A 223,521-nucleotide genomic window follows, 5' to 3' on the forward strand; every position below is an offset into this window, starting at 1 on the left:
CGATGGATGCCCGGCACCCGCCGGTGCGCAGAGCACCGTGGCAGGAGAGTCGAGCATTTTGCTGACGTTATGTCTATCGAATAGATATACAGTTAGTGAACACTGTGTGTGGCTGGAAACGGCCTACAAGGGTTCCCGAATACGCCAGAAAGGGGCCGTGGCTGCTCGTAGCATCGGCCGAAAATCGGTGGAAATACTGATCAGGGCCTGTTTTTCGCGGTCGCACGCGAAGATCGCCGCGTGCGGTGTCGGTGGGCTGTGCCCGGAAGAATCACGTTGGCGAACCACCGGCACAGCAGGTCGTCGTCACCTTCTTCGACGTGGTGGTTGTCGGTCGCGAGGATCCGAACCTGCGCCGACGGCTTGGCACGCACGTCCACAACTGCGTCGCCATCATGGACCAGCCGGTGTGGGTGGCGGCCGATGCCGTCGCAGCGTTCGGCCGCCCACGGTCGGTCAGGAAACCGCTGTGCAGCGGTGAGCATTTCGTTGCATCCGGTGGCGCCGGTTCGGTCCCAAACCCGCCCCGGCGCAGCGCGCACAACAGTGGCTGACAGTAGTCGCCCCTGGCGGCGAGGGTCTTGGGGTGGGTATGGGCCCGGGACGGAGCCGGAGTGCGAGCTGTGTGGGCACGGGGCTCATGCCCGGCGTGGCCCGGCGCCCGTTCCGGTGCGGTCCCCGATCGAAGGGGACCGCACGAGCGGTTCACAGGGAGCGGGCTACGAGATCCTTCATTACCTCGTTGGCTCCGGCCAGGATTCGCAGCACCCGGGCATCGGTGTCGATCTGTGAGATCGGGTATTCGGTCATGTACTCGTGGCCGCCGAACAGCTGCAGGCAACGATCGGCGACGATGCCGAGCTGGTCGGTGAGCCGATGTTTGGTCATGGCGGCGGTGGGGATATCCAGTTCGCCGCGCAGCTGCTCGGTGATGCAGTCGTCGAGGAACATCCGCGAAACCTTTGCGATCGTTGCGCATTCGGCCAGTTCGAATTTCGTGTTCTGCATGGCGAGTAGTGGTCTGCCGAATGCCTCGCGGCCTTGGTGTAGCCGACGGTGAGCCGCACGGCGCGTTCCATCATGGTCACGGCGATGGTCGCGGTGACCAGCTGTTCCTGGGCGGGCGTACTGCACTGCTTCGGCGGTGTCCAACTCGCCCACCGTCTGCCGTGCGATCTGCGGGCGTACGCCGCGCTGATCGGGCAGGTGGCCGCGTCCGGTCGGCTGAATGATGATCGGCGCGCGGGTACCCTCGCCGGGGCTGGTCAGCGCGAGGGCATCGTGCGCGTGAGCGTCTCGGTGCGCCAGTAGTCGCCCATGGCGGCGAAGGTCTCGGGGCTGGGCGTGGGTTCGGCTCGGAGCTGGAAGACCACGCCCGACACGTCAACTTCCATGGTGTAGCCGCCGGGGCCCGGGCGGACGCCGCGGACATCGCCGGGACGCAGCGCCAGGCTGAGTGTGTCGTCGGCGGCGGCCTGGGCCAGATAGTCGGCGACTTCCTCTTCGGTGGGTGTGATGCCGTGCCATGCCAGCACATACCCGTTGCTCAGCGGGTCCGGCCACGTCCGGAACCCGAGGCATCTGCTCAGCGGGCCTGGGGTGCTGAACAGTACTTCGAGGACCCGCCCCAGAATCTTCTCGGAATAGGCGGCTGGGCGCTGCTGGTTGTCGGCAGTGGTCATGGCATGCGATCTTCCTCGCCTCCCGGCCATCGCCGTGAAGCCACGCCGTCGGCTACCAGCGATAATGCGCGAAGCGTATCGCGGTCCAGTTCTTCCGGGTCCCCGCCGCCGAGTTCGGAGTCCGTGAGCGTGCCGGCGTGCCACAGTGCGGCGAAGCCGTGAACCAGCGACCAGGCGGCGAGCTGCGCTGCATTCAGGTCGGCCACGGGGGTGTCCAGTTCGGCTACGCCGGTGCGCAATTCGCGGCCCGAACCCTCGTTGGCGGCGATCAGGCGTTCGTCATCCACATCGAGCAGGTCGCGACGGAACACGACATCGGAATGGCCGGGGTGGCTGTGCTCGAAATCGCTGGTGTTACAGGTCTTTTGATTCCGTTCTTCGCGCCGGTGAGCGCGATCTGTCCGGCGGTGCTGCTGGTTGTGATGTTCCCCGCCGATGCTCGTGCCGCGCGGACCGGTGAGGGGATTCATATGATGCCGTTGCTGGTGCGTGCATGGGTACAGGCCGTATTCATCGGTGCTTGCGTACTCGCGGTCTTCTGACTATGGAGTGGCGTCGGATCGCGGCTCGATTGGCCGCAGCCGCTGTGACCGCTTGGGACTCACTGCCCAGGCGCTTGGGGCACCGGTGCGCTCACACTCAACTTCTTCAGCGTCAGCGGCCCCTCGCGACCGAGTTCATCGAAGGGGGGTGCTGTCTCCGAGGACCGACTGACTCGACTATCACCTCCGCGAAGCGGTCGTCAGCGGGGAAGTCCGGTTCTTCAGCTGGTGCCGGAACGACCCGCTTCGATCGTCTTGGGCTGCTGGCCCATGCCGCTGATCTCGATTCGCCGCGGCTTGGCCTTCTCCGCGATCGGCAGGGTCACCGACAGCACGCCGTCGTTGTAGGTGGCGTGGATGTTCTCGGTGTCGACGCCTTCCCCCAGGGACAGCTGGCGCATGTAGGTCCCCGCGAAACGCTCGGATGCGATCCATTGCACATGCTCGTCGCTGGGCAGGCTGCGTTGCGCCTTCAGGGTCAGCGTGCCGTTGTCGACACTGACGTCGACCGACCCCGGATCTACGCCGGGCAGGTCAGCGTTGAGGACGTAGTGATCGCCGGCTTTGAACAGGTCCATCGGCATGAAACGTGGTGCGCGTGCAGTACCCATGGTCTCCCCGAGGAGCTGGCGGGCTACGGCATCGATGTCGTGGAACGGATCGAACCTCAGCACAGGAATCACCTCCATATCGAAGTGGCGACGCCCGCCTCGGCGACGAGCGCCGTGAGCTGTTCGACTCCTAAATTCAGTCTCAGCCCCAGATAATCAACCGATTTTCGGGCCGTCCTATTCCCGCAGCAGCTGTCGTCGCCGCTGGAATGGCCAGTGCGGCAGTGGTTTCGCACTGCTCAACCCGGCACCGGTCACAACGAGGTGTCGTACTGGCAGTCAGAATGTTGTTGCGATAGCACCGAGCCGTAGGGGTGAACAGGCCAGTGAACCGGGTGCCGCTGATCGTGACGCTGTTGCCGCCCGTGGTGGAACCGGAGGTCGGGCAGACCGGGATGATGCTGGATAAGAGCCTGTTCGACAACTGCTCACCTATGGCGAGCGGGCTTGCCCCATCGGGTTCAACCGCGTCCGGGAATTCTCGGACAGCGACGCAATTCGAGGTAGGCCCCATCCGTTTCCCGCCTATCGGGAGACGCTTGTTCGAAAACTCGCATGAGCAGCGTCGGACAGCTGCTCAGAACCGGAACCGCACGATGCGGGTGGACCGTTTCATGCCCGGCAGCAGGTTCAACAGGTGGAACATGCGGCGTATGTTCGCGGGTGCCTTGACCATCAGGACCGGTGAGTCGTTCATCGGCGCCTCGTCGACGAATTCGAGCCGCGGGTGCCAATCGGCCAGCGTGGCCGGATCGTTGAAGCCGCAGTGGAACTGGGTGCCGTATTTGCGCAGCGTGGGGAGCCATTTCGAGGCGCGCCACGCCCAGACCGCCACCGTGTCGAACTGGATCTGGCCTGTGGGGAAGGCGTCGACGACGCTGGTCAGCACCCGCCCGACGTCGGTCTCGGTCAGGTAGGGCACCAGTCCCTCGGCGACCATCAACACCGGCCGGCCGCGGGGGATACGGTCCAGCCAGGTCGTGTCGGTGACGTTCGAGCCGATCAGGGTGTAGCGCTCGCGCGGCGGCAGGAGTTGTTGCCGCAGTTCGATGATGGCGGGGTAGTCCAGGTCGTACCAGTCGACGGTAGGGGGCGGGTCGATCCGGTACACCCGGGCGTCGAGGCCGCAGCCCAGGTGCAGTACTACCGCGTCGGGGTGATCGGCGAGGAAGCTTCGAGCCCAGTCGTCGTGGGCCTTGGCGCGCACCACCGCGGCGAGGCCCATCTGGCTGGTTCCGAACCTGCGGTTGTCGTAGTCGGGGTCGAGGCGGCGCATCGTCTGCTCGGCGTATCGGTCGCCGAGGATCGGGTCCGGCAGCCGGTTGTCCAGCGCTTTGGCCCTGAGAACGGGGCTGAGGGTCTTCTGCACTCCGACGAGTTCGGCACCTTGCATACCGGCGACGCTACTCACATTTCACGATTGGACCCGTGAGGCAAGCCCCTTGGCGTAGGTGGGCACGGCACCACGATCCGGTTGTCGGGCCCGGCGGGGAGAGGACTGCCGGGCCAGGTGAGGGTCCTCGGGTCCGACTGCGGCACAGGTCAACCGATGTGATGTGAGGGGTCACCATGGAGCAGCAACCGACGATCGCGGCCGCGCTGCGGTGCTGTCGGTTCTACCGGCAGGCGTGCGGGCTGCCCGCAGTTGTGCATCCGGAGGTCGGGCGAATTGTCGTTCGGGCCGGGCTCGTGTGGGCAACGACGATGTCCGCCGCACTGGGCCAGTTTCGTCAAGACCGACATGTAGCGCAGGAATCAGGGCGCTCGGGCCGATCATCTCCCATCCTCGGTCGAAGCGATGGATGTTTCTGATCCGGCCGGATTTGCCCGGTGACGTGACGTGCGGTTGTTCGCGGAATTGTTTCGCTGCAACGTGTCGGTCGTGCGGGGTGGTCCTGGAATCCATCCGGACGGGAATTCGGCAACGGTTCGGCGCGTCCGATTCCGAATCTGTTGTGCCGCACAGTTATCGGCAATTATCCGGTGTAACGGCCCTGGGGAGGTGACGTGGTTGGAAATTATGCGTGCTGATGCCGAGTCGCTGGGCGATCTGCTGATGGTCGAGGTTGATTCCCGTGCGCCCCTGCCGGATTGGCATGATTCGTTCGCGGCCTTGTGCGGGCCTATCGGTGACAGTCCGGATGCGCATCCGGACGGACGTGGGTGACCGCGTGGAGTCCAGAGCAGATCGCCGACCGGCCGGGGTCGGGTAGATCGGCCGTATTCGATCGGTCGTCGCGACACCGGCTCGTTGCAGCGATCTCCACGATCCAGTTGTCGCCTGCCATCGAGAACCATGCGGTTCCGTTGGCGTCCACGCACGGTGTCGGATCGATGAAGTCCGCGTAGGCCAAACCGGAAGCGTTGCCGAGGAAGACCCGGCCGCCACCGCGCCGGTAACCACTGCTCACCAAGCCTCCATGCGCATCTGCTGATGTTCAGCCGATCATGTCGTTCGCCTGTCAAGGCTGGCTGGACATCCTGCTACGCACGAAAAGGGGGAGTCCGGGCACCATGCCCGGACTCCCCGCACTTGACGCGATCCGTCAGGCCAGGTCGAACTTTCCGGCCTTGACGGCTGCGTTGAAGACGTCCCAGGTTTCCGGCGCGAAGGCCAGAACCGGGCTCGCTTCTCCCAACTTCGAATCCCTGACTGCAACCCTGCCCCCGCTCAGGTGCGCCGCTTCCACACAGTCCTTGCCCGACGAACTACGGCTGGACTTGAACCATTTGGCCCCAGACAGGTCGATGGTCACTCGTCGAACTCCTTTGCTACTGCCAGGATCCTCTGCCTGGACTGAACTTCGTCCAACGCTACATCCCGAATCTCACGTAATGCATCCCGATAACGCTGCACTTCGGTGTCTCGTTCGAGGTAGAGATCACCCGCGTACTCTTCGACGTACACAATCGGTGGTTCCCACAGCTTCGACTGTGGCAGCACCGGGAACTCCAGCAGGCTGAACGAGCCCACGAGGACGCCCAGTTTCCGCCGCGCACTGAACGGGACCATCGACACTGAAACATTGGGCAGCTCAGACATTTTCGCCAGATACTTCAGCTGATCGCCCATGACGGCCGGTCCGCCGACCTGCTCTCGCAGTACCGCTTCGGACAGCAGCACATTCATGGTGAAGTCGGGATCTTCCAATCGCGCCTGCCTACGGGTGGCCAGTTCGATCCGGCTCTCGATCGCTTCCGGGGAGAGCTGGGGGATTTCCGACCAGGCCAGCGCGCGCCGGTAGTCCGCTGTCTGAAGGAGACCCGGCAGCACGGCTGTCTTCCACGCTGTGAGCTGATGTGCCGATTCCTCCAGGGAGAGATAGTGATCGAACCCGCTCGGAATCTGGGCATCTGCGTACGCGCGCCACCAGCCGCCGCCCTTCTCCCGGGACGCCCGGACTTCCGCCAGAAGCGACAGCAGCATTTTCCGCTCTTCGTCGCTCGCTTCGTACGCATCGCATAGTGCGTTGATCTGAAACGACGTAAGCCGGGTGGTCACACCTTCTTCCGTTCGGCTGATGGACTGCGGGGAAGTCTCTGCTGCCCTTGCTGCTTCGGCCTGCTGCATCCCCTTTGCTGTACGCAGCCGTCGCAGTTCACGCCCCAATGCTCGGCGGGCAAGGGTGCTACCGGTGGCGCTCATATCGTTAGCCTCGCTGTCGAATGACCCGGTTTCTGGAAGCCGCCAACTGGTATCGCTCAACTGAAGGCGACCGTACTGAAAGTCTGGCATCAATCGAGCGGAATCGTCCATCTGGCATCGCCAGTTTCGCACGTTTGAAGGTTTACTCGTTGCACCCCCGGTGGGCGAGAAGGTCGAACGCCTTTCTGCATGACCGATCATGCATGAAGTTGTGTCTCCCCTTCGCAAGTCCGGCCGGTACCGCTCATCGGGGGTACCAAACATCAACGCCGACAACGGGAGTCACCATGTTCGGCATTTCGATTTACCGCCACGAAGCCATCTCGTACATGTCACTCGGCTACGCGGTCGAAGTGGTGGAGCGCGCACACGCCAATTGCTTCACCACGACGTGCCCCAAGCGACGACAGGCCATGTCCCTCATCAACGAGGCGGCACGGAAGGCACGGGCGGCAACCTTATGACTGCCATCTCGCACGACCCGCCGGACTACCCGGTGATGAATTTCCAAGCAGCACAACACGGTCTGGCGCAACACCGGAACTGTGATTACAGCTGCGAAGCTCGGCGCCACTACGAGAACCTGGTGCCGAGGCCGGCGACTATCGTCCCTGGATGGCAGAGAGACAACCCCAAGCCCCGAGCGAGAACCTCCCGAGGCTTCGGTCGCGAGTTCCGCATATAGAAACTCCCCGCCCCGGCGTCCGTCCACTGAGCAGCCCGTGCGGGGGAAGAGAGGACCATCGAATCAGTGTGCGGCGCAATGGAGTCGGTGGGTGTTCGCCTGAATGGCTCGATCGGCCGTCAGCTCTTCTTCAGCTCCTCGGCGAACATCACGATGATGTCGCTGGGACCGCGGACGTAGGTGAGCTTGTAGATGTCCTCATAGGTCGCCACGCCACGAAGCGGACGGCAGCCGTGCTTCGCGGCTATCTCGAGGGCTTTGTCGATGTCATCGACCGAGAACGCGACGCGGTGCATGCCAATCTCGTTGGGACGAGTGGGCTTCGACTCGATCGCTTCGGGATGGATGTACTCGAAGAGCTCGAGGCGACCATGACCGTCCGGCGTCTGGAGCATCGCAATGTTTGCGTGGTTGCCATCGAGGCCGACGGCGGTGTCGGTCCACTCGCCGCTGACCGTGTCACGGCCGAGGACCGTGAGACCGAGGTCGGTGAAAAACGCGATCGCTGCTTCGAGGTCGCGAACGGCGATGCCGACGTTCTCGAGTTTGATGGCCATGCGTTGCATGCTACCGAGCCGGGCCGATCAGGTCCGGTGGCGAGCCGGGACTCGCACCACCGGCCATCTTCGGCGCGGCGAACGACAGGCAGACCTTCGACCAGCGAAATCGAGATGGGCAGTTCGTGCTGGACGACCCGATCGACCGAGCCGTGCCGCAACGTCACCTTGTTCACCTTGCCGACCGCGGTCAGCGGTATCGAGTCGACGATGTGGAGGTACTTCGGGGCGGCAGGGGGCTCGGGGGCATGCTGGATCGCCCACTGGCGGAGCTCGGCGATGTCCGGATTTGCTCCGGGCCGCAGGACCGGGTAGGCGGCCGGTACGTCGCCGGAATGCGAGTCCGGCCGCGAAACCACCTCTGCTGCAGCCACATCCGGGTGCGCGAGCAGGGCGTCTTCGACCTGGTGGGGCCCGATATTGTGGCCATCACGGATCTTCTCCCCGAATTCCGTCGAAACGGGGGACGCTACTTCAACACCGACGAACGCGACTTCGTCGCCGTCTACAACCGTTGGCCCTGCACGAATTCGTAGGTGTAGAACACCAGGCCGTCGCCCATCCTTCGCGTGTTGACCAGGTGCAGCGGTTTCTTGTCGCTGGTCCGGTCGAAGATACGCAGGCCGGTTCCCAGCACGACCGGGAAAACTACCAGCCGCAGTTCATCGGCCAGGTTCTGTTCTATCAGTGCGCGGACGAGCTGATAGCTGCCGTAGGCCAGGATTTCGCCGTCCACTTTCCGCTTCAGCTCCGAAACCTCCTTAACCGCATCGCCGCGCAGGACGGTGACGTTGCTCCACCGAGGGTCTTCGAGAGTCGACGACACGACGTACTTGGGCATGCTTCTCACCCTGTTCGCCCACTCGGGGCTCACGCGGCCCTCCGCCAGATTGCGCTCTGTCATCCGGTCCGCGAACCATTCATTGGTCCGCCCGCCCAGCAGCAGCACCTCGGCATCGAGGGCTTCCTGCGTCTCGCGGGCGACCCAGTCTTCGAGGTCCTTGCCCCCCACGAACTGGTGGAACCAGCCGCCCAGCTCGAAGCCCTCCGCGCCATCCGGGTCCTGGACCACTCCATCGAGTGTGACATTCGAGGTGAGGACGATCTTTCCCATTTCCGTGCTCCTTTGACAATGTGGTCGGCTATCACTGGTATGGACGCCGCGGCATCGGAAAAGGAGGCGTTCCGCGACCGCCCCGTTCGCGCCTTGGCCAGCGTCCATACGGGATGGAACTGCACACAACGAATGAGGTGGCGGGAGTGGAGTTGGCGGGAACGGACCTGATGTCGAGGGCGCAGGCCGGCGACGGCGAAGCATTCCGGGCGCTGACCGAGCCACACCGTCGCGAGCTACAGGTGCACTGCTACCGGATGCTCGGATCGTTTCAGGATGCCGAGGACGCTCTCCAGGACACGATGCTCGCCGCGTGGCGAGGTCTCGAACGATTCGACGGGCGTGCCTCGCTTCGCACCTGGCTCTACCGCATCGCCACCAACCGGTGCCTCGACGCGCTGCGCTCTGCTCGCCGACGTCCCGCAAAGGCGTGGGACATCCCGGGAATCGAACTACCGGAACCCACTGGGCTCGGCGAAATCCATTGGCTCGAGCCCTATCCCGACGCCCTCTTGGACGGAGCGATCAGTGTGCCGCTCGGTCCGGAGGCGCGCTACGAGCAAACCGAATCCATTTCCCTGGCCTTTGTGACCGCCCTGCAGATCTTGCCGCCTCGCCAGCTCGCCGTCCTCATCCTGCGCGACGTCCTCGGATTCCACGCGAACGAAGTAGCCGACATGCTGGACACGACCGTCGAATCGGTCAAAAGCGCCCTCAAACGCGCGCGTGCAGGAATGCAGCGCCGGCTGCCGGTGACTACTGCCCGAGAGCAGCCGCCTGCCGGCGACTCACCTGCCGAGGACGCGATCGTGGCGAAGTTCGTCAGCGCCTACGAATCTGCCGACATCGACGCGTTGGTGGCTCTGTTGACCGACGACGTCTTCATGTCGATGCCACCGATGCCGCTGGAATACCAGGGCCGAGACATCGTGGCCCGCTTCTTCGCACTCATTTTCGGCTCGGCACAGAGATTCGAACTGGTGCCGACGCGAGCCAATGGTCAGCCGGCATTCGGGGTCTACCGACACCCCTCCATCGGCATCCATGGATCCGGCCTCTTCGTCCTCACACTCGCCGGCGACCGAATCGGCGCCATGACCCGCTTCGAAAGCACTGTCCTGCCCATATTCGGCCTGCCGCAATCCCTCCCGAGTGCACAGTAGATCGCCTTCGAATCCATGGTGGACTCGAAGGCGATCTATCCGCGCTGATACTGCAACAGCACCTGGATGAGTAGGTGCTGGTAGCTCTGGTGTGTGGTGGTGGATCGTGTTGTGGGCGAGCTGGATTCGTTGACGGAGCGGCGGCCGATCGGGATGCCGACGGCGTGCGCGGACTATGTGGTCGAACACCTCGGCGACCGTGACGCGGTGCTGGCCGCTGACCAGACCGGGTTCCTGAAGAAGGGAACGAAATCGGCTGGGGTGCAACGCACTGGCTGTTGGCGCGCCGCTCGATCACAGACCTCGGCGAGCTCGCCTACTACGTCTGCTACGGGCCGAAGAACTCCCGCCGGGTCGCGTTGGCATGTCGCGGAGGCGTTTCAACGAGCAAAGGCGAAACCGGACTCGACCCCTACCAGAGGGAGAACCTACCTGGCCTGGTACGCGCACATCACCCTGTGCGCAGCAGTGCGAGCCGGCGGGACTGGGCGATGGGCCGGCTCGCGCCGGCAACGAAAACGGCCGCCGGAGGCACCTGGAAGACCTGCGCCTGTCAAATACGCCGCGCTGATTGACCAACCGCGGTCTGACAGCGGCCTCAATGCCGGTGCGGGTACGGATGCTGAGGGGGTGAGTGAATCTCGAGCTATCGCCGAGGAGCGCTTCGAGTCGGCTCGGCGGCATGTGATGATGGCGCGGTTGTCTCCGGCTGGAGGCGCGCTGTTCGCGTTGACGAAGATCCGGCAGTCGTTATTCGGTGAGTCGCAACCGACCGCTGCATATCGAGCTCGCCGACCCCGCCCTGGGCATGGAGCTGGTTACAAGGCCGACACCGTCAACGGTCCGGATCGACAACCGGACAAAGCAATGCGGGCCTGACGGCGAGTACTACCGATAGTTCAACCGGGCCTGGGTCCCGGCGTTCTTCGAGGAGTGGGACGGCCGCTGCAAGCACCTGTCGGCACCGCTACTCGGCAAGGACGATCCGCAGGATGTCAGGATCGGCTACTTCGGCTACTCCGATGCGACATCATCCACCACAAAGCCCAGGTCAGCGTCGCCCGCCGCGAAAAGTGCGTCGTCCTGAAATGGTTCGACAAGGGTGAGGAAATCGTCCTCGGCCACACCCACTGTCCGGGCCTGTTCATCGAGTTTGCGTGGGTCGAGTTCGGTGCGGTGGTGCCCGGACCCGCTACCGCCGACGCCCGGACACACGGCCGGCGTCGACGACGGCCGACGCCCTTATGCAGCTGCGGGGCAATCCCCGCAGCTACTTCCTACTTCTTCTGAGCGGGTACCCTCGACGGGAAGGACGGTCGCGACAAGTGGCAGCGACCGCTGCTCTCAGCGGTTTTCGCGCTCACCCAGCAGGCGAATTCAGACCACTTGGATACGAGCCCTTACCAGTCTCGCACCCCGGATCAGGAGGCGGGCTTGGGATTGCTCAGGTTGTTGACGCCGGTGATCAGATCGAGGATGTTGACCATGGCGTGGGTGCCGCCGTCGAGCGCGGAGCTGCCGGAGTCGAGCATGGCGGAACCCGAGGACGAGCCGGCCGAACCCGAGGACGAGCCGGCCGAACCCGAGGACGAGCCAGCCGAACCCGAGGACGCGCCAGCCGAACCAGCGCCCAGGCCGGTGGCGGGGGAGCCAGCAGCGGGGGAGCCGGCGGCGGAGGCCGCCGCGACCGGGCCGAGGAACAGAGCGGCGGCAGAGAGGGTGGCGGCGGCAACGATCTTACGGGAGAGCATGTATGGAGTCTTCCTTTCACAGACAGATAACGACGCCATCACGGCGCACATCACAATGTTATGAAGAAGAAATCTGCAAATCCACCCCTGTGATTGTGCGAATAATCACCGTTAACAATGAGCAAACAGCATATTTTGCCGAGATGACGCTATTTGATCTTCATTCGGCCGGTGAATTCGATGATCATATTCGATTGCTTTTTCCGCGGTGCCGCGTATCGGCCTGTGGCGGAGGAGATCTCGTAGCGGACCTCCGATCCCGGCACGGCGCGACCTCGAGCTGAACGGCACGCTCGGGCACCCGCCGGCATGACGGCGATCCGGCGTTCCCGAGCGAGGTGTCGCGCCAACGCGAGCGCGCGACATACTCAGAACGCGAAGCCGTCCTGGACGTCTCTCCCGTGCTGTGCTATGGGGCCCGGCGGCTCGGTGTGACTCCACTGCAGCGCGTACATCGCGCCGCCGCACTCCTGGATGGTCGCGTCGGTGCCCGTTGACACGGCGTCTGGCCGCAACGGTAGGGAGGAAATCGTCGCTCAGACCCACTGTGCGGACCTGTTCATCGAGTTTCCGTGGGCCGAGCTCGGTGCGGTGGTGGCGGGCCCTCCGACCAGCTGCTCGCCGCCGCCCGCCAGGACCTCGACACCCGCAGCCGGCCGGTACCGGGTCGTCACCAGTGAACGCGAACGGACAGCCGCACCGGCCGATCCGGTGACCCGAGAAACCGAGGGCCTCCACCATGCGGATCGCAGGCACGGACTCCGGTTCATGACAGCGCGTGTGGCCGCAGCAAAGGTCTTGCGCCACAAAGTCACTCGGTGAGTGCCCTGGGGCTCACGGGGCCACACTCAACGTGCCGACCAGGATCATTGCTGCGCCGGCGAACCTTCCAGAGCAGGGCTGCCGTTCCTGGTCTTCAGCTCGGTCGGCGGCGCTGGGCGAAATACCGGCGTCCCGCACTTCGAGAGCAAGGGACCCATCGAGGAATTCCTGATCGGCTCGGTTCCCGTGAACATCATCCGGCCGACATTCTTCATGGAGAAACCTGGCGGGGACGATCGCCCGCGAAGGCGCCGAGCTGATCGTCCGGCTGCCGATGCCGGGAGATGGTCCGCTGCAGATGATTTCGGTGCGGGATATCGGCAAGGCGGCCGCGGCCCTACTCGCGCGACGGGAGCCGGGTACGGCGCCGGTCGAGATCGCCGGAGACGAGGTGACGGGCGAGCGAATCGCCCAACTGGTCGCGCAGCGTTTCGGCGTGACCACCCCACCCGCACATCGCGGCATACCGACAACGTCGATCGTCCACCGGCAACGCATTCAGCCGGCGTCGGGAAGTGCGGTCGATGAGATCGGGCCGGTCATCAGCTGCTGGTGGAACTGCCCGAGGTGATCGATCGCGGCGCGGGCATCCGAGAGCAGGTCCGCGCCGAGGTGGTGGACGTGGGAGGCGCGGTCCCAGATCTGCAGCAGTGTCGGTACCCGGGCTTCGGCGCAGCGGCGGGCCAGCATCTGCGAGTCGGGTAGCAGGCATTCGGTGGAGCCGACCTGGATCAGGACCGGTGGCAGGCCGGTGAAATCACTGTTGACCGGTGACCAGGCAGGGTCGAGTTCTCCGTCGGCGGCAAAGCCGCGGCGTGCGATGAGCTCCAGAGCCCGGGCCGGGATATAGGAATCGAGATGCCGATTCGGGTGGGCCTCGCGCACGGTCGAGTCCAGATCGGCCCACGGTGCGATCGCGGAGATGCCGCCGGGCATCGGCAGCCCGCGCTCACGCGTGGCCAGCGCGAGCCGGAAAGCGAGCCCGCCGCCGGCCGAGTCACCGCAGACGATGATGCGCTCGGCCGCGAAGCCCTGCTCGAGCAGATACCGATACGAGTCGACCGCGTCGTCGAGCGTTTCGCTCAGATGCGCCTTGGGCAACTGCCGATAATCGACACTGAACGCGGGCATCGCGCTGGCCTGCGCGATCTTGGCGACCATACGCCGGTGAGTGTTCAACCCGCCGCAGATGAACCCGCCGCCGTGGAAATACAGCAACGCCGAGTCCTGCCGTTGCCGCGGATCACGATCGTCGTGCCACAACCATTCCGCCCGGAACTTCTCGAACCGCACCGTGCGCCGCTGGGTGCCCTTGGGAGCAGCCAGCGCCGCGGCCGGAAGATCGAGCAAGCCGCCCAGCCCCAACAGGTGCCCGAATCGAGGGTGGTCGGCAACACGGGTCAACGTCGCCAACCCGAGCCCGACCGTGCCACGCAGCAGCGGATCGGCAATCCTGGTGCCCAGACTGGCCCGGTACGAGCGCCGGATCGTCAGCGTCGACGCTGCTACCTGCAGGTCCGGCTCGACCGAAGACGACTCGCATCCGGCCCCGACACCAACGCCAACCGAGCGCTGGGCACACCTCGAACAGCACTGGACGGGTCCACGACCCCGGTTTCCTGCATGGCGCAACATCGATCCTTCAGCAGCACGGCCTCCAACTGACACCGGGCAATCCTCAACGAGCAGACGTCGGCGCACACCGGCAGAAATACCCGCAGGCATACCCATATCGGCCGTCACGGTACGGATCGGTGGCGTGGAGGTTGCGCAGGGTGCCGCCACCGGCTTCGTGCTGGGATGTGGTCCGCGGCCACTGCCCGACGATCACGGGGAGACAGTGACAGATGTCCGGTCGAGCTGAGGCATCCGCCTCCTGACCTGTCGATCGTGCTCGTCCTGCGGCGATCTGGTTGTGGACCTCTTCGAGCCGGCACAGCGGCCCCGGCACAGCGAACTCGGTGACCGAGGGCTGGATCGGTTCACCGTGTATCCGGCCCGGTTCACGGCGGTGCGCTTCGGTGATCTGCCGCCACGACGTCGCGTCGCGTGTGCATTTTCATCTCCTTGTGTGTTTGCACAAGACAGGTTCGCCGGTTTGTTGCGGATCGATGCTGGCGGGCGAGATGTGACCCACGCATCATTGCTCGTGACTCCCCGATCCAGGGAAGGACCCATGGGTGCGACCGGCTTCGGCTGGGGCTGAGCCGACCAGGAGCACAGCCGATGAACACACAGCACATCGACTACGACACCGCCGAAGGAGTCGACGTCCTCATCGTGGGCGCCGGAGCGTCCGGCGGGGTGGCAGCACTCGAGTTGGCCGGCAGAGGCCTCGAGGTCGTGTGTCTGGAGCAGGGAGACTGGAACCTGCCCGACGATTTCACCGGCGACAAACCGTCGTGGGAACTCACCCGTCTGAAGCAGTGGAACTCCAGCCCGAATGTGCGGCAGAACCCGGCCGACTATCCGGTCGATGCGACCGAGAGCCCGGTCGAACCGTTGATGTTCAACGGCGTAGGCGGCAGCACGATCATGTTCTCCGGGCACTGGGTTCGCGCGATGCCGTCGGACTTCCGGGTGAGGACACTCGACGGCGTGGCCGAGGACTGGCCGTTCGGCTATGAGGATCTGCGACCGTTCTACGACGAGGTCACCGACCATATCGGCGCGTCTGGGCTGGAAGGCGACCCTGCCTATCCGGATCGGCACACCTTTCCGCTGCCGCCGCTGCCGATCGGTAGATACGGCGTGGTCGCGGCCAAAGGGATGGACAAGCTGGGCTGGCACTGGTGGCCGGCGCCGAATGCCATCGCGTCGCGCAACTTCAAGAACCGCCCGGCCTGTCTGCGCTACGGCGCGTGTGAATCCGGATGCCCGACCGGAGCCAAGGCCAGCACCGACCTCACACACTGGCGTGACGCGATCACACTGGGTGCGGTACTGATCACCGGTGCCCGGGTCAGCCGGCTCACCGTGAACGACCGCGGCCTTGTCACCGGCGCCGAGTACATCGACCGCGACGGGAACCTGCACCACCAGGCGGCCCGGGTGACCGTGATGGCCGCGAACGGTGTAGGAACACCGCGCCTGCTGCTGAACTCGACCTCGTCGCTTTTCCCCGACGGCCTCGCCAACTCTTCCGGGCTGGTGGGCAAGCGTCTGATGACGCACCCGTACGCCTCGGTATTCGGCGTCTACGACGAAGAGCTCGAATCGTGGCTCGGCCCGGCAGGACAGGCGCTGCAGTCGATGCAGTTCTACGAGACCGACACCGACCGCGGTTTCGTGCGGGGAGCGAAGTGGAACCTGATGCCGACCGGTGGCCCGCTCGCCCACACCCTGTGGGAGCGGGGCCAGGACTGGCGTGGGGTTTTCGGACCCGCTTTCCACCGCCGCCTCGACCGCACGTTCGGGCGCGACACCGAATGGGGGATCACCACCGAAGACCTGCCCGACGAGCGCAACGCGGTGGTGCTCGACCCGGACGTCACCGACTCCGACGGGATCCCGGCCGCGAAAATCCGCTACACGATCGGTGAGAACTGTGAGCGGATGCTCGAATTCAACGTGGAGCGGGCGATCGAGGCGCATCAGGCCGCAGGGGCTGTCGAAGTCCACCCGATCCCGGTGGTACGCCACAGTGCCTGGCATCTGCTCGGCACGGCCACCATGGGCACCGACCCCGCCACGTCCGTTGTCGATCAGTGGGGTCGGGCACACGACGTACCCAACTTGTTCATCATCGACGGCAGTGTCTTCGTCACCTCCACGGGCGTGAACCCGACCGCGACCATCATGGCGATCGCCCTGCGCTCGATGCGGCATCTTGCCGAAACCCGCCACAGCATCCAGACCGCGTTCTAAGGACAGCATGATGCTCGATTTCGACCAGCGCCGCACCTTCGCGCTTCTCGCCGACACACTGATTCCCGCGTCGGGCTCCATGCCCTCGGCGAGCGTCGCCGGAGTACCCGACGCGTTGCTCGACCAGGTTCTCGGCTACCGGCCCGATATCGCAGAGGCATTCGCCGCCGCCGTTGCCTCGTGCACGGGCAAGGACCCCGAAGCCGCTCTCGATGAGCTCGCCGCGGACAGGCCCGACCAGTTCGAGGCGCTGACGGTGCTGACGGCAGGCGCGTACTTCCTCAGTCCCGCCGTGAAGGCCGCCATGCCCTATGACGCGGCCCCGCGTCCGGCCCGCGATGACATGGATTCCTACGTCGATCTTCTCGCCGACGTTGTCGAGCGCGGCTTCGTCATCCGCTGATCGAGCCCGTCGCGGCCGAAACCACATTCGCCACACCGCCCCGAGGTCCTGCGAAAGGCAACACCAGTGAGTGAAAATCACGGCGGGCGTGAAGAATCCGTCTCCACCATCGAATCGGCCACTATCCAACCGATCCCCGCCGACCGGCGCCACGGGCGCAACCGGGACATGTTCACGATCTGGTTCGGAACCAACATCATGATCCTGGCGGTCGTCACCGGAGCGTTGTCGACGACCCGCTTCGGGCAGCCCGCCTGGTCGGCCGCGCTGGCGATCATCGCAGGAAACCTCTTCGGTGCGATCTTCATGGCGTTGCACTCTGCTCAGGGGCCGCGGCTGGGTGTTCCGCAGATGGTGCAGACCAAGGGCCAATTCGGTTCGCTGGGATCGATTCTCATCGTCGGAGTCGTCGTCTGCATGTACCTCGGGTTCTTCATCTCGATTCTTGTCTTCGGCGGGGAGTCCCTCGCGTCGGCCATACCCTTCCTCAGCGGTAGGGCCGGCATCGTGGTGCTCGCGGCGATCAGCGTCTGCGCGGCCATCTGGGGTTACACCCTGATCCACGCCTACGCGCGCATCATGACGTGGGCGTCGGGGCTGGTTCTGCTGATGGCGTTCGTCTGGGCGTTCGTTGTCCACTCGGTGCCCGCTCACTTCTTCAGCACGGGCACCACGACGTCGGCCGGCTTCATGAGCACCTTCGGGGCGTGTGCGGTGTGGCAGATCGCCTATGCCCCATACGTTTCCGACTATTCGCGCTATATGCCGGCAAAGACGGGTCCGAGGCCGGCATTCTGGATGAGCTACTGGGGCACCAGCATCGGCTCGATCCTGCCGATGTTCCTCGGCGCAGGCGTCGGATTGCTGCTCCCACACACCGACCCGGTTGTCGGCCTGACCCGGGCCACCGCGGGGATCAGCATCGTGGTGGTTGTGGTCTTCAGCATCGGAGTCGCCGCTACGAATGCGATGAACCTGTACTGCGGCACGCTGTGCACGATCACGATTGCGCAGACGATCTTTCCGCGCTTCAATCCACGCGGCCGCGAACGTGCTCTGATCGCCACCGGACTGTGCGCGCTGGCCTCGAGTGTCGCGCTCACCGGTGGCAGCGACTTCGTCGCCACCTACAAGAACTTCCTGGTTCTGCTGCTGGCTTCGCTGGTCCCGTGGACCGCCGTGAATCTGGTGGACTACTACCTGGTCCGGCACGGGGACTACGTCGTCGAGGATTTCTACAAGCGCGACGGCGGTCGCTACGGCCGGGTCAACTGGCCTGCGGTCAGCTGCTACCTCATCGGTGTCGCGGTACAACTGCCGTTCATGGTCATCGGAACCGCCTTCATCGGACCGATCGCCAAAATGCTTGGCAACACAGATATCTCGCTCATCGTCGGATTGGCTGTCGTTTCACCGCTCTACTACTTCACAGCCACAGCTTTTGCCCGTCGCAGGAATCGTTCGGCCGCACTCGATGCCTCGGCGGTGCAGCAGACCGAAACGAAGAACCTGTCTACGGGCGCCGGACCGCGCGCAGAAAGCACAGGTGAATGATCATGGCATCAACTGAAATTGGGCGATTCGCCGTTCGGCGTCCCCCTCCGATGCGTCGCCGGCCGACGGGACGCAGCGCCCGAACATGGATCGTGTGAACTCAGGGTGATCCCGCACCTGCTCCAACCCACCTCGCGATCTGGGCCCGCGAGGTGAAACCCAGCTTCGTCAGGATGTGCTCGACGTGCCCCTCCGCAGTGCGCCGCGAGATCATCAATCGACCAGCGATTGCGCTGTTGGTGAGGCCTTCGGCTACCAGATCGGCGATCTGCTGCTCACGTTTGGTGAGGGTCGACGCCGCCCGGTCGGCGAGCGATGGGGCGTCTTCTCCCAGGCCGAAAGCAGCGGCCGTGGCGAAACTCATCGCACCGCCCTTCTTCCGGGCTTTTTCGAATTCTCGTGTGCCGAGAGTCTCCTGTGCGCGGCGCTCGCATTCTTCGTGATGGGTGGCCAGGTTGGGGAACAGGATGGAGGAACTCCCTGCGGCCCGGCCCAGCGCTTCGGCAGCACCCATCAACACAGAGGCGCGGCGGACGTCGTCGCGATCGGAAGCGATCCATGCGAGAGCTTCCAAACTGGTCGCAGCGATGAGTGGATCATCCACCGAGCGAGCATGACGAAGGCTCTCCTTCAACAGGTCCGTGGCTCGGTCGAGCGCACCCTGCCTCCAGACGGCCGTACCCATTGCCCACAACAGCCAGGAGCGGAAGGACGTCTCTCCTCCGCGAGAGTCCGCGAATGCCAGCGCCTGCTCGTGACAGGCGACCGCGCGCTGGAGATCCCCACCGAGTAGGTATGCCCACCCCAGCAACAGGGAAGAGTCCATGCGCAATACGGGATCACTACAGCCTTCGACCAGTTCTCGGGCCTCCTCCAGGCGGGCGACTGCATGGCCGAGATCGTCGCTGACAAGCGCGGTGTAACCGTCCGCAACTGCCACCCAGGTGGCGATCTCCGGGCCGGCCATCTGCCTGGCCAGCCCTCTGAGTTCTGCCACCCGCGCTGTCGCCGCGGCCAGGTCCGCCTGAGCCGCGGCAAGCATCCCGGCCGAGTAGATCGCCTTGGCGCGATCTCGACCTTCTCCAACGACGGAGCGGGCCAGAGTTCGGTCGAGCCAACTGCGGCCCTCGGTGATTCGGCCACCCATGTACCAGAACGAAAACAGAGCTGCTGCGATCCTCATGCCGCCGGCACCGGCCTCGTCGAACTCCATTGCCTTGCGCAGATTCGGCAGTTCCTGCTTCAGGCGAGAATCCCACTCGAGTTGGCGAGGACTGATCCACTCGGCCTCCGAGTCGAACGCCAACCGCTCGTACCAATCCTGATGCCGGCGACCGATCTCCCGGTCCTCGCCTGCCTCCTCGAGCTTTCTCCTGCCGTAGTTCTGCACTGTATCGAGCATCCGAAACCTGACCGCGCCACCGGATTCCTCCCGGATCAGGATCGACTTCTCCACCAACGCGAACAATGCGTCGAGCAGGTCGGGGTCGGGTGTGGCGGTGCCGCACACCTCTTCGGCTGCGTCGAGTTCGAAGCCGTGAGCGAAGATCGACAGTCGCGACCACAGCTGCTGTTCGCATGGTGTGCACAGGTCGTAACTCCAGCCGATGCACCACCACAGAGTCTGCTGGCGAGTCGGGACATCCCGACTTCCCGCTGTGAGCAGGGTGTACCGGTCGTCGAGCCGTTCGAGGATCTGATCAACGGACAGTACGCGCAGCCGGGCCGTGGCCAGCTCGATCGCCAACGGCAACCCGTCCAGCCGGGCACAGATCCGGGCTACGGCAAGCCGGTTGTCCCGAGTCAGCTCGAACCCGGGTACCGCCGCCGCCGCTCGTTCGACGAACAATTTCACCGCATCGTATTGGGACGTTTCTGCCAGCGTGGGCACGCTGGACGGATCCGGAAAACCCAGTGGCGTCACCGGCAACACGGATTCGCCGCCGATGCCGAGGACCTCGCGGCTGGTGGCCAGGATCGACAGATCCACGCATGCACGCAGTAGCGACTCCGCGAGGACCGCGACCGCCTCCACCAGGTGCTCGCAGTTGTCGAGCACCAGCAAAAGCTTGCGTGTCGACAGAAACTCGACCAGTACCTCCCTCGTCGGTCTGCCGGCCGGGTTCCGCACGCCCACGGAAGTAGCCACGATGTCGTCCACCAACTCTGGGTCGTCGATGTCGCCGAACAGGACCAGACGCACCCCGTCTGCGTAACTGCGGCCCAACTTGCTCGCCGCCCGCGCCGCGAGCCGCGTCTTGCCGACCCCACCGATGCCCGTCAGGGTAACCAGGCGCGATTCCGACAGCGCCTTCTTCACCTCGGACAGTTGTGCCCTGCGACCGACGAAGCTTGTCAGTTCCAACGGAAGGACACCCGTATCCCGCCTGCGACGACGCCGTCCCGGTGTCGGTACGTGCTCTTCCTGCACGTTGTCGGATTCACCGCGGATGGTCATCTCATCGACGGGGTAGCCATGGTCGTGCTGGATCCGTCGCAGCTGCTTACCGAGGGCGATGGCGGAGGGGCGCTGCGACGGATCGCGGTCCATCGCGGTCTCGATTGCCGCGCACACGTCGTCGGGGATCCCGCCCGTGCGCAGATCCGGCACCGATTCGGTGGTGATCCGGAGAAACTGCGAAACGACCTGTTCCCCACTCCGGCGTTCGAAGGCGGCATGTCCGGTGAGCGCGCAGAACAACGTGGCGCCCAGTCCGTACACGTCCGACGCCACACTGGGCGGATGGCCCTCGAGGACCTCGGGAGCAGCAAAAGCCGGCGACGCCGTGACCGTTCCAGCCTTGGTCTCGAATCCGCCGGCGATATGGGCGACGCCGAAATCGCACAACGCCGGCTCCCCGTATTCGGTGAACAGGACATTGGCCGGTTTGATGTCGCGATGCACGATACCGAGCCGGTGCGCCGTCTCGAGCGCCCCGGCCAACTTGATCCCCAGCCGCAGCACCTCGGGCACAGCAAGAGGACCGTCCCTGCGGATCCGGTCCTCGAGGGATCCGCGCTCGTGGCACTGCATCACCAAATACGGTCTCCCAGGCGAGATCTCGCCGATCTGCAGGACCCCGACGATGTTCGGGTGGCCGGTCAGTCGCCCCATCGCGCGTTGCTCCCGCAGAAATCGCGCTCTGCTTTCCTCGTCCGGTTCAGCAGTGGTGAGCACCTTCACCGCGACGACGCGATCCAGGTCGCGCTGGATGCAGCGGCAGACCACGCCGAACCCGCCCCGCCCGATCTCCTCGGCATCCTCGAACCCCACGGAACTCAGCTCCGCGACCGGTGGCGCCGCCACATCCCGCTGGGTTCTGAGGAGATCATGCTCGACCATGTGGGTCACCTGCGATTCACACCCCCCCGGGAACACCCAATAATAGTCCGCTGTGCTGGGGAGAGGACCCGATCAGGCGCTGGCATCCATGGAACACGCGGAACGCGCTGAACCCTGGCCAGGCCCATGTTCACCGAATCGGAACGCTCCGCCCTCAACTGTGTGCTGGTTGGTTCTGCTGGGCCACCCATCCGGCGATCTGGGCGCGCGAAGTGAATCCGAGTTTGGTCAGGATGTGTTCGACGTGTCCGCCGGCGGTCCGCGGGGAAATGCTCAGCCGGGCAGCAATGGCCCTGTTGGTCAGGCCGTCTGCGACGAGGTCGGCCACTTCCCGCTCCCGACTGGTCAAGTTCGACCGACCAGCAGCAGCGGCCTTCGATTGCCCTTCCAGTGCATAGTCGATCGCGGCGTCGAGATCCAGTGCGGCGCCTGTGCGGTAGGCGGTGTCGAAGGATGGCTGGCCCAGGGTGTGGCGAGCGGCTTGTTTGCAGGCCTCGTGCTGGATCAGAAAGTCCGGATACAGCACAGCGGAACCGCCAACCGTGCGAGACAGGCCTCGCGCGGCACCCAGCAACACGGCTGCGCGCCGCGCGCTGCCCTGCGCTCCGACAACCCAGGCCAGTGTTTCCAGGGCTATCGCGGCCATGAACGGGTCTTTCAGCTGCCCGATCAGCCGCAGTCCCGCCCGCAGAAGCCGCAGAGCCCTGTCGCGATCACCCTGGCGCCACACGGCAACCGCGGTGTCGCACAAGGCATAGGACCGATATACAGCGTCGCCGTGGAACTCGGTGATCGCGAGGGTCTGCTCGTGGTACGAGAGGGCTGCAGCGCTGTCCTCCCGGAATTCGTGCACCCAGCCGAGTCCGAGCAGGGCCCAGATCTGGCCGTAGACGTCGCCCTGCGCAGTGAATGACGCGAGGGCGGTCTCCAAGGGGGCGCGTGCTCGCGACGGATCGTCGCCGCTGCGGACCGCGTGCAGACCCTTGGCGAGATCGGTGAACGCGTGCACGATCGGATGCCCGGTCCGTTCCGCGAGGGCCCGCGCCTGCACGACCAGTGCGGCCGCCGCCGCCAGATCGTTCTGGGAGATGGTCACGATGGTGGCGCGCCACAGTGCCTTGGCGCGTAGCGCCGTCGCGGTAGTGGGTCCGCCGGCGAGTGCGCGGTCGAGCCAGTGCCGTGCCTCGGCGAGCTGACCGCGGGAGAACCAGAACAGTTGCAGGGCTGCCGAAAGCGACAGTGCGGCATCGGATTCCGCCTCGGTGCCGGTCAGGCAGAAGTCCAGTGCCTCGCGCAGGTTCGGTTGTTCGCAGTCGAGACGCGAGATCCAGTCGAGCTGGCGCGGACTGATCCAGTCGGCCTCGGCGCGCTCGGCGAGCTGTCGATACCAATCCAGGTGTCGGTGTCGCGACTCCGTGTACCGGCGGGCCTCTGCGAGCTTCTCGCGGCCGTATTCGAGGACCGTCTCGAGCAACCGGAATCGCACCAGCGAACCCAGCTCCTCCCGGATCAGAATGGACTTGTCGACCAGGGTGGTGAGTACGTCCACGATGTTTACCGCCCCGAGGTCGTCTCGGCACACATATTCGACGGCGTCGAGTTCGAAGCTGCCGGCGAACACCGACATTCGTGCCCAGAGCATTTGCTCGGCCGGGGTGCACAGCGAATAACTCCAGTCGATGCACCATCTGAGGGTCTGCTGGCGGCCGGGGGAGCTGCGGGCGCCGCGGGTGAGGAACGCATACCGATCGGTGAGCCGCTGCAGGATCTGCTGAGGAGACAGCGTCCGCAATCGAGCCGCCGCCAACTCGATCGCCAACGGCAGCCCGTCGAGCTGACGACAGATCTCGGTGACGGTGGCGACGTTGTCTTCTGTGAGCGCAAATCCGGGGACGACGGCAGCGGCCCGCTCAACGAACAGCGTGACGGCGTCGGCGTCGTAGCGGTCCACGCCCCGCAGTGACAGTTCCCGATCCGGGGCGGGAACCGTCAGTGGCTGCACCCGCAGCACCGCTTCCCCGCCTATGTTCAGGGGCTCGCGGCTGGTGGCGAGAATCCGTAGTTGGGGGCACGCCATGAGCAATGTCTCAGCAATCGTTGCTGCCGCGTCGACGATGTGCTCGCAGTTGTCGAGTACCAGCAGCAAATGCTTCGGCGCCAGGTATCGAATCAGCGCATCGAGTACCGGCTGCGCTTGTGGCCGCAACCCGACAGCGGCGGCGATCACCCCGGGCATCAGCACATCGTCTTGCAGCTCCGCGAGCTGGACCAGCGACACTGCGTGTGGAGCGTTGCGTTGCGCATCTGCCATGACCCGCAACGCCAGTCGCGTCTTGCCCACCCCGCCGATCCCGGTCAATGTCACCAGCCGCGAGCTCGTCAATAGACTCTTGGCATCGATCAGTTCGGCGCGCCGGCCGACAAAACTCGTCAGCTCCAGCGGACGAGAAACATTCGCGTCGACCAGCGAACCGGACGACGCGGGTGACACTCGCGAGCGGCCGATGTCCAGTGCAATCGACGGACCCGGGGTGCTTTCCTGGCTCTCGGCACCCGGTGCGGCCCGCACTGCCATCCCCTCGACCGGCCACCCGCGTCCGGCCTGCAGTTGTTGCAGCCGCTCGCCCAATGCTGCCGCGGAAGGCCGCTGCTCAAGATCGCGGGCCATGGCACATTCGATGGCGGTCGAGATGTCCTCATCGATGCCATACTCACGCAGGATCGGCGTCGGTTGCCCGATGATTCGCCGGAATTGGGCCACCACCTGCTCGCCGCTGCGCCGCTCGAACGCCGCATGCCCGGTCAGCGCGGCGAAGCAGGTCGCGCCGAGGCTGTAGACGTCCGCCGCCGCAGTCGGCTCGTCACCCGCCAGCACCTCAGGCGCGGTGAAGGCCGGTGAACCCGTTACCGTCCCAGCGGTGGTGCGAAATCCGCCGGCAATGCGCGCGATCCCGAAATCGGTCAGTGCCGACTCGCCGTAATCGCCGATCAGGATGTTGCCGGGTTTTATGTCCCGGTGGAGGATGCCGAGCCGGTGTGCGGTCTCCAACGCCCCGGCAATCTGTACGCCCACGCGCGATGTCTCCTCCACCGACAACGGACCATGACGAACGACTCTGGCGTCGAGGGAACCCAGAGGGTAGTAGGGCATCACCCAATACGGCAGACCCGACGCGGTGATGCCCGCCTGCAAAACCCCGACGATGTTTTGATGCCCGGTCAGCCGGTCCATCGCCCGCTGCTCCCGGACGAACCGCTTCTGGTTCTCTTCCTCGAGGTGTGCGGTCAGAACCTTTACCGCCACAATCCGATCCAACGCGGTCTGGGTGCAGCGATACACGATGCCGAGGCCGCCGCTCCCGACCTCCTGGGCATTCGCGAATCCGGAAGCTGCCAGTTGCACCGTGATCTCTCGGCCCACGGCGCGCTGAGTTTCCGGAGGGTCGGTTTGGCCCATACGCTGGTCCCGCTTCGTGACGTAGGCCAGAGTATCGCGCTGCCCGGTATGTTGGGCGTTCGGGGATGGCGGGCACGGCACGCACTCATCCGGCGCGGAACCCCTTATGAAGTTGCTCGGTGGATGGACAGCTTCATGACACGCGGTTCCGCGTTTCTCATTGGACCGCAACATATCCCGACCATCAGTACACGGGCGGCGAGCCTCGATCGAGGCCCGCTGTTCGGAAATGCCCAGGAGAGGTGGCCCTATCGGAGTCGGCTCTCGGTCGGCCGCCGAGGGGCGAGCCCGGAATCCCATCGCTCGGGGCTATGGGGCAGAGGCCCGGAACCAACAGATTCCGGGCCTTTTTGTGCGGGTGAGGTTCTCGTACGCAAAGGCGGTGCCGAGTCCTGTCGAATGACTCGGCACCGCCGTGCCTTCATGTGTTTCGGAATTAGCTCGCGCTCGCACCGGAAAACGTTATGACACAAACGGAAAGGAACTGAATTCAGTTGTGAAGGATGATCGACGAGGAGAAATTGCTGATCGTAGGCGCGATACTGCTCAGCCGGATACGTGAGCCTCGAAGGGACGGTCAAGCGGATATCGCGGCGGACGCGGGGCGTGTTGCTGGGCGCGGCGGCGGGGTGACTCGAGCCGGGCGAGCAGGCCGGGATTCGCTTCGCGGACATGGCGTGCGACGTCGACGAAGGAGCGCACCAGGGCGTTCTCGTTCCCGGCGCGCCAGCTCACGGCGACCTCGTTCGGGACCGCGTCGGTCACCGGGACCAGCCGGACGCCGGGAAATTTGATCCAGGCGGCGCACGGCACGGTCATCGCGATGGCGGCTCCGGTGGCCACCTGCTGCAATTCCTCCAGTAGCGTCTTCGTGCGGCAAGCCACCGGTGCCGGGCGGCCGCCACGATGGGAGTCCAACTGCCAGAAGGCATTCCAGATCGGGTCGGTCGCCGCCGAGGAGAGGATCGGTTCATCCAGCAGCTCCTCCACCGCGACCTCATCGCGGTCCGCCAGGCGGTGGCTCGTGGGCAGCATCACCATCAGCGGCTGCCGGAACAGATGCTGGAACCGCAGCCCGGTGTCCCTGAACGGCCGGCGCACGATGGCGACATCCACCTGTCCGCTCGCCAGGCCCGCCGACGGGGTCTCGTAGGTGAAGTGACTCAACTCGAGGCTGACCTCGGGATGGCGCTCCCGGAATGCGGCCAGAATCGGCTCGGTCAAGGTCAGGGCCGCCCCCTCGAGACAGCCCAGCACCAGTCGGTCGTGCTCACCGCGATGGATCGCCCGAGCCTCGTCGAGCCCGGAGTTCAAGCTGGTCAATGCGTCCCGGACATGTCGCAGAAATGCCGTCCCGGCCGCCGTGAGCTCGACCTGCCGGGTTGTCCGCGAGAACAGCGTGACATCCATTTCGCGCTCGAGCTGTTTGATCTGTGTGCTGAGGCCCTGCTGCGACAGGTGCAGCCGCTTGGCGGCCCGGGTGAAACTCAATTCCTCCGCGACCGCGATGAAGTACTGCAACTGTCGACAGCGAACTTCGGTGCGGGGCATTCTCTGCTGGTCAGACGTCCGGAATGGGTTGTTTCGGCGGCTATCCAGTGAATGGTCGGCAATTTCGCAGCGGTCCGGGTCAGCGCTGTCGTCGCTGACACCCTCTGTGTGCCGGGCATTCGGCGTGGACATGAAACCTCCGTGGGACAGTGCCGATGGATTTCGGTTCAGCATTGCCTGTCCGGAGTACTGCCGCGATGGGCGAATGACCTGGGCGCATACCTATTTTGCTCGGGCGCGGCTTTGTTGGCACACACGTCACACCAGGTCGTTCCACCGATCGCGTACGGAGATATTGCGGATCCTGAGCTGACTGGTCGCTGCAGGCCGGTCCGGTTTCGGTCCCGGTGACCACTTTCTCGGCGTCTGTTGGCACTGCGGAGGTGTCATGTGCGTCGTGATCGAATCGGCGGTCGCGATCGTGTTGCGTATCAACGACTGCGCTGTGCGAGTGACAGTTTTCAGCTGGCGGCGCTGCTCATCGAGCAGACCCGTGTGTTGCTCGATATTCCGGCGGGCGACGACACCGCGCTGACCGCCCTGGCCCTGTTGATCACCAGCGGTGCGGCGGAGCTGATTGTGGTGTGGCTCGACGGCGGGCTGCCGGTGGAGCGACCGGTACTGATCAGGATCGTCGCGGATCATGTTGTGGAGATGGTCGGTCGGCTGCCCGGAATGACCAGCAGCTGAACTGAGCGCCGGTCCGCCGCGTGCGGGGTTCAGTACCGCGTGATCCGTGGAACGACCAGCTGTTACGTGTGCGCCGACGAACCTCCGCTCGAGCAAGATAGGTATGCCCCCAGGTCATTCGACCGTCGTGGAAGTACTCCGGAAAGACGATGCTGAACCGAAATCGACCGGCACCGTCCCACGGAGGTTTCATGTTTCCACCGAATGCCCGGCAGGCAGAGCACGTGAGCGACGACAGCGCCCGTTGTGTCGAGGAAACGTTGACGATCCGGCGTTGCGCGGCCTGCGATAAGCTCTTCGCGCCGCTGACCGCCGCATGTTCCGCCTGCGCGTCCGACGATCTCGAGTGGGTGCCCTCGTCGGGCGCTGGTTCGATCGTGTCCTGGCGGGTGATGTATCGCGCGAGTGATCCGCACGGCGAGTCGACGCCGTTGACTATTGCCATAGTCGAACTCGACGAGGGTCCATGGGTCTACACCTCCATCGAAGGTGAAGTCCCGCTGATCTACACCGGGTCGGTGCGTGTGCACTTCCAGCCGAGCCCCCGCCACGACGGGTTTCCGGTCTTCAAAGTCGACGCCGATCCGCGGCAGCCGGCGTTCTGGCGTGTGTCGCGCGCCCCGATTGCGACTGATCGCGCGATCGTGCGATCACACGATCAACGCGATGCCGGCGACGCATCCACGATGGCCGAGCCGGCCACACACCTTTCCGGCTGCCGGAGGTAAACCTCTCGTGGCCCGCCGACCGGGAATCCGGATGCTTCGATGACTGCGATGCTTCGATGACTGCTTTATTGCCGCTTGCCTACGGATACGTGCGCGACGATCTGCTGGGTAACCGCGACCCGAATTCCAGCGACAAAATACTGCGAGCCGCCGCCAGATCACTCGGATATGCGCTGGGTACCGTATTCCACGAGCCGGCACCACAGAACGCGATACTGCCCCCGGCGTTCGTCGATCTCGTTCAGGAATGCCGACGGGCCAGGGCCCACACCGTGCTCACGCTCCCCGGACACCTGTCGGGCATGTCAGTGTGCCGCATGGTCCTCCTCGCGATCCTCGAGGTTCGTGCCGAAGCCGCAGTGCAGGAGGTCCGCCCGTGGCCGCACTGTCGGTGATTTGCTCGGCGGCCCGTCCGACCGGGTACGCCACCACGGAGGCTGCCGAACAATGAGCACCATTTCTGCGTTGCCGGCCGATTCGTCGATTCATGCTGCGCCGCAACTTGAAGCACATCGCCCGGACTCCGGTCGCGATATTCGACGCGGCGCTGATGCCGGCGGTGATGATGTTGATTTTCGTCTACCGGATCCTTCAGGTCACCGAGGCGACCTACTACCGGTGGCGCAACCGGGTCGGCGGCCTGAAAGCCGACAACGCGAAGAAGCTCGAAAGCCTCGAGCGGGAGAGCACCACCCGGAAACGGCTGCCGGCCGAAGTGGAGCTGGAGAAGGCGGTGTCGAAGGAGATCGCGACTGGAAACACCTAGACCCGGAACGTCAACGGGCGGCCGCGGCCTCACCTGTTGTTCGTGGCGATGGTATTCGCGGCGAAGTCCGACCGACGGTGGGTCGACACCGCTGGTGGTTCCCGGCGACTCGAATCGGTGGCCAGCGATCCCGACACTGCCCCAGCTGCGGTGGGGAGGGTGCGAGCCGGAAAGGATTGGCTCGAGACAGTGGCGCAGACCGCGCCAGAACCGCCCTCGAATCGTTCGGGGTGTAGGGAATCGGCTCGAACGTAGCCTGTCGGTGACCTTGATTGCCTACTATGGCGCACGTCGGCCCCTTCTGCGGTGGCGCAGACCCCTCGACATTGCTGTCCCTGGGCCTTCGTGGCTTTCCTCGCGCGCGGTCGACCTCGGCGTACACCGCCGCCGCGAGTTGAGAATTCCAGCCCGCCCGGTGAGACCGGGCGCCGGGCAGGGATTCGGAGGTGCGCCATGACAGCAACCCCACGCGAACCACGCGGCGGCAGGCTCGCTCGCCGGACGGGCAAGCGGCATCCGACGCCACCCACCATCACCAGCGATTCCGATGACGACGTGCCGGTGGTGCGCTGGCCGGAACCGAGTCGGCTCGAATCGTGGTGGCACGCGGTCATGCACCCCGCCGGTGAACCACCCGCACCCACATGACCAGAACTGGCTCGATCGGCACACATCGGTAGTTCTCGCCCCAGTGGACCTGACAATCGCCGGGTGCGCCGGGACCGGACAGGGATTCGGCCGCGGCGATCGGGACGTTGATGAGGTCAGGGGTTCGAGTCTGTTTCGAGCATCCTGGCTGCGCCATAGGCCTAACCGGGTGGCTTCTGCTCGGACGATCTTGCGTTCTCCGTCGTGCTCTTGGGCGATGGCTGCGGCCGATCAGGTTCTGCGCGAGATGACCATGATGTATTCGCAGGGAGCGTTCGTTCGGTTGGCGAAGCCGTGGTCCGCGTCGGCCTGGAAGAACAGGGAGTCGCCTGGGTTCAGCGTCTCGTTGATCCCGCCGATCGCGACGGTGAGGGTGCCTTCGAGCACCACGAGTTGTTTCTCGGTACCCGGCGGATACGCGGGCAGCAGCCCGGTAGAGACCTGTGCGGGGAGGTAGTGGACGACCATCTCGGCTCCTCCCGCGCCCGGGGCCGCTGACACCATGTGCCGCTCGAAGCCGGTTTCCGGGTCACGGAAAACGGGGCGATCGTTCTTGCGCATGACAACGGCCACACCGGACGCGGCACCGGCTGCCCCACCGATCAGGTCCGAGAGCGACGCGTCGAGCGCGTGGGCGATCCTGGACGCGACGCCGATCGTCGGGCTCTTCTCACCGCGTTCGACCTTGGACAGCATCGCCCGGCTGACCGACGACTGTGTGGACAGCTGCTCCAGCGTCAGGCCCGCCTCCTCGCGGCGTCGCCGCACGTTACCGCCGAACGCGCCGGCCAGGTGGTCACCGTGCTGTGGTTCGGTCGCGTTTCCGTCTTGCTCGACCACCGTGCTCCTCGATCGCTGGGTATCTCGCCGCCCACAGTGTATGTTTCTCCTATAGAAGATGAAGTCTTCTATAGGAGACACGCGATATGCGCCAACACGACGGAGGTTCCATGCGTTTGATCTCGAGTGGCCAGCACCATGCCACGTTCGAATTCGGTGATCTGCAGGTGATCTCGTTGCGAGATGGGTACATCGACATGCCGCCGACACGGCTCCGCGACGAGGATGGGCGCACGCTCGATGAGCTGCCGGCCGCCGTGCCGCTGGCCGGCGACAACTTGCGGCTGTCGGTGAACGCCTTCTTCGTCACAGACGGCACGCGGTCGGTTCTCATCGACACCGGCGCGTCCAACGCCTGGCACGACCCCACCATGGGGTTGATCTACGACGCGCTCGACGAAGCGGGAATCGATCGCGCGCATGTCACCGATGTGGCCATCACCCACAAGCACGAAGACCACGTGAGCGGCCTGATCGCACCGGACGGTTCAGAGGCGTTCCCCAAACTCGAGCGCGTGTGGATCGGTGCGGGCGACACCTCGGTGTTCACGGGGCGGCTCGAGCCGATCCGCGACCGGGTCGTACCCGTGTCGGAGAAGGTCGCGATCAACGACTGGACCACTGCGATCCCGACGCCGGGCCACACACCCGGTCACACGGTCTACGACGTCAGGAGCGGCACCGGCCACCTTCTCGTCTGGGGCGACACCGTTCACGTTCCCACGCTCCAATTCGATCAGCCGAACGTGTCCTGGGAGCTCGACGGCGACCAGTCCCAGGCCCGCGCCGCGCGAGCGGCCCTCCTCGAACAACTGGCCCAACCACACCACTTCGTGGCCGGCGCCCACCTCGACTCACCCGGCATCGCCCGCGTAACCCCCTCCGGCAATGGTTATGCGCTGGACTACCTCGCACCACCGATCGGCTGATCGAGCCGGTCGGCTACGGGCCGCGCTCGCGATGGCGGCCAAGGAGGGCAAGCTCGTCCGGAACGTGGTCGAGCCGATCAGGCGCTCACCGGGCGCGTAGAAGTTGATCAAGGTTGGGGTTGGCCGCCCGCCTCTCACTGTGGCGCCGAGTCATTCGTCGGTGGGGGTCGCGATCGTGACGGGTACCGCGCAGGAGGTCAGGCCGACTGCGAACGAGACGGCAGTGGGTTCTTGCGGTGCCTGCTCGCCGGCCGTCACCTCGACGGACAGCTCTGGATTCACCTCGGAGTCGATGGTGACGGTCTCGAAGGACAGGACATCCTCGCGAGAGTCGGCGCCCGCGGGATAGCTGGTCCCGTCGTTGACCGTCAGCTGGCTGTGTGTGAAGGTCAGGCCCGATTCGGGGCTGACACCGACGACGACGCGTACCTGGCCGGCCCCGGCTTTTCCCGTGGGCGTCACGCGTACACCCACGCGTACCGGAGGCCCGCCCGGTGCGATGGTGACCTGTTCTGGGCTGGGGTCGATGGTGAAGGGTTTTCCGATCTCGCCGGTGAGCCCACTCGTGCCCATGCTCTGCTCCTGATCTGCGTCTCTCGGATGCTCGGGAGTTGTCGGTGGGTGTTGCCCGCCCCCGGTGTGCGCGCCAGGAGCGCGCATGTCCGGGCAGGGTGGGCGAGCAACACGCCGTATCGGTGTTCTCGGCTCGGGTCCGCATGAGCACCGACATCGGTCCTCTACCCGCTGGCGGGTCCGCTAATCACCGCCCTTTGGGCGGAATGCGCCGGTCGGGCGGTGGGCGATGTCGTCTACCCCTGCGGCGGATAGTCGGCGCAGCTCATTCGATCAGGGGGCGATCCGATGGGGATGGCGGGCCGTACCGGAGTGGCGGCCGAGTGTGGCGGTTCGTTTGTGGCGGGTCAGCAGGTCCACGACGTCAGCCTGCAGGTGCGCGGTGAGGTCGGCGAAGCCCGGCTCCTCGGTCTGCAGTGTGTTGACCACTTCGCGACACTGATGAGCGCGTGTTCGACGTCCAATCAGTTGTTTTCCACGAGTACTACCGTGACCTCATCCACCACGAACGCGGTCAGGCGAAAAGCGCGGAGAATTCCTCGAGCGTCAGTTTGGCGTCCCTGTCGCTGTCGATGGACTCGATCAGGGCCGACGCATCGGCGGAATCGAACCCGGCGAACACCGCCGCCGCTTCCAATTCGCTGACCGAGATGAAGCCGTCCCCGTCGGAATCGAAGGCGGCGAAGGCATCTTCGACAAGGTCGACGCCCTCGGGCAACACTTCCCGCACTCGCACCGCGTCGAACTCCGACTCCGAGATCAACCCATTCCCGTCGGCGTCTGCGGCGGCCACGAACGCGACCGCATCCTCATCGCTGATCTCCAGCCCCATGCCCCGTACTGCGGTGGTGATATCGGTGGCCGAGATCAGTCCGTCTCCGTCGGTGTCGAACAGCCCGAACGCCGACTCATCGATATCAGTGGCGTCTTCGTTGATGGGCTCCCGTGCGGTCATAGCTGTCATCACCCTTCTGCTCAACTGCATTGGGCCAACAGAATCTCCGGCATGGACCGCCGTAGGCCGAAGCGCGAGGCGATTGCCCGAACCGGTGCTCCGCGATACACGCGATCCGCGAGATCGCGTGATGGACTCGGGTGGGGATCTCATAAATGTTCACGCTGGAACTGGCAGTCTCAGCGTATCGACCACCCGACGTATGCAAGTGGCTTTTGTACGGATTTCGCATCGTGCTCGTGCCGACACCCGCTGCGCACCGGCCGATGTGATGCGCCGGCTCGGATGCCCTGCAGATGCTCGGTCAGGCAAGGACGGGCCCGTTCTGCACCGGACGAGGCTCCGGCCGCCAGCGCCACACCCTGGCCGGTGCTCTTCGCGCAGGAACGGATCGCCGAGGCATCGTCGCGCGTGGTGGCGCCACGGGCGGGCAGGTCTACCGTTGCTCGATATGGCGAGCAGGGACATTGTGGTGACAGTGGGCGAGGATGACTGGCTCGTGTTGAACGATGCTGCCGAGGGCGCCGGGATGAGCATGGAGGCGTACGTCTCATGGGGCGTGCGTGTCCTGGCGTTGCAGGCCCGCTCTGGCGCAGTGGAGCCGGATGGACGCGAAGGTAGCCCTGACATGCCGATAAGCGCATCCGAGACAGCCGAGGACTCGGAGGCGTCCGCATGGGTGGAATCGTTCGCGGAACGCCTCTCACATCGCACCTACTGGTACGACGAGATCTGAGGCCTGGCTGCGCTGCGGGTTGCGCGCCGATGAGGGCGTGCACCCAGTCGCCACCGGGTATCGAGGGACCAGGTGCCGCCGGTGCGCACACACCACGTCGGTATCGAGGTGTTCGACGGCGCGGTCGGTGGCCGTGCGCAATCCAGCGGCGTCCTTATTCAGCAACGCGGTACAACGCGCAAGTCGCGGTTGCGGCGCCGGATTCCGTGCGCCGCATCCGAGATGATCTCGTCTCTCTCGCCGACCTGCGCCCCCGAACGCGCCGTCGTTCAGCGACCGAGCAGCGCGCCGGGCTCTGGGCACCGATCCGGAAGATGTTGCGGGCCTTCGCCGATCCGGGGTCTGAGCGGATCCGTCGCCCGGCACGAGGGTCTGAGCTTTCACGCGGCACACGGCCGTTCGCGAATCCCGCTGCCGCGGTGCGGGAATCACTGCCCCGGCCGGGGCACTTCCCCGCGCCACGCACCGGTCGCGTGCGGCTGGTTTTCGATGAACTCCTTGAACCGCCGCAGGTCGCCCTTGACCCGGTGGTCCAGGAGCCCGGTCTTGTCGGCCATGTTCTCCACGAACCCCTCCGGGTCGATGTCCATTTGGGTGATGACGCGGGTGGTGTTGTCGTCGATGCGGTGGAAAGTCACCACTCCGGCGTGGCAGGGCCCGCTGTCGGAATGCCAGGCGACGCGCTCGTCGGGATGCTGTTCGGTGATGGTCGCGTCGAATTCGCGTTCCACCGGCCCGATCTTGATCTTCCAGTGGGTGTGTGTCGGTCCGAGTTGGTCGATCTTCTGTACTCCGTCCATGAATTGCGGGAAGGACTCGAACTGAGTCCACTGGTCGTAGACGGTGCGCAACGGGGCATTCACGTTGGTGGACGCGGTGACTGTGCTCATTTGGTACCTCCCTCGGTCGTGTGTTTCCACTGGCCGCCTACCCGGCCCGATCGAAGGGAAACCAAGACGCGCCGGCACGGCATTACCCGTGTGATTCGTGTGCTGCCGGTTGTCCTCGGGATCAGGTTGCCGCGCTTGGCATGTCGGGCAAAGGCTCCGCGGGTTCGGAGAGGAACCGGTTTTGGGCGCGCAGCACCATCGACGGTGCGGACATCCTCCGGCGACGGTGCGGGCGGGGGATTCTCCTGCACCAAACATCGTCCAGCCGGTGCGCGACCAGCAGATTCCGGATCGGATCGGATCGCGCGTTGGCGATTCCGCCGGACCGGCGCGTGTCGTGGATCTGCGCCGCTTCGAGTCCTTTTTCCGGGCGACCGATTGTGGCGGGACAACTCGGGTAGGCGAGGGATGTGGGCTGCGAGAGGATCGCCCGCAATATGAAATCCCTGAACTCGAAGGAGGAATCGTGATGCCAGATCCCAACAATCCCGGTCAGTTCGGCAACCGCTCCGATACCGAGCAGCAAGCGAGCAAGGGCGGCAAAGCCAGCAGCGGCAGTTTCGGTGAAGCCAATGCAGCCGACCCCCATGAGGCAGGTCGAAAGGGCGGGCAGGCTCGATCAGCCGCGGAATCGGAGGAGAGAGACACATCGACTGAGCAGGACGATGTCATTGCGCTGCTGCAGCAACAGCACACGCAGATCAAAACCCTGCTGCAGCAGGTCGAAGGGGCCTCAGGAGAGGCCAAGCGGCAGCCTTTCGAGAACCTGGTTCGCTTACTGGCCGTGCACGAGAGCGCTGAGGAACAGGTCGTGCATCCGGCGTCGCGGCGCGCCAAGGTCGCCGGGGAGGTCGTCGACGATCGGCTCCATGAAGAGGAGGAGGCCAAGCATGTGCTGGCCGAACTCTATGAACTCGGTGTCACTGATGACCGGTTCGCGGGCAAGTTCCAGGACTTCGCGGCATCTGTGATCGAACACGCCGAGATGGAGGAGAAGGAGGAATTCGATCAGCTGCGCAGGAGCCTGTCCGGGCAAGACAGCGCTCGTCTGGCCACCGCGGTGCGGGTCGCCGAAGCTGTTGCGCCGACTCGCCCGCATCCGCAGGCAGGGGAATCCGCGACAGCCAATTTGGTGTTCGGGCCGCCACTGGCCTTGTTCGATCGGATTCGTGACGCTGTGCGTGATTGGCGGACCCAATCCGAGGGATGACCGAGATCGGCAGGGAATCACACGCCCAGCAACCTCAGCCGGGAACAAATCGACCGAATGGACATCGGCGTGACTCCCGTCATGTAGCGGGTAGCGAGTGATCACGGTGGCCTCGGGTAATGCGGTCATGTCATGTGTGGGCGGACGAAGTGCCGCATGTGATGTCCACCGCGGCCGGACAGGGCCGCACGGAAGGAGAAAGCCATGAGTACAACGGACAAGACCAAGAACAAGGCTCAGCAACTCAGTGGCAAGGCCAAGGAGAAGGCCGGCCAACTTACAGGAGACCCCCAACGCGAACAGAAGGGCAAGACCGACCAGGTGAAGTCCGACCTGAAGTCCGCAGGAGAGAAGGTCAAGGACGCCTTCAAGCGGTGACCGGGTCGACATCGGCGATCGAGGTGCGGCGAACTCCCATTCGCAGCGCGTTGCTCAGGCACGTCTGGGTGAACCAGATGAGGTTGTGGTCCTTGTCCTGAGTGCCGGTGTATTGGCCGGTCTCTTCTGCTTTCGACATGGGTTGCTCCTGATCGTCGCTGTCCAACGCCTGAATCCGAACGACGGGATCCCGGCCACTGAATCGGCGTCGTCGAGCAGCTGCCCGCAGTGCGGAAGACCGAACGGGCACGATGGACTGCTCTCCCATGGCGCCTGTGCGCTGCCGCTGTGAGCGGCGGGCACAGCAGTAGCGCCGGTCGAATCCGCCATCATCGCGCGCCGGTGTGTACGGGTGGTCAGTGGGTAGCCGATCGGTATCCCACACGGCCGCACGGAAGGACCCGACAGTGACCCGATTCGGATACACCCTCATGACCGAACAGAGTGGACCGCGCGAACTCGTCCGCTACGCGGTCGCCGCCGAACAAGCCGGATTCGACTTCCTGGTCAGCTCCGATCACTACTCGCCCTGGCTCGAGTCCCAGGGCCACGCACCGCACGCCTGGACGATGCTCGGCGCCGTGGCGCAGGCCACCGAGTGCATCCCGCTCATGACCTACGTGTGCTGCCCGACCATGCGCTATCACCCCGCGATCGTCGCGCAACAGGCCGCGACCCTGCAGATCCTCGCCGACGGCCGGTTCACCCTCGGGCTCGGCAGTGGCGAAAGCCTCAACGAGCATGTGATCGGCGCGGGCTGGCCCGGACTCGACGAACGACAGGACCGGCTCCTCGAGGCCATCGCCATCATCCGTGACCTCCTCACCGGCGATACGATCAGCCGCAGCGGACTCTGGTATCGGATCGACGCGGCCAAGATCTGGGATCTGCCCGCGCAACCGGTGCCGATCGCCGTCGCCGTCTCCGGGCTGCGGTCGGTGCGACGCTTCGCCCCGCTGGCCGACGAGATGATCACCACCGATCCGGACGCCGAACTCGTCGACTCCTGGCAGTTCATCCGAACCGACGAGTGCGGTGCGGAACCGTCGCGGGTGACCGGACAGGTCCCGATCAGCTGGGACAGCGACCGCGACAAGGCGATTCAGCGTGCGCACGAACAGTTCCGATGGTCCGCCGGCGGCTGGGACGTCAACGCCAACCTGCCCACCCCGGCGGGATTCGCGGCCGCGACGCAGTTCGTCCGCCCCCGCGACATCGCAGAACAGATCGCCTGCGGCCCCGACCTCGATGCCATCGCCGCGGCGGTGCGCCCCTACCGCGACGCGGGCTTCACCGATATCGCGCTGGTACAGATCGGCGACGAACAACAGGACAGATTCCTGGCCGAAGCCGCCCGGCCACTACTGGACAGGCTCCGCGCTGGCTGAGGTCCTTTCGCCCGCAAATACAGCGACCACCGTTCGAGCCGTAGCGAGATCACCGTGAATCACCCCGCTGCACCGGTACTCGACGCTGTGGCCGATTGTCTACGACTCCGTCGTTACGGATTCGCTAGTCCCAGCTACTTCGCCGCGTCCTGCGGCGGCGCAGCGATCACGGCTTCGCACAACGCTTGTCGCACCGCGAACCAAGGGCAGCATCCCCGACCCCGAGCTGTGGCTGTAGCGGCAGGGCCCTTCCGTCGCGGCGCGGCTGGTGGCCGGTGCACAGTGGCCCATCTACGATGATCGGTGGTCATCCGGCAATGGCCACGGCCATGGTCGGGTACCTGCTGTTGAGATGTGCACACCCCGCCCGGTCCTGTCGTCCGTCCGCAGGCCGGACGGGGCCACGTCGCGCCGGCGCGGCACCGCCGATTCAGGTGAGTTCATGGACCCGACCTGTTGTCCGGTGGTTATCTTTCTCTGATGCGGGCAAAGGTCGCGATTGATGACCCATTCCGGTCGGCAAGGTATGACCGGCCTTACTCTTACCGCAGGTCAGCGAAACAACCACCTCCCGATTCGCTGACCTGCCATGTGTGGCTCCCAATGGCCGCGATCCGCACCATGGTCCAGTGCCGCCAGGACTCTCCGGACGGCACTGTCACGTCAGTACTCCCCAGCCCGGCCGGGGTCTGGCTCGGGCAGCGGGTTCGGCGGATGGATCGGTTATCGTTCGGCCGGTTCGGTGGCAGCAGGAGCGCAGAGGTCGAATTCGCTTGCCAGGCCGGTTGCTTCCAATACCCGTGTGACGCAGTACGACCCGTCGATGCATATCTCGCAGTGGTACTGGTCGGCGAAGTCCCGGGCGGCGAGCAGGGCCTGAATCCCGGCCACACCGAAGAACGTGACCTCTCTCAGATCGACGACCGTCGATTCGCCTATGTCGAGGCTGTCGAACAGCGCCTTCTCGAACGTGGGGGCGGTCAGGACGTCGATCTCGCCGCCGACGCTGCACACGTGGGTGTGGTCGATGGTTGAAGCTTTGATGGTCAGCAGGCCAGGACGAGGGAGGTGATTCATCACCATCACCTGGTTTCAGGGGCGCGAGGGCTGAACGCCTTCCGCGGTGAGCGCCCTGCACCACCGCGAGTGACCAGGCTGTTGTTTGAACCCTGTGAGTAGCGTACCCCTTGTAGACACCGGCGAAGCCGACGATTCGGGCACGCGGCCCGAACCGGCACCGCGCCACCGACCGCGCGGGGCCCTGCTACACGGCAGGAGCCCCTCATCGGGTCTCAGTTCTCCTGAGCCGCAACCGGTTCCGCGACACCTGCCAGGAAGGGGCAGCGGCCCGGGCGGAGCGCACCCCTGAACCGAGACTCCGGGCGGCGTTCATCGGAGACCGTGGACCTCGGGCCAGGCGTGGAGCGGGTCGCGGGGTACCAGTGCCCGTCCCATTCGCGTCCGGAGTCGCAGGCGGCGTAGAAGTCCTCGTCGTCGGGCAGCTCCGGAAAATCCGCGCTCAACACCGGCCGGTCTGCGTGGAAGCGGCGGGCCCGTTCCACACACCGCGCAGCTTGCTCGGCCTGATAGGCCTCCTTCGCCTGGGACATGACACCTATGCTCGCACCGCAATGCAGAGCATCTGCTGACACGCCCGAGCGAGGCACCGGCAACCTCGAACAGTTGCATCGGATGTGGCGAGCACAGCAGGCTTGACCGCAGGCGGAAGAAGCCGCCGAGTACCCGGTGCGACTACAAGGCCCGGCTGGCGTTCGGCGGCTGCAGGGGCGCGGAGTTCGAGCGGACGAACTGCGGGGGCTGGGGCGCCAGGGCCCGGTGTCGGGGGCGGCTCCCACTACCGCCGATCCACACCATGCGACCTGCGGAGGACGGTGGACCCGGTTCTGATGCTGGGAAAGTTCGGTCGTTCGTACCGAATTCCAAGTCGACATCGTCGGGGTCGACGTCGAAGCGGACGCGCAGACCCGCCATCGCGCCGCTGAGACACGTGAGAGTGGACCTGATATCGACCGGCAGGCCGTCCCCTGCGCGCAGCGACTCTTCGTTGGCCATCATTCGGCGAAGAAGTCCGAGGGCAGCGAATGTCGAAGCGAAAAGACGTCTTTCGGCGGAGTTCATGGGGTTCTCCTAGCTTGGACGCACGGTCGATGCGTTTGGACGCACGGTCGATGCGTGCAGACCGTGCTCGTCTCGTTCGAGAGTGAATGTCACCGGCTGATGCTCGGCCAGGGTGCGGTAGCCATGCAGGTCGATGCCGGAGTACTCGACGAATACTCGCCGGGCTGCTCGTCCGGAGCGATGAATCCGAAGCCCTTGGCCGTGTCGAACCACAACACGACCCCACTCATTCGTGGTTCGAGAGTGTCGGTGTATCCGTCGCTGACGGCGAGAGCTGTTGGGGTCCGGCGCATTCGGGCTCCTTTGGTCAGCAGACGTTCCTGACGATGGTGAGCTACCCGAGCGGCCGATCCCGAAACCCGCTGCCGTGCACGGGTTCATGTACAAGCGGTCGGAGCGTTCGTGGGAAACATCGAGCGGGCCGTGTTCAGGTGAGCGAGAAACGCGGAACAAGCCGCCGCGCGGTCTGGAGCCCGCAATACCGCCGATGGATGCACGGTCGCGAGCACCTCGTACTCGCGAACCGAGATGAACCGGCCACGTTGGGTGGTGACGGGAAACGATTGTCCGAGTATCGCTTTGGCGGCGACGCTGCCCAGACACGCGACCAGGCGCGGCCGCACGATATGTATCTCGGCGTCGAGCCACGGTGCGCACGCGACGACAGGCTCTGGGGGTTGTCGCGCCATTCTGGATCGCCACATCGGTGATGGCCTGTGTCACGGCAGCGGCCTGGCAGCCACTCGGCCACGTTGCCTGTCTCCGCCGTGACCGACACTACGGTGATGCCCGCAGCCGATAGGCGACAGTGGTGAAATCGGCGGTGCGGGGACGGAAACCTTCACACAGCGCTTGTCGCCGCGCCGAGCGGCATCCCCCGACACCGAGCTGTGGCCGTAGCGGCGGGGCCCTTCCGTCTCAGCGTGGCAGCGGACCGGTTGGCAGTCGCGCACCTACGATGATCGGCGGTCTTCCAGTCATGGCCACGATCGGGTGCCGGCTGGGAGATACCCCCCGCCCGGTTCTGCCTTCCGCAGGCCGGGCGGGGCCATACCCATGTACGCGGGGTCGGCCCGGGGCGTTCGTGCGAGGTCAGTAGTGTGCGATCGGACGAGGCCGTGACCGACGATTATCGTTTCGGACATCGGCTGCTCGGCGCACTACTCGCAGATGTCGAATCCTGTTGCCAGACCTACCATTTCGAGTACCCGTGTGACGCAGTACGGGCCCTCGATACGCATCGCGCAGTGCCGCTGGTCGGCGAAGTTGCGGGCTGCGATCAGGGCGCGGACGCCGGCCACGCCGAAGAACTCACCGCTGTCATGTCGACGCGCGTCGATTCGCCGATGTCCAGACTGTCGAACAGCGCCTTCTGGAACGCCGGGGCGGTGTTCCGCACTGGAGGTGACCGACGTGAGGCTCGCGCCAGTCGGTCCGGATCGCTGAGACTGCACGGCTTGCCGGACGGCTCACCGCATCCGGGTCGCGCAACGGCCGCGCACGGACCTCGCGGGGCTGGTGCTGGAGGTGATCTCGCGGCCCTTGGTCGATGGTCGGTTCGCGCCGCGCACGTCAGCGACCGGGCGGTCCTGCCCTGGGCCATGTGTATGCACTACCAGTAGTGCCGGCGGCCGAAGACCTCGTCACCGAGAGAGCCGACCAGGATCAAATGGCTCCGATGACGATCAGGACGATCCCGATCGTCCACTGGATGGCGATCTTCGCGACGAATCCGACGATGAGCAGGATGATGCCCAGAATGATCGTGGCGATTCCATCGCTTCAGGTCGTGAGCAGGCGGTTGAAGAACGACCTGTAGCGGCGCAGGGCCATACGCAGATCCTCGGTGTCCGCCTGCTCACCGCGATTCCATTGCCCCTCGAGCTCCTGTTTGTGCTCGGCGAACGTCGTGGCCAGTGTCTGCATGACGTCTGCGACCAGGGTGTCGGCCGCGTGCACAGCGTCACGGGGGTCGTCGACGAACTTGTTCTGGATCTCCTGCCACCGCACGCGGAAGCCTTCCTCGTGCTCGGTCGTGAGGAGCTGCGGGGTTTCCTCCTCGGTCGGCGCGGGTGTCTCTTTTGGCTGGGATTCGGGTTCAGCGGAGCCACTCGTCGGGGTACTCTCGCCCGGGAAGGCGGGGGCCTCGGACTGCGGTTCGGACGCCTCATCTGTCGTCCGGCCGTGGGACTGGGCAATGTCTTCGGTGGATAGACCGTCCTCGGTCGAGTCCGGTCCGTGGTCGCGTTGCATCTTTCCTCCGTCTCTGATCGCTTTGGCATCTCGGGTCGGGATCTGGGCCGCTCAAGCGCGGGCGTGACGGTCTTGACCGCCGTCCGAAAGCAGCTCGTCGAACAGAGCTCGGTAGTGCACCATGGCACCCCGCAGCTGCTCGGTGGTGGCCCTGTGTCCTGTGCTGAGCACCTCGATGTCATGGGCGACCCGGTAGTGCTCGAGCGTACGGCTGTGCTCGACCGAGAGGTCCTCGAGCTGCTGCTCGAAGCCCTCGGTCGGGTAGCCGCATTCGCGCATCAGGGACGTCACCAGGTGGTCCGCGTCATGCACGGCATCCTCGGGCCGGTCCACGAATTCCCCTTGCACGTTCGTCCAGTCCCGGCTGTACCGATCACGGGTGCTGCTCTGCAGGGGCCGGATATCCAGCGAGTCATGGCGTTTCTCGCGGGTCTTGAGTTCGCGCTCGCCGGCCATTCGGCTGTCGGCGTCTTCGACCGTTCGTTCGTACTCCGGGCCGAAGCGTTCACGAAGGTGACGACTGCGGACCAGGAGCGAAACTGCCCCTGCGATCAGGATCGCCGCCACCACGACGGGGATGACGATCGCGAGTATGGTCCCTACTGACATCGTGCCCAACCCCTTCACATTTGCCGGAATCTGCCTATTCCGTCTAGCTTTTGCCCATCCTTTGCCGATGAAACCTCACGATGGTTGATCTTTGCGGAGTAATTGCTATTGACGACAGTCGGTGGCATCGGGCGGGGGCGGGCTCGGCGATCATGCGGGTGCCGTCGACAGGGTGAGCCCTGCCGAATGCCTCCATCGACTCAGGCGGATTGGCGCGGGCGCTGTCCCTCATCCGGGCCGGGACCAGCCCAACACAGCTGCCGAGACCCTGCCGCGTGGTCGGCGTGGCGAATTCGAGGGTGCGCGAGGACACTGAAGGCGTAACGTCGAATTCGTCTCCAGGAGCAATGTGATGGCAGCCGACAGGCCTTTCGGGATCGATCCGGAAGAATTCGAGCGCGCCTTACGGGAGATGGGGATCGAATTCCGCGACCTCCTCGGAAAGGCCGGCGAGTACATCGATCGCGCAAGTGTAAGTACGCTGGGGTCGCTGCTCGGTCAGGTCGTTCAGCCGGAGCGTACGCGACCGCCGAAGGCGGAGGGCGAGACCACCGGCGAGACCGGCAGCGGGGTGTGGGTCATCTACAGCGTCGACGACGCTGGCGAGGCCAGGGTCGAGCAGGTTTTTCCGAGCGAGCTCGAGGCCTTGCGTGCGCACCGCGACAACACCGATGAACGCCGTCGTGTGCGGTTCCTGCCCTACGGCGTCCCCGTAACTGCGCTGGGCACGCCCTGACCCAGGCTGCGGCCGCTCGCCTCTCGAGCTGATCACATCTCGCCGTCGGGTACCGCCGAGTGGAGTGCAGTCTGCTGACAGCGCGCGAGTTCGCAGTCGAGTATTGTTCGCTGTCCTGTCCGAATGCATTGTGACCTCGGATTCGGCCGGGTCTTCACGCCATGAGTTGTTCCATGTCCCGGACGCGGTGATCCACCCGCTCCGATCCGATATCGCTGCCCATCTTTGCCAGGGCGGCAAGGGCGGCGTCGAATTCACCTGTGCGCGCGTACGTCTCGGCCAGCCAGGTTCAAAACGGGGGGGCGATCCGGCGGCGGATCGAGCGCGAGAACGGGCACCGCTAACCACTGCGGATTCCCCTATATTCGCTGCTCGAGTCATATCCACTCGATCAAACATGTGGAGCCCGAGCGGCCAACCTGTTCCCCCGAGCGGTGGCGGCCGCTCGATGCACGGCGGGCAAAGCATGGCCTTGTGTCCGAATCCACAAGGGTGGGAATGGCATTCGGCCATGAGCCTGTGCGGCAAGTTCGCCCGCGAGTACCGCATGTTTGAGGCACTGCAGGACAACAGCACCGAACGGCTCGGGGCAGTGGACGGCAAGAGGTATTTCTGCCCGAAATGCCGGCGAGAGCCAAGCAAAAGCACGTGATTCGTTCATAGGCAACCGTCCCACGCCTCCGGACACGACAAAGCCCCCGATCTCGGCGGCGATCTGCTCGATCGTCACACCGTCGTCGCCGTTGCGGGGGCACGCGCAGGACATCGTCGCGGAACTCACGAGGGGAGGGCTTGGGCACAGCGGCATCCTTTCAGCCCGTCCCGAAGGGCAAGCCAACTCGGCTGTCGCCTATCCCTGCAACAGTCCCGTTCGCGAATCCGCCTCACTCGATGGACCCGTCTACTCGGCCTACGCCGCCTCGACCCCGTCTGTTGCCCTTGCTGCCCGGCTCCTGACGGCTGCCTGTTCCTCCCTTCACTTCACGGTGGCCGAGCTCGATCGAATCCATCGGGATCTTGGCCGATAAGTAGGAAGTTGCTGGGTATACGCGAGGTAAGGCCATTCGCAAACATGGCCTATCCCACTCATCGGGTGTCGACCGACCTGGAGCCGTATCTCGGTGCAGCGGGAGTCGAGCAAGCAAGGAGTAAGCCATGAAAGGTGGCACAAGAATTGCGATAGGGGTGGGAGTCGGTTACTTACTGGGCCGCACACGCAAGATGCGTTTTGCGTTGTCGCTGGCAGGTGCGGCGATGGCGAAGCGGTCTTCGGGATTGCCCGGGGAGCTGCTGGGGCGAGGGACCGAATTGCTCAAATCGTCCCCTGAGCTGGCGGAGCTCACCGACACGGTTCGCGGCGAGTTGGTGGGTGCGGTCCGGTCGGCCGCGGTAACGGCCGCGAGCAACCGTCTCGACGCGCTCAACACGCGGCTACAGCAGGGCTCAACCATCGTCTCGGATACAGAACGAGACCGTTCGCATGAAACGGATTCGGACGAAGACCAGGGCGGCGGCGATACCTCCCGAGAGGCCGGGGAAACGTCTGCGGAGGACGAGGATCTCGGAGACGAACGCGATACCGGAGCAGACCGCGACGAGCACGACGAAGCAGACAGGGGGCGGCCGACTGCTCGAGCGCGGTCAAGCAGCCCGAGAACCACCCGCGCGCGTAAGACCGGCTCCCGAACCCCGGTTCGTAAGTCCGGATCTTCGGATCGCCAGCCTGCCTCGTCCACGCGACGCCGTAGTCGCGCCGATGCCGACGAAGCGCCCGTGCGCCGCACGAGGAGATGAGATCGATGCCGAAGACGTTGCACGACAAGACCGATGGAGTCGGCAAGCTCGCTGCCGACGCCGTCGGCAAAATTGCGGACACCGCGACCCGTGCGGGGGCGACGGCCGGGAAAACCGCTCGATCGTCCACCCCGACGGGGTTGCTGCAACAATCCGTGCAGAACCTTGCCGGGACCCTGGCCGAACGCGCGGTAGCCGGGTTGTCGGACCGGGCATCGCGAACCGCGGACCGGCTCAACGAGTACGCAGACGGTAGCGGAGGCAATCTGCTGGCGGCAGTGACCGGCGTGGAAAAGTTGGCTGGAGGCGCGTCGCCGTTGCGAGCGGCGATGAGCGGAGGCATGAGCAAGCTCGGGCACACGGTCCGGGAAAGTTTCGACACCGTCAAGGAGTCGCTGACCGGCGGCAAGGGCAAGGGCGGCACAACGAAGCTGAAGCTGACCAATATCGTCGAGCATATCGACGTCGGCGTGCCGATCGATTTGGCCTACGACCAGTGGACCCAGTTCGCGGACTTTCCGAAATTCACGAAAAAGCTCGAACAGGTCGAACAGGTCTCCGACGAGAAGCTCAGCTGGACCGGCAAAGTGTTCTGGTCGCGACGAACCTGGGAGTCGACGATCCTCGAGCAGGTGCCGTTCGAGCGGATCGTGTGGCGCTCCAAAGGTACCAAAGGCTACATCGACGGTGCCGTCACATTCCACGAGATCACACCGGACCTCACCCGCATCCTCGTCGTGCTCGCCTACCACCCGAAGGGAGTATTCGAGAAAACCGCCAATCTGTGGCGCGCGGCAGGCCGCCGGTGCCGGCTGGAGCTCAAGCATTTCGAGCGGCATGTCATGACCGAGGCGGTGCTGCACAGTGACGACATCGTGGGCTGGCACGGCGAGATCCACGACAGCGAGGTCGTCGAAGACGACGAAACCGCACGGCGCAAGGAATCCGAAGAAGATCGCGCCGATGAAGAAGATGAAGAAACAGAAGAGGCCGAGGAAGACGAGGCCGACGAGCAGGACGAGGATCAGCGCGCCACGGACGAGGAAGAAGAACCAGAGCCGCCTCGCGATCGTTCGGCCGCCCGCCGCACGAGTACAGCGGCCCGCCGCTCGCGTGAGAAGGAAGGAGCACACAGATGACTATCGAACCCGCAGGAGGCGGTGGAGGAACCAGCACGTTGGCTCGGCCGAATTCATCCAGCCTCGCTGATGTCGTCGACACCATCCTCGACAAAGGCCTTGTCATCGACGCCTTCGCCCGTGTGTCGCTGGTCGGCATCGAACTGGTGACCATCGACGCACGCGTCGTGGTGGCCAGTGTCGACACGTATCTGCGTTTCGCCGAAGCGGTCAACCGGCTCGAGATCTCGAGTAGCGAGCCGAAGGGCCTGACCGACATCGTCGGCGACGTCACCGAAGGCGCCTCGAAACACAAGACGAAAGGCGCGCTCGAGGCGGCCGGTGAGAAGGTGGCGGACTTCCTCGGCGATGTGAACAAGCAGCGTCAGACAGTGCACAGGCCATCCGAACGTGAGGAGGAGTGATGGCTCCCGAATCGACAGCCGTATATGTCTACGGCATCGTGCCCGCCGACGTCGAGGCCGAACCACACGCCACCGGTGTCGGCGATCCGCCCAGTGAAGTGACGGTGGTGCGGCACGGCGCGGTCGCCGCCTTGGTCAGCACGCTCGAGTCCGACCGGCCACTGGGCACCCCCGCAGACCTCACCGCCCACGAGAAACTGCTGGATGGATCGGCCGCGGTCAGTCCGGTATTGCCGCTGCGGTTCGGTGCGGTCATGACCGACACCGAGGCGGTGGAAAGCGAACTGCTCGAGGCGAACGAGGACGAATTCCGCGCCGCCCTGGAGGAACTCGAGGGCCGGGCCCAGTTCGTGATCAGAGGGCGCTACATCGAAGACGTGATCCTGCGGGAACTCCTCGATGACAACGCCGAGGCCGCTCGACTGAAAGACGAGATCGGTGGCAAGCCCGAAGACGCCACCCGCGATGCGCGAATCGCGCTGGGCGAGCTGATCAATCATGCCATCGAGGCCAAGCGAGCCGAGGACACCACAAAGGTGGTTTCCGAACTCGAGAAACTCGAAGCACTGGTCAACCAGCGCGAACCCAGCCATGAAGAGGACGCCGTTCACCTCGCGGTACTGGTCGAGTCGGCCCGGCGAGATGAGCTGGAGGAAATGGTGCGCCGGCTCATCGCGAACTGGGACGGCCGGGTGGAGCTGAACTTGCTCGGACCGATGGCGGCCTACGACTTCGTCGCGAAACGAGCGCCTGAGGACTGAGACATGGGTCTGCTCTCATCGATAGTCTCGCTGCCACTCGCGCCGGTTCGCGGCGTGATATGGGTGGGCGAATTGATCCAGGACCAGGTCGAACGGCAGTTGCACGATCCCGCGGCATTCCGGAGCGAACTCGAGGAGATCGACCGCGCCGCAGCGAGCGGCGACTTGTCCGCAGAAGAGGCCGAGCAAGCGCAGCAAGCGGCCCTGGATCGCATGACCGGTTCCGAGGTAGGTCCCATAGACCGGAAGGAGTGACTCACGTGGCCCGCGACACCACTTCCAACGATTCCGACAACGCTCACTCGGCATCGAATGAACAACCGGCCTTCACCGCGGCGCAAGCCGCCGCGGTGGCCATCGAACGCCTCGCAGAACTGACGTCCAACGACATCCAGGGCATCACCCGCGTGGAACCGATAGAGGATGGTTGGCTCGTGGAGATCGAGGCGCTGGAAGATCGCCGTATCCCCCCCTCGGCGGACATCATGGCACTCTACGAGGTGGAGATCGATTTCGACGAGAATTTGCTGGCCAGCCGCAGAATCAAACGCTATACCCGCGGCAGCACCGACATCGGCGCCAGGAATCAGTGATGACTGTCGTCGGAGGCCATTCATACGCACCCGAGCCCTACGGGGGCGGGCACCAGTCCACCAACCTTGCCGACATCCTGGAGCGAGTCCTCGACAAGGGTCTGGTGATCGCAGGCGATATCCAAGTCAACCTCCTCGACATCGAACTGCTCACCATCAAACTGCGGTTGGTGATCGCATCCCTGGAAACTGCCAGGGCAGTGGGCATCGACTGGTGGGAGACCGACCCCTGGCTCAACAGCAAGGCCCACGCCCTGGAACAGAAGGAACCCGACCTCGAACTCGAGAACCGGGAACTTCGAGACCGGATCGCCGAACTGGAGGCGGCAAATGAACGCCGTCAACCCATCGAACGCGGCCGCGACGGAAAAAAGAACGATCGTGACCGGTGATTTTGCAGTCTGGCTGTACGTGGTGGCATCCCGCCGCGACGGCACGGCAGAACTGAGCACATTGACCGGAGTCGCAGGCGAACCGGTGCGGACGGTGGTCTCCGGCGACCTGACCGCAGTCGTGGGCTCGGTGCCGCTGGACGTTTTCGGGGAGCAACCACTGCGGCGAAACCTCGAGGATCTCGACTGGCTGGAGGCGACAGCGCGGGCCCACGACGCCGTCGTCTCGGCCATGGTGCGCCGAGGTCCGGCCGTCCCGCTCCGGCTGGCCACCGTCTTCCACGACGACAACCGTGTGCGTGAGCTGCTCGATGAGCGGCACGCGGACTTCGACGCCGCCCTGGAATTGGTGAGCGGCCGTACCGAGTGGGGTGTAAGAGCCTATGGCGATCGTGCTGCCCTCACCGCTGCCGTTGCCGAGGCCAGGTCAGCGGAAGAGGTCAGCACAATCAAGCCAGGGACCGCGTATCTGGCCCGGCGACGCGCGCAATTGTCGGCACAGGAGAGCGTGGAAACCGATGCGGCACAGCGCGCCGAACAGATTCACGCGCGTTTGATTCACCACGCTGCGGCGGGACGACGTCAGCCGCTGACCGACCCGGCGGTGAGCGGCCGCCGGGACTGGATGGTGCTCAACGGGACATACCTCGTCGACGACGACCGCACCGACGACTTCACCACGGCCGTCGCGACGCTCGGCGCCGAAATCCCCGGTATCCGGCTCGAACTCACCGGCCCCTGGCCGCCGTACTCTTTCGCCGGCGTGACACGAGGGCCGACATGATTCGGGCCGACCCCACTGTCGACACCGAGCGCCGCGTCGCGCTGGTCGACCTGCTGGATCGGGTGTTGGCTGGTGGCGTGGTGATTTCCGGCGACATCAAACTCGCTATCGCCGACGTCGATCTGGTCCAGATCTCGTTGCGAGCCCTCATCTCCTCCATCAGCACCCTGTATCCGCCGGTCGGTTCCGCATCGCGCGACGTGCTGGAAGGACCGGGCGGCGATGACTGAGTTCGGCGGCATCCCACCGCGTATCGACACCGATCCGGAATCGGTCGAGCGCGGGCTTGTCACCCTGGTCCTGACCTTGGTGGAGCTACTGCGGCAGCTGATGGAGCGGCAAGCGCTACGCCGTGTCGACGCAGGTGACCTCACCGACGCCCAGATCGAACGAATCGGCACCACCCTGATGCTGCTCGAACAACGCATGGACGAACTACGCGATCATTTCGGGCTCACCCCGGAGGATCTCAATATCGACCTCGGCCCCCTCGGCACTCTTCTGCCGCGCGACCTGCCCGATCGCTCTTTCGAGTGACCTCGGTGGGCAACGAGAGATCACGCGAGCCGGCGGGGCAACAGGCCGAGTGCAAGCCGGCCGGCCGTCGATTTCACTGCCTGACAGAGACATTGCCAAAGCTGGGGATATCGGATTCGGTGTGCTGATTGAACTGCCGGCGTGAGGGTATGCGCGTCATGACGGCCGACGCATCACATCGGGTCGAACATCGTGGCTTCGTTCTTCCTGTGGCCGTGGCCGGGTGCGCGCAGTGACGCGTGTCGGGATTGCGCGCATGACCGATATCAGCACCGGAGGGCCGCTCGGGCCCTTCGCGCACAGCAGCGAAACCAGGTGGTGGCCATGATCATTCTCGGAATCATCCTTCTCCTCGTCGGGTTCATATTCGGCATCCCGATCCTGTGGACCATCGGGATCGTGGTGCTCGTCATCGGGCTCGTGTTTCTGCTGTTGGGGTCGATGGGCCGCGCTGTCGGCGGCCGTCGCCATTACTATTGACCCCCAAATCGCGTGTCCCCAACCGACGACCACCTGGCGATCGACTCCTAGCGAATTCTTGTTCTCTGGCGGTGATGCATCGTGAGCATGGATTTCGGGATGTCATGGATGTCGTCGCGGCGGCGGGTGAGGAAAAGGCCGGGAGCGCGGCCGAAAGCGGGGAAGGGGCAGCACATCCTTCCTGTCGTCCCGCAGAACCGAATTCCACTGCGGCGGTTCGGACACTGCCGAAGCAGTCACATGCGTGCGGCCGACGAGCGCACCCGCGCCGAGTGGGATCGGGTGCCCGAAGCAACCCGTCAAATCCGGTGCGGCGCAGATGATCCGGTTGGCCCTTCACACATCGACGTGCTTCCGCCGCAAACGTCGGGTGACACTCCCGCCGGGAACATCGGAGTGATCACGGCAGAGGGGTTTTCTCGCCGTCGCCTCGGGTAGTGCGGTCATGTGTGGGCGGCCGAAGTGCCGCATGTGATGTCAACCGCGGCCGGGAACGGCCGCAGTCGCAAGGAGAAAGTCATGAGTACAACGGACAAGGCCAAGAACAAGGCCCAGCAAATCAGTGGCAAGGCCAAGGAGAAGGCCGGCCAAGCGACAGGAAACCCCCAGCGTGAGCAGAGGGGCAAGACCGACCAGGTGAAGTCCGACCTGAAGACCGCAGGAGAGAAGGTCAAGGACGCCTTCAAGCGGTGACCGGGTCGGCATCGGCGATCGAGATGTCGGCCGTCGAAAACCATCCCAGCCGGAACTGCGATTTGCTCGTGGCAGTCAGCGGCGATGGATGGCAGCAACATTGCACCGGTTTCGGTTCTCACTGCCTGGCCAGTGCTCGACGACGCCGAGCAACTGACCGGCTCGTCATTCGCCCATGGCCCTAGCCAGTTCGGATTTCGTCGTGCTGGAGCGGCCATGGGCGTTGTGCTTCTGGGCCTCGGTCGCTCGGCCTCTTCGTAGAGCCGCTCTCGAGCGGCTCTCAGAGCCCCCGACCGGCTTCGGCATGGCTGAACTGCCGACACCGCAGTCACGAGGTTTGAGGTCCCCGGGTCCGATCGCCATCGATCTGGTCAATCCTCGGGGCTGTTCGATACTGGACGGGGAAATCTGCTGATATGTCCCGCTGAACCACCATCCACTCCGCACGACAGGAACGGCCCAGGAAGGCGGATGAATCCTGACGTCGAATGTTGGTTCCATGTCGTCATGGCGGACGACGTCTGTGTGTGCACCAGCTCGCTAGCCTTGTGACCTCCAGTCGCGCACCGCGTCTCGCACGCGATCGAATACGGCCAGCGGCGGTCCCGCGATCAAGTTGGCCGCAGCGGACGAGCCGGCGTGCGGATGTGGGCGGGTGGGGGCGACCGCTTCGGCGGCGCGTACGGATCCCGCCATGTGTTCGAGCTGGCTCGCCGAATACTGGCGACGCAGCAGGACGAACTCTTCTGCCTCCTCGTGCGCCGCGTGATCGGCGACCGCGTCGGCGAAATCGGCGAGTTTGGGCGCGAAATCCGGATGATCGACGCCCAGGTCATAGAGTTCTGCGAGCGCGCTTTTGGCGTGATTCTCTTCGTCGATGCGAGCGTCGACCATTTCCTCGGCACCGAAGCGGGCGCGCTTCGCGATGGGATGTACCACTTCTTCCTCGGCGCTCTCGTGGACCGCGAGCAGCCGGACCAGTTCTGTGAAAAGTTCCTGCTGGTCCTCCCGCCCGGACTTCAGTTGTTCGAGCAAGGTGGAGATCTGTTCGTGTTGTGCGGTCAGCAGATCGACCACGTCTTGTTCGGCCATTGCGTTGCCTTTCTCTGCGGTGCTGTTCCGGATTTGCCCTGGGCCCTTCCGATGTGTGATGCCGCGATGCGGTCTTTGGGTGGGCAGTACCCCATCAACCGCGAGCTACTACCGCGCCTGCAAATTCATCTGCGGGATGGGCGTCTGTGCCGGTGAGACCCCGACAGACTGCCGATCGATTCGATCTCGATCAGCGGATGCGGCCAGGAATCCCAGTCCGGCGAGCACCAGAGCGATATCAGCACCAGCAGCAATACGGCTCCCATCTACTTCCGGTCGGCCGCATACCCACGCGCACGAATCCCTCACCGGCACAGGCGGATTTCAGGTTCAGGGCATGCGCACACTGGGCTCCGGGGCGATGGAGTCGACGAAATCGGGTAGATCGGGCACTCTCATTCGTGCCGAGCACGAGGCCCTCGAGGCGCGGATGCCGGAGGTGGTGGAAGCGCGGGCGGCGATCGAGCAGGCCAAGGGTGTGCTGATGCGCATGTATCGCATCAGCGACGAGCAGGCGTTCAAGCTGCTGGTGTGGCGCTCCCAGGAAACCAATACCAAGCTCCGCGCCCTGGCCGAGCAGCTGCTGCGGGAGTTGCCCAACGTGCCACCGGTCGAGCCCGGCACGGTCTCGGCGTTCGATCACATCCTGCTGACCCTGCACGAACGCATCCCACGCTGACCAGCTCGGATGGACAAGGATCGCGCCCCAGCGTCCCAGTAGTGCACGTGGAGCGCGACCCTCGTATCGGCCCAGCCGTCGGGGGTCGTCGTGTGCTGCGCCGACATCTAAGCGCACACCAACAGGTCGGCCTTCTCAACTGGTCGGTGCCCGATCGTGGCCGACCGATGATGAGGTCGTTACGACACCTAGGGTCCAGTCGGCTGACACCGTGGCCGGTTGCGCCCAGATGTGCGGTGAGGTCGGTGAGGAAGTCTGGATCATGGGTCCGCGGGACCTTGAGTACTGCCAGGGTGAGCCGACAGCCACGTGTCGGCGCAACCTCGAGGCACCACCTGACCTCAGCGATCACGCGGGTGCTGTGGAGCGGGTGGGGCGGATCGAATGCCCGCTGCCTGCACACCGATGCCCCGAGCGGCCTGAGACCGGAGCCGTCGAGTTCAGTGCTTCGGTTCGTTTCGATTCCACGCCAATCTGGGCGTGTCAGCAAACTTTCCGCGTACGCTTGTGCGCTGGATCGATGACGAACGAAGTCCTTGCTGTTCGGCGGTCACCAACCGGTAAAGGAGACGGGTATGGACCAGCAGCAGTTCATCGCCACCCGGCGGGAGTTCGACGAGATCGATACGGACCACGACGGTTTCATCACCTTCGATGACGCGCTCCAGTGGGGTATGGCCCAGGGCCAGGAAGTGCGGGAGGTCCTTGGGCGCCATATTCAGCAAGACCGTGTCTGGGCGGACGGGCAGGTCTCCTTCGTGGAGTTCCTGCGCTACAAGGAGCTGACCAACCGCTCCTAGCCCGCGTGTGAAAACGTCGGCAGCTGCCCCCGATTCGGCCCGTGAGGGCCCACCGATGAGTAAGACACATGGTCAGCGCGGGCTGGTTGGCGGACCGATCATTCGCACACATGTGGTGCGATGCCTGGCGGGCAAGTCGGGGGCGGGGCAAATAGATCGGCGGCAAGTCCGGCCATCCATTTGAAATCAACTAGCGGGGCAGCATGCGGAGCAGTTCTGGCCAGGCGATACATGCCTTCACCACCACCGGAGCCAGGGCAGTCGCCCGGCGAGGCGCATCCATACCTGCTCGGGTCGAACCAGTCACTACTGGGTAGGACCAGTCCAGGTCGGCAGAGTATCAGGGCCCGACCGCGGTGAACTCTGTCAGCAAGGCACCATCATGCCGGTCCAGCACACTTCCAGATACTGCGCGGTCGCTGCGGCGACGATGGCAGCTCTCACATGTCCAGCGGCGTTATCCCCGCATGGAATTCTGCGGCCATCGCGTCGGCGCAGGTGTTGCACGCCTCGCCCACCACGGATGCGCAAACCGATCTCTACACCGAGATGCAGACGTGATGGGGTCAGCACATGGACGGGACCTGGTCAGTCGTGGTCGCGTTCGCCGACGACCCTGTCGCACTGCCGGTCCTCGGCGCGGGGTTGCTGGGCTCTGCGGTGGATAAATCGTGGATCAGACTGCGCGCGCAGGGCTGGACCGCAAAGAGGAGCCGACGATTCTGCGGGTGCAGACGACGAATGTGCGCGCGGAACCCGAACCCGTTGTCATGATGGGCATATGCGGAGCATCCCGTTCGAAGCCCAGGAGCGTGCCGCACTGTGCGATCTGTTCGACGAGCTCGGAGCTGATGCACCCACGCTGCTCGAGGGCTGGACGACTCGGGACCTCGCGGCTCACCTGGTCCTGCGGGAGCGCGATGTGCTGGCGGGACCATGTCTGGTTCTGCCGGGGCCTTTCGGACGGTTCGCCGAGCGGCGCCGAGCGAATCTGGCGGCGCGCACCGAGTTCGAGTGGCTTGTCGACCGGATTCGCTCGGGCCCGCCTCCTGGTTTCTTCCGCATCCCGTGGGTGCGTTCGTTTCCGAGTCTCAACGAGTTCTTCATTCACCACGAGGATGTGCGCCGCGCCAACGGCCGTGGCCCCAGAACCGAGTTGACGCCCGCTCTGCAGGATGCGTTGTGGCGCAACGTTCGCCGAGGCTGCCGCTACCTGAGCCGACGGCTTCGCGAAATCCAGCTCGACATCGAGCGGGCACACACCGGCGAATGCGTGACGGTTCGACGGGGCGGACCTGCTGTTCGGCTCCGGGGAGCACCTGGTGAACTTCTGTTGTACCTGTTCGGGCGTCAGAGCGCGGCCGAGGTCGACGTGCTCGGAACGGTACAGGCTGTGGCGACAGTCCGGGCTACGCGATTCGGCATGTAGGACGGACAAATCCCACACACGCTCTGGATGTGCCGACGGTCGTCGTGCTCCGCGACGCAACGGCCCCCATTATGCGCGGGCACAGGCCACAGAGAGGCCGCAGGACCCGAACCCTGTGGGGGTTATGTGCCAGATTCCCGCAGGTCGCTCGATAGCCCGCCAGATACTCGAGCCCCACATGCGAGCTGTCGTCGCCACGCGGGATCGCCTGTGGTGTCAGGAGATTCGGTAGCGCTCAGGTTGATTCGTCTACTCGTCGACTGTTGGTCGGCCGAGTCACGGTGTTGCCGCGGATCCCGCTCGAGCGGCTTCGATCTCGTTGATGTTGGCCTCGATCCATTCGCGCAGCGCGGTGATCGGGGTGCGCAGGCTGTGACCCAGTGGGGTGAGGGTGTATTCAACCTTCGGAGGGACGGTGGGATGGACGGTGCGGATGACGAAACCATCGGTCTCCAGTTCGCGCAGGGTCTGGGTCAGCATCTTCTGGGAGATGCCCTCTATGCGGCGCTGCAGATCGGTGTAGCGCATGGTCCCGCCGGCGAGCGCGTCGATGATCAGGACCGTCCATTTGCCGGCGATCCGGTCCAGCACCTGACGAGTGGGGCAGCGAGCGGAGAAGACATCGGCCGGTAGGCCCGAGGATTCGACACGTGTGCGCACCTCGACCATTGTAACGAACCAAAAGGTGCCTTCTTTCGAAAAGTTTGCCACTCTCCGATAGTTAGTTGCATGAAAGCCGATACCTTGTCTGTCCCGGAAGCGATCCACCGGCGCCGCACCGTCCGCCACTACCTCCCCGATCCGATCGACCCAGACGTGCTGACCGAACTGCTGGAGCTCACTGTGCAGGCCCCCAGCGCCTGGAACATGCAGGACCGATCGATCGTGGTGGTGACCAGCGAGGCCGGGCGAGCCCGGCTCTCGGAGGCGGCCTTCGGGCAGCCACAGCCCCAGGAGGCGCCGGTGGCGCTGGTCTTCGTGGCCGACAGTGCCGCGTGGGAGGCGCCGAACACCGACATTGCCGACTCGGCCGGGCGCAGCGGCGCCTGGAACGCTGAGTTCAGAGCCATGTTCGACAGCCGGGCGGAATTCCGCGACCTGCACAACCGCGGACTGTTGCGGGAGAACGCGGTGAAGAACGCCATGATCGCCGCCACCTACGCCATGCTCGCGGCCACGGCGCTGGGGCTGGCGTCGGCTCCGATGAACGGCTGGGATCCCGATCTGGTGAAGAAGGCGATCGGCATCGAGGACCGAGATGATCTGGCCATCGCCGTCATCGTGACAATCGGACACTCCGCCACCATCCCACCGCACCCGGGCCGGCGCCCGCTGGAAAAGGTCGTCTTCGCCGAGCGCTATCTAGCCTCGTCACCGACCAGCGTCGGGCGGACGACGGGGAGCCGGTAACGACTTCGTCATTGGTCGGCCACGATCGGGCACCGACGGGTTAAGCAGGCCGACCTGTTGGTATGTGCTGAGGTGTCGGCGCAGCACGCGACCCCAGTGTCCGAGCCGATACGAGGGTCTCGCCCCACGTGCACTACCGGGTCGCTGGGGCGAGACCCTTGTCCATCCTGATCGCGATGTTGGCTACGGCGGTCGGGTCCCGGAAAGCTTGGGCCGCGCGTCGTTGGTGGTCGCTGTGTGACGGTGTGCGCACCCGCTGGGGCGTTGGATGACAACAGCCGCTGGAATATCGATCGCGCCGGTCGCCCGGTTCCTGACAGACTCGCGCGCCGCAGGACTCGACACCGAGACCGGTGAGGCGTTGGCGGGCCGGAAGCGACCGGTCGGTGGGGAGATGGTGTGGCGGCGGCCGTGTCAGTCGAGGTCTCCAGCGGCGGCGCGTGCAGCGCGGTAGGCCAGCAGGTGGTCCAGGAACGGGTGTGGGTGTAGTCGGCGCAGTGCTGTCAGAGACGGGGTGTCGGTGGTTTGGTCCGGGGTGGTGGCAGGCAGAGCGAGTTCCTCGAACAGGAACTGCTGAAGTTCGCGTTCGGAGTACAGGTCGACTTCGCGGCCGGCGAGCTGCCAGGCTGCCTGCTGATGACGGGCGTCGGTATCGGGCACGGGCACGGGCACGGTGGAGGCTGACCGTGTCGCGCTTTCGGGATCGGTCATGACCGACATCATGGCCATGTCCGGCGCAGGTTCGGGCTTGGACACGCCGCGTCGAAACGTAGCCGTTTTGATCGTCCACCCGCATGGGGCCGGTGGAATCCGATCCGCGGCCCCTTCGTCCCGGCCAGTGGTGTACTCATCGGTGCCCCGCCCCACTGCGAGATGTGTAGCGACAGTGGGCATTCGCACATCTCGGTTCCAGTGTGGTCAGCGTGGGATGCGTTCGTGCAGGGTCAGCAGGATGTGATCGAACGCCGAGACCGTGCCGGGCTCGACCGGTGGCACGTTGGGCAACTCCCGCAGCAGCTGCTCGGCCAGGGCGCGGAGCTTGGTATTGGTTTCCTGGGAGCGCCACACCAGCAGCTTGAACGCCTGCTCGTCGCTGATGCGATACATGCGCATCAGCACACCCTTGGCCTGCTCGATCGCCGCCCGCGCTTCCACCACCTCCGGCATCCGCGCCTCGAGGGCCTCGTGCTCGGCACGAATGAGGGTGCCGGCCAGGTCGATGTAGAAGCCCGCGGTGCCGACCGCGCGGCCCTGGTCGACGATGCGGTCGGCGACCACCATCACCTGATGCTCGACACCATGGGTATCGATGAACCGGTGCCGGCTCGAGAACGGCTCACCCAACTCGACCGAGCGGGTGATCGTCTCGGCGACCTTGTCGCGGTCGTCGGGATGTTTGTGTGCCAGAAGCAGTTCGGTGGTCGGCTCGATCTCGCCGGGGGTGTAGCCGTGCATGCGGTACAGCTCCGGCGACCATTCCCAGCGGCGGGTAGCGAACCAGAACCGGAAACTCCCCGTCCGCGGCCCTGGATACGCCCCCGCGGCCCACACCAACGATTCCGCAGGCAGATCACCAGGAGAACCCATAACCGGATTATCGCGCCGGGATGCCGGGTCGGTACACCCCACCCTGGGAACCCGTCGCCGGAGTTGTTCACCTCCGAGTTGGGCGCGTAGTAGCCCGCGATGGCGGAGATTCCGAGGGCGCGGTCAACCTCATGGGGTGGTGGAGCTTGGCCGCTTCGGCCATCTTGGTGCGGACGCGTCGGATCTCCCGCCGCGGCGGCCTCGGTCGGCCACTGGATCCGGTCCGAGCGACGCGTCAGCCGATTCGGCTCCACCGAACGCCTGGATCCGCAGCGATGTCGGCTTCGGGAGTGCCATGGTGTTCGCCTCCCGCTCGGCTTGTTCAGTCGCGGCCGAGCGCATGTGCGAGCTGAGCCTTGGACATGCCGGAACGGCCCTCGATGTGGCGCTGCTTGGCCTCGTTGTAGAGCTGGTCCCGGGTGGGTGTTGTGGCGATCATGATTCGTCCGGTTCGACGGCGAGGAAGTCCCAGGCCGCCAGCGGGCCGACGACACGCAGGTGCACCCGGTCGGACCACAGTTCGGCCACTTTGTCCACGGTGCGTACCAGCGCCTCCTCCTGGGTGAGGGGCATGAGCACAGCGATGTCGGCCACTTCGTTCTCCTGGGTGGATGGGCGCAGCGACATCTGCCCGGTCAGCGGTGCGAGCGCTCGGATCAGCGTCTCGCTGTCAGCGTGCCGCTTGTCTTCCATTGCGGCATTGACGATCTCGCCGAGGGCGATGCGCGCGTCACCGGTGGCGTCGGGCGGTGTGGTGCGGATGGCGTCGTGCAGCGCGGCGGCCTGCGGGTTCTCGTCGAGGATTTCGCGCAGGACGGTGTCCTCGACATACTGTCCCCGCACGAGATACTCGGCCTGCCCGGACAGTTCGTCGAGGGCGGCCCGGAACCGATGTGCATTGGGTTGCAGCAGGCATGTTTCCACGGCCTCGTCGTCGACGAGTGCGGCACCGAAGCGAACCGGAATGACCGGCATCGCGGCGACCAGGTCGTCCACCAGACTCGAGAAGGCCTGGAGGTCTTCGTCCCGGTCCAATGGCTGCTCGACCGGGACCTCGCTGACCAGCGCGGCGATCGAGCCGTGCCGCACGGGCCGGATCGGGGCCGGATGCCGGCCGATGCCCTGCACCTCCAGGTGGGCGTCCGCGGGGACGACCCCGTAGATCAGGAGTGCCGTATTCGGATCCGATTGCGTCCAGGTGTGTTCCGATGGTGTGTTGTCTGCGGTCATGATCGACTCCTCGCGCCGGTGGTCTGCTCGGGTGGCTTCTTGTCCTGGTCGGCGATGTCGCGCCGGTTGACGGTCTCGGCATCGATCACGAGCCCCGGGTCCAGGCTCGTGTCGTGCGCCGCGGCCGGACTGCCGGCATCGGGCCCGGCCACCCCGCCGCCACGTTGTTGTAGTGCACTGGTCGTGAGAAACAAACTCCTTGTCGTTGTTCGTTTCTCGCCTACCCCGTCTCTCCGGGTCCATGCACTGACCTGCGAGCCGACTCGCGCGCCCACGCGCGCCACAGCGCAGCGCCCGATCGCCTGGGCGATTCGAATGGCGAATGCCGGGTACTGTGACGGCAGGTCTGGACGTCGGACAACGATGCCCGGAGCGCCGTGCCGACATCGTCGTCCGACAGCCACCGTCACGGTCGCGGAACTACTTGCCCGGCACCGGATCTGGCGGAGCGCCCACCCATCCCGTCCCTGCCCGACCAAGGACCGCCACGGTCCGGTATCCCCGATCCCGTGCTGCCCGGGCCGCGGTATCAGGTCGCGCGGTTCGCCACCGCGCGGCCCTTCCTCAGGACTGGGCGTTGAGGTCACCTGGATGCGCTGCCCCGTGAGCCGTGTCCTGGAGGTGTGCATCTGTTGTGGTTTCCCGGGGTGGATCAGCGCGGAAACGCCGAGTCGCCGCGTACGGGGCGGTAGACGGAAAGGCGGCCGGCCGACACCACGCGGATCCGGGTCGCGGTGCCGATCACTTCGCCGTCGGTGGTCAGCGGTTCCCTGGTGGGCAGACGGATGATCAGCTCGCGGGGGCGGCATTCGCCGTACAACCGGGTGTGACCGATGGTGCCGAACAGAACGGCGACCCCGGCCCGAGCGCGAGAACAGGACCGATCGGCTCGGAGCCAACGGATATCGAGCAACCCGGCGTCGAGGCGGTCACGAAAGGCGGGGACGGCACGCCGCGGCCGATAGGGCCCGTTGCCGATGAACACGATCCATACCCGTTGCCTGTCACCGTTCAGATGAATCTCGATGGGGTGTGCCCGGCGCAGCGCGAGCAGGAGTGCGGCGAGAAAGGCGGGCCACCGGCCCCACCGCGATCGCCATCGACGACGGATCCGGACCAGATCGGGGTACGTGCCCAGACCGGCGGTGTTGAGGAGGTGCCTGGTCTTCGGTCCCGTGTCGTCATCGAACTCGATGCGTGCGATGTCCACGCCGACGGTGTCGCCGGTGGTGACGGCCGCAGCCGTCTCGCCCGGATCCTGCACTCCCAGGTCGCGGGCGAAATGGTTGAGAGTGCCGGTGGGGAAGACCGCCAGCGGTAGGCCATGCCGCAGTGCGACGGTGGCCGCCGCGGCGAGGGAGCCGTCGCCGCCCGCGATACCCAGCGCCAGCGGTGGCGGTGTGCAATTGTGGTGCGCTCGCTGGAGGCATTCCGCCGGGTCGCCGCCCGGTTCCGTGTACACGAGCGTGGCCGCGGGCAACAGGGCCGCGATGTCCGCGCCCGGGTCCGCGGCCGGGTCGCCCGCGGTCGGATTGACCAGCACCAGCAGCCCCTTGCCATCGGCGAGCGCCGGCGCACCCGCGATACCCCGCGATTGCGCCGCGGCCGGGATGTGGGCCGGCCACCAATGCCGGGTGGCCAGGGCGATGCCCGAGCCGATGGCCGTGCCGACGAGGACATCACTGCCCCAGTGCACGCCGGTGTGGATCCGCGAATAGGCGACGGTGGCCGCCAGCGGCGCGAGAACCAGTGCGGTGCGGGGACTTTCGAGTGCCACCGCGGTGGCGAATGCGGCCGCGGAGGCGCTGTGCCCGGAGGGGAACGACGACGAGGTGGGCCGGGGGTCCAGCCGCCGGTGCGTGGGTAGGAGTTCGGCGGCCGGTCGGCGGCGCGCGATGACCGGCTTGAGAATGGCGTCCACCAGCAGGGCCGTGCACCCGAGGGACGCGACGCCGCGGACGGCGGCTCGCCGCTGCTCGCCCTTACGAGTGCTGAGCACGCCTGCGATGAGCAACCACAGCGCGCCGAAATCCGCACTGCGAGTGAGCCATAGCAGGGTGGCGTCGAGTGAGGAGATCGGGAGTCGCGCGATCGCGGCGGTGATGGCGCGATCGGTCCGCCCGACCCGGTGGAAGCGTCGCCGAACCCGGTCGCAGGTGTGAGCCTGGCTGCCGATTCCGGTGCTGTCGCGAATAGCCAAGCGCTTCACGGTATTTCGATCCGCTCAGCGGCTAACGCGGGTCCGGCCCTGCGATGGGCGGTGCCAGCGGGGACAGATGGTGGGTGGCGGGTCCCTCGAGTCGGGTGCCGTCGGCGGCGAATCGGGAGCCGTGCAACGGGCAATCCCAGGACTTCTCGGCCGTATTCCAGCGCAGGATGCCGCCCAAGTGCGGGCAGATCGCGGAGACGGTGGTGGTCGTGCCGTCGACGGTGCAGGTGGCGGCCGGGCGCGCGAAGCGGCGCTCGATGTGTCCGGTGCCTTCCGGTGCGCGGACCGGGTCGGTGCCGGTGCGGGCCAGGTGCCACCAGCCCGTGCAGAGTTGCAGTGCGACTCCGGCATTCGTGCGGGCGGCGGCCGGAAGTGATCGCAGTTCGTCGGGCCGCCAGGTGGCGAAGGCGTGTGCCCAGTCCGGTTGTTTGCCGGTGATATGTCCCAGCAGGACCTGGGCTGCGGCGACGGCGTTGGTGAATCCCCATTTCGCGTAGCCTGTGGCGAGCAGGATGCCGTCGTGGCCGGGGAGCAGTGGACCGGCGTAGGGGAGTTCGCCGGTCGGCTGGTAGTCCTGTGCGGACCAACTGGTCAGGGGTGTCGCCGACGGGTACCAGTGTTCGGTCCACTCGAGCAGGTCGGCGATCTGGTCGTCGGTGTGGTCCTCGCGCCCGACCACATGACCGTTGCCTCCGACCAGCAGTACGTCGCCTTCGGGGTCGGGCACGGTGCGGACGGATCTGGTGGGTGCGCCGGCGGTGATGAACATGTCGGAGGACAGTGGCTGTGGCAGTCGGTACGCGGTGAGGTAGGACCGCAATGGCACCAGGCGGGTGAAGAATCCGCCGCGGTCCAGGATCGGGGTCCCGGTGGCGAGGATGACGGTTCCTGCGCGGACCGGGCCGTGCTCGGTCTCGATGAGGTGATCGCCGGTGGCGGCGGTGCTCACCCCGTACACGAGACTGGATTCGTGGATCGGTACTGCGTGTGATTCCACGTCGGCGGCGAGCGCGGCCAGCAACGACATCGGGTTGAGCTGCGCCTGTGCCGCGAGCCGTACGCCGCCCACGATCGGAAACGGCGCGGCGATCCGCTCGGTGAACTCGACCGGCAGCCCCGCCTCCTGCAGGGCGCCGAATTCTCGGCGGGCGAGCGGCAGTTCGCGCTCGGATCGGGCATAGGTGTAGGCGTCGCCGGCCTGGTAGGCGACAGCGTGTCCGCCGCAGTACTCCAGCAGCCACTGCTGCCCCTCGAGATTGGCGTCGAGATAGGTGCGCAGCATGGCCGCACTGTGCCGGTGTCTGATCCGCTGCGCCCGGATTCCCTGCAGCAGACTGACTTTGGCGTTGCTGGCGCCGGTGGTGCCGTCGCCGATGCGCCGTCCTTCCAGGACCGCGACCTCGACGCCGTTCTCGGCCAGCAGCAATGCCGTGACCAGGCCGGTGAGGCCGGCCCCGATGACCACCACGTCGAAACGCACTCCCGGTGTCACTCGCAGACGGGCAGGGGTCGGGTTCTCGATCTTCCAGACTGGTGTCATGGTGTCGCTATAGCCCGCCGGTCGGAGGCGAAACACCAGGGGCGGGGTTTCGATACGTGGCGGGGCGCTTAGCGAGGTGATGCGGTGGTATCCGGCGGGTATGAAGCCGAACACCGGACATGAGCCGAAGGTCGTCGTCGTCACCGGAGCGAGTGCGGGGATCGGACGCGCCGCCGCACGCAGGTTCGGGGCGGAGGGGGCGTCGGTCGCGCTGCTGGCGCGCGGGCGCGCCGGTCTCGAGGCCGCCGCCGCCGATGTGTGCGCCGCGGGCGGGCGGGCACTGGCGATTCCGGTCGACGTGGCCCAGTACACCGCCGTGGATGCCGCCGCGTCCCGGATCGAGGAGGAGCTGGGACCCATTGACGTGTGGGTGAATTCGGCATTCACCTCGGTGTTCGCGCCGTTCGGCGAGATCGATCCGCTGGAGTTCCGGCGGGTCACCGAGGTGACCTATCTCGGGTCGGTACACGGGACGCGGGCGGCGCTGGCGAGGATGCGGCCGCGGGATCGGGGTGCGATCGTGCAGGTCGGGTCGGCGCTGGGGGAGCGGTCGATTCCGCTGCAGTCCGCCTATTGCGGAGCCAAGCACGCGGTGAACGGGTTCGTGGAAGCCGTGCGGGTGGAGTTGCTGCACGACCGCAGCAATGTGCACATCACCATCGTGCAGGCGCCGGCGGTGAACACTCCGCAGTTCTCGTGGGTGCTGTCGCGGCTACCGCGCACACCGCAGCCCGTGCCGCCGATCTATCAGCCCGAGGTGATGGCGCGCGCGATCGCGTTCGCGGCCGGGCATCCGCGGCACAAGCAGTACTGGGTGGGTGCGAGCACCGTCGGCACCGTGCTCGCGCAACGGCTGGCCCCGGCGCTGCTGGACCGGTACCTCGCTCGCACCGGCTTCGACAGCCAGCAGACCGACGCTCCCGCCCCGGGGCGGGCCGACAATCTCTGGACACCGCGGGACGAGGCCGATGGACACGACTACGGTGCGCACGGCGAATTCGACGATCGGGCGCACCCGCGCAGCCCGCAGGCCTGGCTCACCCGGCGGGTGCTGTCACTCGCGGGGTTCGGCAGGGGTTGAAATCCGATACGGCGCAGCGGATTCCGACAGTCGCATACCGTGCCCGTACGGTTCGGTGTCCCGCCCGCGCGGCGCTATCCTGCCCTCCACGACCTGCGGTGCCCCCGTCACCAGCAGCGGTTCCAGGCGTGCGTGATCGGCGAACCACTCGATGTGCCGCAGCCGCGGCACTGCCGCGGCTATGCCCGCGTGCAGGGCCGGAGCGCAGTGCGCCGAGATATCGCGGTGATTGGCCGCGGCCACGGCGGCGCCGCGCAGGAAGCCGGTGTAGCCGCCGCAGCGGGTCACGTCGAGCTGCAGGCAGTCGACGACATCGATCAGGCGTGCGGCGTCGTACTCGCTGTAGATGTATTCCCCCGCCGCGACGTCGCAGCGGACGGCGTCGCGGACGGTGCGCAGCCCGGCGAGGTCGTCGCTGGTGACGGGTTCCTCGAACCAGACGACGCCGAGCCGATCGAGTTCGGCGCCGACCCGGCAGGCCTCGCCTGGTGTGTACGCACCGTTGGCATCGACCATGATGGCAGTCCTGTCGCCGAGGAGCTTGTGTACCAGGGTGATTCGTTCGACATCACGTTCGGCGTCGACCCCGATCTTGATCTTCACGGCGGTGCAGCCCGCGGTTTCCCAGCCGAGGACCTGCTCGGTGAGCTGGTCATCGGTGAGATTGACGAAGCCGCCCGAGCCGTAGACCGCGGTGGCCCTGCGTACGGAGCCGAACAGGGAATCCAGGGGCGCCTGCATCAGGCGGGCCTTGAGATCCCAGAGGGCGATGTCCACGGCACTGAGCGCATGCCCCACGACTCCCTGAGTGCCGAAGTTGCGGCAGGCGCGCCGCAGCCGCAGCCAGGTGTCGGTGACATCGTCGGGCGAGGTCTCGTGCAGCAGCGACGCGAGGTGATCGGCGACGACCGTCGCGGCCGCGGGGGAGCTGTAGGTCCAGCCGAGCCCGCGTTCGTGTCCGGCGTGAATCGACACGACGACAGCGGTGGTCGCGTCCCAGGCCAGCGTCCCGTCTGCTTCGGTCTGCGGAGTGGGGAATCGGTAGCTGTCGACGGTGATGTCGTCGATGAGGGGGGTACTCATGGGGATTCGCCTCGAATCGCGGCAGCGAGCAGCTCGGCCGCATGGTGCGGGCGCGCCTCGGGAAGGAGGTGGCGGATCTGGGTACGGCAGCTGAACCCATCTGCCACGATAGCGGTTTCCGGTGAACATGCCCGCAATGCGGGCAGCAGGGCGTCCTCCGCGCAGGCGACAGAGACCTCGTAGTGTCCCCGCTCGAAGCCGAAATTTCCTGCGAGACCGCAACATCCGGCGTCCAGTACCTCGACGTCGGCACCGGCGGCGGCGAGCAGTTCCCGATCCCGGTCGAAGTGCAGGATGGCGTGCTGATGGCAATGCGGTTGCACGATGGCGGATCCGCCGGCCAGTGGCGGCACCCATTCGGGGGCCCGGTCGGCGAGCAACTCGGCCAGCGTGCGGGTCTGCCCGGCCAGGCGGTGGGCATCCTCGTCGCCGTGGAGTAGTTCGGGGAGGTCCGAACGGAATACCGCGGCGCAGCTCGGCTCCAGCACGACAATGGGAATCCCTTCGCGTAGAACGGGTTCCAGGATGCGCAGGGTGCGGTTCAGTACCCTGCGGGCGGTGGGCAGCTGGCCGGTGGATATCCAGGTCAGCCCGCAGCACACGGTCCGGTCCGGAATCTCGACCTGGAATCCGGCGGCGGTGAGCACGTCGACGGCGGCGTGCGCGATGCCGGGTTCGAAGTTGTTGGTGAACGTATCCGGCCACAGCAGCACTCGACCGTGGCGGGCGGCGGCGAGATCGCGTTCACCGGTGAAGGTTTCGGTGAAGCGGGCACGGGTGAATCCGGGGAACTGACGGCGCGGATCCAGGCCGCCCGCGCGCGCGATCATCCGGTGTAGCCCCGGTGTGCGCGTCACGGCGTTGACGACCGGCGCGGCGGCGGTGGCCAGCCGGGCCCACAGGGGAATCCAGCCCATCGAGTAGTGCGCCATCGGCCGCAGCCGGCGGTGGTAGTGATGGGACAGGAATTCCGCCTTGTAGGTCGCCATGTCGACATCGACCGGGCAGTCGCTGCGGCAGCCCTTGCAGGCCAGGCACAGGTCGAGGGCGTCGCGTACCTCGGTCGAACGCCAGCCGTCGGTGATGACATCGCCCTCGAGCATTTCGAACAACAGCCGGGCACGGCCGCGGGTCGAATGTTCTTCCTCGCGGGTCGCGCGGTAGCTGGGACACATGACGCCGCCGCTCTCGCCCCGGCATTTACCGACGCCGACACAACGGTTGGCGGCATGGCTGAAGCGGAACCCGTCCTCGGGGAAGGCGAAATGCGTCGCGGGTTCCCACGGCCGATAGGCGGCGCCCTGGCGCAGATCGCCATCCAGGGGGCGGGGGTGGACGATCTTGCCCGGATTCATCCGGTTGTGCGGATCGAAGAGGTGTTTCAGCTCTCCGAAGGCGTCGATCATCCGGTCGCCGAACATGATTCGCAACAGTTCGGCGCGCGACTGTCCGTCGCCGTGCTCGCCGGACAGCGACCCGCCGTAGTCGACCACCAGATGCGCACTGTGCGTGACGAATTCGCGGTAGCGGGCGATTCCTTCCGCGGTGCGCAGATCGAAGGGGATGCGGGTGTGCACGCAGCCCTGCCCGAAATGGCCGTAGAGCGAGCTGGATTCGTAGCCGAACCGCTTCAGCAGCCGCTCGAAGTCACGCAGATAGTCGCCGAGCCGGTCGGGCGGCACCGCGGCGTCCTCCCAGCCCTCGTGGGTTTCGCGTCCACCGGGCGGATACGCGGTGGCACCCAGCCCGGCTTCCCGCGCCGACCACAGCTCGGCCTCGCGCTCCGGATCGTCCACCAGCTTGGTGTCGGCGGCGCCGGTGTGGTGCTGGACCGCACGCATCATGTCCCGGGCGGCGGTATCGGCCGCGTCCTGGGTGTCACCATCGAATTGGGCCATCAGCCAGGCATTCCCGTCCGGGAGCTGCTCGATCGCGTGCTCGGCGAGATGCCGGCTGTGTTCGAGCCCGACGAGCCGCCCGTCCAGCCCTTCCAGGGCGGCGGGGTGGTGCCGCACCACCTCGGGCACCGCGTCGGCGGCGGTGAACACATCGGGGAAGCCCAGCACCACCAGCGCCTTCGCGGCGGGAACCGGGACCAGTTCGAGCTCGGCGCGCAACACGGTGACAAGTGTGCTCTCGCTGCCGACCAGCAGTTTCGCCGCGTCGGATCCGTGCGCTGGAAGCAGGGAGTCGAGGTTGTAGCCCGATACCCGGCGGGGGATGTCGGGATAGGACTTGCGGATGTCGTCGGCGTAGCGATCAGCGAGATCGCACAGAGAAGACCGCAGCGGATCGGTGAGGCCCTCGAGGCCGGGACCGACCCACATGCGCGTGCCGTCGTAGGTCAGCACCTCGAGCCTGCGGACCGAATCCACCATCTTCCCGTACGCCTGCGCGGTGGAACCGCACGAGTTGTTGCCGATCATGCCGCCGATGGTGCAGCTGACATGGGTCGACGGTTTGGGCCCGACCATGAGGTCGTAGGGACGGAGTTCGTTGTTGAGCACGTCGAGGGCGATACCCGGCTCGACCACCACGGTCCGCGCCTCCGCATCGAGGTCCACCACTCGGTGGCAGTACTTGGTCCAGTCCAGAACGACCGCGGCATTGCAGCATTGGCCCGCGAGACTGGTGCCTCCGCCCCGGGACAGGACGGGCATATCGTGCTCGCGGCACACCGCTATCGCGGCCTCGGCATCCTGGGGCGTGCGGGGGACCACCACGCCGAGCGGCAGTGCCCGGTAGTTGGAGGCGTCGGTGGAATACGCCGCCCGCGATCCCGGGTCGAAGCGCACCTCCCCGGCGACCGCTCGCGTCAGGTCGCCGGCGACGGCATCCAGGGGAAAGCGGGCGCGTTGCCCCCGTCGTAGCTGGTGATCGGATCCGGCCGTCATCGGCTCGCCTCCACTCCGGTGGTCACATGCGGTCCTCGCTCTTCTGTCGCGCGGATACCCGCTACGCCCGGGTAATCACCTGCCGATTGGGTTGCGGGTGCGGGGGTACTCGGGCGCTGTTCGCAGTGATCCGGCAACAGGGACAGGAGACGTCATGACCTGGCAAGTGAGCGATCATGTCGTGGAGCGGCTGAGGAAATGGGGGGTCGAGCAGGTCTTCGGATATCCCGGCGACGGAATCAACGGGCTCATCGCTGCTTTCGGCCGCGCGGACGGAAAACCCGCCTTCATTCAGGCCCGTCACGAGGAGATGGCGGCCTTCGAGGCGACCGGGTACGCGAAGTTCAGCGGCAATGTGGGGGTGTGCACCGCGACCTCCGGGCCTGGCGCGATCCACCTGTTGAACGGGCTCTACGACGCCAAACTGGACCATGTGCCCGTGGTGGCGATCGTCGGCCAGACCGCGCGCAGCGCCATGGGCGGCAGCTACCAGCAGGAAGTGGATCTGCAGAGCCTGTTCAAGGATGTCGCCTCGGACTATCTGGTCGAGGTCAACGTGTCGAGCCAGCTGCCCAACGCGCTGGACCGCGCCTTCCGCACCGCCGTCACCCGGCGGGCACCGACCACGGTGATCATCCCGTCCGATCTGCAGGAGGAGAAGTACGAGGCGCCCGAGCACGCATTCAAGCAGGTACCTTCCAGCTCGCCCGGCACCATGTCGGCACCGAGGCTGGTCCCGCCCCGCTCCGACATCGAACGTGCGGCCGAAATCCTCAATGCCGGAACAAGAGTCGCGATCCTGGCCGGACAGGGAGCGCGCGGCTGCACTGCGGAACTGACCCGCATCGCGGAGCTGACCGGCGCCGGTGTGGCGAAGGCGCTGTTGGGCAAGGACGTGCTCTCCGACGAGCTGCCCTTCGTGACCGGGGCGATCGGCCTGCTGGGCACCCGCCCCAGCTACGAACTGATGCGCGACTGCGACACCCTGCTCATCGTGGGCTCGAATTTCCCCTACGCACAGTTTCTTCCGGACTTCGGACAGGCCCGCGCCGTTCAGATCGACATCGACGGAACCATGATCGGCATGCGCTATCCGACGGAGGTCAACCTGGTCGGCGATGCCAAGGCCACACTGGCCGAACTGATTCCGATGCTGGCGCCGAACCCTGACCGAGCCTGGACGATCGACATCCAGGAGAGCGTCGCCCGCTGGTGGCAGACGATCGAGCACCAGTCCATGCTCGACGCCGAGCCGGTCAATCCGATGCGGGTGGCCTGGGAGCTGTCGCAGCGGCTGCCCGAGAACGCCATCATCACCGCCGATTCGGGCTCGGCGGCGAACTGGTACGCGCGCTGTCTGCGCTTCAGTGGCCGCATGCGCGGATCACTGTCGGGCACGCTGGCGACCATGGGGCCGGGGGTGCCGTACGCGATCGGCGCCAAATTCGCCTGTCCCGACCGTCCGGTCGTCGCCCTGGTAGGCGACGGGGCGATGCAGATGAACGGCCTCGCCGAACTGCTGACTCTCGAGCGGTATCAGGATCGGTGGGAGGACCCGCGACTGATCGTGTGCGTGTTCCACAACAACGACCTCAACCAGGTCACCTGGGAACTACGCGCCATGGGTGGCGAACCGAAATTCGAAGAGTCGCAGACGCTTCCGGACGTCTCCTATGCCGATGTCGCGCGTTGCATGGGGCTGTCGTCCATCGCGGTCGACAGTCCCGACGCGGTCGGGCCCGCCTGGGAGTCCGCGCTGTCCGCCGATCGGCCGATGCTGCTCGACTTCCGCACCGACCCGGAGGTGCCGCCCATTCCGCCACACGCGACCTGGGAGCAGCTGAAGGACACCGCGGAGGCGATTCTGCGCGGCGATCCTGGAGGCTGGCACCTCATCGTCCAGGGTGCGAAGACCAAGGCCCAGGAGATGCGCCCGGCCCGCCACTGACCGGCCCGCCACCGAGGGAAAACGCTGCCACGCTACTTCTTCGGCACGAGAACACCTTTTCGGTCGGGTTACCCCTGCTCGTCGATTACCCGGCCTCCCGGTCTCGAAACAAGATGGCAGACAGCCTGTTTCGGTCCCGAACCCTCGGGTAGGTCCCGATTGTCCCTGCAATCCGACATACGGAGGTATATCCCATGTCCGAGCACGAGAAGAGCGGAGCCCGGGAAGGCGTCGAAGGCGCGGTCGAGGGCGTCAAGGGCGCGGCCAAGCAGGCTGCGGGCACGGTTTTCGGTAACGAGGGGCTGCGTGAGGAGGGCCGCGCTCAGCAGGACAAGGCTCGAGCCCAGCGCGACGCCGCCAAGCGAGAAGCCCAGGCGGAGAAGGATCGTGCCCGGGCCGAGGCCCATGAAGCGCGTCAGCGGGCGCAGCAGAATCGGTGATCGACCGTGGCCGCCGAGGCCCCTCGCAGACACCCGCCCCCATCCGGGGGGGTGTCTGCCTGGCCGCGAATCTGCTGATCGGCCCGCTCCTGGCGGTGCTCGACCGGATCCGTGACGTCGTCCGCGAACGGCGTCGGCAGAGGAGTACCGCCTGGCGCCGCGTCTCGCGGTACCCATATCGGAATCCCCTGGCCTGCAACGGAAAGGCCAGGGGATTTCGGGTGGTGTGAGTGAATCACCAGTAGTGGGAGCGTCCGCCGATCGGACGGCCGGTCGTACCGAGCGGCGAAGCCGCCGACGGCGACATCACTGAGACCATCGGCGACCTGCCTTCCACCCCGCACGCCAACGGCGGGCTCGGAGGAACGTGACGTCACACCGGATGCTGATTGATACCGGCTGTGTGGGGTACTCGACGGATATCCAGACCAGATGGTCTGGCAGTGCACTATTTCCGGCGGCAGTCGCGGTCCTTACAGGACGCACCGGCAACGGCGGCGGTACCTCAACGGCGAGGTAGGCGAGCGAATCGCGACAGCTGAGGCGGAGAGTCGGCCGCCATCGCTGAGAAAGGGAAGTGTCATCACGTATAGGCACATCGCAGTCACCGATGCCGTTGCACAGCAATCGTTGTCACGGCTCGGGTTCGCCTCGATAGCCTTCGGCCCGCGCGGTGTGTTGTCCGTGCATTCGCGAATTCGCAGTTCGCCGGGCCGATTCTGGCCGAGTTGGCAGGCATCGACGTGATCGACCTGATCGACCGTGCCCGGGACGTCGGCCTCGTGTCGTCGCCTCCGGCGCTGGGCATATGAATGCTCGACAGATTGCACGAGGTGGCAATCGCCCGGCTCGCGAAGGAGTCGGCGAGACGATGAGACGAGAGGAGACCTCCGGTGTCAGCAGAACTTGAAGGCGTCCGCGTCCTGATCATCACCTCCAATTCTGGGGTGGAGCGCGACGAGATAGCGGTGCCCAGGGATCGATTGCGTGCCCGCGGCGCGCACGTGACCCACGCGGCGGTGGAGGAGATCGATGTGCACACCTACCGCCACGACCTCATTCCGTCCGAAACGCTGCGGCCCGACGCCGCCCTCGCCGATGTGGATCCCGGTGCGTTCGACGTATTGGTCATTCCGGGTGGCACCGTCAACGCCGACAAACTCCGAACCGATGTCGGGGCAAGGGAACTGGTCCGATCCGTAGCCGCTGCCGGCCGTCCGATTGCCGCGATATGCCATGGTCCGTGGCTGCTGGTCGAGGCCGCGGTGGTAGCGGACAGGACGCTCACGTCGTATCCGTCGTTGCGCACCGATCTGCTCAACGCCGGAGCGGCCTGGGTCGACGAGCCGGTCGTCCGCAGCGATGGCGACGGCTGGACGCTCATCACCTCGCGCAATCCCGACGATCTACCCGATTTCGTCGATGCCATCGCCGCGGAGTTGAGCGTCCGGACGTCGTGACGCAGCAGTCCACCCGTGCCGGCCAGGAATTCGTGTCTGCGAGCACGCGGACGCCGAACCCTACGGAGCCGGGTTACGGTGCGGGGTAGTTCCCTTCACGCGGACCAGGTGTGCGGTGTTCCGGGTCAGGGTGTGGTTTCGGCGACCGGGTGTTTCGGCGGGTCGAGGTAGCCGGTGCCGCCATGTCCTGATCGTTCGGTACGTGCAGCCCTGGACGGGAATGGTGAAGCCGACGTGGTCGAGCCCTCGAGAGAGGGCGGTGTGGGCCAGCGATTACCCGGGCAATCGCGTGGTAACCGGTGAGCGTGGAGCCGACGCCGATCGAGCAGCCGCATGTGCTGCGGGAGTACGCGTTCGTCGCCGACGGTGAGCGCGGCGCGCTGATCGGTCCGCGCGGTGACATCGCGTGGCTGTGCGCACCCCAATGGGACAGCGCCCCGGTGTTCGACACCTTGATCGGGGGCGCGAGCGTGTACTCGGTGACGCCGGAGGAGCGCTTCGTGTGGGGCGGCTACTACGACTCCGGCAGCCTGATCTGGAATTCGCGCTGGGTGACCGGCTCCACGGTGATCGAGTGCCGCGAGGCGCTCGCCTTTCCCGCGGACGCGCACCGGGTCGTGGTGCTGCGCCGGATTCGTGCACTGCACGGTGAAGCGCGGGTCGTGGTGGAGTTGAACCCGGCCCACGAGTACGGATCGGCACCCCTGCGCGATGTTCGGTGTGCCGCAGGGATCTGGGAGGCGTGGTGCGGTCGGCGGCGACTGCGGTGGAGCGGCGGGGCCGAAGCGGTATTCCATGAGAATTCACGCTGCCCCGGTTGGCGATTGTCGGTGCGAGTGCCGCCCCGCCAACACCACGACCTGGTGCTCGAACTCTCGGACACCGGTTGGACCGGCCCGCCACCGAACCCCGAAACCTGCTGGCAGGCAACAGAGCTCACATGGAAGGTGGAGATTCCGGCATTGCGAGCGAACGCCGCTCCGCGCGACGCCACCCACGCGTATGCCGTGCTGCGTGGAATGACCAGTGCCGGCGCTGGCATGGTCGCCGCGGCCACCACCGGATTGCCCGAGCGGGCGGAGCAGGGAGCCAATTACGACTACCGATACGTCTGGATCCGCGACCAGTGTCTGGCGGGGCAGGCGGCCGCCGCGGCCGGGGCGCTGCCGCTGCTCGACGCGGCTGTCCGGTTCACCGCGGAACGGCTTCTCGCTGACGGGCCGGCCATGATGCCCGCCTACACGTTGCGCGGTGAGGCGGTGCCGCCGGGTCGGGCCGTCGATCTGCCCGGCTATCCAGGTGGTCAGGTGGTGGTCGGCAACCGGGTGCGAGATCAGTTCCAGCTCGACATCTTCGGTGAAGCGCTGCTGGTGTTCGCCGCGGCGGCCCGCCACGACCATCTGCCCGGCGATTACCGTCGGGCGGTGGCTCTGGCGATGGATGCCATTGCCGCGCACAGCGATCGACCCGATGCCGGTATCTGGGAAATCGACGACGAGTGCTGGACCCACTCGCGGCTGATCTGCGCGGCGGGATTGCGTGCGGTGGCCGAGTTTCCCGCTACCGGAGCCGACCCCGCGGCCTGCCTGCACCTGGCAGATGCGCTGGTCTCGCAGGCGGCACGAACCAGCGTGCATCCCACCGGACGCTGGCAACGGTCGCCTCAGCACCCGGAAGTGGATGCCGCGCTGCTGCTGCCGATCATCCGGGGCGCGTTGCCGCGCGGCGATCCACGCGATCGGGCCACGGTGGTCGCGATCGCGCGCGAATTGTCCAGCGACTTCTACGTGTACCGCTATCGCGAAGGACGCAGTCCGCTCGGTAGCAACGAGGGCGCGTTTCTGCTGTGCGGTTTCGCGATGGCGATCGCGACGGCCGACCTCGATCATCCCGTCGTCGCGGCACGCTATTTCGAACGTAACCGTGCCGCATGTGGCACACCGGGCTTGTTCGCCGAGGAATTCGACGTCACCCAGCGCCAGCTGCGCGGCAATCTGCCCCAGGCCTTCGTGCACGGGCTACTGCTCGAGGCAGCCAATCACCCTGCTCTGCAACGGGAATGGGCCGAACTCGAGCGCGGAGGCCACGCACAGGGACAGGATCGACCGTGACCGGCTGACCGACTGCCGGGGGTGGTCGGCTGGGGTGCGTTCCCCGGCGGCACCCGATTGCGGCGGTGTTTTCATCGGGCGTGGTCACCCGTCGACGGCGCGGAGTTCGGTCAGGAGCGGTTGCGCGGCCTCGGCGAGGAACCGATCCTGCTGTTCGTCGCCGACCTGCACGAGAGCGATATCGGTGTTTCCCGCCTGCTGGAAGGGCCGCACCGCATCGAGGACGGCGCCGAGGTCGGGCCCGCACGCGATCGTGTCTGTGATGTCGTGCGGGCGCACGAACTGCGTCGCGGCCGCGAAGCCCGCCGGGGTCGGCAGGCTCGCGTTCACATCCCACCCGCCCGCCGACCACCGGAACTGCACACGGGCGCGCGCAATTGCCTTGTCGCGGTCGACATCCCAGCTGATCGGCAGCTGTCCGGTCACCCGCGAGGTGGCCGGGCCGGAGTCGTCGACGTGCGCGCGATGCCAGGCTTCGACGAGTACGGCCTCGGGGCCGGTGCTGATCCTCTCGTCGGCCAGTGGCGCGAATCGTTGCACCGAGCGGGGGCCCGACACCGCCACCGCGATCGGGATCGGCTGCTGGGGCAGGTCCCAGATCTTGGCGGCGTCGATGCGATACCAGTGGCCGTGCCAGTGTGTATCCGAATCGGGTCACGGTCACTTCCTTGTTGCTCGGCTGGATATCGGGGGGCTACCGCTGATGGGTCGCCTACCCGTGTGGCAACAAGGTCGATCACGGCGGCGGAGGGGACGACGGCGATCGACCATCCACGTCGCGGGTATGGCAGCGACCACCCAGTTCCCCGGCCCGGGCCGGGACTATGGCTAGCCTGTAAACGGGTTGCGGCGCTCGATCAGCCGCTTGTACAGCGTGTGCTGGATCGTTTCGCGGACCTGATCGGTGATCTCGAACATGGTTATCGGGTCGTCGGCGGCTTCCGGCCCGTACGCGCCGGTGGGGATGGGCTCGCCGAACTCGATGTGCCACTTCGACGGCAGCGGGACAGCGCCGAGCACGCCCAGGTGTGGGAACAGTGGCGTCACAGGGAAGTACGGCAGGCCGAGCAGCCGGGCCAGCGGGGTGAGGTCGGCCAGTTTCGGATAGATCTCCTCCGAGCCGACGATCGAGCACGGAATGAGCGGCACACCGGTCTTGACGGCCACCGAGGCGAAGCCGCCGCGCCCGAACCGCTGGAGCTTGTATCGCGCGCTGTAGGGCTTGCCGACGCCCTTGAAGCCCTCGGGGAACACCCCGGCCAGCTCGCCGGTGCGCAGCAGCCGCTCGGCGTCGGTGGGGCACGCGCGCGTGTGCCCGGCCCTGCGGGCCAGCCCGGCCACGATCGGCAGCTCGAAGACGAGATCGGCGGCCAGCAGGCGCAGTGCCCGCTGCCCGGGATGGCGATCGTGCACTGCCACCTGCAACATCAGCCCGTCCAGGGGCAGCACGCCGGCGTGGTTGGCCACGATCAACGCGCCCCCGGCCTCGGGAACATGCTCGATACCGCTGACCTGCACCCGGAACCACAACTGCGACAGCGGCCGCAGCACCGGCAGGATCAGCGACTCCAGCAGGTGCTCGTCGAGACCGAACTCGTCGAGGCGGTAGTCACCGGTGAGGCGGCGACGCGCGAAGTCGACCGTGCCGCGGACGCCCGCAGCGAGATGGCCTGCCACCAGATCACCGAGGGTCACGCGAGGACCGCGGCGACGGCGAGTTTCCCGATACGCATGATGTGAACCACCGTTCGATTCGTTCTTCGCAAACTGCAATCGTGGAATGTGGAGCACAGAAACGGGCCGAGCGGTTCGATACTATCCCCGTCCGGCCGCGCCCACAGGCGCGGGTGAGGGTTTCGACGGTCTCGACCGGTTCGACCCCGGGGTTTCGGCCCACCGATCCTGGGCTAACGGAAAGCATTGCTGTCCAAGGAATTTCGCGGATCATCGGCGGGGGTGGCACGTGTTCGCGGGATCGTCACTGGAGTTCATCCGCCGGCTCGATGCCATGACGAACACGGTGCGGGACGCACGGATCGGTGGGGCAACCGGTCCGCGCCGAACGGAACGGTCAGGTACACGCACGCATGACCCGCCCCCCCGCACACGACTCTGTCGGTGTGGTGGCGGTCGGCGCGGTGCGCGACGCGGGCTCTCACCACTGCTGCCGACGATAGGCCGTCCTCACCTCGACCGTCGGGCGTTCGGCCGAGGAAATGCTTCGCCGATTCGCTACACCACCGCCACCTCGCCCGCCGTCGGCCAAGGGCGGCGCTCAGGGCCGTTGAAGACGCGGTGACCGGCGGCGAAAGAGGCTGTGCGGCATCGCGGAATCCGATATCGCCGCGAACGGGTCGGTCTTGGCGGTGGGTACGTGAGAAATATCCGACCCATGGCCTTCTCCCCAGGTCGGAATGTGATTCGTGTGGGACGCACCGTCAATAGTGACGGCAGCTCGATGATGAGGGCAGTGGACCGGTCGCGAGACGCCCGATGTCGGCACACGGGCTCGATGGAAGGCGTGCTTGTTAGGGATTCACGCAGGTGGGTAAGCCGCATCCAGGAGGTGGATGGATATGGCCGTATTGCTGCTGGTTCTGCTGCTCGCCGTCGTGCTCGCTGGATTGGGGTTCCTGGTGAAAGCCCTGTGGTGGGTCGCCGTCGTCGTGCTGGTGATCTGGATATTCGGATTTGTTTTCCCGACCGCCGATTCCGCGGGTAGCCGTGGGCGTTGGTACCGCTGGTAGCGGCTCACTATCCGTGCGGGCGTTGTGCGACCCAGTTTGCGTCTGGTGAAATGAAATGCCTGGGAAAGCTCCCCGCCCTCGTTCAGAGGAGTTGATCGTGCGGACCGAGGCTGCTGGAAGAAGGGTGCTTCCGCACCCGTGTGGTGAGTTGTCGGCGGGAGTGATCGAGGCGCTCGGAAAGCCTGCCGGCTCAGTGGTTCCGATGTGGTCCGCATCGGCTGATCCTTATGGCCGTGATCTACATTTGGCGCTGCACACGTGTTATGGCCTGCATTACGAGGATTTCGACGGTGTGGACGCGGGCTGGGAATGGGATCCGGGCCTGTTGAGCGTGCGTGCGAAGCTGGAACGCCATTTCCTCGAGGCGCTGCACGCCGATGTCGCCGATGGCGTCGATGTGGAGACCGAACTCGGGGAACTGTTGATTGTTCCCGACGAGGACTCCGGTGTCGCGGCGTTTCTGCGGGACCACGGCAAGCCCTGGCAGGTGCGCGAGTATTTCGTGCACCGATCGATCCTGCACCATCAGGAGGCCGATCCGTACGCGTGGTTGATTCCGCGGTTGCGCGGTCGGGCCAAGGCGGCACTGGTGGCCGTCGAGTTCGACGAATTCGGCGGTGGGCGCGGTGACAGGATTCATCAGCGGCTGTATGCGAATCTGCTGGAGGGGGCGGGTCTGGACCCGTCGTTCCTGTACTACCTGGATGTGGTGCCGGCGCCGATGCTCGCCATCGTGAACATGATGTCGCTGTTCTGTCTGCATCGTGGTCTGCGGGGTGCCGGTGTCGGTCACTTCGCGGCCGTGGAGATTACGTCCTCGCCGGCATCGCGTCGGTTGGTCGAAACATTGGAGAGGCTGCGAGCCGATCCGGCGTGTATCGCGTTCTATCGCGAACATGTCGAGGCGGATGCGGTGCACGAGCAGATCATGCGGCGTGAGGTGATCGGGGACCTGCTGGGACGCGAACCGGACGCACGTGCCTCGATAGTTTTCGGCATCCGCGCCACGAACCTGCTCGAGGACCGTTTCGCCGATCACGTACTGAGCTGTTGGCGTGACGGTCACACGTCCTTGCTCGGCCCGGAAACACCCGGTGCAAGGGATCAGAATTCGATGGCTCGTTTGCGCGTGCCAAACGAATTCGCGGCTGTTCACCTCAGGTCATGTTGATTCGTGCACCAGGTGTGTACAGGCCTCAGGCCGACACACACCTGCTCATCAGCGCGATGTTCGGTGCGGGCATTCCGCCGCACGGTCGTGTGCTGGATGTGGGTACCGGAACCGGGGTGCTGGCGATCGAAGCGGCCCGGATCAAGGCCGCGTCGGTCACTGCCGTGGACATCTCCCGTGCCGCGCTGGCGTCCGCGTGGATGAACAGCCGCCTGCAGGGCCTCGAGGTCGAGTTGATCCACGGCGACTTCGGCGCGGTGTTGCGTGGGCGGCGCTTCGACGTGGTGGTATCCAATCCGCCGTACGTGCCGTGCCTGGACAGCGGGCGTCCGCGGGGCGCGGCGAGATCCTGGGATGCGGGGGCAGACGGCAGGGCGGCGATCGACTCCCTGTGTCGGCTCGCACCCGAATTGCTTTCCGCGACTGGAATATTGCTGATGGTTCATTCGGCGCTGTGCGGCGTCGACAGCACCTTGAACCGTCTGAGGGAGGCCGGGTTGAAGGCCGCGACAGTCGCCAGGGCGAGTGTCCCGTTCGGCCCCGTGCTGCGCCGGCGCGCCGGATGGATGGTCGATCGCGGGATGTTACGACCCGGCCAGAGTCACGAGGAACTGGTGGTGATCCGTGCCGATCGAACCTGAAAATGAGCGACGGACGATTACCTACACCGTCGACGGGCCCATGCTGGTGGAAGGTCCGGTGCGACTGGTGACCGCTGATGGTCGCACGATTGTCTGCGATCGGTGCGTGGTGGCGCTGTGCCTGTGTCGTCGCTCGGCGATCTATCCGTTGTGCGACACCAGCCACCGCAAGCGCCGCCGCTGACCGCGTCACCGTCGACGAGTGGTCATCGCTACCGCATCTGCTGGGGTCTGCGGATGCCGGCGATGCAGGCCCGGCCCGGCGCGAAGCAGGGCGATAGCCGCGAAGCAGGGCGATAGCAAGGTGGGAACGGCCTCAGGTCCCGGCAGCGCCCTGGCGAAGGAGCGCTCTGGGTACGGTGAGGAGATGAGCGAGATCGCTGCGGCTGTGCGGCGACTGTCCGCCGACGCGGTGCAGTCGCAGCGCACGGTGGCGATCGCGGAGTCGTTGACGTGTGGGAAGTTGTCGTCGGCATTGGGTGCCGCACCGGAGTCCGCGCGCTGGTTACGCGGCGCGGTCGTGGCCTATAGCGCCCAGGTCAAGCATCAGGTGCTCGGAGTTCCCCACGTTCCCGTGGTCTCGGAGACCGCCGCACGCGCCATGGCCGCGGGTGTGCGGTCGCTGCTCGCGGCCGACGTCGCGGTGGCGGTGACCGGTGTCGGCGGCCCTGGTGCTCAGGACGGCGAACCGGCAGGGTCGGTATGGCTGGCGATCGATACCGCAGCGGGGCAGTGGGCCCGCCACGAGCAGTTCGACGGCGAGCCCGCCGAGGTGCTGGAGTCGACCATCGAGGTCGCGCTCGCCATGCTGCTCGCCGCGGTGGACAAGACCGCGTTGCCATCCTGATTCGGCCCGCGACCGGGCGGGGATGCGCGGCATTGGAGCGTCGGACGCCCGAACCCTCGGTGCCACCCGGTTTCCTCGGAGGACATTCGCTGAAAGGTCGCGACATGGCGGGGGTCACCGCAAGGCGACGGGGGATGGCGGGCCGATTCCGAGTCACCGGCAAATCTGAACCGGCAAATCTGCGAGTGCCGGGCGGTTCGGTTGAAACCGGACAGGGCGGGTAGGGCGTGAGCAAACCGTTGTGCTCACGGAGGAGGTCAGACAGCATGCCCGATCAGCCCATCACGAGCCCGCTCGACATCGATCGGCAGCGCGCGGCCGGAACCGCGCTGCGCGAAACGGTCGTCGACCTGATCGATCTGTCGTTGATCGCCAAACAGGCGCATTGGAACGTCATCGGCCCGCATTTCCGGTCGCTGCATCTGGCCCTCGACGAAGTAGTCACCGCCGCAAGGCAATTCACCGACGCCGCGGCCGAGCGGGCGACCGCGATCGGGGTCAGCCCCGATGGTCGCGCTGCCACCGTGGCACAGGAATCGGCGGCTGCCGGGATCACCGATTGCTGGCAGAGCGATACCGCCGTCATCGACGCCATGGTCAGCAATCTGTGGACGATCATCATCCGGCTACGCCAACGCATCGAAAGCACCGCTACGGCGGACCCGGTGACCCAGGACCTGCTGATCGATATCGCCGCTCGCCTCGAGCAGCTGCACTGGATGTGGCAGGCCCAGCAGGCACCGGCGGCGAAATAGTCCTGCGTCATGGAGATGCCGCACGCCTGATCCGGCTGCCGAACACCGTCGTTGACGCTCACTGCGAAGCGGATTCGCCCCGACTGGAACCCTTCAGCGGGCAACCACCCGTAGCGTTCGCAGCTCGGGGTCGGCGGGGTCGGGCACGTTCATGCCGGCGGCGAGTCCGGAGCGCAGATAGTCGACGACCGCGATGTCGATGAGCTCCCCGGGCACGATCACGGGGATGCCGGGTGGGTAGGGGGTGACCTGTTCGGCGGCGATACGGCCCGGTGCGTGTTCGATGGGCACGGTGTCGTAGGGGCCGAAGAAGGCGTCTCGCGGCAGCAGTACCGACTCGAGTTGCAGGTCGCGCGGCGAGGGTAGCCGAATATGGTGGGGGGCAGGGTTGTTCACCTGTATCCGCCAGGCTGTGAGCGCGTCCACCAGGGCGTCGACGGTGGTCTGGTCGTCGGCGATGGACAGGGTGGCCATGATGCGGCGGTGGTCGATGTGGCCCAGATCCAGGCGCCGGTTCTCGCGCATCCAGTCCGCGATCTGGTAGCCGGTGGCGCCGGTGTCGGAGATGTCCATCAGCACCTGGAGGCGGTCCAGATCGTGGGAGGCTTCCGCGCCCAGCAGTTCGTCGTGCATGATGGTGATTCCGGGGATCCGGGCCAGGGCCTCGCGCGCCCGATCAGCGGTTTCCAGTGCGGCGCCGAGCAATTCGCGGCCATGTTCGACCATCTGCCGTCGCCAGCCGTCCATCGCTGCGTAGAGCAGCACGTTGGGGCTGGTGGTCATGAGCAGGTCGGCGCACTGGCGCAGATGATCACGGTCGATCAGATCACCCTGGACGTGGAAGATCGACCCTTGTTCGAATCCGGCGCCCATCTTGTGCACACTGACCACACAGATATCGGCCCCGGCGTCCATGGCCCAGGTGGGCAGGCCGGGATGGAACGGCAGATGTGCGCCCCATGCCTCGTCCACGATGAGCGGTTTGCCGTACTCGTGGCAGATCTCGGCGATGGCGGCGATGTCGGCACACGTGCCATAAGGGCTGGGGCTGACGATGAGCACGCCGGCGGCCCGCGGATGGCGCTGCCATGCGTGCCGTACCTGTTCGGGTGAGGGTGGATGCGAAAAGTGCCGTGCCGCATCCCATCTGGGTGCGATCCAATAGGGCCGGACCCCGGAGAACACCAGCCCGGCCACAATGGATTTGTGGCTGTCGCGACCGAGGATGAGCCCGCCGTCGCCACCGGCCACCGCCAGCATGGCGGCCTTGACCGACAGCGAGCTGCCGCAGGTGGAGAAGAACGCGTAATCCGCGCCGACGGCGTCGGCCATCAGCTCCTCCGCCCGCGTCAGCCGATTGCCACGGGAGAGTCGGTCATCCATGCCTGGCGATGCCAGCACATCGACGCGCAGCGCGTCGCCGAGCACCGCGGTCACCCGCGGGTCCGCGCCGCGACCCTGCCGATGTCCGGGCGGGGTGAAGCCATAGCGGCCGAGCCGCCTGTAGTCGGCGAGCGCGTCGAGTACCGGAGCAGTCGAGTGATCCATCACGCCTCCCGAGTGCGGGCAGCCGTCGGCGCTTGGCTGGTTACTGGCCAGGGTAGTTGTGCTCGCTCAGTAGCCGGGCCAAGTGTGCGGTATTGCGGGCGAGGGTCGCGGTGGTTCTGGCGACCGCCTCGGGTTGTTCGTCGAGGTCGAGGTAGTCGGTGCTGCCCATGGCGTGGTCGTTCCAGTAGGTGCAGCCCTGGGCGGGGATGGTGAAACCGATGTCGTCGAGCCCCTGGAACAGATCCGCGACGATCTTGTGCGCGCCGTCTTCGTTTCCCACGACGGCGGCTATGGCGACCTTGCCCGTCATGGCGGGTCGGCCGGAGTCGTCGGTGTGGGAGAGTTCGGCGTCGAGTCGTTCGAGGACACGCTGCGCGATGGAGGACATGTGTCCTACCCAGGTAGGGGTCGCGACCAGCAGGATCTCGGAGGCGAGAATTTCGGCGCGGATGAGTGGCCATTGATCTCCGGTTCCCTCGTCGTCGCTGACGCCGGGGTGGACTTCATGGTCGACCACCCGGATGATCTCGCCGGTGACGTCGTGTGCGGCCAGCTGATCGAGGATCTGCCGGGCGATCAGGTCACTGCTCGACTCGGCCGGTGACTTCTTCAGGGTGCAGACCAGAGCGACGGCATTCAATTCGGTCATCAGAATCCACCACTTTCCGGATGTCGGTCCTTACCCGGGGCTTCGGCCGGTTGCAGCAGCCATTGCTGGATGCGGTTCACTTCCTCGACAGGAAACTTGGTGCCAGTGACGAACCGGTTGGACACGGGCGCGATACCCGGCGCGCGGGGGAGCAAACGCGGTCGGCATGCGGTTCGAGCTGCGGCGATCGCTTACCCGCCCATGGATCGGATTGCCATGGCCTCGGGGCTGTTTTCTCCGTGAACTCGGGGATCGGCCCGGGTGTGTGGGACCGCTGCACAAGGAAGCCGAGGCCGAGCACAGCTGGCGCAGCTTCATGAGACGGGCGTGGACCCCACCGAGTTCGTGAGAGGGGTGCAAATCCGCAGCGCGGCTCTGATTGAGCGACGCGATCCAGGGTAAACGCCCGACATCGGCGATGTTGTGGAGAGGAGAACCGCGATGCCGAAGACGACTGGGTCCGGAGATCCGAAACTATCGGAGTTGCCCAGTTCCATCCGCCGCTCGGAGGGAAGGCGCAACGCACGTTCGCCGAGGCGTTCGACTCGGCGCTCGCACAGTACCGCAGTGCGCACCGTGCGTACCGGGTGGCTTACAGCGCGTCGAAATACAGCGATGAGAAGGTCGGCGACCACTGGGAACCCAAGCAGCGGGGGCCCGTCGGACGAACGTGCCGAGCATGGGCCCGATCCCGTCGGAACGACGGCGGAAGGAGTCGACGCCGACGCGTGCGAACGGCATCCGCTGAAGTGGCTGGGCGACTGGGCATTCGCCGACGGTGGGCGATGACCAAGGCCGAACTCGTCGTGGCCATGGAGAAAAGGAACCGGCAGGAGACCGCCGAGAGCCGGGCCGCCCGAGCGAGATAGTTGTGCGTGTCGATTCGACAGTGGGAGAACATGATGCGCAGCGTGAGCGCCCGGTTCGAGGGCATACGGGGCGCGTGGGCGACACCCGTGGTCGGCCGTCGAACAGAGGAGAATCGAATGGCTGGAGAGTTCGACAGCAAACAGCGCCAATTGGATTCCTATCGGGTCGACCGTGAGCAGGGTCGTCTGACGACGCAACAAGGCGTCCGCGTGGAGAGCACCGATGATTCGCTCTCGGTCGGCGAACGTGGTCCTTCGCTTCTGGCGGATTTTCATGCCAGGGAGAAGATCACTCACTTCGATCACGAACGCATACCCGAGCGCGTCGTACACGCGCGTGGAGCGGGTGCGTATGGCTTCTTCCGGCCTTACCAGAGTTGGCTCTCCGACTACACCACCGCGCGTTTTCTCACCGATCCCTCCGTGGAAACGCCGGTTTTCGTTCGATTTTCGACGGTCGCGGGCTCGCGAGGGTCGGCGGACACGGTGCGCGACGTCCGCGGCTTCGCGACCAAGTTCTACACCGCCGAGGGCAATTACGATCTGGTCGGCAACAATTTTCCGGTCTTCTTCATCCAGGATGGGATCAAGTTCCCCGACTTCGTGCACGCGGTGAAACCGGAGCCGCACAACGAGATTCCGCAGGCCGCGTCCGCGCACGATACGCTCTGGGATTTCGTCGGGCAGCAGCCGGAAACCCTGCATGCGATCCTGTGGTTGATGTCGGACCGCGCGCTGCCGCGCAGCTATCGGATGATGCAGGGGTTCGGTGTGCACACCTTCCGGCTCGTCGATGCCGATGGCCGGGGTACGTTCGTGAAGTTCCATTGGAAGCCCGCGCTCGGTGTGCACTCGCTGCTGTGGGAGGAATCCCAGCAGATCGCCGGCCACGATCCGGATTTCAACCGGCGCGACCTGTGGGACTGCATCGCCGCCGAGCAGTTTCCGGAGTGGGAGCTGGGCGTGCAGTTGATCCCGGAGGATCGGGAGTTCGACTTCGACTTCGATCTGCTCGATGCGACGAAACTTGTTCCGGAGGAACAGGTTCCCGTTCTTGCCGTCGGGACCATGGTCTTGAACCGTAATCCGGACAACTTCTTCGCTGAAACCGAGCAGGTGGCCTTCCACACGGCGAACCTGGTGCCGGGCATCGATTTCACCGACGATCCGCTGCTGCAGATGCGCAACTTCTCCTACCTGGACACGCAGTTGATCCGGCTGGGTGGGCCGAATTTCGCACAGCTGCCGATCAATCGGCCGGTCGCCGAGGTGCGCAATCATCAGCAGGACGGCTACGGGCAGCAGGCCATACCGCGCGGCGAAGCCGCGTACACGGTCAACACGATCGGTGGCGGGTGTCCGGCCGTGGGCGGCGACGGCGCATTCCTGCACTCGCCCGAAGCGCTCTACGGCGCGGCGATTCGGCGGCGCGCCGAGAGTTTCCGCGAGCACTATCAGCAGCCTCGCATGTTCTGGCGCAGCATGTCCGAGCCGGAGGCTGACCACATTGTCGCGGCGTTCGCCTTCGAACTGGGGAAGGTGACGCGACCTGCGATCCGCACCACGGTTCTCGAGCAGTTGCTACAGGTCGACCCCGAACTCGCGATTCGCGTAGCGGACGAGCTCGGGGATACGAGCCTGCCGGCCGAGCCCACCGGTTCCTTGGAAGCAATCGTGTCGCCGTCGTTGTCGCAGCTGGACACAGTGAGCGACACCATCGCCACCCGCAAGATCGCGATCCTGACCGCGGAAGGCGCGGATATCGAGGGCATCCGCCGAGTTCGTGCCTGGCTCTCGGATCGGGGCGCGACCTCCGAAGTCATTGCGCCGCGCGGAGGCCGGGTGAACGCCGGGGACGGTATCGATGCGAATCTGCGTGTGGATCGTGCCCTGGCGACGGTGTCGTCGGTGCTCTATGACGGCGTTCTCGTGGCCGGCGGAACCGAGGCCGTCGACATATTGGCGAGCAGCGGCCAAGCCCTGCACTTCGTCCTGGAAGCCTTCAAACATGCCAAACCGATCGGCGGGTTCGGTGCCGGTGCCACAATGCTCCGCACAGCGGGCATCACAAGGGACGACCCCTCCGGTACCGACTCCGATCGGGCAAACGGGCTGATAGTGACCGCGTCCACCGGCGGTGATATCGGAGAGGACTTTGTCACCGACTTCGCGGAAGCCCTGGCCAGACATCGAATATGGTGGCGGTCCACTGCCGCAGTGCCCGCCTGAAACCCCGAGACGCTACGGCCCGATTCAGAGCGATGTCCCGACCCGGGCCGTAGTTACGGGCCGCGCGGTATTCCCACCGTGTAGAACGCCGCGCGGCCCCCCGAACCTGCCGCGCTCTGCCGTGGTAGCGGCCGTCTGTGATCCGTACGGAGTGTTCGTCAGGTGACGTCGAAGTCGCATGCGGGAACTGCCGGCGTGACAGCACAGAGGCACAGGGCAACCGGATACCGACGCACGATTCCTCAACCGAATCCTGTGTCCCGGTTCGCTCAGCGGGTAAGCCGATGGCATCAGCTATCACTGAGGAGGTGCGGACATGGTGGAGGTACCCGGGGGTGAAGGACCGAACCTGTCCCCGTTGTTCGAATCCACGGGCGTAGCTGGCTCGCAGGTGAACCGGATGCTGCGCGAACAAATCGGGCTCGCGATGCGAGACACCGTCAATGATATGATGCCGCAGCTGCGTGCGCGGGCCAGATTGCACGCGACGGCGGCCGTGCTGGCCCTATACGGCGGGGGTGCCTTGGTCACAACGGTACTGCTGCTGATCACGCTGGTGGCGCCCGCGTGGGTGGCCGCGCTCATCGTAGGGGCGATTCTTCTGATCGCGGCGGCAATCGTCCACGCCCTCGCGAAATCCCGCACCCATCCGGAGTCGAGCCCGGCTCCGGCGAAATTGCCCAGCGACGAACCGCACCAGTCGAAGTAGCGCCGCGTCCCAGCGCGATGGTTCGACTGGTGTCCGCCATCGCCGGATCGTCACCGTCGGTGCAGTAGCCGTCGCCGATGCGTGCGGCCAGCTTGGTCGCGCCCGGGCCGAAGCCGGAAACGTAGATGGGGACCGGCTTTTCGGGCAGGGTGTAGATGCGCGCGTCCTGCACGGTGTGGAACTCGCCCTCATGGTTGACTACGTCGCCGCGATGCAACTGGCGGATGAGAGCGAGGGCTTTCTCCAGCATCCACAGCCGCGCGCCCGTCGCGGGCCTGCACGGCGTGTTCCCGCCCTTGTGCCTCGATCGCCTGCTACCTGGTTCTCGAAACGAATTGGCCGACAGACGGTTTCGGTGCGGTACTCCCGGGTAGGTCCCGGATGTCCCTGCAATCCGATATACGGAGGTTTGTATCGCATGTCCGAGCATGAGAAGAGCGGGGCCCGAGAGGGCGTTGAAGGCGCGGTCGAGGGCATCAAGGGCGCAGCCAAGGAAGCCGCAGGCAAAGTCTTCGGTGACGAGGGGCTGCGTGAGGAGGGCCGCGCTCAGCAGGACAAGGCCCAAGCCCAGCGCGATGCCGCCAAGCGGGAGGCGCAGGCCGAGGCGGACCGGGCCCAGGCTCGAGCCGAGGAAGCGCGTCAACGAGCGCAGCAGAATCGGTGATGGGCATGGCCGAATCGAACGACACTGACGTAATCGACCTGCTGGTAGCCCAGCACGGCCAGATCAAAGCCCTGTTGCAGCAGGTGCATCTGACGGTTGGCCCGGTCCGGGAACAGGCGTTCCACGATCTGGTGCGGCTGCTGGCCGTACACGAGAGCGCCGAGGAGGAGGTCGTCCATCCGGCCTCGCGGCGTCATGCGGTGAGTGGCGAGATCGTCGACGGCCGGCTGCACGAAGAGCAGGAGGCCAAACAGGCCCTGGCCGCGCTCTACAACCTCGGCTTCGGGCATCCGGAATTCGATTCCGAATTCGCTGCTTTCGCCGAGAAGGTGATCGAACACGCGGAGCTCGAGGAGAAGGAGGAGTTCAGCAGGCTGCAATTGCAGGCGTCCCACGATGAGCGCGTCCAGCTCGCGAGCGCGGTTCGCTTCGCCGAGGCTTTCGCACCCACCCGCCCACATCCCGAGGTGGGTGGATCCCTGGCCGCGAATTTGCTGATCGGCCCGCCCCTGGCGGTGTTCGACCGGATCCGTGACGCCATCCGCGAGTGGCGTAAGCAGAGCAGCATCGCGTAGACCTTTGTCGGCCTTTGCCTCTCGCGGTCTCCGCACCGAAACCCCCGGTCTGCAATCGAACAGGCTGGGGGTTCCGGGTAGATGAGGGCGGACCCGCTCGCTCAACTACCGAATTCCATGAGCAGAACGAAGATTCGCCCTGCCAGAACCGAAGAATCCAGGTCAGATCGGAAATCGCCCGGATACCGAGGAGCAGGCCTGTAAAGGTGGTCAGGTCGGCACGGGCAGCTTCGGTTAGTCGACTGCACCCGACCCGCACGAGGCCGGCCGCAAAGGTGCGCAGGCACAATCGACCGAGGCCAAGGCCGAAGTCATGCACCACACTCGTGCTGTCGGATTGGCCCGGGACCGGGCGGGTAATCGCTGGACCACACCGTCCTCGAGAGATCAGAGTTGCCATGGCCGAACGGACAACTGCCGAATCGACGCGAACCGAACTGAACGCTGTCGCGCTGGTATGCACGCTGAAAACTTCTGCGACCCTGGCCGGCAACACCGCGCACCTGGCTTGGCTGCTCGCCGAACAGAACTGTCCCGGACCGCAAGGCGGAGCAGGATGACGAGTGCAGCGGACTTTGTTCCCCCTCGCGCTGGACTCTCCGGACTTCGCAGAGCCGCGCGCGACTGCCATGGCTGCGCTTTGTACCGGTTCGCCTAACAGACCGTTTTCGGTGAGGGACGCGCGGATTCCGAGATCGTGATGGTCGGTGAGCAGCCCGGGGATAGAGAAGACCGCCAAGGGCATCCCTTCGTCGGACCGGCGGGGCGCTTGCTGGATCGCGCACTGGCCGAGGCTGGAATCGGCCGTGATCAGGTGTACCTGACCAACGCGGTCAAGCACTTCAAGTTCACCCAGCGCGGTAAGCGTCGAATACATCAGCAGCCCAATCGAACCGAGGTGGTCGCGTGCGCGCCCTGGTTCGAGGCCGAAGTGGAGGCCATCCGGCCACGCCTGGTGGTGTGCCTGGGTCGGATTGCGGCTCAGTCGATTCTCGGGCCCGACTTCCGGGTCACGGCCGAACGTGGACGATTTATCCCATACGCCGGCTATCTGGTGCTCACCACGGTGCACCCGGCGTCGATCCTGCGCAGCCCGGATCGGGAGCACGCGTACGCGGAGTTCGTCGAAGACCTGAAGCGCATCGCACCGAAACTGGCCGTTACAAATCTGATCGGTACGTAGTGATGCAAACGAGTTCATTTTGATTGTTGCACAGCAGATTTCGAGGATGCCGCTTGTAGGAAGATGCGCCTCGGTTCAGGTAGATGCACGCGAATCTGTACCGTTTCTGCACCCGGCCGATCAAGGACGCATGCCCGCGCAGTGGCGGTTGGTCGTCAACGGGATCGGCTCGCTTGGCCAGGTTGGAGGTCTGGAAGCGCTCCATTGGACCACCAGTCATAGGTGTACTCGGGCGACACCGTGATCACGCCCGCGATACCGACGAGATCGGCGGGAACTTCGCCGTCGAAGTGCTCAGCACGGGCGTGATCACCGCTTCCGCCCGCAAGCGGGTCACGACGGTGCACAGCCGCACGACCGGCCGACCGGCGTACTGGTCGAACGTGACTGTCTTTGCCAAGTCGTAGCCGAGCCGTTTGGCCAGCTCCGGAGTACGTATGCCCCCGGGCTTCGGACGAGCTGGAGTTCCGCCCGGCGCGTCCACGATCCTGTCAGCTGATCGTTTCCGAGGTCCAGTACTCGCGCAGGCTCCGGATCAGCGCGCCATCGAACTCGAGCAGGGCGACCTCACGCATTCGCTTGCGGATACCTCGGACCAGATCATCGAACCGGGCTTCCCACTCGACGATCGCGGTCTCGCCATCGACATACAGGCTCAGCAACTCGCACTCGATGTTCGCTTGCGACTCGACAACTTTCGACTGCCAGTAGTCCCGGATGCCGTCCTGGTTCGCGATCGGCTCCCCGAGCACTCGCTCGTGATAGGTCGCATCCTCGGTGAAGATGGACAGGATCAGGTCCGGGTCTTGCTTGGTCCACGCCCGGATGTAGATATCTACGACGTCGCGGACGTGCTGCTTGGTCAGGGTCATCGTGCCTCCGTGATGTCCTCGAGCGTCATCGGACCGGCCGTGTGGCTGCGATCCTCGAGCAGAGCGTAGATCAATGCCGGTGCTTTCAAGGTGACGGCGGCGAGATCGATTCCGTCCAGCGAGGACGGCTCGATGCGCACCCATTTCCACGGCTCCGCAACAACTTCCATGTCATGAGGGAACCCGGTGTAGGGCCACCGAGCATCATCCCCAGAGAGCGACACGGTCGCCGCAACCTCCCACTAGGAGTGCTGCGACGACCGTTAGAACCCAAGGATCTGGTTGGGGCGGCTTTCGTTTCGGCGCTGTGACCGTTCGTGCCGTGCGCTGGCGTGTCGCGGGGAGGTGAAGTCGAGTCCGGCGTCCCGCACGGTCGGTCAGGTCGATCACGTCGATGTCGGCCAGTGCAGTACCTCGTCGCCCCGCCGATATCAATCGTCATCCGGCGAATCGTCATCCGGTGTGATGTCCGGTTCCTCGGCGGCCAGTCGCCGCGCCAGGCTGTCATCACCGGGCGTGTCGCTCAGTTCCTCATCTGTGGGCTCCCATCGATCGGGAGGATCGGCGGCCTCCTCCATCGGATCGGCATCCAACGTGTCCTCGTCGAGCTGCTCGGCCGTGGATGGTATATCCGGGTCGCTCTGAGACGGATTCATGATCACCCCTTACGAAGATGGGTTGCATGCCGTGAAAACCACGGTCAGCGTCATATCCACTCGCCTACCCGCGCATGATCAGGTTATTCACCGCATGGTTGTGTGATCACGGACAGCCCGGGAAGGCACGAACGGAACGAGATCACAGCGGAGAGGACTCTTGTGCGTGTCGTAGTGGCCTGCAGAATCGGCGGCGATCTGCCTTCAGATTCATCGAGAGGTCACAGGTGTATCTCGCGACAGGTCGGGTACCCAATTTTCACGGTTGAAAGCCAGCAGCCCAGTCTGTGCCTCGCGGTATGGGCGACACGTCGTGCGGCTGCCCATCAGGGCGTCACATGTACTGGACAAGGAACTGATCCTGATGGCGAATTCATTCATCGTTGCTGGTGGATCGGCAATAGCTGAGCGGCGCGGGTCGCGCACGCCGTTGGGCATCGTCCACAGCATGCCGTCGTCGTTCGCGACGGTCCTGACCGCCAACGGCGAGATCGACTACAACACCGTCGGTGCCTTCCGCGAGCATCTCGGCTACGCCATTGCCACCAGCACCCGATTGGTGGTCGTGGACCTCTCACGGCTGACCTTCTTCAGCATCTCGGGACTGCAGGCCATTCTGGACGCCGATGACGACGCCCGTCGACGCCAGCGAGTCCTGCGGGTGGTTACCGGAGCGCGGTGTGTGGACCGGCTGATCGAGCTCTGCGGCCAGGCCACCGATTTGGAAACCGCGAAGACGATCGCCGCCGCCTGCAAACCGATGCCCTGGGCGGTCTGAGACCGCCCCCCGATGCCGCCATGCCGGACGATCCGGCGAGTGACCCGCTCGGGATTCGTTACGACCTGAGATCGTTCGCCCGGATCTCGTGCGAACTCGCCGATTTCGCGGATGCGGTGGTCCCAACCCGGCCGCATCCGCGCGCAGCATCCTCGCCGGCGGCCAACATGATGGCCGGACCACCGCTGGCGGTGTTCGACCGATGCGAGAAGCGGTGCGCGACTGGCGATCACAGAGTTCGTGGCCGCAGAAACCGACCTGGAGCAAAGTACCGTCATTTCCGGGCGGCGCCCAGATTGCTCAGGGTTTCGGCAAGCGTTGACTTCAGCTCGCGCTGCAGGGAATTCGAGACACGGTCGGGCCTGCAGATTGCACGGTCCGTGTGGTGTCAGCGCTCTGTGAAAAGGGGCCACGTCGGGCCGCGGGCCCGGACAGCGTGCGGCCGGTGAGCAGGGCCGCGCAGGTGCCTGTTGCGGCGCAGCCCAGCACGATCGACCACGCTACCGGCCCCAGTGGTGTGCACCCGAAGAACCGGTTCACCCCGGGCACCATGATGATCGTGACGAGGAGTACGGAGCTGCCTGCCACGGTCGTCCAGACCAGGCGGCTGTGCCTGCCGATCACCAGGGTCTGCCCGAGCTGCGTGCCGATCAGGGCGGCCAGTGCCATCGTTTCCGCGCGGCGGCGTCGGCCGGTGACGCGGCCGAGCAGCCAAGCCGCGCCGGCGCCGATGGTGGTGCAGGTGCCGCGCACGGCGACGGCTTGCAGGAAGTCGCTGCCGATACCGGGCGGTGGCCCGAGTGTGTCGGTCGTTTCGGTGGCGTCGGCGGTCCGGGTGTCCGAGAGTGTGAGTGCCATTGCCGGACCGAGGTCGGTGAGCAGGTTCACCACCAGGAATTGCCGGGTGCCGATCGGCGCTCGGCCGGACAGCAGCGTGCCCAGGACGGTGAACGCCACCTCACCAGCGTTGCCGCCGACCAGCACGCCGATCGCGTCGCGTACTCGCTGCCACATGCCGCGGCCCTCGGCCAGCGCCTCCTGCAGCACGGTGAGGTCGAGGACCGAGCCGGTGTCGGTGAGGATCAGGTCCGCGGCCTCGCGTGCGGCGACGGAACCTCGAGCGGCCAGCCCGATACCGACATCGGCGGTGCGGATGGCGGCCGCGTCGTTGCTGCCGTCGCCTGCCATCGCCACCGTGTGCCCGCGGTGTTGGAGCGCGGACACGATACGTACCTTGTGTTCAGGCGATACCCGCGCGAAAACTGTTGCCTGCTCGATGAGTTCGGCTTGGCCGTCCTCGTCGAGCAGGTCCAGGTCGGCGCCGGTGGCTATCGTGTCGGTGGGGATGGCGAGCTGTTCGGCGACCGCGCGTGCGGTGATCGGGTGATCACCGGTGATCATCCGCACGCTGATGTCGTTGCGGGCCAATTCGGCAAGCAGTTCCAGCGCCTGCGGGCGCGGGCTGTCGGCAATGCCGAGGAAGCCGAGAAGGGTGAGTTGCTCGATCTCCTCGGTGAGGTCGAGGGGAGCGAAGGCGAGATCGCGCCGTGCCACCACCAGCACCCGCAGCCCCTGCGCGGCCAGCCGTCGCACCGCCGCCTCGGCATGGGCGCGGCACTCGGGCGTGAACGGCCGAAGCTGCAGTCCTGTGTCCTCGGTGCGCAGGACCTGATCACAATGTGGCAGTAGCACTTCCGGGGCGCCCTTGACGGCGAGCCGGATGTGCTGACCGATGTTGCCCACCGCCGCGGAGTAGCCGCGGAAGCTCTCGAACGGCAATTCCTCGATGGGAGACCAGACATGGGGCTGCCTGGCGTCCAGATGTGCGTGTGCTGCCTCGACCACAGCTCGGTCGGTGGCGTGTACCAGTGGGGCATCGTCAGGGTTGGGGCACGCGTGGGCGGCGGCGCGTAGCAACCCCCGCGACTGTGGCGTGCTCGCGAGATGGTCGCTGTCCCACTTCTGGTCGAGATCGGCAACCGCGACGAGCCGCAATTGGCCCTCGGTGAGAGTGCCGGTCTTGTCGAAGCACATGGTGTCGACGCGGCCGAGTGCCTCGATGGTGCGGCTGGAGCGGACCAGCACGCCGCGTCGGGACAGGCGGCGGGTGGCGGCGAGTTGGGCGACTGTCGCCACGAGCGGCAGTCCTTCGGGAACGGCGGCGACGGCGACGGCCAGCCCGTCGGCGAGGGCCGGGCGCAGCGGCAGGCCACGCAGGAAGCTGGTGACAGTGACGGCGGTTCCGCCGCCGAGAGTGAACGGCAGCACGCGTTCGGTCAAGCTGTGCAGCTGCTCCTGCACGCCGCCGCTGGGGGGCGGCCCGGCGGCGGCGAGGGCTCGACCGGCCTCGGTTGCGGTGCCGACTGCCACCACCACCGCGGTCGCCTCGCCGCTGACCACGACGCTGCCCTCGAACACCATGCCGGTGCGTTCTGCCAGTAGGGCGCCGGGGGTGGCGGGGGTCTGCTTTTCCACGGTCACGGTCTCGCCGGTGAGGCCGGACTCGTCGACTTCCAGCCCATCGGTCTCCAGTAGCCGCGCATCGGCAGGGACTACCTCGCCGGTGGCCAGAGCGATCACATCACCCTCCAGCAGATCGTCTGCGGGAGTTTCGATTTCGCCGTCTTCGGTGAGCCGCCGAGCAGTCAAGCGCTCGCCGAGCAGGAGTTTGTCCAGCGACAGCCGGGCGCGGCGGCGCTGCAGGGCCGACACTGTGGCATTGAGCCCCAGCACGGTGCCGACGAGCACGGCGTCGGTAGGCGAGCCGAGCAGCGCGGACGCGACCGCGCCGACACCCAGCAGTGGAGTCATCGGATCGGCCAGCTCGCGGCGCACATCTGCGACCAGACCGGCGAGACTCGTTGCGGGCGTGGCCAATTGCTGCGCTATCCGGCCGGCGACGGTGGTGACACGCGAGCGAGGAGGCGACGACGACCGGCGCGGGACAGGCAGTCGGGCCAGCACCTCGTCGGGTTCCAGTGCATGCCACGGCATCAGCCGTACGTCGGTCGGCCCGGTCGCCCGTGCGGCCCCGAGCCCGTAGTTGAGGCCCGTTGTCAGCCCCATCACGGTGGCCGCAGTGACCGGGCTGGTGGCCCGCGCCGCCCGGGACCCGGCGGGACCGGACGCGAGCAGCAGACCGCTGAGTGTGGCTGCCGACAGCGTCAGGACCCGGCCGCGCTCACTGACAGTGCGGGCCTGGCCGCTAGCGGCGATGATCTGCCGTGCCGAACTCAGATCCGGGCACACCACATCGGCCTGCCAGGGGATCCGTGCCGGAGCGCCGGGAGTTCGGGAGGCGATACCGATGCCCAGATCGGCGGCACCCAGGGCGCGATGTGCCTCGCAGCTGACCACCGCCACCACGTGGCCCTGCCGCTGCAGTCGCCGTACCAGCCCGGACACCGACCCGCCGGCGAGCACGAATTCATCGGCGCTGCGGCGCAATTCGCCGATGCTCTCGTCACCGATGAGTACCACCCGCAGGCCCGCCTGTCGGGCGGTGGCCAGCAATCCGGCAGCGCCCGGATGTGGCTCGCTCCCGATCAGTACGCGCCCGACCACATGTCCGTGCTCGTACAACAGGTGCCAGTCCGGGCCCTCCGGATCGATTCCTGGGTCGGGAGGATCCGTGTCGATGCCGAGTCGCCGGTCGGCGTCGGCATCGATGGCCAGATGCAGATTCTCACGCTGATGCTCAGCTGGTGGCGGGATGGGCAGTTCCTCACCATTGCACCAGAGCAGCCGCTGCGCGGCGCTCCACACGTGTTCGACCGGCCAGCTGTCGTCGCGGGATTCGGCGTCGAGCACCATAGCCCCTTGACCGCGCACTGCGTCGCGGTCGACGACCACTGCCGAAACCCGGTCCAGGCGGCGCCACATGAACGGATCGAGGGTCAGCACGCCGCGCGCCGCCATGAGGGTCGACAGCGCACCGGCGAAGGTCTCGCGACCGGCCCGCGCCGCCTTCGGCACGCCCGCCGCCACGGCGTCGGCGGCATCGGCGACCGTGCGGCCGCCGGCCAGCGTCGCCGCCGATACCAGTGTCGCGGCGGTGCTGACCTGTTCGGTGCAGCGCTCGATCGGTCCGTACGGCAGCGGTACCGGCCGCGGCTCGGGCGGATCGTATACGTCGACACCCGGCAGGTCCGGGTCGGCGATCAGCTGTTCCCAGCGCCGCCACTGTGCGAAGCGAGAGGCGGCCTCGACCAGCCGCACCGCCCGCTGCATCGCGTCGGCGCACAGGCCGGTGACTTCCGAATCCAGTGCCTGACCCAGGGCATTTCCGATCGTGATCACGGTATCGGTGCGGTGGCGACCGAGCTGGGCTTCCAGTGCGCCGCGCAACCGCGGCTGTCCGTCCACCAGAGCCACCGCCCCCCGGACTACATGGGCCGGCGGCGGTGCCGGAAGCAACCGCCCCGTGACGACCGCACCGATCCCGATCAGATCGCCGGCCAGCTGCAGCGCAGACGCCAATATCGGCTCCCGATCGGAGGGGTGCTCGAGTCGACGGCTCCACGGCTCCGCACTGGTTCCGGCGAGATCTTCGACGCGTTCCAGGATCGCTTCCAGCTGTGCCGGCGACAGGCGTTGCGGGTCCGCGGCCACGACGACCCGCCCGGTGGCGGCATTGACCTGGAACCAGCACACCTCCGGTTCCTGCTCGAGGTGCTTGCGCGCCAACTCGGCTACCCGAGCGCTCTGTGCGGACTGCAAGCCGCGAACCTCGGCGTGAATTCGGTTGGCATGCACCGTGAGTCGCCGCTGCGTACGCATGCGCCGCGGGTCCACCAGCGCGCTCAATTCCCGGCCGATGCCCTCGGTGAATTCGGCGACTGTTCGAGCGGCTGGGTCCGCCAGCCGCGACGCCACGGTGACCGGCCGCTGCAGCAATCCCAGCGTGGCTCCGGCGGCCATGAGGGACAGCCGGACCGGCGCCGTGGCCAGGCCGCGTGGGGACACCACTACTTTGCGGCGGTTCGCGGCCGTCGCGAACCCGCGGCGGACTGCTTCGGCCGAGTACTCCTGCGCTCCCGCGGCTGTTCGGACGTGTCCTGATGCCCGGATTCGGTTCTGGCGCGCCGCAACAGGTACACCGCACCGGCCACGCCGCCCACGGCGGCAGCCACGGGCCACTCGACCAGGCCCGCCAAACCGGCTGCAACGACACCGAGCGCAGTGGCGGCGGGGAGGTTCACCCCCTTGCGAGCGCCGGAGACGGCACCCTCGGCGGTGCCGCGCGCAGCACCGGTCACCGCGCCGACGACGGCTCCACCGGCCGCCTCGGCCGCATGCACGGTCGCCGATGCCGTAGCCTCGAGCGCCCTCACAGTGTCCGATGCAACGCTCATCATCACACCCCAGTCGTCGTAGGTAGCGCGAAGGACTTCCTGCGGAAACTAGTGCGTTGCCAGAATACTCCGCGATTCTCGAATCGGCCCTGGGTAATTGACACGAAAAACGGCTCGTTCAAGCCGCCTGCGAGGCGCGCGGGAGGAAAATGCCAGTTCAGATGGTGTCAATGCTGGTCTGGCTGTTGCGGCGATGAAACCTCCGCTACCCGGGCCATCGAAGTTGCAAAATGGTTGCTACACAAATTGCATCTACGCTTCTTCGAGGGCTTCGCCGATTTGGTGGGCGATGCGATTGTGCTGATCCTGTATCAGCCAGTGACCTGTTGCGAGGACCAGTGCGACAGGCCATTCGATGATCTCCGCCGCGGCCAACGCGCCCAGTGCGCCGTAGTACGCCAACTGCTCGGGACGGGGGATGCGAACCCGACCGATCATCGGCAGATCTACTGCGAAACCCTGCGCGGCCAGCACGCGGTCGACGGTGTTGCGGTGGCCGGTTGATGATTTTTCTGCCATTTGTTGCCTCCCAGTCATAGTGTGTTCGAGTGTTCGACGTCTGGGATCCGCAAGGTGTCGAGTGTGATGAGTTCTGGTGTGGGCGGGTCGGATCCACTGACGGGAGCACTGACGCAGGTCCTCGCCGTGCCGTTGCGTGAGCTGTACGCGGTCCTGCTGCGCCTGGGTGTTATCGAGATCGTCGACTGATCATCCCACTGGCAACCCGGTGTTGAGTGGCCAAGGAACGACGGCGCTCGCGGCAGCGACAGTGGATAGCGTCCGGAACCCCAATGGACGAGCCGACGAGCAAGATCGGGCCGACCACCGGTAGACACCGCGGGAGGCAGGGTGGGTGCCTTTCAGTCGTCGCGAAACTCGTCGGCGCGGTGAGACAGACGCTCGGCGAAGGTCTCCACCCATGCCACCGACTCCGAATTGTCAGCGGTCTGTGCGGCCTTCGGTTCGGCATGCACACCGTGCTGTGAGGTCTCTTCGGACTGGGCCTGCAGTGCCAATAGCCGCAGCCCCCAGGAGGCGTACGCCTCTACGCACATTCCCGCGCAGTCGGCTGCGTGATGAAGGACGCCCCGATCGTTCTCGTCGACGGTCACCACGATCTCCCTGGTCGCCATGCTCGGCAACGGTAGTCCCCATACCCCACACCGGCTTGGACCGACGCTGCGCGAATTGATTCCCCGCGCCTTCCGGTCCGCCGATACTGCTACCCGTGCGGCCGTGCTCGTCGTGCCACGAACGCTTGCGTGAGTTCGGCGGCGACCGCCGCATGGGGTAATCCCGCGACAGCCCGTCCGAATATCGCTTTTCCCTGTTTGACGTGTGGTTTGCGGGGAATATGCCAACGCATGAAGGACGTACTCGAACGTGAGAGCAAATGGGCGGTCGACCGGGACTTCACCCTTCCGAGGCTCGACGACCTTGTCGCGAATAGCCACGTCGAGGAGATACCGGTCGAGCTGACCAGTACCTATTTCGACACCGCCGAGCGAGACCTGCTCGCCCACGACTTGACGTTGCGCCGCCGTGAGGGAGAGGACGAATCCGGCTGGCAGCTGAAGATCCCCCGTTCGACCGGTCGGGTCGAAGTGACCGCCCAACTGTCGGACGAGCTGCCGCACGAACTCGCCGAGGTCGTCAATGGCGCAGCGCTGGGGAGGCCTTTGAACGAGGTCGCCACGATTCATACACTGCGCCGCCGTCACCGCATCCTCGGTTCGGACGGCGAACTGATCGTCGAGATCGATGACGACACTGTGGACTCGACCGTAGCTGACCGGCCTGCCGAACCAGTCTCCTGGCGTGAGATCGAGGTCGAACTCGGCCCTCACACCGACGAGGTCCCGGCAGTTCTGCTGGACCGGCTCGCCGAAGCAGGCGCACGCGAGTCGAGCTATCGCTCCAAGCTGTCTCATGTACTGCCGGGGCGATCCGGACCGGCCGTCACCAATTCCCGGGCGGAACGTGCCATGCGCGAATACATGACCACACAGATCGACTTGATCTTCACCGGTGACGTCGGGCTACGGCGAGGCGAGGAACCAATCCACGACACCCGTGTCGCGACGCGGCGACTGCGCAGCACGCTACGCGTGTTCGGCAAGCTGCTGCACCGCGACGCAGTCGGCGAGATCGACAACGAGCTGAGATGGTATGCAGCTCTGCTCGGTGACATACGCGATTGCCACGTCCAACGCCGACGCCTCGCCGATGAACTCAACGCCCTACCGCCCGAACTCGTCCTGGGTCCCGTCGCTGCGCGGATCGACGCGACGCTGCTGGCTCGGCAGTTGCCGAGCCGCAATGCTCTCGCTGAGGCAATGGACTCGCCCCGCTACCTGCGACTGCTCGCGACCCTGCAGACATGGAAATCACAGCCGCCGTTCGAGCGACGGATCCGGCGGCGCCAACTCGTGAAGCGGGCCCGCCGGGCCGCGGACAAAGCCGACCGCCGGTTGGCGACCGCATTGGACAACCATCGAGACGAATCGCTGCACCGCGCGCGTAAAGCCGCAAAACGCGCACGCTATGCCGCCGAATTGCACAAACCCGTTCGAAAGCCGACGCTGGCAAAGTCGAATATCAAGCACTACAAGAAGATTCAGCGCCTACTCGGCGACTACAACGACAGCGTCGTCTCGACCGAATTCCTGTGGCGAACCGCTACAGCAGCGGGCACGGCAGGTGGCGAGAACGGCTTCACCTACGGCCTGCTCTACGCGAACGAGATGCAAGCGAAAGAGGGCGTACGCCAGAGTGTTGCGGCGGTTGCCGGAGGCGAATAGATACCGTCCCCGGGACAGCGCCGGGCGATGCATACTCTGGTCGCTTATTTTCCCAGCTCGGGGGTAGTCGAGTGGCGTAAGGATTACCGGGGGAGAGTGCGAGGAGTCGAAAGATGAGCACCACCATTGTGATCGTGATCATCGTCGTCGCGGTTGTGGTCATTTTGCTTGTGGCCTGGTTGTTGATGCGCCGACGGCGCGAACACCAGCGGGTCGAAGCCAAGGGCATCCGGGACCGCGCGGCGAAACAGGAACTCGAGGTCGGTCAGCGGGAGGCGCGGGCGGAGGAGATCGCTGCCCGCAGTCGCGCGGCACAGGCCGAGGGTGAGGCCAAGGCGGCACAGGCCGAGCAGCTTGCCCAGCAGGCGGACGTGCATCGCAGCGAGGCAGCGGATTCGCGAACCGAACTGGACAAGGAGTGGGAGCGCGCCAACAAGGTCGATCCGGACTCGAAGTCGGGTGAGGAGCAGCGGAAGGCTGATCCAGAACAGCCGTCGCACAGCCCAGGACATCGATCCTGAGGTTTCTCCGACCTGAATCGAGGCTTCCGCACCGCGATCTCCCGGCGCGCACCGTCGCAGTGGATTCGACCTGCGCGCCGGACTGATCGCAGAACTTCCAAAGCCATTGGGCGGCACGGTGATACCGATGGATCACCGTGCCGACCTCGAAGGCCGCAACACCCGAGTCGACGGTGAGGGAACCGATGCCGTGATCACTCGCGGTGTTCGCGGCGGGAGTGTCACCCGACGTTCGCGGCCGGAGCATCTGCCGATGCGTGACCGGCAAACCGGCCTCGGCATGGCGGCCCGCGCGAGTCGGAAGGTGTCGGAGGTCCCGACGGATTCATATCAAATCGCCACTTCTCGAACGGGAGTCGATGGATTCAGATTCCTCTGCTCGACACGGCACGGAAAGCCCGCGGCCCGACTGCGGGGTTTGTGGCCGCGGCGCGGTGGTCGTCGGTTGGGGACACGCGATTTGGGGGTCAATAGTAATGGCGACGGCCGCCGACAGCACGGCCCATCGACCCCAACAGCAGAAACACGAGCCCGATGACGAGCACCACGATCCCGATGGTCCACAGGATCGGGATGCCGAATATGAACCCGACGAGGAGAAGGATGATTCCGAGAATGATCATGGCCACCACCTGGTTTCGCTGCTGTGCGCGAAGGGCCCGAGCGGCCCTCCGGTGCTGATATCGGTCATGCGCGCAATCCCGACACGCGTCACTGCGCGCACCCGGCCACGGCCACAGGAAGAACGAAGCCACGATGTTCGACCCGATGTGATGCGTCGGCCGTCATGACGCGCATACCCTCACGCCGGCAGTTCAATCAGCACACCGAATCCGATATCCCCAGCTTTGGCAATGTCTCTGTCAGGCAGTGATAATCGACGGCCGAGGGGGCCGAGGTCGATATCGAGATCTTCCGGGAGGAGTCCGAAGTGATCGCGTGGTCCATGCATTGTTCGAGCAGCACCAGGATGGTGCCGACGCGTTCGACCTGGGCGTCCCTCTATGAGATGAGCGACCGTACGTGTAGCGACAGGGCGGCGGCTAGTTCGCCGCGCGGGTAGAGCCCGCGGCTGCTGACCGCATCGAGTGCGAGGCCGTCGACCGTGGCGAGCAGTATCGCGGATCGTGTCGAGGGGTCGGGGATGTTCGCGGCGGCCAGCTGGGTCTCGAGTTCCCGGCGAATCTCGGCCAGTGTGCGGTGTTGGATGTCGGCGAGGGTTTCGTTGGTGGCCGCGCGCGCCGCGAAGGAGACCATCACCCGGGCCTCGTGCTCGCGTTCGTCGTCGAATGGAAGCAGTTGGGACAGTGCCGTGATCAATCGGTCGGTGAGGGGGGCTTGTGGGTCGATGGCGCTCATGCGGGCTCGCACCCGGGCGGTGAGCTGTTCGAAGGCGAAGGCGTAGAGCTCGTCCTTGGTGGTGAAGTGGTGCTGAACGGCGCCGATGGAAACCTCGGCCGCTGCGGCGATCTCACGGATGCTCGCGGCGTCGAGCCCTCTCGACCCCGCGATGGTGAACACTGCGTCGGCGAGCTGCTCCGAGTTGGTCGATCCGTATTTGCGCACATCGACAACCATACACTCGTATGGAACAATGCGAGTGTATGGAAATACGTCGAAAAGCCCGCTCGCGCACCGTGATCACCGGGTCCGCAGCCGTGGCCGCCCTGGTATGGATCACGTGGAAGGTCGACCCCACGGCCTCCTCGTCTCCGCTGGTTCCCTCCGTGGAGTCGGCGCTTGCGCTCGCCAACATTCCGCTCACCATCGCGTGGCCGAGCCGGAAGCGCGCCGTGGTGGCGGCCTTCCAGCGTTATCTGCTCAATCCCGTTGTGCGCCTGTTGTTCCGGATCGGCTTCGTGCCTTTCGGTTATGCGCTCGTGGAGACGGTGGGGCGGCGAACCGGGCGGCGATACCGAACACCGGTGGGCAACGGATCGGCCGGCGACGTCTTCTGGATCATCGCCGAACACGGGTACCGGGCCGGATACGTCCGCAATCTCATGGCCGACCCCACTGTCCGGGTGAAACTCCGGCAGGGCTGGCGCTTCGTCTGGCGCACTGGCCGAGCGACAGTCCTTCCGGACGAAGATCCGCTGGAAAGGCAACGGCGACTGGCTCGTTGGCGACCACTGCGGATTCTCAACGCGATCATGGTCCGTGCGCTGGGCGCCGACCTGCTCGTCATCCGGATCGACTTGGACCAGCCTCCGGGCTCGGCGGCACCGGCCACGGCGGTAGCGCAGTGACGAGTCGAAACGCCTACCGGTTTCGTTGGAGCGAGCCGGGCGGGGCGACGCTCGAATTTTCTCCGGATCAAAAGGAGAGCTGATCTGCTGTGAATTATTTTCGGTATTCGGGGTTTCCCGTGCTGTCACGATCGTCGGTGCGTCGTGCCGGTTGCCGGAGCGAACAATCCCGGTGAATTCTGGAACCTCCTGAAATCGGCGGGAAATTCGGAGTGCTGGTCCGGACCGCTCGGCGGCGGGTGGCGACGTGGCGGGCCTGGTCGGGGCCTCCTCGAGCAGGTCGACGAGTTCGATGCCGCGGTCTTCGGTATCTCGTCGGCCGAGGCGCGGCTGATGGACCCGCAGCAACGCCTGCTGCTCGAATTGGCTTGGGAGGCAGCGGAAGACGCGATCATCCCGATCATCGACCGCCGGATTCCGCGACCGGGTCCGTCGCGGCGGCGATGGCCGCGGATTACGCCGAGCTGGTGCGGGACGGCGGGGAAGCGGCGATCACCAGGCACGCCGTCACCGGCCCGAGTCGCGGTGCGCTCGCCAATCGTCTCTTCCGCACCTTCGGCCTGCGCGGTGCCGCTGCCTGCAGTCTGCGGCTTCGACGGCGGATCTGCCTCGAAGCGCGCGATACAGGGTATCCGCGTGGGTGTCCAGGTTTAGGATCGGTCAGGATGAATAGCCTTGCGGTACGGGTGGTTCGGACGTATCAAGGAGTCCAGGTTCTATCGCGGCGGGTCGCGGTACCACCGTGTTCGAGCCTGGTTTCGGCGAGAGAAGACCTCACGTGGTTGACGGAGTGCTGCTGGATACGAACTTCTTGTCCCTGTGGCACAACGGATCGTGTGAGGCACCCGAACCGGGTGCGTACTACGCGAGCACCACGACCTTGCAGGAGCTCTACAGTATGCAGGCGCCGCAGGGCTGGGGGTATCGATATCTGCTGCCGAGCCTCGCGAGGCACCATCTGTGGGGTCTGCCCGATATCCATCATCTCGTCGAGCTGTACCGGGGTCGAATACTCAAGGGGCAGTCGGGGATGGCTCGCACCGACAAGTTGCTGATCAACTTTCCGGCCAGTCTCGCGGGTCATGGTTTCGCCGCCTACCTGGAGAAGTCGCATCAGGCGGTGGCGAATGTGCAGAATGCGCGGGCGTTCGGACTGATCGAAGGCATGGCCTCGGTCGCGATCGACCGCAACATCGGGCGGATCGTGGGGGTTCGGGCTCGGTTCCTCAGCGACGTCGGGGTGGCGCCACTGCCGTTGACGATGAGTGAGATCACCATTGCGGTCGATCTTCTGCAGGAGGTGCTGCGCGCCAGGATCAACCTCAAGCAGAATCGCCGAAACTCCTTCAACGACTTGCTGATCCTCGCCACGGCGCTGCGATGGGGTCTTCGGCTCAAGACCGACGACAGGCTGCTGCTCGAACTGGCCCTGCGGGCCGGGATGATCCAGACCGACGACGCCAGCGGAGTCGCGAGCCTGATGCCGCCGGCCCCTGCCACCGGTACCCCGGACTCGCACGAGTCGAAGCGCTACATCAATTCTCGATGGCGGGCGCGGCGTCCGGCCGGACCCCCGCGGTCCTGACATGGGCGGTTCGAAGTCCTGGAGGCTCGAGGCACACTCGAGCAATCGTGCATGAATTCTTGCCGATCGGAAGGGGAGGTTCTCCGGCTCGGCGGCTCCAGCCTTCACCGCCATGAGGAATTCGCGACGATCTCCACGATGGTGAGCTGCCGACACTCACGGCCGTCGGCAACAGCGAGGCCCTGTCCGACGCAGGCGAGCTGACGGTGTCCTGATTCGGCGGATTCCTGGCGCGCAGAGAGGGGCGGTCATCGCGCGGCTACTCGAAACTCGAAGGGCGCGGTGCTATCCGCCCGTGTCCCGACGAAAGGAATCGCATGCCCGCCCCGACGGTAATCCTGGTTCACGGCGCTTTCGCCGATGCCGCCAGCTGGTCCCCGGTGACCGAACGGCTGCTCGCCCAGGGCATTCCGGTCCTGGTTCCGCCCGTCTACAATCGCAGCCTGTCCGCGGACGCCGCCTCCATCCGGGCGGTCGCCGAGGCCATCGACGGCCCGGTGCTGCTGGCCGGTCACTCCTATGGCGGCGCGGTCATCACCGTCGCCGGTGTCGCGGACAATGTGGCCGGGCTCGTCTACGTCTCCGGCTACGCACTCGAGGAGGGGGAGAGTCTGGGCCAATTGCAGGGTGGCTTCCCGGATTCCGACCTCGCGGCGAACCTGGTCTACACCCCCTACCCGGTCGAGGGTGGCGAGCCGGGCACCGACGTGTCGGTCGTGATCGAGGCCTTCCCGGCGGTCTTCGCCGCCGGAGTGGATCCGGTGCGCGCCCGGGTCTTCGCGGTCTCACAGCGCCCGCTGTCCGCCTTCGCCTTCACCGAGCCCGCCTCAGCGGCAGCGTGGAAGACCAAGCCCGGCTGGGGCATCGTCTCGGCCGCCGACCACACCATCAACCCCGAGGTCGAGCGCTTCGGCTACCAGCGGGCCGCACTGCGCGAGGTCGTCGAACTGGACGCACCCCACCTGGTCATGCAGACCCACCCCGACGAGGTCACCGCCGTCATCACAGGCGCGCTCGCCGAACTGTCCTGACGTCGGGCCGGAATCCGCACCGGCGGCGCCGACATCGTGGAATCCCGGCCGACGTCGGGCTCTGGTCGTCGACTACCCGTCGCCGCCGACCGCCGACGAGGCAGTGCCAAGCCTCCCGAGGAGTTCTGATGTGACAGCTATCCAGATGACGCAACAGGGCGGGACGGTAGTCGCGGTCGGTGGGGGCGTCGACAACCTTCCGATCGGAACACAGGTGTTCGGCGCCGTCGGAAACGATGCCTCCGGCGGTTTATGCGGAAGTCGCGGTGGCGTGGGCCGGGCGTCTGACCCCGATTCCGGCCGGCCTGTCACCCGACTCGGCCGCGGGCATGGTCGTCTCCGGCCTGGCCGCTGCCATCATGTTGGACGAGGTCGCGACTCGCCGAGATCGAAGGCGCGCCGATCCCATGACATCGCTCAGCGGTCAGCGTGCCGGACCTGACACTCGTTCAGAGCGGGGAGCCGGGCTTTCGGGGTCAGTATGCGGAGTTGACGTTGTCCATGGAGCCGTAGCGGGCGGCGGCGTAGTTGCAGGCGGCGGTGATGTTGGCTACCGGATCCCAGATGTCCCAGGAGGTTCCGGCGACGTGGTAGGCCTGGAAGGTCGGGTCGATGACCTGGAGCAGGCCTTTGGATGGGGTGCCGGCGGCTGCGTTGGAGTCGTAGAGGTTGATCGCGCCGGGGTCTCCGCCGGATTCGCGCATGATGTTGCGGTGGATGGCGTCGTAGCTGCCCGGGATGCCTTGTGCGGCCATGATGTCGAGGGCTTGGCTGATCCAGCCGTCGAGGTCGGAACCGTGCACGCCCGATTCCGCCACAACCTTCGCGCCGGAAAGGCTCATGGCTGCCGGAACAGTCCGTGCCGGCGGTTCCGGGACGAGGGCCGAGGCCTCGGCGGTTGCCGCGATCGACAATGATGCGGCTGCCAGGGCGTAGACGGCGAAGCGAAGGGCGGTCCGGGGACGGCGTCCGGTGGCCATTGGGTTCCTCCTCAGGAATGTCGATGCCGAGCACATGTCGCTCCTTTGCGACCTGCGGGGCGAAAGGAAGCCCTGGCGGCGTTTCCGGGGGAATCGGCCGCGCTCGGCAGTGATGACAGCATTGGTCACGGATGTGTTACGGCACGACGGCCGATCTCCCGCAGACATACCTATTTCTGCTCTTTACTCAATCCGCCCCGTCGCGGGCACCGGCATCGACCCTGGCGAGGCGGCGGGCCGGTTCCGACACGGGGTCGGCCTCCGGCAGCCGCGCCGAGCACCCCTGAAGGACCAGGACAGCCCGGCTGGCCGGGATGGCCTCGAGGCTCGATTTGCGGGAGTCGGTGGACAAGGCCGGGCGCTGCGCGTCCGTGCTCACCTCGATGTTCACGAAAACCGGGGCCGATCCACTCGCCCCTGGCAACATCGCCTCCGAGATCTGCAGCGGGATGGAGGTACCGTTCCTGGCATGAGCAGGACAACCGTGGAGTTGTCCCATCCGATCTCGGACGGCATGCTCACCTACCCGGGATTGACGGGACCGCGGGTCACCACAGATATTTCGCGTCAGCAGTCGGCACTGATCGACATGGCCTATGACATCGCGCGTGTGGATATGGTCGGCAACACCGGGACCTATATCGATGCGCCGTTCCATTTCCATGCCGATGGCGCCGATATCGCCGAGTTGCCGCTGGAGCGGCTGTTCAACGTACCGATCGTGATGATCCGCGCGGCCGGCATTCGCGCGGTGGGACCGGATGTCCTCGGTGACCCGGCACGGCTATGGGGCAAGGCGGTGCTCGTGCACACCGGATGGTCGGCTCGGTGGGGGTCGCCGGCGTACCGGGGCCCCGGGCATCCGTTCCTGATCGGTGAGGTCGCGGAGGCACTGGTCGCTGCGAACGTGGCGGTGGTCGGAATCGACTCGCTCGACATCGACGACATCTCCCTGCCTACGCGTCCGTGTCACCACGCATTGCTCGGGGCGGGAATCCCGATCATCGAGCAGATGACGAACCTGGACGTGGTCCCCGACATCGGTGCCAGGCTGGTCGCATTGCCGGCGCCGGTGCGCGGGATGGGCTCGTTTCCGCTGCGCGCTGTTGCCTGGACCGATCACGGCGGCGCTGGTCGCTGATCACGATTCACTTGGTGTGGGATGCGTTGCAGCACAACGGTTTCGATCAGGTTGTCGAGCCGGGTTGAAAGCGGGTTGCCGGCGATACCCGAGCGGTGACGGAAGTCGTCGGCATGGGTATCTCGCGAAACCGGCCGGCGCGGTCCCGCCGAGCCCACCCGCGCGCGAAGATGTTTCATGCGGGCGCGAGTGGGCCGAGCGGGGCTTTCGGGGGGTCAGTATGCGGAGTTGACGTTGTCCATGGAGCCGTAGCGGGCGGCGGCGTAGTTGCAGGCGGCGGTGATGTTGGCTACCGGATCCCAGATGTCCCAGGAGGTTCCGGCGACGTGGTAGGCCTGGAAGGTCGGGTCGATGACCTGGAGCAGGCCTTTGGATGGGGTGCCGGCGGCTGCGTTGGAGTCGTAGAGGTTGATCGCGCCGGGGTCTCCGCCGGATTCGCGCATGATGTTGCGGTGGATGGCGTCGTAGCTGCCCGGGATGCCTTGTGCGGCCATGATGTCGAGGGCTTGGCTGATCCAGCCGTCGAGGTCGGAACCGTGCACGCCCGATTCCGCCACAACCTTCGCGCCGGAAAGGCTCATGGCTGCCGGAACAGTCCGTGCCGGCGGTTCCGGGACGAGGGCCGAGGCCTCGGCGGTTGCCGCGATCGACAATGATGCGGCTGCCAGGGCGTAGACGGCGAAGCGAAGGGCGGTCCGGGGACGGCGTCCGGTGGCCATTGGGTTCCTCCTCAGGAATGTCGATGCCGAGCACATGTCGCTCCTTTGCGACCTGCGGGGCGAAAGGAAGCCCTGGCGGCGTTTCCGGGGGAATCGGCCGCGCTCGGCAGTGATGACAGCATTGGTCACGGATGTGTTACGGCACGACGGCCGATCTCCCGCAGACATACCTATTTCCGGGACTCACCCTTTTCCGGCGCTTGCCTCGACCCGCCGGGCCGCCGGCACCCGCGCCGGGCACGGCAGATGTTGTCACCCGGGAACCAACAGCATCCGCGGAGCGTGGTCACGGCCGGTCGTGAGCATTTTTTCGTGATGGTCTGACCACTCGCGGTGGGGATATTCTGACTGGTGTCCGCTGCTGGCGATTTACGAGTTACCGATGGCTGAGAGTGTTCCATTCGAAACGCAGCGTGATGCCGGTCCCGACGTCGTCACGGAATTGAGCGCTGCCGGGTTCGACGACGCCCACGAGATCGGGCGAGGCGGTCTCGGGGCCGTCTATCGGTGCACGCAGGTTGCCGCGGACCGCACCGTGGCGGTGAAGGTCCTCACCGGTGAACTGGAGCAGGACCGCGTGCGGTTCTTTCGCGAGCAGCGGGCGATGGGTCGCCTCACCGGGCATCCGAACATCGTCAGCATGCTCGAGGTCGGGCAAACGGGCAGCGGCCGTCCCTATCTGGTCATGCCGTACTTTTCCCGAGGCTCGCTGGGTGACCGTATCCGGGACAAAGGTCCGCTGTCTCTCGCGGACACGCTTCACATCGGGGTGAGGATCGCGGGGGCGCTGGAATCCGCACATCGAGCCGGTGTTCTACACCGCGATATCAGGCCGGCGAACATTCTGCTCACCGACTACGACGAGCCGGCGTTGACCGACTTCGGTCTCGCCCACGTCTCCGGCGAGCTCGAGACGGATGCCGACATCACCACCAGCTCGCCGACCTTCACCGCGCCCGAGGTGCTCGCTGGACAGGCACCCAGCCGTGGCTCGGACGTCTACGGGCTGGGAGCCACGTTGCTCGGTGCTCTCACCGGCCGCGTCGGGTTCGAACGCCGCCGCGGTGAGCAGCCGGCGACCCAGTTCGTGCGGATCACCGCCCCCTCGAATCCCGACCGCTGTGAAATTGGTATCTCCTGGGACGTTCGCGCAGTGATCGAGTCGGCGATGTCTCGCGACCCGCACGATCGACCTACAGCAGCGCTCTTGGGCGAGCAACTGCGCCGAATTCAGCGAGAGCACGGTTTCGCGGTCGACGAGATGGCGGTGCGCGACGAATCGGGCTCCGAATCCGAATCGTTGGTGGGTTCGAAACCATCGGGGCCGCAAGGAGTTCCGCGTATTCGCAGCGACGGATTGCACGAGGGGACGGGAAATCTGCCGCTCGAGCTGACCAGCTTCGTCGATCGGCGGATCCAGTTGTCCGAGGTCGGCAATCTGCTACCAGGGTCACGTCTGGTGACCTTGACCGGGATCGGCGGGGTCGGAAAGTCGAGGCTTGCACTGCGAGTGGCTCACAAGGTTCAGCAGAAGTTCGCGAACGGGGCGTGGCTGGTCGAGTTGGCGGAGCTGCACGATGACGCATTGCTGCCCGATGTGGTGGCCGCTGTCTTCGGTATACGAAGCCAAGGTGTCATATCCGTGCTCGACACGCTGGTGGAGGCGCTGGCACCGTACGAGTTGCTGCTGGTGCTGGACAACTGTGAGCACGTGGTCGACGCGGCCGCGAAGCTGTCGGAGGCGCTGCTGCGGGCGTGTCAGAACGTGCGAATCCTGGCCACGAGTCGGGAGGCGCTGGGGATCGGCGGGGAAACCGTGTATCCGCTGCAGCCGCTCGGGATTCCCGATTCGACCAATGAGCGAGCGCTGGCTCACTCCCACGCAGTGGCCCTGTTCGTCGAACGCGCCGCCGCCGCGGTGCCGGGGTTCGAGATGACCGAAGCGAACCAGCGTGCCATTGCCCAGATCTGTACCAGGCTGGACGGATTGCCGTTGGCGATCGAGCTGGCCGCAGCGCGCCTGCGCACGATGTCGGTCGAGCAGATCCAGACCCGGCTGACAGACCGCTACGCCCTGTTGACCCGGGGTGGCCGGGGAACGCCGAAGCGGCAGCAGACGCTGTGGTACTGCATCAATTGGAGCTATGACCTGTGCACACCCGACGAGAAGCGGCTGTGGGCTTGCTTGTCCGTGTTCACCGGCGGCTTCGAACTCGACGCCGTCGAGCAGGTGTGCGCCGATGACATGACCGAGGCCCAGGTGCTCGATACATTGTCCGCGCTGGTGGACAAGTCGATCCTGGTCCGGCAGGAAGCCGATGGGGCGGTGCGCTTCCGGATGCTCGAGACAGTGCAGGAATTCGGCCGGGAGAAGGCCGAGGAGTCCGGCCGGTATCCGGACCTGCACCGGCGACATCGGGACTGGTGCGAACGACTGGTACGGGAGGCGGACGCCAATTTCATCGGCCCGCATCAACTGGATTGGGTTGCCCGGCTCGAGCGGGAACTGCCGAATCTTCGAGAGGCATTGGAATTCAGCCTGTCCGAGTCCGACGAAGGCGGGCTCGGGATGGTCACGAACCTGTACCTGTTCTGGGGCTCGCGCGGGCGGCTGCATGAGGGCCGTCGCTGGTATGAGCGTGTGCTCGGCCATTCGCTCGACGGCCGGACCACCGATAGAGCCAGGGCGCTGTTCGCCGCCGGCACGATCGCGGGTTTGAACGGCGACCTGCAGACCGCGAACGACCGGTTCACGGAGCTCCGCGTACTCGCCGAGCAGACGGTGGAGCCGCTGGTCGGAGCCTTGGTCAACCACACCGAGGCAAATCAGGCGCTCGCCCGCGGCAACGTCGGTGAGTCCGACGCGGTTGCCCTCCTGACCGATGTGGTCCGCAGTTACGAGGCGTGCGGTGAGCTCGGAATGCAGTTGGACGCTCAAATCTCCCTCGGCTGGGCCTACGCACTGGGGGGTGATGCTTCCCGGGCCGTCGCCTGCCATGAGAAGACGCTCGCCATGACGGCAGCCTGCGGCGAGACGATCTATCGCTCCTGGGCGTTGTTCGCGGCGGGCTTCGCCGTGTGGCGCCGCGGCGACGTCGAACGCGCCAAGCGCCTGTTGGAGGAAGGCGTTCGGCTCTCGGCACTGACGTCCGATCCGCTCGTCGCCGCGTGCTGTCTGGAGACGCTGGCCTGGATCGCAGGCGACCGGAACGAACCTCGCCGCGCGGCGGTCCTGATGGGCGCAGCGGACAAGTTGGGGCGCCTCGCGGGCACCACGACGCTCATTGTCCGTGATCTGCTCGCCTACCGTGCCGAGTGCGTGCGGAGCAGCCGCGGAGCGCTCGGCGTACGAGCCTTCGACCGGGCCCGCCAGGAAGGTGCTGCGATGAGTCTCGACACGGCCGTACGGCTCGCGCTCGACGAACCGGCCCCCGCGCCCGACAGTTCGCCGCAGCAGCTGACGAAACGGGAACGGCAGGTCGCCGACCTGGTCGCGGAAGGCCTGACGAACAGAGCGATCGCGACCCGTCTGGTGATCTCACAACGCACCGCACAGGGGCACGTCGAACACATCCTGGCCAAATTGGGATTCACCTCGCGCGCGCAGATAGCGGCTTGGGCTACAGAGAATTCCAGCGGCAGTTCAGGATGACCGGCCGGCGTATCGCTGTGGTGTCGGTCGCGCCGAGTTGTTCCCCGCGCCGATGCGGCAACGGATAATTCGGCTGTGACCCAAGGCGGCGAGGCCCCTCCGGACAATGCACAGATCCTCGAACGGGTGATGGGCGCGGGTCGGCCACAGAGCTTCGGTAGCTTTCGCTTCTGGTTCGGTGACCAGCGGTGGGAGTGGTCCGATGAGGTGGCGGTGATGCACGGCTACCAGCCGGGCGCGGTGTTGCCGACCACTGATCTGCTGCTCTCACACAAGCATCCCGAGGATCGTGCCCAGGTCGCGAGCATGATCGCGCGTTCGGTGCAGGATGCGCTGCCGTTCTCGAGCCGGCACCGCATCATCGATACCGCGGGGAACGTGCACGACGTGATCGTGGTGGGTGATCAGATGGTCGACGGCCAGGATCGGGTTGTCGGATCGGCCGGCTTCTACATCGACGTGACCGATGCGCTTGCTGAGCACCGTCAGGAGGCTCTCGACGACAGCCTGCCCGAGCTGTACGCCGCGCGTGCGGTGATCGAGCAGGCCAAGGGGGCGATCATGCTGGTCTACGGTGTCAGCGCCGAGGCGGCGTTCCGGGTGCTCGCTTGGCGATCGCAGGAGACCAACACCAAGCTGCGTGCCCTGGCCGCGCAATTGATGGAGGACCTGGACGCTCTGGCGGATGAGGCAAAGCCGATTCGCACCCACTTCGACCATCTGCTGCTGACCGCCCACGAGCGAGTACCCGGGCAATGACCGCCGGCGGTTTTCCAGCCGCACCCCGCGGGCCGCGAACGATCGGTTGCAGCACCGGCGAGCGCGGGTTTACCGTCAGAGGGTTCGGTGTGCGTCGATTGGCAGATCGTGGCATCAACAACGCAGCAGCGCAGACCCTTTCGCTCGTTGACGAAGCGCCTGGCGCTGACCCGGCAGGAATCGTTGCGACTGGTGGCGATGGCCGGGGTGATCGTCGGCCTGCATGTGCTGGGCTGGTTCACGCTGGTCGCGTTCGTCGCCCCGCAGCATCTCAGCGTCGGTGACCGCACCCTCGGTATCGGAGTCGGCCTGACCGCGTACACCCTGGGTATGCGGCATGCGTTCGACGCCGACCACATCGCCGCCATCGACAACACCACCCGCAAGCTCATGCACGACGGGCATCGGCCGCTGTCGGTGGGATTCTTCTTCTCGCTCGGACATTCCACGGTCGTCTTCGTGCTGGCCCTGCTGCTCTCGCTGGGCGTGAAGGTCATCGCCGGGCCGATCGAGAACGACTCCTCGGCCCTGCATCACTACACCGGACTGATCGGCACGACGGTATCCGGGACGTTCCTCTACCTCATCGCGATCCTGAATCTCGTTGTGCTGGTGGGTATTCTGCGGGTCTTCGGGAACATGCGCAGCGGCGGCTACGACGAATCCGAGCTGGAGCAGCAGCTGGCGCAGCGCGGCCTGGTCAATCGGCTACTCGGGCCGGTGACGAGGTCGGTGACCAGGCCCTGGCAGATGTACCCGATCGGGCTGCTGTTCGGTCTCGGCTTCGACACCGCCACCGAGGTCGCGCTGCTGGTATTGGCCGGCACCAGCGCGGCGGTGGGCCTGCCCTGGTACGCGATCCTGTGTCTGCCGATTCTGTTCGCCGCCGGCATGAGCCTGCTGGACACCGTCGACGGCGGCTTCATGAACTTCGCCTACGGGTGGGCCTTCGCCAAACCCGTGCGCAGGGTCTTCTACAACATCACCGTCACGGCGCTGTCCGTCGCGGTCGCCCTGATCATCGGCACCATCGAGCTGCTCGGCCTGCTCGTCGGCCAATTGGGCTGGACCGGCGGCGTCTGGGGCTGGGTCGGCGGACTCGATTTCGACGTGGTCGGGTTCCTCATGGTCGGCCTGTTCGTCCTCACCTGGACCATTGCCCTGCTGACCTGGCACTACGGTGGCCTCGAGGAGAAATGGACCACCGCGCGGCAGCCCGGCGCCGAGGAATGAACCGCAGGGGTGAGGTGGTGTGCGGGCAACGGCTCGGGAGTAGCTTGAGAGGGGTCCTTCTCGGTAGGGGTTCTTCTCGACGAGACGAGTCGTTGTGCACGAGATGGCGATTACCCAGAGTGTCATCGATGCCGTCGGCGAACACGCGGCCGGCCGCACCGTCCATAGTGTGACGCTCGAAGTCGGCGCACTCTGTGCCGTCGTCCCCGATGCCCTGCGCTTCTGCTTCGATCTGGCCGCCGAGGGAACCGTCGCGGCGGGCGCACGTCTGGACATCCATGTCATTCCCGGCATGGCCCGCTGCCGGGCCTGCGGCCGGGACTTCGTCCTGCCCGATCCTGTGCTGCTGTGCCGTTGCGGCAGTGCGGATGTCGAGGTGACCGCCGGGCGGGAGCTGCGAATCCGATCCATGGAGGTGAGCGACCCATGTGTGCTACCTGTGGATGCGGTGGCGAGACGGGCGGACTGATCACCGTCCCCCACCCGCACAGCCCGGGCGAAGACCATGACCATCACGACCACGCCCATCACGACCCCGCCGATCACGACCATGGGCACCCGGGGCACGACCATGCCGGCCACGAACACGGCGGTGACCACGTGCATCTGCCGATCACCGAGACCGTGACGCTGGAACAGCAGGTCCTGGCCAAGAACGACCGGCTGGCACAGGAGAACCGGGCCTGGCTCGCCGAACGCGACATCCTCGCGCTCAATATGACGAGCTCGCCGGGCGCGGGAAAGACCACGCTGCTGGTACGCACCATCGGTGAACTCGGTGCGGGACCGATCGCTGTGATCGAGGGGGATCAGGAGACCCTGCTCGACGCCGAGCGGATCATGGCCACGGGATGCAAGGTGGCACAGATCAATACCGGTGCCGGCTGTCACCTGGACGCGGCCATGACCCGGCGCGCCCTCGACATGCTCGCGCCGGAGTCGGGCAGCCTGCTGTTCATCGAGAACGTCGGAAACCTGGTGTGCCCGGCGCTGTTCGACCTGGGCGAGAGCGGCAAGGTCGTGGTGATCTCGGTGACCGAGGGCACAGACAAGCCGCTGAAGTACCCGCACATGTTCTCGGTGGCGACCCTGGTGCTGATCAACAAGATCGATCTGTTGCCGTACGTGGATTTCGACCCGGACCGTTTCGGTGAGCTCGCGCGATCGGTGAACCCCGGAGTCCGAATCCTGCAGATCTCAGCGTCCACCGGAGCGGGTCTCGCGCAGTGGTACGAGTGGCTGTGCGCGCAGCGCGTGCCTGCTCGGTGAACTCTTGAGGCGGTCTCGGGCCGCGCCTAAACTTACGTGATCAGGCTCACATCCCGGCCGGTCGTTTTCGAGAAAACGGCGACGTCCGACCGCCTGGCATTTCGCTTCGAAGGGTGGCACCTTTCATGCCGACTAAAGAAGCAGTCAATGCAGAGCAGACGCTGATCCACGTTCTCTGGATCAACGCGGGACTCAGTTGTGATGGCGACTCGGTGGCCCTGACTGCCGCCACCCAGCCCAGTGTCGAGGAGATAGCTCTCGGATCCCTGCCTGGCCTGCCCAAGATCGCCGTTCATTGGCCACTCATCGATTACGAATGTGGCCCGACCGGGGGAGCCGATGACTTCCTCGAATGGTTCTTCAAGGCCGATCGTGGCGAGCTCGAGCCCTTCGTCCTGGTCGTCGAGGGGTCGATCCCGAACGAGCGTTTGCACGTCGAGGGCTACTGGTGCGGGTTCGGCAACAATCCCGAGACCGACCAGCCCATGACCACCAGCGAATGGATCGATCGGCTGGCCCCGAAGGCGACCGCGCTGGTCGCGGCCGGCACCTGCGCGACCTACGGCGGCATCCACGCCATGGCCGGCAATCCGACCGGCGCCATGGGCGTCCCCGACTACCTGGGCTGGGAGTGGAAGAGCAAGGCCGGCATACCCATCGTGTGCGTGCCGGGTTGCCCGATCCAGCCCGACAATCTCTCCGAGACCCTGACCTACCTGCTCTACATGGCCACCGGCCAGGCCCCGATGATCCCGCTCGACGAGGCATTGCGCCCCAAATGGCTTTTCGGTGCGACGGTGCACGAGGGGTGCGATCGCGCGGGCTATTACGAAGAAGGCGACTTCGCCACCGAATACGGCTCGCCGAAATGCATCGTGAAATTGGGTTGCTGGGGCCCGGTCGTGAAATGCAATGTGCCCAAACGCGGTTGGATAAACGGCGTCGGCGGCTGCCCGAATGTCGGTGGTATCTGTATCGGTTGCACCATGCCCGGATTCCCGGACAAGTTCATGCCCTTCATGGACCCGCCGCCGGGCGGCAAGTTCTCCTCCACCGCGTCGGGTTTGTACGGCTCGGTGATTCGCAGTCTGCGGCACATCACCGGCCGCACCGTGGACAAGGAGCCGAGCTGGCGGCACAAGGGAGACAAACTGGATTCCGGCGCGGTCCGGACCTGGTAGGGAAGGCAATCCGATGACCGAGATCATTCCCGAGCCCTCGCACCGCACGATCCAACCGGATGCCCTCGTCGAGATGGCATGGGATCCGATCACCCGCATCGTCGGCAGTCTGGGCATCTACACCAAGATCGATTTCGAGAATCGGGAGGTGGTCGAGTGCCACAGCACCTCCTCGATCTTCCGCGGTTACTCGATCTTCATGCGCGGCAAGGATCCTCGTGACGCGCACTTCATCACCAGCCGTATCTGCGGCATCTGCGGCGACAACCACGCCACCTGTTCGTGCTACTGCCAGAACATGGCCTACGGGGTGAAGCCGCCGAATCTGGGCGAGTGGATCGTCAATATGGGCGAGGCCGCCGAATACATGTTCGACCACAACATCTTCCAGGAGAACCTGGTCGGCGTGGACTTCTGCGAGAAGATGGTGTCCGAGACCAACCCGGGCGTGCTGGCGTTGGCCGAGAAGACCGAGGCGCCGCACGCGCAGGCGCACGGCTACCGCACCGTCGCCGACATCATGCGGGCGCTCAACCCCTTCACCGGCGAGTTCTATCGTGAGGCGCTGCAGGTCAGCCGCTACACGCGAGAGATGTTCTGCCTCATGGAGGGCCGGCACGTGCACCCGTCGACGCTGTACCCCGGCGGGGTCGGCACGGTCGCCACCGTCCAGCTGATGACCGACTACATGACGCGGCTCATGCGCTACGTCGAGTTCATGAAGAAGGTCGTCCCCATGCACGACGATCTGTTCGACTTCTTCTACGCGGCGCTGCCCGGATACAACCGGGTCGGCCTGCGGCGCACGCTGCTGGGCTGCTGGGGCTCGTTCCAGAATCCGGAGGTGTGCAACTTCGCCTACAAGGACATGGAGAACTGGGGCAACGCGATGTTCGTGTCCCCCGGCATCGTGGTGGACGGGAAACTGATCACCCACTCACTGCTGGACATCAATCTCGGTCTCCGAATCCTCTTGGGCAGTTCGTATTACGAGGACTGGACCGACCAGGGGATGTTCGTCAAGAACGATCCGCTGGGCAATCCGATAGACCGCCGCCACCCCTGGAATCAGCACACCAACCCCAGCCCGCAGAAGCGCGACCTGGAGGACAAGTACAGCTGGGTGATGTCGCCGCGCTGGTTCGACGGCAAGGATCATCTCGCGCTCGACACCGGCGGCGGACCGCTGGCACGATTGTGGTGCACTGCCCTGGCGGGGCTGGTCGATATCGGCTATGTGAAGTCCACCGGCCACAGCGTGCAGATCAATCTGCCCAAGACGGCGCTCAAGGGTCCGGTCGAATTGGAGTGGACGATACCGGCTTTCGGCAGCAACACCATCGAGCGCAACCGCGCCCGCACCTACTTCCAGGCCTACGCCGCGGCGTGCGCGCTGCACTTCGCGGAGCAGGCGCTCGAGGAGATCCGGGCCGGGCGGACCAAGACCTGGGAGCCGTTCGAGGTGCCGGACGAGAGCATCGGCTGCGGTTTCACCGAGGCCGTGCGCGGTGTGCTGTCGCACCACATGGTGATCCGGGACGGCAAGATCGCCAACTACCATCCGTATCCGCCCACACCCTGGAACGCCAGCCCGCGCGACAGTTTCGGAACCCCGGGACCCTACGAGGACGCGGTGCAGGGACAGCCGATCTTCGAGGAGAACGATCGGGAGCACTTCAAGGGCATCGACATCATGCGCACCGTCCGCAGTTTCGATCCCTGCCTGCCCTGCGGCGTGCACATGTACCTCGGTGGTGGCAAGTCCTTGGACCTGCTCCACTCACCCACCCAGGCGATGACCGCTGAGTAGCGGTCGAGCCGGTACCGAGAGGCGAGCGCGGTGAACGATCGATCCGAAGGCCACCGCGCTCAGACCGCGGACACCGATCGCTGGCGCGAGGCCGGCGAGCGGATCGACACACTGCTGGGTGCCATCTCCGCCGCCGGGCCCGTGGCGCGCGAGCGCGCCGAGGAACTGGTCGGTGAGATCGTCGGTCTGTACGGTGCGGGACTCGAGCGGACCATCCGGCTGCTCGATCCCGAGACCGTCGAAGGGCTGGTGGCCGACGACCTGATCGCCAGCCTGCTGCTGGTGCACGGACTGCACCCGCACGACACCCTCACCCGGGTGCGCGCGGCGCTGGACGGCGTACGTCCGTACCTGGGCTCGCACGGTGGCGATGTGACGGTGGTGGCAGTGGCCGACGGCGTGCTGCGGTTGGCCTTCACCGGCAGCTGCCGCAGTTGCCCATCCTCCGCGGTGACCCTGGAGCTGGCGGTGGAGGACGCGGTGCGTGCCGCCGCGCCGGAGATCGAGACCATCGAAGTGGTTGCGGCCGAATCGGATTCGACTGCGGGCGTGATTCCTGCCGAGTCGCTGATGGCCCGCGTCCACGCCAACGGCGAGCACGGCGGACACTGGATCGGGGCGCCCGAGCTGGCACAGCTCGGCGCGGGTGAGGTGGGTGGTTTCGCGCTGGCCGGCGCGGCCGTCGTGGCCTGCCGCGTCGGCGACGAGCTGTTCGTCTACCGCGATCACTGTCCGTCGTGCGGAAAGTCGATGGCGGGAGCGGCGCTGCATCGCCGGGCCGGGTTCGGGGCCGGCTCGGCCGTGCTGCGCTGCCCGGTCTGCCGGGCCCACTTCGACGTCGTGCACGCCGGCGCGCGCCTGGACGGCGACGGTCATCTGGAACCGCTCCCGGTCCTGATCCGTTCGGGCACACCGCAGGTGGCGGTGCCGGTGGAGGCGGCCGGATGAATCCCGCCTTCGGCGTCCTGCGCAGACTCGCGACGTCCCGGCCCGTCCCGGTGCCGGCGGGGGAACGGTGTGAGATGTGCGGTGAAGCCATCGCCGACACGCACAGTCACGTCGTGAATATCGAGGGCCGACAGCTCATGTGCGTCTGCAGGGCCTGCTATCTGCTGTTCACCGACCGCACCGCGAACCTGCGGTATCGGGCGGTGCCGGATCGCTGCCTCGCGTTCCCCGGGGTCGATATCGGCCCGGGGGAGTGGGATGCCCTCGAGATTCCGGTCGGCCTGGCCTTCTTCTTCCGCAACTCCACGCTCGGTCGCACGGTGGCGTTCTATCCCGGCCCGGCCGGTGCCACCGAATCCGAACTGCCGCTGGACGAATGGAGCGCGATCCTGGATCGGCATCCCGAGCTCGCACAGGCCGACGACGATGTCGAGGCGGTGCTGATCCACCTGCCCGAGCGCGGCGGCGCCTCGACCTGCCTGCTGTTGCCGATCGACGCCTGCTACGAATTCGTCGGGCGCATGCGGTTGCTGTGGCGCGGATTCGACGGCGGGCAGGAAGCCCGCCGCTACATCGAGGAATTCCTCGCCGCCATGACCGCCCGGGCCCGCGTCGTGGGAGGCACGCCGTGAGCCCGGCGTACTCGATCACCTTCGCGGTCCTGGGCATCCGGCCCGAACCGTATGCCGTGACGCCGACCCTGACGGCGCGGATCGGGATCGCCGCGCTGTCCGAGGAGCCCGTGCACGCCATCGCCTTGCGCGCACAGGTGCGTATCGACCCGAACCGGCGCTCCTACACCGACGAGGAGGCTGCGGGCCTGACCGATCTGTTCGGTCCCCGGGAGCGGTGGTCCGAGACCCAACGCTCGTTTCTGTGGATGCATTGCGCGACAATGGTTCCCGGTTTCGCCAGCGGTGGGACAGAGGTGGATCTGCCGATGCTGTGCACCTACGACCTCGAGGTCGCGGGTTCGAAGTACCTGCACGCGCTGCGCGACGGCACGGTACCGCTGTCGTTCCTTTTCAGTGGCACCGTGTTCATCAGGGGCGAAACCGGTTTCGCGGTGCAGCAGGTGCCGTGGGACCGCGACGACCGGTTCAACATGCCGGTGTCGGTGTGGCGGGATCTGATGGCCGCGCACTTCCCGGACACGGGCTGGGTGCGGTTGTCGCGCGAGACACTGGATGCGCTGTCCGCCTTCAAATCCGGTCGCGGCCTGCTCGGATACGACCAGGCGGTGCGCGAGCTGCTCGCTGCGGGGGGTGCGTGATGAGCGCCGATGTCGCCGCCCGGGCGGCAGCGCGCGCGGTGGCCGACGCGGTGCTCTACGAGGGGTATCTGCTGTACCCGTACCGGGCGAGCGCGCGGAAGAACGTGTGCCGCTGGCAGTTCGGTGTGCTCGGACCCGAGCGGGCGGCCGCCGACGGGCTGGGCGAGGATTCCGAGCTCGCGACGCAGTTCCCGGTCACGGCCGGCGAGTCGGCGCGGATCAGCGTCGCGGTGCGATTCCTGCACCGGCAGCGGCGCACCGTCCGGAGCCCGGACGGCACCGCCGTCGCGGAACTCCATGCCGACGGGCGGTCCTGGCTGAGCTGGGACGAGGCCGTCGAACACGAGCACGACATCGGACCGATTCCTCTGGTGCACAGCGTGTTTCCGTTCACCGTCCCCGGCGCCGAGGAGAGTGCGGCGATCAGTGACGACACCGGCGGCGTGGTCGGCACGTTGCTGCGCACCCGGGAACCGCTGCGCGGCGAGCTCGAACTGACGGTGGACGACGTCGGCGGCTACCGCCGAGTGGGTATCGTCCTGCGCAACACCGGCGCGGCCGCCACCGACCCCGATGACGCGCTGGCCCGCTCGCTGCTGGGCGCGCACCTGATCGTCGAGCTCGACGGCGGGAGGTTCCATTCGCTCACCGATCCGCCTACCGACGCCGCGGCGGTTGTCGAAAGCTGTTGCCAGCAACGCTGTTTCCCGGTGCTGGCAGGCCCGCCGGGCCAGCAGGAGCTGCTGCTGGTCTCCCCGATCATCCTCTACGACCATCCCGAGATCGCCCCGCAGAGCCAGGGCCCGCTGTTCGACTCCACCGAGATCGACGAGATCCTGGCGCTGCGCGTGCTGACCATGACCGACGAGGAGAAGCGCGAGGCGCGCGCCACCGACCCGCTCGCCGCCGAGATCATCGATCGCTGCGAGAGGCTCGACGCCGAGCGACTGGGATCCCTGCACGGAGTGTTGCGGCAGGACGAGCCGCCCCCGCGGGTGCTGCCCACGCTGGCCGACGGCGTCGACTGGTGGGATCCGATGGCCGACAGTGCCGTCGCGCCCGACACCGACGCGGTGGCGGTGGCCGGGGTGCTGGTGCGCAAGGGCAGCCGGGTGCGGTTGCATCCCGGGCGCCGCGCCGACGCGCAGGATCTGTTCTATGCAGGCCGCACCGCCAGGGTGGTCACGGTGCACGAGGACGTGGACGGCGGGGTGCACGTCGGCGTGGTCGCCGAGGATGACCCCGCGGCCGAATTGCACGAATGGTACGGGCGCTACCTGTATTTCGCCCCCGATGAGATCGAGCCGCTGGACGGCTCGCCCGAGTGAAAGGAAGGGCCGGAGATGGCAACGGTAGGAGTGGTCGCGATTGTGATCGTCGCCGTGGCCGCGCTGTTCGCGGTCGCTGTGGGCCTTGTGTCCATCCCCGATATCCGCAGGTACTTCCGGATACGGCACATGTGAGCGGGTGATCACACGCAACGGGTACTGGTCGCCGGGATCGGCAATATGTTCCTCGGCGACGACGGGTTCGGATCCGAGGTGGTCCGGCGGCTGCCGCCGGACCACGACCCCGGCGTGCGCGTCACCGACTACGGCATCCGGGGCCTGCACCTGGCCTACGACCTGCTCGACGGATGGGACGCACTGATACTGGTGGACGCGATCCCCGATCGCGGCGAACCGGGACGCGTGGAGGTCTTCCGCGCCGAATCCGGCGGCGGCGCTGCCGGATTGGACGGGCACGCCATGCACCCGGAGGCCGTCTTCGAGACCGTGCGCGCACTCGGCGGCGCGGTACCGCCGACGGTCGTGGTGGGCTGTCAGGTGTGCTCGGTCGACGAGTGTATGGGACTGACCGACGTGGTCGCGGCCGCCGTGCCCGCCGCGGTCGCCGCGGTCGGCGACGTGCTGGCCGAACTACTCGCCCGGCAGGAGGTGTGAGCCGTGTGCCTCGGAATTCCCGGCCTGGTCGTGGAGATTCTCGACGGCTACGACGACCAGATCGCGCTCGTCGAGGTTTCCGGCGAGCGGCGGAAGGTGAATGTCGGTCTGCTGGACCAGGATCCGGTCCGGCCCGGTGACTGGGTGATCATCCACATGGGCCTGGCGGTGGAGAAGACCGACGCGGCCGGCGCGGCCGCGGCCCTGGACGGGCTGCGACTGCTGCGCCAGGGAGACGCGCCATGAGCGCCGGGCGCGGACGCAGCCGCGTGGTGGTCCGCGGCGTGGTTCAGGGCGTCGGCTTCCGGCCGTTCGTGTACACCACCGCCGCCGAAATGTCGCTGACCGGATCGGTGTCCAACGACAGCTGCGGCGTGATCATCGAAATCGAAGGCGCGACAGCGGATCTGGCCGAGTTCGTGAGTCGGATACGGTCGGATCCGCCGCCGCTGGCGGTCGTCGAATCCGTCGAGTGCCTCGAGATTCCGGTGCGCGGCGGCACCGGCTTCCATATCGCCGCGACCAGCCGGGACGGGACCGGGCGCACACTGGCCTCACCCGATGTGGCGATCTGCGCCGAATGTGTCGCCGATCTGTGCGATCCCGCCAACCGGCGCTACCGGCACCCCTTCGTGAACTGCACCAACTGTGGTCCCCGGTTCACCATCATCGCGAGCCTGCCCTACGACCGCGACCGCACCAGCATGGCCGGCTTCCCGATGTGCGCGCGGTGCGCCGGCGAATACGCCGATCCTGCCGACCGCCGCTTCCACGCGCAGCCCATCGCCTGCCCCGACTGCGGTCCCCGGTTGTCCTACACCGGGCCGGGCGCGGGTGAACCTCTCGCCGCCGCGCGAGAGCTGTTGCGCGACGGCGGAATTCTCGCCGTCAAGGGCATCGGCGGATACCACCTGGCCTGCGACGCCGGGAACGAGACGGCGGTGGCCGAGCTGCGCCGCCGGAAACGCCGCGGGGACAAGCCGTTCGCCGTCATGACGCCGGATCTGGATACGGCACGGCGTATCACCGAGATCGACGAGACGGCCGCCCGACTGCTGAGCGGGCCCGCCCGGCCCATCGTGCTGCTGCCGCGCGCGGACCGCGCCGCCGATCCCGAAACCGGCGGGCGCGCCGCGGAATTCGCCATCGCGCCGTCGGTCGCCCCGCGCAACCCCGATCTCGGTGTGATGCTCGCCTACACACCGCTGCATCTGCTGCTCTTCGGCCTGCCCGGCGACCCGCCCGGCCCCCGCGTGCTGGTCATGACTTCGGCGAACCTCGGTGGCGAACCCATCTGCTACGACGACGCCGACGCCCGGACCCGGCTGACGGGTCTGGCGGACGCCTGGCTCGCCCACGATCGTCCCATCCTGGTGCCCTGCGACGATTCGGTACTGCGGGTGGTCGACGGCATGGAACTGCCGCTGCGTCGTTCCCGCGGCTTCGCCCCGCTGCCCCTGGCCCTGCCGCTACCGGTCGAGCCCACGCTCGCGGTGGGCGCCGATCTCAAGAACACCTGTGCCGTCGGCGACGGGCGCTATGCCTGGCTGAGCCAGCACATCGGCGATATGGACGATCTGGCGACGCTGCGCGCCTTCACCGACGCCGAACGCCATCTCGAGCAGCTGACCGGCGTGCGACCGGTCGTGCTGGCCGCCGACGCCCACCCGCGCTACCGCTCGACGGCGTGGGCCCGGGAACAGGCGGGCGGGCGGCCGGTGCGCACCGTGCAGCACCATCACGCGCACATCGCGGCGATCATGGGCGAACACGGACTCGATCCGGCCGCCGCCGTCCTCGGAATCGCCTTCGACGGCACCGGATTCGGGCCCGACGGCGCGATCTGGGGCGGTGAGGTGCTGGCCGCCGGATACAAGGGCTACCGGCGGCTGGCACATCTGCGCTACGTACCGCTGGCCGGCGGCGACGTGAGCGTGCGCCGCCCCTACCGCATGGCGCTGGCGCACCTGCGGGCCGCCGGAATCGAATGGACCGAAGATCTTCCCGCGGTGCGTGCGTGCCCGCCCGCCGAGCGCGCCGTGCTCGCCCACCAGCTGGACACCGGATTGGGCAGCGCGCCGACGTCGAGTATGGGCCGGCTGTTCGACGCCGTCGCGGCACTGGCCGGGGTCCGGTTCGAGGTCGACTACGAAGCGCAGGCCGCGATCGAACTGGAATGGCATGCGCGCGGGGTGGACCCGGGGTCCGCGCGTTACCGGTTCGCGAGGCCGGATCGAGCCGGAGACGGGGACGGTCCGTCGGTGTTCGACGCTGCCCCCGTGATCGGCGCCGTGATCGACGATGTGCGGGCGGGCGTCCCGGTGGGGATCATCGCGGCGCGTTTCCACGACGCGGTCGCGCGGCTGGTCCTCGGCCTGGCGGCCGACTACGCCACGCCGGCCACCCCGGTCGTCCTGACCGGCGGCGTGTTCCAGAATGCGCTGCTGCTGTCGGCCGCGCGTGGACTGCTGTCGGACAACGGTTTTCAAGTCTTGACCGCTCATCGGTTGCCGCCCAACGACGGCGGCCTGGCATTCGGGCAACTACTCGCCGCCGAGGCGGGTTGAGCGAAGGGAGCAGCAAATGTGCCTGGCAGTCCCGGGAAGAATTCTCAGCCTGCAAGAACGTAATGGCACGTTGATGTCGATCGTGGATTTCGGCGGCGTGCAGAAGGACGTGTGCTTGCAATACATCCCCGACGCCGCGGTCGGCGACTACGTCGTGGTCCACGTCGGTTTCGCCATTCAGCGGCTCGACGAGGAATCCGCCCTGCGGACTCTCGCCGAGTTCGAGCATCTGGGTGTTCTGAAGGAGGAGTTCGGTAACGGATTCGAGATCGCGGCCAGGCAGGCCGGCCTGGCGAATCCCGAAACTGTGCAGGAGTCGAAAGGGCAGGAGTCGGATGAACCGGAGGTGAGGTCGTGAAGTACCTCGATGAATTCAGCAACCCGCAGCTCGCCAGGATTCTCCTCGAGCGCATCCGGGAAGGCGCCACTCGTCGCTGGGCGATCATGGAAGTGTGTGGCGGGCAGACGCACTCGATCATCCGCCACGGCATCGACCAACTGCTGCCCGAGACGATCGAGATGATCCACGGACCCGGCTGCCCGGTGTGTGTGACCCCGCTCGGCATGATCGACAAGGCACTCGACATCGCCGCGCAGCCCGGCGTCATCTTCTGCTCGTTCGGCGACATGCTGCGGGTACCGGGCAGCTCCAAGGACCTGTTCCGGGTCAAGAGCGAAGGCGGGGACGTCCGGGTGGTGTACTCGCCGCTCGACGCGCTCGAGCTGGCGCAGGCCAACCCCGATCGGCAGGTGGTGTTCTTCGGCATCGGCTTCGAGACCACCGCGCCCGCCAATGCGATGACCGTCTATCAGGCGAAACGGCTTGGCATACGGAACTTCTCGCTGCTCGTCTCGCACGTGCTGGTGCCGCCCGCCATCGCCGCGATCATGGAATCACCGTCGTGCCGGGTGCAGGGGTTCCTGGCCGCCGGACATGTCTGCACGGTGATGGGTACCCGCGAATACCCGCCGCTCGCCGACAAGTACCGGGTTCCGGTCGTGGTCACCGGGTTCGAGCCGCTCGACATCCTCGAAGGCATCCGGCGCACCGTCGTTCAGCTCGAATCCGGACGGCACGAAGTGGAGAACGCCTACCCGCGGGCCGTTGCCGAAGCCGGCAACCCGGTCGCGAAGGCGATGCTCGAAGACGTCTTCGAGGTCACCGACCGCGCCTGGCGCGGCATCGGCGTGATTCCGCGCAGCGGGTGGCGGCTCTCGGAGCGGTACAGCGAGTTCGACGCCGAACAGCGGTTCGCCGTCGGCGATCTGCACACCGCCGAGTCCTCGATCTGCCGTTCCGGTGAAGTGCTGCAAGGGCTGATCAAGCCGCACGAGTGCGCGGCCTTCGGCAAGCAGTGCACGCCACGCAACCCTCTCGGAGCCACGATGGTCTCCTCCGAGGGCGCGTGCGCCGCCTACTACCTGTACCGGCGTTTGGACCTGCCCGCGGAGGTGGCACATGCGTGAGGAGACCTCGGCGCCCGTCGACCTGGCGAACTGGGTGTGCCCCATGCCATTACGGGATTCACCCACCATCGTCATGGGGCACGGTGGCGGCGGTGCGATGTCGGGGGAACTGGTCGAGCATTTGTTCCTGCCCGCCTTCGGCGCGGCCGCCGAGGCCGGGATGGGGGATTCGGCGGTGCTCACCGTCGGGGAGTCCAGGCTCGCCTTCAGCACCGACTCCTTCGTGGTCAAACCGATGGTGTTCCCGGGCGGGTCGATCGGCGAGCTCGCTGTCAACGGCACGGTCAACGACCTGGCCATGGTCGGTGCGCGACCGCTGGCGCTGTCGACGGCGTTCATCCTCGAAGAAGGCACCCCGCTGGCCGAGATCGCTCAGATCGCCGGGGCGATGGGTACCGCTGCGCTGGGCGCGGGCGTCACCCTGGTCACCGGTGACACCAAGGTGGTCGACGCCGGGCACGGCGACCGGGTGTACATCAACACCACGGGTATCGGCGTGATCGACGAGGGCGTGGACATCCGTCCCCAGCGCGCGAGTGCCGGGGACGTGGTGATAGTCAGCGGCGATATCGGCTTGCACGGCGTCGCGGTGCTGAGCTGTCGCGAGGGACTGGAGTTCGGGACCACGGTGTGCAGCGATACCGCACCGCTGCACGGCCTGGTGGCTGCCATGCTGGCCACCGGCGCGGACGTGCACGTGCTGCGCGACCCCACTCGCGGCGGTCTGGCCGCATCGCTCAACGAGATCGCCCATACCGCGAAAGTCGGTGTGGCACTGGAGGAGAACGAAATCCCCATCCCGGCCGAGATCCGCGACGCCTGTGGACTGCTCGGCCTCGACCCGATGTACGTCGCCAACGAGGGCAAGCTGGTCGCCTTCGTCGCGGCCGAGGACGCGGACCGGGTGCTGGCCGCCATGCACGCCCATCCGCTCGGGACGCGGGCCGCTGCGATCGGCGTCTGCGTGACCGAGCATCCGGGCATGGTGGTGGCCAGGACCGCCCTCGGCGGTACCCGGGTGGTCGATCTGCCGGCCGGCGAACAGCTACCCAGAATCTGCTGAGGCGGAAGGGAATTCGCCCATGGACCCGGTCCACATCGACGGGACCGAGATGTTCGCGCGCTACGCCTACGCGCCGAACGCGCTCGGCTACTGCGGGCCGCCCGACGCCGCCGGGCTGCGTGGCGGGTCGAGCGCGGCGGTGCGGGCGACGGCACCGTTGTTTTCCGGGGCGTGGCCGTATCTGTGCGTGATGGCCGCGCTGACCGGGATCGAGGATCCACTCGACGCCCGGCTCGTCGAATCCTATTGGCTCGGTGGCGGAGTCGGCGCCGCGCTGGATCCGGCAGAGTTCGGCGCGGCCCTGCTCGCGCGCATCGGGCCGGTCGCCGGACAGTATTGGGCACACCTGGGCGCCCGCCTGGCCGCGGAGGCCGCGCCCAACCACAGCTTCCATGTGCTCGGCGTCTACCCCTGGTCCCGGCTGCTCGATGCGGCGGGTGAGGGCCCGGCCCTGCGCATTCTCGACGACTGCCGGATCACCTGGGCGCGAGTGATCGATCGAAGCGACTCGCAGATTCTGGTCCGGTCCCGCCGGTTGAGCTGGAACGGCCACAGTCTGGGTCTGTCCAGGCCCGAGGACCGGACCCTGGCCGTCTGGCACGACGGGTACGCCGCCGTGCCCGACGTCGAGGTCGGCGACATCCTCGCGGTGCACTGGAATCACCTGTGCGGGCGGCTGTCACCCTCGCAAGCTGCCGCGCTCGCTACCACGACCGTGCGCCAGATCAGGGTGACCAACGAGCGGCTGGCATTCGACCGTTCCGCCGCAACGGTGGGCTCGAGGCCGGGTGGATGAACTCCCACCCGAACCTCGACCACGTCGGCGTTCGCCGAAATTCGATGAGTGCCGGCGCAACCGGGACCAGATCAGGACCGGCCGAGGCGCTCGGCCAGGATCGTGGCGCGGGCCAGCTGGACCTTGCGGGCCTGGCCGGAGGCGAAGGCCATCAGTCCGAGCGGGGTGCGCAGCCGGAGCTCGTCCTCGATACGTGTGCCTTCCGGGCCGGCGGCGAACTCGAAGCGGTAGGCCATGTGAACGCCGCCGGGGCTCTTGACCTCACCCCAGACCGCCTTGCCGGGTGTTCCCAGCAGCGACACCCGGATGTGGTTGTCGTATTTCAGTCCGAGGACACGGAACCGTTCGACGGCTACGTACGAGCCCTCCTGGACGTCCTCGACCGCCACGACGAGTGGCGACAGGCCGATGTAGTTCTCGGGCCGGATCAGATGCTCGTAGACCGCCTCCACGGGAGCAGGGACGGTGAACGTGTTACGGAGAATCTTTTCCGGCATTCCCGCACTCTAGCGGTCGGGTCGATGCGGGCTCGGCGCGATGCGGAACAGATTGGCGTCCTGGTGATTCCGGCGTATCGGGTCGCACCGGTGATGGTCGGTCCGATCGACGTGCGGTAGCGACCCGATGCCGTTCGGGATCGGATACAAATCGGCATCCCATGGGCAACCTCTCCGGAAGTTGGGATGTAAGCTGCGTACCAAGCAATTGCTTGGTTGAATCGGGAGGCGTGGTGAGCGATGACTTCGGGGAACGCGAGGGTGCCGCACTGGTCGCGGGTGGCACCGGCGGGATAGGTGCCGCGGTGGTCCGTCTGCTGGCGCAACGGGGCAGCGATATCGGACTCACCTATCGCGCGAATCGAGACGCGGCCGAGCTGCTGACGAAGGATGCCGAGCGGGTCGGACGCTCATGCCGCGCCTGGGCGCTGGATCTCACCGATCCGGGTGCGGTCGCCGATGTCGTCGCGCAGTTCGAACAGCGATTCGGGGGTCTGCACACCGTGGTCTACGCCGCCGGACCCCATGTCCCGATGGTTCATCTGAGCAGCGTGTCGCCGGAGCAGTACCGGGAGCAGTTGAACGCCGACGCCGCGGCGTTCTTCAACCTGATGCACGCCACCCTGCCGCTGCTGCGTCGTTCGCAGGGCTCCGTCGTCGCGGTGACCACCGCCGCGACACGACGCTATCCGGTCCGCGATGGCCTTTCCGCGGGCACCAAGGGTGCGGTGGAAGCCGTCGCCCGCGGCCTGGCGGTCGAAGAGGGTCGCTACGGCATCCGCGTCAACTGTGTCGGTCCGGGCATGCTGACCGACGGGATGGCCGAACGGCTGATCGATTCCGGAGATCTCGATCGAACCGCGCTCGAGGTCGCCCGGCGCAATATTCCGCTGCGCCGCTTCGGGAATGCGGACGACATCGCGGAAGCGGTCGCATTCCTCGCATCGGACCGAGCGGACTTCATCTCCGGCCAAACGCTGGATGTCGACGGCGGCTACACGGTCTGATGAGCCTCACCGACCCAGTGCCCGCCGCTGCGCGACGTGCTTCGCGCACCTCCCTTCCCCACCGATCAGATGACCATCGACGATCGCAGCGCTGTCACCGACTACGTCCAGTTGTTGCTGAAAGACATTGTGCGGGAGTGGATTCCGCACCCGGATCGTCGAGTCCTCCTGTGGTCGGCCCGCCGCCTCGCGACCGAACTCCGCGAACATCGCGTCGAAATCGTATGCGTCGGCTTCGAATTCGGATGCGCCGTCGCCGCATCGCTGGAACCGCGTGGCAGGGCCGATGACCGGCGGGGAGTGAGCGGTCTCGAGTGTCCGCTCAGTGAGTTTTGGCTGCTACGACGGCCTCGCGGAAGGCGATGAGAAATGCCTGTCCGGCCTCGTCATCTCCGAGGCCGAGGTAGAAAGCGGACACGGCCTGGCTCGCGATTTCGCCGGACCAGTGCGCAACGACGCTGATGCCGGAGTCGATACCGGCGGCACGGTTCGGGTTGAACGAAATCGCTTGCAGCCGGGCCGAACGGACATGGATGCCGCGCTTGTCGCCTGCCACGACGATGACCAGGTAGGTGGGGGTGAGTATCGCGATCGTCCGATGCTCGCGATCGGGATCGCCGGAGCCGGTCAGCCTGGCCAGCAGACCGTTCCGGTAGAGCCGGACGCTGCGGGTTTCGCATACGGCGCGAGCGTTCGCGAGGACATCGCCGAGCTGGTTGTTCTCGGCGTGGGTGGCGATCGCGGTGCGGATCGGCACGTCCAGATGTCCGGTGTCGGTGATGGTGCTGCTGCGCTCGTACAGCGGTTTCATTCGCTCTCGTTCCCTGTTCTCGACAGCCGATGTTCTCGACCGCCGATTCGATGCGGCTCGGTCACCGAATGATGGCAGACGATGTTCGCGGAACTAGACGACCAGGATCTCGCCGGAAACGGCGAGCGACAGTTCGATGCGGGCTCGGCGTTCGACGAGCAGGGGGACGAATGTGCGCACCCTCGCGTCACTCAGCGCTGCCTGAGCCCGGCCGATGATCTCGGCGATGATGCCCGGTGACACCTGCGGATAGCGCTCGGTGAGCCGGTCCCGCACGAACCGGATCTGAGTCGCCTCGTCGTTGCGCATGAAGAAATGGTCGGTCCGCGACGAGCGAGCTTTGAAGGGGCGTTGTGCCCCAATCGGCTGTGAATCCGACCCTGGTGACGACCGGTGTGCGGTTCGCGGTATCGGGCATCCCGCGGGTGGGGGACGGGTGGGGGAGGATGGCCCGCCGAGGAATGACGTTGTTCTCTGTGGCGGCGGGTGCCGGCGCGGGATGCTCGGGGCATCGCCGAATCAGGAGATGCCATGGAAGAGAATGCTGTTCCCGCAAAGGGTTTCGATGACCCCGGACACGAGGATCTGGGGATTGTCGTCGGCACCGATGGGTCCGAGATCTCGTATCAGGCGGTGGCGTGGGCCGCTGTGGAAGCCGGCATGCGGGGCTGCCCCCTGCATATCGTCACCTCGTATGCGAGCCCGATCGTGCCGGGGGCCCCGGAACTCGGCCCCGACGACCTGCGCGAGCTGTCGCTGAAGGGGCAACAGGTGCTGGCCGACGCCGCGAGCATCGCTGCCCACGCCGTACCGGGCGAGAGCCTGCACATCAGCACCGAACTCATCTTCGACATGATCACCGGTGCGCTGATCGAGCGCTCTCGCCGGGCCCGGCTACTGGTGGTCGGCAATCGAGGGCTCGGCGCGGTCCGGCGCGCGGTTCTGGGCTCGGTGAGCACCGTGCTGGCCCGGCAGGCGCACTGTCCGGTCGCGATCGTGCACGGTGTTTCGGAGACGGACCCGGCGTCGGCGCCCAAACCGGTGGTGATCGGGGTGGACGGGTCGTTGAACAGCGTGCCGGCCATCGAGCTCGCCTTCGAGGAAGCATCGCAGCGCAAGGTCGGGCTGATCGCGGTGCATGCGTGGAGCGATACCAGCGGCTTCGACATGCCCGTGATGGGCTGGGACGCGATCCACACGTCGCAGGATGTGGTGCTGGAAGCGGCGCTGGCCGGGTACGCCGAACGGTATCCGGATGTCACGGTGCGGCGGGTCGTCGCCTGCGATACGCCGGTGCGGGCGCTGCTGGAGCAGGCCGAGAACGCGCAGCTCGTGGTGGTCGGCAGCCATGGCCGGGGTGGATTCGCGGGGATGGTGCTGGGGTCGGTGAGCACCGCGCTGCTGCATCTGGCGCAGTGCCCGGTGCTGGTGGTCCGTCGGCCATCGCAAAACCGGGTCGAAGAACCCGCCGGGCAGTGACTTTCGGCCGTCACCAACGGCCACCCGTGGAGACATGCTGAACGGTACGAAGGTGCGAATCCCGAGGAAGGAATAGTGATGTCGACGACGCATCCCGATACCGACACCATCCGCGCGGCACTGGCCCTGGCCGTGCGCGCCCCGTCGGTGCACAACACGCAACCCTGGCAGTGGCGTATCGGGGAGAGCACCCTGCATCTGTACGCCGACGAGACTCGCTGGCTGAAGCACACCGACCCCGACCGCCGCGAACTGGTGCTCAGCTGCGGCGCGGCACTGCATCACCTGCGAGTGGCGATCGGCGCGTTCGGATGGGAGACGATGGTGCATCGGCTCCCGAATCGCGCGGATCCGCGACATCTGGCCGCGATCGAATTCAGCTCCGGGACCACCGACCCCTCGACGGTGCAGCTGGCGCAGGCCATCGCTCGACGTCGCAGCGACCGGCGGCATTTCACCTCCTGGGAGGTGCCCGCCGCGCACGCGGACAAGGTCATCGCCGCCGCCCGTGTCGTGGGCGTGGAAATTCGCGACGCCGACGCCCTCGAGGCGCGTGGAGAACTGGCGCAGGCCTTCGAGCAAGCCTCGGCGAGCCACGCCCAAGACCCGGAATACATCGCGGAACTGCACGCCTGGAGCGGCCACCACGCCGCAGCATCCGGCGTCCCCGCCCGCAACGCCGTGGTCCCCACGGATCCGGCCGTACGTCCGTTCTCCGACCCGCGGCTCCCCGAGGCCGTCGTCCGCGACACCGACGAATTCTCACGAATGCTGTTGCTCAGCACCGGATCCGACGATCCCCTGGCCTGGCTGCGCGCCGGCGAATCCACCAGCGCCGCCCTGCTGACCGCGACCGTCCACGGCCTGGCCACCTGCGCGCTCACCGAACCTCTGGAACTGCCGGCCATCCGGGAACAGATCCGCAACAACATCCTCGGCGGCTTCGGCCACCCGCAACTGATCATCCGGATGGGCTGGGCGGCGACCAGCGCCGACCCGGTCCCGCTCACGCCCCGCCTCGCGCTGGATGAGGTGGTCCGCCCGCTGGAGCCGGCCGAATCGGCCGACCGATCGGATTGACCACCGCCGGGATAGGCATTCCGCTCTGATCTGCGCGCCAGAAGCGGGCATGCTCCGCGCCGATATGCCCGCTCGGCCCGTGGCCATTGCCGGGATCGCAGCCGAGAATGGGGAGCATGCCGTCGCTGGTCGGAGGTAAGGGCCATGGGTGTCATCGAGGCGCACGCAGTTACCAAGCGGTACCAATCCACTCTCGCGCTCGATCGTCTCGAACTCGACATCGCGGCGGGGGAGATCTACGGCTTCCTCGGCCCCAACGGCGCGGGCAAGACGACGACGATCCGGCTGCTGCTGGGCCTGCATCGTCCGACCGCGGGCACCGTGCGCATTGCGGGCCGGGACGCGTGGGCCGATCCGGTTGCCGCGCACCGGCATTGTGCGTACGTCGCCTCGGAGGCGTTGCTGTGGCCGTCACTGACGGGCGCGGAAACCTTCGAATACCTGGAGAATCTGCGCGGCGGCTGCGATCGCGCATACCGCGACCGGCTGATCGAGCGCTTCGATTTCGATCCTGACAAGAAGATTCGCGCGCTGTCGAAAGGCAACCGGCAGAAGGTGCAGCTGGTGGCGGCGTTTGCGACCCGCGCCGAGATTCTCATTCTCGACGAACCCACCTCCGGGTTGGATCCCTTGATGGAGGCGGCTTTTCGCGAGACTGTCGGTGAAGCCCGCGAACGCGGACAGACGGTATTCCTGTCCTCGCACGTGCTCAGCGAGGTGGAGGCCCTGTGCGACCGGATCGGCATTCTGCGGGCGGGCCGGCTCATCGATGAGGGCACCCTGGCGCAGCTGCGGCACCTGTCGGCGCGGACCGTGGAGGTGAGCTTCGCGCGGGACGGCGTCGATATCGCTCCGCTGCGCGCGGTCGCCGGGGTCGAGGTGGTTGATGCGAGGGATCACCATGTGGCACTGGAGGTCCGCGGTGAGATGGGACCGCTGCTGGCGGCGCTCACCGGGCTGCCGGTGACGACGATCGACAGCCGGGAACCGAGCTTGGAGGAGATCTTCCTGATCCATTATCACGATGGCGCGGGCAGCCGTGCCCGGACCGGCCGGGCCGGGAGCGCAGCGGAGGCACGGTGATGAACCTCGAGGCGGTGCACGGCTTCGTCGTCATGGTGCGAGCGCGATTGCGGGCCAACCGGATATCGCTGGCGGCGATGACGGTTTTGATGGCGGTGTTCTGCACGGCCGCGCTGCAAACCTATGTAGTGGCGTTCCCGAATCAGGCGACCCGGACCATGATGCTCGCACCGCTGACGAACAATGGTGCGCTGCGCGCGCTGTACGGCTACCCCTACGACATCGCCTCGCCCGCCGGCTGGGTGGCGTGGCGCAGCATGACCAGCGTCGGGATCATCATGGCCATGTGGGCGGCGATCATCACGACCGGTGCGTTGCGCGGAGAGGAGGACGCGGGCCGCGGCGAGCTGGTGCTCAGCGGGGGACAGTCCCGGCAGCGTTGGTTTGCGGCGGTGCTCACGGCCACTGCCGTCGAGACTCTCGTGATCATGGCGGTGACCGTGTCCGTGCTCGCCGCGGTCGGGGTGCCGCAGCATCTGCTCAGTGCCGCCAACACTGGCGAGCTCGGGCTGCAGCTCGCATTGCCCGCACTGCTGTTCGCCGCGGTCGGCGCGTTGACCGCGCAACTGGCCGCCACCGTGCGTGGCGCGCGGTTGCTCGCGGCGGGAATTCTGGTGGCGGCCTTGATTGTCCGCATGCCCGCCGACATCGGTGCGGGCATTCCGTGGCTGCGCTGGCTCACGCCCCTGGGCTGGTTCGAGGAACTGCGCCCACCGGCCGCGCCGCCGCTGCTCACGCTGGCGGCGATTGCCGCCGGAACGGCTGTGCCAGTTGTGATTTCCGCGTATCTGCTGCGGATCCGAGATATCGGCCGGGGCGTGTTCGGGGCCCGGGACAGCCGACCGCCGCGGCGACTGCTGCTCGGCTCGGCGTGGCAGGCCGCCCTGCGTGAGGAGATTCCGCAGCTGAGTTTCTGGTTCGCCGGGACCATCGCCTACACCCTGCTGATGGGTGGCCTGGTCAAGACCATTCTCGACTTCATGCAGCGCACCCCGATCTTCACGCAGTTCTTCGGTCGCCAGATCGCCGCCGACGGCTTTGTCGCCACGCTCTTTTCGCTGGTCCAGCTGGTGGCCGCGCTCTTGGCGGTGACATTGGTCGTGGCGGCCCGCAGCGAGGAATCGGCGGGCCGGCTGGAAGTCGTGCTGGCGATGCCGCACTCCCGGCTCCGATGGCTGTCCGGCCGCGCCGTGCTGGCGGTGTCCGTGGCGGTCGGTTTGACCCTGGTCGCAGCGGTGGGTATGTGGACCGGCGCGGCGCTCACCGGCGAACAACTTCGATTCGGTTCCCTCCTGGCGGCGTCGGCGAACAGCCTCCCGCTCATCGTGACCACCGTGGGCGCCGCGACCGCGGTGCTGGCGCTTGCACCCCGAGCCGTCTCCTTCGTGCACGCCCTGGTCGCCACGGCCTTCCTCTGGGACTCCGTGGGCACTGCGCTCGAGGCCCCGGGCTGGTCGCTGGAAGTTTCGCCATTCCACGCTCTCGCCCGGATGCCCCTGCAGCATTTCGCACTCGCGCCCGCCGCCATGCTCACCATGCTCGGCCTGGGGCTGTTCGCGCTGGCGCTGTTCGTCTTCCGCCGCCGCGATCTCGCGCTCGCATGACAGCGGGCCTCGGCCGTCCCCGTGCCAGGCGTCGCCCGCGAGAACGCGCGGTGGGCCGGCCGTCGCCGGTGAGCGGTTCGCCGATGATTCCGGGTCCGGCTGCCGAAGGCTCATCCGATACCGGTGTGGCGGTCACATCGACGAGACGTCCACTCGGGTCGGAGCAACGGTTCCCCGCTTACCGGCCCTCGCACGACTCGGCGTCGGTGCGGCGCAGCACCTGGCCGGGGCGGGTACGGGAACGGTAGACGGTGATGCCCTTCGCGCCGGCCTGCCAGGCGCGCTGGAAGACCCGGCGGACGTCGTCGGGGGTTGCGGATTCGGGGAGGTTGACCGTCTTCGAGACGGCGGCGTCGGTGTGGCGTTGGACGGCGGCCTGCATCCGGATGTGCCAGATCGGCTCGATTTCGTGTGCGGTGACAAATGTACGGCGGAGCTCATCCGGCAATCCGATTGCACCGGAAGCTGTTCCGGTAGCAAGGATTTCGTCTTCCAAGACGGTGGACCACACCCCGGCGGCCGTGGCGCGTGCCCGGAACAGGGGATCGATGTGCGGGAAGTCGCGTCCGAGGATGTGGCGGGTGTAGGCAAGGCCGTAGAGGGGTTCGATTCCGGCGGAGGTGCCTGCGATCAGCGAGATGGTGCCGGTGGGTGCGATCGAGGTGACCTGCGCGTGGCGCATGGGGGACCCGGTGGCCCATCGGCTGTGGGGGAACAGTGGGAACGGGCCGCGCTCGGCGGCCAGTTGCCGTGAGGCCGCGTGCGCCCAGCGGGCGATGCGCGCCATGAGCCCGCCGGTGAAGCGGACAGCGTCGGTGCTGTCGTACGGGAGGCCCAGGGCGGCAAGCATTTCTGCGAGGCCCATGACCCCGAGGCCGATCTTGCGGGTCGCACGTGCGGCGTCGGCCAGGTCGGGCACGGGATAGGTGGACACGTCGAGCACGTCGTCGAGGAAGCGGACCGCGATCGCGACGACGTGCTCGAGCCGCTGTTCGTCGAGTCCGCCGCCGGTGACGAAGCGGGCGAGATTCACCGAACCGAGCGTGCAGGACTCGTACGGGGCCAGCGGTACCTCGCCGCACGGGTTGGTGGCCCGCAACGCGCCCAGCTCCGGCACCGGGTTGGCGCGGTTGACCGCGTCGAGGAACAACAGGCCCGGTTCGCCTCCGCGCCAGGCGGATTCGGCGATCCTGTCGAACAACTCGCGAGCCCGGACCTCCCGGACGAGGCGGCCGGAATGCGGATCGATGAGCCGATGCGCGCGATCCTGCTCCGCGGCGTGCAGAAAATCGTCGGTGACCGCTACCGACAGGTTGAACGTGGGCAGTGCCTCCGGATCGGATTTGGCCGCGACGAACTCCTCGATGTCGGGGTGATGCGCGTCGAGCACCGCCATATTGGCCGCCCGGCGGCGCCCTCCCAGCCGGACCACCTGTGCCGCATCGTTATAGAGGCCGATGAACGACACCGGTCCACCGGCGGTGCCCCCACTCGTGGTGCGTGCGCCGCGCGGGCGTAGTTCGGAGAACGAGTATCCGGCACCGGCCCCGGTCCGGTGCAGCAACGCGGCGGTGCGCAAGGTGGCGAAGATGGACTCCAGCGAATCGGCGACAGGGAGAACGAAGCAGCCCGAGAGCACGCCGAGCGACGTCGCGGCGTTCATGAGAGTCGGTGAGTTGGGCAGGAATTCGCGGGCACGCAGCACCGCGGAGAAGCGTTCGAACCAGACGGCCGATTCTCCCGGTCGATAGTCGTCCTCGGCGCGCGCGACATGGGCCGCCACGCGATCCATCATGCCGCCGGGGGTTTCGCGGACGACATCGGCGTCGTCGCGGAGCAGGTAGCGCTCGGCGAGCACGGCCTGGGCCGCCGGATCGAGCCCGAGGTCGTCGATCACGGCATGCGGGTTCCCGGCTCGCAGATCGCTCATCGCCCGACGATCCGGGGGAAAGTCGTTGCCGTGTCGCGGGATACGATCTCGGTTCCGGGCGGGTCCGGGACCACCAGCACCGGGCAGGGCGCGTGGCGGACGAGATCCTGGGTGATGCCGCCCAGACGCGCCGTGTGGGCGGACTCGGGATCATGTCCGATCACGACCAATTGCGCAGTGGCACCGAGGCGTTCGACCGCGGTCGCGGCATCGCCGACCACCGTGACGGACCGCACCTCCACATCGGGGAAGTCACGTCGATACTGCCGCAGCTGGGCGTCGGGGACGACCGAGGTCGCCGTATGGTGATCGGGCGGAAGCCCCGACCACATCGCGTCATCGGGTGGTGACGCCCACTGCCGCCCCTGCCACACCCGCGCCACGGTGACATCCGTGCCGCGATCCCGCGCCGCACGGAACCCGGCCAGCAGGGCCGCACGGGCGGTGTACCAGGTGCCGACCACGACCAGGATCGAACCGTCCTCGGCTGCGGGCCGTCCGACCAGTGCGACCGGACAGCACGCCTCCCGGGTCACCGCCAGCGCAGTGGATCCCAGCACCATTCGAGAGAGAAACCCGACGTCCCGGGCACCCAATGCGATGAGCATCGCTGACCGCGAGAGCTCGACGAGCACATGATCGGCCTGCCCTTGCAGCACGGCGGTGCTGATCTCGGGCGGGTCCGCATCCTCACCAGCGGGGTGCCGCACGAGTATCGCGGAGCGCGCGTCCTCGAGTGCCGCGTGGGCCTCCCGGTGCCGCTGCCCGCCCGGCCGGAATGCAGGCTTGTCGATCGCGGGCACGACCGAGACCAATCGCAGCGGGGCATGCCGGGCGACGGCCTCGGCCGCGGCCCACCCGGCGGCGCGCACCGCCACCCGGGAGCCGTCGATGCCGACGACGACCGGATCGGGTTCAGCGGTCACCGCAGTGGGGATGTTCGTCTCCATAAAGCCAGGGTTCGCCGCGTCGCTGCCGTCGACTAGGGGCCCCGCACCCGGGATCGCGGGACCAAAGCCCTCGGAACAGGAGGCTGGGTGACCCTCCCGGCGCCCGGTGACACGCGGCACAGTGAAACTGGCCGGCCACTGGCGAGCCGAAGCAGGAGAGAGAAGGCAGCCGATGCCGATCGTGACCTTGACCATGAATCCCGCGATCGACATCGCCGCCGGCGCGGACCACATCCGGCCGACCTCCAAGACCCGCTGCACGCCACCACGATTCGATCCCGGTGGCGGCGGAATCAACGCCGCGCGCACCATCGCGGCTCTCGGCGAGCCGGTGACCGCGATCTTCCCGGCGGGCGGCCCATCGGGGCGGCAGCTCGAGAACCTGGTGCGCGACGCCGGAGTCCCGATGCGATCGATCCCGATCTCCGGCCACACCCGCGAGAACCTCGCAGTCACCGACCACGGAGCCGGCGACCAGTTCCGATTCGTGTTTCCCGGACCCCGGGTGACCGCGCCGGAACTGCATCACTGCCTGAGCGAGATCGAAAGCGCGGCAGTCGGTTCCCGCTATGTGGTCGCAAGCGGTAGTTTGCCGCCGGGTGTCCCGGACGACCTCTATCAGATTCTCGCCGACCTGCTGCGCGACCTGGGTGCCCGTCTGATCCTGGATACTTCGGGCGCAGCGCTGCGCGCGGTCCGGCGCGGGGTCCACCTCCTCAAACCCAGTGTGCGCGAACTCGCCGAGCTCGTCGGTCACCCGCTGCCCGACCGGAAGTCGCAATTGGCGGCCGCGCGGGAGCTCATCCTGGCGGGAGTCAGCGAGATCGTGGTCGTGTCGCTCGGGGCGGGCGGCGCGCTGGCGGTGACCCGTCACGAGGACGAGTGGTTCCCGTCGCTCGAGGTGACCGTCCGCAGCGGTATCGGGGCCGGCGACGCCATGGTGGGCGCCATGACGGTCGGCCTGTCGCGCGGCTACCCACTCGATGACGCGGTGCGGCTGGGCGTTGCCGCCGCCACCGCCGCCCTGACCACGCCGGGCACCCGGCCCGGCCATCCCGCCCGCATCGCCGAGCTGTACCAGCAAGGACCTGAGACCCGGCCGAGTTGCTTCTTGCCGGCTGACTCGGGCAGCCCCGAAACGCCTGTACCGCTAAGGAGGACGTAATGACACACGAGGGCTACGACGATCCGCACCAATTGGCCTCGGCCGGTGTCGTGGTCGGAGTGGACGGATCGCTCGGATCGGAGCTCGCCCTGCGCTGGGCCGCGAGCTATGCCGCCCAGCGCCGCCGGGAGCTCCAGATCGTGTACGCCCTCGATCTGGGCGGAGTCAGCAGTTCCGGAGGCCCCTCCGGGGTGGTGCCGCCATCGGTGGTCGAGGCGGTGCGGGCCCGGGGGCAGCAGCTTGTTCGCGAGGCCGAGGAGATGGCGCTGCGGATCGAACCCGGATTGCGGATCGCGACAAGGCTTTCGGTGACCAATGCGAGCAGACTACTGGTGGAGCTGAGCTCGGCGGCCTACGCGGTCGTGCTCGGAGCGACCGGAAACGCCGGGACATTCATCCATCTGGGATCCACGCTGTTCGCCGTCACCTCCCATGCCCACAGTCCCGTGATCGTGGTGCGCCCGGATCCGGATGCGCACGACACCCTCCGCGAGTCCGGACCGGTCGTCGTCGGCGTCGACGGCAGTCCGGTAAGCGAGGCCGCCATCGCCACGGCCTTCGCCGAAGCCGCCGAACGCCACGCCGACCTGGTCGCCGTACATGTCTGGAGCAATTGGGATTTCGGCGAATACCTCGGTGACCGAGCCCCCGCCGACCTGGACCAGGTGGACGGACTCGAGGACGCCCTCCTGACCGAACGACTCGGGGGCTTCCAGGAGAAATATCCGGACGTACAGGTGACCCGCCGCATCTATGTGTCCGCCCCGGCCGACAAGCTGCAAGGGTGGTCGAAACACGCGCAGCTGGTCGTGGTCGGCAACCGCGGCCGTGGTGGTTTCACCGGCATGCTCCTGGGTTCCACGACGCACACGCTGGTGCAGCACGCCCATTGCCCGATCATGGTTGTCCGTCCCGCGGAGTGAGCCGAGCAGGCAACGAATCAGGAGACGTCATGGAAGAGAATGCTGTTCCCGCAACCAGTTTCGATCACCCCGATCACGATGATCTGGGGATCGTCGTCGGCACGGATGGATCCGAGATCTCCTATCAGGCGGTGGCGTGGGCCGCCGTCGAAGCCGACATGCGGGGTTGCCCGCTGCATATCGTCGCCTCGTACGCGAACCCGATCGTGGCGGGGGCGACGGAACAGAACCCCCATGACAGGAGTGACCTGAGGCAGCGAGGACAGCAGGTGCTCGCGGACGCCGCGCGTATCGCCGCCCACGCCGTGCCGGGGGCGAGCCTGCACATCAGGACCGAACTGATCTTCGAGATGATCATCGGCGCGCTGATCGAGCGCTCGCGCCGGGCCCGGCTACTGGTGGTCGGCAATCGAGGGCTCGGCGCGGTCGGACGGGCCGTGCTGGGCTCGGTGAGCACCGTGCTGGCCCGGCAGGCGCACTGTCCGGTCGCGGTCGTGCACGGTGTTTCGGAGACGGACCCGGCGTCGGCGTCGAAACCGGTGGTGGTCGGGGTGGACGGATCGGCGAACAGCGTGCCGGCCATCGACCTCGCCTTCGGGGAGGCGTCGCGGCGCAAGGCCGACCTGATCGCTGTGCGGGCGTGGAGTGATACGGGTGGCTTCGACCTGCCCGTGATGGGGTGGGACGCGATCCGCAGGACCCAGGATGTGCTGCTGGAAGCAGCCCTCGCCGGCTACGCCGAGCGCTGTCCGGAGGTCACCGTGCACCGGGTCGTGTCCTCCGATACGCCGGTGCGCGCACTGCTGGAGCAGGCCGAGAACGCGCAGCTCGTAGTGGTCGGCAGCCATGGCCGGGGCGGATTCGCCGGGATGGGGCTGGGCTCGGTGAGCACCGCGCTGCTGCATCTGGCGCAGTGCCCGGTGCTGGTGGTCCGGCAGCCATCGCAAAACCGGGCCGAAGAACCCGCCGGACAGTGACTTTCGGCCGTCACGGGCGGCCTGACGCACGGGCCATGCTGAGGGCACGAGAATTCCGAGGAAGGACGGGCGATGTCGACTCTCCCCGATCACGACACCATCCGCGCCGCCGTGGCGCTGGCGGTGCGGGCGCCGTCGGTGCACAACACCCAGCCGTGGCTGTGGCGGGTCGGCGACACCACGGTGCACCTCTACGCCGACGACAGCCGCCGGCTGCCCTTCGCCGACCCGGACAGCCGGGAGCTGGTGGTGAGTTGCGGTGCGGCGCTACATCATCTGCGCGTGGCATTGCGCGCGGTCGGCTGGCAGACGGGCGTGCACCGGTTCCCGAACCCCGCTGACCCGAGACATCTCGCCGCGCTGGAACTCCACCACGCCGAGCCCGACGCGTCTGCCACGCGTCTGGCGCGCGCTATTGCGCGGCGGCGCAGCGACCGTCGCCGGTTCACCTCGTGGGAGGTGCCGCCCGCGCAGGTGTCCGCGGTCGTCGCCGCGGGCGCGGCGGCACCGGGCGTGGAGGTTCGAGAGGTCGACACGACCGGGGAGCACGCGCGACTGCTGCGCGCTTTCGTCGACGCCGCGACCGCACATCGCGGTGACGTCGGCTACAACGCCGAGCTGGCGGAATGGAGCGGCCACCACGCCAGCGCGCAGGGCGTACCCGCGCGCAACGCGGTGGTCCCGTCGGATGCGATGGTCCGGCCGTTCGGTGACCCCCGCCTGCCCGAGGCGGTGGTGAGTGATACCGAGGAGGCCGCGCGAATGCTGTTGGTGTGTACCGCCTCGGATGATCTGCGGGGCTGGCTGCGCGCCGGCGAGGTGGCGAGCGCGGTCTTGCTCGAGGCCACCGCGCGGGGGCTGGCCACCTGCGCGCTGAGCGAACCCCTCGAAGTCACCGGTGTGCGGACCCGGATCCGCCGGGATCTGCTGGGCGACTTCGGCTATCCGCAGCTGATCATCCGGATGGGCTGGGCGGCGACCAGCGCCGCACCGGTACCCGCCACACCCCGGCTCCCGCTCGAGGACGTCGTGCGGCCGCTCGAATCCCTGAGCCTGTCGGGTGAGCAATAGCGAAGACACGAGAGTCAGGAGCGCACACAATGACTGAAAACGTTGCCCCACAGGTGGATCCGAATCCGCCGGTCGTCGTCGCTGTGGACGGTTCGGCCGTCTCCTACCAGGCGGTGGCCTGGGCTGCGCTGGATGCCGCGCGGCACCGGGCCCCCTTGCACATTGTCACGTCGATCTGCGCGCCGATCGGGCCGCCGCCGACCGCGGTGCTCGAACCCGCCGATATCGCCGGGCTCGAATTGGACGGTGAACGCATCGTGGGTGAGGCGACCCGCATCGCCTCCGAGACGTTGCCCGGTGAAGGGGTCGAGATGACCTCGGAAGTCGCCGAGGAGCCGATCATCTCGCGTTTGATCGAGCTGTCCCGGGACGCCCGGATTGTCGTGCTCGGCAGCCGCGGACTCGGCGCGCTGCGGCGCGGGCTGCTGGGGTCGGTCGCCACGGCGGTGACCCACCACTCGCACTGTCCGGTCGCCGTCATCCATACGACCGCGGCCGCGGACCCGGTGTCGGCGCGGCAGCCGGTGCTGGTCGGCGTCGACGGCACCCCGAACAGCGTTGCGGCGCTGGAGTTCGCGTTCGAGGAGGCGTCGCTGCGCAAGACCGGCCTGACCGCTCTGCACGCCTGGAGCGACGTCAGCGGACCCTACCTGCCGGTGTCGGGGTGGGAGACCGTGGAGGAGCAGGAGCGGGCGACCTTCGGCGAGGAGATGGCCGGATACACCGAGCGTTTTCCCGATGTCGCGGTGCGGCGAGTCCTGGTGAAGGATCGTCCGGTTCGGTCGATGCTGGACGAATCCGAACACTCGCAGCTGGTGGTCGTCGGCAGCCACGGACGCGGTGGCTTCACCGGCATGCTCCTGGGCTCCACCAGCAACGCCCTGCTGCACAGCGTCGACTGCCCGATCGTCATCGTGCGCGGCGAGTGACCGGATCGCCCGCCGGCTCACCTCAGCGGCACCGCCCAGCGCAGCAAGGTCCCTTCTCCCTCGGGGTTGCGGCCGAAGGAGAAGGTTCCGCCCATCTCCTCTGCTCGGCACTGCAGGTTGTGCAGCCCACTCGGGGTGATGTTCTCGGGGATCCCGCAGCCGTCATCGGCGATCAGCACGGTCAGGTCGTCGGAGACGTCGATGGTCACCGCGACCGTCTCGGCTTTGGCGTGCCGCACCGTGTTCGAAACCGCTTCGCGCACCACGGCTTCGGCATGGTCGGCGAGTTCGGGCGCCACCACCGACAACGGGCCGGTGATGCGCAGTGACGTGCGCAGGCCGGTATCGGCGGTGTGCGTGCGGATCACCTCCTCGATCCGCTGCCTCAGCCGGGTACTGTTCGCCGCGCCGCCGTGCAGGTCGAAGATCGAGGTGCGGATCTCCTGCACCACGTCCTGCAATTCGTTGATGACATCCGAGATGCGGTCGCGCACTTCGGCCGAACGGGCGCGGGCGACGGTGCCCTGCAGGCTCAGACCGGCCGCGAAGAGCCGCTGGATGACATGGTCGTGCAGGTCGCGGGCGATGCGGTCGCGATCGGTCAGCACATCGAGTTCGCGCATGCGCTGCTGGGCTTCGGCCAGCTGGATCGCCAGCGCGGCCTGATCGGTGAAAGCGCCTGCCAGTTCCTGTAATTCGTCCGCGAACAGGGAAGCGCCGGCCGGGCGGACCATGACCAGGACGCCGAAGGTCGAGTCCTGGGCGTTGAGCGGCAGGATCAACGCGGGTCCGGCCCCGAGCGCGGTGTCGAGGCCGAGATCGTCGCTATCGTCGAGGCGCAGGGCCCGACCGTGGCGGAACGCTCGTCCGATCGCCGTCCCGGACGTGCGGACCATTCCGGTGTGATTGTGACCGTCCGGCCCGGCGCACTTGCTGATCCGCAGCCCCTCGGCGTCGGCGTGGTTGCTGTCGGGTTCCTCGTCGACGGCGAGGAACGCCCATTCCGATTCGGTGAGGGTGCGCGCGTGCGTGACGATGTGGGCGAGAACCTGCTCCGGATCGGTTCCGGCCAGGAATTCGGTGGCGATGTCGCGGGTGGCTTCGATCCAGGCTTGGCGGGTGCGGGTGGACTGGTAGAGCCGGGCGTTGTCGATCGCGGTTCCGGCGGCCGCGGCGAGGGCCTGCACGATGACCTCGTCGTCCTCGGTGAAAGGCTGTCCGCCGGACTTCTCGGTGAGGTACAGGTTGCCGAAGATCTCGTCGCGGATCCGGACGGGCACGCCGAGGAAGGTCCGCATCGGTGGATGATGGTCGGGAAAGCCGACCGACGAGGGATGGTCGGCGATGTTGTCCAGGCGGATCGGCTTGGGCTGGCTGATCAGCAGACCCAGCACGCCGCGGCCCTCCGGGAGATCGCCGATCCGGGCGCGCGTCTCCTCGTCGATGCCCTCGTAGATGAACTGTTCGAGCTGATCGTCCGCGCGGACGCCGAGCGCGCCGTAGCGGGCGTCGACGAGGCTGATGGCGGTGTGCACGATGGTGCGCAGGGTCTGGTCGAGATCGAGGCCCGAGGTCACCGAGAGCATCGCCTCGACCAGACCGTCCATGCGATCGCGAGCGTCGATGATCTGTTCGACGCGGTCCTTGACCTCGGTGAGCAATTCTCGCAGCCGCAGCTGGGAGAGGGTGTCACGTACCGAGTAGGAGCCGTCAGCAGGCTCAACGGTCATCTCGTGTTTTCCTGTACTCGTGTCGGGCGCGTGCGACTTGTTCCGTTACGGCTGTTCCATTTTAGGCGCGCGCCCGACGACGATAGTGCAGGTGAGTGGCCGCCAGTGTCACCGCCGGTCCGACCGGGAAAGTGCGCGGTCCAGGAGCACGCGCCGTTCGGCGGCTGCGACGGCGTGCCGGGTGTGCTGGACCGCATCGGGCGAGACCGACACCGATGTGATGCCCGCGCGCACCAGATGCTCCACGAATTCCGGATGGGTGGAGGGCGCCTGGCCGCACAGCGACGAGGTGATGCCGAGCGACCGGGCCGTGGTGACGATCTGCTCGATGGCGTTCAGCACCGCCGCATCGGATTCGTCGAACAGTTCGGCGCACTCCTCGGAATCGCGGTCCACGCCCAGCATGAGCTGGGTCAGATCGTTACTGCCGATGGAGATTCCGTCGATCCCCAGTCCGACGTACTCCGGTAGCCGGTACATCACCGACGGCACCTCGGCCATGATCCAGCGGCGCAGGCCGCGCTGGCGTCCGAGCGGGCTCTCGTCGATGAGCTCGAGGCACTGCTCGAGTTCCCAGCGGGTGCGGACGAACGGGACCATCAGGTGCACGTTCGGGGTCTGTTCGCGCACGCGTGCGAGCGCGGCCAGTTCGAGTCGGAACATCTCCGGCTCGCGTACGTAGCGGTAGCAGCCCCGGAACCCGATCATCGGGTTGTGCTCCTGGGGCTCGTAGCGGTCGCCGCCCTCGAGTGCCCGGAACTCGTTGCTGCGCATATCGCTTGCCCGATAGACGACCGGCCGCGGCGCGAAGGCGGAGCTGATCCGTTGGATGGAGGTCGTCATGCTCTGGATGAACTTCTCGTCCTCGCCGCCCGCAATGAGGTCGCGGGGATGGCGGCCGCCGAGCGCCTGGGTCAGCAGGACCTCGGCGCGCAGCAGGCCGACCCCGTCGGCGTCGCCGGTGGCGGCGCGTTCGGCGACTTCGGGCAGCGCGAGATTCACGTAGACGCGCGTCGCGGTGGCCTCGGGCGCGGTGGTCTCGGGGACGGGGCGCGGCGCCGCGGTGATGGAGGCCGGAAGCGGGTTTCCGGCGTACACCTGGCCGGTGGACCCGTGGACGGTGACCTCCTGGCCGGTGGTCAGCTGGGCGGTGGCCGTGCGGGCTCCGACGATGCACGGGATACCGAGTTCGCGCGCCACGATGGCCGCGTGGCAGGTCATGCCGCCGCTGTCGGTCACCACGGCGGCGGCCCGCGACAGGGTGGGCAGCCAGTCCGGGTTGGTCATGGGCGCGACCAGGATCTCGCCGTCGGCCAGCGCGGATCCTTCTGCGGGCGAGTGCAATACGCGCGCGAGCCCGGTGGCGCGGCCGGGCGCCGCGGCCAGGCCGCGCACCAGCACACGACCTTCGACGGTGTGCGCGTCCGGAGGTTTGGTCGCGGTGTCGCTGGGCAGGATGGTTATCGGTCGTGCCTGCACCAGCCAGAGGTGCTCGTCGTCGAAGACCCATTCGACGTCCTGGGGGCGGCCGTAGTGGTGCGCCTGCACCTCGAGCGCGAGACGGGCCACGGCGACGGCCTGGTCGTCGGTGAGCGCCGGCGCCGCGGCGTCGGATTCGGAGAGCTGGATTCGCTGATCGCCGTCCGTGCCGGGCACGATGGCGAAGCTCTGGCGGCCGACCTGTGTGGTGAGCAGTGTCGGTCCGGCCGCGTCGAGGACGTAGGTGTCGGGTGTGACGGCGCCGGACACCACCACCTCGCCCTGGCCGCGCGCGGCGTCGATGACGATGCGATCGAGCGAGCCGGTGGCCGGGTCGGCGGTGAAGGCCACGCCGGCCGTGCGGGCGGCCACCATCCGCTGCACCACCACGGCCATCTCGGGCCGATTGTGCATGCCGCGCCGCGCCCGATAGGTCAGCACGCGCGGGGAGAACAGTGATGCCCAGCAGTCGGTCAGCGCGGTGATCAGTTCTTCGTCGCCGTGAATATTGGTGTGGGACACGTTCATTCCCGCGAACGACGCAGTGGCGCTGTCCTCGCCGACGGCCGAGGATCGCACGGCCACGGTAACCGTGTCGCCGAGCCGGTGGTAGGCCGACAGCACGGCATCACGGACGGCCGGCGACATCGGGGTGCCGTGCACGAATTCCCGCATGCGGCGGCACAGTTCGTCGAGCTGCTGTGCCTCGTCGCGGGTCGCGCTCTGCGCTGCCGCGAGCCCCAGGGTGTGCAGTTCGTCGAGTTCCGGGCCGTGCGTACCCGCGCCGACCACCTCTTCGTAGGCGGATTTGAGCACGACGAACCCGGGCGGCACGGGCAGGTGCGCCGCGACCAGTTCGCCGAGATTGGCGCCCTTGCCGCCGGCGCGGTCGGCATCGGTCAATCGCAATTCTTCGAAGGTGGCGACATAGTCACCCATGACGGCTCCAGTTCTTCTTCGACCCGGGCAGCATGAGCAGCGACAGGATCGGGACGGCGAGGATGAACAGGGCGGACAGCATCGCCAGCGGCGACGCGCCACCGAGTTCGAGGCCGGTGACCACGAAGGGGAGTGCGATGACGAACAGGGGGGCGTGCCGGATCGTCACGGCTGCGCCTCCGGAGTCTCGAAAATGCCTGCGGAGGTGAGAACGTCACTGAAATCGGCACCGAGTAGCACGCGCCGCAGGGGTACGGGAAGTTGTGCCAGCACGTGGTCGAGCTGGCCGGGGGAGAACAGTTGGGCCAGCGCGTCGGTGACCGCCGCGCACAGCCGCCTCGCCTCCTCCGGCGGCACGTCCGCCGTCCCGGCGAACTGGTGCAGGAACGACTGCGGATCATGGCGCACCGGAACACGTCCTGGCGTCCAGCCTTCGTAGTAGACACCGCGCAGCAGCGTGGGCAGCTGGGCGCTCAGGTGAGCGGCCGCGCCGATGTCGAGGCGATCGCGAACGGTGTGCAGCCAGGCGCGCAGGGCCCGCTGCGCTTCCATCCGGTCGTCGGTGCCGAGCCGGTCGGCGACGGTGCGCAGCCAGACGTGGCCGGTATGGATCGCCGGGGCGAACGGATCGGTGTGATGGCTCATCGGCTTGCCTTTCGCGAAGACGGGATGACCGCTGGTGTGCGGGTCAAGGGTGGGTCGGGGTGGCCGGTGCCTGCGGCAGGTGCAGAGCGTGCGCGATGGTGTCGGTCCAGATCGTGATGTCGGACCAGTCGCGCAGGTCCCCGTAGCGGGGACCGCCGAGCATGCGATACAGGGCGCGCGCCGGCCGCGAGACCCCGGCGCGTTCGTAGTGGCCGGCGAACGCGTGGAAATCACGCGGTCTGATCGAATCACGCAGGGCGGCAATCTTTCTCGGGACGATATTGCCGATGTGGCGCCCGGTCGGACCGACCAGGGCCGGCCCCAGCCCGACGCTGAACAGCCACACCGGGTATGCCCGCAGTTCGTGGCGATGCGAGCGGACGAATTCGGCCATCTCCGGCAGCAGGGCCAGATCGTGCACCGCGCTGCCCAGCACGAAGGCATCGAAGCGTGTGAGTTCGGGAGCGTGTTCGACGTCGGCGACCTCGACGGTCGCGCCGCGGGCCGTGAGGTAGGCGCCGATGAAATCGGCGATCTCACGGGTGGATCCCTGGGCGGTGGCGTAGATGACGGCGACGCTGGGAGCGGTGGTTGCCATGTATCGAGCCTGCTCGCGTGGCCGGATTTCGGTGAGAGGACTCCTACCCGTGGTGGCCGGGACCATGGTCCTCGACCGCCTCAGCCGGCCGCCGCGGCGGGATGGGACAGGTCCGCCACTGCGGCGGCGAGCAATCGACGGGCCTCTTCGGCCGGGCCGGCGAGTTCGGGCCTGGCCAGGACCTCGGCGAGCAGCGTGGGATCGGCGGCCTCCACGAGCACGCCGGTCCGGTCGGCCCGCACGACGACGGTGCAGGGCAGCAGCAATCCCGCCTCCCGGTCGACGGCGAGGGCGCGACCGGCGAGCTGCGGGTGGCAGGCTCCGAGGATCAGGTACTCCTCGATGTGCTCACCGGTCCCCTCCCGGAGTGCGGCCTGGACGTCGAATTCGGTCACGACGCCGAATCCTTGCTCCCGCAATGCGATCCGGGTGCGGTCCACAGCGTCGGGGAACGTCGCCTCGAGGTGGACGGCGATGGCCGCGGCGGGGGCCACCGGAATCCGGATCTCGGTGATCAGCAGACGGGGATCGCTCACCTCGTCGGGACCGATGAGATACGCCTCTGTCGGCGGTCCGATGGGCCGATAGCCGTTGCCCTGCAGCCATTCTCGCAACGCGCGGTACCCGGCGTCGATGTCGTGATAGCCGCCGCGATGGCAGGTGCGGGCCACCAGCGTCGGCGACTGGATGGCCAGCTCCGCACCAGAACTCGGGCCGAGGGCGGGTGCGGCCTCGATGGGAAGCCCGAAATCGACGACGATGGCATCCTTTGCGGGCAGTTCCCGATGGAAGGTGATCGTCGGTGCGCCGTTCGCGACCAGCCCGGCCTGTTCGGCGACCTCCGCCAGCCGGTTCATGCCGCCGACTATGCCGTCGCTCAACAGGTCCGGGCGGATCTCCAGCGGTATGCGCAGCACCGCCTGCGGCGGGGTCTCGCACACGTTCACCCGGTACTCCATGACACGCCTCCTTCGGCAGTTCGTGTGTTCAGCGTGCGTCCGGTTGCGTGGGTGCCACAGAGGACAAGGTCACGGTGATGGGGGAACAAACGCACGGGCCGTGCGGGGCGATCGGCCGGAGGGGACCAAGGCCCCGAGATCGTCCGACCATCGCGGCGTCACAGGCAGGGCCAGGTGCGACGAGGGCGTCGTCTCAGCGAGTGGTCCCCCGCAGAGGCGTGGCGGCGATACCCGCGACAATGACGAACCCGGCCCAGGACGCGCCCAGTGCCCAACCGGCAACGATGTCGCTGGCATAGTGGACGCCGAGATAGACACGAGAAAAGCCCACGGCGACAACGAGAACGACCGTCGCCGCCCAGACGGCGAGGCAGGTCCGCCGAGACCATCGATACGCGCGGGTGAGCATCCACGCCGACACCAGGGCGACCACGGCGATGCCCGCGGCATGACCGGACGGGAAGGACGACCCGTCGACGGCGATCGCCCGCTCCTCATCCGGTGGGCGGGGCCTTCCCACCGCGAGTTTCACCGTCACCACCATCAGCCCGAACCCCGCGAAGGCGGCCGTTCCCAGGACGACCGGTGCCAGTGTGCGAACTCGGATGGTCGTGACGGCCGCGGCGGCAGCGATCGCGGTGGCCAGAACGGGCGGATTGCCCACGTTGGTCAGCCCGCGCATGATCGCGGTGAGTGCCGGTTCGCGATGTGCCGCAATCCATGTCGATATCGGCCGATCCCATGCGGTGAATCCGTCCCCGTCGAGGACATTGTCCAGGATCGCCGCGAACAACGCCGCCAGCGCGCACACGGCCGCCGCGCCCGCTGCTGTCACGAGTCCCGCGACACCGCCCGGAGTGAACCCCCCGTCCGGTCGCCGGCGGTCGGCAGGCCGGGTCATGATCACAGCCGTTCGTCGGCGGCGAGGGCGAAATAGTTCTCCTCCTCCTGCACGAAGTGCAGGCGCAGCACGGCGTGCAGGCCGTAGAGGCAGGCGAGCAGGTCGTCGATCTGATCCGGGTCGAATTCGCCACGCGCGTGGGCCAGTTCGAGATGGGTACCGATGCGGGTGGCCAGCCGCTGGATCTCGGCGTGCGCGCGACTCATGGTGGCCGTTGCCTCGGCGCCGCCGAGTGGCCCGGCGAGCGCGGGATAGAGCTGGGTCTCCTCGGCCACCTCATGAGGCAGCAGGTCCTCGATCAGAAACCGGTGCACGCTGTCGAGTGCCGCGAGGGCAGCGTCGTCGGGTCGGTCCGCGATCCGGTCGGCGACCGCGCGGATCCTCGCGAGAGCGTCCTGCATGACAACGTGTTCGGCGGCGAAGCGGTGGAGCAGCTCTTCGGTGTCCGCCGGCAGGTCCAGACGGGCGGCCGGATTGCCGCGCAGTGCTCGCAGCGCGTTCAGGATGACGGCGACGTCGATGGCCTCCTGCAGCAGCGCGCCCGCCGCGGGTGGCAGCCAGCCGACGGCCGCGACGACCATGGCCGCCAGCGACAGCGTCATGCCGACGGTCGCGCTCTGGACCGCGATGCGCCGCGACCAGCGGGCGATGTCCATGGCGTCCGCGAGCCGGTCCAGCCGATCGGTGGTGAGCACGATATCGGCGGCCTCGGACGAAGCCGTCGAACCCCGTGCTCCCATGGCCACCCCCACCGTGGCGGCGGCGAGAGCGGGGGCGTCGTTGATGCCGTCGCCCACCATGACGGTCACCTGCTGCCGGCTCTCCCGCCGCACCGCCTCGACCTTGTCGGCCGGGCTCTGGCCCGCGTAGACCTCGTCGAGGCCCAGCACCGTCGCGACCTCGCGCGCGGGCTCGGGGCGATCGCCGGTGAGCATGACGAGGCGGTTCAGTCCGGCCTCGCGCAGTCGGCGCAGTGTGCGGGGCGCCTGGCGCCGCAAAGGATCCCGCAGCAACACGACGCCGCGGGGCTCGTCGTCGACCACGATCCAGGCGACGGCGGCAGAGTCCAGTCGTGCCCGATTCATGACCGGTCGCGCCCATTCCGGGACGACGATCGACTCCGGCAGCTTCCCCACCTGGACGCGATGGCCGTCGACCGTACCGGTGACGCCGCGACCCGCCTGCTCGGAAACGGCTGTGGCAACGGCTAGCTGGAGCTTGCGGGCCAGCGCCTCGGTCACGATCGCCTCGGCCAACACGTGTGGCGACAGCTGATCCACCGACGCAGCCAGCTGCAACAGCCACGCTTCATCCGCGCCCGGAGCGGCGGCGACCTCCGTGACCACGGGCCGCCCGGCCGTGACGGTACCGGTCTTGTCCATGACCAGAGTGGTTGCGCGACCGAGATTTTCCAACGCCCCGCCATCGCGCACCACCACGCCGACCCGCGACGCACGTGAGAGCCCCGACACGATGGCAACGGGTGCGGCCAGCAACAACGGGCACGGTGTCGCGACCACGAGCACCGCCACCGCACGCACCGGCGATCCGCTGAACCAGTACGCGGCACCTGCGACGAGCAGGGTCAGCGGGAGAAACCACACGGCATAACGGTCCGCCAACCGGACCGTGGGCGCGGTGGCGGCTCCCGCCTCGCGTGCCAGCCGCACGATCCCGGCGTAGGTGCTGTCGTCGGCCGTCGCGGTGACCCGCATCTCGAACACGCCGCCGGCATTGAGCACGCCGCTGCGCACCGGTTCCCCGGGGGCGCGCTCGACCTGGAGCGGTTCACCCGTCAGTGCCGATTCATCCAGTGCCGCAACGGTATCCATGATCCTGCCGTCGGTGGGAACCACCTCGCCGGCAGCGATCACCAGGATGTCGCCCGGAACGATCTCATCGAGATCGACGACCCGCACCACGTCCCCCTGCCGTCGCCGTGCCGACCGCGGCGCCCGCTCGAGCAGGGCCCGCAGATCCCGGGCCGCGCGCCGCTCGGCGGCGGCATCGAGCGCGTGCCCGCTGCTGAGCATGACCGCGATCAGCGCGCCCGCGAGGTACTCGTGTACCCAGAGCGTGCCGGCCAGCGACAACACCGCGATGAGGTCCACTCCGGCGCGCCCGCGGCGCAGCGCCGCGACAACCCACCACACCGCCGGGACCAGGGCCACCACCGTGCCCGCGGCCCAGCACCCGTCGGCCACTGCTGTCGCCCCGGCGGCCCAGGCGACGCCACCGGCGACCAGTGGTGTGATCGTCCCGGCCAGCAGCGCCGTTCCGAGGACGCCGCCGGCTCGATCGAGCCAACCCTGGAAACGTGCATGGGCCGCCATGGCTCTCGTCCTTTCGCCGGGTGTATTCCCGATCAGTGCATCGCAGTGGTCCAAGGAAGCGACAGGGCCACAGTCCCCGAACACCACCACCCTTCGTCCCGGCCGGGGTCGCCCCTCCGCTTCTTGATGCGGGGCACCCGGACAAGGGCGACCTGAGACGGGGATCGCGGTTCCCGAGCCGTGTCGCAGGGCTCATCGGTGCGATGTCGCTTGTGGGCTGTGCTGTGTCCGATGGATGTCCGAGACGGGACCTTCGGCCCTGTGGAGGCGATGGTGCGGGTGTTGACATGGATCGAGGGCATGCGGTGCCGAGGATCAGGTGAGAAAGGGTTTGCCGTTGAAACGTGGGTATCAGTTCGCTCCGCGCGCCACCGTGAGTCTGGGGCGTGCGGAAGCACTGCGGCTGCTGGCCGATGTCCCGTTCGGGAGGGTCGTCTTCACGCGTGACGCGTTGCCCGCTGTGCGGCCGGTGAACCATCTGGTCGACGAGGGCGAGATCATCGTCGTGCGGACCCGACTCACGTCTCGGCTGACATCGACCGTGCGCGCGGATTCGAATGTGGTGGTGGCGTACGAGGCCGACGACATCGACCCCGTCGCGGGGCTGGGATGGTCGGTGGTGGTGACGGGGATCGCCCGCACCGTGACGGATCCGGAACGGGCCGCCCGCTACGAGCGCCTGCTGCAGCCGTGGGTCGACGGGGAGATGGACACCATCGTCGCCATCGAGCCGACCCTGGTGACCGGGGTGCGGCTCGTGGCGAAGCAGGCGGTTTAGCGGGTTCAGGGCGCGGAAGTGGCCGCCGCCGAAGGCGTTCCGGTGGCGAAACGCGCAGCGCGACGGCGCAAATGATGATCGGGCCGGCGGTCGCGGGCGGCCGGGACGGCGGGGGTTGTCCGGAAGAACCAGTGCTTCGCGGTTTCCGCCAGCGCCAGGTACACGACGATCATGGCGAGCAGCGCGACGAAGAAGGCGCCGGGTAGCGGCTGGAAGCCGAGCGTGGCAGCCAGGGGCGTCACGGGCAGCAGTGCGCCGATTCCCACCGCGGCCAGCGCGGCGGTGAGCAGGGCGACGCTGGGGTGGCTGCGGAAGAAGGGCGTTCTGCGGGTGCGGATCACGAACAGCACCAGGGTCTGGGTGGCCAGCGATTCGACGAACCAGGCGGTGTGGAAGAGGGCTTCGCCCGCATGGAATACCCACAGCATGATGCCGAAGGTCGCGAAGTCGAACACCGAGCTGATGGGACCGAACACCAGCATGAATCGCCGGATCAGCCCGATGTCCCAACGCGCGGGCCGGGCCAGCTGCTCCTCGTCGACGTTGTCGGTGGGGATGGCGAGCTGGCTGGAGTCGTAGAGCAGATTGTTGAGCAGGATCTGCGAGGGCAGCATGGGCAGGAACGGCAGGAACGCGGAAGCGCCAGCCGCACTGAACATATTGCCGAAATTGCTGGACGTGCCCATCAGGACGTACTTCATGGTGTTGGCGAACACGCGCCGGCCCTGGGTGACGCCGTCCGCCAGGACCTGCAGGTCCTTCTCGAGCAGCACGACGTCGGCGGCGTCCTTGGCGACGTCGGTGGCGGCGTCCACGGAGATTCCGACATCGGCGGCGTGCAGCGCGAGCGCGTCGTTGACGCCGTCGCCGAGGAACGCGACATCGACGCCGAGCGATCGCTGCGCGCGGACGATACGCGCCTTCTGCTCGGGATCGATGCGGGCGAAAACTGTTGTGGTGGCCAGCTTTCCGGTGAGCTCGGCGTCGGTGAGCCGGTCGAGCTCGGTGCCCGACAGGGTGTCGCCCGCCGGTAGTCCCAGCTGTTCGCAGACCCGCGCGGCCACTGTCGGATGATCGCCGGTGATGACCTTGACCGCGACGCCGAGCGTGGCCAGGCGGCTGATCGCTTCGCGCGCAGAGGCTTTCGGAGGGTCGAGGAACACCAGGAACCCGGCCAGCCGCAGACCGGCCTCGTCGGCGGCCGTCAGCGACGTCCGCCCGGGCGCCGGACGGGTCGCCACGGCGACCACGCGGTGCCCGGCCGCGAACTCGGCGCCGAGCGCCGCTGTGGCTGTCTCCGGCACGTTCTCGCAGCAGGCGAGGACGGCCTCGGGCGCTCCCTTCGTAATGATCGTTGTCCCGGTGTCGGGTGCATCGACCAGGACCGAGACCATGCGCCGCCGATGATCGAAAGGCAGTGCGGCGAGCCGGGTGTGCCGCTGGGCGCCCTCCCGCGGTGCGAGCGGCGCAGCCCACAGTGCCGTATCGAGCGCGTCACCGCCGGCGAGGCGGCCGTCCTGGATCACGCCGTCGGTGCAGGCCATGCCGAGCTCGATGACATCGTCGCCGGCGTCCGGTTCGGCGGCGACCGCGCGCATGAATTCGACCCGTCCCTCGGTCAATGTGCCGGTCTTGTCGGTGAACAACACTTCGATGTCGCCGAGATCCTCGATGCAGACCAGCCGCTTCACCAGCACCTTGCGCTGCGCCAGGATTCGTGACCCGGCCGCCAGACTGGTCGACACCACCGCAGGCAGCAGTTGCGGGGAAATGCCGACCGCGATCGCCAGCGAGAACATCAGCGCGTCCAGCAGCGGCCGGTGCAGCACCAGGTTCACCGCGAAGATGCCGATCGTCAGCACGGCGGCGACGCGCACCAGCAGCATCGAGAATCGGCGCAGCCCGGCCTGGAACTCGGTTTCGGGCTCCCGGCGCGACAAACCGACGGCGATGCGGCCGAATTCGGTGTCGCCGCCCGTTGCGGTCACGACGCCGCGGCCGGTCCCGGCGGCGACGACCGTGCCCATGAGTGCGCAGCAGGCCAGCTCGGACACCGGGCTTCCCGCCGCTACCGGGTCGGTCGATTTGATCACCGGTTCCGACTCGCCGGTCAGTACCGATTCATCGCACTGCAGTCCGGTCACCGACAACAGCCGCAGGTCCGCGGGCACCAGTTCGCCGGGCCGCAGCTGGACGATGTCGCCGGGTACCAGCTCCGCGAGGTCGACCGATCGTGCCTGTCCGGCACGCGTCACCACGACTCGATGCCGGATGCGCTCGTGCAGTGCGGCCGCCGCCTGCTCGGCGCGGAATTCGTTGACGGTGCCCAGGCCGACGGACATCGCCACGATCACCCCGATGACCACCGCATCGCTGCGCTCGCCGAGGAAGAACGACACCAGAGCGGTCACGGCGAGCAGCAGCAGGAGCGGCGAGCGCAATTGCCGCACGACGACCGGACCGATGCGCGCGCGATGCGCCTGAATGGCGTTCGGCCCGAAAACGCGTGCTCGCCCGGCATATTCGGATTCGGTCAGCCCTTCGTCGCCGGTGGCCAGCGCGGTCAGAATCCGGTCGGCGGGCCGCGCCGCCGCGTCCGTGGCGGGGACGGCCCGAACCGTGTGCGGCAGTGTGCGATTCGTGGCCGAGGACAGCGCGTGAACGTGCATACAGACGAGGGTTCCGCTGTCCGGGCCGGGCCGATAGGGCCTGCTCGCATCCGGGGAGGGGACCAAAGACCTTGTCACCGAGGACTTGTCGCCGCTGTCGGCCAGCCCCGGCCTCGGGGGTCGGCCTGTCGGGTCGGTGTGGGCGGAGGCGGGAACGCGCGACCGCCACGCCTTCGGCCGAAGACGCGGCGGGGGAGCACGGTTCGCTCTACATCGGACGCGGATGCTCGCCACGCAGCTTGGACGCGTAGACCGCGGCCTGGGTGCGGCGCTCCATGCCGAGCTTGGCGAGCAGCCGGGAGACGTAGTTCTTGACCGTCTTCTCGGCGAGGAACATGCGTTCGGCGATCTGCCGGTTGGTCAACCCGTCGCCGAGCAGGTCGAGGAGCTTGCGCTCCTGGTCGGTGAGCCCGGCCAGCGGGCCGTCGGACTGGGTGCTGCGGCGCAGCCGATCCATCAGCGCCGCGGCGGCACGGTTGTCCAGCAGCGAGCGGCCGGCGCCGACCTCCTTGATGGCCTTCGCCAACTCCATGCCCTTGATGTCCTTGACCACGTAACCGCTGGCTCCGGCGAGGATCGCGTCCATCATGGCCTGCTCGTCGGTGAACGAGGTGAGGATGAGGCAGCGCAACGCATCGACGCGCGAGAGCAGCTCACGGCAGAGTTCGATGCCGTTCCCATCCGGCAGCCGGACATCGAGGACCGCGACATCCGGTTTCAGCGCCGGGATTCTGGCCAGGGCCTGGGCCACATCGGAGGCTTCACCGATGACGGTGAGTTCGGGGTCGCTGTCGAGCAGGTCCACGAGCCCCCGGCGCACGATCTCGTGATCGTCGACGAGAAAAACCTTGATCATGGCCGGTTCCCAATCTGTAGGTCGTCGTTATCGAACATAGTTCTCCGGAAAGATCATCGGGGATGGCCGGAAGGAGCCGGGCCGCCGGGGGTGGCGGGAGCGGTGATCTCGAGGATCTGTTCGAGGGGCAGCCGTGGTGTATGGGTCGGCTGCCGGTCGGAGGCGGGAACCGTGCCGACCCGCACCAGCACCTGGGGCTGCTCCACACGGCCGGTGAGCTCGCGGATGACCGCTCGGCTCTGCGGCACTTCGGTGACGTGGGTGATCGGGCAGGTCGCATAGCCCGCGGCCGTGCATTCGAGCAGGACGGTGGACAGCGCCTCACCGCAGCGCAGCAGTTCCGCGGAGGTGTTGCCGCTGGACACGACGAGAACCACGGACCGATCGTCCTCGATCTCGGTCCGGCGCGGCTCCTGGTCGACGGCCGGGAGTACGCGGCTCAGATCGACCCGCTCGCGCTCCTCGGCGGACACCCGAGCCGTCGGCGGGATGCCCTCCGCCGGGAGTGAATGTCCTGTCCACCACTGCAATTCGGCTTGATAGCCGGAATCATAGCGGCGTATCGCCGCGGTCAGCCGCGAGGCGCGGGCGAGCTCTGCGCGGGCCTCGGGCGGCAGCACGGTGATCACCGCGTCGAGCGGGTCGACGATGACCGGCAGCACCGGTTCGAATTCGCGCCAGTCCGCCGGCGCGGCGAAGGGGAGTCGGTCGGTGTAACGAACCGTGATGGCGGCGGCCCGATCCCGGTCGGCGTCGGTCACGATCCGCGCCGGCTCGAAGGTCACCGTCGCCGGCTGATCATGCCGGTTGGGGTTGGGGAAGTACGTGACCTGCGTCTGCCACCCGGCTGCGGCCAGCGCGGCGCGCAGATGCCCCAGTGCGAGGCCACAGCTGATCAGCATCTGCCGACCGGACTGGTCGGTGGCCGGGAGCATGCGCGATTGCACCGAGAACAGGTGCAGGGCATCGCCGTCGAAGACCCAGCGCCACGGCTGGCTGTTGTGCAGGGAGGGCGCGCGACCGGCCAGCCGGACTGCCTGCTCGATCGTGTCGCCGCTGGGTAGTTGGCTCATGGACTCACGCTAGGACGGGTGGCGGGCGTGCTACAGGGGCCGTTGGTCCTCGTTACGGTGCTACAGGACCCTTGGCCCGGCGCCCGGACGCACGCACGCTGAAGCCGTGGACGACAACATGCAGCCCGCGCCGCTGATCGACGCGCGGCGCCATGACGCGGTGATCTTCGATATGGACGGCGTGGTGACCGACAGCGCCCGCGTCCACGCGGCGGCCTGGAAGGAGATGTTCGACGACTTCCTCGCGCATCGGGCGCCTGCCCCGGGCGAGAACCTGTCGCCGTTCACCGACGACGACTACCTGCGGTGGGTGGACGGTGAACCGCGCTATCGGGGAGTGTCCGATTTCCTTGCCGCACGCGGCATTTCGCTACCCGAGGGCGATCCCGACGACGCCGAGGACGCGGGAACGGTGTGCGCGCTCGGCAACCGCAAGGACCGGTTGTTCCTCCAACGGCTCGCCCGCGACGGCGTCCCCGCGTTCGACTCCACCGTGGCCCTGGTGCGGCGCCTGCAGACGGCGGGAATCGGTGTCGCGGTGTTTTCCGCCAGTCGCAACTGCGCCGACGTGCTGCGGGCCGCCGGTATCGGAGACCTGTTCGCGGTGCGGGTGGACGGCATCGTGGCGGCGGAGCTGGGGCTGGCGGGCAAGCCCGACCCGGCGATGCTGCGCGAGGCCGCGCGCCGGCTGGGCGCGGAGCCGGAACGGACCGTCGTCGTCGAGGACGCGGAGGCCGGTGTCGCGGCGGGCCGGGCCGGCGGATTCGGTCTGGTGATCGGCGTCGACCGGGGCGGGCACGGCGATCGGCTGGCCGAGCGCGGGGCCGACGTGGTGGTGCCGGACCTCGATCGGGTGCGGCTGCGCAATGGTTTCCGGCGGATGTCGGAGGTGGCGGAGGCGGTCGCGGGGCGGCTCGGTGATCTGCTCGACACCGAAAAGGCTTGCGTCCTGCTCGATTTCGACGGCACGCTGTCGGCCATCGTCCCCGATCCGGCGGCCGCGAGCCTGGTGGAGGGCGGCGCGGCGGCGCTGACGCGGCTCGCGGCGCAGTGCCCGGTCGCCATTGTCAGCGGGCGTGAGTTGGCGGATCTGCGCGACCGGGTCGGTGTCGACGGTCTCTGGTATGCCGGGTGTCACGGCTTCGAATTACAGGCCCCGGACGGCACGACGTACGTGCACGATGCCGCTCCGGGCGCGGAGCGCGCGCTGGCGGCGGCAGCGGAGGAGCTGGTGCGGTCGCTGAGCGCGATCGAGGGGATTCTGGTGGAGCACAAGCGCTTCGCGGTCGCGGTGCACTATCGGCGGGTCGCCCCGGAACACGTCGACGCGGTGACGGCCGCCGTGCACGCGCAGGCGCACCAGCGCGGCTTGCGCGTGACGGGCGGACGCAAGGTGGTCGAACTGCGGCCGGACATGGACTGGGACAAGGGCACTGCGCTGCGGTGGATCCTCGGCCACCTCGTCACGCCGATGCTGCCGATCTACGTCGGCGACGACCTCACCGACGAGGACGCCTTCGACGCCGTGGAGGCCGAGGGTATTTCGATCGTGGTCCGCCACGACGAGAACGGCGACCGGCGGACCGCCGCCCGCTTCGCGCTGCCCGGGCCCGAGGGCGTGCGCTCCTTCCTCGACGATCTGGCCGTCCTGCTGGCCGCCGAATCCGCTGGGGTCGTGTCGGATTCGTGGGTGTTCGCCTTCGACGGGTACGACCCGGCGCACGAGCGGCTGCGGGAGGCGCTGTGCACCGTCGGAAACGGATATCTCGCCACCCGCGGGGCCGCGCCGGAGTGCGCGGCGGGAGAGCACCACTACCCGGGTACCTATGTCGCCGGTATCTACAACCGGCTCTTCGATCAGATCGCGGGTCGCACGGTCGACAACGAGAGCCTGGTGAACCTGCCGAACTGGCTGCCGGTCACGTTCCGCATCGGCGACGGCGACTGGCTCGACATCGACGCCGTCGAATTGCTGTCCTATCGCCAGGAATTCGATCTGCGCCGGGCAGTCCTGCTGCGGCAATTCCGCTTCCGGGACGGCACCGGTCGCATCACCGCGGTCCGGCAACGGCGGTTCGCGGCCATGCACGCGCCGCACCTGTGCGCGCTCGAGACCGCGGTGACCGCCGAGAACTGGTCGGGGACAGTGGTCTTCCGCTCGACGGTGGACGGCGCGGTGAACAACAGTTTGGTGGCGCGGTATCGGGACCTGTCGGGGGACCACCTCGAGCGGGTCTCGGCGCGGGAGCTGTCACCGGAATCGGTGCTGGTGGTGGCGCGCACCGGGCAATCCCGGATTCCGGTTGCGACCGCGGCGCGCGGCACGCTGCACCGAGAGGGTGTGAAGCTGTGTCCCGCTACGGAACTGGTCGAGAGCGACGGGTCGATCGGGCACGACCACGGCGTCGCGATGGCCGAGGGGGACACCGTCGTGCTGGAGAAGATCGCGGCCGTGGTCACCGGCCGCGACCACGCCGTCTCGGCCCCGGACGACGAGGCCGCGCGCGCACTGCGCAGTGCCGGCGGGTTCGCCGACCTGCTCGAATCGCACACGGCGGCCTGGGAACACCTCTGGGATCGGCTCCGAATAGATCTGGGCGGCGGTGAGCACGCGACCCGGGTGCTCCGGTTGCACCTGCTGCATCTGGTGCAGACCCTCTCGCCGCACACCGCCGATCTGGACGTCGGGGTCCCCGCGCGGGGTCTGCACGGCGAGGCCTATCGGGGGCACGTCTTCTGGGACGAGCTGTTCGTGCATCCGGTTCTGAGTCCTCGCTTCCCGCGACTCGCACGCGGTCTGCTGCGGTACCGATACCGGCGGTTGCCCGAGGCGCGTCGCGCGGCGGCCGCTGTCGGGTTGTCCGGGGCGATGTTTCCGTGGCAGTCCGCCTCGGATGGCCGTGAGGAAAGCCAGCTCATGCATCTGAATCCGCTGTCGGGGCATTGGAATCCGGATCCGAGCCCGCGCGCCCACCATATCGGCAGTGCCATCGCCTACAACGTCTGGCAGTACTTCCAGGCGACGGGCGACCTCGAATTCCTCACCGACTACGGCGCCGAGCTCATGGTGGAGATCGCCCGGTACTGGGCGAGCCTGGCCGACTACGACCCGCGTCACGACCGGTATCACCTGCGCGGGGTCATCGGGCCCGACGAATTCCACACCGGCTCGCCGAGCGCACCGGGATCCGGCGTGGACGACAATGCCTACACGAATGTGATGGCGGTGTGGACGTTGCTGCGGGCGCGCGACGCGCTGGAACGGCTGACGCCCCGCGCACGGGCGGAACTGCTCGAATCGCTGCGTGTCTCACCGGTGGAACTGACGCGGTGGGAGCATGTCGGGCGGCGGATGTACGTGCCCTTCCACGACGAGGTCATCAGCCAGTTCGACGGTTACGAGCAATTGGCCGAACTCGATTGGAACGGCTACCGGCAGCGCTACGGCGAGATCCAGCGGCTCGATCGCATCCTCGAGGCCGAGGGCGACGACGTCAACCGCTACCGGGCCGGCAAACAGGCCGATGTCCTGATGCTGTTCTATCTGTTCTCCGCCGACGAATTGCGGGAGGTGCTCGGACACCTCGGCTATGACCTGCCCGGGGAGATGATTCCGCGGACGATCGACTACTACCTGGCCCGCACGTCGCATGGTTCGACACTGAGCGCGCTGGTCCACGCCTGGGTGCTGGCCCGCGCGAATCGGGCGCGGGCGATGGAATTCTTCGACCGGGTCCTGGACTCCGATATCGCCGATATCCAGGGCGGAACCACGCAGGAGGGAATCCACCTCGGCGCCATGGCCGGAACCATCGATCTGGTCCAGCGATGCTTCACCGGAATGGAGATCCGGGCCGATCGCCTCATCTTCAACCCCTGCTGGCCCGACGAGCTGGGGGAGCTGCGCTTCTCGATCGTCTACCGCGGGCACCGGCTCGCGATCAGGGTCAGCGCCTCCGATCTGGAGGTCGCCGCCGATCCGGGCGTGGCAGACCCGGTGGAGATCCACTACGACGGGTTCACCGAGCTGCTGCCGGCGGGGGCGACGATCCGAATGCCGGTGAGCCGCAAGGCATCCGATCCGGATCAGCTCACGACCGCAGCTGATTGACGCCCCATCGGGCCAGCCCGATCGCGACGGCCAGGTATTCGACGAGCGCGAGATATACCAGCACCGCGCCGTAGAGCCGAGCCCAGAGGGAGATGTAATCGGTGGCAGCGGGAACCGCGACCACCATCGCCGCGCCGAGGACCAGGGCCACGGTCGCCACGGCATGAGGAAGTGCGGGAGGATTCATAGCCGCAAGTTTTGTCGGTGCTCGCGCGAATCAGCAGGGCCGATGTTCCCGACACCGGTGGGACCAACGGCGGCTGAGGTCTCACATCGCCCGGACCGGCCGCCGTACAGAGGGGTCTTTGGTCCTCACACCGAGGACGATCGCCCGCAGAGGGCGGTCAGGTCCCATTTCTACCGTGAGAGTACGAGCCCCTCCCCGGGCGCCGACGATTTCACCTCACCCCGGAGGTCAGGATGACACACCAGGAACTCGACGATCCGCATCGGCTGGCCTCGGCGCCCGTAGTGGTCGGCGTGGACAACTCGGAAGGTTCGGCACGGGCGGTGCACTGGGCCGCGAACTACGCCGCACAGCGGCAGCGGCGACTGCACATCGTCCACGGCCTGGATCTGGTGGCGGTCAGCCGTGGCGTCGGTCCCTACTCGGTGGCGGCGCCGTCGCTGGCCGAGGCCGTCAAGGCCGCCGGTGCGGCGGCCATCGCCCGGGCCCGGCTGGCCGCCGGCAACTACGAGCCGGAACTGACGGTCTCGTCCGCGGTGTCGACCGACAGTCCGGCCCGGGTGCTGATCGATCTCAGCGACTCCGCCTTCGTGGTGGTGATCGGGGCGACCGGGACGGCCGGCACGCTCTCGCATCTGGGATCCACCCTGTTCTCGGTGACCAGTCACACCCGGGGCGCGGTGGTCGTGGTGCGGCCGGATCCCGACGCGGCCAATGCCGTTCGCGGCTCGGGTCCGGTCGTGGTGGGCGTGGACGGCAGCCGCGTGAGCGAGGCCGCGATCGGCGCGGCGTTCGCCGAAGCCTCCGAACGGGGGGTGGGATTGGTCGCCGTCCACGTCTTCAGCGATTGGGACACCGGGCAATTCGCCGACGAGGTGATCCCGGTCGTGACCGCGGAGCTGGCCGGCGTCGAGGAGGCCGTCCTGGCCGAGCGGCTGGCCGGCTGGCAGGAGAAGTATCCGGATGTCGAGGTGACCCGCGAGGTGTTCGCCTCCGGGCCCGCCGCGCGGCTGGCGGAGCTGTCGAAGACCGCGCAGCTGGTCGTGGTCGGCAACCGTGGTCGTGGCGGATTCATGGGAATGCTGCTCGGATCCACCGCCCATTCCCTGGTGCAGCACGCGCACTGCCCGGTGATGGTCGTGCACGCCGATGACGAGGAGACGAAGCGATGACACTGACCATGCCCGGCGCCGGCACCGGAATCCGGGACGATCTGATCGATCTGGACGCGTGGTGGCGGGCCGCCAACTATCTGGCCGCCGGGCAGATCTACCTCATGGACAACCCGCTGCTCACCGAGAAGCTGCGGCCCGAGCACATCAAGCAGCGGCTGATCGGCCACTGGGGAACCGTGCCCGGGGTGACCCTGACCTACGCCCACCTCAATCGGGTCATCATGCGGACCGGGCAGCAGATGCTGTTCGTGCTGGGCCCCGGCCACGGTGCGGCGGCGCTCACCGCCGCGACCTGGCTCGAGGGCACCTATTCGCTGCGGCACCCGGAGGTCGGCCAGAACCTGGCCGGGATGCGAGAACTGTTCCGGCAGTTCTCCTTCCCGGGTGGTGTGCCCAGCCATGCCTCACCGCATCTGCCGGGTTCCATCCACGAGGGCGGCGAACTGGGCTATTCGCTCGCCCATGCCACCGGCGCGGCGCTGGACAATCCGAATCTGGTGGTGGCGTGCATGATCGGTGACGGCGAGGCCGAAACCGGGGCCCTGGCCACCAGCTGGCACGGGTCGCTGTTCCTGGACCGCGTCACCGACGGTACGGTGCTGCCGATCCTGCACCTCAACGGCTACAAGATCGCGAATCCGACGCTGCTGGGGCGCATGTCGCGCCGGGAGCTCGACGCCATGCTCAGCGCGCAGGGCTGGGAGCCGATGTATGTCGAGGGCGACAATCCGGCCGAGGTCCACGATCGGTATGCGACCGTGCTCGACGAGGCGATGGAGCGGATCCGGGAGATTCGCGAGTTCGCCGAGCACGGCCTGGGTCCGCGCGACCCCTGCCGTCCGATGATCGTGTTGTCGACTCCGAAGGGGTGGACCGGACCGATGATGGTGGACGGCGTCCGCGTCGAGGGCACCTTCCGGGCGCACCAGGTGCCGTTGCCGGGCGTGCGGGAGAATCCGGAACACCTTGCGCAACTGGAGGACTGGTTGCGGTCCTATCGGCCCGAGGAGCTCTTCGACGACGAGGGCCGTCCGGTGGACCGGATCGCGCGCCTGCATCCCGAGCACATGCAGATGAGCGCCAATCGCGCCGCGCACGGTCACGACAGCGCCGACCTGCAACTGCCGTGCCCGACCGACTACGCACTCGAATTCCCTACGCCCGGAACCGAATCGGCGGAGGCGACGCGAGTGCTGGGCGGGTATCTGCGCGACGCGCTGGTCGCGAATCCGCGCAATCTGCTGTTCTTCTCGCCGGACGAGCACACCTCCAATCGCCTGGACGCCGTTCTCGAGGTCACCGGCCGGCGCTGGCGCGCCAGGCGGATCGCGGGCGACGATCGGCTGTCCCCGGACGGCCGCGTCTTCGAGGTGCTGTCGGAGCATCTGTGTCAGGGCTGGCTGGAGGGTTATCTGCTGACCGGCAGGCACGGTGTGTTCTCCACCTACGAGGCCTTCGCGCACATCATCGACTCGATGGTGGTGCAACACGCCAAATGGCTGCACATGGCGGCGGAATTCCCCTGGCGCGAGCCGATTCCCAGCCTGAACTACCTGATCACCTCGCACGTGTGGCGGCAGGATCACAACGGTGCGTCGCATCAGGATCCCGGATTCATCGACCATGTGCTCAGCAAGCGGCCCGAGGTCAGCCGGGTGTACCTGCCGCCGGACGCCAACTGCCTGCTGTACGTCTTCGATCACTGTCTGCGCAGCCGCGGCCGGGTCAATGTCGTGGTCGCCGGGAAGCAGCCCGCGTTGCAATACCTCGACGACGACGCGGCGCGGCTGCACTGCGAGCAGGGTCTGGGCGTCTGGCATTGGGCGAGTTCGGATTCCGATCGTCCCGCCGAGGTCGTGCTGGCCTGTGCCGGGGACGTCCCCACCCAGGAAGCCCTGGCCGCCGGGGCGCTGCTGCGAGAACTCGTGCCGGACTTGGCGATCCGTTTCGTCAACGTGGTGGACCTGGCCCGCCTGTTCCCGCCGGATCGCCATCCGCACGGGATCTCCGACGAGGAATACCGTTCCCTGTTCACCGACGCGCCGGTGATCTTCGCCTTCCACGGCTACCCCTGGCTCATCCACCGCATCGCCTACCGCCGCCCCGGCCACGACGTCATGCACGTCCACGGATTCACCGACAACGGCACCACCACAACACCTTTCAGCATGTGCGCCATGAACGGCATCGACCGCTTCACCCTGGCGGCCGCCGCCCTCGCCGAGGTGCCGCGCCTGTCCGAACAACTCGCCCCGCTCACCGAAGAGCTCACGGCACGCCGTGAGGCCGCCGACGCCTACGCCCGCCGCTACGGCGTAGATCAACCGGAGATCGCCGACTGGCGCTGGCCCGTCTAGCCCGGGCCGCCCGCTGCACCGAATCGCGCCATCGGCAAGCGAGAGGTGCAGCGGGGCGTGCGCGGGGGTGTACGTCGCGTAGGTGGCACACTAGGTTACTGAACAGTTGCCCAGTCTGTTTCTCTCGCTTCGGCCGGTCGGTTGGTCTTGTAACCCCCCCGGGTGGGGCTTGCGCAGTGGCTCATGTGAATGCGCTGATCAGTCATGTTAATCGAAGTAACACATATCACCCCCTAATCGGCGGCCGGGCCGATGAATATCGGCGGCGCGCTCGATAGGGTTCCAATCAGCCACTACAGCAGGAGTTTTCGATCCCGGGTTGTGTCACGCGGAGAGGATCGAGGAGATGTGAGCCGCTCACTCCCTTCGCGGCGGCTCACGGTCGTCCCGCGGGTTGCCTGCAACGATCCCGGTGACGACGTCAAGGTCGACGCTCGGGTGCGGCAGGTCAGCTGCCTGCCCGGGCGTCGGCCCCGCCCGGCGCCGGAACTCCTGGCGGTCAGCGGTTTCGCCGATATGACGGTGCCGGGGCGACTCGGCCGGCGAGGGTGAGTATGTCCGCTACCGCGCGGCGAGGGGTGGGAGGAGGTAGGTGGGTGTCGGTCGGTGGGGTGCCGATGCGGACCACTGCCTGTGGAATGCCGGGGCTGCAGATCATGCCGGTGAGAGCGACGGCGCGCGCCGCCACCTCGACCATCGTCGTGATTGCCGCCGGATCGGGCACGGCCGACCGCGCACACCTTCGTCGCCGCTCATGCCGAAGGTCTGTGCTCTTCCGGCAGCTCGGACATGCGGCGGTTGCTCCTGCGCCGCAGGGCATCTGGTCCCTGTTGTGCGCTGTGGGGTTGTTCGGCAACGCAGCCGGCAGGGTGCTCGTCGAGGGCCCGATACCTAGGGGCAATGGTCATCTCGAATACGACCTGTCGACTCTGCTGAGCTTCCGGTGGCTGCGCCAGGCTCGGGAGTGCCGACCGGAGAGGACCGATCCCATGACCACCGCCCGTGCCTTCATCACCGCCGCCGTCTTCCTCTGGCTGGGGATGGTGCTGGCCATCTCGTTCATCGAGGCGCCACTGAAGTTCCGCGCCCCGAATGTCACCCTCGCTATCGGACTCGGCATCGGCCGCTTGGTCTTCCGTGCCCTCAACGGTGTCGAATCCCTGCTCGCCATCCTCGTCCTGACCGCTGTCTGGGCCGATCCCCCCGGTATTGCGACGACCGGTGCCCTCGCCGTCGCGATCGGCGCGCTGGTGCTGCAGCTGGTCTTCGTGCGCCCCCGGCTGACCCGGCGCAGCGACGCGGTGCTGGCGGGGCACGAGGGGCCACGATCGCGCGCGCACTACGCCTATGTCGGCCTCGAGGCCCTGAAGGCGATCGCCCTTCTCAGTGGCGGCGTGCTCGCCCTGGACAGCGCGATGCGGTGACTTCGCGCGCTACGGTGCTGTGATGGGTGATGCCACAGGGCGGTGGCTGCCCGGGACCCGCCAGTTCCGGGGTTACCAGCGCGGCTGGCTGCGGACCGACGCCGTGGCCGGGGTCACCGTGGCGGCCTATCTGATTCCGCAGGTGATGGCGTATGCGACGGTGGCCGGTCTGGCGCCGATCGCGGGTCTGTGGGCGGTGCTCGGCCCGCTGGCCGTCTATGTGGTGCTGGGGACTTCACGGCTGCTGTCGGTCGGGCCGGAATCGACGACCGCGCTCATGACGGCGGTGGCGCTGGCGCCGCTGGCCGCGGGTGACGCCACCCGATACGCCGCGTTGGCCGCGGCGCTCGCGCTGCTGGTCGGAGCCTGCTGTGTGGCCGGCGCGGTGACCCGGCTGGGGGTATTGGCCGACCTGCTGTCGAAGCCGGTACTGGTCGGCTACCTGGCCGGGACGGCAGGAATCATGATCGTGGGCCAGCTCGGCCGGGTCGGCCGGGTGAGCGTGACAGGGGAGTCCATCCCCGATCAACTGCGGTCCTTCGCGGCGCATGTCGACGAATTGCATTGGCCCACCGTGTGTCTGGCCGGCGGCACCCTGGCCGTGCTGCTGCTGGCGGCGTGGCGGGCGCCGCAGCTGCCGGGGCCGCTGGTGGCGGTGCTGGGCGCGACAGCGGTGGTGGCGGTGTTCTCGTTGCGGGAAAGCGGGATTCGTGTGGTGGGTGAGATCCCGTCCGGGCTGCCGGTTCCCGGCGTACCGCACGTCGCGGCCGCGGACCTGGCCAAGCTGCTGCTGCCCGCGGTCGGGATCGCCCTGGTCGGATTCTCCGACATGGTCCTGACCGCCCGCGCGTTCGCGGCCCGGCACGGCCTGGCCATCGACGCGAACCGCGAACTGCTCGCCATGGGCGCGACCAACCTGACCGCCGGTGTCTCGCAGGGATTTCCGGTCAGCTGCAGTGGCAGCCGGACGAGCATCGCCGACGCCGCGGGTGCGCGTACCCAGCTGTATGCCCTAGGGGTGCTGCTGACGGTGCTCGCCGTCTTGTTCTGGGGGCGGACCGTGCTCGCCGCGTTCCCGGCCGCCGCGCTGGGCGCGCTGGTCATCTACGCCGCGCTGCGGCTGATCGACCTGCCGGAGTTCCGGCGCCTGGCGCGATTCCGTCGCAGCGAGCTGGTGCTCGCGCTCAGCACGGCTGTCGCCGTGCTGGCGGTCGGTGTCCTGTACGGGATCCTCATCGCCGTCGGCCTGTCGATCCTGGACCTGCTGCGCCGGGTGGCCCGCGCCCACGATGCGATCCAGGGCTTCGTCACTGGTCTGGCCGGCATGCACGACATCGACGACTACCCGGAGGCCACGACCGTGCCCGGACTGGTGGTCTACCGATACGACGCCCCCCTGTGCTTCGCCAACGCCGAGGATTTCCGCCGCCGCGCGCTGGCGGCCGTCGATACCGCTGCCGTAACGGCCCCGGTCCGCTGGTTCGTCCTCAACGCCGAGGCCAATGTCGAGGTCGATCTGACCGCGCTGGACGCTGTCGACCAGCTTCGTACCGAATTGGCCTCCCGTGGAGTGGTTTTCGCGATGGCGAGGGTCAAGAAGGATCTGCGCGCGGCGCTCGACGCGGCCGGGCTCACCGCCCGTATCGGCGCCGATCGCCTGTTTCCGACGCTGCCGACCGCACTGGCGGCCTATCGGCGCCAGACCGGCGACCTCGGACCGGCGGATCAGTGACTTTCGGCCGTCACCGTGCGGCCCCGGACGCGAGATGCTGAACGGGGCACACAAGAAACTCCAGGGACGAGGTGCGGGGCCATGTCACACAATTGCTCACTGCCGTGGCGGGTGTGGCGGATGCGGCCGTGGAACACGAATCCGCTCATGCGGGCATCCGACCGCTGGGCATCGGTGCTGCACGTGCTGGTGGTCGTCCTGCTGCTGCTGGCCGTGCCGGTCGCCGCCGCGGTCGGCACCGAGACGTACACCCGCAGCGCCGCCCACATCAGCGTCGCGAATGCTTCGAAGACCACCGTCCACGCGACGGTTCTGACCGTTCCGAAGGAAGTCCAGCCGGCCGGTCCCGCGCAGCCGGCCCGCTTCGAGTCGAAGGTGCAGTGGCAGCGCGACGGGAACCTCGCGACCGGAACGATCGAGATCCGCCGCGACACCAAGGTCGGTGACACGGTGCAGCTCTGGGTCGGGCCCGACGGCCTGGTCGCCGACCCGCCGCGGCAACCAGAGATGGCGGTGTGGGACGGCGTCGGCACCGGTGTCGCGCTGCTCTTGGGAGCCGGATTCGGAGCACTCGCGCTGCTCTGGTGCGTCTCGCAGGGGCTGGAACGCCTGCACGCCGCGCGCTGGGAGGCGGAGCTGCGCGCGCTCGGCCGTCCCATCGGCACCTAGTCACCACAGACCATCGGGAGGATACCGATCATGACCGCCGACGCCAGTTCTGTTGCCGGGCAACCGATGTCGCGCATCATCATCGCCGCCGTCGACGGCTCGGCGACCTCGTACCGGGCGGCGGTGTGGGCCGCGGTGGCCGCGGATCTGCACGGCTGCGGACTGCACCTCGTCACCTCCATCTCGCTGCCCGTCGGCGAAATCCCCGGCGAGTTGCTCGGTGACACCGACCTGGAGCTGCTGGACCGGGACGGTCAGCGAATCGTCGGCGAAGCCGGCCGCGCGGTGCGCGCGGCGGCGGGTGCGGCCGTGCCGATCACGACCGAGGTAATTCGCGAACCCATCATCGGCTATCTCCTCGATCAGTCCCGGCACGTGCGTGCGATTGCCGTGGGCAGCCGCGGACTGGGCGCGATCCGGCGCGGACTACTCGGCTCGGTGGCCGACGCGGTCACCCGGCACGCACACTGCCCGGTAGCGGTGATCCACGCGACCGCGGCGGCCGATCCGCTGTCGGCGGAGAAGCCGGTGCTGGTCGGCATCGACGGCTCACCCCACAGCGTGCCCGCAGTGGAATTCGCGTTCCAGGAGGCCTCGGTGCGCAAGGTCGGGGTGACCGCGCTACACGCTTGGACCGATGTTCTCGGCTCATACGTGCCGCTGATCGGCTGGGAGCCGCTGCGTGCGCAGGAGAACGAACTGCTCTCCGAGCGGCTCGCCGGGTTCGGCGAACGCTATCCCGACGTGCCGGTCCGACGCATGCTGATGACGGAACGCCCGGCCCAGGCTCTGCTCCAGGAATCCGAGCACGCGCAATTGGTCGTGATCGGCAGCCGCGGCCGCGGCGGCTTCACGGGCATGCTGCTCGGTTCCACCAGTTCCACCGTGTTGCACAACGTCGAGACCCCGACGGTCGTCGTGCGCGCGTAATCGAGGATCAGGTGTGGTCATGACGGAATTACAGCCGCTGGACGTGGGATTCATCGAACTGGAGGACTCCGACCGGCATATCAGCCTCGGTATCGCCGCCGTGGCGATCCTGGCCGGCGCGCCTCCCGGTCGTGCGGAATTCACGGCGGCGCTGGCCGAGCGGGTCTCGGCCAGCGACCGCCTGCGGCAGCGTGTCCGGCGTGCACCACTGGACCTGGCCGTACCGGTATGGGAGGACGACCCGAATTTCGATCTCGCCCACCATATCCGGTGGAGCGCGCTGCCCGCGCCTGCCGACGAGCCCGCCTTGCGTGAATTCGTCGCCGGCGAGCTGGTGGAGCGCCTGGACCGCGATCATCCGATGTGGGAGTGCGTCGTCATCGACCACCTCGCGGGCGGGCGCTGGGCCGTGATCGTGAAGGCGCACCACAGTCTGGTCGACGGTGTCTCGGGCGTGAACCTGTTCGAAAGCTTCTGTGATGAAACGGAAGTGGAGAGCCGGAAGGGGCCGGCGCCGGACACCGATGCCGCCGGAGACAGGAACTGGTTCGACTGGGCGATCACCGGGCTCCGATTGCCGGTGGAGGTGCCACGCTATGCGTTGGGTCTGGTCCGCAGCCTGGCCCCGGTGGCGGCCGCTCTCGTCTCCACACCCGCGGGCTCCTCGCTCAACGGTCCGATCGGCAGGCAACGGCGCTATGCGATCGCGCGAGCCTCGCTCAGCGAGATCAGGGAGATAGGCCAGGGCTTCGACGCGACGGTCAACGATGTTGTGCTGGCCGCGGTGACATCGGCGTACCGAGCTGTCCTGCTCGGGCGCGGGGAAGAACCCACCGGGAACAGCGTGCGGATCCTCGTCCCGGTGTCGATGCGCGCTGCGGATGCGAAAACGTTTCTCGACAACCGTGTCTCGGCGGTTCTGTCCCTGCTGCCCCTGCATCTCGACGACCCGGTCGAACGGCTCACCACCATCCACCGGCGGATGGCCCGGCACAAGTCCAGCGGGGCGACGCAAGCCGAGAAGTCGCTGCTCGCCCTCGCCGGCCGGCTTCCGTTCGCTCCGGTCGCCTGGGGCATGCGGCTGTGGTCGCATCTGCCACAGCGCGGCGTGACGGCCGTGGCGACCAACGTCCCGGGCCCGCGGCGCACCCTCACCATGCTGGGGCGCGAGGTCCTGGAGCTGATACCGGCCATTCCCATCGCCATGCGCCTGCGCACCGGCATCGCGATCCTGAGCTACGGCGATCGGCTCACCTTCGGCATCACCGGCGACTACGACTCCACTCCGGACCTCGAGGTGCTCGCCGACGGAATCCACAGCGCCATAGCCGAACTGCTCACCGCGGTGCGAGCACGGCCGCAGCGTCCGGTCGGGTAGGCCTGCGGTGCTCGGGGGCCTCTGTCGGACAGCCAGAGGTCCCGCTGCCCGCGGGACCAAGGTCCCGCCCACTGTGCCGTCGGAGGTGGATTGGCGGCGGCGAAAGGCCGTCGGCCGTGGGACTTCGGCTTCTGTCTCGGGTGCCCGGTCGCGGCGGACGATCGGATCGGCGGGCGGATCGACGCGCTCGCGGACGGAGGACACAGTGGTTACGAAGTATGGGAGCCACGGCATCGGGCCAGCGGCCGTGCGGCTGCCGAACAAACTGCGACATGCGTTGGGGGAGTACAGGCCACCGCCCTCGGGTTCGGCGATCGATCCGGCGGCGCCCGCGCCGGCGGTCCCGGCACGCGAGGTGCACGGACGGTGGTTCGCCATGGTGACGGTCGGAGAATTCCTCGGGTTCCTCGCACCGGCACTCGGGGGCACGCTCGTCGCACACGCGAGTGGGGCGGTGGTTGCCGCCGTCATGCTGACGGCGGGAGCCGTCGAAGGTGCTGTCCTCGGGTACTTCCAGGCTCGGGTGTTGCGAACATTGCTGTCCTGTTTGCGAATTCACGAATGGATGGCGGTCACCTCGGCCGGGGCGGTCGCGGCGTGGTCGATCGGGATGCTGCCCATGCTCTACGGCGAACGATTCGGCGCGTGGCCCACGTGGGCACAGGTTCCGGTGACCGTCGCGGGCTCGCTGGTCGTGGTGTCCTCGATCGGCGTCGCGCAGTGGACGGTGTTGCGCCGCTTCAGTGATCGGTCCGCACTATGGATCCTGGCCAACGCGGTGGCATGGATCGGTGGGCTCATCGCCTTCACGGTGGTGGCGCCGCCGCTGTGGCAGCCGGGTCAGCCGCCGCTTCTCACCGCCGCCATCGGTGCGCTGGGCGGTGCGGCCATGGCAGCCGCCATGGCGTGGGTGACCGGCGCCTTCCTGACCCAGGTACTGGCCGACGGGCATCGCCGGACGCCGCGTACGGAGCGCCGATCCTGAAGCCTGGCAACGGATTCCCCCTCGAGACCGTGCTCGACCCTTTGTTCCGAACAGGAGAACGACATGAACCCCGAACCCTCCACCGTCCGTTCCGTCCGACTGCGCGGCGACCTGGACGAACCGCTCTCCCGCTGGCTGTGGCTGGTGAAATGGATCCTCGCGATACCCCACTACATCGTGCTGTTGTTCCTGTGGATCGCCTTCTGGGTGGTCACGGTGGTGGCGTGGTTCGCGATCCTGTTCACCGGGCGCTACCCGCGCCCGCTGTTCGACTTCACCGTGGGTGTGATGCGCTGGTCGTGGCGAGTGCAGTTCTACACCTACGCGGCACTGGGCACCGACCGGTATCCGCCGTTCACCCTGCGGCAGACCGACTACCCGGCAGATCTGGAGATCGATTACCCCGAACAGCTCTCGCGCGGGCTGGCTCTCGTGAAATGGTGGCTGCTCGCCATCCCGCACTATTTGATTCTGGCCGCCCTGTTCGGTGGCGGTGTGATGCTCGGCGGCGACACGGGCAACGACAACGGCACCACCACGATTCCGCTGATCGGCGTGCTGGTACTGATCGCCGCGGTCGCCCTGCTGTTCACCGGCCGCTACCCGCGCGGACTGTTCGGATTCGTCCTCGGCGTGAACCGGTGGTTCTACCGTGTCCTGGCGTATTCGGCGCTGCTGACCGACGACTATCCGCCCTTCCGGCTCGACCAGGGCCCGCGGGAACCGGCCGAGGATGTCGTGCCGTGACAACGAGATTCCCCCGGGTGCCGGAACGCTGGGCAGTCATCGCCGTGCTGCTGGCGGTCGCGGTGGTGCTGGCCGCCGCGGCCCTGGTGGCGATCCTCTGCGATCGCGATGACCAGTCCGCGCCGCCACCACCGGCCACCGTCGCCTCGCCGGCACCGCCGGCCACAGTCGCCTCATCGGCCGGTGCCGACTTCCGCTACGTCCGGCCTTTCCTCGGCCTCGCCGAACACTCGGCCGCTCAACCGCACAGCACGACGGGGCAGGGGGAATGATGCAACAGATCCCGGCTCGTGGAACCGAACAATGCGTCGGTCGCGGAGCTGCGGGGGCGGGTGCCGACCACCAGTAGCTGGGAGTCGTGTCCCGCCTCCGCCAGAACGGTGGCGGGTACGCCGGGAACGGTCACCTCGGTGACCTCGACGTCCGGGTGCGCCAGGCGATGCGGGGCCAGCGCACTCGTCAGGACGGCATTGTCCGCGGCCGTGTGGTCGGCTGCCGGTCCGATCGGCACGATCCGGTTCCCCGCCCGGCAGTGCACGGCGGTCAGCGGCACCGAGAGTGCCTCGGCGAGTTCGAATCCCAGCGCGAGGGCCGCCGTGCTGAGCGGGGTGCCGTCCACACCCACCGTGACCGGCTTCCGCCACGGGATACGACGGCCTGCTCTACCGCGCCATACCGCGACCGGGCATCGCGCGTGGCGCGCGACCTCCATGGTCGTCGGGCCGACCAGCCGCCCATCCCAGGCGGTCTGCGCCCCGACCACCAGGATCCGGGCGTGCGTGCTGAGCGCGATGAGCGCGGGAGCGGCCGCCTCGGGGGTGACCTCGGTGGTGACGGCCAACTCCGGCGCACAGGAACGGACCAGTGCCACAGCGTGTTCGGAGGTGTGCGCGGCGATCTCGTGCCAGCGCACCACCCGGCCGCTCGGGTGAGCGTGCTCCGGCTCGCCGCCGCCGCGGGGAAATCTCGGGGCGCAGGCGATGACGAGCGGCTCGTGGATGGCCGTGGCGAGATACGCGGCCCAGCGGACGGCATTGAGGGAAACCGTCGAGCCGTCCACCCCGGCCACCACGGCGTTGCGATCGTGGTGCGCGTCCATCGTTACCTGCCTCCCGCCCGGCGTATCCGTACGAAACCTGCTCCGACTCTCCGAGAATGACGCGTCACCAGCGATCGCACACGATGCGAGAGACCTCGATCGCGGTGACGTAAGACCATCCGCTCGCAGGATCGGGCCGGGCGAGAGGTGTGTCGGCCCTACCCGGCGGTGATGACTACCTTGAGCGCTCCGGTCTCGCCGGCGCGCGCGAAGGTGTCGTAAGCGGAGGGGAATTCGTCCATCGTGAAGCGGTGGGTGATCATCGCGGCGGGGTCGAGGCGTCCGCTGGCCACCAGGTCGATGAGCCGGGGTGTGGAGTAGGTGTCGACCAGGCCGGTGGTGATGGTCAGGTCCCGGATCCAGATCTTCTCGAGGTGCAGGGTGGCGGGCTTGCCGTGCACGCCGATATTGGCGACGTGACCGCCCGGGCGAACGAGGTCGACGGCGGTTTCGAACGTTTCGGGGATGCCGACCGCCTCGATGGTGACGTCCGCGCCGAGGCCGCCGGTCAGCCGCGCGATCACGTCGGCTGGATTGTCGCGGCCGCTGTTGACGATGACGTCCGCGCCCAGTTTCGCGGCGGCGTCGAGTCGGCTGTCGGCCAGGTCGATGGCCACGATGTGGCCGGGGCTGTAGAGCCGGGAGGTGACGATCGCGGCCAGCCCGATCGGACCAGCGCCGATGATCGCCACCGTATCGCCCGGTCGCACAGCGCCGTTGAGGACGCCGACCTCGTAGCTGGTGGGCAGAATGTCGGCGAGCATGAGCATCTGCTCGTCGGATATGCCCTGTGGGATCGGATAGGTCGAGGTATCGACGAAGGGGACGCGCACCATTTCCGCCTGCGTGCCGTCGATGAGATGGCCGAGGATCCAGCCACCACCGCCGAGGCACTGCCCGTAGCGGCCCTCCCGGCAGAATCGGCAGGCGCCGCAAGCGCTGATGCAGGAGATCAGGACCCGCTCGCCGACCTCGCGGGTGTGCACTCCGGTGCCCACCTCGACGATGGTGCCCACGGCCTCGTGACCGAGAATCCGGCCGGGCGCGAACTCGGGGACGTCACCCTCGAGAATGTGCAGATCGGTCCCGCAGATCGTCACGGCCTCGACGCGGACGATCGCATCGGTCGGTTGCGTGATGATCGGGTCGGGAACCTCATCCCAGGATTTCTGCCCGGGTCCGTGAAAAACCATTGCTCGCATGGGAATACCTCCTGTGCGCGGACATGTCGACCGGCCTAACGGTCCGGTGCTGCCGCAGTGCGTGATCGGCGGCCGTGCGTATCGGTCGCGGCGTCGAGGGAATCGGCGAAGTCGATGAGCTGGTGGACCTGGTCGCCGTGGCGGCGCAGGAAGTCCTCGCGGGCGCGGCCGCGGCGGAAGGTGAGGAAGGAGCGGCCGGTCTCGAGCTGCCAGGTGTACCAGAACAGGTAGGGGATGGTGAGCACGAAATTGGCTATGCCCCAGACGATCCAGACATCGTTGTCGAACCAGCCGTCCGACGGCATCACCTTCGGGAAGATGTTGTAGATCGCGATCACCAGCATGAGCACGGGCAAGGTGTAGATGCGCGCCATGATGTAGAGCTCGGGGCGGCGCTTGACCAGCGGATAGATCTCCGCGACCGCGAGAATGCAGATGCTGGCGGCGAAATGCTCTTCCTGCGGGGGATAACCGCCGAAGGTGAAGCACAGATTCCAGGTGGTGTAGAGGAAGTTCCATGCCATGGTCGTGTAGGCGACGAGTTCGGCGTTGCGGCCGGGCAGCACTTCCCAGAAGCGCGGGCAGTAGGGGATCGTGAGGCACAGTCCGAGCCCGACCGCGGCGTTCCAGTAGTTGCCGATCTGGGCGTCGCGCAGGGTGGCCTCGGCGATGTTGAGGAACAGGATCGCGTACGGGAACCACAGGAATCGCGGGTTGCGCAGGATCTCCCACACCCGTCCGGGGCGCTGCTCGGCCACGGAGATCCGCATCGCGCCGACCAGGGTCAGCGGGATCAGCACCGAGAGGATCTTGGCCCAGGAGAACCAGTTGATCAGGCCGATGTCGCGGCCGGGCCCCCAGATCCAGAGCGGGAACGTCAGCAGCGACAGTCCCCACACCCACATCGCGGGTCGTGGACGGGTGCGCATGTAGTCGACGATGAGCCACAGGACGCCGCAGAACACCAGCATCGAAACCGCCGTCACCCACGTGAAGGGGGCCGGATTCCCGGACACCGCCTGCGACGCCGCGCTGATCATGGTGGATACCGCCTTTCGCTGACTTCGGAGGAGCGCGATCGGGCATCCGGCGAGCACGCTGATCCCGCCGATCATGAGCCGACCGCGTGGGCGGCCGCGGGTGGCGCGCAGTGCGGGCGGGGAGAGGTGCCGCGCTCGCCTGCGTCAGCCCTGTTCGATCGTGAGGATGTCGGCCAGCGGGCGCCGGGGGGTCGGCGGCAGGGGCGGTTCCCCGTCCGGCGCGGTGCCGATCCGCACGACGATCTGCGGTGTGCCGGGATGCCGCAGCAGATTGGTGAGAATGTTTCGGCCCGTGGGCAATTCGGTGATGTGGGTGAGTGCGCAGGTTGCCAGCCCGGCCACCGTGCATTCGAGCAGCACCGCCGAGACGGCCTCGCCCGTCGCCAGCCACTCGGGTAGGGAATCGCCCTCCGAGCTGAGCATGACCATGCCGGCGTGGTCGTCGGTCTCCGTGCGCCGCATGGAGTGCGCCGCGGACGGGAAGACCCGGCCCACCCGGACCCGGGCGAATTCCGCGTCCGAGACCAGCGCGTCGGCCGGAACACCCTCGGGATCCCCGGAATGTCCTGCCCACCAGCCGATCTCGGCCTGGTACATCATGTCGTGCCGGCGCAGCGCCGCGGTCTGCTGGGAGACCGCGGCCAGCCTGGCCTGGACCGCGTCGTCGAGCGTGTCCAGCTCCAGGTAGTGCGGCGAGACCAGCATGCGCAGCCTCCGCTGGAGGTCTTCCCAGTTCCCGGGCGCGCCCAGCGGCAGCCGGTCGGTGCGGCGGTGCTCGATGGCGCCGGCGCGGGCCACCAGACCCGATGGGGGATCGGGCCAGGGCCGGAAGCTGATCTCGGCCAGGCGGCCGGGATCGAGTGGGTCCGGGACCCGGGTGGTGTCGGTGTGCCAGCCCTGCGCGCCGAACGCGGTACGGACGTGGTGCAGCATGGCGCCGCAGCTGATCACCTGCTGGCGGCCGTGCGGGTCCGCGGCGGTGAGCAGCCGGTCGGGATCGGTGCGCAGGTGCAGCCGCGCGCCGTCGAAGCGCCAATGCCAGGGCTGGGTGTTGTGCACGGAGGGCGCGCGTGAAGCCAGCAGCATCGCGGCCGTCAGCGTGCGGTGGTCGGGTACGGCGAGCGGGGTGGCGTTCATTGCGGTCATACTTCGAGTGTTCGCGTCGGCCAGTCCGGAACATACGGGCTTTCCGCCTGCTGACCAGGGACGTTGGTCACCAGGGTGAGTTCCGGCGTGGTGCGTTCGGCGCGCTCCTTGATGCCCCGCAGCATCTTGGCCTCCATGACGAGGCTGCCGGGCTCCATGATCAGCATGTAGAACAGCCGTTGCAGCCGACCGGCATCCGGGAGCGCGATGCGGTTGCGGCTGATCAACCGGGTGCCCTCGGCGGTCGGGTAGAGGCCGAACGCCCACACCCAGTGGTGGTCGGTCGAGGCCAGCACGAAGGCGTGCGGGCGGTCCAGCACAGCCACCCGCATCGCGGGACCGGACTTGCCCATCGGCAGCACATCGTCCACCGCGAGCTGCTGAAACTCCGGCAGGATCTGGTCGGCGCTGTGTATGTCCAGGCCGAGCAGGTTCTCGATCCAGTCGTAGGTGTAGGCGCCGGCCCGGCCCGGTCCCATCTGAACCAGCCACGGCCAGATCTGCTCCGGCGTGGCGGCGACGGTGATCGCACGGGTGGTGACGGTGCCGGCTTCGGCCAGCAGGCCGTCGCCGGGCATCGCCCGCCCGACTTCCTCGGCGGTCGAGCCCCAGGTCACGCACGTGGTGCGCGCGAAGAGCCGGTATCCGGCCGCCAGCCCGGTGAGGGCCGAGGCCACGCCGATCACGGTCGCCAATGGTGTCTTCACGGTTGTTCCTCTCGGTGGGACGTCGATGTCGATCCTCGGCCGCGCCGCGTGATTTCCGCAGGGACCGATGGCCCGACATCCGCCCTCGGAACCGGTGACTTTCGGCCATCTCGCCGCGGCCACCCGCGCGGGATGCTGTGAACGAACAGCGGATTCGCGCGGATCGGAGGATGGCCATGACGGAGTTCGCGGACCGGAGTGCGATCGTCACCGGCGGTGCGCGGGGAATCGGCGCGGCGGTGGTCGAGGAACTGGTGAAGGCGGGTTTCGGCGTCGTCATCGCGGACCTGCGCACCGACGCCGGGAACAAGCTCGCCGAAATCCATGGGCCGCAAGCACGATTTCATCATCTCGACGTCACCGACGAGGCGGAGTGGCAGCGGGTGCTGGAGAAGACCGAGCGAGAATTCGGCCCGCTGGGCGCACTGGTGAACAACGCCGAGATCCTCGACTTCGGGACCGTCGAGTCGGAGTCGCCCGCCCTGTTCCGGCACGTGCTGGACGTCAACCTCTACGGGCCCTGGCTCGGGATGCGGTTGGCCGCGCGGCGCCTGCGTGCCGCGGGCGGCGGCACGATCGTCAATATGTCCTCGACCGCGGGCCTGATGGGCTACGCGGGCATCAGCGGATACGTCGCCAGCAAGTGGGGACTGCGTGGATTGACCAAAGCCGCTGCGCTGGAACTGGGTTCGTCCGGCATTCGGGTGTGCTCGGTGCACCCCGGGCAGATTCACGCGGCGATGACCGTCGGCCTGGCCGAGTCGATCGCCACCCAGCCGCTGCCGCGATTCGGCAACCCGGAGGAGGTCGCGGCCATGGTGCGGTTCCTCGTCACGGAGGCGACTTTCTCGACCGGGTCGGAATTCGTGGTCGACGGCGGCGCGACCACCGGTCGGGCCGGGCTGATCGAAACCTCTGGTGCAGACCAGCGGTAATGGCGACACGAAAGAACTGGAGGCATCGCCATGATGTATTGGTACGGCCACGATATGGGTGGCTGGGGCTACGCCTGGATGGGCGTGGGCATGGTGGTCTTCTGGGCCCTGCTGATCGTCGGGATCGCGTTCGCGGTCCGGTTCGCGGTATCCGACCCGGGCCGCTCGGGGCGCTATGAATCCCCGTCGCCGCAGGAACTGCTGGCCCAGCGTTTCGCGCGCGGCGAGATCGACGAGACCGAATACACCAATCGCCTTGCCGCACTGCGGGCCTCGGGCGCGCGGCAGTAGAGCGACGGGAGCGCGAGCATGTCGGAGAAATCGGAAACCCCTGGTGGGCAATTGAATCCGCCCGTCGTCGTGGCAACCGACGGATCGGCCGTCTCGAACGTCGCCGTCGCCTGGGCGGCCGTGGATGCGGGACTGCACGGCGCGCCGCTCGAGATCGTCACCTCGGTGGCGGTCCCGGGCGGATGGGGACCCGGTGCGATGCTGACCAATACCGACACCGATTGGCTCCGTCTCGATGGCGAACGGGTGGTCACCGAGGCGAGTCGTGTGGCGCGCACCGCGGCCGTCGGCGACGGTCTGTCCATCCGCACCGATGTCACCTTCGACACGGCGATTCCGGCTCTGATCGAACGGTCGCGGCACGCGCGCCTGCTGGTGGTGGGCAGCCGCGGACACGGCGCGATCCGGCGCGGCCTGCTCGGATCGGTCAGTACCGCGGTGACGCGGCATGCCCACTGCCCCGTCGCGATCGTGCATTCGACAGCGGCGATCGACGCGGTCTCCGCGGAGCGCCCGGTGCTCGTCGGCGTCGATGGCACGCCCAACAGCGTGCCCGCCCTGAGGCTGGCTTTCGAGGAGGCATCCCGCCGCAAGGTCGGGCTCGACGCGCTGCACGCCTGGAGCGATATCAACCGCGACGGCCTGCCGCTTCCGGGGTGGGACGCCGTCCGCGACCGCGAAACCGAACTGCTCGCCGAACGGTTGGCCGGATTCGCCGAGAACTACCCGGACGTCCAGGTCCGCCGAATCCTGGTCCGCGACCGCCCGATCCAGTCCCTGCTGGACGCCGCGGAGAACGCCCAGCTGCTGGTGGTGGGCAGTCACGGCCGCGGCGGTTTCGCCGGCATGCTGCTCGGCTCGACCAGCAACGCGCTGCTGCACAGCGTGGAATGCCCGATGATCGTGGTGCCGACCCGCTGACCGGGCCGACACGCTCCTCCGTGCAGTGGTAACTACAGTGCCGCCTCCCGGCAAGGGGGGTGCGTGCGCACATTGATTGCATGTTTTCTAAACTAATAACGTAGTTTATTGGCGAAGGAGAATGATGCCGTGGACGATCAGACCACCGCGGAGCGGCCGGCGGCGGTGCGGGAACAGCCGGCAGTGTTGAAATCGGCTCTGGTGCAAGAACTGTGAGCGTGCGGGCACTGCTGCCGGTCTGGTCGGACTGGCGTACGGGGGTGCGTGCCCCGGGTGCGGATCTGCTGTCCGGGCTGATCGTCGCCCTGGTCGCGCTGCCGTTGGCGCTGGGCTTCGGGATCTCCTCGGGCCTCGGCGCGGCCGCCGGCCTGGCGACCGCGGTGATCGCGGGCGCGGTTGCGGCGGTCTTCGGCGGATCACGGTTCCAGGTGTCGGGGCCCACGGGTGCGATGACCGTGGTATTGGTGCCGATCTTCCATCAGCACGGTGCGAGCGGGGTGCTGGCCGTGGGGCTGCTGGCCGGGCTCGTGCTGGTGGTGCTCGCGGTCGCCGGGGTCGGGCGTGCGGTGCGCTACATGCCCGCCCCGGTGATCGAGGGTTTCACCGCCGGCATCGCGGTGGTCATTGCGCTGCAACAGGTCCCGGCCGCGCTCGGCATCGCGCACGCGCACGGGGACAAGGTGTGGCAGGCCGCCGCCGACGCCGTGCGCCAATACCTGGGGCATCTCGATCCGCTGCCGATCGCCACCGCCCTGCTGGTGGCAGCGCTCATGCTGGTCGGTGGCCGGTATCTGCCCCGCTGGCCGTTCGCGCTGCTGGCCGTGGCGCTGGCGACCGCGGCGGTGGCGCTGTTCGATCTGCCGTTGGCCCGGATCGGCGCCATCCCGTCGGGATTGCAGGCCCCCGCCCTCGGTTTCCTCCATGCCGACCAGCTGGGTTCGCTGCTGGCGCCGGCGTTGGCGGTGGCCGCGCTGGCGGCATTGGAGTCGCTGCTGTCGGCCACGGCCGCCGACGCGATGGCGGTGGGTACCCGCCACAACTCCGACCGCGAGCTGTTCGGCCAGGGCCTGGCCAATATCGCCGCACCGCTGTTCGGAGGTGTCCCGGCCACCGGCGCGATCGCGCGCACCGCGGTGAACGTCCGCTCGGGCGGTCGCACCCGGCTGGCCGCGCTCACCCACGCGATCGTGCTCGCGGCCATCGTCTTCCTGGCCGCCCCGCTGGTCGGGCAGATTCCCCTCGCCGCGCTGGCGGGGGTGCTGCTGGCGACCACGGTGCGCATGGTCGAGACGGCGTCGCTGGCGGCGATCGCCCGCGCTTCGAAGGGAGACGGGGCGATCATGGGCGTCACGTTCCTGGTCACCGTCGCCGCCGATCTGGTGACCGCGGTGGCGGTGGGTGTGGCGATTGCGGTGGTGCTCGCCTTGCGCGCGGTCGCGAAAGAGGCTCGCCTGCAGCAGATTCCGCTGGACGAGGGAGATCATCTGGCCGAGGAGCACGACCTGCTCGACGAACACATCGTGGCCTACCGGCTCGACGGGCCGCTGTTCTTCGCCGGCGCGCACCGATTCCTGTTGGAGCTGGCCGAGGTATCGGATGTGCACGTGGTGATCCTGCGCATGTCGCACGTCACCGCGCTGGACACCACCGGTGCGCTGGTGCTCAAGGACGCGATCGGCAAACTCGAACACCGCCACATCGTCGTGCTCATGTCCGGGCTTCGCCCCGATCACCAGCGCCGTCTCACCGCGATCGGGGCCCTGCCCGCGGGCGGCGCCGCGCACCTGTTCACCCACACGCCCGATGCCATCACCTGTGCGCGCCGGCTGGCGCCCGCGGTGGCCGGGGAAGGTCATCGAGCGGGCGCCTGACATCGCGTGCCCGCGTTGTTCAGCGCGTGTTGGCCGAGGGGTGGGCCGGGAGCCCCAGGGCGGAGCGGTTGCAGGCCAGGGCGAGGTCGGTAGCGGTCACCAGGCCGGTGAGGCGGCCGGTGGTGTCGGTGACGGCGACGGCATCGAGGTTGGGGCGCAGGACGATTCGGGAGATGACGTCGGCGAGCAGATCGTCGGCGTGAGCGATCGCGGCCGGGGGCAGCGGGCGGGCGAGGTCCGCGACCCGCAGGCCCGGGCGCGGACGTGCGCGGGCGCGCAGGAGATCGGCCCAGGCGAGGACCGCGTACGGGTGGCCGTTCTGGTCGACGACCGGGAAGAGGTGGTGGTGGGTGTAGACGAGGTCGGATCCGAGGAGCTGGTCGAGGGTCCATGCGGCGTCGGCCATCCGCGGCGCGGGGGTCATGACATCGCCGATGGTGGTGGCGCCCAGACGATGTCGCAGGCCCGCCCTGGTCAGCTCGCTGTTGGCGGCGCTGTAGAGGAATAAGCCGAGCAGTATCAGCCACAGGCCGCCGAAGTCGCGGAACGCGATGATCTCGGCACCGCCGAGGCCGCCCAGGGTCATGCCCAGGACCTGGCCGGTGCGGGCGGCCGCGGTCTCGGCACGCAGGCGGTCGCCGCTGCGCCACCAGATCACCGCCCGAACGACGCGCCCACCGTCGAGGGGCGCGCCCGGCAGCATATTGAACACTGCGAGAACCACATTCACGGTGGCGAGCCAGACGAGGGTTTCGGTGACCGGGCCGCCGGGGGAGTAGACCGACGACACGGCAGCCGCGCCGAAGACCATGACGCCGAGCAGCAGACTGGTGGCGGGGCCGACCACCGCGATCCGCAGGTCGGTCCGGGCATCCTTGGGCTCGTCGGTCAGCTCGGAGGCCCCGCCGAGCAGCCACAGCACGATGCGTTCGACATGAATCCCGTTGCGGGTGGCCACGATCGAATGTGCCAGCTCGTGTGCGAGCAGGCAGGCGACCAATCCGAGAGCGCCCACGATCGCCGCGGCCCAGATGATTCCGGCGCCGGCGGTGCCACGGAGGTAGGTGGCGAGTATCCACGTGAAGAGCCCCACGGTGACGGCCGCGGACCAGTGCGCGGCGATACGGATGCCGGCGATTCTTCCCAGTGGGACAGTGGATCGGATCTGCATGGTGTCCTCGTCTGTCGTGCCGGTCGGATCAGTGCTCGGACCCGGTCAGCCCCTGGGCGAGCAGGATGCGGTGGGCCTGCTGCGCGGCCGAGAATCCGCCATGCTCGTCCGGTCCGGCGTCGGCGGGAAACTCGAGGCCACGCACGAGTGCGGTGACGGCCTCGGTGAGCGCGGTCAGACGTCGTTCGATGTCATCGGTCTGCGTCTGGCCCGGCTGTGTCAGGCCCGCCGCGGCCCCGGAGACCGCCGCCAGGTCGGTGCCGAGCAGCAGGAAGCGCAGCGCCACCGGGAGCTGCGCCAGCACATGGTCGAGCTGACCGGGAGAGAACAGGTCGGCGAGGGCATCGGTCACCACCCCCACCAGCGGCACCGCCTCCTCGGGAGTGACGCCCGCGGCATGGGCGAACTGGGCGAGGAATGACGGCACATCGCGCGGGACCGGCACGTGCGCCGGCATCCAGCCCTCGTAGAACGTGCCGCGCAGCAGCTCGGGCAACTGGGCGCTGAGATGTGCGGCGGCATTGACGCCCAGGCGGTCGCGCACGGTGTGCAGCCATGCACGCAGTGCGCGATGGGCGAGGATGCGATCCTCGGTGTCGATGGCCTTGGCCACGGCCGCCAGCCATTCGTGGGCGGTGTGCACACTCGGTGCGAACGGATCGGTGTGATGGCTCATGGGACACGTCCTTTCAGGAGATGAGAACGCACTGAGCTGATAGGTCCAGCCTGCGCTTCCCGCAGGCCCGATGGCAGAGGACTGGTGCCACCGCGCCGACGACGGAAGTCACCGCCGCGATGGTTTCTGCGCCCCCGCGTTCCACCCGCGCAATGCCTGGGCGATGGTGGCATCCATCGAGGTGGTGGTATCCACGGTAGTCGCGTCCGGCCACGGAGAGCTGGTCGTGGCGAGTGCGTGCGCGATTTCTGGGGTGGCCTCGGAATCGCCGGGGCGGCGCGTGCGGATGCGCGTGTCGGAGGTCTGGGGCGGGCACTCACAGCGCAGCGAGATCAGCTCGGCGTGGGCGCCCGCCGCGAGCGCCCGGGCGCGGGCCCGTTCGGCGGCATCGATCCAGGAGGCGTCGAGTACCACCGACGCGCCGAGCGCGAGCCGCTGCCGTGCCAGCTCCAGCATGTGGGCGTACACCAGTGATCTCGCGGCGGGCCGGTAGGCCCCGGCGTCGAGGACGCCGCGCGTACCGGTGATCGCTCCCGAGGCGCGGAGCCGGGCCCGGACGGTGTCGCTCGAGATCATCTCGGCGCCGGTGATCTCGGCGAGACGAGTTGCGACAGTGGACTTTCCGGTCCCGGGCAGGCCGCCGACAAGAGCCAGCCGCACCGAGCCGGCCTCCAGGTGCCGCACCGCGAGATCCAGATGCCGGACAGCGTGACCGACGAACTGCTCGTCGCCCTGCGCGGCCCGGATATGGTTCGTCTTGGCCCGCACCATGGCCCGGTAGGCGATGTAGTGGTGACGCAGCGAGGCCGGCGGCGAATCCCCGGCCGCGCGCAGGTAATCGGTGAGAAAGTCCTCGGCGAGCTGCGGTCGGCCGAGGAACTCCAGATCCATCGCCAGGAAGGCGGCATCGTCGAGGCCGTCGACAGCGCGGAGGGAATCGTCGAAGTCGAGGCAGTCCAGGATCCGGAAGCCGTCGGGGAGCGCGAAGATGTCTTCGGTCAGCAGATCGCCGTGCCCGTCCAGAATCCGGCCGTCCGCAATGCGTTCGGCCAGCAGTGGCGCCCGGCCGTCGATGAAACGCATCGCCAGTCGCTCGATGCGGTCGACCAGCAGGGGATCGAGCGTGCTGAGCGGATGGGATTCGGGGCCGCGCAACAGGATTCGCCAGCGCTGCCGCAGGGCCTGTGCCGTGCCCGCCTGATCGATCGTGCTGCTGCGAATGGCATTGCGATGGAATCGGGCCACCACCGCCGCCAGTTCGGACAGTTCCGCCCGGTCGATCTCGCCGCTGGTGACCAGCCTGCTCAACCGCCGAGATTCCGGCATACGCCGCATGATCAGCACGGGTTCGCCCGGACCCTCGACCGGACCGCTGAGGTGTGCCAAGCCCAGGTACACATCGGGCGACCAGCGCCGATTCAATTCGAGTTCGCGGCGCAGCGCCTGTTCCCGGGCCTCGGTCGTGGCGAAATCGAGGAAGTCGGTGGCGATGGGCTTCTTCACCTTGTACGCCCGATCCCCGAACAGCACCACCAGCCCGGTGTGCGTTTCCCGCAGCTCCGCGGCCCGCGCATCGTGGTGGATGTCGCTGCGCGGGTGCTCGGCGGCCACGGCGCGGTTCGCCGCCCGCTGTCGCATGTCGTCGGGCCGGACGACAGGACGTGAGGTGGAGGCGTTCGTGTCCATGCCTCCCACACTCCGCGTGCCGGGCCGGCCGAAACAGAGGACTTCGGTCCCTGCGGTGACGACAACGGTCCCGTCGCCGGCAATCGTCGGTAACTACATCGCCGATGAGCAGCTGCCCGAGCGGTCTCAGTGCACGGGCGCGCGGCGTCGCGATCACCGCGGGGCTCCAACCGGCGCTTTCCCGGGGCCGTTCGACACCGCGCACCCTCCCGGTCGGATGGAGACGCGGGCACATGGAGGGTCGAGCTTCCCGCTACGACGCTCGGAGCGACTCGATCGCGTGCATCAAACGGGTGCCCTCGGGGTCGGCTGTGGGTGCCGGTAGGACGATGCCGTGGACGAGGCCGGCGTAGCGGTCACGCACGAGGTCCGGCAGGGCGTCGTAGTCGCCGCAGATGAGCAGTTGGTCGAGGACGTTGTCGGTGACCACGTCGTGGAGTTGATCCCAGCGTTGCTCTTTCCCCAATTCGCGTAGGCGGTCGAACAATTCGGGCAGGCCGAGGCGGATCAGCGTCGGCCGGTAGGACGGGGTGGAGTAGAGGAAGGCGAGTAGCCGCCGCTGCCGCTCGCGGTCGCGTGCCACCTCGGCTGCCGTCGCGCCCGTGGCGATCGGGACCGCGGCGATGATTCCGGGGGCCGGGCGTGAGCGTTCCGCGGCACCCGCGTGCAACGCGGGCTGGACGACCTCGCGCAGGTATCCCGGATCGGAGTTGGTGGAGTGGGTGATCACGCCGTCCGCGAGTTGTCCTGCGAGGCGGCACATCCCGGAATTCACCGCGCCGAGCAGGATCGGTGGCGGGGCGATGTCGTCGGGGCCGGGATTGAAATAGGGCTGCAACCGGGTCAGCCGGTAGCTGTCGCCCTCGAAATGGATCGAATCGCCGGATACAAACGCGGCGAACAGCTCTCGCAGCACAGTCAGGTACTCCCCGATCCGGGCGACGGGTTCGGTCCACGGCATCCCGAAACGGCCTTCGATATTCTGCTTGATCTGGGTTCCGAGCCCCAGCTCGAAGCGGCCGCCGGAGAATTTCGCGAGATCCCAGGCGTTGTACGCGACCAGGGTCGGGCTCCGGACGAAGGCCAGCGTGATCGCGGTGCGCACGGTGATCCGGCTGGTGTGCTCGGCCGCCAGCAGCGCGACAACGAACGAATCATGGATCGTCTCGGGGATGTGGAGCCCGTCGAATCCCAGGTCCTCCACCCGCCGCGCCATCCGTGGCACCTCGGACAGCGGCAGGCGCGGATCCAGGGCTGCATAGACTTTCATCGACCGTCTTCCTCGGCGTCGGTGCGTTCTCACCGCAGACGGTAGCGGGTGCATTGCTTCAACGGTCCTCGGGCCGGGCCGTCGAAGTCCCCTCGAACGATGCCGGCGACGAGGTCACGAAGTGGAACCGCGCCGGTCAGCACCGGCACATACTGTCGCATGAGCGGCACTGTGCGTCATCGATGGAATGCGACTGCCGCGATAGGTTTCTCGGTGCCGACACTCCCAACAACACCGCGTCGGCGCGCAAAGGGTTAGCGCCCGCCCGGGCGGCAATTTCTTTCAGCGCGGCCCGGGCGGGCATTTGCTATCCGGGGATGATGATCTCAATCGCTTGGGGATTCACGCCACAGGCGGCCTGCGCGGATGGCACGAGTGGCGCACGAGGGAATGTTCGGGTTCGAACGCCTCGATCGCTTCGCGACACCCCAGCGCAGATGATGCCGCCTGGACGGACGGGGATTCTTCCCACACTTGGCACTGATCGGCCCTCAGGCCGGGCCGTCGAAGTCCCCTCGAACGATGCCCGCGGCGAAGGCATCCCATTCGCCGGGGGCGAAGACGAGGGCGGGGCCCGTAGGGTTCTTCGAGTCACGAACTCCGACCGTCCTTCCGGTCAGCCAGGCCACTTCGACGCATTCGGTTTGGCCGCTACTGTGGCTGCTCTTGAGCCACTGTGCTCCGGACAAGTCGATGTTCATGCGGTGTGACTCCTTGCTACCCGTCTGAGCAGGTCTCGTGTTGCTGTCTCGTCCAATGCGGTTTCTCTTATGGCCGAGGCGATTTCATGGTAGCGCTGCATGTCTTCGCCGCCTTCCATGTAGATGTCCGGTTTGCCCGCTCCCTCGAGATAGACGAGAGGCGGCTCGATCGGGCGAGATTTGCCATCCTGTCCGAACTCGAGAATGACAAAGGGGCCATGCAGCAGGCCACGGCTACACCCACTCGCGAACGGTTGAACGCGCAGCGAGATGTTCGGCAGCTTGCCGATCTCGGCCATGTGCTGTAGCTGAGCAGCCATGACGCGCGGTCCGCCGATCATGCGGTGCAGTGCCGACTCGTGAAGTAGCAGCTCGAGTTTCACCGGATCGGTCTTGCGAGTGATGATCGTTTGCCGTTTGAGCCGCAACTCGACCCGGCATTCGATGTCTTCCCGGCTGCTGTCGACATAGAACGCGCTGATCAGGGCACGGGCATAGTCGGCCGTCTGCAGGAGACCCGGAACTATCTCGTGGTAGGTGATCAGACGCTGGGCCGATGCCGCCAGTCCGACAAACATATTGAATGTCGTATCGCTGTAGAGTCCGCCGAATGCGGTGTACCAAGAGCTGACCTGCGCTTGCTTGGCAAGTTCGACCGCCCGATCGGTATCGGCGGGAGTGACCTCGTACAGCTCGCACAACGCTCGGATGTCGCGGATACGAAGCTTTTTCACGCCACCGGTCTCGATGCGGTGCAACGCGGTCTTGCTCAGCTCTACCAGGCGAGCCGCGCGATCCATCGAGAATCCGCGGCTGTCGCGGGCCTCGCGCAGGAACCGGCCCAGTTGCCGCCTGGGCAGTGTCGAGGGTTCGTCATCGCTGGTCATGTGTGCATCCTGGGAATTTTCGGAACGGAACACGCGCCATCGCGGAACAGACTGTACGCCGGGAGCGGACCCCCTCCTGGCCAATTGGACCAATCGTGTTCGGAACGTCCGAATTCGCTGTCTCGCCAGGACATCGATGGTGTCCTGATCTCACGCCCGGCAACGAACCGCACCCTTTGGTTCTCCAAATGCGTGGCGCGCCATAGCCGCCCGACGAGCAGGGGGTCGATGATGTCCAGAAACAATCCATGGTCGGTGCAGGCGATCATCGACCGCATCGAACATGAGAAGCGGCAACCCGCTGACGCAGAGCACGCCGACGCCGAGGTCGCCGCTGCCGGGTATGCGGTGCGTGGGCTGTGGTCGTGCGACGACGATCCCGGCACATTGACTGCCGGACAGGCGCATACCGCACTGCAGCTGCATCTCGGATGCGGGGTGGACAGCTGCTGGGCGCGGTGGCGGGCGCGGACCGCGCTGGTCGTGGCCGGGCGTATGGTGCTCGATCCGCGTGCGGCACGGGTGCCGTTCGGGCGCCACAGGGCGCTGTTCACCGTGCCGCGGATGGCGGTGTTCGGGTGTGGCGCGCTGTTTTTCGGAGGTCGTCGTGCCCTGCGATGACCCCGACCGGATCGAGATCCAAGTCATCCAGGACGTACTCGAGACCGTCGAAGCCCGGCTGTGCGAACGCGAACGTCGCGGGTGGCGGTTGACCGCGCCCCGTTCGCTCATCTACGCGGCCGTCCTGCACGCGGTCATCGTCAGCGCCCGTGCCTCCCACCGCATGCCCGCCACCCTCGACCACGCCGCGGTCCTCGATGCCATCTTCGACGGCACCGAACCGTCGGACCCCGGTGAACGCGGCCGCCCGGTCGAGGACGTGATCGAACGCCACACCGTGAACATGAACTGACCGCCTTCGCCGACGAGGCGGCTCTCGCGACGAGGCTGCCATCACGGTCGGCACCCGCTCCGGCGCCTCTCGCGTCGCGCACTCGAATTCCGGCGGCTTCGGTGGAACGTCGCATCGAGTTCGTGCCATCTGACCGTATCATCAACCGGCCCAAGGAAATGCGGACTTCAAGCCCGCACCGTGTAATGTCCGAGATCGGGTCGGATAGAACTCCGAGGGGAGAACGAATGAGAATGCGTGCCTTCGCCGGCACGGCCGTGGCCGCAGCAGCGATTTCGATGGTCGGTGTGGGTTCCGCCAATGCGGATGCGGTGAATCCGAACGACTACATGATCGGCGACACCGTCTACTTCAACACGGGTCCCGCGCAGTGCTCGATCAAGTCGGATGGCACCACGGGTTGTGACATCGCGTCCGGCATCGCCAAGTGGCTGAACATGATTCCGGTGACCGATCTCGCCATCGATGTGCCGTTCCTGCCCGCGCACCCGACCTTCGGCGTGTTCGGTCCGTACGGTCGTTCCGATGCCAACACCCTCCCACAGGGCAACGGATACGGCTCGACCATCAGCTACGCGGGCGCCACGTGCAGTGGCGGCGGGCGCGGCGCGATCCAGTGCAATTCGAAGGGGCACAGCTTCAACTTCGGCTGGTCCGGCACCACGACAACCTAGACCGGATTGCGCGGCATCCTGATCATTGGGCCATTTGCTCGGGTAACGCCGGCCAGAGCAGCCGCCTTTGGTTCTGGGCCAGCAGTATCGCGACTACGCACAGCGCGTGGAACCCACCGACTTCGTCAGTCGATTCTGCTCGGTCCGGCTATAGCGGACGTTCTGCACCGCACCAGGCTCCTGGCGCCGGCGCCCGCGCTGGCCGGTTCGGTCAGCGCAGGACGCGGCATTATGGGATGTTTGCGCCACAGAGAGTCACACCCAGGTGGTCGCGAACAAAACGGTCACGGCTGCTGTGAGAAGCAGGGTGATGTTGAGGGCGACTTTTCGATCTCCGCCGGTCCAGTGGACCGGGATCGCACCGAATTGCAGGAGTACGAACCCAACGGCCGCGATCGCAGCGAGCCAGGGCGCGACTCCGGTCAGGGGTGGGAGGATCAGCCCGAGCGCGCCGAGTACTTCGAGCACGCCGATGGCGCGGACGGCGGGTAGGGGTGTGCGGTCCACCCAGGCCATCATGGGCCGGAGTCGATCCCGGCTTCGGGTGATCTTCAGTGCGCCTGCATACAGGTAGAAGAGAGCGAGCAGGCCGGCGGCGATCCAGAATGCGATGTTCACAATTCCTCTCCAGTGGTGACATGAGGGACGGTGGCGAAAGCGCCTCGGTCCGCCGGGGATTCAGGTGAAGTCGGTGGCGGGCTCGGTGGCGTAGTGGCTCATCACGTCGATGTTCACCTGTGGTGTCAGTTCCCGGCCGTCGGCGATCATGTCCTGTAGGTCGCGGAAATACTGCACATACAGATCGGGTGTGAAGGTGCTGAGCATGACGGCCGGTTGGCCGGCGATGTTGGCAAAGGTGTGCGGGGCGCCGGGTGGGACCATCACCAGCGTGCCCGCTGTCGCGTCGTAGGCGGTGTCGCCGACGGTGAACCACACCGTGCCGGAGATGATGTAGAAGCCCTCGTCGTGCTGGGCGTGCCGGTGCTGCGGAGGTCCCGGAGTGTAGGGCGCCACGACGGATTCGGCGAGTCCGAGACGGTGGCCGGTATTGCTGCCGTCCTCGAGGATGCGAATTCGCGTGGCACCCAACATGATCACCTCACCCTCGCTGGGACGCACTATCGAAACCGTTGTGGCGGAGTTCGTTCGTCGCTGTGTACTTCGTCGGTCATATTTCGATTGCACCGCCGGGACACCGGAGGTGTCCAAGACCTGTTCCGCGATACCGATACCGGACGGGTATCGTGCCAGTGTGGAGCTACGTACGCTGCGTTACTTCGTAGCTGTCGCCGAGGAACGCCACTTCGGTCGCGCCGCCACTCGGCTGCACATGAGCCAACCGCCGCTGAGCCGCGCCATCCGGCAACTGGATGCGGAAGTCGGTGCCGCCCTTTTCGATCGGTCGCCCACCGGTGTCGGTCTCACCCCGCTCGGGGCGGTGCTACTCGAGGAGGCGCGTGCTCTGCTCGAGCAGGCCGACCGGGTCAGCGTGCGGGTGGCCGCCGCGGCCGGAAACGCGAACCTCACCATCGGCATCCTGGGTGACGCCACCGACCCCGGCATCACGAGACTGGCCGCCGCTTACCGCCACAGGCATCCCGAGGTCGACATCCGTATCCGCGACACCGACCTCACCGACCCCACCTGCGGGCTGAAGGCCGGACTGGTCGACGTCGCCGTGACCCGTGCACCGTTCAACGACACCGCCCTGACCGTCCGTGAACTGCGCGCCGACCCGGTCGGAGCCGTACTACGCGCCGACGACCCGCTGGCTCACCACGACCACCTGAAACTGACCGACTTGGCCGACCGTCGCTGGTTCCAGTTTCCCGTGGGCACCGACTCCCTCTGGCAGACCTACTGGAACGGTGGTGAACCGCGGGAGGGCCCGGTCGTGCGGGTCGTTCAAGAATGTGTGCAAGCCGTGCTGTGGAACGGCACCGTCGGCATAACTCCGCTCGGGCACAACGTGCCCGAGGGACTGGCCGCGGTCCCGCTGATCGATATGGCACCGAGCAGGGTGGTGGTGGTCTGGAACGAGGGCGACGCCAACCCGTTGATCCGATCGTTCGTGCAAACAGCAACGGCCGCATACCTCGATCCCCCATCTCGGCGGTGAACGCGACTCAGTCCACGAATTGACCAAGTCAGCACGTGACATCGAGATCGGGAGAGGTAGCCATCCTTCACGATGCCGCGGTCCCGGCGAACCGCCCGAGAAGAACGCGCGGGACGCGGCATGACAGTGCGTCGGTTGCTCACTTCCGAACGACCGAGCGCGTTCACTGGTGGACGGGACGCCGCTTCGGGCGGATAACGTTGCGACCGACCACAATCGCCGAGTTGCCGCACTGGAGAATGTCGGCATGTCCTTCCGTGGCGATCTCCCGTTCCGTGGCGAGATCATCTGGCTCACTATGGAACAAGGTGGTCGCTCATCGGGTCCACCGCCCACACCTGCTGATCAGGACTTGGCCGCAACAGCATTCGTGCCTCCGCATCCCGTGAAGGACGGCTTGGCATCGTTCGTCCTGCGCGTGGACGATCGCACGGCGTGGCGTTCACCCGCGAGCGCAGGATGGCTGGTCGTCGACAACAGCGGCGCCTACCGAATCCAGGTTGGTTCGGTTGTGGTCGTCACCGGTGGGTCACGCACGATCGCCTATTTCCACGTGAACGAAGTGCTCGGTCCTACCTGAAGCCCGGGTGGCTTCTCATTCCAGGTCGGCGAAGGTGTTCTCACCGGGACGCCACACACCCCAAGCTCTGTCGGGGAATCCGGCGAGCATCGCGATTTCGGGGCCCTCCAGTTCCTCGGGTGTCGGATGAATGGAGAGGGCACCGATCGCGAACCGCAGGACAAGCCCGGTGCCGACAGCTTCTTGGGTAGATACGACGGTCTGGCTGATCAAGGCACACAGCGTATCTCGATATCCGGGATCTCCCAGCGACCGAGTAATACCGTCGGCGTCGATGGTTGGCCAGACGTAGCAGGACAAGCGTGGACCGTCGAAGTCCAGTTGAAGGTAATCCCTGACGAATACCACCGAGGCAAGCTCGAGACCGATGAGCCGAGCGAGCAGCGAGTCTCCAACAGGATCCATTGGCCTTCCAGGCGGCGAGCTCTGCCGAGCGAGCTGAAGCGGTTGAACCAACGAACAATAGCCCCCTCTGGCTGTACCTGCTGTACCAGCGGTCGGGTGAGGGCGGTCCGCCAGATGCACGGAATTCGGCAGTAGCGGACGTTCTGCACCGCACGAGGTTCCGGCCGCCGGCGCCGCGCTGGCCGGTTCGGTCTGTCAACGGCACGCCAATTTTGGTTCTGGCCCCCTTTTCGTGATCTACCCGTCCGCATGTCGATTCCGGTGCGATCTCTCCTGACCTGGTAGTTCCGGGTGAAAGCCGACCCACCCTGTGACGAATTGTGAGGTGCTACAGGTCCGCTGCTTCTTACTCGGGATCTACGCCGAACGCAATATTCGGATCCGCGACGAATGCGACGGAATCGAGTATCGTTCGCGCATGTTCCCGACCTGGCGAATCGCCTCTGCCAAAGCGGCATTTCAGCGCTGGCCCCGGCGTGCCACCCTTGGGCTGGCGGGATGGATCGCAGTCCTCGGGTTTCCCGCAGCAGTCATCGGCGTCGCAGTCACGGCCGGATTACCTTCCGCCGCAAACGAACTCATCGTTGGTGTCTGGCTGCTGCTCGTGGTGGCCACCGTCCTCGTCGCGGGCTGGATCTGGGTGTGGCGCGTCAGCGAACTCGCCCACATGGAAACCAGTGCGCGCTACGATGTGCTGCGGGACATCGAGACCTCGCGGCTCACCCTGCGCCGACCGGTGCCGAAGGACGCAATCTCGCTCGAAGCCACGATCGACGATGCGATGCTCGCCAGCAACGGCTGGACAGAACGTAATGGCCGGGCACTGATCAAGGCTGTCGGCGGCGGCCACCCGACTCCGGGGCTTCTCGTGATCGAGTCGCGGTCAGATGCAACCGTGATCGGTGGCGCAACTGTGCACCCCACTGGCGACGAGACATCGTCGCGTTCCATCGGTTGGTGGATTGGCGCCAGTCACCGGGGAGCCGGTTATGCGAGCGAAGCGGTGGCTGCACTCGTCGACGCGATCCACCACGCCGGATACACCAGCGTCGAGATCGGCACGAACGAGTCGAATCTCGCGGTGCAGCGTATCTGCAACAAGATCGGCGCAACGGTAATGGACCGGCGACCGCAGCCCTTGCCGAACGGATCGACCGTCCCTGCAATTTGGTTTGAACATCGACGTGTGATCACAGAACCAACGTGAATCAGGTGCTCTCTCCCAAATGTGAATGGGCCGACTCCAGGCGACGAGAGCCCGCGGTGAGTCCGGCAGATCAGCTCTTAATACGGCCGCATCGAATATGCAGGGTTACCAGTACGACACCGGCGGGCCGCCGCGCCGGAGCGTCGCGGGACGGTCCAACCTCTGGCCAGCCCTGCTCGGTTGCAGTGCCGCAAAGCGTGTGGAACAGGATCACGTGCAAGACAGGGACTTCAGAACTTCAGACAGGCGCTAGCTGGCTGCCATGAGCGGACGCTCGCTATGGCGGCCGGGTCACGATTGGCCCGGGGCAGGAACGGGTCACCTTTGGGGATCTGGCACACTCGGCGATTGCCCCTCGTCGGGATGTATTGGGGCGCTTGATGGTCGGTCGGGTCGCTGGTGTTCTGATCTTGGAGTGCTGAGGGTCCTTTTTCCACACCTCGACGGGTTGGCGATCGGTACGGTTCGTGCTGTCGGCGCAACGGTGCACATCGATGCGGCCACGTGCGACGAGCCAGCGGCCTGTCCGAGCTGTACGGTGCCGTCCGGGCGTGTCCACAGCCGCTACCGGCGGCGGTTGTCCAACACATCGATCACCGGCAGAGAAGTCGTTATCGTGTTGCGGGTCCGGCGATTATTCTGCGACAGCTCCGGCTGCGGGAGACGGACTTTCGCCGAGCAAGTGCCCGAACTGGCCGCCCGCTACGGGTGGCGGACGGTTTGCTGCAACGGGTGTTGTGCGCGGTCGCCCTCGCCTTGGGAGGCCGGCCGGTGCCCGGTTGGGCCATCTCTTGGCGAGAGTCAGCCGCATGACCCTGCTGCGGCAGATCCGCGCGTTGCCCGATCCGCAGTTGATCACGCCCCGAGTGCTGGGCGTCGACGACTTCGCGCTGCGCCGCGGACACCGCTACGGAACGATCCGAAAGCCCGAAGTTCAGTGGAAGTGAAGGAATTTCAGCGGGAACTCAAGGGCCTGAGAGCTTCCGCACCAGCTTCCGGCCGCCGGCGGCTCACGCTGGCCCGTTCGGTCGCCGCGCCATGCGGCATTTGCGGATGTTGTCGGCTAGAGGCGTATCGCCATACGGACAAGGTCGGCGACGGCTTTGGATCTGCTGTGTGGTGGCCAGGCGATGACGGTCGTGACGGACGGTGCGTCCGGCACGGGCACGATGGCGTGATCGTCGCGTAGCTGGGCTCGGAGCGACTCGGGCATGAGCGCGCAGGCCCGTCCGAGCGTGATCAGCTGGGTCAACTGGGTATGGTCGCGAACCTGCGGGCCGGGGCCGTCGGGATAACTCCCATCCCGTCGAGGCCAGCGTGGCAGGGGCAGGTCCGTCAGGGCGTTGACCTCGGCCATCGACATGTGGGGTCGGTTGGCGAGGGGATGCCCCGCGGGCAGGACCGCGACCTGCTGTTCGGTGCGCAGATCCTCGGTGTCGAATCCGGCCGTCATGTCGTAGGGCCGGTGGAGCAGAGCAACGTCGGCACGCCCGTTGCGTAGCATGCCTTCCGGTTCGCCAGGCCCGCCGAGCATCACTTCGACTGCGACAGCGGAGGGGTCGGCGGCGTAGGCGTCCAGCAGCTTCGACAACAGTTCTCTGGACGCTCCTGCCTTGGCGGCCAGCACCACACCGGGCCGGTCGGCAGCGGCGCGGCGGGTGCGGCGCTCGGCGGCTTCGACCGCTTCGAGGGCGAGCCGGGCCTCCTGAAGAAGCACGGACCCGGCCTCGGTCAAAGTGATTGCGCGAGCAGTGCGGTGCAACAGAACGACTCCGAGCCGCCGTTCGAGCTGCTGGATCGCTCGCGACAGCGGTGGTTGCGCCATCGCAAGCCGTTGTGCCGCCCGCCCGAAGTGCAACTCCTCGGCGACGGCGACGAAGTATCGCATCTCCCGCGTCTCCACCAGGCCATGGTATCCGGCGATGACCACGACCAATACCCGTGCGGTATCGGCGCCCACCCGATCGGTCTTGGACGCTGCACCCGGAATCGCAGCAGGATCGGCGGTGTGAGTGAACAGACGATTGCGCTGGTGACCGGCGCGAACAAGGGAATCGGATACGAGATCGCCGCGGGCCTGGGCGCGCTCGGCTGGCGAATCGGTGTGGGCGCGCGTGATCGGCAACGCCGCGACACCGCGGTGGAGAAGCTGCGCGCGGCCGGGACCGATGCGTTCGGTGTGCCGCTTGACGTGACTGACGACGCAAGTGTGGCCGCGGCAGCCGAATTGATCGCCGACCATGGCGGAGGGCTCGATGTTCTGGTCAACAATGCCGCGATCACCGGCGGTATGCCGCAGACACCGACCACGGTCGATCCCGCGACCGTGCGAGCTGTCGTGGAAACCAATGTGATCGGGGTCATCCGGGTGACCAACGCGATGCTGCCGATGCTGCGCGCCTCGGCCTCACCGCGAATCGTCAACATCTCCAGCAGCGTCGGCTCGCTCGCCCTGCAAACCACACCCGGCATCGACATGGGCCCGGTTCCCGCCGCCTACTTGGCCTCGAAGACCTTCCTCAACGCCCTGACTGTCCAGTACGTCAAGGAACTGGGTGATACCAACATCTTGATCAACTCCGGCTGTCCCGGCTTCACCGCCACCGACCTCAACGGTTTCAGCGGCGACCGTACACCGCAACAGGGTGCGGCCATCGCGATTCGCCTCGCGACCCTGCCCGACGACGGCCCGACCGGAGGATTCTTCGACGACGCCGGAACGGTGCCCTGGTGACGGGCACACCGGTGGCCACCATTCCCGTTCTCGAAGTCAGCCGCGCGTCGCGCGTCGGAGGAGAAGCACGACGATGACAAAGGCAGTCAGATACGACGAGTTCGGCGGAATCGAGGTCTTGCGGGTCGACGAGATCGACCGCCCTGTGCCCGGGGACGAGCAAGTTCTCGTGCGGGTCAAAGCGGCAGGCATCAACCCCGGTGAGGCCGCCATCCGAACCGGCGCAATGGCTGACATCTTTCCCTCGACCTTTCCGTCCGGGCAGGGCAGCGATCTCGCCGGGGTTGTCGCGGAAGTCGGCGTCGAAGCCGACCGATTCTCGGTCGGCGACGAGGTGATCGGGTTCTCCGAGAAGCGGGCCGCCCAGGCCGAGTTGGTCCTGGTCGACGTCGACAACCTCACACCCAAACCGCGCAACGTCTCATGGGAGGCGGCGGGCGGCCTGTACGTCGCCGGCGTGACGGCATGGAGGGCAGTACATTCCGTGCAACTTGACAAGGGGGAGACCGTTGTCGTCTCCGCCGCAGCCGGAGGAGTCGGCTCGCTCGCCGTTCAGCTCGCGCGCCGTGCCGGAGCCACGGTCATCGGCCTGGCGAGCCAGCACAACCACGAGTGGCTGCAAAGCCACGGTGTGATCCCAGTCGTGTACGGTGACGGCGTCATCGACCGGATCAAGGCCGCTGCACCGAGCGGCATAGATGCCTTCATCGACACCCACGGCGGTGGGTACGTCGAACTGGCCCTTGCTCTTGGCGTCGCGGTCGAGCGGATCGATACCATCGCCGATTTCGCAGCAGCCGCGAAGTACGGAGTCATGACCGAACCCGGGACCAACGCTAGGCCGGGCGCCGAGGTACTCGCCGAACTGGCCGCCCTGATCGCCGAGGGACACCTCGAAGTCCCGATCGCCAACATCTACCCATTGACACACGTCCGCCAGGCCTATACCGAACTCGAACGCCGACACACCCACGGCAAAATCGTGCTCGAGCCCTAACCCGCACCAACACAATGCAGCCCGCTTCCAGCGGACCTGCTCAGCCGCAGGATCAATCCCGACAACACGGCCCGGTCGGCCACCCTGGGGATTGCTACAACCCTGGACGACACATCCGATATTCGGCAGTGGCCCGGATGTGTCGCCGGCCTCGGATCGGCACGGCCAGTTGATCTTCCGATGCCGGCGCTGGCCCGTTCGGTCAGCGCGCCATGCGGCTGATTTCAGAGCGTTCGGCCGGCGGGTTGCCGGGTGTGCGTTTGTTGTGCGACTGACTCATCTGGGCCGGGAATGGCCTGAACGTGCACTATCGCAACAGATTTGACAGGTTGATGCGATGTGGCATCGCGTGCACGTGACTGTGGTCGAGGGTTGGGGCCCCCGACCACAGAGGTCGCGGCGTGCCGAGTGCGGTGATCAGCCGAAGGAGCCGGTGCTGGGCTTGGGGGTCGGGGTCGGGGTCGGGACGTCTGCCACGGTGACCGCTTGGGTGGTGGTCGATCCGGCGACACCGGTGCGGCCGGAGAAGGTGGCTCCGATGTTGTACGTGCCCGCGGCCCCCGGGGTCCAGACGATCGATGCGGTGCCGTTCGCGGCGACGGGGATGTCACCGAGAACCTGGTCGCCCGCCTTGAACTGGATGGTGCCGCCCGCGGCCGCCGGCGACACGGTCGCCTGCAGGGTGACGGCCTTGTTGACCTGGGCGCCGCTCACCGCGGCGAGCGTGGTGGTCGACACGGCGTCGCTGGACACGGTGATGGTCGGGCCCTTGTCGGTGTAGTTGCCGGCGCCGAGGGAGCCGTTGTAGCTCATGGAGGTCGGCAGCGCGGTGTCGCGGGCGCAGTTGACGCCTACGGTGTACTGCACCTCGAAGGTCTGGGACTTCGGCGAGATGTTCGGGTACACAGGGTATTTGACGATGCTGAAGGAGGCGCTGACCGAGTCCGGGGCCGAGGTGTCGAGTGAGACCTGGTCGCCGCCCATCTTGCCCGAGCCCGCGACCGGGGTCAGGCAGGTGGGGTGCATGTCCTTGACCGAGTAGATGTACTCGACCGGGATGCCGGTCCGCTCGAACATGGTCGTGACGGTGATGGTTTCGCCGGCGATCGGGTTGGTGTCCGAGACCGTCCGGGTGAACTTGCTGTTCCCGTCGGTCCAGGTGACCGTTCCTGCTGCGGCCGAGGCCGTGCCGGGGATCGCCGCGACCGCGAAACCGGTCGCCACCGCGAACGCGGCCACCGAACCGGCCGTGCGCCGAATACTACTGTCCACCATCGTTTCTCCCACTTACGTCGGGTGCCCCTCGACGCGGTCGTCGAGGTGTTGCCGTACCCGAGTTGGGCAGCATTAGATCACGGTGAAATGGTCGGTGGACCAGTTTCTGAAATGATCGTGCGTCAGTTTGGGAATTCGACGGCCACGCGGGGCATGAGGGGATCAACGGACCGACTGTGCTCTCGGAGCGGTCCGAACGGCACCCACAACCAACCGCATGCGCAGTGAACTGCGGATCTCCGTCGGAATCGCGATCGATCGGCGGCGCTACCTCCATCGGGTAGCAGGCGAGGATGAATGAATGTTCATCATGCCTGAGCCAGGTCGACGCCGCCTTGCATGACGTGCCCGTCCAGTGGACTCCCTCCGATCCACGACGTCAGGACGAGCGCACGAAGCTAGGCAGTAGCGGATGTTCTGTACCGCACCAGGTTCCGGCCACCGGCGCCCGGCGCTGGCCGGTTCGGTCAGCGCGGTATGCGGCAATATCGGACGTCGCGAGATCGGCCGGTGGCCGGTGCCCACGGTGTTCCTGCAGTGCGTTCAGGTCGTCGATGTTCCTCCCTGGACCGGCAGGAAAAGGTGGCGCCGCCGCGCGTCAGGCCGACGGGCAGAGGTTGTTCAGGATCAGCTCGAGGGTGAACGCGAAGCGGTCGGGCCCGGTGCCGGAGGTCAGTTCGGCTGCATAGCGCCGGGTTTGGGGGAAGGTGTCGGCGGGCAGCGCGGTGAATCGGTGCAACAGCTCGTCGCGGCTGACGACCCACTCCTGATCTGGGTGTTTGCGCCGCTGGACCATTGACTGCTCCAGGGCGTAGGCGCTGACGTAGAGGGAGATCGCATCCAATGCCCATGCGGCGGTGCGGGGTTCGATTCCGCCCGCGAGCAGGATCGCGAACAGTCCCTCCCGGACCCGCAGAGCTTCGAGGTTGGTGGGGACCATGGCCATTGCGGCGCGCGAGATTCCGGGGTATTTCAGGTATTGGTCGCGGATCTGGGTGAACACGTCGAAGAGCTGACCGCGCCATTCGGCCGTATCCGGTTCGGGCAGCACGATTTCGGCGCTGAGCCTGCCGACCAGGAGATCGTCGAGGTCGTCCTTGTTGACGATGTGCGCATACAGCGATGAAGGCCCGGTGCCGAGCACCGCGGCGACCCGGCGGATGGTCAGCGCGTCGTACCCCTCGGCGCCGACGACCTCCAGCGCGGCATCGGTGATCCGGCCGACTGTGATGGGTTCCTTGCGCGGCGAGGACGCCGCGGTGTCGTCGGTGGATTGGGCGTGACGAGCCGCTCGGCGCTGTCGGGGAGCTGCGGGCATGTCGGCCACTATAGCTTGACACGAACTAAGTTCGCCAAGTAGAACAATGTTCGTAAGCACAGAACTTAGTTCGTAAGAAGGTGCGTGATGCGAGTTTCCGTTATCGGAGCCGGTCTCGGTGGCCTCTGCCTGGCACAAGGCCTGCGCGGAGCCGGGATCGAAGCCCAGGTGTTCGAGCGGGATCCGGCGATCACCGCCCGGTTCCAGGGCTACCGGCTGGTGCTGAATCCGGTGGGCTTCGACGCGCTGCGCGGCTGCGTGCCGCGGCGCTGGTACCCGCTGCTGGATGCCGTCGTCGGCGACGCCTATGGCGAGCGCCTGATCCTGGACCCGCAGCTCAACCAGATCGGTGAGCTCGAACCGGGCCGCAACGCCATCGTGGTTGACCGCGACGTACTCCGCCACCTGCTGCTGACCGGCCTGACCGTGCACACCGGCGCCGCACTGACCGGCTATGACCTGCTGGCCGACGGCCGGGTCGAAGCCCGGTTCGCCGATCGCGACCCGGCCACCGCGGACCTGCTCGTCGGCGCCGACGGCGTCAACTCCGCCGTCCGATCGGTGCTGTCCCCGCAGATCACCCCAACCGACACCGGCGTCCGGTTCGTCATCGGCCGCACACCGCTGACCGAGCAGTTCACCAGCCTGTCCCGAGCCTTCGGCTCGAAGATCGCCGGAGACGGAGTGAATCTCCTGCTCGGCGCGATGCGTTTCCGCACCCCACCCAAGGAGGCCGCCGAAGCGCTGGCCCCCGAAGTGACCCTGCCCGACATCCACGACTACGTGCGCTGGGCCATGATCCTGCCCCCGAACGGCTCCCTCGGCACCGAAACCCCGCAGGAGGCCGTGCTGTCGAGAATGCCCGGCTGGCACCCCGACCTACGCGCACTGATCGAGCAGTCCGACCCCGACAACAGCACCCTGCTGTCCATCCGAGTAGTCGAACCCGCCCACCGCTGGACCCCCGGTCCGGTCACCCTGCTCGGCGACGCCATCCACGCCACCTCACCGACGGGCGGCAACGGCGCCAACACCGCCCTGCGCGACGCCGACCTGCTCCGCCGCACCCTCACCCAGGCCCCCACCCTCCTCGACGCGGTCGACAACTACGAACGCCACATGCTCGACTACGGCGCCGAAGCCGTCCGCTTCAGCCTCGCCGCCCTCCCCGCCTACACCACCCAGCGGAACCAGCCCTGACCCTCGGCTCGACCAAGATCACCAGACTCGCACGCACTCGGTCACCGCGGGCCTCCGGCGGGTTGACCGGTCAATGCATGACGGACCGCAGAATCGCAGCATGAAGCCTGACCTCGAACATGACTGATGGACCGCGACTGAACCCGAAAAGGGTTACATCCGTGCCCGACTGCGAATATCGACTGCCGAGCAAGGAGGCCGCCGCGCACCGCTCAATTCCGGCTACCGAGCGCACTGGGCCTTCCCGGCGGATCTACATCCGGAACACCACGACGCGCCTCTGACTGTGGAGGAGAGGAGGACACTCACTCCTGGCGATGAGGCGATTACGCGGCTCCACCCGCTGGTGCCTGAACTCTGGCCAACTATCGCACCGGGCTGCGGCGGTCGCCTTACTGTCGGTGCTGGTGCCGCCTCGAGTATCGGTGTGTGCGGTGGTTGCGCGATAGGCTTTGGAGGTGCCGGTGAGGGTGGATGGCGCCAAGGCTGTGTCGGATATTTCGGTGTGGTTGTCGAACCTCGTGTGGGGGCCACACCTGGGGGATGCGCGTTTCGGGGTATCGATGTGGCACATGAGTCGCTGCGGGATCTGATTATCGATCCGGCTGAACGGAGCCGTACGGCGCTTGCCGGGGCGGTGTCGCGGTTTTCGCAGGCGTGGACGGTGTCGGGGTGTCCTCCGGACCTGTCGGCGTACCTTCCCGAGGCCGATGCCGACCGGCGTGCGGTGTTGGTGGAGTTGATCAAGGTCGATCTCGAGAATCGTTGGGTTCGGCATCATTTTCCCAAGCGGCTCGCCGAGTATTGCGAGCAGTACGCCGAGTTGCGGAGTGGCCCGCCGCCGGCGGATCTGGTCTATGAGGAGTACCATGCCCTGCGTCGCGGCTCGCAGCCTGTTGCGGGGGAGGAGTCGACCGAATCCGGGGGTCCCGAGCCTGAGGCGACCGAGATCGGTCGTGGTCCGGTCCAGCTGGACACGACCGAGTATCGCAGCACGATGGTTGCTCGTCCGAGCGCGCAGGTTGCTCTCGGGGCGATCAATCCGGGGGATCGGGTCGGGGATTTCGATCTGTTGACGATGATCGGGGAGGGTGCGTTCGCGCGGGTGTATCTCGCGCGGCAGCGTTCGATGCAGCGGCTGGTCGCGGTGAAGATTTCGCACAATCACGGCACCGAGCCGGAGACCCTGGCCCAGTTGGACCACGAATACATCGTGCGGATCTTCGACCAGCGTCTGATCGCCGATGGCGAGCTGAAGTTGCTCTATATGCAGTATCTGCCGGGTGGCACGCTGCTCGATGTGCTGACTCGGCCATCAGCGAGTCGGCGACCCAGCCAGGCGACCGTCTCCGGCCACGTCATCGCCGCGATCCGCGCCCGCACCGCCGTCTCGGCAGGACGAACCTCGCCCTTGTCCTTGAGCACCCCATCGATCGCATCGAGCAACACCTGCCCACTACGGGCCTGCACCGGGGTCGACCGCATGCCCGACAGGTGAAGCTGGCGCGGCAGGGCGGCCCCGACATCACGGTGCCGGGACCCCGCGATCTGTCCTCGATCACACCCGACGACCTACGCGAGTCCCTCGCCGCCGCAGTCCGGGAAGCTGTCGACCTACCCGGATCGGAGTCGTCGTACTGGGCCGGGCGCATGCTGGTGTACCTCACCAGTTCCGAAGCCCGCCGGCTCGGGCAATGGGAGAAAATACCGTGGACGAGCTTCATCGGCGCGGACAGCCGATCGCCGGAATACCGGACGCTGCTGTCCAGGCTGCCCACCAGAAGTTTGGTTGCCGCCAAGGCGGACCTGGCCAGCACCCGGACGATCGGCGGCATCAGCGAGGCGTTCTTCAACCTGACGCTGGGCCGCGGCAAGGACGGTGAGGCAGACCGGGTGCTCAACGGCCCGACCAACGAGGCGTGGATCGACCCGTGGGTGCGCCAGCTCACCGATCTCGGCGTCCGATTCGCGGTGCCGGCGACGGTGACCGGGTTGGGTATGCGCGGTGGCCGGATCGCGACCGTCACTGTGGCCGATCAGACCGGTTACGAGACTCCGATGGAGGCGGACCATTTCATCTGCGCGCTGCCGGCCGAGAAAGCCCGCCGACTGTGGACGCCGGAGATTCTGACCATCGATCCCGGACTCGCCGCGATGGACAACCTGTTCGTCGATTGGATGAACGGGATCCAGTTCTACCTCCGGCGCCCGGCCACGCTGTGCGAGGGACACATCGCCTTCGTCGATTCACCGTGGGCACTGACCGCGCTGTCGCAGAACCAATTCTGGGCTCGCAGTCTCGGCGACCACTACGGCGATGGCGCAGTACAAGATTGCCTGTCGGTCGACATCTCGGACTGGGAAACCCCCGGGATGCTGTACGGCAAACCTGCCAAGCAATGCAACCCCGACGAGGTCGCCCGGGAGGTGTGGGCGCAGATCGGCGCGCACGTCAACGACACGCGGATGCTGCTGCCGGACGACGACCTGCATTCCTGGTTCATCGACCCGGCTATCGCCTGGCATCCCGACCCCGGACTCAACACCAACGATGATCCGCTGCTCATCAACACCGCAGGCTCCTGGCAGGACCGGCCGAACCCGCGGACCGCGATTGCGAACCTCTTCCTCGCCGGGGACTACGTGCGGACGAACGTTGATCTGGCCACCATGGAGGGCGCCAACGAATCCGCCCGGGCGGCAGTGAATTCCCTGCTGGACGCTACGGGATCAAATGCCGAGCGCTGTGACATCCACCCCCTCTATCAGGCCCCTGAGCTCGAGCAGCTGCGCGGGATCGACGAACAGCGCTACCGCGACGGGCTACCCAACGTGTTCGATATCGGGTAACCAGGTCGGCGGCATCGAGCGCGCACTCGAGTTCACTAGAGCCAGCCCGGCGAAGTGGGTGGGGAGGTGTTACCGGCCGTGGTTGGAACGGTGAGTCCTGTGCGGAGGTTATTCGGCTTCGGAAGGTGAGCTGGGCTCCGAACAGGGCGTTTGACGTGCGGCGAGGTGTTGCGACGACCTCCTGAACCCGCAGGCATGAGCGGATGCTCCGGTCCAGGGGGTCAAGTCTTCGTTGCGGCAGGGCAGTAGGGCAGGGCTGCGGCGATCAGTCAGCGTGCAGAACGAAGAACAGGAAGCACAGGAACCTATTGTCGGCGCTTTCGCCGAGAACCTCGGGGATCAGATCGCGGGCGGCGGGCAGGGCCGGTGGTTCGCTGATGATGCTGATACGGAAGCCTGCTGCGGTGAAAGCCTCGGTCATCGCATGCAATGGCCGGTCCCAGAAGCTCAGCTCGGCGGTCTGTCCGCCCATGGTCCATTCTTCGACCCGGTTCCGGGTCTGGAAGTAGTTGGTCTCGTCCCCGGCCAAGCGCTGCCCGAGGAAGTTGGCGAAAGGATGCTCGACCGAGACGACCAGCCGACCGCCGGGGACCAGCACACATCGCAGCTCGGCCAGTGCCGGCCCCCAGTCCTGCAGGTAATGCAGCACCAGGGACGCGACGACGTCGTCGAACGCGCGGTCGGGAAATGGTAGCGGGTCGGCCAGGTCAGCGAGCCGCAGGTCCGCGTCGGCGCCGAGGCGTTGGCGCGCCTGCTCCAGTATCCGCGCGCTCGCGTCGATTCCGGTCACGACGGCGCCGCGTTCGTGCAGTGCGGCGAACAGCGGACCCGGGCCGCAGCCGACGTCGAGGATCCGCCGACCGGTCACGTCCCCGGCGAGTTCCAGGATTGCGGGCCGGTTGTAGTACGCGTGCAGGAGGCCGGTCTCGTTCTCTGCCGTGTAGCCCTCGGCGATGCTGTCGTAGCCACCTACATGGGCCGGATCAGTGGGAAGTGCATGGCCTTCTGAAACCGGAGTCATACACCCAATCCTTTCACGCCAGCGCGGGGATGAGCTGTAAACCATTGCTACGCAACCATTCCGGATGGCCCAGCGTCGCGCGGCAGCGGCCATTCGAGGATGTGCTGCACAGAAGGCTAATCATGGTGTCTCACGACGTTAGTTCCTCTATGTCGATCTCGAAGGCGAGTCGTTCGGGTCCGCTTGGTGGCCAGGCGGCGGCGAGGGGTCCCGGCCTCGGCCACAACGTGCGCGATGGGGCTGGCCGTGTCGACGCCGTCGGGCACAGTGATCCGGTTCGTTCCGATGCCCGCCGATCTTGACATCCCAGCAAACTTTCCGCGTACGCTTTAAGTGCTCGATCGATGACGAACGAAAAGTATCGCTGTTCTGTGGTAACCAACCGGCAAAGGAGACGGTATGAACCAGCAGCAGATCGACGCCAGCCGGCGGGAGTTCGACAAGATCGATACAGACCACGACGGTTTCATCACCATGAAGGAAGCAGTCGAGTGGGGTAGGGCCCAGGGCCAGGAATTCGAGGAGATCTTCGAGCGTCATATGCGGCAAGACCAACGCCGCCCGGACATGCGCGTCGACTTCGAGGAGTTCCTGCGCTACAAGGTGCTCACATCCAGCATGTGAAGCGTCGGCAGCAGTAGCTGCCGTGACGGTCCGATTGCTTCTCAGGCCGGGTGGATCGAAAGAGTCTGCGGGCCGATCCGCCCGGCCGCCGAGCACGATGCACCGCTCGAATTGGCGAAGCGGGGCACCGGTTCCGGAGTCGTCCACTGATGAGCTGCTCGCGAACGAGCTTGGCCGCGGAGCGAAAGGTCATGGTGCACAAAACATCGGCATGAGCGCACACTGACGACATTCGGTCGGCGGGCTCAGATGGCCCCTGCCCGTTGATCTTCCACGTACCCGCGCTGTCCGGATCGGTCAGCGCGGTATGCGGCGGATGAGGACATTGGTCAATCAGCTTGCGGCCGACGCGTGGCGTGCGGCCGATACTGGCCGGCGGGCATCAGCGACGGCGGTCACAACGCAGGTACCCAACCGGCCGACGCGGTCGTAGAGCGTTGCGGTTCCCACCGCGATACCTTCGCCGGTGACCTGGTCCTGCGCCTGAAGTCCCAGCTCCGGACCTTGGGGCAACCGCGACAGCGTCAAGGTCATGTCGGTGTTGATGTACCCGATCCCCGCAGATCCCCAGTGACAGACGAAGTTCGTGGCGTCCCCCATGGCAGCTGCTCGTTGAAACGGGGAGATCGGTTCACCCTCGATCAAGGGAATGAGATTCTGCCACAGCACTTTACGATCGGCATTCTGGCCTGCCGCCAAGTCGCCGGTCCACTCCGAATCGCCGCACTTGAGCAACGGCGGCTCGCCATCCGGTGATGTCAGCCGAGCCTGCGGTGCGGGCAACGACGCTTGCGGCTGCCACATCTCACCCGGCGGCGCGGAAGCGGAAGCGAGGAAGACCGCGCTCGCCCGCGCACGGAGCTCACCCTGTTGCACGATCGACGCATCGGCGACGAGGACTCGCGCGCCTTCGCGGATGACGATGCTGTGCAACGCGATCGGTTCGTTCAGTACCGGACGGAGCATATCGACCGTCAGGCGTGCGGGAATGAAGCCGCCTGCGGGGCAATGTGTTTCAAGCTGACGCGCCAACAATCCGCACACCGCCGGCCCATTCACCTGCTTCGACGACCACTGACTGACGCCGTAGCCCTGCGCTTGATACTGCCCGTCTTGCGCCACGAAAAATGAAACCACCGAGATCGCCCCCCTCTGCTTCAGGCTCGCCAAAACCCATCGATTAGAACACGTTTCATTCCCTCTCGGGACATCATCCGGATCCGGTCCCTGTGCGCACCATTCGACATTGCCGTGCGCTGACGACGATCGGCAGGCTCAGATGGCCCCTGCTCGTTGATCTTCCACGCATCCGCGCTGGCCGGTTCGCTCAGCGCGCCATGCGGCAGGAGCGGATGTTGCCGGACGCAGAATCTCCACACGACGACCGGCGGGCCACCACAGTCGATGGCTACTGTCTGACACTATGACCAAGAACTGGCCATTACCGGGAAGGTCGCACTGATCAGCGGGAGGGCAACGAAATCCTGTTTGTCCCTTACTGATTACACATGCTGGTCTTAGGAACACGTTCTAGTTTCGAGGTCATGGACACAGTCTTTGAAACCACGAAACGCGAATTGGGCACAGACACGGGCGTTCTGCGCTACCACGAGGCCGGCGACGGGCCGCCGCTGTTGATGCTGCACGGTTCCGGGATCGGGGTGAGCGGTTGGCGGAACTTCCGCAGCAGCCTGGCAGTGTTCGCGAAGCAGTACCACTGCTACGTTCTGGAGTTCCCCGGATTCGGGGTCAGTGACCCGGTTCCAGGCAATCCGGTGTTGACCGCGCTGGATTCGGTGCTCCGCTTCATGGACGCGCTGGGCATCGAATCCGCCGCCGTCATCGGGAATTCGCTGGGCGGGGTGGTTGGGCTGAACCTGGCGATCCGCCACCCGGGCCGCGTCGACAAGCTCGTCTGTATCGGTGGGGTGGGACCGAACCTGTTCACCCAGCCCCTCAGCGAAGGGTCGCAGATCCTGCAGGATTTCACCGAGCAACCGACGCGGGAGAACCTGATCCGCTGGATTCGGTGCATGTCCTACAGTCCGGAGCTCGTCACCGAGGAGTTGATCGAGGAGCGCTGGCAGACCGCGCTGGATCCGGATGCGCTGGCATCGATCAAATCCATGTACGGCAAAGAGGCTTTCGCGGCCCGCGTGCGCATGCTGACCGATACCGACACGCCACCGTACTGGGCGATGATGCACAAGGTCGTGTGCCCGACGCTGCTGGCCTGGGGACGCGATGATCGCCAGACTCCGCTCGATATGGCCTTGCTGCCCCTGCGCAGCATCCCGAACGCCGAGCTGCACGTGTTCCCGAACTGCGGGCACTGGATCATGCTCGAGGCCAAGGACGCGTTCGAACGCACAACCCTGGAGTTCCTGCAACGCTAGATGATCTCCTCCACGGTTCGGTGTTCGCGCGACTGCGCTGCGCAACACCGAACCGCGGCATTCATACGCACCAACACCTGCCCACCGCAACTATGCGCACCGAATCAACCACACATCAGATAATCGGCATGAGCGCGCACTGCCGGCGGTCGTACGGCGCTCTGCCCGTTGATCTTCCGATGGCCCGCGCCGGCCGGTTCGGTCAGCGCGCCACGCGGCAAAATGGTGCGTTGGTGCGGCAAAATGGTGCGTTGGTACTGCCGGATTGTGGAGGCCGACGTGGTGCTTATGCTCGCAGGATGTCCGTGACTGCTGCTGCTCAGGTGATCCACGGTCTTACCGGACCAGCGGTAGAGGGCGTACTTTTCGAACGCTATTGGCCGTCGATCGCGCAAGTTCTACTGCGTCAGGGCTTCTCGTGGTCTGCCCTGACCGAGCTCGCGGCGATGGAAACCCGCGACGACAGCGTGATCGAGACCAAGCTGGGGGAGCTACACGGCCAGATCGACCGCTATCTCCGCGGTGCGCCGCGCCTCGATTCCTGGGATGTTGTCGCCGGGACCTACGGTCGTGCCTGGCGGATGGACCTGATCGACCCGATCTCCGCCATGTGGAGGATGGATAACCTTTGGTGGCGGATCCGCAAGCTGGACAGGAAGGACCGCGGCGGACTTCTTGTCATTTGGGCAGGAATCGGAGTCAAGGAGCAAGACGACGGAACTCTCCCGTCGCAAGCTGTCGACATGCTCGGAGTTGACGTGCTCAGCGAGGCGGACTTGCTGATCCCGCCCGGCGCAGTGGACTACGAGCTCTGCAAAGCCGTGCGGGAAGCTCTGGACGCCAACGGATACTGACCGCTGAGGCACACTCTCGACGGCACGGTCATCGGCATGTGGTGTGTTCTGCTGAGTTCGGACTGAGCGTGCGGGCTGGTCCGGATAAGGTCCCAGCGTTGCGCTTTCACCGATTCGCGCAGGGGTTCGGACACGTCGTCGTGCCGCTCATCGGGAATCGCCGACCGCGCGCTTTCCGGGGTGTGCAAATATTTCGCAATGGCTGGTGGAACGCATATGTGGCCGGTGGTCGACCTGGCTGATCTGCTCGATGTCCTCGATCTCACCGAGGTCGGGGCGGGTCGGTTCCGTGCTCGCAATGTCACCTCGACGCTGCCGACGACGCTCGGGAGTCAGACGCTCGCGCAGGCCGTGGTTGCCGCGGAGCGGACGGTGCCGCACATGGCCGTGCAGTCGCTGCACGGTGTCTTTCCGCGCGGTGGGTATGCCGACCGGGACGTCGATGTGGCGGTCGAGGTGGTGCAGTCGGGGCGGGCGCTGGCGACGGTCCAGGTTTCGTTCTCCCAGGAGGGGCGCGAGCACGCGCGGGTGCTGACGATGCTCAGCGCGGAGGAGCCGGACTTCCTCAGCCACGGTGCGCACCTGCCCGAGGGGGTGCCGGGGCCGGAGGAGTGCGAGGAGCTGCCGTGTGCGCTGTTGCCCTGGGAGGTACGGACACTCGGCGGTGCGGACGCGCTCGCGGCGGAACTGTCGGGACCGCCTGCACTGGATGTGTGGATGCGCTGTGACAAGGCGCCCGACCTGCCGGGCCTCGGTCGCGCGTTGCTGGCGCACGGCAGCGAGGGCTTCCTGGGCCCGGTCGCGATGCGCCCGTACCCGCAGACCGAGATCGCGCGCCGCGGCGGCCGCGGCGCGGCCGCCATGCTCAGCCAGACTGTCACCTTCCATCGGCCGTTCGCGATGCACGACTGGCTGCTGCTGCACTGCGAGAGCCCGTTCGCCGGTGGCAGCCGGATGTACGGCCGCATCCAGATCTTCACCCGGGCCGGTGATCTGGTGGCGTCCGTCTCCGCCCAGGGCCTGATGCGCCGGGGCGGCTGACCGGCCGCGTCGAGCCTGCGGCCACGACCCGGGCCCACCCTGGGCGACCGAGGTGAGGCCGCCGGGTTTGTAGCCTGGATGGGGTGGATGCTGTGGACTTCGGTGACGAGCCCGGTGTGGGGTGGGATTTCGCGGGTCCGAACGATGCCGGATGGCCGGACGGCGCGATGATCGGTTATCGCGACATGGGCAGGGCCGGACTGGACCTCCGGGTAGCGGGGACGACGGCAGTCACGGTGGTGATCGGTTTCGGTGCCGACGCCGTGCTGGTCGACGATGTCGTCGGGCGGCGAACTCTCGACGGGTTCGCCGCAGGGCTTGCCCTCTCGCCCATGCGCGTACGCAGCGAACAAGCCGCGTGCATCGAGATTCGCCTGTCGCCGATACAGGCCTACTCCCTGTTGGGAGTTCCCCCAATCGATTTGGGCTGCGGCGTCGTCGCCCTGGAGGATCTCTGGGGACCGCGGGTTCGGGTACTACGCGAGCAACTCGCCTCCGCCCCGGCTTGGGGCGAGCGTTTCGCGCTGACGAAATCGTTTCTGGCACAGCGCGACACCCCGAACCGGTCGCCGGATCCGGAGGTGTTGGAGGCCTGGTTTCGAATCGAGTCCGCGCACGGCCGGTTGCGGATCGGTGAACTCGCCGATTCGCTCGGCTGGAGCTACAAGCGGCTGGGGTCGCGGTTCGAGTCCCAGATCGGACTCCCTCCCAAGCGGGCGGCGATGCTGGCCCGATTCCGGTATGCCGTCGACAAACTGGTGGCGGGCCGGTCCGCCACCGATGTCGCGGCGGAGTGCGGGTACACCGATCAGGCTCACCTGTGCCGGGATGTCTCGATCTTCGCGAATGGCACTCCGAAGGCGCTCGCCGGACACTATCTGCCCGCCATCGCCCGGCACCGGTACCGGGCCTGGGGAGAATTTTTCCAATACCGGGCCGGGTAGCCCGGTCGATCCTGGTGGCCACCAACATCGACAACGAGAGGACACGTGTCGTGACCACCACCCTCGATTCCACCCAGCTGCAAGCCGGCCTGGATGCCGTTCACCGTGCCGGGATGCCGGGAATCTTCGCGGAAGTCCGCGCCGGTGACCAGATCTGGCGTGGCGCAGCCGGAGTCGCCGACGTCGCAACCGGCCGACCCGTCACCAGCGATATGCGCCACCGCGTCGGCAGCATCACCAAGACGTTCACCGCCGCCGCCGTACTGCGGCAGGTCGACGACGGTGCGATCGAGCTCGACGCACCGATCGGCCGCTACCTGCCCCGCCTGGTTCCCGGAGATCGGGGTGCGGCGATCACGGTACGGATGTTGCTCAACCACACCAGCGGCCTCGCCGAATACCTGCCCTGTGCCTACCCGTCGCTCGCGTCCTTCCCGGACCTGGCGAAGACGACGCCCGACAGCCTGGACGACAACCGATTCACCCGCTTCCACCCGACCGAGCTGATCGGCATGGGTGTCTCGGCGCCCGCCACCGGGGCCCCGGGCGGCACCCCCGGGATCTACTCGAACACCAATTACCTTCTGCTGTGCGAACTTCTGGAGTCGGTGACCGGCACCTCGGCCGAGAAGTACATCACCGGCGAGATCATCGAGCGCGCCGGGCTGCGGGACACCGAACTCCCGGCCGGACCGCACATCGACGGGCCCCACTCCCGGCACTACGAGTCGTGGTTCGGCATGATCGAACCGCCGCGCGACTACAGCGTTTTCGACATGTCGTGGGTCGGACCGGCGGCGTCGCTGATTTCCACCGTCTCGGACCTGAACCGCTTCTTCGGTCTACTGCTGGCCGGCGAAATCCTCAGCCGCCCAGCCCTGGCGGAGATGCAGCGCACCGTTCCGGTCATCTCGTTCGAGGGAAAGACCCTCGACTACGGTCTCGGCCTCCAGACGCTGCCGGCCCCCGGCCCCGCGACCTTCTGGGGTCACGACGGCTCCGTCTGGGGCGGCGGCGCAATCTCGATGACCAGCGTCGACGGCACGCGCCAACTCTCCGCCGCCGTGAACCTCCAACGCTGGAACCGTCCTGCCGTCGCGCCGCGGCCTCATCCCATCGACGCTGCCCTGCAAGCGTTTATCCATCAGGCGCTCGCGTAGCAGCGTGTCCCGCAGAGACGGAATCCGCCTGACTTGGTGAGCGAGCACATTTCTAGACCAGTGTCTGGAATGTGGTCCATTTCATATGGTAGCGTCACCCGCGCACAGATCGAGGTTGATCACACGGCCGTGGGAAGGGGGGTCGGCGCGCGGCGTCCGACCTGCCCTCGAGGGTTGAAAGACCGGTCGTACGAGGAGGTTCGATGTCGACGGCTGAGGTGCCGGTTCGGCCGGATGCCGAGGGAATGACCGCGGCGCGGGTATTGCGCCGGAACTTCGCCGAGACCGTGCTGTCGAGCCTGGCCACACTGGGGCGTGCGTTGCGGATCGGCGCCGGCGCGATCCGCGTCGGTGTCGTCGATGTCGTGCGGCTGCGCTTCCAGCTGCACGAAACGCTCACGCAGGCTTGGTTTTTGATCCGGGTGACCGCCATTCCGAGCGTGCTGATGGCGATTCCGTTCGGGGTCATCGTCTCCGCGCAGGTCGGCAATATCGTCTCGCAGCTGGGCGCCGACTCGATGATCGGCGCGGCCGGTGGGCTCGGGGTGATCAAGCAGGGTGCGCCGATGGCCACCGCGATGCTGCTCGGCGGTGCGGGTGCGGCCGCGATCGCGGCCGATCTCGGGGCGCGGACCATTCGCGAGGAGGTCGATGCCATGCGCGTCATGGGTGTGGATCCCATTCAGCGCCTGGTCGTTCCGCGTATCGCCGCGATGATGCTGGTCGCCCCGCTGCTCAATGTGCTGATCGTGTGCATCGGCATCGCCTCGGGATTCGCGGTGGCGGTGGCCGCGCTCGATGTCAGTCCGGGTAGCTACTGGCAGTCGTTCGGCGCCTTCACCACGCCCATCGACATCTGGGTGTCGCTGGCCAAGGCCCTGATCTTCGGGCTGCTGGTGGTGGTGATCGCCTGTCAGCGCGGGCTCGAGGCCAAGGGCGGCCCGCGCGGTGTCGCCGACGGGGTGAATGCCGCGGTGGTGATGTCGGTGGCGGCGGTCGCGGTGCTGAACACCGCGATCACACAGGTGGTCACCATGTTCTTCCCGGTGAGGATGGCGTGATGGCGGCGTCCTACCTGCCGGCCGGATTGCGGTGGGCCCGGCGCGGTCTCGCGCATCCGCTGCGCCCGATCGAATCCATCGGTTTCGCACTGGGTTTCGGCTGGCAGGTGCTCGCGTCGCTGCCGTACACGCTGGTCCACTACCGGCGCGAGACGATCGCGGTGATCACCGACATGACCTGGGGACGTGGCTCGGTGATCATCGGCGGCGGTGTGGTGCCGCTGATGCTGCTGCTGGGTGCGGCGATGGGCGCGTCCATCGGCATCGAGGCCTTCAGTGCCCTGAATCTGCTGTCCCTCGGCCAGCTCAGCGGTCTCATCTCGGCGTTCGGGGTGACGCGCGAGCTCGCGCCGATCGCCGCGGGCGTCGGCTTCGCGGCGCAGGCCGGCTGCCGGATGACCGCGGAGATCGGCTCGATGCGCATCTCCGAGGAGATCGATGCCCTCGAATCGCTGGGCATCCGGTCGGTGCCGTTCGTGGTGACCACCCGGGTCGTCGCCGGAATCGTCGCCGTCGCACCGGCATTCGTCGTCGCCCTGATACTCAGCTACTTCTCGTGCGAGGTGATCGTGACCACCGTCCACAGCACGCCCTCGGGCACCTTCAACCATTACTTCGATCAGTTCGTGTCCGGCTGGGACGTGACCGCCGCGACCATCAAGGTGATGCTGTTCGCGGTGGCGGTCGTGCTGATCCATTGCTACCAAGGGTTTTTCGCCACCGGCGGGCCCGAGGGCGTCGGGATCGGCTCGGGGCGCGCGATCCGGGCGAGTCTGGTGTCGATCATCGCGCTGGACATGGTCGCCACCATCGTGCTGTGGGGATTCCGCTCGCCCATCTCCTTCACCGGGTGACGCCATGCCACCTTATGCACTGCCCGGAACCGAAGTCGGTCCATGCCGGGCGCGGATATTCGGCGTGTGCGCGCTCGTGCTGGCCGTGTGCACCGGCGTCGGCTGGCGAGCGTGGCCGGCATCAGCACCGGCCGACGAGATCCATGTGGCGTTGGTGGTGAGCCAGGTCGGTGCGGGGGTCGGGCCCGGGACCGATGTCCGGCTCGACGGCGTGCGCGTCGGATCGGTCGGGGCCATCGACGTCGCCGGGCGTGGTCGGCAGCGAATCATGCTGAGCCTGACCGGTTCCCAGCTGTTCGGTCTCACGGACGCGGTGAGCGTCGACTACGCGCCGGGCAACCTGTTCGGCATCAGCGCCCTGGAGCTGCACTCGGCAGCGGGCGGCACGGTGCTCAGCGACGGGATGACCGTCGATCTGACCGGGGCGGCCGATCGGGTCCGGGACGCGACGCTGGCGACCCTGCTCGAGTCCACCGGCAAGCTCACCGGCGCGGTGCTCACACCGCAACTGACCGAGCTGCTGCGCACCGTCGCACACGACCTCGGCGCGTTCACCCCACTGTTGCAGGCCATCGGCGCCACCGCGCGGGCGTTCGCCGAAACCCAGCAGCTGCCGCCGTCGCTGCTGTTGGACCGATTCGGCTCGGCACTGGCGGGACTGCCGCCCATGCTGACCGGCGGTCTGGCGGTCCTGGAGGCGAGCTACGTGAACAAACAGCTCGCCTCCCCGGAACAGCTGGCCCGATTCGGCGCCATGTTCTCCGGCATCCGCACCGATCTGCTGCCCACGGCCACGACCCTGCTCGGCACCTCGCAGCGCTACTTCTCCAGTCTGTCGCCCATCGGCACAACGATTCTCGAGCAGGTGTCCGCGTCGATCAGCACGCCGGACCACACCGCGAGCGATCTCACCGAACTGCTCACCCGGCTCGGCGCGGCGTTCCACGACACACCGGATGGACCGGTGCTGAACGCATCCGTGGAACTGACGGGCGTGCCCGGCCTGGCGACGCCGCTCGCCGCGGTCCTCGGCTCGCACCCGGTGACGGGAGGCCGCTGATGTCCACCCGTGCCCTGCTGCTGCGCGTCGCCCTCGCAACGGCGTTGATGGGTGTGGTGCTGGCGGGCGTGTTCCGGGTCGTCGAACACCCGGTCAGCGGCGAAACCGACTCCTACACAGCGCTGTTCACCGACGCGAACGGTCTGCGCCCCGGTGACGACGTGCGCCTCTACGGCGTTCAGGTCGGCAAGGTGGGCGACGTCGGCCTGGACGGCACGCTGGCGCGGGTGCGGTTCACCGTCACCCGCGCTCACCCGCTGTTCGCCAACACCACGATCGCCATCCGGTACCAGAACCTCACCGGATTCCGCTATCTCGACATCGAACAGCCGGATCAGCCCGGTGCACACCGGAATCCGGCAATGGTCTTCGGCACCGCGGAGACCGTCCCCGCGTTCGACATCACGACCCTGTTCAAGGGCCTGCAACCAGTGCTGGCACAGCTTTCACCGGAGGACCTGAACCAGTTCGGCGCCGGCATGCTCGCCGTCATCCAGGGTGACGGGACCGGGCTCGGACCGGCGCTGGGAGCCATCGAGAAGCTCAGCCACTACGCCTCCGACCGGCAGGCGGTGCTCTCGACCCTGGTGGCCAACCTGTCCCAGATCGCCGATCACCTCGGCGGCAGATCGGGCAATGCGATGAAACTGCTGACGAACCTCACCGACCTGTTCGTCACCATCAGCGACAAGCTGCCCGGTCTGGTCAGCTTCTCCGACCAGATTCCCCCGGTGCTGCAACCACTTCGGAGCATGCTGACCGTGCTGGGCGTCACCGGAGCCCCCGACCGCGACCTGGACGCCGTGCTGAAACAGGCCTTCCCGGATCCTCGGCAGGCGGTAGCGGTCTTCGACCGCCTGCCCGGCCTGATCCAGGCGATGACGGCGGCCGTCCCGGCAACCGGCCCGGACGCCGGCATGACCTGCTCCCACGGCGCTGCCATCGCGCCCGAACCCCTGCGCATGCTGATCGCCGGACAAAGGATCGTCCTATGCCACAGGTGATTCCGTCGCGGCGCCGCACCCGGCGCGACCCGGACCGCACGGCGGCGGGAGAGTCCGCCCGCGACCTCCGATGGGGGATTGCCGGCCTCTGCGCCGCCATCGTGCTGGTGATCGCGATCAGCGCCGTCTACATCTGCGGGACCTCGCCGGAACGAACCTGTACGGCGGAGATGACCCAGGCCGGCGCCGTCCGGCCCGGCGACGACGTCCGCATCGCGGGCATTCCGGTCGGCAAGGTGAAATCGCTGACCCTGCTGGCGGATCGGGTCCGCATGGAGTTCACCGTCTCGGAGCGGGCGTTCCTCGGCGATCGGACCACCCTCGATATCCGCATGCTGACGGTCGTCGGCGGCTACTACGTCGCGGTCGAACCTGCCGGAGACAAGCCACTCGGGTCCGCAGTGATACCGCCCGAACGCGTCATCGTGCCCTACAACCTCACTCAGGCCTTCCAGGACGCGATTCAACCGGTCCAGCGGATCGACGGCGACGTCCTGCGGCAGGATCTCGCCGCCGTGGGACAGTCGATCGGCGCGAACCCGGACTCGGTCCGCGCCGCCGTCGGTGCGGCCGGGGATCTGGTGGGAGTCCTGGACAAGCAGAACGCCGCCATCTCCCGCACCCTGTCCCTCGCCGACGAGTATCTGAACGCGCTGAACCAGAATGCGGATGTCCTGGCGCGACTGCTGACCACGCTGGGCACCCTCGAGACGATCGTCCAGAACAACAAGGTGCAGGTGGCTCAGGCGCTGCGGGATCTGGCGGCGGTGCTCCGTGATCTGACACCGCTGGGCCGGGCCTGGGACGAGTCGCTGAAACAGCGCGCACAGCCACTCGCCGACGCGATCCCGAAGCTGTCCGAACTCGGCGGCCGGCTGGGCGCACTGGTGGATTCCTTGCGCGGCTTCGAACAACGTCTGCTTCCGCTGCTGCCCGCCGGCGGCGGCGTGAGCATCGACCAGTCCGCCGCCACGCTCGCGGCGGTGTGCGTACCCGTTCCGGGAGGGGGATGTTGACGGTGAAGAGAATCCTGGCCTCGCGCGGGCTGATGTCGGCCACGGTGGTCGTCACCCTCGTGCTGGCCGCCGCCATCGGCCTGAAGCTGAGCCGACCGCATCCGCAGCTGCGCGGCTACTGCGCCGACATGCCCGACAGCATCGGCCTCTACCAGGGCAGCGCGGTCACCATCATGGGTGTGCCGGTCGGCCGGGTCACCGACATCGAACCCGACGGCACCTCGGCGCGGGTGCGCTTCGAGATACGGGCGGATCGCACGCTGCCGCCGGACGTCGGCGCGGTCACGGTCAGCGACACCCTGGTCGCCGATCGGAAGCTGGCCCTGATCGGCGCCGAACCCGCGGGGCCCGGCTGGGACCCAGCGCACTGCATCACCAAAACGCTGACACCCAAGAGCCTTTCGGAGACCTTCACGGCCCTCGCCGGCCTGGTCGACAAGCTCGACGGCACCCGGGACCCGAGTCAGCGCACCGCCCTGGCCGACGGACTGGACGCGCTGGACAACGCCACCGCCGGCACCGGCGAACGGATCAACGCCATCCTGCACGCACTGTCCCGGGCGCTGCGGTCGCCCGACGCGGCGATCGGCCATCTCGGCAAGCTGCTGGACGCGCTCACCGAGCTCGCGCATCGCGCCCGCGGCGGATGGGATCGGGTGCAGGACACTGTGACCGGATTGCCGCAGACCTTCGGTGATATCGACACGATCGCGTTCCCGCCCATCATCGATCTCGTCGCCGCGCTGGCGGAGGTCCTGCCACAGGCCAACGACGCGCTCATGATGCTGGGCTCGCCCGCACTGCGCGCACTGGACTCGATTCCGAACCTGCCGAACCTGATCGCGTCGGGGGTCGGTTCGCTGGCGGAGGTGATCCGGATGACGCCCGCGGTCGCGACCGGGTTCGCGAGCGCCGTCGATCCGGTCTCGGGCAAACCGAGCATCGGTTACGCACCGCCGAAACTCGCGCTCGCGCAACAGGACACGGATCAGATCTGCACCGCCGTGCGGGCACTCACCGGGCAGGGGTGCCAGAACTCCGGCGGCGTGGTGACGGTGCCCGCCCTGCCCGCGCTGCTGGCCGCGGCGGGTGCGCGATGACGGCCGTGCGCGCAGGCAAGGCGTCGGGCCGCGTGGCGCGGTCGATGGTCGCGGCTCTCACCGTGGCTTCCGCCGCGGGGTGCGGCTTCCAGCCCGCGGACCTGCCCGTCCCCGGCGCCGGAGTGGGCGGACCGACCTACACGCTGCGCATCGAATTCGCCAATGTGCTCAATCTTCCCCAGGGCGCCAAGGTGATCGCCGACGGCGTCCGGGTGGGACAGCTGACCCGGGTGACTCTCGTCGATCCGGTGGCCGCCGCCGGGGACCGGCCCGCCCGCCGGGGATACGCCATCGCCGACATCGCGATCCGGACCTCGGTGCGAATGCCGGTGGGCACCACCGCGGAACTGCGGCAGGACACTCCGCTCGGCGATGTGCACATCGCGCTCACCGAACCGTCCACGCCGGCCGGTGGCGAGTTGGCGGCGGGTGCGACGATCCCGCTCGCGGACACCACCCAATCGGCGTCCATCGAGGACATTCTCGCGGGCCTGTCCACCTTCGTCGGCAGCGGCGCGGTGTCGGATCTGCAGAGCATCGTCCGCCAGGCGAACGCGATTCTCCCCCGGGACCCGGCGGATACGGCGCGCATCGCCGGAATCCTGGGCTCGGATCTGTCGGATCTGGGCGATCACCTGGGTTCGATCGACGCGGTGCTCGACGGCCTGCAGGCGACGGTGGACGACGGATTGCAGAAGAACGCACCCGTGTTCGACGATCTGCTCACCCCGTACGGCGTGCAGCACACCACCGACGCGGTGAACGCGGAGATCGGCGTGATCTTCGTGCTGACCTCGCTGGACCCGCTCGCGCCCGCGGCGAAATGGCTTGCGCCGCTGCTGCAGTCACTCGACGGCAGTGTGCGGGCGGTGGTGCCCGTGCTCTTCGGTGCGCATCCGCTCGACACCGATTCGCCGTCCAATCTGAAGCGGCTGGTGGATCTCATCCAGAACCGGATCATCCCCTTCGTCGATCGGGGCCCGAAGGTCGATCTGGTCCAGGTCGGCGTCGATCCCGGCGCCGGTGCCGCGATGTCACCCGACGAGCAGACCAGCCGGATTCTCGATACCCTGCGGATGATCGGTGTGGTCCGATGAATCTGCGTGCGACGGTGTCGCTCTCGGCGATCGCCGCGGTGCTGGTCCTCGGTGTCGGCTACATGTCGGTGGGCGTCCTCCGGCTGGATCCGCGGCGGTCGTTCCTCGTCGCCGAGATGCACCTGGCCGATTCGGGTGGCGTGGGGCCGAATACGCCGGTGCTGTTGTCGGGCATCCAGGTCGGGCGTGCCGAGTCGGTCCGTAAGCAGTCCGCCGGTGTGCTGGTGCGGCTGCGCATCGACGACCGGTATCGGATCCCGGTGGCCAGCGATGTGCGTATCGAACAGCTGTCGGCGCTGGGCGAGCCCTACATCGAATTCGCGCCCGGCACCGCCGCGGGGCCGTATCTCGAGAACGGCCAGACCATCGCGGCCGACCGGATCAGGACGCCGATGACGATCACGGCCCTGTCGACCCGCGTGGTGGAACTGCTGAACCAGGTTCATCCCGAGTCGATTTCGCGCCTGGTCGGCACCTTCGACACCGCGCTGGCCGGAACCGACGCGGCCGTGCAGACCCTGCAGCGATCGACGACCCTGCTCGCCGCCGCGCTGCTCGGCCGCACCGCCGCCCTGCGGCAGCTGTTCGCCGACCTGCAGGCGATCGGCGGCGACATGGAGTGGCTCGGCCCCTCGCTCGCCGATGCCGGGCCCAAGTTCGGCGAGTTCGGCATCACCCTCAATCAGATCGTCGCCTCGGGCTCCCTGCTGGCCGAAAGCCGGCCGGTTCCCGACTACTTCACCGGCGACGGGCTCGTCCCGTTCCTGACCGATCTGAACGCGCTGCTGGACAAGATCGGTCCCGGCATCGCGCCGCTGGCGCCGGTGCTCGAACCGGTGCGTGACGCGGTCGGCCGGGTACCCGCCGTCGATATCAGCGCGCTGATCGACCAGGCCCTGCGGGGCGTCGGCGAGGACGGCGCAGTGCATCTCCGGATCGCCATCAAATGAACGCAGAGACCGTCGGGCATCGCCGCGCGGGCGGAAGGACACAACCATGAGCGCAAGCACCGATGAAGCACCCGCCTCGGCCGAAACGGAAAGCAGTTCTCCAGCTTCCGGCGATCGCACCGCTGCGCCGCGCACGGTGTCGATACGATTGTCGACCGTGCTGATCAGCGCCGGGATCGCGCTGCTCACCGCAGTGGCGGTGAGCTTCGCATCGCTGTACTGGGCGGCCAGATCGACGCTCGCCGACCGTGACGCAAAGGCGGCGGACGACCGGCATGCCGAACAGATCGCGACGGACTACTCGCTGGGCGCGTCCACGATCGACTATCACGACGTGAAGGGTTGGATCGGCCGCCTGCAATCCGGTACGACACCGCAGCTCTCGGCCAAATTCGACGCCACCGCACCGCAACTCGAACAGATTCTGCTGCCGCTGCAGTGGACCTCCAAGGCCGCGCCCCTGTCCGCCGGCGTGATCTCCGAATCCGGCGGAATCTACAAGGTCAACGCCTACCTCACGGTGACTTCCACGAGTGCGCAGACCCCCGACGGCGCCCAGACCACGGTCACGTATTCACTGACCGTCGACCGCAATTCGGGGTGGAAGATCACCGACGTGGGCGGCCTGCAGAACGCCTTGCCGTCGAAGTAGCGGGGGAGCCCGGCTCATTCGGAGCCGGGCCCACCTCCGGCGGGGATATCGGCGACGGCGCCGCCCGCACGAACCGGATCAGTACGCGAGGAAGAGGATCTCGTCGCGGGAATAGTCGTGATCGGGGTGCCGCTCGGCGAGGTGGGCCCGGGTCTTCTCGACCAGGTCGTCCTCGTTCTCGCCGCGAATGTACTCACCGCACGGGCAGCTCAGGCGGGTCTTCATCATCTACTCCCAATGTGATTGCGGGGGACGGCTTCTCGTCCGACCGCGCCGATCGAGTATGCACCGGGCGATCCGCCCGGCGATACGGAGGCCCGGCTACTCGTACCGGACCCGCCAGTGCTTGATGCCGTTGATCCACCCCGACCGCAGCCGCTCCGGAGCAGCGACCTCGGACAGGTTCGGCATCGCGTCGGCGATGGCATTGAACATGAGATCGATCTCGAGCCGGGCGAGATTCGCGCCGACACAGTAGTGCGCGCCGGTGCCGCCGAAGGCCAGATGCGGATTGGGGTCGCGGAGAATGTCGAATCGGAAGGGGTCGTCGAAGGCGTCCTCGTCGAAATTGGCGGAGCTGTAGAACAATCCGAGCCGCTGGCCCCGCCGGATCGGCTGTCCGCCCAGTTCGGTGTCGGCGGTGGCGGTGCGCTGGAAGGCGGTCACCGGCGTCGCCCAGCGCACGATCTCGTCGGGTGCGGTGCGCGGGCGCTGCCGCCGGTAGAGCTCCCACTGCTCGGGGTTGTCGATGAACGCCTTCATACCGTGAGTGATGGCATTGCGGGTGGTTTCGTTGCCCGCCACCGCCAGCAGGATGACGAAGAAGCCGAATTCGTCCGAGCCCAGCGCTTCCCCGTCGAGATCGGCGTGCACGAGCCGGCTGACAATGTCGTCGAGCGGGTCGACGCGGCGCTGTTCTGCCATGTTCCAGGCGTAACCGAGGATCTCCATCGATGCGTTGGTCGACGAGATCGTGGTGGTGTTGTCACCGTATTCCGGATCGTCGTAGTTGAGCATCTGATTGGACCAGTCGAACAGCTTGCGCCGATCCTCCTGTGGCACGCCCAGCAATTCGGCGATCGCCTGCAACGGCAGTTCGCACGCCACCTGCTCGACGAAGTCGCCGCCGCCGGACTTCCGCGCCGCGTGCACGATCGCGGCCGCCCGGTCGGCCAGTGCGCCGCGCAATCCCTCGATCGCGCGCGGGCCGAAGCCCTTCGAAATGATGCGCCGGATCTTGGTGTGCTTGGGCGGATCCATGTTCAGCAGCAGCGCGCCGGTGAGCTCGATCTGCTCGGGGGTGATCTCGCCGGGCAGGCGGATCACCGCGCCCTTGGACCGGGCGGAGAACAGCTCCGCGTTGCGCGAGATCTCCTTGATGTCCTCGTGCTTGGTGACCACCCAGTAGCCGCCGTCGCGGAATCCGCCGGACTGGGCGTCGGTCTGGGGGTTCCACCACACCGGGGCGGTGCGGCGCAGCCGGGCGAATTCTTCGACGGGGTTACGGGTCTCCCACAGTGCCGGATCGGTGAAATCGAATCCGGGGGGAATGGACGGCGCGGACACGGCTGCCTCCTGACGGGCCGACATCGTTGTGGACCGGGACGGATTCAGCGACGGCGGCGCCGGT

General features: G+C 67.0%; 221 protein-coding genes and 11 pseudogenes (1 of these 232 cut by a window edge). 135 read left to right on the plus strand and 97 right to left on the minus strand.

All coding sequences use genetic code 11. The features are described 5' to 3' along the window. Positions 1 to 200: 200 nt before the first annotated feature. Both ACQP1O_RS20460 and ACQP1O_RS20465 read right to left on the minus strand, forming a co-directional pair. A complete protein-coding gene (locus ACQP1O_RS20460) occupies positions 201 to 485 on the minus strand; it encodes a hypothetical protein (RefSeq protein WP_433567355.1) in 285 nt (94 codons plus the stop codon). Positions 486 to 705: 220 nt separating this feature from the next. Further along, positions 706 to 1,121: pseudogene (locus ACQP1O_RS20465) on the minus strand (acyl-CoA dehydrogenase family protein); the annotation flags it as partial. Between ACQP1O_RS20465 and ACQP1O_RS20470 the strand changes: the two are divergent. Next, entirely contained in the window at positions 1,057 to 1,311 is a 255-nt protein-coding gene (locus ACQP1O_RS20470) for a hypothetical protein (protein ID WP_433568032.1), read from the plus strand. The pseudogene ACQP1O_RS20465 and the gene ACQP1O_RS20470 overlap by 65 nt on opposite strands. Here the strand turns inward: ACQP1O_RS20470 and ACQP1O_RS20475 are convergent. From ACQP1O_RS20475 to ACQP1O_RS20505, 7 genes are all read right to left on the minus strand, one after another. Beyond that, positions 1,266 to 1,682, minus strand: coding sequence for a hypothetical protein (locus tag ACQP1O_RS20475; protein WP_433567356.1), 417 nt, complete (start codon positions 1,680 to 1,682; stop codon positions 1,266 to 1,268). The genes ACQP1O_RS20470 and ACQP1O_RS20475 overlap by 46 nt on opposite strands. Beyond that, entirely contained in the window at positions 1,679 to 2,152 is a 474-nt protein-coding gene (locus ACQP1O_RS20480; protein WP_433567357.1) for a TetR-like C-terminal domain-containing protein, read from the minus strand. The genes ACQP1O_RS20475 and ACQP1O_RS20480 overlap by 4 nt, the downstream gene beginning before the upstream one ends. A gap of 293 nt (positions 2,153 to 2,445) precedes the next feature. Beyond that, positions 2,446 to 2,898, minus strand: coding sequence for an Hsp20/alpha crystallin family protein (locus ACQP1O_RS20485; RefSeq protein WP_433567358.1), 453 nt, complete (start codon positions 2,896 to 2,898; stop codon positions 2,446 to 2,448). 514 nt (positions 2,899 to 3,412) lie between these two features. Then, positions 3,413 to 4,228, minus strand: a complete 816-nt coding sequence (locus ACQP1O_RS20490; protein ID WP_433567359.1) for a class I SAM-dependent methyltransferase — start codon at positions 4,226 to 4,228, stop codon at positions 3,413 to 3,415. Between the two features lie 730 nt (positions 4,229 to 4,958). Next, complete coding sequence (locus ACQP1O_RS20495; RefSeq protein ID WP_433567360.1) at positions 4,959 to 5,246, minus strand: hypothetical protein; 288 nt, start codon at positions 5,244 to 5,246, stop codon at positions 4,959 to 4,961. A gap of 135 nt (positions 5,247 to 5,381) precedes the next feature. Next, positions 5,382 to 5,591: a DUF397 domain-containing protein gene (locus ACQP1O_RS20500; RefSeq protein ID WP_433567361.1), complete on the minus strand. Its 210-nt coding sequence runs from the start codon at positions 5,589 to 5,591 to the stop codon at positions 5,382 to 5,384. Continuing rightward, complete coding sequence (locus tag ACQP1O_RS20505; RefSeq protein ID WP_433567362.1) at positions 5,588 to 6,592, minus strand: helix-turn-helix domain-containing protein; 1,005 nt, start codon at positions 6,590 to 6,592, stop codon at positions 5,588 to 5,590. Before ACQP1O_RS20505 ends, ACQP1O_RS20500 begins: the two co-directional genes overlap by 4 nt. Positions 6,593 to 6,768: 176 nt before the next feature. Between ACQP1O_RS20505 and ACQP1O_RS20510 the strand changes: the two genes are divergently transcribed. Continuing rightward, positions 6,769 to 6,945, plus strand: a complete 177-nt coding sequence (locus ACQP1O_RS20510) for a hypothetical protein (protein WP_433567363.1) — start codon at positions 6,769 to 6,771, stop codon at positions 6,943 to 6,945. A 340-nt stretch (positions 6,946 to 7,285) separates the two neighbouring features. On the opposite strand, the gene ACQP1O_RS20515 is transcribed toward ACQP1O_RS20510, so the two are convergent. From ACQP1O_RS20515 to ACQP1O_RS20525, 3 genes and pseudogenes are all read right to left on the minus strand, one after another. Further along, entirely contained in the window at positions 7,286 to 7,723 is a 438-nt protein-coding gene (locus tag ACQP1O_RS20515) for a VOC family protein (RefSeq protein ID WP_433567364.1), read from the minus strand. Positions 7,724 to 7,959: 236 nt separating this feature from the next. Then, positions 7,960 to 8,097: pseudogene (locus ACQP1O_RS20520) on the minus strand (hypothetical protein); the annotation flags it as partial. Between the two features lie 131 nt (positions 8,098 to 8,228). After that, a complete protein-coding gene (locus ACQP1O_RS20525) occupies positions 8,229 to 8,837 on the minus strand; it encodes a dihydrofolate reductase family protein (protein ID WP_433567365.1) in 609 nt (202 codons plus the stop codon). 113 nt (positions 8,838 to 8,950) lie between these two features. On the opposite strand from ACQP1O_RS20525, the gene ACQP1O_RS20530 reads away from it, so the two are divergent. Beyond that, positions 8,951 to 10,000 (plus strand): sigma-70 family RNA polymerase sigma factor, encoded by a 1,050-nt coding sequence (locus tag ACQP1O_RS20530; RefSeq protein ID WP_433567366.1) that lies wholly within the window; start codon positions 8,951 to 8,953, stop codon positions 9,998 to 10,000. Between the two features lie 171 nt (positions 10,001 to 10,171). Then, positions 10,172 to 10,294 (plus strand): annotated as a pseudogene (locus tag ACQP1O_RS20535) (IS701 family transposase); the annotation flags it as partial. Positions 10,295 to 11,421: 1,127 nt separating this feature from the next. On the opposite strand, the gene ACQP1O_RS20540 reads toward ACQP1O_RS20535, so the two are convergent. The 3 genes from ACQP1O_RS20540 to ACQP1O_RS20550 all read right to left on the minus strand — a co-directional run bounded on the left by ACQP1O_RS20540 (position 11,422) and on the right by ACQP1O_RS20550 (position 13,977). Continuing rightward, positions 11,422 to 11,751 (minus strand): hypothetical protein, encoded by a 330-nt coding sequence (locus tag ACQP1O_RS20540; protein WP_433567367.1) that lies wholly within the window; start codon positions 11,749 to 11,751, stop codon positions 11,422 to 11,424. 368 nt (positions 11,752 to 12,119) lie between these two features. Then, positions 12,120 to 12,251 carry a hypothetical protein gene (locus tag ACQP1O_RS20545; RefSeq protein ID WP_433567368.1) on the minus strand — a complete coding sequence of 44 codons (132 nt, stop codon included), beginning with the start codon at positions 12,249 to 12,251 and terminating at the stop codon, positions 12,120 to 12,122. 820 nt (positions 12,252 to 13,071) lie between these two features. Then, positions 13,072 to 13,977 (minus strand): alpha/beta hydrolase, encoded by a 906-nt coding sequence (locus ACQP1O_RS20550; RefSeq protein ID WP_433567369.1) that lies wholly within the window; start codon positions 13,975 to 13,977, stop codon positions 13,072 to 13,074. An 822-nt stretch (positions 13,978 to 14,799) separates the two neighbouring features. On the opposite strand from ACQP1O_RS20550, the gene ACQP1O_RS20555 reads away from it, so the two are divergent. The 3 genes from ACQP1O_RS20555 (at position 14,800) to ACQP1O_RS20565 (ending at position 18,397) form a co-directional block, all read left to right on the plus strand. Next, complete coding sequence (locus ACQP1O_RS20555) at positions 14,800 to 16,440, plus strand: GMC family oxidoreductase (RefSeq protein ID WP_433567370.1); 1,641 nt, start codon at positions 14,800 to 14,802, stop codon at positions 16,438 to 16,440. A gap of 7 nt (positions 16,441 to 16,447) precedes the next feature. Continuing rightward, positions 16,448 to 16,843, plus strand: a complete 396-nt coding sequence (locus ACQP1O_RS20560) for a hypothetical protein (RefSeq protein ID WP_433567371.1) — start codon at positions 16,448 to 16,450, stop codon at positions 16,841 to 16,843. Positions 16,844 to 16,909: 66 nt separating this feature from the next. After that, positions 16,910 to 18,397 carry a purine-cytosine permease family protein gene (locus ACQP1O_RS20565; protein WP_433567372.1) on the plus strand — a complete coding sequence of 496 codons (1,488 nt, stop codon included), beginning with the start codon at positions 16,910 to 16,912 and terminating at the stop codon, positions 18,395 to 18,397. Positions 18,398 to 18,497: 100 nt separating this feature from the next. Here the strand turns inward: ACQP1O_RS20565 and ACQP1O_RS20570 are convergent, their stop codons facing one another. The 3 genes from ACQP1O_RS20570 to ACQP1O_RS20580 all read right to left on the minus strand — a co-directional run bounded on the left by ACQP1O_RS20570 (position 18,498) and on the right by ACQP1O_RS20580 (position 26,748). Continuing rightward, positions 18,498 to 21,740 (minus strand): protein kinase domain-containing protein, encoded by a 3,243-nt coding sequence (locus ACQP1O_RS20570; RefSeq protein WP_433567373.1) that lies wholly within the window; start codon positions 21,738 to 21,740, stop codon positions 18,498 to 18,500. 154 nt (positions 21,741 to 21,894) lie between these two features. Further along, positions 21,895 to 25,197 (minus strand): protein kinase domain-containing protein, encoded by a 3,303-nt coding sequence (locus tag ACQP1O_RS20575; RefSeq protein ID WP_433567374.1) that lies wholly within the window; start codon positions 25,195 to 25,197, stop codon positions 21,895 to 21,897. A 546-nt stretch (positions 25,198 to 25,743) separates the two neighbouring features. Further along, the gene (locus ACQP1O_RS20580; RefSeq protein ID WP_433567375.1) at positions 25,744 to 26,748 is read right to left on the minus strand and encodes a LysR substrate-binding domain-containing protein; all 1,005 of its coding nucleotides are present in this window, start codon (positions 26,746 to 26,748) and stop codon (positions 25,744 to 25,746) included. A 390-nt stretch (positions 26,749 to 27,138) separates the two neighbouring features. Between ACQP1O_RS20580 and ACQP1O_RS20585 the strand changes: the two genes are divergently transcribed. The 5 genes and pseudogenes from ACQP1O_RS20585 to ACQP1O_RS20605 all read left to right on the plus strand — a co-directional run bounded on the left by ACQP1O_RS20585 (position 27,139) and on the right by ACQP1O_RS20605 (position 29,580). Then, entirely contained in the window at positions 27,139 to 27,438 is a 300-nt protein-coding gene (locus ACQP1O_RS20585; protein WP_433567376.1) for a hypothetical protein, read from the plus strand. A 224-nt stretch (positions 27,439 to 27,662) separates the two neighbouring features. Continuing rightward, positions 27,663 to 28,166, plus strand: a complete 504-nt coding sequence (locus tag ACQP1O_RS20590; protein WP_433567377.1) for a Zn-ribbon domain-containing OB-fold protein — start codon at positions 27,663 to 27,665, stop codon at positions 28,164 to 28,166. Between the two features lie 89 nt (positions 28,167 to 28,255). Continuing rightward, positions 28,256 to 28,561, plus strand: coding sequence for a hypothetical protein (locus ACQP1O_RS20595; protein ID WP_433567378.1), 306 nt, complete (start codon positions 28,256 to 28,258; stop codon positions 28,559 to 28,561). A 182-nt stretch (positions 28,562 to 28,743) separates the two neighbouring features. Beyond that, a pseudogene (locus ACQP1O_RS20600) lies at positions 28,744 to 28,955 on the plus strand (IS3 family transposase); the annotation flags it as partial. A gap of 430 nt (positions 28,956 to 29,385) precedes the next feature. Then, the gene (locus tag ACQP1O_RS20605) at positions 29,386 to 29,580 is read left to right on the plus strand and encodes a hypothetical protein (protein ID WP_433567379.1); all 195 of its coding nucleotides are present in this window, start codon (positions 29,386 to 29,388) and stop codon (positions 29,578 to 29,580) included. 231 nt (positions 29,581 to 29,811) lie between these two features. On the opposite strand, the gene ACQP1O_RS20610 is transcribed toward ACQP1O_RS20605, so the two are convergent. Then, positions 29,812 to 30,420 carry a helix-turn-helix domain-containing protein gene (locus ACQP1O_RS20610; protein ID WP_433567380.1) on the minus strand — a complete coding sequence of 203 codons (609 nt, stop codon included), beginning with the start codon at positions 30,418 to 30,420 and terminating at the stop codon, positions 29,812 to 29,814. Between the two features lie 110 nt (positions 30,421 to 30,530). On the opposite strand from ACQP1O_RS20610, the gene ACQP1O_RS20615 reads away from it, so the two are divergent. Then, on the plus strand, positions 30,531 to 31,349 hold the full coding sequence (locus tag ACQP1O_RS20615) for an MBL fold metallo-hydrolase (protein WP_433567381.1): 819 nt from the start codon (positions 30,531 to 30,533) through the stop codon (positions 31,347 to 31,349). Between the two features lie 150 nt (positions 31,350 to 31,499). On the opposite strand, the gene ACQP1O_RS20620 is transcribed toward ACQP1O_RS20615, so the two are convergent. The 3 genes from ACQP1O_RS20620 to ACQP1O_RS20630 form a co-directional block, all read right to left on the minus strand. Then, complete coding sequence (locus tag ACQP1O_RS20620) at positions 31,500 to 31,922, minus strand: hypothetical protein (RefSeq protein WP_433567382.1); 423 nt, start codon at positions 31,920 to 31,922, stop codon at positions 31,500 to 31,502. Between the two features lie 273 nt (positions 31,923 to 32,195). Further along, the gene (locus tag ACQP1O_RS20625; protein WP_433567383.1) at positions 32,196 to 32,351 is read right to left on the minus strand and encodes a hypothetical protein; all 156 of its coding nucleotides are present in this window, start codon (positions 32,349 to 32,351) and stop codon (positions 32,196 to 32,198) included. 85 nt (positions 32,352 to 32,436) lie between these two features. Next, positions 32,437 to 32,877 (minus strand): EF-hand domain-containing protein, encoded by a 441-nt coding sequence (locus ACQP1O_RS20630; RefSeq protein WP_433567384.1) that lies wholly within the window; start codon positions 32,875 to 32,877, stop codon positions 32,437 to 32,439. Between the two features lie 451 nt (positions 32,878 to 33,328). Here ACQP1O_RS20630 and ACQP1O_RS20635 point away from each other — a divergent pair, with 451 nt between their 5' ends. Continuing rightward, positions 33,329 to 33,613 (plus strand): hypothetical protein, encoded by a 285-nt coding sequence (locus ACQP1O_RS20635; RefSeq protein ID WP_433567385.1) that lies wholly within the window; start codon positions 33,329 to 33,331, stop codon positions 33,611 to 33,613. Between the two features lie 428 nt (positions 33,614 to 34,041). On the opposite strand, the gene ACQP1O_RS20640 is transcribed toward ACQP1O_RS20635, so the two are convergent. Further along, positions 34,042 to 34,503: an SRPBCC family protein gene (locus ACQP1O_RS20640; protein WP_433567386.1), complete on the minus strand. Its 462-nt coding sequence runs from the start codon at positions 34,501 to 34,503 to the stop codon at positions 34,042 to 34,044. Positions 34,504 to 34,771: 268 nt separating this feature from the next. On the opposite strand from ACQP1O_RS20640, the gene ACQP1O_RS20645 reads away from it, so the two are divergent. Beyond that, positions 34,772 to 35,713: a hemerythrin domain-containing protein gene (locus ACQP1O_RS20645; protein WP_433567387.1), complete on the plus strand. Its 942-nt coding sequence runs from the start codon at positions 34,772 to 34,774 to the stop codon at positions 35,711 to 35,713. A gap of 204 nt (positions 35,714 to 35,917) precedes the next feature. Continuing rightward, positions 35,918 to 36,091, plus strand: a complete 174-nt coding sequence (locus ACQP1O_RS20650) for a CsbD family protein (RefSeq protein WP_433567388.1) — start codon at positions 35,918 to 35,920, stop codon at positions 36,089 to 36,091. Here ACQP1O_RS20650 and ACQP1O_RS20655 read toward each other — a convergent pair. Further along, positions 36,081 to 36,230, minus strand: a complete 150-nt coding sequence (locus tag ACQP1O_RS20655; protein WP_433567389.1) for a hypothetical protein — start codon at positions 36,228 to 36,230, stop codon at positions 36,081 to 36,083. The two genes, ACQP1O_RS20650 and ACQP1O_RS20655, sit on opposite strands and share 11 nt — an antisense overlap. A 268-nt stretch (positions 36,231 to 36,498) precedes the next feature. Here ACQP1O_RS20655 and ACQP1O_RS20660 point away from each other — a divergent pair, with 268 nt between their 5' ends. Continuing rightward, positions 36,499 to 37,479 carry a TIGR03557 family F420-dependent LLM class oxidoreductase gene (locus ACQP1O_RS20660; RefSeq protein WP_433567390.1) on the plus strand — a complete coding sequence of 327 codons (981 nt, stop codon included), beginning with the start codon at positions 36,499 to 36,501 and terminating at the stop codon, positions 37,477 to 37,479. A gap of 723 nt (positions 37,480 to 38,202) precedes the next feature. Here ACQP1O_RS20660 and ACQP1O_RS20665 read toward each other — a convergent pair. From ACQP1O_RS20665 to ACQP1O_RS20690, 6 genes are all read right to left on the minus strand, one after another. Then, the gene (locus ACQP1O_RS20665) at positions 38,203 to 38,556 is read right to left on the minus strand and encodes an STAS domain-containing protein (protein ID WP_433567391.1); all 354 of its coding nucleotides are present in this window, start codon (positions 38,554 to 38,556) and stop codon (positions 38,203 to 38,205) included. A 215-nt stretch (positions 38,557 to 38,771) separates the two neighbouring features. Next, positions 38,772 to 39,089 (minus strand): hypothetical protein, encoded by a 318-nt coding sequence (locus ACQP1O_RS20670; RefSeq protein ID WP_433567392.1) that lies wholly within the window; start codon positions 39,087 to 39,089, stop codon positions 38,772 to 38,774. A 618-nt stretch (positions 39,090 to 39,707) separates the two neighbouring features. After that, positions 39,708 to 39,911 carry a cold shock domain-containing protein gene (locus ACQP1O_RS20675; RefSeq protein ID WP_433567393.1) on the minus strand — a complete coding sequence of 68 codons (204 nt, stop codon included), beginning with the start codon at positions 39,909 to 39,911 and terminating at the stop codon, positions 39,708 to 39,710. Positions 39,912 to 39,995: 84 nt separating this feature from the next. Then, positions 39,996 to 40,322 carry a uracil-DNA glycosylase family protein gene (locus ACQP1O_RS20680; protein ID WP_433567394.1) on the minus strand — a complete coding sequence of 109 codons (327 nt, stop codon included), beginning with the start codon at positions 40,320 to 40,322 and terminating at the stop codon, positions 39,996 to 39,998. A gap of 1,078 nt (positions 40,323 to 41,400) precedes the next feature. Beyond that, positions 41,401 to 41,871 (minus strand): hypothetical protein, encoded by a 471-nt coding sequence (locus ACQP1O_RS20685; RefSeq protein WP_433567395.1) that lies wholly within the window; start codon positions 41,869 to 41,871, stop codon positions 41,401 to 41,403. A gap of 51 nt (positions 41,872 to 41,922) precedes the next feature. Further along, positions 41,923 to 42,441: a hypothetical protein gene (locus ACQP1O_RS20690; RefSeq protein WP_433567396.1), complete on the minus strand. Its 519-nt coding sequence runs from the start codon at positions 42,439 to 42,441 to the stop codon at positions 41,923 to 41,925. Positions 42,442 to 42,832: 391 nt separating this feature from the next. Here ACQP1O_RS20690 and ACQP1O_RS20695 point away from each other — a divergent pair, with 391 nt between their 5' ends. The 13 genes from ACQP1O_RS20695 to ACQP1O_RS20755 all read left to right on the plus strand — a co-directional run bounded on the left by ACQP1O_RS20695 (position 42,833) and on the right by ACQP1O_RS20755 (position 50,793). Further along, positions 42,833 to 43,216 (plus strand): hypothetical protein, encoded by a 384-nt coding sequence (locus tag ACQP1O_RS20695; RefSeq protein WP_433567738.1) that lies wholly within the window; start codon positions 42,833 to 42,835, stop codon positions 43,214 to 43,216. Between the two features lie 1,155 nt (positions 43,217 to 44,371). After that, on the plus strand, positions 44,372 to 45,010 hold the full coding sequence (locus tag ACQP1O_RS20700) for a hypothetical protein (RefSeq protein ID WP_433567397.1): 639 nt from the start codon (positions 44,372 to 44,374) through the stop codon (positions 45,008 to 45,010). Between the two features lie 5 nt (positions 45,011 to 45,015). Further along, positions 45,016 to 46,149, plus strand: a complete 1,134-nt coding sequence (locus ACQP1O_RS20705) for an SRPBCC family protein (RefSeq protein ID WP_433567398.1) — start codon at positions 45,016 to 45,018, stop codon at positions 46,147 to 46,149. After that, the gene (gvpJ, locus tag ACQP1O_RS20710) at positions 46,146 to 46,553 is read left to right on the plus strand and encodes a gas vesicle protein GvpJ (protein WP_433567399.1); all 408 of its coding nucleotides are present in this window, start codon (positions 46,146 to 46,148) and stop codon (positions 46,551 to 46,553) included. The genes ACQP1O_RS20705 and gvpJ overlap by 4 nt, the downstream gene beginning before the upstream one ends. Beyond that, a complete protein-coding gene (locus ACQP1O_RS20715; protein WP_433567400.1) occupies positions 46,553 to 47,314 on the plus strand; it encodes a GvpL/GvpF family gas vesicle protein in 762 nt (253 codons plus the stop codon). The genes gvpJ and ACQP1O_RS20715 overlap by 1 nt, the downstream gene beginning before the upstream one ends. Before the next feature lie 3 nt (positions 47,315 to 47,317). Next, positions 47,318 to 47,569 carry a gas vesicle protein GvpG gene (locus ACQP1O_RS20720; protein ID WP_433567401.1) on the plus strand — a complete coding sequence of 84 codons (252 nt, stop codon included), beginning with the start codon at positions 47,318 to 47,320 and terminating at the stop codon, positions 47,567 to 47,569. Positions 47,570 to 47,574: 5 nt separating this feature from the next. Then, positions 47,575 to 47,907, plus strand: a complete 333-nt coding sequence (gene gvpO, locus ACQP1O_RS20725) for a gas vesicle protein GvpO (RefSeq protein WP_433567402.1) — start codon at positions 47,575 to 47,577, stop codon at positions 47,905 to 47,907. Continuing rightward, on the plus strand, positions 47,907 to 48,299 hold the full coding sequence (locus tag ACQP1O_RS20730) for a gas vesicle protein (protein ID WP_433567739.1): 393 nt from the start codon (positions 47,907 to 47,909) through the stop codon (positions 48,297 to 48,299). The genes gvpO and ACQP1O_RS20730 overlap by 1 nt, the downstream gene beginning before the upstream one ends. Then, positions 48,289 to 49,083, plus strand: a complete 795-nt coding sequence (locus ACQP1O_RS20735; protein WP_433567403.1) for a GvpL/GvpF family gas vesicle protein — start codon at positions 48,289 to 48,291, stop codon at positions 49,081 to 49,083. The genes ACQP1O_RS20730 and ACQP1O_RS20735 overlap by 11 nt, the downstream gene beginning before the upstream one ends. Beyond that, entirely contained in the window at positions 49,080 to 49,313 is a 234-nt protein-coding gene (locus tag ACQP1O_RS20740) for a gas vesicle protein (protein WP_433567404.1), read from the plus strand. Before ACQP1O_RS20735 ends, ACQP1O_RS20740 begins: the two co-directional genes overlap by 4 nt. After that, positions 49,306 to 49,620: a gas vesicle protein K gene (locus ACQP1O_RS20745; protein ID WP_433567405.1), complete on the plus strand. Its 315-nt coding sequence runs from the start codon at positions 49,306 to 49,308 to the stop codon at positions 49,618 to 49,620. Before ACQP1O_RS20740 ends, ACQP1O_RS20745 begins: the two co-directional genes overlap by 8 nt. A gap of 324 nt (positions 49,621 to 49,944) precedes the next feature. Beyond that, the gene (locus ACQP1O_RS20750) at positions 49,945 to 50,100 is read left to right on the plus strand and encodes a DUF6131 family protein (protein ID WP_433567406.1); all 156 of its coding nucleotides are present in this window, start codon (positions 49,945 to 49,947) and stop codon (positions 50,098 to 50,100) included. A gap of 519 nt (positions 50,101 to 50,619) precedes the next feature. Next, positions 50,620 to 50,793: a CsbD family protein gene (locus tag ACQP1O_RS20755; protein ID WP_433567407.1), complete on the plus strand. Its 174-nt coding sequence runs from the start codon at positions 50,620 to 50,622 to the stop codon at positions 50,791 to 50,793. Between the two features lie 540 nt (positions 50,794 to 51,333). Here the strand turns inward: ACQP1O_RS20755 and ACQP1O_RS20760 are convergent. Continuing rightward, positions 51,334 to 51,885, minus strand: a complete 552-nt coding sequence (locus ACQP1O_RS20760; protein ID WP_433567408.1) for a hemerythrin domain-containing protein — start codon at positions 51,883 to 51,885, stop codon at positions 51,334 to 51,336. Positions 51,886 to 52,222: 337 nt separating this feature from the next. Between ACQP1O_RS20760 and ACQP1O_RS20765 the strand changes: the two genes are divergently transcribed. From ACQP1O_RS20765 to ACQP1O_RS20775, 3 genes are all read left to right on the plus strand, one after another. Then, complete coding sequence (locus ACQP1O_RS20765) at positions 52,223 to 52,564, plus strand: ANTAR domain-containing protein (RefSeq protein ID WP_433567409.1); 342 nt, start codon at positions 52,223 to 52,225, stop codon at positions 52,562 to 52,564. Positions 52,565 to 53,139: 575 nt separating this feature from the next. Next, positions 53,140 to 53,364 carry a hypothetical protein gene (locus tag ACQP1O_RS20770; protein ID WP_433567410.1) on the plus strand — a complete coding sequence of 75 codons (225 nt, stop codon included), beginning with the start codon at positions 53,140 to 53,142 and terminating at the stop codon, positions 53,362 to 53,364. A 781-nt stretch (positions 53,365 to 54,145) separates the two neighbouring features. Beyond that, positions 54,146 to 54,793 (plus strand): TIGR03085 family metal-binding protein, encoded by a 648-nt coding sequence (locus tag ACQP1O_RS20775; RefSeq protein WP_433567411.1) that lies wholly within the window; start codon positions 54,146 to 54,148, stop codon positions 54,791 to 54,793. Between the two features lie 276 nt (positions 54,794 to 55,069). Here ACQP1O_RS20775 and ACQP1O_RS20780 read toward each other — a convergent pair whose 3' ends face one another. After that, positions 55,070 to 55,453 carry a winged helix-turn-helix transcriptional regulator gene (locus ACQP1O_RS20780; RefSeq protein ID WP_433567412.1) on the minus strand — a complete coding sequence of 128 codons (384 nt, stop codon included), beginning with the start codon at positions 55,451 to 55,453 and terminating at the stop codon, positions 55,070 to 55,072. A 69-nt stretch (positions 55,454 to 55,522) separates the two neighbouring features. Between ACQP1O_RS20780 and ACQP1O_RS20785 the strand changes: the two genes are divergently transcribed. Further along, positions 55,523 to 56,203, plus strand: coding sequence for a nitroreductase family protein (locus ACQP1O_RS20785; RefSeq protein WP_433567413.1), 681 nt, complete (start codon positions 55,523 to 55,525; stop codon positions 56,201 to 56,203). A gap of 414 nt (positions 56,204 to 56,617) precedes the next feature. Here the strand turns inward: ACQP1O_RS20785 and ACQP1O_RS20790 are convergent, their stop codons facing one another. The 6 genes from ACQP1O_RS20790 to ACQP1O_RS20815 form a co-directional block, all read right to left on the minus strand. Continuing rightward, positions 56,618 to 56,914 carry a hypothetical protein gene (locus ACQP1O_RS20790; protein ID WP_433567414.1) on the minus strand — a complete coding sequence of 99 codons (297 nt, stop codon included), beginning with the start codon at positions 56,912 to 56,914 and terminating at the stop codon, positions 56,618 to 56,620. Between the two features lie 207 nt (positions 56,915 to 57,121). Beyond that, positions 57,122 to 57,790, minus strand: coding sequence for a PAS and ANTAR domain-containing protein (locus ACQP1O_RS20795; RefSeq protein ID WP_433567415.1), 669 nt, complete (start codon positions 57,788 to 57,790; stop codon positions 57,122 to 57,124). 435 nt (positions 57,791 to 58,225) lie between these two features. Further along, a complete protein-coding gene (locus ACQP1O_RS20800; RefSeq protein WP_433567416.1) occupies positions 58,226 to 59,020 on the minus strand; it encodes a GvpL/GvpF family gas vesicle protein in 795 nt (264 codons plus the stop codon). Next, entirely contained in the window at positions 59,017 to 59,172 is a 156-nt protein-coding gene (locus tag ACQP1O_RS20805; protein WP_433567417.1) for a hypothetical protein, read from the minus strand. Before ACQP1O_RS20805 ends, ACQP1O_RS20800 begins: the two co-directional genes overlap by 4 nt. A gap of 500 nt (positions 59,173 to 59,672) precedes the next feature. Continuing rightward, positions 59,673 to 61,220, minus strand: a complete 1,548-nt coding sequence (locus ACQP1O_RS20810; protein WP_433567418.1) for a bifunctional phosphatase PAP2/diacylglycerol kinase family protein — start codon at positions 61,218 to 61,220, stop codon at positions 59,673 to 59,675. 31 nt (positions 61,221 to 61,251) lie between these two features. Next, positions 61,252 to 62,769 carry an FAD-dependent oxidoreductase gene (locus ACQP1O_RS20815; protein WP_433567419.1) on the minus strand — a complete coding sequence of 506 codons (1,518 nt, stop codon included), beginning with the start codon at positions 62,767 to 62,769 and terminating at the stop codon, positions 61,252 to 61,254. 100 nt (positions 62,770 to 62,869) lie between these two features. Here ACQP1O_RS20815 and ACQP1O_RS20820 point away from each other — a divergent pair, with 100 nt between their 5' ends. Then, positions 62,870 to 63,850 carry an SDR family oxidoreductase gene (locus tag ACQP1O_RS20820; protein ID WP_433567420.1) on the plus strand — a complete coding sequence of 327 codons (981 nt, stop codon included), beginning with the start codon at positions 62,870 to 62,872 and terminating at the stop codon, positions 63,848 to 63,850. On the opposite strand, the gene ACQP1O_RS20825 is transcribed toward ACQP1O_RS20820, so the two are convergent. Both ACQP1O_RS20825 and ACQP1O_RS20830 read right to left on the minus strand, forming a co-directional pair. Then, positions 63,824 to 64,933 carry an enolase C-terminal domain-like protein gene (locus ACQP1O_RS20825; protein ID WP_433567421.1) on the minus strand — a complete coding sequence of 370 codons (1,110 nt, stop codon included), beginning with the start codon at positions 64,931 to 64,933 and terminating at the stop codon, positions 63,824 to 63,826. The two genes, ACQP1O_RS20820 and ACQP1O_RS20825, sit on opposite strands and share 27 nt — an antisense overlap. After that, the gene (locus ACQP1O_RS20830; protein WP_433567422.1) at positions 64,930 to 67,827 is read right to left on the minus strand and encodes an FAD-binding and (Fe-S)-binding domain-containing protein; all 2,898 of its coding nucleotides are present in this window, start codon (positions 67,825 to 67,827) and stop codon (positions 64,930 to 64,932) included. Before ACQP1O_RS20830 ends, ACQP1O_RS20825 begins: the two co-directional genes overlap by 4 nt. 154 nt (positions 67,828 to 67,981) lie before the next feature. On the opposite strand from ACQP1O_RS20830, the gene ACQP1O_RS20835 reads away from it, so the two are divergent. From ACQP1O_RS20835 to ACQP1O_RS20850, 4 genes are all read left to right on the plus strand, one after another. Beyond that, positions 67,982 to 69,775 carry a thiamine pyrophosphate-requiring protein gene (locus tag ACQP1O_RS20835; RefSeq protein WP_433567423.1) on the plus strand — a complete coding sequence of 598 codons (1,794 nt, stop codon included), beginning with the start codon at positions 67,982 to 67,984 and terminating at the stop codon, positions 69,773 to 69,775. 194 nt (positions 69,776 to 69,969) lie between these two features. Then, on the plus strand, positions 69,970 to 70,215 hold the full coding sequence (gene mbp1 / locus ACQP1O_RS20840; RefSeq protein ID WP_433567424.1) for a microaggregate-binding protein 1: 246 nt from the start codon (positions 69,970 to 69,972) through the stop codon (positions 70,213 to 70,215). Between the two features lie 893 nt (positions 70,216 to 71,108). Continuing rightward, entirely contained in the window at positions 71,109 to 71,675 is a 567-nt protein-coding gene (locus ACQP1O_RS20845) for a type 1 glutamine amidotransferase domain-containing protein (protein ID WP_433567425.1), read from the plus strand. Between the two features lie 299 nt (positions 71,676 to 71,974). Next, the gene (locus ACQP1O_RS20850) at positions 71,975 to 73,786 is read left to right on the plus strand and encodes a glycoside hydrolase family 15 protein (protein ID WP_433567426.1); all 1,812 of its coding nucleotides are present in this window, start codon (positions 71,975 to 71,977) and stop codon (positions 73,784 to 73,786) included. A gap of 84 nt (positions 73,787 to 73,870) precedes the next feature. Here the strand turns inward: ACQP1O_RS20850 and ACQP1O_RS20855 are convergent, their stop codons facing one another. Together ACQP1O_RS20855 and ACQP1O_RS20860 are read right to left on the minus strand one after the other, a co-directional pair. Further along, entirely contained in the window at positions 73,871 to 74,344 is a 474-nt protein-coding gene (locus ACQP1O_RS20855; RefSeq protein WP_433567427.1) for a hypothetical protein, read from the minus strand. 270 nt (positions 74,345 to 74,614) lie between these two features. After that, positions 74,615 to 75,481, minus strand: coding sequence for a lysophospholipid acyltransferase family protein (locus ACQP1O_RS20860; protein WP_433567428.1), 867 nt, complete (start codon positions 75,479 to 75,481; stop codon positions 74,615 to 74,617). A gap of 881 nt (positions 75,482 to 76,362) precedes the next feature. Between ACQP1O_RS20860 and ACQP1O_RS20865 the strand changes: the two genes are divergently transcribed. From ACQP1O_RS20865 to ACQP1O_RS20890, 6 genes are all read left to right on the plus strand, one after another. After that, a complete protein-coding gene (locus ACQP1O_RS20865) occupies positions 76,363 to 76,533 on the plus strand; it encodes a hypothetical protein (protein WP_433567429.1) in 171 nt (56 codons plus the stop codon). Between the two features lie 244 nt (positions 76,534 to 76,777). Further along, entirely contained in the window at positions 76,778 to 77,704 is a 927-nt protein-coding gene (locus tag ACQP1O_RS20870; RefSeq protein WP_433567430.1) for an iron-containing redox enzyme family protein, read from the plus strand. Continuing rightward, positions 77,698 to 78,345 (plus strand): HemK2/MTQ2 family protein methyltransferase, encoded by a 648-nt coding sequence (locus tag ACQP1O_RS20875; RefSeq protein ID WP_433567431.1) that lies wholly within the window; start codon positions 77,698 to 77,700, stop codon positions 78,343 to 78,345. The genes ACQP1O_RS20870 and ACQP1O_RS20875 overlap by 7 nt, the downstream gene beginning before the upstream one ends. Next, entirely contained in the window at positions 78,329 to 78,529 is a 201-nt protein-coding gene (locus tag ACQP1O_RS20880) for a CDGSH iron-sulfur domain-containing protein (RefSeq protein ID WP_433567432.1), read from the plus strand. Before ACQP1O_RS20875 ends, ACQP1O_RS20880 begins: the two co-directional genes overlap by 17 nt. A 183-nt stretch (positions 78,530 to 78,712) precedes the next feature. Continuing rightward, the gene (locus ACQP1O_RS20885) at positions 78,713 to 79,192 is read left to right on the plus strand and encodes a CinA family protein (protein WP_433567433.1); all 480 of its coding nucleotides are present in this window, start codon (positions 78,713 to 78,715) and stop codon (positions 79,190 to 79,192) included. 266 nt (positions 79,193 to 79,458) lie between these two features. Further along, a complete protein-coding gene (locus ACQP1O_RS20890) occupies positions 79,459 to 79,947 on the plus strand; it encodes a Dps family protein (protein ID WP_433567434.1) in 489 nt (162 codons plus the stop codon). Positions 79,948 to 80,040: 93 nt separating this feature from the next. On the opposite strand, the gene ACQP1O_RS20895 is transcribed toward ACQP1O_RS20890, so the two are convergent. Continuing rightward, a complete protein-coding gene (locus ACQP1O_RS20895; protein ID WP_433567435.1) occupies positions 80,041 to 81,495 on the minus strand; it encodes an aminotransferase class I/II-fold pyridoxal phosphate-dependent enzyme in 1,455 nt (484 codons plus the stop codon). A gap of 40 nt (positions 81,496 to 81,535) precedes the next feature. Further along, positions 81,536 to 82,144, minus strand: coding sequence for a flavodoxin family protein (locus tag ACQP1O_RS20900; protein WP_433567436.1), 609 nt, complete (start codon positions 82,142 to 82,144; stop codon positions 81,536 to 81,538). Positions 82,145 to 82,585: 441 nt separating this feature from the next. On the opposite strand from ACQP1O_RS20900, the pseudogene ACQP1O_RS20905 reads away from it, so the two are divergent. From ACQP1O_RS20905 to ACQP1O_RS20915, 3 genes and pseudogenes are all read left to right on the plus strand, one after another. Next, positions 82,586 to 83,013 (plus strand): annotated as a pseudogene (locus tag ACQP1O_RS20905) (ChaB family protein). A gap of 117 nt (positions 83,014 to 83,130) precedes the next feature. After that, positions 83,131 to 85,242 (plus strand): catalase, encoded by a 2,112-nt coding sequence (locus tag ACQP1O_RS20910; protein ID WP_433567437.1) that lies wholly within the window; start codon positions 83,131 to 83,133, stop codon positions 85,240 to 85,242. 316 nt (positions 85,243 to 85,558) lie between these two features. Then, positions 85,559 to 85,951, plus strand: coding sequence for a phage holin family protein (locus ACQP1O_RS20915; RefSeq protein WP_433567438.1), 393 nt, complete (start codon positions 85,559 to 85,561; stop codon positions 85,949 to 85,951). Positions 85,952 to 86,003: 52 nt separating this feature from the next. On the opposite strand, the pseudogene ACQP1O_RS20920 reads toward ACQP1O_RS20915, so the two are convergent. Continuing rightward, positions 86,004 to 86,381: pseudogene (locus ACQP1O_RS20920) on the minus strand (LLM class flavin-dependent oxidoreductase); the annotation flags it as partial. Here ACQP1O_RS20920 and mbp1 (ACQP1O_RS20925) point away from each other — a divergent pair. The 4 genes and pseudogenes from mbp1 (ACQP1O_RS20925) to ACQP1O_RS20940 all read left to right on the plus strand — a co-directional run bounded on the left by mbp1 (ACQP1O_RS20925) (position 86,370) and on the right by ACQP1O_RS20940 (position 88,780). Further along, the gene (gene mbp1 / locus ACQP1O_RS20925) at positions 86,370 to 86,615 is read left to right on the plus strand and encodes a microaggregate-binding protein 1 (RefSeq protein WP_433567439.1); all 246 of its coding nucleotides are present in this window, start codon (positions 86,370 to 86,372) and stop codon (positions 86,613 to 86,615) included. The pseudogene ACQP1O_RS20920 and the gene mbp1 (ACQP1O_RS20925) sit on opposite strands and share 12 nt — an antisense overlap. Positions 86,616 to 86,620: 5 nt before the next feature. Further along, complete coding sequence (locus tag ACQP1O_RS20930) at positions 86,621 to 87,190, plus strand: hemerythrin domain-containing protein (RefSeq protein ID WP_433567440.1); 570 nt, start codon at positions 86,621 to 86,623, stop codon at positions 87,188 to 87,190. Between the two features lie 670 nt (positions 87,191 to 87,860). Next, positions 87,861 to 88,373, plus strand: a pseudogene (locus tag ACQP1O_RS20935) (UdgX family uracil-DNA binding protein); the annotation flags it as partial. Positions 88,374 to 88,456: 83 nt separating this feature from the next. Then, the gene (locus ACQP1O_RS20940; protein WP_433567441.1) at positions 88,457 to 88,780 is read left to right on the plus strand and encodes a hypothetical protein; all 324 of its coding nucleotides are present in this window, start codon (positions 88,457 to 88,459) and stop codon (positions 88,778 to 88,780) included. Between the two features lie 84 nt (positions 88,781 to 88,864). Here ACQP1O_RS20940 and ACQP1O_RS20945 read toward each other — a convergent pair whose 3' ends face one another. From ACQP1O_RS20945 to ACQP1O_RS20955, 3 genes are all read right to left on the minus strand, one after another. Further along, positions 88,865 to 89,245 (minus strand): nuclear transport factor 2 family protein, encoded by a 381-nt coding sequence (locus ACQP1O_RS20945; RefSeq protein ID WP_433567442.1) that lies wholly within the window; start codon positions 89,243 to 89,245, stop codon positions 88,865 to 88,867. Next, positions 89,242 to 89,415 (minus strand): hypothetical protein, encoded by a 174-nt coding sequence (locus ACQP1O_RS20950; RefSeq protein ID WP_433567443.1) that lies wholly within the window; start codon positions 89,413 to 89,415, stop codon positions 89,242 to 89,244. Before ACQP1O_RS20950 ends, ACQP1O_RS20945 begins: the two co-directional genes overlap by 4 nt. 261 nt (positions 89,416 to 89,676) lie before the next feature. Continuing rightward, positions 89,677 to 89,901 (minus strand): hypothetical protein, encoded by a 225-nt coding sequence (locus ACQP1O_RS20955; RefSeq protein ID WP_433567444.1) that lies wholly within the window; start codon positions 89,899 to 89,901, stop codon positions 89,677 to 89,679. Positions 89,902 to 90,265: 364 nt separating this feature from the next. Between ACQP1O_RS20955 and ACQP1O_RS20960 the strand changes: the two genes are divergently transcribed. After that, a complete protein-coding gene (locus tag ACQP1O_RS20960; protein ID WP_433567445.1) occupies positions 90,266 to 90,679 on the plus strand; it encodes an STAS domain-containing protein in 414 nt (137 codons plus the stop codon). 324 nt (positions 90,680 to 91,003) lie between these two features. Here ACQP1O_RS20960 and ACQP1O_RS20965 read toward each other — a convergent pair whose 3' ends face one another. The 3 genes from ACQP1O_RS20965 to ACQP1O_RS20975 all read right to left on the minus strand — a co-directional run bounded on the left by ACQP1O_RS20965 (position 91,004) and on the right by ACQP1O_RS20975 (position 96,552). After that, complete coding sequence (locus ACQP1O_RS20965) at positions 91,004 to 95,644, minus strand: HAD-IC family P-type ATPase (protein ID WP_433567446.1); 4,641 nt, start codon at positions 95,642 to 95,644, stop codon at positions 91,004 to 91,006. 2 nt (positions 95,645 to 95,646) lie between these two features. Further along, a complete protein-coding gene (locus tag ACQP1O_RS20970; RefSeq protein WP_433567447.1) occupies positions 95,647 to 96,012 on the minus strand; it encodes a hypothetical protein in 366 nt (121 codons plus the stop codon). A gap of 273 nt (positions 96,013 to 96,285) precedes the next feature. Next, positions 96,286 to 96,552 (minus strand): hypothetical protein, encoded by a 267-nt coding sequence (locus ACQP1O_RS20975; protein WP_433567448.1) that lies wholly within the window; start codon positions 96,550 to 96,552, stop codon positions 96,286 to 96,288. A 66-nt stretch (positions 96,553 to 96,618) separates the two neighbouring features. Between ACQP1O_RS20975 and ACQP1O_RS20980 the strand changes: the two genes are divergently transcribed. Continuing rightward, positions 96,619 to 96,741, plus strand: coding sequence for an Rv1535 domain-containing protein (locus tag ACQP1O_RS20980; RefSeq protein WP_433567449.1), 123 nt, complete (start codon positions 96,619 to 96,621; stop codon positions 96,739 to 96,741). 152 nt (positions 96,742 to 96,893) lie between these two features. Here the strand turns inward: ACQP1O_RS20980 and ACQP1O_RS20985 are convergent, their stop codons facing one another. Next, entirely contained in the window at positions 96,894 to 97,166 is a 273-nt protein-coding gene (locus ACQP1O_RS20985; protein ID WP_433567450.1) for a hypothetical protein, read from the minus strand. Between the two features lie 231 nt (positions 97,167 to 97,397). Here ACQP1O_RS20985 and ACQP1O_RS20990 point away from each other — a divergent pair, with 231 nt between their 5' ends. Then, positions 97,398 to 98,834, plus strand: coding sequence for a CHAD domain-containing protein (locus ACQP1O_RS20990; protein ID WP_433567451.1), 1,437 nt, complete (start codon positions 97,398 to 97,400; stop codon positions 98,832 to 98,834). Between the two features lie 113 nt (positions 98,835 to 98,947). Further along, complete coding sequence (locus ACQP1O_RS20995) at positions 98,948 to 99,355, plus strand: hypothetical protein (RefSeq protein ID WP_433567452.1); 408 nt, start codon at positions 98,948 to 98,950, stop codon at positions 99,353 to 99,355. 467 nt (positions 99,356 to 99,822) lie between these two features. Here ACQP1O_RS20995 and ACQP1O_RS21000 read toward each other — a convergent pair whose 3' ends face one another. The 3 genes and pseudogenes from ACQP1O_RS21000 to ACQP1O_RS21010 all read right to left on the minus strand — a co-directional run bounded on the left by ACQP1O_RS21000 (position 99,823) and on the right by ACQP1O_RS21010 (position 100,921). Next, a complete protein-coding gene (locus ACQP1O_RS21000; protein WP_433567406.1) occupies positions 99,823 to 99,978 on the minus strand; it encodes a DUF6131 family protein in 156 nt (51 codons plus the stop codon). A gap of 251 nt (positions 99,979 to 100,229) precedes the next feature. Further along, positions 100,230 to 100,354 (minus strand): annotated as a pseudogene (gvpK, locus tag ACQP1O_RS21005) (gas vesicle protein GvpK); the annotation flags it as partial. A gap of 3 nt (positions 100,355 to 100,357) precedes the next feature. Beyond that, positions 100,358 to 100,921, minus strand: a complete 564-nt coding sequence (locus ACQP1O_RS21010) for a TetR/AcrR family transcriptional regulator (protein WP_433567453.1) — start codon at positions 100,919 to 100,921, stop codon at positions 100,358 to 100,360. Positions 100,922 to 100,959: 38 nt separating this feature from the next. Between ACQP1O_RS21010 and ACQP1O_RS21015 the strand changes: the two genes are divergently transcribed. The 4 genes from ACQP1O_RS21015 (at position 100,960) to ACQP1O_RS21030 (ending at position 104,220) form a co-directional block, all read left to right on the plus strand. Then, positions 100,960 to 101,604: a nitroreductase/quinone reductase family protein gene (locus ACQP1O_RS21015; RefSeq protein WP_433567454.1), complete on the plus strand. Its 645-nt coding sequence runs from the start codon at positions 100,960 to 100,962 to the stop codon at positions 101,602 to 101,604. Between the two features lie 144 nt (positions 101,605 to 101,748). Then, on the plus strand, positions 101,749 to 102,258 hold the full coding sequence (locus ACQP1O_RS21020; RefSeq protein ID WP_433567455.1) for a beta-ketoacyl synthase N-terminal-like domain-containing protein: 510 nt from the start codon (positions 101,749 to 101,751) through the stop codon (positions 102,256 to 102,258). A 124-nt stretch (positions 102,259 to 102,382) separates the two neighbouring features. Continuing rightward, a complete protein-coding gene (locus ACQP1O_RS21025) occupies positions 102,383 to 103,189 on the plus strand; it encodes a hypothetical protein (protein WP_433567456.1) in 807 nt (268 codons plus the stop codon). A gap of 317 nt (positions 103,190 to 103,506) precedes the next feature. Then, positions 103,507 to 104,220 carry an alpha/beta fold hydrolase gene (locus ACQP1O_RS21030; RefSeq protein ID WP_433567457.1) on the plus strand — a complete coding sequence of 238 codons (714 nt, stop codon included), beginning with the start codon at positions 103,507 to 103,509 and terminating at the stop codon, positions 104,218 to 104,220. Positions 104,221 to 104,696: 476 nt separating this feature from the next. On the opposite strand, the gene ACQP1O_RS21035 is transcribed toward ACQP1O_RS21030, so the two are convergent. Both ACQP1O_RS21035 and ACQP1O_RS21040 read right to left on the minus strand, forming a co-directional pair. Then, positions 104,697 to 105,200, minus strand: coding sequence for a transglycosylase SLT domain-containing protein (locus ACQP1O_RS21035; RefSeq protein WP_433567458.1), 504 nt, complete (start codon positions 105,198 to 105,200; stop codon positions 104,697 to 104,699). Between the two features lie 187 nt (positions 105,201 to 105,387). Next, complete coding sequence (locus ACQP1O_RS21040; protein WP_433567459.1) at positions 105,388 to 105,591, minus strand: hypothetical protein; 204 nt, start codon at positions 105,589 to 105,591, stop codon at positions 105,388 to 105,390. 78 nt (positions 105,592 to 105,669) lie between these two features. Between ACQP1O_RS21040 and ACQP1O_RS21045 the strand changes: the two genes are divergently transcribed. Continuing rightward, positions 105,670 to 106,341 carry a cyclase family protein gene (locus ACQP1O_RS21045; protein WP_433567460.1) on the plus strand — a complete coding sequence of 224 codons (672 nt, stop codon included), beginning with the start codon at positions 105,670 to 105,672 and terminating at the stop codon, positions 106,339 to 106,341. Between the two features lie 215 nt (positions 106,342 to 106,556). Here ACQP1O_RS21045 and ACQP1O_RS21050 read toward each other — a convergent pair whose 3' ends face one another. After that, complete coding sequence (locus tag ACQP1O_RS21050; protein WP_433567458.1) at positions 106,557 to 107,060, minus strand: transglycosylase SLT domain-containing protein; 504 nt, start codon at positions 107,058 to 107,060, stop codon at positions 106,557 to 106,559. Between the two features lie 382 nt (positions 107,061 to 107,442). Here ACQP1O_RS21050 and ACQP1O_RS21055 point away from each other — a divergent pair, with 382 nt between their 5' ends. The 19 genes from ACQP1O_RS21055 to ACQP1O_RS21145 all read left to right on the plus strand — a co-directional run bounded on the left by ACQP1O_RS21055 (position 107,443) and on the right by ACQP1O_RS21145 (position 127,021). Beyond that, positions 107,443 to 110,712, plus strand: coding sequence for a protein kinase domain-containing protein (locus ACQP1O_RS21055; protein WP_433567461.1), 3,270 nt, complete (start codon positions 107,443 to 107,445; stop codon positions 110,710 to 110,712). 75 nt (positions 110,713 to 110,787) lie between these two features. Then, positions 110,788 to 111,471, plus strand: a complete 684-nt coding sequence (locus ACQP1O_RS21060) for a PAS and ANTAR domain-containing protein (protein WP_433567462.1) — start codon at positions 110,788 to 110,790, stop codon at positions 111,469 to 111,471. Between the two features lie 108 nt (positions 111,472 to 111,579). Next, positions 111,580 to 112,704 (plus strand): HoxN/HupN/NixA family nickel/cobalt transporter, encoded by a 1,125-nt coding sequence (locus tag ACQP1O_RS21065; RefSeq protein ID WP_433567463.1) that lies wholly within the window; start codon positions 111,580 to 111,582, stop codon positions 112,702 to 112,704. Positions 112,705 to 112,798: 94 nt separating this feature from the next. Continuing rightward, positions 112,799 to 113,173: a hydrogenase maturation nickel metallochaperone HypA gene (gene hypA, locus ACQP1O_RS21070; protein WP_433567464.1), complete on the plus strand. Its 375-nt coding sequence runs from the start codon at positions 112,799 to 112,801 to the stop codon at positions 113,171 to 113,173. Then, positions 113,131 to 113,973, plus strand: coding sequence for a hydrogenase nickel incorporation protein HypB (gene hypB, locus ACQP1O_RS21075; RefSeq protein WP_433567465.1), 843 nt, complete (start codon positions 113,131 to 113,133; stop codon positions 113,971 to 113,973). The genes hypA and hypB overlap by 43 nt, the downstream gene beginning before the upstream one ends. 125 nt (positions 113,974 to 114,098) lie before the next feature. After that, positions 114,099 to 115,154 carry a hydrogenase expression protein HypE gene (locus ACQP1O_RS21080; RefSeq protein ID WP_433567466.1) on the plus strand — a complete coding sequence of 352 codons (1,056 nt, stop codon included), beginning with the start codon at positions 114,099 to 114,101 and terminating at the stop codon, positions 115,152 to 115,154. 13 nt (positions 115,155 to 115,167) lie between these two features. After that, positions 115,168 to 116,964: a nickel-dependent hydrogenase large subunit gene (locus ACQP1O_RS21085; protein ID WP_433567467.1), complete on the plus strand. Its 1,797-nt coding sequence runs from the start codon at positions 115,168 to 115,170 to the stop codon at positions 116,962 to 116,964. A 30-nt stretch (positions 116,965 to 116,994) separates the two neighbouring features. Then, positions 116,995 to 117,912, plus strand: coding sequence for a NifU family protein (locus ACQP1O_RS21090; RefSeq protein WP_433567468.1), 918 nt, complete (start codon positions 116,995 to 116,997; stop codon positions 117,910 to 117,912). After that, the gene (locus ACQP1O_RS21095) at positions 117,909 to 118,544 is read left to right on the plus strand and encodes a DUF5947 family protein (protein ID WP_433567469.1); all 636 of its coding nucleotides are present in this window, start codon (positions 117,909 to 117,911) and stop codon (positions 118,542 to 118,544) included. The genes ACQP1O_RS21090 and ACQP1O_RS21095 overlap by 4 nt, the downstream gene beginning before the upstream one ends. Continuing rightward, positions 118,541 to 119,185: a DUF6084 family protein gene (locus tag ACQP1O_RS21100; protein ID WP_433567470.1), complete on the plus strand. Its 645-nt coding sequence runs from the start codon at positions 118,541 to 118,543 to the stop codon at positions 119,183 to 119,185. Before ACQP1O_RS21095 ends, ACQP1O_RS21100 begins: the two co-directional genes overlap by 4 nt. Continuing rightward, the gene (locus tag ACQP1O_RS21105) at positions 119,185 to 120,513 is read left to right on the plus strand and encodes a hypothetical protein (protein WP_433567471.1); all 1,329 of its coding nucleotides are present in this window, start codon (positions 119,185 to 119,187) and stop codon (positions 120,511 to 120,513) included. Before ACQP1O_RS21100 ends, ACQP1O_RS21105 begins: the two co-directional genes overlap by 1 nt. 15 nt (positions 120,514 to 120,528) lie before the next feature. Further along, positions 120,529 to 120,648: a DUF6893 family small protein gene (locus ACQP1O_RS21110; protein WP_433567472.1), complete on the plus strand. Its 120-nt coding sequence runs from the start codon at positions 120,529 to 120,531 to the stop codon at positions 120,646 to 120,648. 24 nt (positions 120,649 to 120,672) lie between these two features. Continuing rightward, complete coding sequence (locus ACQP1O_RS21115) at positions 120,673 to 121,128, plus strand: hydrogenase maturation protease (protein WP_433567740.1); 456 nt, start codon at positions 120,673 to 120,675, stop codon at positions 121,126 to 121,128. Positions 121,129 to 121,131: 3 nt separating this feature from the next. Then, positions 121,132 to 121,374 carry a HypC/HybG/HupF family hydrogenase formation chaperone gene (locus ACQP1O_RS21120; protein WP_433567473.1) on the plus strand — a complete coding sequence of 81 codons (243 nt, stop codon included), beginning with the start codon at positions 121,132 to 121,134 and terminating at the stop codon, positions 121,372 to 121,374. Beyond that, a complete protein-coding gene (hypF, locus tag ACQP1O_RS21125; protein WP_433567474.1) occupies positions 121,371 to 123,695 on the plus strand; it encodes a carbamoyltransferase HypF in 2,325 nt (774 codons plus the stop codon). The genes ACQP1O_RS21120 and hypF overlap by 4 nt, the downstream gene beginning before the upstream one ends. Positions 123,696 to 123,711: 16 nt before the next feature. Next, positions 123,712 to 124,053 carry a HypC/HybG/HupF family hydrogenase formation chaperone gene (locus ACQP1O_RS21130; protein ID WP_433567475.1) on the plus strand — a complete coding sequence of 114 codons (342 nt, stop codon included), beginning with the start codon at positions 123,712 to 123,714 and terminating at the stop codon, positions 124,051 to 124,053. After that, positions 124,050 to 125,162 (plus strand): hydrogenase formation protein HypD, encoded by a 1,113-nt coding sequence (hypD, locus tag ACQP1O_RS21135; protein WP_433567476.1) that lies wholly within the window; start codon positions 124,050 to 124,052, stop codon positions 125,160 to 125,162. The genes ACQP1O_RS21130 and hypD overlap by 4 nt, the downstream gene beginning before the upstream one ends. Continuing rightward, positions 125,155 to 126,225: a hydrogenase expression/formation protein HypE gene (hypE, locus tag ACQP1O_RS21140; RefSeq protein WP_433567477.1), complete on the plus strand. Its 1,071-nt coding sequence runs from the start codon at positions 125,155 to 125,157 to the stop codon at positions 126,223 to 126,225. The genes hypD and hypE overlap by 8 nt, the downstream gene beginning before the upstream one ends. A 19-nt stretch (positions 126,226 to 126,244) precedes the next feature. Beyond that, on the plus strand, positions 126,245 to 127,021 hold the full coding sequence (locus ACQP1O_RS21145) for a DUF6390 family protein (protein WP_433567478.1): 777 nt from the start codon (positions 126,245 to 126,247) through the stop codon (positions 127,019 to 127,021). A gap of 71 nt (positions 127,022 to 127,092) precedes the next feature. Here ACQP1O_RS21145 and ACQP1O_RS21150 read toward each other — a convergent pair whose 3' ends face one another. Further along, the gene (locus ACQP1O_RS21150) at positions 127,093 to 127,518 is read right to left on the minus strand and encodes an SRPBCC family protein (protein ID WP_433567479.1); all 426 of its coding nucleotides are present in this window, start codon (positions 127,516 to 127,518) and stop codon (positions 127,093 to 127,095) included. Positions 127,519 to 127,751: 233 nt separating this feature from the next. Between ACQP1O_RS21150 and ACQP1O_RS21155 the strand changes: the two genes are divergently transcribed. Further along, complete coding sequence (locus tag ACQP1O_RS21155; RefSeq protein ID WP_433567480.1) at positions 127,752 to 128,525, plus strand: SDR family NAD(P)-dependent oxidoreductase; 774 nt, start codon at positions 127,752 to 127,754, stop codon at positions 128,523 to 128,525. A 322-nt stretch (positions 128,526 to 128,847) separates the two neighbouring features. Here ACQP1O_RS21155 and ACQP1O_RS21160 read toward each other — a convergent pair whose 3' ends face one another. Together ACQP1O_RS21160 and ACQP1O_RS21165 are read right to left on the minus strand one after the other, a co-directional pair. Beyond that, positions 128,848 to 129,336 carry a hypothetical protein gene (locus ACQP1O_RS21160; RefSeq protein WP_433567481.1) on the minus strand — a complete coding sequence of 163 codons (489 nt, stop codon included), beginning with the start codon at positions 129,334 to 129,336 and terminating at the stop codon, positions 128,848 to 128,850. A gap of 93 nt (positions 129,337 to 129,429) precedes the next feature. Continuing rightward, positions 129,430 to 129,645, minus strand: coding sequence for a three-helix bundle dimerization domain-containing protein (locus ACQP1O_RS21165; RefSeq protein WP_433567482.1), 216 nt, complete (start codon positions 129,643 to 129,645; stop codon positions 129,430 to 129,432). 222 nt (positions 129,646 to 129,867) lie between these two features. Here ACQP1O_RS21165 and ACQP1O_RS21170 point away from each other — a divergent pair, with 222 nt between their 5' ends. The 4 genes from ACQP1O_RS21170 to ACQP1O_RS21185 all read left to right on the plus strand — a co-directional run bounded on the left by ACQP1O_RS21170 (position 129,868) and on the right by ACQP1O_RS21185 (position 134,582). Next, positions 129,868 to 130,815 carry a universal stress protein gene (locus ACQP1O_RS21170; protein WP_433567483.1) on the plus strand — a complete coding sequence of 316 codons (948 nt, stop codon included), beginning with the start codon at positions 129,868 to 129,870 and terminating at the stop codon, positions 130,813 to 130,815. A gap of 78 nt (positions 130,816 to 130,893) precedes the next feature. Further along, a complete protein-coding gene (locus ACQP1O_RS21175; protein ID WP_433567484.1) occupies positions 130,894 to 131,895 on the plus strand; it encodes an Acg family FMN-binding oxidoreductase in 1,002 nt (333 codons plus the stop codon). A 144-nt stretch (positions 131,896 to 132,039) separates the two neighbouring features. Next, positions 132,040 to 132,978 (plus strand): ABC transporter ATP-binding protein, encoded by a 939-nt coding sequence (locus tag ACQP1O_RS21180; protein ID WP_433567485.1) that lies wholly within the window; start codon positions 132,040 to 132,042, stop codon positions 132,976 to 132,978. Then, on the plus strand, positions 132,975 to 134,582 hold the full coding sequence (locus ACQP1O_RS21185; RefSeq protein WP_433567486.1) for a hypothetical protein: 1,608 nt from the start codon (positions 132,975 to 132,977) through the stop codon (positions 134,580 to 134,582). The genes ACQP1O_RS21180 and ACQP1O_RS21185 overlap by 4 nt, the downstream gene beginning before the upstream one ends. Before the next feature lie 178 nt (positions 134,583 to 134,760). Here ACQP1O_RS21185 and ACQP1O_RS21190 read toward each other — a convergent pair whose 3' ends face one another. Together ACQP1O_RS21190 and ACQP1O_RS21195 are read right to left on the minus strand one after the other, a co-directional pair. Then, positions 134,761 to 136,512 carry an adenosylcobalamin-dependent ribonucleoside-diphosphate reductase gene (locus ACQP1O_RS21190; RefSeq protein ID WP_433567487.1) on the minus strand — a complete coding sequence of 584 codons (1,752 nt, stop codon included), beginning with the start codon at positions 136,510 to 136,512 and terminating at the stop codon, positions 134,761 to 134,763. Continuing rightward, positions 136,509 to 137,462: a universal stress protein gene (locus ACQP1O_RS21195; RefSeq protein WP_433567488.1), complete on the minus strand. Its 954-nt coding sequence runs from the start codon at positions 137,460 to 137,462 to the stop codon at positions 136,509 to 136,511. The genes ACQP1O_RS21190 and ACQP1O_RS21195 overlap by 4 nt, the downstream gene beginning before the upstream one ends. A gap of 172 nt (positions 137,463 to 137,634) precedes the next feature. Here ACQP1O_RS21195 and ACQP1O_RS21200 point away from each other — a divergent pair, with 172 nt between their 5' ends. From ACQP1O_RS21200 to ACQP1O_RS21220, 5 genes are all read left to right on the plus strand, one after another. Continuing rightward, positions 137,635 to 138,627 (plus strand): 1-phosphofructokinase family hexose kinase, encoded by a 993-nt coding sequence (locus tag ACQP1O_RS21200; RefSeq protein WP_433567489.1) that lies wholly within the window; start codon positions 137,635 to 137,637, stop codon positions 138,625 to 138,627. Beyond that, entirely contained in the window at positions 138,627 to 139,550 is a 924-nt protein-coding gene (locus ACQP1O_RS21205) for a universal stress protein (protein WP_433567490.1), read from the plus strand. Before ACQP1O_RS21200 ends, ACQP1O_RS21205 begins: the two co-directional genes overlap by 1 nt. Positions 139,551 to 139,579: 29 nt before the next feature. After that, positions 139,580 to 140,527 carry a universal stress protein gene (locus ACQP1O_RS21210; RefSeq protein ID WP_433567491.1) on the plus strand — a complete coding sequence of 316 codons (948 nt, stop codon included), beginning with the start codon at positions 139,580 to 139,582 and terminating at the stop codon, positions 140,525 to 140,527. A gap of 72 nt (positions 140,528 to 140,599) precedes the next feature. Beyond that, entirely contained in the window at positions 140,600 to 141,598 is a 999-nt protein-coding gene (locus ACQP1O_RS21215; RefSeq protein ID WP_433567492.1) for an Acg family FMN-binding oxidoreductase, read from the plus strand. Between the two features lie 29 nt (positions 141,599 to 141,627). Further along, complete coding sequence (locus ACQP1O_RS21220; RefSeq protein WP_433567493.1) at positions 141,628 to 142,527, plus strand: universal stress protein; 900 nt, start codon at positions 141,628 to 141,630, stop codon at positions 142,525 to 142,527. A gap of 17 nt (positions 142,528 to 142,544) precedes the next feature. Here ACQP1O_RS21220 and ACQP1O_RS21225 read toward each other — a convergent pair whose 3' ends face one another. From ACQP1O_RS21225 to ACQP1O_RS21260, 8 genes are all read right to left on the minus strand, one after another. Then, positions 142,545 to 144,257 carry a sensor histidine kinase gene (locus ACQP1O_RS21225; RefSeq protein WP_433567494.1) on the minus strand — a complete coding sequence of 571 codons (1,713 nt, stop codon included), beginning with the start codon at positions 144,255 to 144,257 and terminating at the stop codon, positions 142,545 to 142,547. Positions 144,258 to 144,365: 108 nt separating this feature from the next. Continuing rightward, entirely contained in the window at positions 144,366 to 146,675 is a 2,310-nt protein-coding gene (gene ppsA / locus ACQP1O_RS21230; protein ID WP_433567495.1) for a phosphoenolpyruvate synthase, read from the minus strand. Beyond that, positions 146,668 to 146,844, minus strand: coding sequence for a hypothetical protein (locus ACQP1O_RS21235; protein WP_433567496.1), 177 nt, complete (start codon positions 146,842 to 146,844; stop codon positions 146,668 to 146,670). Before ACQP1O_RS21235 ends, ppsA begins: the two co-directional genes overlap by 8 nt. After that, complete coding sequence (locus ACQP1O_RS21240) at positions 146,841 to 147,320, minus strand: DUF2267 domain-containing protein (protein WP_433567497.1); 480 nt, start codon at positions 147,318 to 147,320, stop codon at positions 146,841 to 146,843. The genes ACQP1O_RS21235 and ACQP1O_RS21240 overlap by 4 nt, the downstream gene beginning before the upstream one ends. Positions 147,321 to 147,363: 43 nt before the next feature. Beyond that, positions 147,364 to 147,918, minus strand: coding sequence for a flavodoxin domain-containing protein (locus ACQP1O_RS21245; RefSeq protein ID WP_433567498.1), 555 nt, complete (start codon positions 147,916 to 147,918; stop codon positions 147,364 to 147,366). An 80-nt stretch (positions 147,919 to 147,998) separates the two neighbouring features. After that, entirely contained in the window at positions 147,999 to 148,877 is an 879-nt protein-coding gene (locus ACQP1O_RS21250; RefSeq protein WP_433567499.1) for a DUF302 domain-containing protein, read from the minus strand. 193 nt (positions 148,878 to 149,070) lie between these two features. Next, positions 149,071 to 149,712, minus strand: a complete 642-nt coding sequence (locus ACQP1O_RS21255; RefSeq protein ID WP_433567500.1) for a phosphatase PAP2 family protein — start codon at positions 149,710 to 149,712, stop codon at positions 149,071 to 149,073. Between the two features lie 68 nt (positions 149,713 to 149,780). Beyond that, positions 149,781 to 152,111 carry a heavy metal translocating P-type ATPase gene (locus tag ACQP1O_RS21260; protein WP_433567501.1) on the minus strand — a complete coding sequence of 777 codons (2,331 nt, stop codon included), beginning with the start codon at positions 152,109 to 152,111 and terminating at the stop codon, positions 149,781 to 149,783. 337 nt (positions 152,112 to 152,448) lie between these two features. On the opposite strand from ACQP1O_RS21260, the gene ACQP1O_RS21265 reads away from it, so the two are divergent. Beyond that, a complete protein-coding gene (locus ACQP1O_RS21265; protein ID WP_433567502.1) occupies positions 152,449 to 152,889 on the plus strand; it encodes a pyridoxamine 5'-phosphate oxidase family protein in 441 nt (146 codons plus the stop codon). A 5-nt stretch (positions 152,890 to 152,894) separates the two neighbouring features. On the opposite strand, the gene mgtA is transcribed toward ACQP1O_RS21265, so the two are convergent. The 3 genes from mgtA to ACQP1O_RS21280 form a co-directional block, all read right to left on the minus strand. Continuing rightward, positions 152,895 to 155,558, minus strand: a complete 2,664-nt coding sequence (gene mgtA, locus ACQP1O_RS21270) for a magnesium-translocating P-type ATPase (protein ID WP_433567741.1) — start codon at positions 155,556 to 155,558, stop codon at positions 152,895 to 152,897. Between the two features lie 208 nt (positions 155,559 to 155,766). Next, entirely contained in the window at positions 155,767 to 156,414 is a 648-nt protein-coding gene (locus ACQP1O_RS21275; RefSeq protein WP_433567503.1) for a response regulator transcription factor, read from the minus strand. Positions 156,415 to 156,467: 53 nt separating this feature from the next. Then, positions 156,468 to 157,487 carry an Acg family FMN-binding oxidoreductase gene (locus tag ACQP1O_RS21280; protein WP_433567504.1) on the minus strand — a complete coding sequence of 340 codons (1,020 nt, stop codon included), beginning with the start codon at positions 157,485 to 157,487 and terminating at the stop codon, positions 156,468 to 156,470. A 118-nt stretch (positions 157,488 to 157,605) separates the two neighbouring features. Here ACQP1O_RS21280 and otsB point away from each other — a divergent pair, with 118 nt between their 5' ends. After that, positions 157,606 to 161,598 carry a trehalose-phosphatase gene (gene otsB / locus ACQP1O_RS21285; RefSeq protein ID WP_433567742.1) on the plus strand — a complete coding sequence of 1,331 codons (3,993 nt, stop codon included), beginning with the start codon at positions 157,606 to 157,608 and terminating at the stop codon, positions 161,596 to 161,598. On the opposite strand, the gene ACQP1O_RS21290 is transcribed toward otsB, so the two are convergent. Next, positions 161,579 to 161,785, minus strand: a complete 207-nt coding sequence (locus tag ACQP1O_RS21290; RefSeq protein ID WP_433567505.1) for a hypothetical protein — start codon at positions 161,783 to 161,785, stop codon at positions 161,579 to 161,581. The genes otsB and ACQP1O_RS21290 overlap by 20 nt on opposite strands. 233 nt (positions 161,786 to 162,018) lie before the next feature. On the opposite strand from ACQP1O_RS21290, the gene ACQP1O_RS21295 reads away from it, so the two are divergent. The 11 genes and pseudogenes from ACQP1O_RS21295 (at position 162,019) to ACQP1O_RS21345 (ending at position 173,454) form a co-directional block, all read left to right on the plus strand. Beyond that, a complete protein-coding gene (locus tag ACQP1O_RS21295) occupies positions 162,019 to 162,957 on the plus strand; it encodes a universal stress protein (protein WP_433567506.1) in 939 nt (312 codons plus the stop codon). After that, positions 162,954 to 165,317, plus strand: coding sequence for a phosphoketolase family protein (locus ACQP1O_RS21300; protein WP_433567507.1), 2,364 nt, complete (start codon positions 162,954 to 162,956; stop codon positions 165,315 to 165,317). The genes ACQP1O_RS21295 and ACQP1O_RS21300 overlap by 4 nt, the downstream gene beginning before the upstream one ends. Positions 165,318 to 165,665: 348 nt before the next feature. Beyond that, positions 165,666 to 165,869 (plus strand): hypothetical protein, encoded by a 204-nt coding sequence (locus ACQP1O_RS21305; RefSeq protein ID WP_433567508.1) that lies wholly within the window; start codon positions 165,666 to 165,668, stop codon positions 165,867 to 165,869. Positions 165,870 to 166,306: 437 nt separating this feature from the next. Then, complete coding sequence (locus ACQP1O_RS21310; RefSeq protein ID WP_433567743.1) at positions 166,307 to 166,741, plus strand: hypothetical protein; 435 nt, start codon at positions 166,307 to 166,309, stop codon at positions 166,739 to 166,741. A 22-nt stretch (positions 166,742 to 166,763) separates the two neighbouring features. After that, complete coding sequence (locus ACQP1O_RS21315; RefSeq protein ID WP_433567509.1) at positions 166,764 to 168,473, plus strand: SulP family inorganic anion transporter; 1,710 nt, start codon at positions 166,764 to 166,766, stop codon at positions 168,471 to 168,473. A gap of 81 nt (positions 168,474 to 168,554) precedes the next feature. Beyond that, complete coding sequence (locus ACQP1O_RS21320) at positions 168,555 to 169,142, plus strand: Rv1733c family protein (RefSeq protein WP_433567510.1); 588 nt, start codon at positions 168,555 to 168,557, stop codon at positions 169,140 to 169,142. Positions 169,143 to 169,172: 30 nt separating this feature from the next. Then, on the plus strand, positions 169,173 to 170,072 hold the full coding sequence (locus tag ACQP1O_RS21325) for a universal stress protein (protein ID WP_433567511.1): 900 nt from the start codon (positions 169,173 to 169,175) through the stop codon (positions 170,070 to 170,072). Positions 170,073 to 170,091: 19 nt separating this feature from the next. Beyond that, a complete protein-coding gene (locus ACQP1O_RS21330; RefSeq protein ID WP_433567512.1) occupies positions 170,092 to 171,450 on the plus strand; it encodes a wax ester/triacylglycerol synthase family O-acyltransferase in 1,359 nt (452 codons plus the stop codon). 376 nt (positions 171,451 to 171,826) lie between these two features. Continuing rightward, positions 171,827 to 172,435, plus strand: coding sequence for a hypothetical protein (locus tag ACQP1O_RS21335; protein WP_433567513.1), 609 nt, complete (start codon positions 171,827 to 171,829; stop codon positions 172,433 to 172,435). Between the two features lie 75 nt (positions 172,436 to 172,510). Then, a pseudogene (locus ACQP1O_RS21340) lies at positions 172,511 to 173,182 on the plus strand (DUF4389 domain-containing protein); the annotation flags it as partial. Next, complete coding sequence (locus tag ACQP1O_RS21345) at positions 173,179 to 173,454, plus strand: hypothetical protein (protein ID WP_433567514.1); 276 nt, start codon at positions 173,179 to 173,181, stop codon at positions 173,452 to 173,454. The pseudogene ACQP1O_RS21340 and the gene ACQP1O_RS21345, both read left to right, overlap by 4 nt. Here ACQP1O_RS21345 and ACQP1O_RS21350 read toward each other — a convergent pair. The 5 genes from ACQP1O_RS21350 to ACQP1O_RS21370 all read right to left on the minus strand — a co-directional run bounded on the left by ACQP1O_RS21350 (position 173,421) and on the right by ACQP1O_RS21370 (position 178,376). Continuing rightward, a complete protein-coding gene (locus tag ACQP1O_RS21350) occupies positions 173,421 to 174,281 on the minus strand; it encodes a universal stress protein (protein WP_433567515.1) in 861 nt (286 codons plus the stop codon). The two genes, ACQP1O_RS21345 and ACQP1O_RS21350, sit on opposite strands and share 34 nt — an antisense overlap. A 158-nt stretch (positions 174,282 to 174,439) precedes the next feature. Continuing rightward, positions 174,440 to 175,483, minus strand: coding sequence for a zinc-dependent alcohol dehydrogenase family protein (locus ACQP1O_RS21355; RefSeq protein WP_433567516.1), 1,044 nt, complete (start codon positions 175,481 to 175,483; stop codon positions 174,440 to 174,442). A gap of 35 nt (positions 175,484 to 175,518) precedes the next feature. After that, positions 175,519 to 176,523 carry a hypothetical protein gene (locus ACQP1O_RS21360; RefSeq protein ID WP_433567517.1) on the minus strand — a complete coding sequence of 335 codons (1,005 nt, stop codon included), beginning with the start codon at positions 176,521 to 176,523 and terminating at the stop codon, positions 175,519 to 175,521. Between the two features lie 144 nt (positions 176,524 to 176,667). After that, the gene (locus tag ACQP1O_RS21365) at positions 176,668 to 177,669 is read right to left on the minus strand and encodes an Acg family FMN-binding oxidoreductase (RefSeq protein WP_433567518.1); all 1,002 of its coding nucleotides are present in this window, start codon (positions 177,667 to 177,669) and stop codon (positions 176,668 to 176,670) included. Further along, a complete protein-coding gene (locus ACQP1O_RS21370; protein ID WP_433567519.1) occupies positions 177,666 to 178,376 on the minus strand; it encodes an SRPBCC family protein in 711 nt (236 codons plus the stop codon). Before ACQP1O_RS21370 ends, ACQP1O_RS21365 begins: the two co-directional genes overlap by 4 nt. A gap of 176 nt (positions 178,377 to 178,552) precedes the next feature. Between ACQP1O_RS21370 and ACQP1O_RS21375 the strand changes: the two genes are divergently transcribed. The 4 genes from ACQP1O_RS21375 to ACQP1O_RS21390 all read left to right on the plus strand — a co-directional run bounded on the left by ACQP1O_RS21375 (position 178,553) and on the right by ACQP1O_RS21390 (position 182,394). After that, on the plus strand, positions 178,553 to 179,311 hold the full coding sequence (locus ACQP1O_RS21375; protein ID WP_433567520.1) for an SDR family NAD(P)-dependent oxidoreductase: 759 nt from the start codon (positions 178,553 to 178,555) through the stop codon (positions 179,309 to 179,311). 30 nt (positions 179,312 to 179,341) lie between these two features. After that, entirely contained in the window at positions 179,342 to 179,602 is a 261-nt protein-coding gene (locus ACQP1O_RS21380) for an SHOCT domain-containing protein (RefSeq protein ID WP_433567521.1), read from the plus strand. Positions 179,603 to 179,620: 18 nt separating this feature from the next. After that, positions 179,621 to 180,523, plus strand: a complete 903-nt coding sequence (locus ACQP1O_RS21385; RefSeq protein ID WP_433567522.1) for a universal stress protein — start codon at positions 179,621 to 179,623, stop codon at positions 180,521 to 180,523. Positions 180,524 to 180,714: 191 nt separating this feature from the next. Then, a complete protein-coding gene (locus ACQP1O_RS21390) occupies positions 180,715 to 182,394 on the plus strand; it encodes a SulP family inorganic anion transporter (RefSeq protein WP_433567744.1) in 1,680 nt (559 codons plus the stop codon). A 19-nt stretch (positions 182,395 to 182,413) separates the two neighbouring features. Here the strand turns inward: ACQP1O_RS21390 and ACQP1O_RS21395 are convergent, their stop codons facing one another. From ACQP1O_RS21395 to ACQP1O_RS21420, 6 genes are all read right to left on the minus strand, one after another. Continuing rightward, entirely contained in the window at positions 182,414 to 183,565 is a 1,152-nt protein-coding gene (locus ACQP1O_RS21395) for a site-2 protease family protein (protein WP_433567523.1), read from the minus strand. Between the two features lie 28 nt (positions 183,566 to 183,593). Further along, positions 183,594 to 184,241: a DUF2267 domain-containing protein gene (locus tag ACQP1O_RS21400; protein ID WP_433567524.1), complete on the minus strand. Its 648-nt coding sequence runs from the start codon at positions 184,239 to 184,241 to the stop codon at positions 183,594 to 183,596. A 108-nt stretch (positions 184,242 to 184,349) separates the two neighbouring features. Next, on the minus strand, positions 184,350 to 185,927 hold the full coding sequence (locus tag ACQP1O_RS21405; protein WP_433567525.1) for an AAA family ATPase: 1,578 nt from the start codon (positions 185,925 to 185,927) through the stop codon (positions 184,350 to 184,352). Between the two features lie 253 nt (positions 185,928 to 186,180). After that, positions 186,181 to 187,197 carry a TIGR03617 family F420-dependent LLM class oxidoreductase gene (locus ACQP1O_RS21410; RefSeq protein ID WP_433567526.1) on the minus strand — a complete coding sequence of 339 codons (1,017 nt, stop codon included), beginning with the start codon at positions 187,195 to 187,197 and terminating at the stop codon, positions 186,181 to 186,183. Between the two features lie 491 nt (positions 187,198 to 187,688). Then, positions 187,689 to 187,898: a DUF397 domain-containing protein gene (locus ACQP1O_RS21415; RefSeq protein ID WP_433567527.1), complete on the minus strand. Its 210-nt coding sequence runs from the start codon at positions 187,896 to 187,898 to the stop codon at positions 187,689 to 187,691. After that, the gene (locus ACQP1O_RS21420; RefSeq protein WP_433567528.1) at positions 187,895 to 188,785 is read right to left on the minus strand and encodes a helix-turn-helix domain-containing protein; all 891 of its coding nucleotides are present in this window, start codon (positions 188,783 to 188,785) and stop codon (positions 187,895 to 187,897) included. The genes ACQP1O_RS21415 and ACQP1O_RS21420 overlap by 4 nt, the downstream gene beginning before the upstream one ends. Before the next feature lie 228 nt (positions 188,786 to 189,013). On the opposite strand from ACQP1O_RS21420, the gene ACQP1O_RS21425 reads away from it, so the two are divergent. The 3 genes from ACQP1O_RS21425 (at position 189,014) to ACQP1O_RS21435 (ending at position 190,372) form a co-directional block, all read left to right on the plus strand. Continuing rightward, positions 189,014 to 189,406: a hypothetical protein gene (locus ACQP1O_RS21425; RefSeq protein ID WP_433567529.1), complete on the plus strand. Its 393-nt coding sequence runs from the start codon at positions 189,014 to 189,016 to the stop codon at positions 189,404 to 189,406. After that, positions 189,393 to 189,698 (plus strand): hypothetical protein, encoded by a 306-nt coding sequence (locus tag ACQP1O_RS21430; protein ID WP_433567530.1) that lies wholly within the window; start codon positions 189,393 to 189,395, stop codon positions 189,696 to 189,698. Before ACQP1O_RS21425 ends, ACQP1O_RS21430 begins: the two co-directional genes overlap by 14 nt. A 227-nt stretch (positions 189,699 to 189,925) precedes the next feature. Then, complete coding sequence (locus ACQP1O_RS21435; RefSeq protein WP_433567531.1) at positions 189,926 to 190,372, plus strand: hypothetical protein; 447 nt, start codon at positions 189,926 to 189,928, stop codon at positions 190,370 to 190,372. A 255-nt stretch (positions 190,373 to 190,627) separates the two neighbouring features. Here ACQP1O_RS21435 and ACQP1O_RS21440 read toward each other — a convergent pair whose 3' ends face one another. After that, a complete protein-coding gene (locus ACQP1O_RS21440) occupies positions 190,628 to 190,990 on the minus strand; it encodes a DoxX family protein (RefSeq protein ID WP_433567532.1) in 363 nt (120 codons plus the stop codon). 60 nt (positions 190,991 to 191,050) lie between these two features. After that, on the minus strand, positions 191,051 to 191,464 hold the full coding sequence (locus tag ACQP1O_RS21445; RefSeq protein ID WP_433567533.1) for a cupin domain-containing protein: 414 nt from the start codon (positions 191,462 to 191,464) through the stop codon (positions 191,051 to 191,053). Positions 191,465 to 191,624: 160 nt separating this feature from the next. On the opposite strand from ACQP1O_RS21445, the gene ACQP1O_RS21450 reads away from it, so the two are divergent. Both ACQP1O_RS21450 and ACQP1O_RS21455 read left to right on the plus strand, forming a co-directional pair. Then, complete coding sequence (locus tag ACQP1O_RS21450; protein WP_433567534.1) at positions 191,625 to 192,491, plus strand: LysR substrate-binding domain-containing protein; 867 nt, start codon at positions 191,625 to 191,627, stop codon at positions 192,489 to 192,491. 247 nt (positions 192,492 to 192,738) lie between these two features. After that, entirely contained in the window at positions 192,739 to 193,071 is a 333-nt protein-coding gene (locus tag ACQP1O_RS21455) for a hypothetical protein (protein WP_433567535.1), read from the plus strand. 15 nt (positions 193,072 to 193,086) lie between these two features. Here the strand turns inward: ACQP1O_RS21455 and ACQP1O_RS21460 are convergent, their stop codons facing one another. Then, complete coding sequence (locus ACQP1O_RS21460; RefSeq protein ID WP_433567536.1) at positions 193,087 to 193,476, minus strand: hypothetical protein; 390 nt, start codon at positions 193,474 to 193,476, stop codon at positions 193,087 to 193,089. A 325-nt stretch (positions 193,477 to 193,801) separates the two neighbouring features. Between ACQP1O_RS21460 and ACQP1O_RS21465 the strand changes: the two genes are divergently transcribed. The 3 genes and pseudogenes from ACQP1O_RS21465 to ACQP1O_RS21475 all read left to right on the plus strand — a co-directional run bounded on the left by ACQP1O_RS21465 (position 193,802) and on the right by ACQP1O_RS21475 (position 195,630). Next, positions 193,802 to 194,683 (plus strand): GNAT family N-acetyltransferase, encoded by an 882-nt coding sequence (locus tag ACQP1O_RS21465; RefSeq protein ID WP_433567537.1) that lies wholly within the window; start codon positions 193,802 to 193,804, stop codon positions 194,681 to 194,683. 262 nt (positions 194,684 to 194,945) lie between these two features. Continuing rightward, positions 194,946 to 195,317: pseudogene (locus ACQP1O_RS21470) on the plus strand (transposase family protein); the annotation flags it as partial. A gap of 175 nt (positions 195,318 to 195,492) precedes the next feature. Further along, complete coding sequence (locus ACQP1O_RS21475; RefSeq protein ID WP_433568015.1) at positions 195,493 to 195,630, plus strand: hypothetical protein; 138 nt, start codon at positions 195,493 to 195,495, stop codon at positions 195,628 to 195,630. Between the two features lie 116 nt (positions 195,631 to 195,746). Here ACQP1O_RS21475 and ACQP1O_RS21480 read toward each other — a convergent pair whose 3' ends face one another. After that, the gene (locus tag ACQP1O_RS21480; RefSeq protein ID WP_433560293.1) at positions 195,747 to 196,643 is read right to left on the minus strand and encodes a LysR family transcriptional regulator; all 897 of its coding nucleotides are present in this window, start codon (positions 196,641 to 196,643) and stop codon (positions 195,747 to 195,749) included. Positions 196,644 to 196,691: 48 nt separating this feature from the next. Between ACQP1O_RS21480 and ACQP1O_RS21485 the strand changes: the two genes are divergently transcribed. After that, positions 196,692 to 197,417 (plus strand): SDR family oxidoreductase, encoded by a 726-nt coding sequence (locus ACQP1O_RS21485; RefSeq protein ID WP_433560294.1) that lies wholly within the window; start codon positions 196,692 to 196,694, stop codon positions 197,415 to 197,417. A gap of 73 nt (positions 197,418 to 197,490) precedes the next feature. Further along, on the plus strand, positions 197,491 to 198,414 hold the full coding sequence (locus ACQP1O_RS21490) for an NADP-dependent oxidoreductase (protein WP_433560295.1): 924 nt from the start codon (positions 197,491 to 197,493) through the stop codon (positions 198,412 to 198,414). 417 nt (positions 198,415 to 198,831) lie between these two features. On the opposite strand, the gene ACQP1O_RS21495 is transcribed toward ACQP1O_RS21490, so the two are convergent. Both ACQP1O_RS21495 and ACQP1O_RS21500 read right to left on the minus strand, forming a co-directional pair. After that, complete coding sequence (locus ACQP1O_RS21495) at positions 198,832 to 199,689, minus strand: Ig-like domain-containing protein (protein WP_433560296.1); 858 nt, start codon at positions 199,687 to 199,689, stop codon at positions 198,832 to 198,834. Positions 199,690 to 200,287: 598 nt separating this feature from the next. Further along, positions 200,288 to 201,007 carry a TetR/AcrR family transcriptional regulator gene (locus ACQP1O_RS21500; protein ID WP_433560297.1) on the minus strand — a complete coding sequence of 240 codons (720 nt, stop codon included), beginning with the start codon at positions 201,005 to 201,007 and terminating at the stop codon, positions 200,288 to 200,290. Positions 201,008 to 201,094: 87 nt separating this feature from the next. Here ACQP1O_RS21500 and ACQP1O_RS21505 point away from each other — a divergent pair, with 87 nt between their 5' ends. From ACQP1O_RS21505 to ACQP1O_RS21515, 3 genes and pseudogenes are all read left to right on the plus strand, one after another. Continuing rightward, a complete protein-coding gene (locus tag ACQP1O_RS21505) occupies positions 201,095 to 202,207 on the plus strand; it encodes an FAD-dependent oxidoreductase (RefSeq protein ID WP_433560298.1) in 1,113 nt (370 codons plus the stop codon). Positions 202,208 to 202,772: 565 nt separating this feature from the next. Then, positions 202,773 to 203,520 (plus strand): annotated as a pseudogene (locus ACQP1O_RS21510) (serine/threonine protein kinase); the annotation flags it as partial. A gap of 181 nt (positions 203,521 to 203,701) precedes the next feature. Then, positions 203,702 to 205,057 carry a hydroxysqualene dehydroxylase gene (locus ACQP1O_RS21515; RefSeq protein WP_433560299.1) on the plus strand — a complete coding sequence of 452 codons (1,356 nt, stop codon included), beginning with the start codon at positions 203,702 to 203,704 and terminating at the stop codon, positions 205,055 to 205,057. A gap of 265 nt (positions 205,058 to 205,322) precedes the next feature. Here the strand turns inward: ACQP1O_RS21515 and ACQP1O_RS21520 are convergent, their stop codons facing one another. Next, positions 205,323 to 206,078, minus strand: coding sequence for a class I SAM-dependent methyltransferase (locus tag ACQP1O_RS21520; protein ID WP_433560300.1), 756 nt, complete (start codon positions 206,076 to 206,078; stop codon positions 205,323 to 205,325). Between the two features lie 399 nt (positions 206,079 to 206,477). Between ACQP1O_RS21520 and ACQP1O_RS21525 the strand changes: the two genes are divergently transcribed. Then, on the plus strand, positions 206,478 to 206,702 hold the full coding sequence (locus tag ACQP1O_RS21525) for a hypothetical protein (protein WP_433560301.1): 225 nt from the start codon (positions 206,478 to 206,480) through the stop codon (positions 206,700 to 206,702). Positions 206,703 to 207,035: 333 nt separating this feature from the next. Here the strand turns inward: ACQP1O_RS21525 and ACQP1O_RS21530 are convergent, their stop codons facing one another. Continuing rightward, entirely contained in the window at positions 207,036 to 207,872 is an 837-nt protein-coding gene (locus ACQP1O_RS21530) for an acyl-CoA thioesterase domain-containing protein (protein WP_433560302.1), read from the minus strand. A gap of 374 nt (positions 207,873 to 208,246) precedes the next feature. On the opposite strand from ACQP1O_RS21530, the gene ACQP1O_RS21535 reads away from it, so the two are divergent. The 14 genes from ACQP1O_RS21535 to ACQP1O_RS21600 all read left to right on the plus strand — a co-directional run bounded on the left by ACQP1O_RS21535 (position 208,247) and on the right by ACQP1O_RS21600 (position 221,891). Beyond that, a complete protein-coding gene (locus ACQP1O_RS21535; RefSeq protein ID WP_433567745.1) occupies positions 208,247 to 209,098 on the plus strand; it encodes an alpha/beta fold hydrolase in 852 nt (283 codons plus the stop codon). A gap of 299 nt (positions 209,099 to 209,397) precedes the next feature. Then, a complete protein-coding gene (locus tag ACQP1O_RS21540) occupies positions 209,398 to 209,952 on the plus strand; it encodes a hypothetical protein (RefSeq protein ID WP_433560303.1) in 555 nt (184 codons plus the stop codon). Positions 209,953 to 210,150: 198 nt separating this feature from the next. Beyond that, positions 210,151 to 210,993 (plus strand): acyl-CoA thioesterase, encoded by an 843-nt coding sequence (locus tag ACQP1O_RS21545; protein WP_433560304.1) that lies wholly within the window; start codon positions 210,151 to 210,153, stop codon positions 210,991 to 210,993. A gap of 83 nt (positions 210,994 to 211,076) precedes the next feature. Further along, a complete protein-coding gene (locus tag ACQP1O_RS21550) occupies positions 211,077 to 211,937 on the plus strand; it encodes a helix-turn-helix domain-containing protein (protein ID WP_433560305.1) in 861 nt (286 codons plus the stop codon). Between the two features lie 50 nt (positions 211,938 to 211,987). Further along, the gene (locus ACQP1O_RS21555) at positions 211,988 to 213,097 is read left to right on the plus strand and encodes a serine hydrolase domain-containing protein (RefSeq protein WP_433560306.1); all 1,110 of its coding nucleotides are present in this window, start codon (positions 211,988 to 211,990) and stop codon (positions 213,095 to 213,097) included. Between the two features lie 203 nt (positions 213,098 to 213,300). Continuing rightward, complete coding sequence (locus ACQP1O_RS21560) at positions 213,301 to 214,158, plus strand: MlaE family ABC transporter permease (RefSeq protein WP_433560307.1); 858 nt, start codon at positions 213,301 to 213,303, stop codon at positions 214,156 to 214,158. Continuing rightward, positions 214,155 to 215,012, plus strand: coding sequence for an ABC transporter permease (locus ACQP1O_RS21565; protein WP_433560308.1), 858 nt, complete (start codon positions 214,155 to 214,157; stop codon positions 215,010 to 215,012). Before ACQP1O_RS21560 ends, ACQP1O_RS21565 begins: the two co-directional genes overlap by 4 nt. A gap of 64 nt (positions 215,013 to 215,076) precedes the next feature. Next, positions 215,077 to 216,072 carry an MlaD family protein gene (locus ACQP1O_RS21570; RefSeq protein WP_433560309.1) on the plus strand — a complete coding sequence of 332 codons (996 nt, stop codon included), beginning with the start codon at positions 215,077 to 215,079 and terminating at the stop codon, positions 216,070 to 216,072. After that, positions 216,072 to 217,076, plus strand: a complete 1,005-nt coding sequence (locus tag ACQP1O_RS21575; RefSeq protein ID WP_433560310.1) for an MlaD family protein — start codon at positions 216,072 to 216,074, stop codon at positions 217,074 to 217,076. Before ACQP1O_RS21570 ends, ACQP1O_RS21575 begins: the two co-directional genes overlap by 1 nt. Beyond that, complete coding sequence (locus ACQP1O_RS21580; RefSeq protein ID WP_433560311.1) at positions 217,064 to 218,092, plus strand: MlaD family protein; 1,029 nt, start codon at positions 217,064 to 217,066, stop codon at positions 218,090 to 218,092. The genes ACQP1O_RS21575 and ACQP1O_RS21580 overlap by 13 nt, the downstream gene beginning before the upstream one ends. Further along, on the plus strand, positions 218,086 to 219,192 hold the full coding sequence (locus ACQP1O_RS21585) for an MlaD family protein (protein ID WP_433560312.1): 1,107 nt from the start codon (positions 218,086 to 218,088) through the stop codon (positions 219,190 to 219,192). Before ACQP1O_RS21580 ends, ACQP1O_RS21585 begins: the two co-directional genes overlap by 7 nt. Next, positions 219,189 to 220,289: an MlaD family protein gene (locus tag ACQP1O_RS21590; RefSeq protein ID WP_433560313.1), complete on the plus strand. Its 1,101-nt coding sequence runs from the start codon at positions 219,189 to 219,191 to the stop codon at positions 220,287 to 220,289. The genes ACQP1O_RS21585 and ACQP1O_RS21590 overlap by 4 nt, the downstream gene beginning before the upstream one ends. Beyond that, the gene (locus tag ACQP1O_RS21595) at positions 220,286 to 221,239 is read left to right on the plus strand and encodes an MlaD family protein (RefSeq protein ID WP_433560314.1); all 954 of its coding nucleotides are present in this window, start codon (positions 220,286 to 220,288) and stop codon (positions 221,237 to 221,239) included. Before ACQP1O_RS21590 ends, ACQP1O_RS21595 begins: the two co-directional genes overlap by 4 nt. Positions 221,240 to 221,285: 46 nt before the next feature. Next, a complete protein-coding gene (locus ACQP1O_RS21600; RefSeq protein WP_433560315.1) occupies positions 221,286 to 221,891 on the plus strand; it encodes a hypothetical protein in 606 nt (201 codons plus the stop codon). Positions 221,892 to 221,969: 78 nt separating this feature from the next. Here the strand turns inward: ACQP1O_RS21600 and ACQP1O_RS21605 are convergent, their stop codons facing one another. The 3 genes from ACQP1O_RS21605 to ACQP1O_RS21615 all read right to left on the minus strand — a co-directional run. After that, positions 221,970 to 222,116 carry a DUF1059 domain-containing protein gene (locus ACQP1O_RS21605; RefSeq protein ID WP_433567746.1) on the minus strand — a complete coding sequence of 49 codons (147 nt, stop codon included), beginning with the start codon at positions 222,114 to 222,116 and terminating at the stop codon, positions 221,970 to 221,972. Between the two features lie 96 nt (positions 222,117 to 222,212). After that, positions 222,213 to 223,457 carry a cytochrome P450 gene (locus tag ACQP1O_RS21610; protein ID WP_433560316.1) on the minus strand — a complete coding sequence of 415 codons (1,245 nt, stop codon included), beginning with the start codon at positions 223,455 to 223,457 and terminating at the stop codon, positions 222,213 to 222,215. A 44-nt stretch (positions 223,458 to 223,501) separates the two neighbouring features. Then, positions 223,502 to 223,521: the 3' portion of a cytochrome P450 gene (locus ACQP1O_RS21615; protein WP_433560317.1), read on the minus strand. 1,333 nt of this gene lie beyond the right edge of the window; only the last 20 of its 1,353 coding nucleotides appear in the window; its start codon lies off the right edge, out of view; it ends in the stop codon at positions 223,502 to 223,504.

This window comes from Nocardia sp. CA-151230, assembly GCF_050942175.1.
GTDB lineage: Bacteria > Actinomycetota > Actinomycetes > Mycobacteriales > Mycobacteriaceae > Nocardia.

Excerpts from the sequence above, each read along its gene's own strand:
- ACQP1O_RS21000 (WP_433567406.1), bottom strand. The coding sequence starts at position 99,978 with ATGATCATTCTCGGAATCATCCTTCTCCTCGTCGGGTTCATATTCGGC.
- ACQP1O_RS20720 (WP_433567401.1), top strand. The coding sequence starts at position 47,318 with ATGGGTCTGCTCTCATCGATAGTCTCGCTGCCACTCGCGCCGGTTCGC.
- ACQP1O_RS21545 (WP_433560304.1), top strand. The coding sequence starts at position 210,151 with ATGGCTGGTGGAACGCATATGTGGCCGGTGGTCGACCTGGCTGATCTG.
- ACQP1O_RS20995 (WP_433567452.1), top strand. The coding sequence starts at position 98,948 with ATGAGCACCACCATTGTGATCGTGATCATCGTCGTCGCGGTTGTGGTC.
- ppsA (WP_433567495.1), bottom strand. The coding sequence starts at position 146,675 with ATGGGTGACTATGTCGCCACCTTCGAAGAATTGCGATTGACCGATGCC.
- ACQP1O_RS21030 (WP_433567457.1), top strand. The coding sequence starts at position 103,507 with ATGCCCGCCCCGACGGTAATCCTGGTTCACGGCGCTTTCGCCGATGCC.
- ACQP1O_RS20480 (WP_433567357.1), bottom strand. The coding sequence starts at position 2,152 with ATGAATCCCCTCACCGGTCCGCGCGGCACGAGCATCGGCGGGGAACAT.
- ACQP1O_RS20785 (WP_433567413.1), top strand. The coding sequence starts at position 55,523 with ATGAAAGCCGATACCTTGTCTGTCCCGGAAGCGATCCACCGGCGCCGC.
- ACQP1O_RS20685 (WP_433567395.1), bottom strand. The coding sequence starts at position 41,871 with ATGCAACGCGACCACGGACCGGACTCGACCGAGGACGGTCTATCCACC.
- ACQP1O_RS20990 (WP_433567451.1), top strand. The coding sequence starts at position 97,398 with ATGAAGGACGTACTCGAACGTGAGAGCAAATGGGCGGTCGACCGGGAC.
- ACQP1O_RS21160 (WP_433567481.1), bottom strand. The coding sequence starts at position 129,336 with ATGAAACCGCTGTACGAGCGCAGCAGCACCATCACCGACACCGGACAT.
- ACQP1O_RS20560 (WP_433567371.1), top strand. The coding sequence starts at position 16,448 with ATGATGCTCGATTTCGACCAGCGCCGCACCTTCGCGCTTCTCGCCGAC.
- ACQP1O_RS20875 (WP_433567431.1), top strand. The coding sequence starts at position 77,698 with ATGTTGATTCGTGCACCAGGTGTGTACAGGCCTCAGGCCGACACACAC.
- ACQP1O_RS21330 (WP_433567512.1), top strand. The coding sequence starts at position 170,092 with ATGACGGAATTACAGCCGCTGGACGTGGGATTCATCGAACTGGAGGAC.
- ACQP1O_RS21535 (WP_433567745.1), top strand. The coding sequence starts at position 208,247 with ATGGACACAGTCTTTGAAACCACGAAACGCGAATTGGGCACAGACACG.
- ACQP1O_RS20950 (WP_433567443.1), bottom strand. The coding sequence starts at position 89,415 with ATGGAAGTTGTTGCGGAGCCGTGGAAATGGGTGCGCATCGAGCCGTCC.
- ACQP1O_RS21475 (WP_433568015.1), top strand. The coding sequence starts at position 195,493 with ATGACCCTGCTGCGGCAGATCCGCGCGTTGCCCGATCCGCAGTTGATC.
- ACQP1O_RS21420 (WP_433567528.1), bottom strand. The coding sequence starts at position 188,785 with ATGACCAGCGATGACGAACCCTCGACACTGCCCAGGCGGCAACTGGGC.
- ACQP1O_RS20655 (WP_433567389.1), bottom strand. The coding sequence starts at position 36,230 with ATGTCGAAAGCAGAAGAGACCGGCCAATACACCGGCACTCAGGACAAG.
- ACQP1O_RS20835 (WP_433567423.1), top strand. The coding sequence starts at position 67,982 with ATGACCTGGCAAGTGAGCGATCATGTCGTGGAGCGGCTGAGGAAATGG.
- ACQP1O_RS20815 (WP_433567419.1), bottom strand. The coding sequence starts at position 62,769 with ATGACACCAGTCTGGAAGATCGAGAACCCGACCCCTGCCCGTCTGCGA.
- ACQP1O_RS20930 (WP_433567440.1), top strand. The coding sequence starts at position 86,621 with ATGGCCGAATCGAACGACACTGACGTAATCGACCTGCTGGTAGCCCAG.
- ACQP1O_RS20510 (WP_433567363.1), top strand. The coding sequence starts at position 6,769 with ATGTTCGGCATTTCGATTTACCGCCACGAAGCCATCTCGTACATGTCA.
- ACQP1O_RS21540 (WP_433560303.1), top strand. The coding sequence starts at position 209,398 with ATGTCCGTGACTGCTGCTGCTCAGGTGATCCACGGTCTTACCGGACCA.
- ACQP1O_RS21360 (WP_433567517.1), bottom strand. The coding sequence starts at position 176,523 with ATGATCAGCGCGGCGTCGCAGGCGGTGTCCGGGAATCCGGCCCCCTTC.
- ACQP1O_RS21215 (WP_433567492.1), top strand. The coding sequence starts at position 140,600 with ATGTCGACTCTCCCCGATCACGACACCATCCGCGCCGCCGTGGCGCTG.
- ACQP1O_RS20490 (WP_433567359.1), bottom strand. The coding sequence starts at position 4,228 with ATGCAAGGTGCCGAACTCGTCGGAGTGCAGAAGACCCTCAGCCCCGTT.
- ACQP1O_RS20910 (WP_433567437.1), top strand. The coding sequence starts at position 83,131 with ATGGCTGGAGAGTTCGACAGCAAACAGCGCCAATTGGATTCCTATCGG.
- ACQP1O_RS20695 (WP_433567738.1), top strand. The coding sequence starts at position 42,833 with ATGGCAGCCGACAGGCCTTTCGGGATCGATCCGGAAGAATTCGAGCGC.
- ACQP1O_RS21495 (WP_433560296.1), bottom strand. The coding sequence starts at position 199,689 with ATGGTGGACAGTAGTATTCGGCGCACGGCCGGTTCGGTGGCCGCGTTC.
- ACQP1O_RS20555 (WP_433567370.1), top strand. The coding sequence starts at position 14,800 with ATGAACACACAGCACATCGACTACGACACCGCCGAAGGAGTCGACGTC.
- ACQP1O_RS20675 (WP_433567393.1), bottom strand. The coding sequence starts at position 39,911 with ATGCGCCGGACCCCAACAGCTCTCGCCGTCAGCGACGGATACACCGAC.
- mbp1 (WP_433567424.1), top strand. The coding sequence starts at position 69,970 with ATGTCCGAGCACGAGAAGAGCGGAGCCCGGGAAGGCGTCGAAGGCGCG.
- ACQP1O_RS20620 (WP_433567382.1), bottom strand. The coding sequence starts at position 31,922 with ATGGGCACGAGTGGGCTCACCGGCGAGATCGGAAAACCCTTCACCATC.
- ACQP1O_RS21110 (WP_433567472.1), top strand. The coding sequence starts at position 120,529 with ATGGCAACGGTAGGAGTGGTCGCGATTGTGATCGTCGCCGTGGCCGCG.
- ACQP1O_RS20705 (WP_433567398.1), top strand. The coding sequence starts at position 45,016 with ATGCCGAAGACGTTGCACGACAAGACCGATGGAGTCGGCAAGCTCGCT.
- ACQP1O_RS20525 (WP_433567365.1), bottom strand. The coding sequence starts at position 8,837 with ATGGGAAAGATCGTCCTCACCTCGAATGTCACACTCGATGGAGTGGTC.
- ACQP1O_RS20975 (WP_433567448.1), bottom strand. The coding sequence starts at position 96,552 with ATGGCAGAAAAATCATCAACCGGCCACCGCAACACCGTCGACCGCGTG.
- ACQP1O_RS21560 (WP_433560307.1), top strand. The coding sequence starts at position 213,301 with ATGTCGACGGCTGAGGTGCCGGTTCGGCCGGATGCCGAGGGAATGACC.
- ACQP1O_RS21575 (WP_433560310.1), top strand. The coding sequence starts at position 216,072 with ATGTCCACCCGTGCCCTGCTGCTGCGCGTCGCCCTCGCAACGGCGTTG.
- ACQP1O_RS21400 (WP_433567524.1), bottom strand. The coding sequence starts at position 184,241 with ATGAGCCATCACACCGATCCGTTCGCACCGAGTGTGCACACCGCCCAC.
- ACQP1O_RS20575 (WP_433567374.1), bottom strand. The coding sequence starts at position 25,197 with ATGGGCCAAACCGACCCTCCGGAAACTCAGCGCGCCGTGGGCCGAGAG.
- ACQP1O_RS20750 (WP_433567406.1), top strand. The coding sequence starts at position 49,945 with ATGATCATTCTCGGAATCATCCTTCTCCTCGTCGGGTTCATATTCGGC.
- ACQP1O_RS20530 (WP_433567366.1), top strand. The coding sequence starts at position 8,951 with ATGGAACTGCACACAACGAATGAGGTGGCGGGAGTGGAGTTGGCGGGA.
- hypE (WP_433567477.1), top strand. The coding sequence starts at position 125,155 with ATGCGTGAGGAGACCTCGGCGCCCGTCGACCTGGCGAACTGGGTGTGC.
- ACQP1O_RS21085 (WP_433567467.1), top strand. The coding sequence starts at position 115,168 with ATGACCGAGATCATTCCCGAGCCCTCGCACCGCACGATCCAACCGGAT.
- ACQP1O_RS21200 (WP_433567489.1), top strand. The coding sequence starts at position 137,635 with ATGCCGATCGTGACCTTGACCATGAATCCCGCGATCGACATCGCCGCC.
- ACQP1O_RS21325 (WP_433567511.1), top strand. The coding sequence starts at position 169,173 with ATGACCGCCGACGCCAGTTCTGTTGCCGGGCAACCGATGTCGCGCATC.
- ACQP1O_RS21600 (WP_433560315.1), top strand. The coding sequence starts at position 221,286 with ATGAGCGCAAGCACCGATGAAGCACCCGCCTCGGCCGAAACGGAAAGC.
- otsB (WP_433567742.1), top strand. The coding sequence starts at position 157,606 with ATGCAGCCCGCGCCGCTGATCGACGCGCGGCGCCATGACGCGGTGATC.
- ACQP1O_RS21225 (WP_433567494.1), bottom strand. The coding sequence starts at position 144,257 with ATGACCGTTGAGCCTGCTGACGGCTCCTACTCGGTACGTGACACCCTC.
- ACQP1O_RS20980 (WP_433567449.1), top strand. The coding sequence starts at position 96,619 with ATGAGTTCTGGTGTGGGCGGGTCGGATCCACTGACGGGAGCACTGACG.
- ACQP1O_RS21260 (WP_433567501.1), bottom strand. The coding sequence starts at position 152,111 with ATGGCGGCCCATGCACGTTTCCAGGGTTGGCTCGATCGAGCCGGCGGC.
- ACQP1O_RS20670 (WP_433567392.1), bottom strand. The coding sequence starts at position 39,089 with ATGTCCCAGGCGAAGGAGGCCTATCAGGCCGAGCAAGCTGCGCGGTGT.
- ACQP1O_RS21580 (WP_433560311.1), top strand. The coding sequence starts at position 217,064 with ATGCCACAGGTGATTCCGTCGCGGCGCCGCACCCGGCGCGACCCGGAC.
- ACQP1O_RS21595 (WP_433560314.1), top strand. The coding sequence starts at position 220,286 with ATGAATCTGCGTGCGACGGTGTCGCTCTCGGCGATCGCCGCGGTGCTG.
- ACQP1O_RS20630 (WP_433567384.1), bottom strand. The coding sequence starts at position 32,877 with ATGACCGCACGGGAGCCCATCAACGAAGACGCCACTGATATCGATGAG.
- ACQP1O_RS20615 (WP_433567381.1), top strand. The coding sequence starts at position 30,531 with ATGCGTTTGATCTCGAGTGGCCAGCACCATGCCACGTTCGAATTCGGT.
- ACQP1O_RS21425 (WP_433567529.1), top strand. The coding sequence starts at position 189,014 with ATGATGTCCAGAAACAATCCATGGTCGGTGCAGGCGATCATCGACCGC.
- ACQP1O_RS21395 (WP_433567523.1), bottom strand. The coding sequence starts at position 183,565 with ATGCAGATCCGATCCACTGTCCCACTGGGAAGAATCGCCGGCATCCGT.
- ACQP1O_RS21460 (WP_433567536.1), bottom strand. The coding sequence starts at position 193,476 with ATGGATCCTGTTGGAGACTCGCTGCTCGCTCGGCTCATCGGTCTCGAG.
- ACQP1O_RS21205 (WP_433567490.1), top strand. The coding sequence starts at position 138,627 with ATGACACACGAGGGCTACGACGATCCGCACCAATTGGCCTCGGCCGGT.
- ACQP1O_RS21130 (WP_433567475.1), top strand. The coding sequence starts at position 123,712 with ATGTGCCTGGCAGTCCCGGGAAGAATTCTCAGCCTGCAAGAACGTAAT.
- ACQP1O_RS21210 (WP_433567491.1), top strand. The coding sequence starts at position 139,580 with ATGGAAGAGAATGCTGTTCCCGCAACCAGTTTCGATCACCCCGATCAC.
- ACQP1O_RS20865 (WP_433567429.1), top strand. The coding sequence starts at position 76,363 with ATGGCCGTATTGCTGCTGGTTCTGCTGCTCGCCGTCGTGCTCGCTGGA.
- ACQP1O_RS21350 (WP_433567515.1), bottom strand. The coding sequence starts at position 174,281 with ATGGACGCGCACCACGATCGCAACGCCGTGGTGGCCGGGGTGGACGGC.
- ACQP1O_RS20515 (WP_433567364.1), bottom strand. The coding sequence starts at position 7,723 with ATGGCCATCAAACTCGAGAACGTCGGCATCGCCGTTCGCGACCTCGAA.
- gvpJ (WP_433567399.1), top strand. The coding sequence starts at position 46,146 with ATGACTATCGAACCCGCAGGAGGCGGTGGAGGAACCAGCACGTTGGCT.
- ACQP1O_RS20665 (WP_433567391.1), bottom strand. The coding sequence starts at position 38,556 with ATGAATCACCTCCCTCGTCCTGGCCTGCTGACCATCAAAGCTTCAACC.
- ACQP1O_RS20955 (WP_433567444.1), bottom strand. The coding sequence starts at position 89,901 with ATGAATCCGTCTCAGAGCGACCCGGATATACCATCCACGGCCGAGCAG.
- ACQP1O_RS21145 (WP_433567478.1), top strand. The coding sequence starts at position 126,245 with ATGGACCCGGTCCACATCGACGGGACCGAGATGTTCGCGCGCTACGCC.
- ACQP1O_RS21500 (WP_433560297.1), bottom strand. The coding sequence starts at position 201,007 with ATGCCCGCAGCTCCCCGACAGCGCCGAGCGGCTCGTCACGCCCAATCC.
- ACQP1O_RS20945 (WP_433567442.1), bottom strand. The coding sequence starts at position 89,245 with ATGACCCTGACCAAGCAGCACGTCCGCGACGTCGTAGATATCTACATC.
- ACQP1O_RS21505 (WP_433560298.1), top strand. The coding sequence starts at position 201,095 with ATGCGAGTTTCCGTTATCGGAGCCGGTCTCGGTGGCCTCTGCCTGGCA.
- ACQP1O_RS20760 (WP_433567408.1), bottom strand. The coding sequence starts at position 51,885 with ATGGCCGAACAAGACGTGGTCGATCTGCTGACCGCACAACACGAACAG.
- ACQP1O_RS21195 (WP_433567488.1), bottom strand. The coding sequence starts at position 137,462 with ATGGAGACGAACATCCCCACTGCGGTGACCGCTGAACCCGATCCGGTC.
- ACQP1O_RS20800 (WP_433567416.1), bottom strand. The coding sequence starts at position 59,020 with ATGACCGCAGACAACACACCATCGGAACACACCTGGACGCAATCGGAT.
- ACQP1O_RS21275 (WP_433567503.1), bottom strand. The coding sequence starts at position 156,414 with ATGATCAAGGTTTTTCTCGTCGACGATCACGAGATCGTGCGCCGGGGG.
- ACQP1O_RS20770 (WP_433567410.1), top strand. The coding sequence starts at position 53,140 with ATGGACCAGCAGCAGTTCATCGCCACCCGGCGGGAGTTCGACGAGATC.
- ACQP1O_RS20635 (WP_433567385.1), top strand. The coding sequence starts at position 33,329 with ATGGCGAGCAGGGACATTGTGGTGACAGTGGGCGAGGATGACTGGCTC.
- ACQP1O_RS21585 (WP_433560312.1), top strand. The coding sequence starts at position 218,086 with ATGTTGACGGTGAAGAGAATCCTGGCCTCGCGCGGGCTGATGTCGGCC.
- ACQP1O_RS20915 (WP_433567438.1), top strand. The coding sequence starts at position 85,559 with ATGGTGGAGGTACCCGGGGGTGAAGGACCGAACCTGTCCCCGTTGTTC.
- ACQP1O_RS21175 (WP_433567484.1), top strand. The coding sequence starts at position 130,894 with ATGTCGACGACGCATCCCGATACCGACACCATCCGCGCGGCACTGGCC.
- ACQP1O_RS20960 (WP_433567445.1), top strand. The coding sequence starts at position 90,266 with ATGGCGAATTCATTCATCGTTGCTGGTGGATCGGCAATAGCTGAGCGG.
- ACQP1O_RS21170 (WP_433567483.1), top strand. The coding sequence starts at position 129,868 with ATGGAAGAGAATGCTGTTCCCGCAAAGGGTTTCGATGACCCCGGACAC.
- ACQP1O_RS21590 (WP_433560313.1), top strand. The coding sequence starts at position 219,189 with ATGACGGCCGTGCGCGCAGGCAAGGCGTCGGGCCGCGTGGCGCGGTCG.
- ACQP1O_RS20680 (WP_433567394.1), bottom strand. The coding sequence starts at position 40,322 with ATGTGGCGATCCAGAATGGCGCGACAACCCCCAGAGCCTGTCGTCGCG.
- ACQP1O_RS20640 (WP_433567386.1), bottom strand. The coding sequence starts at position 34,503 with ATGAGCACAGTCACCGCGTCCACCAACGTGAATGCCCCGTTGCGCACC.
- ACQP1O_RS21300 (WP_433567507.1), top strand. The coding sequence starts at position 162,954 with ATGACACTGACCATGCCCGGCGCCGGCACCGGAATCCGGGACGATCTG.
- ACQP1O_RS20650 (WP_433567388.1), top strand. The coding sequence starts at position 35,918 with ATGAGTACAACGGACAAGACCAAGAACAAGGCTCAGCAACTCAGTGGC.
- hypB (WP_433567465.1), top strand. The coding sequence starts at position 113,131 with ATGTGTGCTACCTGTGGATGCGGTGGCGAGACGGGCGGACTGATCACC.
- ACQP1O_RS20895 (WP_433567435.1), bottom strand. The coding sequence starts at position 81,495 with ATGGATCACTCGACTGCTCCGGTACTCGACGCGCTCGCCGACTACAGG.
- ACQP1O_RS21365 (WP_433567518.1), bottom strand. The coding sequence starts at position 177,669 with ATGACCGCAATGAACGCCACCCCGCTCGCCGTACCCGACCACCGCACG.
- ACQP1O_RS21435 (WP_433567531.1), top strand. The coding sequence starts at position 189,926 with ATGAGAATGCGTGCCTTCGCCGGCACGGCCGTGGCCGCAGCAGCGATT.
- ACQP1O_RS21245 (WP_433567498.1), bottom strand. The coding sequence starts at position 147,918 with ATGGCAACCACCGCTCCCAGCGTCGCCGTCATCTACGCCACCGCCCAG.
- ACQP1O_RS20900 (WP_433567436.1), bottom strand. The coding sequence starts at position 82,144 with ATGACCGAATTGAATGCCGTCGCTCTGGTCTGCACCCTGAAGAAGTCA.
- ACQP1O_RS21050 (WP_433567458.1), bottom strand. The coding sequence starts at position 107,060 with ATGGCCACCGGACGCCGTCCCCGGACCGCCCTTCGCTTCGCCGTCTAC.
- ACQP1O_RS21240 (WP_433567497.1), bottom strand. The coding sequence starts at position 147,320 with ATGAGCCATCACACCGATCCGTTCGCCCCGGCGATCCATACCGGCCAC.
- ACQP1O_RS21490 (WP_433560295.1), top strand. The coding sequence starts at position 197,491 with ATGACAAAGGCAGTCAGATACGACGAGTTCGGCGGAATCGAGGTCTTG.
- ACQP1O_RS21375 (WP_433567520.1), top strand. The coding sequence starts at position 178,553 with ATGACGGAGTTCGCGGACCGGAGTGCGATCGTCACCGGCGGTGCGCGG.
- ACQP1O_RS21280 (WP_433567504.1), bottom strand. The coding sequence starts at position 157,487 with ATGAGCCAACTACCCAGCGGCGACACGATCGAGCAGGCAGTCCGGCTG.
- ACQP1O_RS20940 (WP_433567441.1), top strand. The coding sequence starts at position 88,457 with ATGCACGCGAATCTGTACCGTTTCTGCACCCGGCCGATCAAGGACGCA.
- ACQP1O_RS21015 (WP_433567454.1), top strand. The coding sequence starts at position 100,960 with ATGGAAATACGTCGAAAAGCCCGCTCGCGCACCGTGATCACCGGGTCC.
- ACQP1O_RS21150 (WP_433567479.1), bottom strand. The coding sequence starts at position 127,518 with ATGCCGGAAAAGATTCTCCGTAACACGTTCACCGTCCCTGCTCCCGTG.
- ACQP1O_RS21605 (WP_433567746.1), bottom strand. The coding sequence starts at position 222,116 with ATGAAGACCCGCCTGAGCTGCCCGTGCGGTGAGTACATTCGCGGCGAG.
- ACQP1O_RS21095 (WP_433567469.1), top strand. The coding sequence starts at position 117,909 with ATGAATCCCGCCTTCGGCGTCCTGCGCAGACTCGCGACGTCCCGGCCC.
- ACQP1O_RS21525 (WP_433560301.1), top strand. The coding sequence starts at position 206,478 with ATGAACCAGCAGCAGATCGACGCCAGCCGGCGGGAGTTCGACAAGATC.
- ACQP1O_RS20775 (WP_433567411.1), top strand. The coding sequence starts at position 54,146 with ATGCGGAGCATCCCGTTCGAAGCCCAGGAGCGTGCCGCACTGTGCGAT.
- ACQP1O_RS21410 (WP_433567526.1), bottom strand. The coding sequence starts at position 187,197 with ATGAAAGTCTATGCAGCCCTGGATCCGCGCCTGCCGCTGTCCGAGGTG.
- mgtA (WP_433567741.1), bottom strand. The coding sequence starts at position 155,558 with ATGCACGTTCACGCGCTGTCCTCGGCCACGAATCGCACACTGCCGCAC.
- ACQP1O_RS21355 (WP_433567516.1), bottom strand. The coding sequence starts at position 175,483 with ATGCGAGCAATGGTTTTTCACGGACCCGGGCAGAAATCCTGGGATGAG.
- ACQP1O_RS21055 (WP_433567461.1), top strand. The coding sequence starts at position 107,443 with ATGGCTGAGAGTGTTCCATTCGAAACGCAGCGTGATGCCGGTCCCGAC.
- ACQP1O_RS20715 (WP_433567400.1), top strand. The coding sequence starts at position 46,553 with ATGGCTCCCGAATCGACAGCCGTATATGTCTACGGCATCGTGCCCGCC.
- ACQP1O_RS21045 (WP_433567460.1), top strand. The coding sequence starts at position 105,670 with ATGAGCAGGACAACCGTGGAGTTGTCCCATCCGATCTCGGACGGCATG.
- ACQP1O_RS21080 (WP_433567466.1), top strand. The coding sequence starts at position 114,099 with ATGCCGACTAAAGAAGCAGTCAATGCAGAGCAGACGCTGATCCACGTT.
- ACQP1O_RS20460 (WP_433567355.1), bottom strand. The coding sequence starts at position 485 with ATGCTCACCGCTGCACAGCGGTTTCCTGACCGACCGTGGGCGGCCGAA.
- ACQP1O_RS21250 (WP_433567499.1), bottom strand. The coding sequence starts at position 148,877 with ATGGAGTACCGGGTGAACGTGTGCGAGACCCCGCCGCAGGCGGTGCTG.
- ACQP1O_RS20700 (WP_433567397.1), top strand. The coding sequence starts at position 44,372 with ATGAAAGGTGGCACAAGAATTGCGATAGGGGTGGGAGTCGGTTACTTA.
- ACQP1O_RS21180 (WP_433567485.1), top strand. The coding sequence starts at position 132,040 with ATGGGTGTCATCGAGGCGCACGCAGTTACCAAGCGGTACCAATCCACT.
- hypF (WP_433567474.1), top strand. The coding sequence starts at position 121,371 with ATGAGCGCCGGGCGCGGACGCAGCCGCGTGGTGGTCCGCGGCGTGGTT.
- ACQP1O_RS21520 (WP_433560300.1), bottom strand. The coding sequence starts at position 206,078 with ATGACTCCGGTTTCAGAAGGCCATGCACTTCCCACTGATCCGGCCCAT.
- ACQP1O_RS20755 (WP_433567407.1), top strand. The coding sequence starts at position 50,620 with ATGAGTACAACGGACAAGGCCAAGAACAAGGCCCAGCAAATCAGTGGC.
- ACQP1O_RS21385 (WP_433567522.1), top strand. The coding sequence starts at position 179,621 with ATGTCGGAGAAATCGGAAACCCCTGGTGGGCAATTGAATCCGCCCGTC.
- ACQP1O_RS20505 (WP_433567362.1), bottom strand. The coding sequence starts at position 6,592 with ATGGACGATTCCGCTCGATTGATGCCAGACTTTCAGTACGGTCGCCTT.
- ACQP1O_RS21165 (WP_433567482.1), bottom strand. The coding sequence starts at position 129,645 with ATGCGCAACGACGAGGCGACTCAGATCCGGTTCGTGCGGGACCGGCTC.
- ACQP1O_RS21415 (WP_433567527.1), bottom strand. The coding sequence starts at position 187,898 with ATGAACATCGACTTGTCCGGAGCACAGTGGCTCAAGAGCAGCCACAGT.
- ACQP1O_RS21105 (WP_433567471.1), top strand. The coding sequence starts at position 119,185 with ATGAGCGCCGATGTCGCCGCCCGGGCGGCAGCGCGCGCGGTGGCCGAC.
- ACQP1O_RS21290 (WP_433567505.1), bottom strand. The coding sequence starts at position 161,785 with ATGAATCCTCCCGCACTTCCTCATGCCGTGGCGACCGTGGCCCTGGTC.
- ACQP1O_RS21455 (WP_433567535.1), top strand. The coding sequence starts at position 192,739 with ATGTCCTTCCGTGGCGATCTCCCGTTCCGTGGCGAGATCATCTGGCTC.
- ACQP1O_RS20795 (WP_433567415.1), bottom strand. The coding sequence starts at position 57,790 with ATGGGTTCTCCTGGTGATCTGCCTGCGGAATCGTTGGTGTGGGCCGCG.
- ACQP1O_RS20885 (WP_433567433.1), top strand. The coding sequence starts at position 78,713 with ATGAGCGAGATCGCTGCGGCTGTGCGGCGACTGTCCGCCGACGCGGTG.
- ACQP1O_RS20890 (WP_433567434.1), top strand. The coding sequence starts at position 79,459 with ATGCCCGATCAGCCCATCACGAGCCCGCTCGACATCGATCGGCAGCGC.
- ACQP1O_RS21295 (WP_433567506.1), top strand. The coding sequence starts at position 162,019 with ATGACACACCAGGAACTCGACGATCCGCATCGGCTGGCCTCGGCGCCC.
- ACQP1O_RS20825 (WP_433567421.1), bottom strand. The coding sequence starts at position 64,933 with ATGAGTACCCCCCTCATCGACGACATCACCGTCGACAGCTACCGATTC.
- ACQP1O_RS20570 (WP_433567373.1), bottom strand. The coding sequence starts at position 21,740 with ATGGTCGAGCATGATCTCCTCAGAACCCAGCGGGATGTGGCGGCGCCA.
- ACQP1O_RS20985 (WP_433567450.1), bottom strand. The coding sequence starts at position 97,166 with ATGGCGACCAGGGAGATCGTGGTGACCGTCGACGAGAACGATCGGGGC.
- ACQP1O_RS20740 (WP_433567404.1), top strand. The coding sequence starts at position 49,080 with ATGATTCGGGCCGACCCCACTGTCGACACCGAGCGCCGCGTCGCGCTG.
- ACQP1O_RS21035 (WP_433567458.1), bottom strand. The coding sequence starts at position 105,200 with ATGGCCACCGGACGCCGTCCCCGGACCGCCCTTCGCTTCGCCGTCTAC.
- ACQP1O_RS21190 (WP_433567487.1), bottom strand. The coding sequence starts at position 136,512 with ATGAGCGATCTGCGAGCCGGGAACCCGCATGCCGTGATCGACGACCTC.
- ACQP1O_RS20830 (WP_433567422.1), bottom strand. The coding sequence starts at position 67,827 with ATGACGGCCGGATCCGATCACCAGCTACGACGGGGGCAACGCGCCCGC.
- ACQP1O_RS21380 (WP_433567521.1), top strand. The coding sequence starts at position 179,342 with ATGATGTATTGGTACGGCCACGATATGGGTGGCTGGGGCTACGCCTGG.
- ACQP1O_RS20730 (WP_433567739.1), top strand. The coding sequence starts at position 47,907 with ATGACTGTCGTCGGAGGCCATTCATACGCACCCGAGCCCTACGGGGGC.
- ACQP1O_RS20790 (WP_433567414.1), bottom strand. The coding sequence starts at position 56,914 with ATGACCGATCCCGAAAGCGCGACACGGTCAGCCTCCACCGTGCCCGTG.
- ACQP1O_RS21320 (WP_433567510.1), top strand. The coding sequence starts at position 168,555 with ATGTCACACAATTGCTCACTGCCGTGGCGGGTGTGGCGGATGCGGCCG.
- ACQP1O_RS21405 (WP_433567525.1), bottom strand. The coding sequence starts at position 185,927 with ATGGACACGAACGCCTCCACCTCACGTCCTGTCGTCCGGCCCGACGAC.
- ACQP1O_RS20765 (WP_433567409.1), top strand. The coding sequence starts at position 52,223 with ATGCGCACACTGGGCTCCGGGGCGATGGAGTCGACGAAATCGGGTAGA.
- ACQP1O_RS21445 (WP_433567533.1), bottom strand. The coding sequence starts at position 191,464 with ATGTTGGGTGCCACGCGAATTCGCATCCTCGAGGACGGCAGCAATACC.
- ACQP1O_RS20540 (WP_433567367.1), bottom strand. The coding sequence starts at position 11,751 with ATGCTCTCCCGTAAGATCGTTGCCGCCGCCACCCTCTCTGCCGCCGCT.
- ACQP1O_RS21315 (WP_433567509.1), top strand. The coding sequence starts at position 166,764 with ATGGGTGATGCCACAGGGCGGTGGCTGCCCGGGACCCGCCAGTTCCGG.
- ACQP1O_RS21335 (WP_433567513.1), top strand. The coding sequence starts at position 171,827 with ATGGTGACGGTCGGAGAATTCCTCGGGTTCCTCGCACCGGCACTCGGG.
- ACQP1O_RS20475 (WP_433567356.1), bottom strand. The coding sequence starts at position 1,682 with ATGACCACTGCCGACAACCAGCAGCGCCCAGCCGCCTATTCCGAGAAG.
- ACQP1O_RS20820 (WP_433567420.1), top strand. The coding sequence starts at position 62,870 with ATGAAGCCGAACACCGGACATGAGCCGAAGGTCGTCGTCGTCACCGGA.
- ACQP1O_RS20745 (WP_433567405.1), top strand. The coding sequence starts at position 49,306 with ATGACTGAGTTCGGCGGCATCCCACCGCGTATCGACACCGATCCGGAA.
- ACQP1O_RS21220 (WP_433567493.1), top strand. The coding sequence starts at position 141,628 with ATGACTGAAAACGTTGCCCCACAGGTGGATCCGAATCCGCCGGTCGTC.
- ACQP1O_RS20605 (WP_433567379.1), top strand. The coding sequence starts at position 29,386 with ATGACAGCAACCCCACGCGAACCACGCGGCGGCAGGCTCGCTCGCCGG.
- mbp1 (WP_433567439.1), top strand. The coding sequence starts at position 86,370 with ATGTCCGAGCATGAGAAGAGCGGGGCCCGAGAGGGCGTTGAAGGCGCG.
- ACQP1O_RS21310 (WP_433567743.1), top strand. The coding sequence starts at position 166,307 with ATGACCACCGCCCGTGCCTTCATCACCGCCGCCGTCTTCCTCTGGCTG.
- ACQP1O_RS20580 (WP_433567375.1), bottom strand. The coding sequence starts at position 26,748 with ATGCCCCGCACCGAAGTTCGCTGTCGACAGTTGCAGTACTTCATCGCG.